General features: G+C 67.8%; 214 protein-coding genes and 3 pseudogenes (2 of these 217 cut by a window edge). 119 read left to right on the plus strand and 98 right to left on the minus strand.

Annotated features, from left to right (window positions below):
* Positions 1 to 229: the 5' portion of a putative quinol monooxygenase gene (locus tag ACQY8B_RS24685; protein ID WP_422084337.1), read on the minus strand. The gene continues 80 nt to the left of window position 1, outside the view; the window shows 229 of its 309 coding nt (coding positions 1-229); it begins with the start codon at positions 227 to 229; its stop codon lies off the left edge, out of view.
* A 131-nt stretch (positions 230 to 360) separates the two neighbouring features.
* On the opposite strand from ACQY8B_RS24685, the gene ACQY8B_RS24690 reads away from it, so the two are divergent.
* The 3 genes and pseudogenes from ACQY8B_RS24690 to ACQY8B_RS24700 all read left to right on the plus strand — a co-directional run bounded on the left by ACQY8B_RS24690 (position 361) and on the right by ACQY8B_RS24700 (position 2,179).
* Positions 361 to 1,686 (plus strand): Nramp family divalent metal transporter, encoded by a 1,326-nt coding sequence (locus tag ACQY8B_RS24690; protein WP_422084338.1) that lies wholly within the window; start codon positions 361 to 363, stop codon positions 1,684 to 1,686.
* Positions 1,687 to 1,693: 7 nt separating this feature from the next.
* Positions 1,694 to 1,834, plus strand: a pseudogene (locus tag ACQY8B_RS24695) (tripartite tricarboxylate transporter substrate binding protein); the annotation flags it as partial.
* Between the two features lie 54 nt (positions 1,835 to 1,888).
* Positions 1,889 to 2,179, plus strand: a complete 291-nt coding sequence (locus ACQY8B_RS24700; RefSeq protein ID WP_422084339.1) for a YciI family protein — start codon at positions 1,889 to 1,891, stop codon at positions 2,177 to 2,179.
* Positions 2,180 to 2,187: 8 nt separating this feature from the next.
* Here ACQY8B_RS24700 and ACQY8B_RS24705 read toward each other — a convergent pair whose 3' ends face one another.
* The gene (locus ACQY8B_RS24705) at positions 2,188 to 3,261 is read right to left on the minus strand and encodes a pirin family protein (RefSeq protein WP_422084340.1); all 1,074 of its coding nucleotides are present in this window, start codon (positions 3,259 to 3,261) and stop codon (positions 2,188 to 2,190) included.
* A 142-nt stretch (positions 3,262 to 3,403) separates the two neighbouring features.
* A complete protein-coding gene (locus tag ACQY8B_RS24710; protein WP_422084341.1) occupies positions 3,404 to 3,826 on the minus strand; it encodes a VOC family protein in 423 nt (140 codons plus the stop codon).
* Positions 3,827 to 3,984: 158 nt separating this feature from the next.
* Between ACQY8B_RS24710 and ACQY8B_RS24715 the strand changes: the two genes are divergently transcribed.
* Positions 3,985 to 5,559: a CHAD domain-containing protein gene (locus ACQY8B_RS24715; RefSeq protein WP_422084342.1), complete on the plus strand. Its 1,575-nt coding sequence runs from the start codon at positions 3,985 to 3,987 to the stop codon at positions 5,557 to 5,559.
* A gap of 8 nt (positions 5,560 to 5,567) precedes the next feature.
* Positions 5,568 to 6,257: a hypothetical protein gene (locus tag ACQY8B_RS24720; RefSeq protein ID WP_422084343.1), complete on the plus strand. Its 690-nt coding sequence runs from the start codon at positions 5,568 to 5,570 to the stop codon at positions 6,255 to 6,257.
* Positions 6,258 to 6,267: 10 nt separating this feature from the next.
* Here ACQY8B_RS24720 and ACQY8B_RS24725 read toward each other — a convergent pair whose 3' ends face one another.
* Both ACQY8B_RS24725 and ACQY8B_RS24730 read right to left on the minus strand, forming a co-directional pair.
* The gene (locus tag ACQY8B_RS24725; protein ID WP_422084344.1) at positions 6,268 to 6,744 is read right to left on the minus strand and encodes an FKBP-type peptidyl-prolyl cis-trans isomerase; all 477 of its coding nucleotides are present in this window, start codon (positions 6,742 to 6,744) and stop codon (positions 6,268 to 6,270) included.
* Positions 6,745 to 6,784: 40 nt separating this feature from the next.
* Positions 6,785 to 7,711, minus strand: coding sequence for a LysR family transcriptional regulator (locus ACQY8B_RS24730; RefSeq protein ID WP_422084345.1), 927 nt, complete (start codon positions 7,709 to 7,711; stop codon positions 6,785 to 6,787).
* Between the two features lie 127 nt (positions 7,712 to 7,838).
* Between ACQY8B_RS24730 and ACQY8B_RS24735 the strand changes: the two genes are divergently transcribed.
* The 6 genes from ACQY8B_RS24735 (at position 7,839) to ACQY8B_RS24760 (ending at position 13,465) form a co-directional block, all read left to right on the plus strand.
* Positions 7,839 to 8,426: an NADPH-dependent FMN reductase gene (locus tag ACQY8B_RS24735; protein ID WP_422084346.1), complete on the plus strand. Its 588-nt coding sequence runs from the start codon at positions 7,839 to 7,841 to the stop codon at positions 8,424 to 8,426.
* On the plus strand, positions 8,423 to 9,277 hold the full coding sequence (locus ACQY8B_RS24740) for a pirin family protein (RefSeq protein WP_422084347.1): 855 nt from the start codon (positions 8,423 to 8,425) through the stop codon (positions 9,275 to 9,277). Before ACQY8B_RS24735 ends, ACQY8B_RS24740 begins: the two co-directional genes overlap by 4 nt.
* A gap of 80 nt (positions 9,278 to 9,357) precedes the next feature.
* On the plus strand, positions 9,358 to 10,560 hold the full coding sequence (locus ACQY8B_RS24745) for a M20 aminoacylase family protein (protein ID WP_422084348.1): 1,203 nt from the start codon (positions 9,358 to 9,360) through the stop codon (positions 10,558 to 10,560).
* Positions 10,561 to 10,608: 48 nt separating this feature from the next.
* Positions 10,609 to 11,583: a tripartite tricarboxylate transporter substrate-binding protein gene (locus ACQY8B_RS24750; RefSeq protein ID WP_422084349.1), complete on the plus strand. Its 975-nt coding sequence runs from the start codon at positions 10,609 to 10,611 to the stop codon at positions 11,581 to 11,583.
* A 98-nt stretch (positions 11,584 to 11,681) separates the two neighbouring features.
* Positions 11,682 to 12,140 (plus strand): helix-turn-helix domain-containing protein, encoded by a 459-nt coding sequence (locus tag ACQY8B_RS24755; RefSeq protein WP_422084350.1) that lies wholly within the window; start codon positions 11,682 to 11,684, stop codon positions 12,138 to 12,140.
* Between the two features lie 20 nt (positions 12,141 to 12,160).
* Positions 12,161 to 13,465 (plus strand): HipA domain-containing protein, encoded by a 1,305-nt coding sequence (locus ACQY8B_RS24760; protein ID WP_422089104.1) that lies wholly within the window; start codon positions 12,161 to 12,163, stop codon positions 13,463 to 13,465.
* A gap of 5 nt (positions 13,466 to 13,470) precedes the next feature.
* Here the strand turns inward: ACQY8B_RS24760 and ACQY8B_RS24765 are convergent, their stop codons facing one another.
* Both ACQY8B_RS24765 and ACQY8B_RS24770 read right to left on the minus strand, forming a co-directional pair.
* The gene (locus ACQY8B_RS24765) at positions 13,471 to 14,457 is read right to left on the minus strand and encodes a tripartite tricarboxylate transporter substrate-binding protein (RefSeq protein ID WP_422084351.1); all 987 of its coding nucleotides are present in this window, start codon (positions 14,455 to 14,457) and stop codon (positions 13,471 to 13,473) included.
* 57 nt (positions 14,458 to 14,514) lie between these two features.
* A complete protein-coding gene (locus ACQY8B_RS24770; RefSeq protein WP_422089105.1) occupies positions 14,515 to 16,512 on the minus strand; it encodes an acetoacetate--CoA ligase in 1,998 nt (665 codons plus the stop codon).
* Between the two features lie 114 nt (positions 16,513 to 16,626).
* Between ACQY8B_RS24770 and ACQY8B_RS24775 the strand changes: the two genes are divergently transcribed.
* From ACQY8B_RS24775 to ACQY8B_RS24815, 9 genes are all read left to right on the plus strand, one after another.
* The gene (locus ACQY8B_RS24775; RefSeq protein ID WP_422084352.1) at positions 16,627 to 17,400 is read left to right on the plus strand and encodes a Crp/Fnr family transcriptional regulator; all 774 of its coding nucleotides are present in this window, start codon (positions 16,627 to 16,629) and stop codon (positions 17,398 to 17,400) included.
* A 131-nt stretch (positions 17,401 to 17,531) separates the two neighbouring features.
* Entirely contained in the window at positions 17,532 to 18,263 is a 732-nt protein-coding gene (locus ACQY8B_RS24780; protein ID WP_422084353.1) for a glycine zipper 2TM domain-containing protein, read from the plus strand.
* Positions 18,264 to 18,407: 144 nt separating this feature from the next.
* Positions 18,408 to 19,322: a dihydrodipicolinate synthase family protein gene (locus tag ACQY8B_RS24785; protein ID WP_422084354.1), complete on the plus strand. Its 915-nt coding sequence runs from the start codon at positions 18,408 to 18,410 to the stop codon at positions 19,320 to 19,322.
* A 51-nt stretch (positions 19,323 to 19,373) separates the two neighbouring features.
* The gene (locus ACQY8B_RS24790) at positions 19,374 to 20,516 is read left to right on the plus strand and encodes a branched-chain amino acid ABC transporter substrate-binding protein (RefSeq protein WP_422084355.1); all 1,143 of its coding nucleotides are present in this window, start codon (positions 19,374 to 19,376) and stop codon (positions 20,514 to 20,516) included.
* A 21-nt stretch (positions 20,517 to 20,537) separates the two neighbouring features.
* Positions 20,538 to 21,473: a 4-hydroxyproline epimerase gene (locus ACQY8B_RS24795; protein ID WP_422084356.1), complete on the plus strand. Its 936-nt coding sequence runs from the start codon at positions 20,538 to 20,540 to the stop codon at positions 21,471 to 21,473.
* A gap of 11 nt (positions 21,474 to 21,484) precedes the next feature.
* Positions 21,485 to 22,588 carry an NAD(P)/FAD-dependent oxidoreductase gene (locus tag ACQY8B_RS24800; protein WP_422084357.1) on the plus strand — a complete coding sequence of 368 codons (1,104 nt, stop codon included), beginning with the start codon at positions 21,485 to 21,487 and terminating at the stop codon, positions 22,586 to 22,588.
* The gene (locus ACQY8B_RS24805) at positions 22,585 to 22,839 is read left to right on the plus strand and encodes a (2Fe-2S)-binding protein (protein WP_422084358.1); all 255 of its coding nucleotides are present in this window, start codon (positions 22,585 to 22,587) and stop codon (positions 22,837 to 22,839) included. The genes ACQY8B_RS24800 and ACQY8B_RS24805 overlap by 4 nt, the downstream gene beginning before the upstream one ends.
* Positions 22,836 to 24,134, plus strand: coding sequence for an FAD-dependent oxidoreductase (locus ACQY8B_RS24810; protein WP_422084359.1), 1,299 nt, complete (start codon positions 22,836 to 22,838; stop codon positions 24,132 to 24,134). Before ACQY8B_RS24805 ends, ACQY8B_RS24810 begins: the two co-directional genes overlap by 4 nt.
* Positions 24,131 to 24,829, plus strand: coding sequence for a GntR family transcriptional regulator (locus ACQY8B_RS24815; protein ID WP_422084360.1), 699 nt, complete (start codon positions 24,131 to 24,133; stop codon positions 24,827 to 24,829). The genes ACQY8B_RS24810 and ACQY8B_RS24815 overlap by 4 nt, the downstream gene beginning before the upstream one ends.
* A 10-nt stretch (positions 24,830 to 24,839) precedes the next feature.
* On the opposite strand, the gene ACQY8B_RS24820 is transcribed toward ACQY8B_RS24815, so the two are convergent.
* Together ACQY8B_RS24820 and ACQY8B_RS24825 are read right to left on the minus strand one after the other, a co-directional pair.
* Complete coding sequence (locus ACQY8B_RS24820; protein WP_422084361.1) at positions 24,840 to 25,046, minus strand: tautomerase family protein; 207 nt, start codon at positions 25,044 to 25,046, stop codon at positions 24,840 to 24,842.
* Positions 24,992 to 25,903, minus strand: coding sequence for a DMT family transporter (locus ACQY8B_RS24825; RefSeq protein WP_422084362.1), 912 nt, complete (start codon positions 25,901 to 25,903; stop codon positions 24,992 to 24,994). The genes ACQY8B_RS24820 and ACQY8B_RS24825 overlap by 55 nt, the downstream gene beginning before the upstream one ends.
* Positions 25,904 to 25,995: 92 nt before the next feature.
* Here ACQY8B_RS24825 and ACQY8B_RS24830 point away from each other — a divergent pair, with 92 nt between their 5' ends.
* A complete protein-coding gene (locus ACQY8B_RS24830; RefSeq protein WP_422084363.1) occupies positions 25,996 to 26,883 on the plus strand; it encodes a LysR family transcriptional regulator in 888 nt (295 codons plus the stop codon).
* On the opposite strand, the gene ACQY8B_RS24835 is transcribed toward ACQY8B_RS24830, so the two are convergent.
* From ACQY8B_RS24835 to ACQY8B_RS24850, 4 genes are all read right to left on the minus strand, one after another.
* Entirely contained in the window at positions 26,820 to 28,043 is a 1,224-nt protein-coding gene (locus ACQY8B_RS24835; protein WP_422084364.1) for an acyltransferase family protein, read from the minus strand. The two genes, ACQY8B_RS24830 and ACQY8B_RS24835, sit on opposite strands and share 64 nt — an antisense overlap.
* Positions 28,044 to 28,076: 33 nt before the next feature.
* Positions 28,077 to 29,087 (minus strand): MerR family transcriptional regulator, encoded by a 1,011-nt coding sequence (locus tag ACQY8B_RS24840; RefSeq protein ID WP_422084365.1) that lies wholly within the window; start codon positions 29,085 to 29,087, stop codon positions 28,077 to 28,079.
* 21 nt (positions 29,088 to 29,108) lie between these two features.
* Positions 29,109 to 29,429 carry a hypothetical protein gene (locus ACQY8B_RS24845; protein WP_422084366.1) on the minus strand — a complete coding sequence of 107 codons (321 nt, stop codon included), beginning with the start codon at positions 29,427 to 29,429 and terminating at the stop codon, positions 29,109 to 29,111.
* 93 nt (positions 29,430 to 29,522) lie between these two features.
* The gene (locus ACQY8B_RS24850; protein WP_164546861.1) at positions 29,523 to 29,693 is read right to left on the minus strand and encodes a hypothetical protein; all 171 of its coding nucleotides are present in this window, start codon (positions 29,691 to 29,693) and stop codon (positions 29,523 to 29,525) included.
* 59 nt (positions 29,694 to 29,752) lie between these two features.
* On the opposite strand from ACQY8B_RS24850, the gene ACQY8B_RS24855 reads away from it, so the two are divergent.
* Positions 29,753 to 31,207, plus strand: coding sequence for an MATE family efflux transporter (locus ACQY8B_RS24855; protein ID WP_422084367.1), 1,455 nt, complete (start codon positions 29,753 to 29,755; stop codon positions 31,205 to 31,207).
* On the opposite strand, the gene dbpA is transcribed toward ACQY8B_RS24855, so the two are convergent.
* From dbpA to ACQY8B_RS24875, 4 genes are all read right to left on the minus strand, one after another.
* Positions 31,182 to 32,612 carry an ATP-dependent RNA helicase DbpA gene (dbpA, locus tag ACQY8B_RS24860; RefSeq protein ID WP_422084368.1) on the minus strand — a complete coding sequence of 477 codons (1,431 nt, stop codon included), beginning with the start codon at positions 32,610 to 32,612 and terminating at the stop codon, positions 31,182 to 31,184. The two genes, ACQY8B_RS24855 and dbpA, sit on opposite strands and share 26 nt — an antisense overlap.
* Before the next feature lie 84 nt (positions 32,613 to 32,696).
* A complete protein-coding gene (gene infA / locus ACQY8B_RS24865; RefSeq protein ID WP_422084369.1) occupies positions 32,697 to 32,969 on the minus strand; it encodes a translation initiation factor IF-1 in 273 nt (90 codons plus the stop codon).
* 58 nt (positions 32,970 to 33,027) lie between these two features.
* Entirely contained in the window at positions 33,028 to 33,276 is a 249-nt protein-coding gene (locus ACQY8B_RS24870; RefSeq protein ID WP_422089106.1) for a hypothetical protein, read from the minus strand.
* 363 nt (positions 33,277 to 33,639) lie between these two features.
* The gene (locus tag ACQY8B_RS24875; protein WP_422084370.1) at positions 33,640 to 34,875 is read right to left on the minus strand and encodes an MFS transporter; all 1,236 of its coding nucleotides are present in this window, start codon (positions 34,873 to 34,875) and stop codon (positions 33,640 to 33,642) included.
* 84 nt (positions 34,876 to 34,959) lie between these two features.
* Between ACQY8B_RS24875 and ACQY8B_RS24880 the strand changes: the two genes are divergently transcribed.
* Positions 34,960 to 36,435 (plus strand): PLP-dependent aminotransferase family protein, encoded by a 1,476-nt coding sequence (locus ACQY8B_RS24880; protein ID WP_422084371.1) that lies wholly within the window; start codon positions 34,960 to 34,962, stop codon positions 36,433 to 36,435.
* A gap of 83 nt (positions 36,436 to 36,518) precedes the next feature.
* Positions 36,519 to 37,607 carry a catalase family protein gene (locus ACQY8B_RS24885; protein ID WP_422084372.1) on the plus strand — a complete coding sequence of 363 codons (1,089 nt, stop codon included), beginning with the start codon at positions 36,519 to 36,521 and terminating at the stop codon, positions 37,605 to 37,607.
* Positions 37,608 to 37,612: 5 nt separating this feature from the next.
* On the opposite strand, the gene ACQY8B_RS24890 is transcribed toward ACQY8B_RS24885, so the two are convergent.
* Positions 37,613 to 38,668, minus strand: coding sequence for a sugar phosphate isomerase/epimerase family protein (locus ACQY8B_RS24890; protein WP_422084373.1), 1,056 nt, complete (start codon positions 38,666 to 38,668; stop codon positions 37,613 to 37,615).
* A 140-nt stretch (positions 38,669 to 38,808) separates the two neighbouring features.
* Here ACQY8B_RS24890 and ACQY8B_RS24895 point away from each other — a divergent pair, with 140 nt between their 5' ends.
* Positions 38,809 to 39,699 carry a gamma-glutamyl-gamma-aminobutyrate hydrolase family protein gene (locus ACQY8B_RS24895; RefSeq protein ID WP_081268691.1) on the plus strand — a complete coding sequence of 297 codons (891 nt, stop codon included), beginning with the start codon at positions 38,809 to 38,811 and terminating at the stop codon, positions 39,697 to 39,699.
* A 10-nt stretch (positions 39,700 to 39,709) separates the two neighbouring features.
* Here ACQY8B_RS24895 and ACQY8B_RS24900 read toward each other — a convergent pair whose 3' ends face one another.
* A complete protein-coding gene (locus ACQY8B_RS24900; protein ID WP_422084374.1) occupies positions 39,710 to 41,350 on the minus strand; it encodes an acyl-CoA dehydrogenase family protein in 1,641 nt (546 codons plus the stop codon).
* A 32-nt stretch (positions 41,351 to 41,382) separates the two neighbouring features.
* On the minus strand, positions 41,383 to 42,210 hold the full coding sequence (locus ACQY8B_RS24905) for a thioesterase family protein (RefSeq protein WP_422084375.1): 828 nt from the start codon (positions 42,208 to 42,210) through the stop codon (positions 41,383 to 41,385).
* A gap of 71 nt (positions 42,211 to 42,281) precedes the next feature.
* Here ACQY8B_RS24905 and ACQY8B_RS24910 point away from each other — a divergent pair, with 71 nt between their 5' ends.
* Positions 42,282 to 42,917: a TetR/AcrR family transcriptional regulator gene (locus tag ACQY8B_RS24910; protein WP_422084376.1), complete on the plus strand. Its 636-nt coding sequence runs from the start codon at positions 42,282 to 42,284 to the stop codon at positions 42,915 to 42,917.
* 1 nt (position 42,918) lies between these two features.
* Here ACQY8B_RS24910 and ACQY8B_RS24915 read toward each other — a convergent pair whose 3' ends face one another.
* The 3 genes from ACQY8B_RS24915 to ACQY8B_RS24925 form a co-directional block, all read right to left on the minus strand.
* Positions 42,919 to 43,104, minus strand: a complete 186-nt coding sequence (locus ACQY8B_RS24915; RefSeq protein WP_422084377.1) for a hypothetical protein — start codon at positions 43,102 to 43,104, stop codon at positions 42,919 to 42,921.
* Between the two features lie 115 nt (positions 43,105 to 43,219).
* Positions 43,220 to 44,092, minus strand: a complete 873-nt coding sequence (locus tag ACQY8B_RS24920) for an N-formylglutamate amidohydrolase (protein ID WP_422084378.1) — start codon at positions 44,090 to 44,092, stop codon at positions 43,220 to 43,222.
* A gap of 13 nt (positions 44,093 to 44,105) precedes the next feature.
* A complete protein-coding gene (locus tag ACQY8B_RS24925; RefSeq protein WP_422084379.1) occupies positions 44,106 to 45,068 on the minus strand; it encodes a tripartite tricarboxylate transporter substrate binding protein BugE in 963 nt (320 codons plus the stop codon).
* Between the two features lie 112 nt (positions 45,069 to 45,180).
* On the opposite strand from ACQY8B_RS24925, the gene ACQY8B_RS24930 reads away from it, so the two are divergent.
* Positions 45,181 to 46,101 carry a LysR substrate-binding domain-containing protein gene (locus ACQY8B_RS24930; RefSeq protein WP_081268695.1) on the plus strand — a complete coding sequence of 307 codons (921 nt, stop codon included), beginning with the start codon at positions 45,181 to 45,183 and terminating at the stop codon, positions 46,099 to 46,101.
* Between the two features lie 20 nt (positions 46,102 to 46,121).
* Here the strand turns inward: ACQY8B_RS24930 and ACQY8B_RS24935 are convergent.
* Both ACQY8B_RS24935 and ACQY8B_RS24940 read right to left on the minus strand, forming a co-directional pair.
* Positions 46,122 to 46,378, minus strand: a pseudogene (locus ACQY8B_RS24935) (tripartite tricarboxylate transporter substrate-binding protein); the annotation flags it as partial.
* Between the two features lie 30 nt (positions 46,379 to 46,408).
* Positions 46,409 to 49,369, minus strand: a complete 2,961-nt coding sequence (locus ACQY8B_RS24940) for a DNA topoisomerase III (protein WP_422084380.1) — start codon at positions 49,367 to 49,369, stop codon at positions 46,409 to 46,411.
* Between the two features lie 180 nt (positions 49,370 to 49,549).
* On the opposite strand from ACQY8B_RS24940, the gene ACQY8B_RS24945 reads away from it, so the two are divergent.
* From ACQY8B_RS24945 to ACQY8B_RS24955, 3 genes are read left to right on the plus strand one after another with little or no spacing between them, the layout of a single operon-like run.
* The gene (locus ACQY8B_RS24945; protein WP_422084381.1) at positions 49,550 to 50,206 is read left to right on the plus strand and encodes an SET domain-containing protein; all 657 of its coding nucleotides are present in this window, start codon (positions 49,550 to 49,552) and stop codon (positions 50,204 to 50,206) included.
* 2 nt (positions 50,207 to 50,208) lie between these two features.
* The gene (locus ACQY8B_RS24950) at positions 50,209 to 51,021 is read left to right on the plus strand and encodes a biotin--[acetyl-CoA-carboxylase] ligase (protein WP_422084382.1); all 813 of its coding nucleotides are present in this window, start codon (positions 50,209 to 50,211) and stop codon (positions 51,019 to 51,021) included.
* Between the two features lie 13 nt (positions 51,022 to 51,034).
* The gene (locus ACQY8B_RS24955) at positions 51,035 to 51,271 is read left to right on the plus strand and encodes a sporulation protein (protein ID WP_422084383.1); all 237 of its coding nucleotides are present in this window, start codon (positions 51,035 to 51,037) and stop codon (positions 51,269 to 51,271) included.
* Between the two features lie 6 nt (positions 51,272 to 51,277).
* Here ACQY8B_RS24955 and ACQY8B_RS24960 read toward each other — a convergent pair whose 3' ends face one another.
* Positions 51,278 to 52,720 (minus strand): sensor histidine kinase N-terminal domain-containing protein, encoded by a 1,443-nt coding sequence (locus ACQY8B_RS24960; RefSeq protein WP_422084384.1) that lies wholly within the window; start codon positions 52,718 to 52,720, stop codon positions 51,278 to 51,280.
* Positions 52,721 to 53,106: 386 nt separating this feature from the next.
* On the opposite strand from ACQY8B_RS24960, the gene ACQY8B_RS24965 reads away from it, so the two are divergent.
* On the plus strand, positions 53,107 to 53,829 hold the full coding sequence (locus tag ACQY8B_RS24965) for a hypothetical protein (protein WP_422084385.1): 723 nt from the start codon (positions 53,107 to 53,109) through the stop codon (positions 53,827 to 53,829).
* A 28-nt stretch (positions 53,830 to 53,857) separates the two neighbouring features.
* Here the strand turns inward: ACQY8B_RS24965 and ACQY8B_RS24970 are convergent, their stop codons facing one another.
* Both ACQY8B_RS24970 and ACQY8B_RS24975 read right to left on the minus strand, forming a co-directional pair.
* A complete protein-coding gene (locus ACQY8B_RS24970; protein WP_422084386.1) occupies positions 53,858 to 54,532 on the minus strand; it encodes a response regulator in 675 nt (224 codons plus the stop codon).
* A gap of 74 nt (positions 54,533 to 54,606) precedes the next feature.
* On the minus strand, positions 54,607 to 55,092 hold the full coding sequence (locus ACQY8B_RS24975) for a MarR family winged helix-turn-helix transcriptional regulator (RefSeq protein ID WP_422084387.1): 486 nt from the start codon (positions 55,090 to 55,092) through the stop codon (positions 54,607 to 54,609).
* Between the two features lie 144 nt (positions 55,093 to 55,236).
* Between ACQY8B_RS24975 and recA the strand changes: the two genes are divergently transcribed.
* Genes recA through ACQY8B_RS24990 form a run of 3 tightly spaced genes read left to right on the plus strand, consistent with a single transcriptional unit; the run spans position 55,237 to position 57,266 of the window.
* A complete protein-coding gene (gene recA / locus ACQY8B_RS24980; protein WP_081268704.1) occupies positions 55,237 to 56,343 on the plus strand; it encodes a recombinase RecA in 1,107 nt (368 codons plus the stop codon).
* Positions 56,344 to 56,389: 46 nt separating this feature from the next.
* Positions 56,390 to 56,851 (plus strand): recombination regulator RecX, encoded by a 462-nt coding sequence (recX, locus tag ACQY8B_RS24985; protein ID WP_422084388.1) that lies wholly within the window; start codon positions 56,390 to 56,392, stop codon positions 56,849 to 56,851.
* Positions 56,832 to 57,266, plus strand: a complete 435-nt coding sequence (locus ACQY8B_RS24990; protein WP_422084389.1) for an SRPBCC family protein — start codon at positions 56,832 to 56,834, stop codon at positions 57,264 to 57,266. Before recX ends, ACQY8B_RS24990 begins: the two co-directional genes overlap by 20 nt.
* Positions 57,267 to 57,275: 9 nt before the next feature.
* Here ACQY8B_RS24990 and ACQY8B_RS24995 read toward each other — a convergent pair whose 3' ends face one another.
* The 8 genes from ACQY8B_RS24995 to ACQY8B_RS25030 are packed head-to-tail and all read right to left on the minus strand — an operon-like array spanning position 57,276 to position 63,629.
* Positions 57,276 to 58,385 (minus strand): mandelate racemase/muconate lactonizing enzyme family protein, encoded by a 1,110-nt coding sequence (locus ACQY8B_RS24995; RefSeq protein WP_422084390.1) that lies wholly within the window; start codon positions 58,383 to 58,385, stop codon positions 57,276 to 57,278.
* Positions 58,386 to 58,390: 5 nt separating this feature from the next.
* Entirely contained in the window at positions 58,391 to 59,209 is an 819-nt protein-coding gene (locus ACQY8B_RS25000; RefSeq protein ID WP_422084391.1) for a transporter substrate-binding domain-containing protein, read from the minus strand.
* A gap of 50 nt (positions 59,210 to 59,259) precedes the next feature.
* On the minus strand, positions 59,260 to 59,988 hold the full coding sequence (locus ACQY8B_RS25005; protein WP_422084392.1) for an amino acid ABC transporter ATP-binding protein: 729 nt from the start codon (positions 59,986 to 59,988) through the stop codon (positions 59,260 to 59,262).
* A complete protein-coding gene (locus ACQY8B_RS25010) occupies positions 59,972 to 60,619 on the minus strand; it encodes an amino acid ABC transporter permease (RefSeq protein ID WP_422089107.1) in 648 nt (215 codons plus the stop codon). The genes ACQY8B_RS25005 and ACQY8B_RS25010 overlap by 17 nt, the downstream gene beginning before the upstream one ends.
* Positions 60,620 to 60,644: 25 nt before the next feature.
* Complete coding sequence (locus tag ACQY8B_RS25015) at positions 60,645 to 61,328, minus strand: amino acid ABC transporter permease (RefSeq protein WP_422084393.1); 684 nt, start codon at positions 61,326 to 61,328, stop codon at positions 60,645 to 60,647.
* A 48-nt stretch (positions 61,329 to 61,376) separates the two neighbouring features.
* A complete protein-coding gene (locus tag ACQY8B_RS25020; RefSeq protein ID WP_422084394.1) occupies positions 61,377 to 62,609 on the minus strand; it encodes a UxaA family hydrolase in 1,233 nt (410 codons plus the stop codon).
* Positions 62,610 to 62,623: 14 nt separating this feature from the next.
* Entirely contained in the window at positions 62,624 to 62,950 is a 327-nt protein-coding gene (locus ACQY8B_RS25025; RefSeq protein WP_422084395.1) for a UxaA family hydrolase, read from the minus strand.
* 7 nt (positions 62,951 to 62,957) lie between these two features.
* The gene (locus ACQY8B_RS25030; RefSeq protein WP_422084396.1) at positions 62,958 to 63,629 is read right to left on the minus strand and encodes an RraA family protein; all 672 of its coding nucleotides are present in this window, start codon (positions 63,627 to 63,629) and stop codon (positions 62,958 to 62,960) included.
* Positions 63,630 to 63,858: 229 nt separating this feature from the next.
* Here ACQY8B_RS25030 and ACQY8B_RS25035 point away from each other — a divergent pair, with 229 nt between their 5' ends.
* The 3 genes from ACQY8B_RS25035 to ACQY8B_RS25045 all read left to right on the plus strand — a co-directional run bounded on the left by ACQY8B_RS25035 (position 63,859) and on the right by ACQY8B_RS25045 (position 66,277).
* Complete coding sequence (locus tag ACQY8B_RS25035; protein WP_081268714.1) at positions 63,859 to 64,629, plus strand: SDR family oxidoreductase; 771 nt, start codon at positions 63,859 to 63,861, stop codon at positions 64,627 to 64,629.
* A 10-nt stretch (positions 64,630 to 64,639) separates the two neighbouring features.
* Positions 64,640 to 65,494: an IclR family transcriptional regulator gene (locus ACQY8B_RS25040; protein WP_422084397.1), complete on the plus strand. Its 855-nt coding sequence runs from the start codon at positions 64,640 to 64,642 to the stop codon at positions 65,492 to 65,494.
* A gap of 66 nt (positions 65,495 to 65,560) precedes the next feature.
* On the plus strand, positions 65,561 to 66,277 hold the full coding sequence (locus ACQY8B_RS25045; RefSeq protein WP_422084398.1) for a hypothetical protein: 717 nt from the start codon (positions 65,561 to 65,563) through the stop codon (positions 66,275 to 66,277).
* A 15-nt stretch (positions 66,278 to 66,292) separates the two neighbouring features.
* On the opposite strand, the gene argC is transcribed toward ACQY8B_RS25045, so the two are convergent.
* The gene (gene argC, locus ACQY8B_RS25050; protein WP_422084399.1) at positions 66,293 to 67,216 is read right to left on the minus strand and encodes an N-acetyl-gamma-glutamyl-phosphate reductase; all 924 of its coding nucleotides are present in this window, start codon (positions 67,214 to 67,216) and stop codon (positions 66,293 to 66,295) included.
* A gap of 205 nt (positions 67,217 to 67,421) precedes the next feature.
* Between argC and sucC the strand changes: the two genes are divergently transcribed.
* The 9 genes from sucC (at position 67,422) to ACQY8B_RS25095 (ending at position 77,769) form a co-directional block, all read left to right on the plus strand.
* Positions 67,422 to 68,588: an ADP-forming succinate--CoA ligase subunit beta gene (sucC, locus tag ACQY8B_RS25055; RefSeq protein ID WP_116910423.1), complete on the plus strand. Its 1,167-nt coding sequence runs from the start codon at positions 67,422 to 67,424 to the stop codon at positions 68,586 to 68,588.
* A gap of 10 nt (positions 68,589 to 68,598) precedes the next feature.
* Positions 68,599 to 69,492 carry a succinate--CoA ligase subunit alpha gene (gene sucD, locus ACQY8B_RS25060; RefSeq protein WP_422084400.1) on the plus strand — a complete coding sequence of 298 codons (894 nt, stop codon included), beginning with the start codon at positions 68,599 to 68,601 and terminating at the stop codon, positions 69,490 to 69,492.
* A gap of 119 nt (positions 69,493 to 69,611) precedes the next feature.
* Positions 69,612 to 70,295 (plus strand): TerC family protein, encoded by a 684-nt coding sequence (locus ACQY8B_RS25065; protein WP_422084401.1) that lies wholly within the window; start codon positions 69,612 to 69,614, stop codon positions 70,293 to 70,295.
* 25 nt (positions 70,296 to 70,320) lie between these two features.
* Positions 70,321 to 71,130: a Stp1/IreP family PP2C-type Ser/Thr phosphatase gene (locus ACQY8B_RS25070; protein ID WP_422084402.1), complete on the plus strand. Its 810-nt coding sequence runs from the start codon at positions 70,321 to 70,323 to the stop codon at positions 71,128 to 71,130.
* Positions 71,131 to 71,196: 66 nt separating this feature from the next.
* On the plus strand, positions 71,197 to 71,847 hold the full coding sequence (locus ACQY8B_RS25075; protein ID WP_422084403.1) for an FHA domain-containing protein: 651 nt from the start codon (positions 71,197 to 71,199) through the stop codon (positions 71,845 to 71,847).
* A gap of 51 nt (positions 71,848 to 71,898) precedes the next feature.
* Positions 71,899 to 74,151: a CHASE2 domain-containing protein gene (locus ACQY8B_RS25080; protein ID WP_422084404.1), complete on the plus strand. Its 2,253-nt coding sequence runs from the start codon at positions 71,899 to 71,901 to the stop codon at positions 74,149 to 74,151.
* Between the two features lie 29 nt (positions 74,152 to 74,180).
* On the plus strand, positions 74,181 to 74,984 hold the full coding sequence (locus tag ACQY8B_RS25085) for a 3',5'-cyclic-nucleotide phosphodiesterase (protein WP_422089108.1): 804 nt from the start codon (positions 74,181 to 74,183) through the stop codon (positions 74,982 to 74,984).
* A gap of 209 nt (positions 74,985 to 75,193) precedes the next feature.
* Positions 75,194 to 75,691, plus strand: a complete 498-nt coding sequence (locus ACQY8B_RS25090) for a pilin (RefSeq protein ID WP_422084405.1) — start codon at positions 75,194 to 75,196, stop codon at positions 75,689 to 75,691.
* 62 nt (positions 75,692 to 75,753) lie between these two features.
* Positions 75,754 to 77,769 (plus strand): hypothetical protein, encoded by a 2,016-nt coding sequence (locus tag ACQY8B_RS25095; protein ID WP_422084406.1) that lies wholly within the window; start codon positions 75,754 to 75,756, stop codon positions 77,767 to 77,769.
* A 129-nt stretch (positions 77,770 to 77,898) separates the two neighbouring features.
* On the opposite strand, the gene ACQY8B_RS25100 is transcribed toward ACQY8B_RS25095, so the two are convergent.
* Genes ACQY8B_RS25100 through pilV (ACQY8B_RS25125) form a run of 6 tightly spaced genes read right to left on the minus strand, consistent with a single transcriptional unit; the run spans position 77,899 to position 85,579 of the window.
* The gene (locus ACQY8B_RS25100; protein ID WP_422084407.1) at positions 77,899 to 78,477 is read right to left on the minus strand and encodes a GspH/FimT family pseudopilin; all 579 of its coding nucleotides are present in this window, start codon (positions 78,475 to 78,477) and stop codon (positions 77,899 to 77,901) included.
* On the minus strand, positions 78,474 to 78,965 hold the full coding sequence (locus ACQY8B_RS25105; protein WP_428745033.1) for a type IV pilin protein: 492 nt from the start codon (positions 78,963 to 78,965) through the stop codon (positions 78,474 to 78,476). Before ACQY8B_RS25105 ends, ACQY8B_RS25100 begins: the two co-directional genes overlap by 4 nt.
* Positions 78,966 to 78,967: 2 nt before the next feature.
* Positions 78,968 to 83,356, minus strand: coding sequence for a pilus assembly protein (locus ACQY8B_RS25110; RefSeq protein ID WP_422084409.1), 4,389 nt, complete (start codon positions 83,354 to 83,356; stop codon positions 78,968 to 78,970).
* Positions 83,357 to 83,371: 15 nt separating this feature from the next.
* Positions 83,372 to 83,971 carry a pilus assembly PilX family protein gene (locus ACQY8B_RS25115; protein ID WP_081268728.1) on the minus strand — a complete coding sequence of 200 codons (600 nt, stop codon included), beginning with the start codon at positions 83,969 to 83,971 and terminating at the stop codon, positions 83,372 to 83,374.
* Position 83,972: 1 nt separating this feature from the next.
* Positions 83,973 to 84,950 carry a PilW family protein gene (locus ACQY8B_RS25120; RefSeq protein WP_422084410.1) on the minus strand — a complete coding sequence of 326 codons (978 nt, stop codon included), beginning with the start codon at positions 84,948 to 84,950 and terminating at the stop codon, positions 83,973 to 83,975.
* 35 nt (positions 84,951 to 84,985) lie between these two features.
* Positions 84,986 to 85,579 (minus strand): type IV pilus modification protein PilV, encoded by a 594-nt coding sequence (gene pilV / locus ACQY8B_RS25125; RefSeq protein WP_422084411.1) that lies wholly within the window; start codon positions 85,577 to 85,579, stop codon positions 84,986 to 84,988.
* 267 nt (positions 85,580 to 85,846) lie between these two features.
* Here pilV (ACQY8B_RS25125) and ACQY8B_RS25130 point away from each other — a divergent pair, with 267 nt between their 5' ends.
* The 6 genes from ACQY8B_RS25130 to ACQY8B_RS25155 are packed head-to-tail and all read left to right on the plus strand — an operon-like array spanning position 85,847 to position 93,758.
* On the plus strand, positions 85,847 to 86,401 hold the full coding sequence (locus tag ACQY8B_RS25130; protein ID WP_422084412.1) for a GspH/FimT family pseudopilin: 555 nt from the start codon (positions 85,847 to 85,849) through the stop codon (positions 86,399 to 86,401).
* A gap of 12 nt (positions 86,402 to 86,413) precedes the next feature.
* A complete protein-coding gene (gene pilV, locus ACQY8B_RS25135; protein WP_422084413.1) occupies positions 86,414 to 87,031 on the plus strand; it encodes a type IV pilus modification protein PilV in 618 nt (205 codons plus the stop codon).
* Positions 87,028 to 88,032 (plus strand): PulJ/GspJ family protein, encoded by a 1,005-nt coding sequence (locus ACQY8B_RS25140; protein ID WP_422084414.1) that lies wholly within the window; start codon positions 87,028 to 87,030, stop codon positions 88,030 to 88,032. The genes pilV (ACQY8B_RS25135) and ACQY8B_RS25140 overlap by 4 nt, the downstream gene beginning before the upstream one ends.
* A complete protein-coding gene (locus ACQY8B_RS25145) occupies positions 88,029 to 88,661 on the plus strand; it encodes a pilus assembly PilX family protein (RefSeq protein ID WP_422084415.1) in 633 nt (210 codons plus the stop codon). The genes ACQY8B_RS25140 and ACQY8B_RS25145 overlap by 4 nt, the downstream gene beginning before the upstream one ends.
* 1 nt (position 88,662) lies before the next feature.
* Positions 88,663 to 93,282, plus strand: coding sequence for a pilus assembly protein (locus tag ACQY8B_RS25150; RefSeq protein WP_422084416.1), 4,620 nt, complete (start codon positions 88,663 to 88,665; stop codon positions 93,280 to 93,282).
* The gene (locus ACQY8B_RS25155; protein ID WP_422084417.1) at positions 93,279 to 93,758 is read left to right on the plus strand and encodes a type IV pilin protein; all 480 of its coding nucleotides are present in this window, start codon (positions 93,279 to 93,281) and stop codon (positions 93,756 to 93,758) included. Before ACQY8B_RS25150 ends, ACQY8B_RS25155 begins: the two co-directional genes overlap by 4 nt.
* Positions 93,759 to 93,782: 24 nt before the next feature.
* Here ACQY8B_RS25155 and moaC read toward each other — a convergent pair whose 3' ends face one another.
* Positions 93,783 to 94,265, minus strand: coding sequence for a cyclic pyranopterin monophosphate synthase MoaC (gene moaC, locus ACQY8B_RS25160; protein WP_422084418.1), 483 nt, complete (start codon positions 94,263 to 94,265; stop codon positions 93,783 to 93,785).
* Positions 94,266 to 94,318: 53 nt separating this feature from the next.
* Here moaC and ACQY8B_RS25165 point away from each other — a divergent pair, with 53 nt between their 5' ends.
* Positions 94,319 to 95,884: a M48 family metalloprotease gene (locus tag ACQY8B_RS25165; protein WP_422084419.1), complete on the plus strand. Its 1,566-nt coding sequence runs from the start codon at positions 94,319 to 94,321 to the stop codon at positions 95,882 to 95,884.
* Between the two features lie 30 nt (positions 95,885 to 95,914).
* On the opposite strand, the gene ACQY8B_RS25170 is transcribed toward ACQY8B_RS25165, so the two are convergent.
* The 3 genes from ACQY8B_RS25170 to ACQY8B_RS25180 form a co-directional block, all read right to left on the minus strand.
* Positions 95,915 to 96,268, minus strand: coding sequence for a phage holin family protein (locus ACQY8B_RS25170; protein WP_422084420.1), 354 nt, complete (start codon positions 96,266 to 96,268; stop codon positions 95,915 to 95,917).
* A gap of 88 nt (positions 96,269 to 96,356) precedes the next feature.
* Entirely contained in the window at positions 96,357 to 96,821 is a 465-nt protein-coding gene (locus ACQY8B_RS25175; protein WP_422084421.1) for a hypothetical protein, read from the minus strand.
* Between the two features lie 85 nt (positions 96,822 to 96,906).
* Entirely contained in the window at positions 96,907 to 97,653 is a 747-nt protein-coding gene (locus ACQY8B_RS25180) for a TerC family protein (protein ID WP_422084422.1), read from the minus strand.
* A 494-nt stretch (positions 97,654 to 98,147) separates the two neighbouring features.
* Between ACQY8B_RS25180 and ACQY8B_RS25185 the strand changes: the two genes are divergently transcribed.
* Together ACQY8B_RS25185 and ACQY8B_RS25190 are read left to right on the plus strand one after the other, a co-directional pair.
* Positions 98,148 to 98,618 carry a DUF3717 domain-containing protein gene (locus tag ACQY8B_RS25185; RefSeq protein WP_422084423.1) on the plus strand — a complete coding sequence of 157 codons (471 nt, stop codon included), beginning with the start codon at positions 98,148 to 98,150 and terminating at the stop codon, positions 98,616 to 98,618.
* 2 nt (positions 98,619 to 98,620) lie between these two features.
* Positions 98,621 to 98,926 carry a putative signal transducing protein gene (locus tag ACQY8B_RS25190; RefSeq protein ID WP_422084424.1) on the plus strand — a complete coding sequence of 102 codons (306 nt, stop codon included), beginning with the start codon at positions 98,621 to 98,623 and terminating at the stop codon, positions 98,924 to 98,926.
* 12 nt (positions 98,927 to 98,938) lie between these two features.
* On the opposite strand, the gene ACQY8B_RS25195 is transcribed toward ACQY8B_RS25190, so the two are convergent.
* Both ACQY8B_RS25195 and purB read right to left on the minus strand, forming a co-directional pair.
* On the minus strand, positions 98,939 to 99,499 hold the full coding sequence (locus ACQY8B_RS25195) for a YaeQ family protein (protein WP_422084425.1): 561 nt from the start codon (positions 99,497 to 99,499) through the stop codon (positions 98,939 to 98,941).
* Positions 99,499 to 100,878, minus strand: a complete 1,380-nt coding sequence (purB, locus tag ACQY8B_RS25200) for an adenylosuccinate lyase (RefSeq protein ID WP_422084426.1) — start codon at positions 100,876 to 100,878, stop codon at positions 99,499 to 99,501. Before purB ends, ACQY8B_RS25195 begins: the two co-directional genes overlap by 1 nt.
* 131 nt (positions 100,879 to 101,009) lie before the next feature.
* Between purB and ACQY8B_RS25205 the strand changes: the two genes are divergently transcribed.
* Positions 101,010 to 101,621 (plus strand): glutathione S-transferase N-terminal domain-containing protein, encoded by a 612-nt coding sequence (locus ACQY8B_RS25205; RefSeq protein WP_422084427.1) that lies wholly within the window; start codon positions 101,010 to 101,012, stop codon positions 101,619 to 101,621.
* A gap of 7 nt (positions 101,622 to 101,628) precedes the next feature.
* Here ACQY8B_RS25205 and ACQY8B_RS25210 read toward each other — a convergent pair whose 3' ends face one another.
* The 6 genes from ACQY8B_RS25210 to ACQY8B_RS25235 form a co-directional block, all read right to left on the minus strand.
* Complete coding sequence (locus ACQY8B_RS25210) at positions 101,629 to 102,423, minus strand: SDR family NAD(P)-dependent oxidoreductase (RefSeq protein WP_422084428.1); 795 nt, start codon at positions 102,421 to 102,423, stop codon at positions 101,629 to 101,631.
* Positions 102,420 to 103,718: an MFS transporter gene (locus tag ACQY8B_RS25215; protein WP_422084429.1), complete on the minus strand. Its 1,299-nt coding sequence runs from the start codon at positions 103,716 to 103,718 to the stop codon at positions 102,420 to 102,422. Before ACQY8B_RS25215 ends, ACQY8B_RS25210 begins: the two co-directional genes overlap by 4 nt.
* A gap of 15 nt (positions 103,719 to 103,733) precedes the next feature.
* Complete coding sequence (locus ACQY8B_RS25220; RefSeq protein ID WP_422084431.1) at positions 103,734 to 104,951, minus strand: class I SAM-dependent methyltransferase; 1,218 nt, start codon at positions 104,949 to 104,951, stop codon at positions 103,734 to 103,736.
* A gap of 61 nt (positions 104,952 to 105,012) precedes the next feature.
* Positions 105,013 to 105,810 (minus strand): DUF1365 domain-containing protein, encoded by a 798-nt coding sequence (locus ACQY8B_RS25225; RefSeq protein WP_422084432.1) that lies wholly within the window; start codon positions 105,808 to 105,810, stop codon positions 105,013 to 105,015.
* Positions 105,807 to 107,150 carry an NAD(P)/FAD-dependent oxidoreductase gene (locus tag ACQY8B_RS25230; RefSeq protein WP_422084433.1) on the minus strand — a complete coding sequence of 448 codons (1,344 nt, stop codon included), beginning with the start codon at positions 107,148 to 107,150 and terminating at the stop codon, positions 105,807 to 105,809. The genes ACQY8B_RS25225 and ACQY8B_RS25230 overlap by 4 nt, the downstream gene beginning before the upstream one ends.
* Before the next feature lie 293 nt (positions 107,151 to 107,443).
* Positions 107,444 to 108,058: a glutathione peroxidase gene (locus ACQY8B_RS25235; RefSeq protein WP_422084435.1), complete on the minus strand. Its 615-nt coding sequence runs from the start codon at positions 108,056 to 108,058 to the stop codon at positions 107,444 to 107,446.
* 129 nt (positions 108,059 to 108,187) lie between these two features.
* Between ACQY8B_RS25235 and ACQY8B_RS25240 the strand changes: the two genes are divergently transcribed.
* The 3 genes from ACQY8B_RS25240 to ACQY8B_RS25250 all read left to right on the plus strand — a co-directional run bounded on the left by ACQY8B_RS25240 (position 108,188) and on the right by ACQY8B_RS25250 (position 110,565).
* The gene (locus ACQY8B_RS25240; RefSeq protein WP_237678033.1) at positions 108,188 to 109,045 is read left to right on the plus strand and encodes a ferritin-like domain-containing protein; all 858 of its coding nucleotides are present in this window, start codon (positions 108,188 to 108,190) and stop codon (positions 109,043 to 109,045) included.
* 80 nt (positions 109,046 to 109,125) lie between these two features.
* Positions 109,126 to 110,016, plus strand: a complete 891-nt coding sequence (locus ACQY8B_RS25245) for an RNA polymerase sigma-70 factor (protein WP_422084436.1) — start codon at positions 109,126 to 109,128, stop codon at positions 110,014 to 110,016.
* 87 nt (positions 110,017 to 110,103) lie between these two features.
* Positions 110,104 to 110,565, plus strand: a complete 462-nt coding sequence (locus tag ACQY8B_RS25250; RefSeq protein WP_422084437.1) for a carboxymuconolactone decarboxylase family protein — start codon at positions 110,104 to 110,106, stop codon at positions 110,563 to 110,565.
* 4 nt (positions 110,566 to 110,569) lie between these two features.
* On the opposite strand, the gene ACQY8B_RS25255 is transcribed toward ACQY8B_RS25250, so the two are convergent.
* Both ACQY8B_RS25255 and glnE read right to left on the minus strand, forming a co-directional pair.
* Entirely contained in the window at positions 110,570 to 111,781 is a 1,212-nt protein-coding gene (locus tag ACQY8B_RS25255) for a septal ring lytic transglycosylase RlpA family protein (RefSeq protein ID WP_422084438.1), read from the minus strand.
* Positions 111,774 to 114,569, minus strand: a complete 2,796-nt coding sequence (gene glnE, locus ACQY8B_RS25260) for a bifunctional [glutamate--ammonia ligase]-adenylyl-L-tyrosine phosphorylase/[glutamate--ammonia-ligase] adenylyltransferase (protein WP_422084439.1) — start codon at positions 114,567 to 114,569, stop codon at positions 111,774 to 111,776. Before glnE ends, ACQY8B_RS25255 begins: the two co-directional genes overlap by 8 nt.
* Positions 114,570 to 114,594: 25 nt before the next feature.
* Here glnE and ACQY8B_RS25265 point away from each other — a divergent pair, with 25 nt between their 5' ends.
* The 4 genes from ACQY8B_RS25265 to ACQY8B_RS25280 are packed head-to-tail and all read left to right on the plus strand — an operon-like array spanning position 114,595 to position 122,383.
* Positions 114,595 to 118,839, plus strand: coding sequence for a YhdP family protein (locus ACQY8B_RS25265; protein WP_422084440.1), 4,245 nt, complete (start codon positions 114,595 to 114,597; stop codon positions 118,837 to 118,839).
* Positions 118,836 to 119,651: a carbon-nitrogen hydrolase family protein gene (locus ACQY8B_RS25270; protein ID WP_422084441.1), complete on the plus strand. Its 816-nt coding sequence runs from the start codon at positions 118,836 to 118,838 to the stop codon at positions 119,649 to 119,651. The genes ACQY8B_RS25265 and ACQY8B_RS25270 overlap by 4 nt, the downstream gene beginning before the upstream one ends.
* Before the next feature lie 2 nt (positions 119,652 to 119,653).
* The gene (locus ACQY8B_RS25275; RefSeq protein ID WP_422084442.1) at positions 119,654 to 121,708 is read left to right on the plus strand and encodes a two-component system sensor histidine kinase NtrB; all 2,055 of its coding nucleotides are present in this window, start codon (positions 119,654 to 119,656) and stop codon (positions 121,706 to 121,708) included.
* A 48-nt stretch (positions 121,709 to 121,756) separates the two neighbouring features.
* Positions 121,757 to 122,383, plus strand: coding sequence for a response regulator transcription factor (locus ACQY8B_RS25280; RefSeq protein WP_422084444.1), 627 nt, complete (start codon positions 121,757 to 121,759; stop codon positions 122,381 to 122,383).
* 7 nt (positions 122,384 to 122,390) lie between these two features.
* On the opposite strand, the gene ACQY8B_RS25285 is transcribed toward ACQY8B_RS25280, so the two are convergent.
* The 3 genes from ACQY8B_RS25285 to ACQY8B_RS25295 form a co-directional block, all read right to left on the minus strand.
* The gene (locus ACQY8B_RS25285) at positions 122,391 to 122,957 is read right to left on the minus strand and encodes an OmpA family protein (protein WP_422084446.1); all 567 of its coding nucleotides are present in this window, start codon (positions 122,955 to 122,957) and stop codon (positions 122,391 to 122,393) included.
* Positions 122,958 to 123,077: 120 nt separating this feature from the next.
* The gene (locus tag ACQY8B_RS25290) at positions 123,078 to 123,737 is read right to left on the minus strand and encodes an OmpA family protein (RefSeq protein WP_081268757.1); all 660 of its coding nucleotides are present in this window, start codon (positions 123,735 to 123,737) and stop codon (positions 123,078 to 123,080) included.
* Between the two features lie 196 nt (positions 123,738 to 123,933).
* Complete coding sequence (locus ACQY8B_RS25295) at positions 123,934 to 124,074, minus strand: hypothetical protein (protein ID WP_172839868.1); 141 nt, start codon at positions 124,072 to 124,074, stop codon at positions 123,934 to 123,936.
* Between ACQY8B_RS25295 and ACQY8B_RS25300 the strand changes: the two genes are divergently transcribed.
* Together ACQY8B_RS25300 and ACQY8B_RS25305 are read left to right on the plus strand one after the other, a co-directional pair.
* Entirely contained in the window at positions 124,073 to 125,224 is a 1,152-nt protein-coding gene (locus ACQY8B_RS25300; protein ID WP_422084447.1) for a murein transglycosylase A, read from the plus strand. The two genes, ACQY8B_RS25295 and ACQY8B_RS25300, sit on opposite strands and share 2 nt — an antisense overlap.
* Before the next feature lie 137 nt (positions 125,225 to 125,361).
* Positions 125,362 to 127,596 (plus strand): PhoX family protein, encoded by a 2,235-nt coding sequence (locus tag ACQY8B_RS25305; protein WP_422084448.1) that lies wholly within the window; start codon positions 125,362 to 125,364, stop codon positions 127,594 to 127,596.
* A gap of 117 nt (positions 127,597 to 127,713) precedes the next feature.
* On the opposite strand, the gene ACQY8B_RS25310 is transcribed toward ACQY8B_RS25305, so the two are convergent.
* Positions 127,714 to 128,181, minus strand: coding sequence for an Lrp/AsnC family transcriptional regulator (locus tag ACQY8B_RS25310; protein ID WP_422084449.1), 468 nt, complete (start codon positions 128,179 to 128,181; stop codon positions 127,714 to 127,716).
* A gap of 105 nt (positions 128,182 to 128,286) precedes the next feature.
* Between ACQY8B_RS25310 and mdeB the strand changes: the two genes are divergently transcribed.
* The 9 genes from mdeB (at position 128,287) to ACQY8B_RS25355 (ending at position 138,622) form a co-directional block, all read left to right on the plus strand.
* Positions 128,287 to 130,953, plus strand: a complete 2,667-nt coding sequence (gene mdeB, locus ACQY8B_RS25315) for an alpha-ketoglutarate dehydrogenase (protein WP_422084450.1) — start codon at positions 128,287 to 128,289, stop codon at positions 130,951 to 130,953.
* Positions 130,954 to 131,025: 72 nt separating this feature from the next.
* Positions 131,026 to 131,802, plus strand: coding sequence for a FadR/GntR family transcriptional regulator (locus ACQY8B_RS25320; protein WP_422084451.1), 777 nt, complete (start codon positions 131,026 to 131,028; stop codon positions 131,800 to 131,802).
* A gap of 131 nt (positions 131,803 to 131,933) precedes the next feature.
* A complete protein-coding gene (gene ltnD, locus ACQY8B_RS25325; protein ID WP_422084452.1) occupies positions 131,934 to 132,854 on the plus strand; it encodes an L-threonate dehydrogenase in 921 nt (306 codons plus the stop codon).
* A gap of 25 nt (positions 132,855 to 132,879) precedes the next feature.
* A complete protein-coding gene (gene denD / locus ACQY8B_RS25330; protein ID WP_422084454.1) occupies positions 132,880 to 133,893 on the plus strand; it encodes a D-erythronate dehydrogenase in 1,014 nt (337 codons plus the stop codon).
* A 3-nt stretch (positions 133,894 to 133,896) separates the two neighbouring features.
* Positions 133,897 to 135,231 (plus strand): 3-oxo-tetronate kinase, encoded by a 1,335-nt coding sequence (otnK, locus tag ACQY8B_RS25335; RefSeq protein ID WP_422084455.1) that lies wholly within the window; start codon positions 133,897 to 133,899, stop codon positions 135,229 to 135,231.
* 225 nt (positions 135,232 to 135,456) lie between these two features.
* On the plus strand, positions 135,457 to 136,122 hold the full coding sequence (locus ACQY8B_RS25340) for an aldolase (RefSeq protein WP_422084456.1): 666 nt from the start codon (positions 135,457 to 135,459) through the stop codon (positions 136,120 to 136,122).
* A 12-nt stretch (positions 136,123 to 136,134) separates the two neighbouring features.
* Entirely contained in the window at positions 136,135 to 136,953 is an 819-nt protein-coding gene (gene otnI, locus ACQY8B_RS25345) for a 2-oxo-tetronate isomerase (protein ID WP_422084457.1), read from the plus strand.
* Positions 136,950 to 138,158, plus strand: coding sequence for an amidohydrolase family protein (locus tag ACQY8B_RS25350; protein ID WP_422084458.1), 1,209 nt, complete (start codon positions 136,950 to 136,952; stop codon positions 138,156 to 138,158). Before otnI ends, ACQY8B_RS25350 begins: the two co-directional genes overlap by 4 nt.
* Positions 138,155 to 138,622 carry a RidA family protein gene (locus ACQY8B_RS25355; protein ID WP_369630641.1) on the plus strand — a complete coding sequence of 156 codons (468 nt, stop codon included), beginning with the start codon at positions 138,155 to 138,157 and terminating at the stop codon, positions 138,620 to 138,622. The genes ACQY8B_RS25350 and ACQY8B_RS25355 overlap by 4 nt, the downstream gene beginning before the upstream one ends.
* Here the strand turns inward: ACQY8B_RS25355 and ACQY8B_RS25360 are convergent.
* From ACQY8B_RS25360 to ACQY8B_RS25420, 13 genes are all read right to left on the minus strand, one after another.
* Positions 138,615 to 139,301, minus strand: a complete 687-nt coding sequence (locus ACQY8B_RS25360) for a TetR family transcriptional regulator C-terminal domain-containing protein (RefSeq protein WP_422084459.1) — start codon at positions 139,299 to 139,301, stop codon at positions 138,615 to 138,617. The genes ACQY8B_RS25355 and ACQY8B_RS25360 overlap by 8 nt on opposite strands.
* Positions 139,298 to 140,260, minus strand: coding sequence for a PDR/VanB family oxidoreductase (locus ACQY8B_RS25365; RefSeq protein ID WP_422084461.1), 963 nt, complete (start codon positions 140,258 to 140,260; stop codon positions 139,298 to 139,300). The genes ACQY8B_RS25360 and ACQY8B_RS25365 overlap by 4 nt, the downstream gene beginning before the upstream one ends.
* Positions 140,261 to 140,295: 35 nt before the next feature.
* Positions 140,296 to 140,886 carry an NAD(P)H-dependent oxidoreductase gene (locus ACQY8B_RS25370; RefSeq protein ID WP_422084462.1) on the minus strand — a complete coding sequence of 197 codons (591 nt, stop codon included), beginning with the start codon at positions 140,884 to 140,886 and terminating at the stop codon, positions 140,296 to 140,298.
* A 140-nt stretch (positions 140,887 to 141,026) separates the two neighbouring features.
* Entirely contained in the window at positions 141,027 to 142,055 is a 1,029-nt protein-coding gene (locus tag ACQY8B_RS25375; RefSeq protein WP_422084463.1) for an ABC transporter substrate-binding protein, read from the minus strand.
* A gap of 240 nt (positions 142,056 to 142,295) precedes the next feature.
* Positions 142,296 to 143,693 (minus strand): FAD-binding oxidoreductase, encoded by a 1,398-nt coding sequence (locus ACQY8B_RS25380; protein WP_422084464.1) that lies wholly within the window; start codon positions 143,691 to 143,693, stop codon positions 142,296 to 142,298.
* Positions 143,665 to 144,549: an ABC transporter permease gene (locus ACQY8B_RS25385; RefSeq protein ID WP_422084465.1), complete on the minus strand. Its 885-nt coding sequence runs from the start codon at positions 144,547 to 144,549 to the stop codon at positions 143,665 to 143,667. The genes ACQY8B_RS25380 and ACQY8B_RS25385 overlap by 29 nt, the downstream gene beginning before the upstream one ends.
* Positions 144,527 to 145,321, minus strand: coding sequence for an ABC transporter ATP-binding protein (locus ACQY8B_RS25390; RefSeq protein ID WP_422084466.1), 795 nt, complete (start codon positions 145,319 to 145,321; stop codon positions 144,527 to 144,529). Before ACQY8B_RS25390 ends, ACQY8B_RS25385 begins: the two co-directional genes overlap by 23 nt.
* Before the next feature lie 11 nt (positions 145,322 to 145,332).
* The gene (locus ACQY8B_RS25395) at positions 145,333 to 146,154 is read right to left on the minus strand and encodes a creatininase family protein (protein WP_422084467.1); all 822 of its coding nucleotides are present in this window, start codon (positions 146,152 to 146,154) and stop codon (positions 145,333 to 145,335) included.
* Positions 146,155 to 146,316: 162 nt separating this feature from the next.
* Positions 146,317 to 147,942, minus strand: a complete 1,626-nt coding sequence (locus tag ACQY8B_RS25400; RefSeq protein ID WP_422084468.1) for an MFS transporter — start codon at positions 147,940 to 147,942, stop codon at positions 146,317 to 146,319.
* A gap of 149 nt (positions 147,943 to 148,091) precedes the next feature.
* A complete protein-coding gene (locus tag ACQY8B_RS25405; protein ID WP_422084469.1) occupies positions 148,092 to 148,862 on the minus strand; it encodes an amino acid ABC transporter permease in 771 nt (256 codons plus the stop codon).
* Between the two features lie 81 nt (positions 148,863 to 148,943).
* Positions 148,944 to 149,702, minus strand: a complete 759-nt coding sequence (locus ACQY8B_RS25410) for a basic amino acid ABC transporter substrate-binding protein (protein ID WP_422084470.1) — start codon at positions 149,700 to 149,702, stop codon at positions 148,944 to 148,946.
* Between the two features lie 79 nt (positions 149,703 to 149,781).
* Positions 149,782 to 150,555 (minus strand): hypothetical protein, encoded by a 774-nt coding sequence (locus ACQY8B_RS25415; RefSeq protein ID WP_422084471.1) that lies wholly within the window; start codon positions 150,553 to 150,555, stop codon positions 149,782 to 149,784.
* Positions 150,556 to 150,610: 55 nt separating this feature from the next.
* Positions 150,611 to 151,096 (minus strand): Lrp/AsnC family transcriptional regulator, encoded by a 486-nt coding sequence (locus ACQY8B_RS25420; protein WP_081268781.1) that lies wholly within the window; start codon positions 151,094 to 151,096, stop codon positions 150,611 to 150,613.
* A gap of 178 nt (positions 151,097 to 151,274) precedes the next feature.
* Between ACQY8B_RS25420 and ACQY8B_RS25425 the strand changes: the two genes are divergently transcribed.
* The 5 genes from ACQY8B_RS25425 (at position 151,275) to ACQY8B_RS25445 (ending at position 161,022) form a co-directional block, all read left to right on the plus strand.
* Complete coding sequence (locus ACQY8B_RS25425; RefSeq protein WP_422084472.1) at positions 151,275 to 154,886, plus strand: indolepyruvate ferredoxin oxidoreductase family protein; 3,612 nt, start codon at positions 151,275 to 151,277, stop codon at positions 154,884 to 154,886.
* Between the two features lie 286 nt (positions 154,887 to 155,172).
* Positions 155,173 to 155,505 carry a preprotein translocase subunit YajC gene (gene yajC, locus ACQY8B_RS25430; RefSeq protein ID WP_422084473.1) on the plus strand — a complete coding sequence of 111 codons (333 nt, stop codon included), beginning with the start codon at positions 155,173 to 155,175 and terminating at the stop codon, positions 155,503 to 155,505.
* 89 nt (positions 155,506 to 155,594) lie between these two features.
* Positions 155,595 to 157,475 carry a protein translocase subunit SecD gene (secD, locus tag ACQY8B_RS25435; protein ID WP_422084474.1) on the plus strand — a complete coding sequence of 627 codons (1,881 nt, stop codon included), beginning with the start codon at positions 155,595 to 155,597 and terminating at the stop codon, positions 157,473 to 157,475.
* A gap of 18 nt (positions 157,476 to 157,493) precedes the next feature.
* Positions 157,494 to 158,453, plus strand: a complete 960-nt coding sequence (gene secF / locus ACQY8B_RS25440; protein ID WP_422084475.1) for a protein translocase subunit SecF — start codon at positions 157,494 to 157,496, stop codon at positions 158,451 to 158,453.
* A gap of 151 nt (positions 158,454 to 158,604) precedes the next feature.
* Complete coding sequence (locus ACQY8B_RS25445; protein WP_422084476.1) at positions 158,605 to 161,022, plus strand: DUF1631 family protein; 2,418 nt, start codon at positions 158,605 to 158,607, stop codon at positions 161,020 to 161,022.
* A gap of 141 nt (positions 161,023 to 161,163) precedes the next feature.
* Here the strand turns inward: ACQY8B_RS25445 and ACQY8B_RS25450 are convergent, their stop codons facing one another.
* From ACQY8B_RS25450 to ACQY8B_RS25460, 3 genes are all read right to left on the minus strand, one after another.
* Positions 161,164 to 161,682, minus strand: a complete 519-nt coding sequence (locus ACQY8B_RS25450; RefSeq protein ID WP_422084477.1) for a DUF494 family protein — start codon at positions 161,680 to 161,682, stop codon at positions 161,164 to 161,166.
* Between the two features lie 101 nt (positions 161,683 to 161,783).
* Positions 161,784 to 162,950 carry a DNA-processing protein DprA gene (dprA, locus tag ACQY8B_RS25455; RefSeq protein ID WP_422084478.1) on the minus strand — a complete coding sequence of 389 codons (1,167 nt, stop codon included), beginning with the start codon at positions 162,948 to 162,950 and terminating at the stop codon, positions 161,784 to 161,786.
* Between the two features lie 30 nt (positions 162,951 to 162,980).
* On the minus strand, positions 162,981 to 164,201 hold the full coding sequence (locus ACQY8B_RS25460; protein WP_422084479.1) for a LysM peptidoglycan-binding domain-containing protein: 1,221 nt from the start codon (positions 164,199 to 164,201) through the stop codon (positions 162,981 to 162,983).
* A 159-nt stretch (positions 164,202 to 164,360) separates the two neighbouring features.
* Between ACQY8B_RS25460 and def the strand changes: the two genes are divergently transcribed.
* The 5 genes from def to ACQY8B_RS25485 are packed head-to-tail and all read left to right on the plus strand — an operon-like array spanning position 164,361 to position 167,422.
* A complete protein-coding gene (gene def, locus ACQY8B_RS25465; protein WP_106936436.1) occupies positions 164,361 to 164,879 on the plus strand; it encodes a peptide deformylase in 519 nt (172 codons plus the stop codon).
* A gap of 2 nt (positions 164,880 to 164,881) precedes the next feature.
* The gene (locus tag ACQY8B_RS25470; RefSeq protein ID WP_422084480.1) at positions 164,882 to 165,394 is read left to right on the plus strand and encodes a hypothetical protein; all 513 of its coding nucleotides are present in this window, start codon (positions 164,882 to 164,884) and stop codon (positions 165,392 to 165,394) included.
* Entirely contained in the window at positions 165,391 to 166,347 is a 957-nt protein-coding gene (gene fmt / locus ACQY8B_RS25475) for a methionyl-tRNA formyltransferase (protein WP_422084481.1), read from the plus strand. The genes ACQY8B_RS25470 and fmt overlap by 4 nt, the downstream gene beginning before the upstream one ends.
* Positions 166,347 to 167,087 (plus strand): AzlC family ABC transporter permease, encoded by a 741-nt coding sequence (locus tag ACQY8B_RS25480; RefSeq protein WP_106936439.1) that lies wholly within the window; start codon positions 166,347 to 166,349, stop codon positions 167,085 to 167,087. Before fmt ends, ACQY8B_RS25480 begins: the two co-directional genes overlap by 1 nt.
* Before the next feature lie 23 nt (positions 167,088 to 167,110).
* Positions 167,111 to 167,422 (plus strand): AzlD domain-containing protein, encoded by a 312-nt coding sequence (locus ACQY8B_RS25485; RefSeq protein WP_269758753.1) that lies wholly within the window; start codon positions 167,111 to 167,113, stop codon positions 167,420 to 167,422.
* 9 nt (positions 167,423 to 167,431) lie between these two features.
* Here ACQY8B_RS25485 and ACQY8B_RS25490 read toward each other — a convergent pair whose 3' ends face one another.
* Genes ACQY8B_RS25490 through ACQY8B_RS25515 form a run of 6 tightly spaced genes read right to left on the minus strand, consistent with a single transcriptional unit; the run spans position 167,432 to position 172,937 of the window.
* Positions 167,432 to 168,403 (minus strand): Bug family tripartite tricarboxylate transporter substrate binding protein, encoded by a 972-nt coding sequence (locus tag ACQY8B_RS25490; protein WP_422089109.1) that lies wholly within the window; start codon positions 168,401 to 168,403, stop codon positions 167,432 to 167,434.
* 43 nt (positions 168,404 to 168,446) lie between these two features.
* Complete coding sequence (locus ACQY8B_RS25495) at positions 168,447 to 169,424, minus strand: MBL fold metallo-hydrolase (protein ID WP_422084482.1); 978 nt, start codon at positions 169,422 to 169,424, stop codon at positions 168,447 to 168,449.
* The gene (locus tag ACQY8B_RS25500; protein ID WP_422084483.1) at positions 169,421 to 169,627 is read right to left on the minus strand and encodes a DUF2783 domain-containing protein; all 207 of its coding nucleotides are present in this window, start codon (positions 169,625 to 169,627) and stop codon (positions 169,421 to 169,423) included. The genes ACQY8B_RS25495 and ACQY8B_RS25500 overlap by 4 nt, the downstream gene beginning before the upstream one ends.
* On the minus strand, positions 169,624 to 171,276 hold the full coding sequence (locus ACQY8B_RS25505) for an FAD-dependent monooxygenase (RefSeq protein WP_422084484.1): 1,653 nt from the start codon (positions 171,274 to 171,276) through the stop codon (positions 169,624 to 169,626). Before ACQY8B_RS25505 ends, ACQY8B_RS25500 begins: the two co-directional genes overlap by 4 nt.
* A 7-nt stretch (positions 171,277 to 171,283) precedes the next feature.
* Positions 171,284 to 172,405 carry an alpha/beta hydrolase family protein gene (locus ACQY8B_RS25510; RefSeq protein ID WP_422084485.1) on the minus strand — a complete coding sequence of 374 codons (1,122 nt, stop codon included), beginning with the start codon at positions 172,403 to 172,405 and terminating at the stop codon, positions 171,284 to 171,286.
* Positions 172,398 to 172,937 carry a VOC family protein gene (locus ACQY8B_RS25515; protein WP_422084486.1) on the minus strand — a complete coding sequence of 180 codons (540 nt, stop codon included), beginning with the start codon at positions 172,935 to 172,937 and terminating at the stop codon, positions 172,398 to 172,400. The genes ACQY8B_RS25510 and ACQY8B_RS25515 overlap by 8 nt, the downstream gene beginning before the upstream one ends.
* 93 nt (positions 172,938 to 173,030) lie before the next feature.
* Here ACQY8B_RS25515 and ACQY8B_RS25520 point away from each other — a divergent pair, with 93 nt between their 5' ends.
* From ACQY8B_RS25520 to pyk, 3 genes are all read left to right on the plus strand, one after another.
* Positions 173,031 to 173,936 (plus strand): LysR family transcriptional regulator, encoded by a 906-nt coding sequence (locus tag ACQY8B_RS25520; RefSeq protein WP_422084487.1) that lies wholly within the window; start codon positions 173,031 to 173,033, stop codon positions 173,934 to 173,936.
* A gap of 90 nt (positions 173,937 to 174,026) precedes the next feature.
* Positions 174,027 to 175,232 (plus strand): phosphoglycerate kinase, encoded by a 1,206-nt coding sequence (locus ACQY8B_RS25525; RefSeq protein WP_422084488.1) that lies wholly within the window; start codon positions 174,027 to 174,029, stop codon positions 175,230 to 175,232.
* An 86-nt stretch (positions 175,233 to 175,318) separates the two neighbouring features.
* Positions 175,319 to 176,767, plus strand: coding sequence for a pyruvate kinase (gene pyk, locus ACQY8B_RS25530; protein WP_422084489.1), 1,449 nt, complete (start codon positions 175,319 to 175,321; stop codon positions 176,765 to 176,767).
* A gap of 13 nt (positions 176,768 to 176,780) precedes the next feature.
* Here the strand turns inward: pyk and ACQY8B_RS25535 are convergent, their stop codons facing one another.
* Entirely contained in the window at positions 176,781 to 177,797 is a 1,017-nt protein-coding gene (locus tag ACQY8B_RS25535) for a 1-aminocyclopropane-1-carboxylate deaminase (RefSeq protein ID WP_422084490.1), read from the minus strand.
* A gap of 136 nt (positions 177,798 to 177,933) precedes the next feature.
* Between ACQY8B_RS25535 and ACQY8B_RS25540 the strand changes: the two genes are divergently transcribed.
* From ACQY8B_RS25540 to ACQY8B_RS25555, 4 genes are all read left to right on the plus strand, one after another.
* On the plus strand, positions 177,934 to 178,419 hold the full coding sequence (locus tag ACQY8B_RS25540; protein ID WP_422084491.1) for an Lrp/AsnC family transcriptional regulator: 486 nt from the start codon (positions 177,934 to 177,936) through the stop codon (positions 178,417 to 178,419).
* 35 nt (positions 178,420 to 178,454) lie between these two features.
* On the plus strand, positions 178,455 to 179,393 hold the full coding sequence (locus ACQY8B_RS25545; protein ID WP_422084492.1) for an alpha/beta hydrolase: 939 nt from the start codon (positions 178,455 to 178,457) through the stop codon (positions 179,391 to 179,393).
* Between the two features lie 65 nt (positions 179,394 to 179,458).
* On the plus strand, positions 179,459 to 180,523 hold the full coding sequence (fba, locus tag ACQY8B_RS25550) for a class II fructose-bisphosphate aldolase (protein WP_081268804.1): 1,065 nt from the start codon (positions 179,459 to 179,461) through the stop codon (positions 180,521 to 180,523).
* A gap of 107 nt (positions 180,524 to 180,630) precedes the next feature.
* Complete coding sequence (locus ACQY8B_RS25555; RefSeq protein WP_422084493.1) at positions 180,631 to 181,536, plus strand: phosphoribosylaminoimidazolesuccinocarboxamide synthase; 906 nt, start codon at positions 180,631 to 180,633, stop codon at positions 181,534 to 181,536.
* Positions 181,537 to 181,547: 11 nt separating this feature from the next.
* Here ACQY8B_RS25555 and ACQY8B_RS25560 read toward each other — a convergent pair whose 3' ends face one another.
* Both ACQY8B_RS25560 and ACQY8B_RS25565 read right to left on the minus strand, forming a co-directional pair.
* On the minus strand, positions 181,548 to 182,003 hold the full coding sequence (locus ACQY8B_RS25560) for an META domain-containing protein (protein WP_422084494.1): 456 nt from the start codon (positions 182,001 to 182,003) through the stop codon (positions 181,548 to 181,550).
* Positions 182,004 to 182,136: 133 nt separating this feature from the next.
* A complete protein-coding gene (locus ACQY8B_RS25565) occupies positions 182,137 to 183,057 on the minus strand; it encodes a tetratricopeptide repeat protein (protein WP_422084495.1) in 921 nt (306 codons plus the stop codon).
* Positions 183,058 to 183,093: 36 nt separating this feature from the next.
* On the opposite strand from ACQY8B_RS25565, the gene purE reads away from it, so the two are divergent.
* From purE to ACQY8B_RS25580, 3 genes are read left to right on the plus strand one after another with little or no spacing between them, the layout of a single operon-like run.
* Positions 183,094 to 183,645: a 5-(carboxyamino)imidazole ribonucleotide mutase gene (gene purE / locus ACQY8B_RS25570; RefSeq protein WP_422084496.1), complete on the plus strand. Its 552-nt coding sequence runs from the start codon at positions 183,094 to 183,096 to the stop codon at positions 183,643 to 183,645.
* The gene (locus ACQY8B_RS25575; RefSeq protein WP_422084497.1) at positions 183,642 to 184,832 is read left to right on the plus strand and encodes a 5-(carboxyamino)imidazole ribonucleotide synthase; all 1,191 of its coding nucleotides are present in this window, start codon (positions 183,642 to 183,644) and stop codon (positions 184,830 to 184,832) included. The genes purE and ACQY8B_RS25575 overlap by 4 nt, the downstream gene beginning before the upstream one ends.
* Entirely contained in the window at positions 184,829 to 185,830 is a 1,002-nt protein-coding gene (locus tag ACQY8B_RS25580; RefSeq protein ID WP_422084498.1) for an L-threonylcarbamoyladenylate synthase, read from the plus strand. Before ACQY8B_RS25575 ends, ACQY8B_RS25580 begins: the two co-directional genes overlap by 4 nt.
* A gap of 12 nt (positions 185,831 to 185,842) precedes the next feature.
* Here ACQY8B_RS25580 and ACQY8B_RS25585 read toward each other — a convergent pair whose 3' ends face one another.
* The 3 genes from ACQY8B_RS25585 to ACQY8B_RS25595 form a co-directional block, all read right to left on the minus strand.
* Positions 185,843 to 187,423 (minus strand): alpha/beta hydrolase family protein, encoded by a 1,581-nt coding sequence (locus tag ACQY8B_RS25585; RefSeq protein ID WP_422084499.1) that lies wholly within the window; start codon positions 187,421 to 187,423, stop codon positions 185,843 to 185,845.
* Between the two features lie 170 nt (positions 187,424 to 187,593).
* Positions 187,594 to 189,018, minus strand: a complete 1,425-nt coding sequence (dacB, locus tag ACQY8B_RS25590) for a D-alanyl-D-alanine carboxypeptidase/D-alanyl-D-alanine endopeptidase (RefSeq protein WP_422084500.1) — start codon at positions 189,016 to 189,018, stop codon at positions 187,594 to 187,596.
* A gap of 7 nt (positions 189,019 to 189,025) precedes the next feature.
* Entirely contained in the window at positions 189,026 to 189,613 is a 588-nt protein-coding gene (locus ACQY8B_RS25595) for an NUDIX domain-containing protein (protein WP_422084501.1), read from the minus strand.
* 80 nt (positions 189,614 to 189,693) lie between these two features.
* Here ACQY8B_RS25595 and ACQY8B_RS25600 point away from each other — a divergent pair, with 80 nt between their 5' ends.
* From ACQY8B_RS25600 to pyrF, 5 genes are all read left to right on the plus strand, one after another.
* On the plus strand, positions 189,694 to 190,458 hold the full coding sequence (locus ACQY8B_RS25600) for a DeoR/GlpR family DNA-binding transcription regulator (protein ID WP_422084502.1): 765 nt from the start codon (positions 189,694 to 189,696) through the stop codon (positions 190,456 to 190,458).
* 114 nt (positions 190,459 to 190,572) lie between these two features.
* Positions 190,573 to 191,313 carry a tRNA (adenosine(37)-N6)-threonylcarbamoyltransferase complex dimerization subunit type 1 TsaB gene (tsaB, locus tag ACQY8B_RS25605; RefSeq protein WP_422084503.1) on the plus strand — a complete coding sequence of 247 codons (741 nt, stop codon included), beginning with the start codon at positions 190,573 to 190,575 and terminating at the stop codon, positions 191,311 to 191,313.
* Positions 191,310 to 191,852 (plus strand): ribosomal protein S18-alanine N-acetyltransferase, encoded by a 543-nt coding sequence (rimI, locus tag ACQY8B_RS25610; protein ID WP_422084504.1) that lies wholly within the window; start codon positions 191,310 to 191,312, stop codon positions 191,850 to 191,852. Before tsaB ends, rimI begins: the two co-directional genes overlap by 4 nt.
* Positions 191,849 to 192,679, plus strand: coding sequence for a uracil-DNA glycosylase family protein (locus ACQY8B_RS25615; protein ID WP_422084505.1), 831 nt, complete (start codon positions 191,849 to 191,851; stop codon positions 192,677 to 192,679). Before rimI ends, ACQY8B_RS25615 begins: the two co-directional genes overlap by 4 nt.
* A gap of 11 nt (positions 192,680 to 192,690) precedes the next feature.
* Positions 192,691 to 193,515 (plus strand): orotidine-5'-phosphate decarboxylase, encoded by an 825-nt coding sequence (gene pyrF / locus ACQY8B_RS25620; protein ID WP_422084506.1) that lies wholly within the window; start codon positions 192,691 to 192,693, stop codon positions 193,513 to 193,515.
* A gap of 6 nt (positions 193,516 to 193,521) precedes the next feature.
* Here pyrF and ACQY8B_RS25625 read toward each other — a convergent pair whose 3' ends face one another.
* On the minus strand, positions 193,522 to 194,256 hold the full coding sequence (locus ACQY8B_RS25625) for a helix-turn-helix domain-containing protein (protein ID WP_081267402.1): 735 nt from the start codon (positions 194,254 to 194,256) through the stop codon (positions 193,522 to 193,524).
* Between the two features lie 144 nt (positions 194,257 to 194,400).
* Here ACQY8B_RS25625 and ACQY8B_RS25630 point away from each other — a divergent pair, with 144 nt between their 5' ends.
* From ACQY8B_RS25630 to ACQY8B_RS25660, 7 genes are all read left to right on the plus strand, one after another.
* Entirely contained in the window at positions 194,401 to 195,255 is an 855-nt protein-coding gene (locus ACQY8B_RS25630; RefSeq protein ID WP_422084507.1) for a hypothetical protein, read from the plus strand.
* A 13-nt stretch (positions 195,256 to 195,268) separates the two neighbouring features.
* On the plus strand, positions 195,269 to 197,230 hold the full coding sequence (locus tag ACQY8B_RS25635; protein ID WP_422084508.1) for an MFS transporter: 1,962 nt from the start codon (positions 195,269 to 195,271) through the stop codon (positions 197,228 to 197,230).
* Positions 197,231 to 197,346: 116 nt separating this feature from the next.
* Entirely contained in the window at positions 197,347 to 197,856 is a 510-nt protein-coding gene (locus ACQY8B_RS25640) for a YiaA/YiaB family inner membrane protein (RefSeq protein WP_422084509.1), read from the plus strand.
* A 27-nt stretch (positions 197,857 to 197,883) separates the two neighbouring features.
* Positions 197,884 to 198,363 carry a hypothetical protein gene (locus ACQY8B_RS25645; RefSeq protein ID WP_422084510.1) on the plus strand — a complete coding sequence of 160 codons (480 nt, stop codon included), beginning with the start codon at positions 197,884 to 197,886 and terminating at the stop codon, positions 198,361 to 198,363.
* A gap of 11 nt (positions 198,364 to 198,374) precedes the next feature.
* On the plus strand, positions 198,375 to 199,163 hold the full coding sequence (locus tag ACQY8B_RS25650) for a DUF2145 domain-containing protein (RefSeq protein ID WP_422089110.1): 789 nt from the start codon (positions 198,375 to 198,377) through the stop codon (positions 199,161 to 199,163).
* 19 nt (positions 199,164 to 199,182) lie between these two features.
* A complete protein-coding gene (locus tag ACQY8B_RS25655; RefSeq protein WP_422084511.1) occupies positions 199,183 to 200,220 on the plus strand; it encodes a serine endopeptidase in 1,038 nt (345 codons plus the stop codon).
* A 108-nt stretch (positions 200,221 to 200,328) separates the two neighbouring features.
* The gene (locus tag ACQY8B_RS25660) at positions 200,329 to 200,724 is read left to right on the plus strand and encodes a DUF3597 domain-containing protein (RefSeq protein ID WP_422084512.1); all 396 of its coding nucleotides are present in this window, start codon (positions 200,329 to 200,331) and stop codon (positions 200,722 to 200,724) included.
* Between the two features lie 127 nt (positions 200,725 to 200,851).
* On the opposite strand, the pseudogene ACQY8B_RS25665 reads toward ACQY8B_RS25660, so the two are convergent.
* The 3 genes and pseudogenes from ACQY8B_RS25665 to queA all read right to left on the minus strand — a co-directional run bounded on the left by ACQY8B_RS25665 (position 200,852) and on the right by queA (position 203,937).
* Positions 200,852 to 201,633: pseudogene (locus ACQY8B_RS25665) on the minus strand (SDR family NAD(P)-dependent oxidoreductase).
* A gap of 77 nt (positions 201,634 to 201,710) precedes the next feature.
* Positions 201,711 to 202,883 carry a tRNA guanosine(34) transglycosylase Tgt gene (gene tgt / locus ACQY8B_RS25670; RefSeq protein ID WP_422084514.1) on the minus strand — a complete coding sequence of 391 codons (1,173 nt, stop codon included), beginning with the start codon at positions 202,881 to 202,883 and terminating at the stop codon, positions 201,711 to 201,713.
* Between the two features lie 10 nt (positions 202,884 to 202,893).
* Positions 202,894 to 203,937 (minus strand): tRNA preQ1(34) S-adenosylmethionine ribosyltransferase-isomerase QueA, encoded by a 1,044-nt coding sequence (gene queA / locus ACQY8B_RS25675; RefSeq protein ID WP_422084515.1) that lies wholly within the window; start codon positions 203,935 to 203,937, stop codon positions 202,894 to 202,896.
* A 147-nt stretch (positions 203,938 to 204,084) separates the two neighbouring features.
* Between queA and ACQY8B_RS25680 the strand changes: the two genes are divergently transcribed.
* The 3 genes from ACQY8B_RS25680 to recG are packed head-to-tail and all read left to right on the plus strand — an operon-like array spanning position 204,085 to position 208,393.
* Positions 204,085 to 204,759 (plus strand): DUF4166 domain-containing protein, encoded by a 675-nt coding sequence (locus tag ACQY8B_RS25680; protein WP_422084516.1) that lies wholly within the window; start codon positions 204,085 to 204,087, stop codon positions 204,757 to 204,759.
* The gene (locus ACQY8B_RS25685) at positions 204,756 to 206,252 is read left to right on the plus strand and encodes a TIGR01777 family oxidoreductase (protein WP_422084517.1); all 1,497 of its coding nucleotides are present in this window, start codon (positions 204,756 to 204,758) and stop codon (positions 206,250 to 206,252) included. Before ACQY8B_RS25680 ends, ACQY8B_RS25685 begins: the two co-directional genes overlap by 4 nt.
* 11 nt (positions 206,253 to 206,263) lie before the next feature.
* Positions 206,264 to 208,393, plus strand: coding sequence for an ATP-dependent DNA helicase RecG (recG, locus tag ACQY8B_RS25690; RefSeq protein WP_422084518.1), 2,130 nt, complete (start codon positions 206,264 to 206,266; stop codon positions 208,391 to 208,393).
* A gap of 6 nt (positions 208,394 to 208,399) precedes the next feature.
* Here recG and ACQY8B_RS25695 read toward each other — a convergent pair whose 3' ends face one another.
* The 3 genes from ACQY8B_RS25695 to ACQY8B_RS25705 form a co-directional block, all read right to left on the minus strand.
* Positions 208,400 to 209,032, minus strand: coding sequence for a LysE family translocator (locus ACQY8B_RS25695; RefSeq protein ID WP_422084519.1), 633 nt, complete (start codon positions 209,030 to 209,032; stop codon positions 208,400 to 208,402).
* An 85-nt stretch (positions 209,033 to 209,117) separates the two neighbouring features.
* Positions 209,118 to 209,822, minus strand: a complete 705-nt coding sequence (locus tag ACQY8B_RS25700) for a GntR family transcriptional regulator (RefSeq protein ID WP_422084520.1) — start codon at positions 209,820 to 209,822, stop codon at positions 209,118 to 209,120.
* Positions 209,819 to 210,016, minus strand: a complete 198-nt coding sequence (locus tag ACQY8B_RS25705) for a hypothetical protein (protein WP_422084521.1) — start codon at positions 210,014 to 210,016, stop codon at positions 209,819 to 209,821. Before ACQY8B_RS25705 ends, ACQY8B_RS25700 begins: the two co-directional genes overlap by 4 nt.
* A gap of 78 nt (positions 210,017 to 210,094) precedes the next feature.
* On the opposite strand from ACQY8B_RS25705, the gene ACQY8B_RS25710 reads away from it, so the two are divergent.
* The 10 genes from ACQY8B_RS25710 to ACQY8B_RS25755 all read left to right on the plus strand — a co-directional run bounded on the left by ACQY8B_RS25710 (position 210,095) and on the right by ACQY8B_RS25755 (position 220,059).
* A complete protein-coding gene (locus ACQY8B_RS25710; protein ID WP_422084522.1) occupies positions 210,095 to 210,832 on the plus strand; it encodes a DUF969 domain-containing protein in 738 nt (245 codons plus the stop codon).
* 2 nt (positions 210,833 to 210,834) lie between these two features.
* Positions 210,835 to 211,791 (plus strand): DUF979 domain-containing protein, encoded by a 957-nt coding sequence (locus ACQY8B_RS25715; protein ID WP_422084523.1) that lies wholly within the window; start codon positions 210,835 to 210,837, stop codon positions 211,789 to 211,791.
* Between the two features lie 9 nt (positions 211,792 to 211,800).
* Positions 211,801 to 212,481 (plus strand): pyroglutamyl-peptidase I, encoded by a 681-nt coding sequence (pcp, locus tag ACQY8B_RS25720; protein WP_422084524.1) that lies wholly within the window; start codon positions 211,801 to 211,803, stop codon positions 212,479 to 212,481.
* A gap of 50 nt (positions 212,482 to 212,531) precedes the next feature.
* Positions 212,532 to 213,305 carry a LamB/YcsF family protein gene (locus ACQY8B_RS25725; RefSeq protein ID WP_422084525.1) on the plus strand — a complete coding sequence of 258 codons (774 nt, stop codon included), beginning with the start codon at positions 212,532 to 212,534 and terminating at the stop codon, positions 213,303 to 213,305.
* 2 nt (positions 213,306 to 213,307) lie between these two features.
* Positions 213,308 to 214,894 carry a 5-oxoprolinase/urea amidolyase family protein gene (locus tag ACQY8B_RS25730; RefSeq protein WP_422089111.1) on the plus strand — a complete coding sequence of 529 codons (1,587 nt, stop codon included), beginning with the start codon at positions 213,308 to 213,310 and terminating at the stop codon, positions 214,892 to 214,894.
* A gap of 14 nt (positions 214,895 to 214,908) precedes the next feature.
* Positions 214,909 to 216,642, plus strand: a complete 1,734-nt coding sequence (locus tag ACQY8B_RS25735) for an acetyl/propionyl/methylcrotonyl-CoA carboxylase subunit alpha (RefSeq protein ID WP_422084526.1) — start codon at positions 214,909 to 214,911, stop codon at positions 216,640 to 216,642.
* Positions 216,643 to 216,952: 310 nt separating this feature from the next.
* Positions 216,953 to 217,918: a LysR substrate-binding domain-containing protein gene (locus tag ACQY8B_RS25740; protein ID WP_422084527.1), complete on the plus strand. Its 966-nt coding sequence runs from the start codon at positions 216,953 to 216,955 to the stop codon at positions 217,916 to 217,918.
* Positions 217,919 to 218,060: 142 nt separating this feature from the next.
* Positions 218,061 to 218,636 (plus strand): Dps family protein, encoded by a 576-nt coding sequence (locus ACQY8B_RS25745; RefSeq protein ID WP_422084528.1) that lies wholly within the window; start codon positions 218,061 to 218,063, stop codon positions 218,634 to 218,636.
* Between the two features lie 74 nt (positions 218,637 to 218,710).
* The gene (ubiA, locus tag ACQY8B_RS25750) at positions 218,711 to 219,571 is read left to right on the plus strand and encodes a 4-hydroxybenzoate octaprenyltransferase (RefSeq protein ID WP_422084529.1); all 861 of its coding nucleotides are present in this window, start codon (positions 218,711 to 218,713) and stop codon (positions 219,569 to 219,571) included.
* 5 nt (positions 219,572 to 219,576) lie between these two features.
* Positions 219,577 to 220,059, plus strand: a complete 483-nt coding sequence (locus ACQY8B_RS25755) for a MaoC/PaaZ C-terminal domain-containing protein (RefSeq protein WP_422084530.1) — start codon at positions 219,577 to 219,579, stop codon at positions 220,057 to 220,059.
* A 2-nt stretch (positions 220,060 to 220,061) separates the two neighbouring features.
* Here ACQY8B_RS25755 and proC read toward each other — a convergent pair whose 3' ends face one another.
* Together proC and ACQY8B_RS25765 are read right to left on the minus strand one after the other, a co-directional pair.
* On the minus strand, positions 220,062 to 220,919 hold the full coding sequence (proC, locus tag ACQY8B_RS25760) for a pyrroline-5-carboxylate reductase (RefSeq protein WP_422084531.1): 858 nt from the start codon (positions 220,917 to 220,919) through the stop codon (positions 220,062 to 220,064).
* A gap of 11 nt (positions 220,920 to 220,930) precedes the next feature.
* Positions 220,931 to 221,428, minus strand: partial view of an esterase-like activity of phytase family protein gene (locus tag ACQY8B_RS25765; RefSeq protein WP_422084532.1) — the 3' end only. Its footprint extends 651 nt past the window's final position; only the last 498 of its 1,149 coding nucleotides appear in the window; the start codon falls outside the window, past its right edge — the gene reads right to left on this strand; it ends in the stop codon at positions 220,931 to 220,933.

The following is a 221,428-nucleotide window of genomic DNA, read 5'->3' on the forward strand; positions in this document are numbered from 1 at the left end:
CGACCGCGTGGGCCTGCAGGTGGGCCAGCGTTGCCCATTTCTCGATCACGACGAAGGTGTCCTCGCCGAAGCTGGCCTTCGACGTCGGGATGCCTTGCGCATCGACTGTCGCGCCGTATTCGATGCAGCCCTCTTCGGCCAGCACGGCCGCGCGGTTGGCGGCAAAGGCTTCGAGCAGTGCGGTGCGCTGGCCCGGCTTGGCGGTGATGACTGCGACGACGTGGATCATTGAGAAAGTCTCCGAGGGTTGATGTGATGGGGTGACGAATCGGTTTGCGAACGCCGAATCTAAGAGATCCGGCACTGCTGCGCTGGTCCGGTCCGCGACAACGCCGCGGCCTTGTCCCTATCATCGCCGGGATGTTCTTCCCGCTGCCCCGCACGGCCACGGCGCCTTTCTGCCCCTCCGAAGTGAAGGGCAGCGTGGCCGTTCCGCAGGAACTGCCTTTCTTCAGGAAGTTGATGCGCTACGCGGGCCCGGGCCTCCTGGTGTCGGTCGGCTACATGGACCCGGGCAACTGGGCGACCGACATCGAGGCCGGCTCGCGCTTCGGCTACGGCCTGCTGTTCGTGGTGCTGCTGGCGAGCCTCGCGGCAATGCTGCTGCAGACGCTGTGCGTGCGCCTGGGGCTCGTGGCCCAGAAAGACCTGGCGCGCGCCTGCCGGGAGCATTACTCGCCGCGCGTCAACCGCTTGCTGTGGCTGGGCGCCGAGCTGGCCATCGTGGCCTGCGACCTTGCCGAGGTGCTGGGCAGCGCGCTCGCGCTGCACCTGCTGTTCGGCGTGTCGATTCCGGTGGGAATCGCCATCACGGCCTTCGACACGCTGCTGGTGCTGGGCCTGCAGGGCGCGGGCTTTCGCCGCGTGGAGGCCATCGTGCTCGGGCTGGTCGGCACCATCGCGGGCTGCTTCGCGGTCGAACTGATGATGGCGCCGCCCAATTGGTTCGGCGTGGCGATGGGCTTCGCGCCGAGCCTGGAGCGGCTGCACCAGCCGGGCGCGCTGTACCTGGCCATCGGCATCGTCGGCGCCACCGTGATGCCGCACAACCTGTACCTGCATTCGTCCATCGTGCAGACCCGCCTCGTGGCCGATACCGAACCGGCGCGGCGCGAGGCGGTGCGCTTCTGCACGCTCGACGCGGTGGTGTCGCTGTCGCTCGCGCTGCTGGTCAACGCGGCCATCATGGTGCTGGCGGCCAGCGCCTTCCATGCCACCGGCCACCGCGAAGTGGCGGAAATCGACGACGCCTACCGCCTGCTCGAGCCCGTCGTCGGCAGCGCCTTCGCGGCCACGCTGTTCGGCATCGCGCTGCTGGCCTCGGGGCAGAGCTCGACCTTCACCGGCACCATCGCGGGCCAGATCATCATGGAAGGCTTTCTCGACCTGAAGATCCCTTGCTGGCAGCGCCGGCTGATCACGCGCGCGCTCGCGCTCGGCCCGGCCTTCCTCGGCGTCTGGTGGTTCGGCGACGGCGGCGTGGGCAAGATGCTTGTGCTCAGCCAGGTGGTGCTGAGCTTCCAGCTGCCGTTCGCGATGTGGCCATTGATTCGCTTCACCAGCAGCCGCGCCATGATGGGCGGCTTTGCCAACGGGCCGGTGCTCAAGTCGCTGGCGTGGGGCCTGTTCGGCGTGATCAGCGCGGCCAACGTGTGGCTGGTGGCGTCGGTGCTCAGCGGCGGTTGAGCGAAGGCTCGCGCCGGCGGCCACGCCGAAGGAGATCGTCGCGCGCCTGAATGCGGAGATGGTGAAGATCATCCAGTCGCCCGACTTCGCGCAGCGCATGCAGGCCATCCGCGCCGAGCCGCTGGGCGGCACGCAGGAAGAGGCGGCCGAACTACCGAACTTATAGGATGGGGGCTTCCTCGTTCACTCTCTGGCCTCATCCATGTTCATCGTCACCCTTACCTACATCCGCCCGCTCGAAGAGCTCGACGCGCTGATGGATGCGCACGTCGCCTGGCTGAAGAAGCACTACGAAAGCGGCCTGTTCGTGGCCTCGGGCCGGCAGGTGCCGCGCAAGGGCGGCGTGATCCTGGCGCGTTCGGGCGACCGCGCGGCGCTGGAGGCTTTGCTGGCGCGCGATCCGTTCGTGCAGGACGGCGTCGCGCGCACCGACGTGATCGAGTTCGTGCCCAGCATGACCGCGCCGGGCGCTGAAGTCCTGAAGACGCTCTGAGCCGGGGCTCAGGCTTCGGGCAATTCCTCTCGCCCGCCCGGGTGTCTTGCGAAGCGCGCGGCCTCTTGGCCGTGCACCGGTGCCGAGTCGTCCCAGGGCCAGCCGCCGAACTGGGTGCGGCGGTAGTCGGCCATGGTCTGGCTGATCTCGGCCTGCGTGTTCATCACGAAGGGGCCGTACTGCACCACCGGCTCGGCGATCGGGCGGCCCTGCAGCACCAGGAACTCGCTCTCGCTGTCGCCGTTGGCGATCTCCACTGCCGCATCGCCGCGCAGTTCGATGGCCGCCGGGCCTTCCACGCGCCGGCCCGCGACGAAAGCCGCCACGCCCTTGAAGAAGTACAGCATGCGCCGCGTGCCCTCGCCGCTGGCGGCCGGCAGCGTCCATTGCGCGCCGGGCGTCATCTTGAGCGTCCAGATCGCCACGTCGGCATCGGCCTGCGAGGCCCATGAGTCGGGCGGCGGCGCCAGCGGCTGGATCGGGTCCTGCCCGTTGACGGCGTCGCCGAGCCGGCCGGCGATTACGGCGACCTCGGTGCAGCCGCCCTTCGCGTCGTCGGACGAGAAACGCGGAATGGCGTCGGACCAGAACATCGTGAAATGCGGCTCGGCCATCTTGCTGCGCGCCGGCAGGTTCAGCCAGATCTGGAACAGCTCCAGCGGGTTCGGCGCGCCGGCGTCGAGCAGCGGGAACATCTCCGAATGCACGATGCCCTTGCCGGCCGTGAGCCACTGCACGTCGCCGCCGCCGAAGCGCGCGGTGGCGCCCAGCGAGTCGGAGTGATCGACCAGGCCCTTGCGCACGATGGTCACGGTCTCGAAGCCGCGGTGCGGGTGCGAGGGAAAGCCCGGCACCTTGTCGCCGTGGTACATGCTCCAGCCGTCCTTGCGGCTGAAGTCCTGGCCGATGTCGCGCCCGGCCAGCGAGGCGGCCGGGCTCATGCTCCCGTCGCCTTGCGGATAGGCATCGTCGTGGTAGACGCAGAACAGGAACGGGTCGATCGTCTGCCACGGGAAACCGAGGGGCGCGACCCGCACGACGGGGCTGTTGTCTTGTTCGGGCATGGGGCTATTCCTTTTCATGGGGGGCTCGGCCGATGATGCCGCGCCGGTGAAAGGAATATCGGGGCGCCGCCCCCGTCCGGTAGGGGCCTTCCGTGCAACAGTGAAGAGCGCGTATGGAACGATCGGCATCGTTCTGCTTCTTCAACGGTGTGGCGTCACGTCACTGGTTCTGGTGCGTCACGACGGCGTTCGGGTCCATGTACATCAGCTCCCACAGGTGGCCGTCGATGTCCTGGAAGCCGTGGCCGTACATGAAGCCGTAGTCCTTCGGTTCGCCCGGGATGGTGCCGCCCGCGGCCTTGGCCTTGGCCACCAGCTCGTCGACCTCGGCGCGGCTTTCGCACGACAGGCACAGCAGCACTTCGGTGCTCGTGCTGGTGTCGGCGATGCTCTTGCTCGTGAAGGTCTTGAAGAAATCCTCCACCAGCAGCATGGCGTGGATGCTGCCTTCCTGGATGACCATGCATGCGGCATTGGCGTCGGTGAACTGCGCGTTGAAGGTGTAGCCCAGCGCGGCGAAGAACGCCTTGCTCTTCTCGAGGTTCTTGACGGGGAGGTTCACGAAGATCTGCTTGGTGGCCATGGTGTCGTCCTGTATCGGTTGAGGGTGATGTGGATGTTTCGCGGCGTTTTGTGTACGCCGTCCACAAAAGATACCAAAGAAAATGGACGGCGTCCACATGATTTTCCAGGCAGGGGATTTGGCGGCCCTGCGTGGCGGGGCGGGCATCATGGCGCCCTATGGAAATCGAGTTCAAGTTCTGCATTCCCGCCGGCCGCCTGAGGGCCGTCGAAGCCGCCCTGAAACGCGGCACCGTCGTGCGCACCCGCCTGCAGGCCCGCTATTTCGACACAGCCGACCAGCGGCTGGCCGCCGACGGCATGGTGCTGAGGCTGCGCAAGGAGGGCCGGCGCTGGGTGCAGACCGTGAAGGCCACCGGCGACAACGCGCTGCACCGGCTGGAGCACAACGTCGATCTGGGCACGGCCGGTGCCACGCCGGCCATCGACCCGCAGCGCCATCAGGGCACGCCGGTGGGCGACAGGCTCGCGAAGCTGCTGGCGGACGGCGGCGGCGTGCCGCTGGTCGAGCGGCAATCGACCGACATCGTGCGGCTCACGCGCGACGTGCGCGTCACCGGGCCCGGCGGCGCGGTGGTCGAGATGGCGCTCGATGTCGGCAAGGTCGTCGCGCACGCGGGCACGCCCGAGCAACGCGCATCGCCGGTGTGCGAACTGGAGCTGGAGCTCAAGCACGGCGACGTGCAGGGCCTGGTGTCGCTCGCGCGGCGCTGGTCGCAGCAGCACGGGCTGTGGTTCAGCACTGTGTCGAAGGCCGAGCGCGGCGCGCGCCTGCTCGCGGCGCAGCAAACGGTGGAAGCCGTGAAGGCCGAGACCCCGCGCTTCTGCGGCCACCACCCGGACGGCCGCGCCATCCAGCAGGCGGTTGTTGCCTCATGCCTGGCGCAGATGCTGCCGAACGCGAGCGAGATCGCCGCGGGCAGCCAAGACGAGGAGCAAGTGCACCAGTTGCGCATCGGCATGCGGCGGCTGCGCACCGCGCTGCGCGAACTGGCGGGGCTCGACACCGCCTCCGGCCCTTTCGATGCAGACGCATGGGAGCCGCCCCTGGTCGAAGCCTTTCGCGCGCTCGGCGAGTTGCGTGACCGCGAGCAGGTGGTGAAGCTGGCGCAGCCCCGCTTGCGCGAGGCAGGCGCGCCGGAGTTCGACCCGCTGGCCGGCGATGCGGCGGCGAAAGGCGCCCCTTCAGCTGGAGACGCCGTGCGCGCCGCGGCGTTCCAGAACGTGCTGGTGTCGCTGATCGGCTTTACCGCTGCCGGCCCGACGAAGGTTGCGTCGCCAAGCGAAGGCGAAGAGACGCCGCCTGCGGCCCCGGCGCCCCTGGATGCCGACGCCGCCCGGCGCATGCTGCGCAAGCGGCTGCAGCGCCTGCACAAGCAGGTGATGCGCGACGGCGAACGCTTCGAATCGCTGGACACCGAAAGCCAGCACCGCGTGCGCAAGCGGCTCAAGCGCCTGCGCTACCTCGCCGAATTCGTCGCGCCGCTGTTCGATGCGGCAGACAAGGGCGGCGCCGAGCGCTACCTCAAGGCGCTGCGCCCCGCGCAGGACGCGCTGGGCGAGTTCAACGATGAGGCCGTCGCGCTCGCGCTCTACCGTGAAGCGACGGCGCACGATGCGCGCGCGTGGTTCGCCGTGGGCTGGTTCAGCGCGCGCCATGCGGCGGGCGCAAGGGCCTGCGCCAAGGCGCTGGGGAAGATCGACGAGGCCGCCAGGTTCTGGAAGAAGAAATAGGAAACCAGATGGATGAGCTGCTGCAACTGCGATTCAGGCTCGAGCCGGAAGACGCCGAACTGCTTGCCGAAGCGGCCCTGGAACGCCGCCTCGAGGAACACGACCGGCAGTCGGAGCGCCTTCATGCGGCCGTCCAGCGGCTGGTGCCACGCGCACTATCGGTTCTGCTGATGGCCGCGCCCGTGCTCGCCATCGGGCTTCTGTATGCGCTCGAACCCCGACCGGTTCGTCCCGAGTTCTGGATCAGCTCGGCAGTGGCAGTCGTGCTGTCGGGGCTGGTGCTGTGGCTTTTTCGCGCACGTCTGGTCGAGCGCTTAGCCGCCCTGGGCTCGCGCCGCAGTGCGAGGATCCAGCCGGCCATGCGGGACCGCGTGGCCCGCGCACTGCATCGAGCGGTCACGCGCTCAGCGACCAGGGCCGTCGGCATCCACGAGGTGACGATCAGCGCGCAGGGGCTGAGCCTCATGGCGCCCCAAAGCAGCAAGGCCGCTGTCGTACCGTGGCAGAAGCTGACGCGCATCGAAGAAGGCGAGCGCTTCTACCGGCTCTACACCCAGGCCACCGAGCGCTTCGGACTCAGCTATCTGGTGGCAAGGCACAGCACCGAAATGGACGCCGCCGCCTACGAGGCCGGCCTGCAGCGCCTGCTGGCGCGAAGCCCCGTGAAGCCGGTGCCGCGCAGCAGCAGCAGCCGCTAGAAGAAACAGATCAGTGATGGTGCCCGTGGGCGCCATGCACATGCCGGTGCTCGATTTCCACCGGCAGCGCCGCACGCACGTCCGTCACCTGCAGGCTGAACTTCAGCGCCTTGCCCGCCCACGGATGATTGCCATCGAGCAGCACGACCGGGCCCTTGATCTTCGTCACGGTGAACACATGCTCGGTGCCATCGTCGAGCCGGCCCTGCAACTGGCCGCCCACCTTCACGCCCGGTGGAAAGTCGGTCTTGGGGATGCTGCGCACCAGCGTTTCGTCGCGCTGGCCGAAGGCGTCTTCGGGCGAGAGGTTCAGCACGGTCTGGTAGCCCTTCTCCTTGCCGTCGAGCGCTTCCTCGATCTTGGGCAGCGTGTTCTCGTAGCCCCCATGCAGGTAGGCCATCGGCTCGGGGCTCGCCTCGATGAGCTTGCCCTGGGCGTCGGAGACCTTGTATTTGATGGTGACGACGGTGTCTTTTTCGATTTTCATGGGGAGGCATTTTCAGTGGAAAACGAAAAGAACCCGCTGCCTAGGCTTTCCCCTGCGATGCCGGCTCGCGCAGTGCGTCCATCTGATCCAGCTTGCCCGTTACCAGTTCGATGAATGCCGACACTGCCAGCGGCAGATGCCGGCGGCTCGGATACACCACGTTGAGCCCGCGGCCGGTGTACTCGTACTGCGGCAGCACCCGCACCAGTCGTCCTTCCTGCTCGTCGCGCGTCGCCATCGCCGGCGGCAGCTGAGTGATGCCCAGCCCGGCCAGCGCCGCCCTGCGCAGCGCCTGCGCGGTGTTGCCTGTGAATCGGCCTGTCACCTGCACTTCTTCTTCCTCCCCCCCGGGGCCCGCCAGGCGCCAGATCGTGTGGCCGCTGGGGTGCGGCGGCGTCACGCAGTCGTGGTCCGCCAACTCCTGCAACGTCGCGGGCACCCCTCGGCGCGCGATGTAGGCGGGGCTCGCCAGCAGTCCGCCGCTTCGCGTCATCAGCCTGCGCCCGATGTAGCCCGAATCGCGCAGCACGCCGCCACGAAAGGCCACGTCGATCCGTTCCGCGATGAGATCGGCTGGCGCGTCGCTCAGCACGAAGTCGAGCCGCACCAGCTGATGCGCGGCCAGGAAGTCGGCCACCCATTCCATCGGGAAGAAATCGAAGAAATCCGCCGGCGCTGCCACGCGCACGAGGCCGCTGGGCTCCTGGCCGCCGGCCGCCAGCGCCTGGCCGGCGGCGGCCAGTCCGTCGACCAGCCCCGCGCATTGGTCGTGAAAAGCCTGCCCGGCGTTCGTCAGCGTCAGCTTGCGCGTCGAGCGCTGCATCAGCCGGGTGCCCAGTTGCGATTCGAGCTGCTGGATGCGCCGGCTCACGGTGTTGGGCGGCAGGCCCAGCCTGCGGGCCGCCTCGGCAAAGCTGCCGTGGCGCACCACCTGCACAAACATGGCAACGTCGTTGAGGTCGAGCATGGCGGGTTGATTCCTTCGTTTGATGGACGAGTGCAATCCGACTCTACCGCCTATTCGATCAATGGGTGCGTGCCTAAGCTTCTGTCCATGGCCTCGCGGCCTTCATTCACCCGCCCAGGAGCACCCCATGACCTCACAACCGCAACCCCGTATCGGCATCGTCATCGCCTCGACCCGCGAAGGCCGCTTCGGCGAAAAGCCCGCGCAATGGATCCACGAGATCGCGCAGCAGCGCACCGACCTCGCCTTCGAGCTGGTCGACCTGCGCGACCATCCGCTGCCCTTCTTCAACGAGGCGTCGGCGCCCGCCTGGGGGCCGGTGAAGAACGAGGCCGCGCAGCGCTGGCAAGCCAGGCTGGCCACCTTCGACGGCCTGATCGTGGTCACGCCCGAATACAACCACGGCCCCAGCGCGGTGCTGAAGAACGCGATCGACTGGGCCTACAAGGAATTCATCCGCAAGCCGATCGGCTTCGTGGGCTACGGCGGCGTGGGCGCGGCGCGCGCGGTCGAGCAACTGCGGCTGGTGGCGGTCGAGATGCAGATGGCGCCGGTGCGCCATGCGGTGCACATCGGCATGGTCGAGTTCATGGGCATCTGGCAGCAGGGCAAGAGCTTCGGCGACTTCCCGCATCTCGCGCAGGCCGCCACCGGCATGCTCGACGACATCGCGTGGTGGGCCAAGGCGCTGAAGACCGCGAGGGAGGCAGCATGACCACCGCCGTCGATACACAGGCCCGCGCGGTGGTCTACCGCACGCGCGGCAGTTCGCACGGCTCGATCACCCGGCTCGTGAGCCCCGGCGACCTGGGCGAATTCCTGAAGCCCTTCGTGTTCCTCGACCTCTTCGGCTTCAACACCGAAGGCGGCCACAAGGGCTTCGGCCTGCATCCGCACTCGGGCATCGCCACGCTGACCTACCTGATCGAAGGGGACACGCTGTACGAAGACACGACCGGCGAGCAGGGCACGCTGCGCGGCGGCGGTGTGGAGTGGATGCGCGCCGGCAACGGCGTTTGGCACACCGGCGCGCCCGCGCCGGGCGTGAAGCGAGTGCGCGGCTTCCAGCTGTGGGTGGCCCTGCCGCCTTCGGAAGAAAACGCGCCTGCGCAAAGCATGTACCTCGCACCCGCGCAGGTGCCGCGCGAAGGCCCGACGCGCGTGCTGCTCGGGCGCCACGGCGCGGCGCAGAGCGCCATTGCCGCGCCCGCGTCGATGAACTACCTGGCCGTCGAACTGAAAGACGGCGAGCGCTGGCGCTACACGCCGCCTGCCGGCCACACGGTGGGCTGGGTCGCGGTCGACGAGGGTGGCCTCGGCACGGGCGACGCGCGGGGCGGGCCGATCGGCGCCGGCGAACTCGCGGTGTTCGAGGAGTCGAACGACGCCGTCGATTTCGTCGCGCATGGCGACACGGCCTTCGTGCTGGGCTCGGCGGTGAAGCATCCGCATGAGCTGGTGATGGGCCACTACTCGGTGCACACCAGCCGGGCGGCGCTCGACCAGGGCGAGGCCGAGATCCGCCGCATCGGCGCAGCGCTGAGGCAGCAAGGCCGACTCTCGTAAGCCTGCATGCGCGTGGCGCGCGGCTGCGCCAGAATCGTTCGCTTCCGGTCGAACGACTGACTCGCAGCCCACGCCCCGCCATGAACATTGCCGATTCCTTTGCCGACATCTCGCGCTTCGTCGAGATCCGGCGCGACATCCACGCCCACCCCGAACTCGGTTTCGAGGAACACCGCACCTCCGAGAAGGTCGCGAAGCTGCTCGCCGAATGGGGCATCGAGGTGCACCGCGGCATTGCCGGCACCGGCCTCGTCGGCGTGCTGCGCAAGGGCAACGGCAGCCGCACCATCGGCCTGCGCGCCGACATGGACGCGCTGCCGCTGCACGAGGCCAACGAGTTCGCCCACAAGTCGACCAACCCCGGCCGCATGCACGCCTGCGGCCACGACGGCCACACCACCATGCTGCTGGCCGCCGCGTGGCACCTGTCGCAGCAGGGGCCGGACGACTTCGACGGCACGGTGCATTTCATCTTCCAGCCGGCCGAGGAGATGGGCAAGGCCGGCGCCAAGAAGATGATCGACGAAGGCCTGTTCGAGCGCTTTCCTTGTGACGCGGTCTTCGGGCTGCACAACTTTCCGGTGGGCGACGTCGGCCGCTTCGCGCTCAATGAAGGCGCGCTCATGGCCTCGAGCAACACCTACAAGATCACCGTGCGCGGACGCGGCACGCACGCCTCGATGCCGCACACGGGCATCGACCCGGTGGCGGCGGTGGTCAACCTTGCGCAGCAGCTGCAGACCATCGTGGCACGCACCATTCCCAGCACCGAGCGCGCGCTGCTCGCGGTCACGCAACTGCAGGGCTCCGACGCGCCCAACGTGATTCCCGACGTGGCCACGGTCGGCGGCACCATCCGCACTTTCTCCATCGAGGCCATCGACAAGATCGAGGCGCGCCTGCGCGAAGTGGCCGCGGGCGTGGCGGCGGCGCACGGCTGCACGGCCGAGGTGTATTTCAACCGCTCGTCGCCGCCGACGGTGAACCACGCGGCAGAGGCGCGCTTTGCCGCCGGCGTGATGCGCGAGGTGGTGGGGGACGACATGGTCACCGACAACTTCCCCGCCGTGATGGGCGCCGAAGACTTCGCGCACATGCTGCTCGCGCGGCCCGGCTGCTACGCCTTTTTGGGCAACGGCGACGGCAACCACCGGCTCGACGGCCACGGGCCCGGCCCTTGCATCATCCACAACACCTCGTTCGACTTCAACGACGAGATCATCCCGATCGGTGCCAGCTACTTTGTGAAGCTGGTGCAGCGCTGGCTGCCGTCGGGCGCCTGAAATTCCTCCCCTGTGTTGATGACGATGAAAAAGAAAGCGGCCCCCACGATGCCTTCGACCCTGTTCTCCCGGCGTTCCCTCGGCACGCTTGCAACGGCTGCCGCGCTCTGTGCCTTCGCACCGGCCCATGCGCAGCAGCGCGTGATCCACATCGTCGTGCCCTTCGGCACCGGTGCGGTGCAGGACACGGTGGCGCGCGCCTTCAACAACGAGCTGGGCGCGGCGCTCGGCGCCAGCGCCATCGTCGAGAACCGCGCGGGCGCGGGCGGCACCGTGGGCGCGGCGCTGGTGGCACGCGCGCCGGCCGACGGCAACACGCTGCTCCTGGCGGCCGCGAGCCACAACATCGCGGGCTTCCTCTACAACAAGCTGAGCTACGACCCGCTGAAGGACTTCGTCGGCGTGGCCAACGTCGGCAATGCGGGCTACGTGCTGGCGGTGGCGGGCGGCATGGGCGTGTCGAACACGGCCGACTTCATCAAGGAGGTCAAGGCGCATCCGGGCAAGTACAACTACGCCTCGGCCGGCAACGGCAGCGCCACGCACCTCGCGATGGCGTCGTTCCTGGCGAAGGCGGGGCTGCAGATGACGCACATCCCGACCAAGTCGACCGGCGAGGCCGTCAACGAAGTGCTCGCGGGCCGCGTGCAGGCGGTGATCTCGTCGAGCATCGGCGTGATCGGCTTCCAGGACGACGCACGCATCAAGCTGCTGGCCTCCACCGGCCAGTCGCGCAGCCCCTTCCTGCCCAGGCTGCCGACCGTGGCCGAAAGCGGCCTGCCCGGCTATGCCTTCGACTCGTGGATCGGCCTGCTTGCACCGGCTGCCACGCCCAAGGCGGAGGTCGAGCGCATCAACGCCGCGGCCAACAAGGTGCTGGCCGACCCGGCGATCCAGGAGCGCTTCAAGCGCCTGGGCGTGGAGCCGCGCAGCCAGAGCGCGGAAGAATTCCAGAAGCTGCTGCGCTCGGACTGGGATGCGATGGGCGTGGTGGTGAAGGCGTCGGGCGCGAAGATCGACTGAGTGGCCGAAGAAATAAAGGCTAAGGCCGATAGCCCGTAAAAATAAGGCAAAGCCGATATTTTGACAAAACAAGGCAAGGCCGATATTCTGAGTCCACGATGGACTATCCCCTGCGCTTTGTCGACCAGCTGCGGACGCACCTCAAGGCCTTGCGGAAGCAGCGCGGCCTGACGCAAGCGCAGGCCGGCGCCCTCATCGGCGTCAGCCAGGCCCGCGTCGCGGAAATCGAGGCGAACCCCGGCGCGGTCAGCTTCGAGCAACTGATGAAACTGCTGTCGGCGCTGGGAGCGTCCTTTTGCCTGCGCGACGAGGCTGCGCAAAGCCGCGTGCTCGTGGCCGCTGAAGAGCCCGCGCAGTACGACGCAGTGAAGCTCCCGCCCGGCCCATGGACCGCCACGCAGATGAGCGACCAGTCGGTGCTGGTGCGCCTGGAGTCCGAATCGCCGGGCGCACCGGGCGAATCGCTTCGGGCGCTCCAGGCGCTGAATCCCGGCAAGGACATCAAACCCACGTCGCGCCGGAGCTTCGTCGTGCGGCCGAAGAGGGAGTCCTGGTGACGCAGGCCCTGGACGCCTGGATGAACGGAGCGCGCGTAGGCACCTGGCTCGTCGACCGTGGCGCCCATTCCTTCCGCTACGACCCGGCCTGGCTGGAATCGCCCCGGCGGCGTTCGCTGTCGCTGTCGATCCCGCTCAACAGCACGCTCGAGGTCCGCGGCGAGGTGGTCCGCAACTACTTCGACAACCTGCTGCCCGACAACGACCGGATTCGCGCGCGGCTGCGCAACCGCTTCCGGCTCAAGGACGCCACGACCTTCGGCCTGCTCGAAGCCATCGGCCGCGACTGCGTCGGTGCCGTGCAACTGCTGCCCGAAGGGGCCGTGCCGGAAGGCTGGAACGCCATCAACTGCGAGCCGCTGGACGAGGCACAGATCGCCGAGCTGCTGCAGGCCGTTCCGTCCGAAGACGCCCCGCAAGGCATGCGCGACGAAGACCTGTTTCGCATCTCGCTGGCCGGCGCGCAGGAAAAGACGGCGCTGACCCGCTGGAACGACGCATGGTGCCGGCCGCACGGCGCCACGCCCACCACGCACATCGTGAAGCTGCCGCTGGGGCTTATCGGCGGCTCCAGGCGCGTGGACGCCTCCGACTCGGTGCAGAACGAATGGCTGTGCGCGCAGATCGTCGAGGCCCTCGGCCTGCCGGTGGCGCCGACTTCCATGGCCACCTTCGGCGGGCAGACGGTGCTCATCGTGGAGCGCTTCGACCGCGAATGGATGGACGGCGGCACCTGGATCGCGCGCCTGCCGCAGGAAGACTTCTGCCAGGCCCTGGGCCTGCCGTCCGACAAGAAGTACGAGCAGCACGGCGGCCCCGGCATGCCGAAGTGCCTGCAGCTTCTGCAAGGCAGCCGGAGCGCGAACGACGGCGCGCGCTTCCTGCTAGCGCAGCTGGCCTTCTTTCTGCTCGCGGCCACGGACGGGCACGCCAAGAACTTCTCGATCCATCTCCAGCGGGGCGACGCCTACGAGATGACGCCGCTGTACGACGTCATCTCGATGTGGCCGTATTTCGGCGATGGCGCCAATCAGTTCCAGCCGCGCAAGGCGGGCCTGGCAATGGCCATCCGCTCAAGGAACACGCACTACGTGTTCCAGGCCATCCAGGCCCGCCACTGGCATGGCCTGGCCATGAAGAACGGCGGCATCGACGTCTGGAACGCCATGCTCGGCCTGGTGGCCTCGGTGGACGCCGCGCTGGAAGAGGTCGAGGCGCTGCTGCCACCTGACTTTCCCGCGCGGACCTGGGAGACCATTTCGCAGGGCATGCGAGGCGAGGTGAAGCGCTTCCTCGCGGGGGCCGACGCCATCGCTGCCCAGTAAGCCGCTCAGGACTCCGAGGTAAAGCCGATCTGCCGGACCAGCGGCCCCCAGCGCTCGTACTCGGCCTTCTGGTCGGCCGCCATGTCCTGCGGCGAGCTGGCGTTTGCGACCAGGCCGACCAGGGCCAGCGCGTCCACGACGGCCTTGTCTTTCAGCGCCTGGGTGATGGCGGCGTTGGCGGCGGCGATGGTGGCGGCGGGCGTCCTGGCGGGCGCGTAGAAACCGAACCACTCCTCGGAGGTCACGTCGGGGTAGCCCAGCTCCGTGAATGTCGGCACGTCGGGCAGGAAGGGCGAGCGCTTCTTGCCGGATGTCGCCAGCACGCGGATGCGGCCGGTCTTCATGTACTGCAGATAGTCGCCGCTGGGGTTCATGGCGGCGGCGATCTGCCCGCCCACGAGGTCGGTGATGCTGGGCACGGTGCCGCGGTAGGGAACGTGCTTGATCTCCACGCCCGCGCGCATGCCCAGCAGCGCGCCCAGCAGGTGCGGCATGGAGCCGGCGCCGGGCGAGCCGTAGCTGGCCTTCTCGGGATGGGCCTTGGCCCAGGCCAGGAAGTCCTTGAGCGTCTTGACCTCGGCGGGCACGGCGGGCCCCACCGCCAGGCCATGGAACATGATCGCGCCGATGGACACCGCCGTCACGTCTTCCGGCTTGTACGTGAGCTTCGGGTAGATGTACGGGTAGACCGACAACGCCGACACGGGGGCCAGTGCCAGCACCGAGCCATCGGCCGGCGCGGCCTTGAGTGTTTCCAGCGCAATGCGGCCACCCGCGCCGGGCTTGTTCTCCACATAGCCCGGGTTCTTGCTGTAGGCCGTGCCGCCGAGCTTTTCGGCCACGCGGCGCGCCACGCTGTCTCCGGCGCTGCCGGCGGGGAAGCCGTAGATGACCTTCACCTGGTCCAGTGCCTGCGCAATGGCCGGGAAGGGCATCAGCGCCCCCGCGGTGGCGGCGCCGGCCATGGTGTTCAGAAAGTGACGTCGTTGCATGGTTTTGTCTCCTTGAGTGTGTATGCGTATGGAAAAAACTGAGGGGGAGCGCCGGCTTCAGGCGGCCGTGCGCTCGCGGGCGTAGTCGATGAAGAAGGCGAGGCTTCGAGGGTTCTGCATGCTGTCGGGGCTGGCCACCTTGTCGGCCGGGGCGCCCAGCAACAGCCTGCGCACCGGCACTTCCATCTTCTTGCCGCTGAGCGTTCGCGGAATCTCGGCCACCTGGATGACGTCGTCCGGCACATGGCGCGCCGAGGCCTTGGTGCGGATGTCGGCGCAGATGCGCTCCTTGAGTGATGCATCGAGCGTCGCGCCCGGCTGCAGGACGACGAACAAGGGCATGAACGACGGCCGGCCCAGGTACTCCAGATCGACCACCAGGCTGTCGCGCACCTCGGGCAATTGCTCCACCACCCGGTAGATCTCCGCCGTGCCCATGCGGATGCCGAACCGGTTGATGGTGCTGTCCGAGCGGCCATAAATCACCGCGCTGCGCCGCGGCGTGAAGCGAATCCAGTCGCCGTGCCGCCAGACATGGGGGAAAGTCGTGAAGTAGCTTTCGCGGTAGCGCTGGTGCTCGGGATCGTTCCAGAAGTACAGCGGCATCGAGGGCATCGGCCTGGTGATGACCAGTTCGCCCACTTCATCGACCACCGGCCGGCCGGCGTCGTCGAAGGCGTAGGCCGCCACGCCCAGCTCGGGGCACTGGATCTCGCCGGCATGCACCGGCAGGCTGGGAGCGCAAGCCACGAACCCCGAGGCGATGTCGGTGCCGCCGCTGATGGAGGCCAGCCAGAGGTCCGGCTTGACGGCCTCGTAGACCCAAAGGTAGGCGTCCACCGGCAGCGGCGAGCCGGTCGCGTTGATGGCGCGCAGCCGGTCCAGCTTCGCGATGTCGCGCGGGCGCAAGCCTTCCTTCATGCAGTTGACCAGGTAGGCCGCACCGCAGCCGAACAGCGTGACGCCCTGCTCGTCGATGAAGCGCCACAACGCCTCGGCATCCGGCCAGTTGGGGTTGCCGTCGAACATCACGATGCTCGCGCCGGTCAACAGCGCGCCCACCTGCAGGTTCCACACGATCCATCCGGTGCTGCCCAGGAACAGCAGCCGGTCCCCCGCGCGGAGGTCGTGCTGCAGCGCCATGGTCTTCAGGTGCGTGAGCACGATGCCGCCGTGGCCGTGCACCATCGCCTTGGGCAGGCCGGTGGTGCCGGAGGAATAGACGATCCATAGCGGGTGGTCGAAAGGCAGGCGCTCGTAGTGCGGCGGCGCGCTGTTGCGCAGTGCCTCGGCCCAGTCGACGCGGTCGCGCCATTCGGGGGCAGGCGCTTCGTCCGCGGCGCCCGGCACGTGGACCACACGCTTCACGCTGGGCAGCTCGGCCAGCAACTCCTTGACCTGGGCGATGCGATCGTGGCGCTTGCCGTTGTAGCGGTAGCTGTCGGCCGCCAGCAGCAGGCAGGGCTCGATTTGCCGCAACCGGTCCAGGACCACGCCCGGGCCCATGTCCGGCGCGCAGCTGGACCAGATGGCGCCGATGCTGGCGCAAGCCAGGAAAGCGACGACGGTCTCCGGCCAGTTGGGCAGATAGCCGGCCACCCGGTCGCCCGGGCCGATGCCCCAGGCGCGCATCTGCCCGGCCAGCGCGGCGACGTCGCGTTCCAGTTCGGCCCACGACACGGTGCGCAACGGCGCGCCTTCCCTGCGCGCGACGATCGCCGGACTTGCCGGGTCCATGGGCGCCCGGCGAAACAGGTTCTCGGCGTAGTTCAGCTGCATGCCCGGGAACCACTGAGCACCGGGCATCTCGCGGCGGCCCAGTACCGGTTGCGGATCTCCATGGCCGACAACGCCGAAGTACTCCCACACCGATTGCCAGAAAGCATCCAGCGCTTCCACCGACCACTGCCAAAGCGCCTCGTAGCCACCGGCCGGCACGCCGTGGCGGTCTGCCAGCCACTGCTGGTAGTCGTGCAGGCGGCTGGCGCGGATCTGTTCGGCCGAAGGTGACCACAGCAGTTGGGCGCGGGCTTCGGAGGTGGTCGAGGTGTGCATGTAGTGGCCGGGTGAATCCAAGGTGCCGCCGCTTGGGCGGGTTGGGCCGGATTGTTCGGGCTAGGTTGAAGCGTTACTGTTGAAACAGGGACATTTGGAGGAAGGGTTTACCCGTTGAAAACGAAGCTGGACGATCTGCCGATTGCGCCTGATGACGGCACATCGCATGGCATGCCGCCCCGGCGCCTGAGCGTGGGCGAACCTGCGGGTTTCGGGCTGGACGAGCTGTTGCGCCTCTCGCCCTGGTACGCAATGCTCCCGGCCCCGGCACAGGGCTGGATCCGGGAGCGTGCCCGCGAACACCGGGTGGCGCAGGGCCAGCTGCTGGCCCGGCGGGGTGAGATACCGACGGCCTGGTTCGGGCTCGCGCAGGGGCTGCTCAAGAGTTCGGTGCTCGCGGCCGACGGACGCAGTTCCACGCTCGGCGGCATCCTGCCGGGCTGCTGGTTCGGCGAAGGCGCACTGCTGCGCGGCATGCCGCGCCATGCCGACTACGTGGCGCTGCGCGACAGCCGTGTCGTGCTGCTGCCGCTGGACGATTTCGCCCGTCTGCTGCAGGAGCAGCCGGTGTTCAAGGACTTCGTGTATTCGCAGATCAACGAGCGCCTGCATTACTTCATGGACCATGTGGGCGATGTGCGGCTGATGCGCGGCCCCGCGCGAGTGGCAAATGCGCTGTGCGGGCTGGCGCATGTGCTGAACAACCCGCTCGGCCTGGTCCACCTGCCCATCGCGCAGGACGAACTGGCCGCCATTGCCGCCGTTTCGCGTCAGCGCTGCAACCGTGCACTGCAGCACATGCAGGCACAAGGCTGGCTGCAGGTCGGCTATGGACACCTGACCCTGCTGGCGCTCGCCCCCATCGCCGACATGGCGCGCGCCGGCTGACGCATTCTTCGGCAGCGGCCGGGGGCGCGAACGCGGCTTGTAGGACGCCGCTGGATCGACAACGCGCCGTCGGCGCTCATGCCCTGCGACGGATTTCCGTGCATCCTGCGAGGGATATAAAAGGATTCCTCATGGACTCGACATCGCCCTTCAATCAACCTCCGGGCACGCCCGGCGCCACCAGGTCGCCGAAGGCGCTGTGGGCCGTGATCGGCGCGCTGGCGGTGGCCGTGGTGGCACTGGGCGGCGTGCTTTTGCACAAGTCGCAGGACACGGCAACGGGTGCCGCGGCATCGCCGCCGGTCGCCGCCGCAATGTCGCCCAAGGCGCCCGACGACTTCAAGCCTGAGCTCATGCCGCCTGCCCCGGCCGTGCCGCCCACCGGCGCCGGCCCGGCCCCGCAGGCGATGGCCGCTGCGCCCATGCCTGCCCCTGCCCCGCTGCCGGCGCAAGCGGTCCAGCCCGCACCCGCCCCCGGCTCGAATGCCCCGGTGGTGGCTGCCGCCCAGCCCGCACCGGCGCCCTGCGCGGTCTGCGGACGCGTCGAATCGGTCCGCCCGGTTCAGCGGGCCCAGCGCACGACCGGCGTCGGCGCGGTCGCGGGCGGCGTGGTGGGTGGGCTCGTCGGCAACCAGTTCGGCCACGGCAACGGCCGCGCCGCGACCACGGTGCTAGGGGCGGTGGGCGGCGGCTTCGCCGGCAACGCCATCGAGAAGCACGTGCGCACCGTCACCGTCTACGAGGTCGGCGTGCGCATGGACAACGGCTCGCTGCGCACGGTGGAGACCAAGAGCGCGCCTCCCATCGGCAAGCCGGTCACGCTCAGGCGCGGCTTGCTGCGCCCGGCGGACGGCCGCAAGTAGCGCACGGCGGCCCGCGCCCGGGCCGAGATATCACACAAGCTCCGGGACCGGAAGAGCGCTTGCCCGACGAATATCTTGACGGTATATCGTTAATATATTTAAAGTGCGACGCTTCCACACCGCACATCCACAAGGAGCGACCAAGTGAGCAATCCCCGCTGGCAAGGCATCTTCCCCGCCGTCACCACCAAGTTCCACGCCGACGAGAGCATCGACGCCGAAGGCACTGCACGGCACATCGACTTCCAGATCCGCAACGGCATCCACGGCCTCGTCACCTGCGGCTCGCTGGGCGAAGCCAGCACGCTCACGCTGGAAGAAAAGCTGCAGGTCGCGAAGATCGCGCTGGAGGCCGCCGACGGCCGCATCCCGGTGCTGGCCAACGTGTCGGAAACCAGCACGCGCGAGGCGCTGCGCTACGTTGACGGCGCTAACAAGCTCGGCGTGGCCGGCTTCATGGTGATGCCCTCGGTGATCTACGTGGCCGACGCGCGCGAGGCCATGCTCAACGTGCGCACCATCGCCAGCGCGGCGCAGAAACCCATCATGGTCTACAACAACCCGGTGGCCTACCGCGTCGACCTGAAGCCGCAGCACATGGTCGAGCTGGCCGACTGCGAATGGATCGCGGCCATCAAGGAAAGCACCGACGACATCCGCCGCATCACCGACCTGCGCAATACCGTGGGCGACCGCTACCAGCTGTTCCTGGGCGTGGACGACCTCGCCTACGAAGGCCTGGCGCTCGGCTGCGACGGCCTGCTGGCCGGCGTGGGCTGCGCCTTCCCGCGCGAGACCGTGGCGCTCTACGACCTCATGAAGGCCGGCAAGTTTGCCGAAGCGCTGAAGCTCTACCAGTGGATGACGCCGATGCTGCACCTGGACGTGTCGACCAAGCTGGTGCAGAACCTCAAGCTCATCGACGTGCTGGTGGGCGTGGGCACCGAGCACATGCGCCGTCCGCGCCTGCCGCTGATCGGCGCGGAGCGCGAGTTCATCGAAGGCATCGTGAAGAAGGCGCTCGCGACACGGCCTGTTCAATACCAGTCGGTCATGTAATAACCGCACGGCCTCGCGTTTTTCATCGTCCCCAACCCAGTAGGAAGAAGCATGAAGACAAAAGCAAGCATGGTTTCGTTTCTCGGACTCGCGGCCTTCGCCGCGCTCACCGTTTCCGGCCAGGTGCAGGCACAGGAGCAGGTGGTCAAGATCGGCCACAGCGGCCCGCTTTCTGGCCCCAATGCCTTCGCGGGCAAGGACAATGAAAACGGCGTGCGCCTGGCCGTCGAGGAGCTCAACGCGAAGAAGCTCGTGGTCGGCGGCAAGACGCTCAAGTTCGAGCTGGTCTCCGAAGACGACCAGTGCGACGCCAAGACCGGCGTGAGCGTGGCGCAGAAGTTCGTGGACGACGGCGTGAAGTTCGTCATGGGCCCGTACTGCTCCGGCGTGGCCATTCCGGCCTCGCGCATCTACAGCGACGGCGGCGTGCTGCTCTCCACCGTGGGCACCAACCCCAAGGTCACGCAGGGCGGCTACAAGAACCTCTACCGCATCATCGCCAGCGACAACCAGATCGGCGGCGCAATGGCGGTCTATGCGGCCAAGGTGCTCAAGGTCAAGAAGGTCGGCGTGATCGACGACCGCACCGCCTTCGGCCAGGGCCTGGCGGAAGAGTTCACCAAGGAAGCCAAGGCGCAGGGCCTGACCGTGGTCGGCCAGGAGTTCACCACCGACAAGGCCGTCGACTTCACCGCCATCCTCACCAACATGAAGGCCAAGGCGCCCGAGGCCATCTTCTTCGGCGGCTATGCGCCCCAGGCCGCGCCCATGGCCCGCCAGATGAAGCAGCTGGCCGTGGCCGGCAAGCTGCTGGGCGGCGACACCGTCTGCAGCCCCGCCACCGGCAAGCTCGGCGGCGACGCGGTCAACGACGTGGTGTTCTGCGCGCAGGGCGGCTCCATCCTCGAGAAGGCACAGAGCGGCCCGGCGTTCAAGGAGAAGTTCAAGAAGCGCTTCAACATCGACGCCGACGCCTACGCCGCCTCGTACTACGACCAGGTGATGTTCATCGGCGAGTCGATGAAGAAGGCCAACTCCATCGACCCCGACAAGGTCGGCGCCGAGCTCTACAAGACCACCTACAAGGGCGTGGCCGCAACCTACGCGTATGACGACAAGGGCAACATGAAGCAGGCGCCGATCACGGTGTTCACCTTCAAGAACGCGGCACCCGTGCCGCTGGCCAGCTACTGATCGACCGGACGGCGCCACGACATGCAACGCATCCAGGTCATCGACTCGCACACGGGCGGCGAGCCCACGCGCCTTGTGATCGGCGGGTTCCCCGATCTGGGCGGCGGCAGCATGGCCGAGCGCCGCGCGCTGTTGGCCGACCGGCACGACAAATGGCGCGCCGCCGCCGTGCTGGAGCCGCGCGGCAGCGACGTGGTGGTGGGCGCGCTGCTGTGCGCGCCCGTGTCGCCCGACGCCGCCGCGGGTGTGATCTTCTTCAACAACGCCGGCTACCTCGGCATGTGCGGCCACGGCACCATCGGGCTGGTCGCGAGCCTTGCGCACATGGGGCGCATCGGCGTGGGCGAGCACCGCATCGAGACGCCGGTGGGCACCGTCACGACCACGCTGCATCAAGACGGTTCGGTGAGCGTGCGCAACGTGCCGGCGTACCGACACCTGCGGCAGGCGGCGGTCGAGCTGCCGGGCCACGGCACCGTTCACGGCGACGTGGCCTGGGGCGGCAACTGGTTCTTCCTGGTGAGCGAACACGGCCAGCGCGTGGCCAGCGACAACCTCGCGGCGCTGACCGACTACACCGCCGCATTGCGCCGTGCACTGGCGGCGCAGGGCATCACCGGCGCGGACGGCGCGGAGATCGACCACATCGAACTCTTCGCCGACGACAGCGACGGTGCCGACAGCCGCAACTTCGTGCTGTGCCCCGGCAACGCCTACGACCGCTCGCCCTGCGGCACCGGCACCAGCGCCAAGATCGCCTGCCTCGCGGCCGACGGCAAGCTCGCGCCGGGCGCGGTGTGGACACAGGCCAGCGTGATCGGCAGCCGCTTCGAGGCCAGCTACGCGATGGACGGCGACAAGGTCATTCCCACGCTGCGTGGCCGCGCGCACATCAGCGCGGAGGCCACGCTGCTGATCGACGACGACGATCCATTCGGCTGGGGCATCCGGCTCTGACGCCGGGCGGCATGGACGCGGACGTCATCGTCATCGGCGCCGGCATCGTCGGCGCGGCGTGCGCGCATGCGCTCGCGCAGGCGGGGCTGAAAGTGCTGGTGCTCGATGCGCGCATCGGCGGCGCCACCGGCGCGGGCATGGGCCACCTCGTGGTGATGGACGACAACGCGGCCGAGCTGGAACTGAGCCGCCGTTCGGTCGCGCAATGGCGCGCGCTGGCGCCGCGCATGAGCGAAGACTGCGCGTACAGCCCCTGCGGCACGCTATGGATCGCGGCCAACGACGAAGAGATGGCGGAGGCCGAACGCAAGCGGCAGCGTCTGCATGCACACGGCATCGACAGCCGCCTGCTGACGGCGAGCGAACTGGCGAGCGCGGAGCCCGCCTTGCGCAAGGGCCTGGCCGGCGCGCTCGAAGTGCCGGGCGACGGCATCCTCTATGCGCCCAACGCGGCGCGCTGGCTGCTCGCGCAAGCCGCGGATTCTGTGCGTGTAGAGCATGCAAAGGTCGCCGCCATCCAGGACGACGGCACCCTGCGGCTGGCCGATGGCAGCAGTCGCCGCGCGCCGCAGATCGTGCTCGCCAACGGCATCCAGGCCACGACGCTGTGCCCCGAACTTCCGATCCGCCCGAAGAAGGGCCACCTGCTGATCACCGACCGCTACCCGGGCACCGTGCATCACCAGCTCGTTGAACTCGGCTACGTGACCAGCGCCCACCACAGCGACGGCGAGTCGGTCGCTTTCAACGTGCAGCCGCGCCCCACCGGGCAGCTGCTGGTCGGCTCGTCGCGCCAGTTCGACACCACCGACCCGGCGGTCGAGGCGCCGATGCTGGCGCGCATGCTCCAGCGCACGCTCGACTACCTGCCGGGGCTCGCGAACCTCAACGCCGTGCGTTCATGGACCGGCATGCGCGCAGCGTCGCCCGACGGCCTGCCGCTGCTGGGCAGGCATCCGTGGCGCGAAAAGCTCTGGCTCGCGGTCGGCCATGAAGGCCTCGGCGTGACGACCGCGCCGGGCAGTGCGCACCTGCTCGCCGCGCTGATGACCGGCGCCACGCCCGATTTCGATCCAGCGCCCTACACGCCGCGCGGCCTGCGGGGCATGGCATGAGCGCCCACACCCTGCTGCACATCGACGGGCACCTGGTGCGCGTGAAAGCGGGCAGCTCGGTGGCCGCCGCATTGCGCGTGGCAGATGGCGGCGGCATGGGCGCCGCGCGCACATCGGTCACGGGGCAGCCGCGCGCGCCGTTCTGCGGCATGGGCGTGTGCCAGGAATGCCGCGTGCTGGTCGACGGCCGCCGCAGGCTTGCCTGCCAGACGGTGTGCGCCGAGGGCATGCGCGTGGAGACGACGGAATGACCGGCATCGCAATGGACAGCTGCGACGTGCTGGTCGTCGGCGCCGGACCGGCCGGCATGGCGGCGGCCGTGGCAGCCGCGCCAAGCGGCGCATCCATCGTCGTGATCGACGACAACCCCGCGCCCGGCGGACAGATCTGGCGCGACGGCCCCGGCGCCGCCCTGCCACCGGCGGCGCGCAAATGGCGCGACGCGCTCGCCGCGCACGCGAACATCCGCGTGCGCAGCGGTACGCGCATCGTCGCCATTGCCGCGCCCGACGAACTGCTGCTCGAAGACGCCGGCGGCGCGACGCGCATGGCGTGGCGCAAGCTCATCCTCTGCACCGGCGCCCGCGAACTGCTGCTGCCCTTCCCCGGCTGGACGCTGCCCGGCGTGACGGGCGCGGGCGGCCTGCAGGCGCTCGTCAAGGCGGGCATGCCGGTCGAGGGCGAGCGCATCGTCGTCGCCGGCAGCGGGCCGCTGCTGCTCGCTGCCGCCGCGACGGCGCGCGCGGCAGGCGCGAAGGTGCTGCGCATCGCCGAGCAGGCGTCGTTCGCATCGGTCGCGCGCTTCGGTGCCAGCCTGGCGCGCTGGCCGGGCAAGGCCGCGCAGGCCGTGACGCTGGCCGATGCCGCCTACCGCACCTCGTCGCGCATCGTCTCCGTGCACGGCGTGGCGCAGGTCGAGTCGGTGCGGCTGCTGCAAGGCGGCAAGGAGGTCGACATCGCCTGCGACCGCGTGGCCTGCGGCTTCGGCCTCACGCCCAACACGCAGCTTGGGCAGCTGCTCGGCTGCGCGCTCAGGCCCGCCGGCGGCGGCGCGCAGGCCCTGTCGGTCAATGCAAGGCAGGCCACCAGCGTCCCCTGGATCTACGCTGCCGGTGAATGCACCGGCTTCGGTGGCAGCGAGCGCGCGCTGGTGCAAGGCGCCATTGCCGGCCATGCCGCCGTGGGCAACGAGCGCGCGGCGAAAGCGCTCGAAGGCGAGCGCGCCCGCTGGAACGCCTTCGCGGCGCAACTGCACCGGACTTTCGCGCTGGCCGACGACATCAGGCGCATGCCGCAGGCCGACACCCTCGTCTGCCGCTGCGAAGACGTTCCGTTCTCCGCACTGGACGGCTGCAGCGGCTGGACCGACGCCAAGCTGCACCGCCGCTGCGGCATGGGCGCCTGCCAGGGGCGAGTCTGCGGCGATGCGGCGCAGTTCCTCTTCGGCTGGACGCCGCCCGCGCCCCGGCCGCCGCTGTCGCCGGTCCGCATCGCGACGCTGGCCGGCCTGCTGGACACGGCAGACCCCGTGGACGCCCGACAATGACGCCGCAGCATCCGCAGAAGAACACCATGGCCGTCCCGAAGACCGATCCCCGTCCCCCGCCCAAGCGCCGCGCCGCCGACCTCGCCTACGACGCCATCGAAACGCTGCTGTCCACCGTGCAGCTCGAACCGGGCAGCCAGATCGCCGAGGCCGACCTGGCTGAACGCACGGGGCTCGGCCGCACGCCGGTGCGCGAGGCGCTGATGCGCATGGTGTCGATCGGCCTCATCGTGCAGCAGCCGCGCCGCGGCCTGCTGGTGTCGACCATCGACCTGGCCGACCACCTCGACGTGATCCTCACGCGGCGCGTGCTCGAACGGCTGATTGCCGCGTGCTCCGCGCGGCGCGCTACCGCGCAACAGCGCACGGCCATCGTGCATTGCGCCGAGATGATGGTCGAGGCCGCGGACCGCGGCGACCTCAACGACTACATGAAGGCCGACCGTGCGCTCGACCTCGTCAACCATCAGGCGAGCCACAACGATTCGGCGGTGAAGGCCGTGGTGCCGCTGATCGTGCAGTGCCGGCGCTTCTGGTACGCCTACCAGCACGAGGGCGAGATCGTCGAGGGCGCCAACGCGCACCTCGAACTGGCGCAGGGCATCGCCACCGGCGACGAGGCCGCCGCCATTGCCGGCGCAGACCGGCTGATGGACTACCTCGAAGTCTTCGCGCGCAAGATCATCGACAAGTAGCGCTGGCCGGTCAGCCGCCCGCGGCGCGCCGCCGCTGCCGCAGCTCCGTCGCGCTCTCGCCGCCCTGGCCCCAGTTGTCGGGGTCGATCTCGTCGATCAGCACCGTCACGTCTTCGGGCCGCTTGCCCAGCACTTCCTGCAGCAGCCTGGTGGCGCCGGCGATCAGCGCGGCCTTCTTCGGATTCCTGCAGGTGGCGTGGCTGCGCGATTCTGCCAAGGCTGCCCGCCGCGCTGCGCACGCTGGCTGAGCCAGATGCTCGCGATCACGATGCCGATGCCCAGCACCTGCCATGCAGAGAGGCTCTGCCCCAGCAGCGCCCAGCCCAGGAACACGGCCGTCACCGGGCTCAGGAAGGCCAGCGGCGCGATCGCCGAGGGCTCCAGCCGGGCCACGCCACGGAACCACACGATGTAGGTCAGCGCGGCGCCCACCAGGCCGAGCCAGCCGAAGCCGATCCAGTTGTGCAGCGTGAGCGCTGGCAGCGGCGGCTCCAGCAGCAGCGCCACCGGCAACAGCAGCAGGCCGCCCGCCGTGAGCTGCCATGCCGTGAAGGTCAGGGCCGAGACGGGCGGCTGCCAGCGCCGGCTCAGCACCGTGCCGAAGGCCATCGACACCGCGGCGGCAACGGCCGCGGCAATGCCGACGGCGTCGAGCGCCGCGCTCGGCGTGAGCACCAGCAGCGCGACCCCGCCGATGCCCACCACGGCCGCCGCCACCGACAGCGCGCGCACCGGCGATCCCAGGAACACGCTGGCCAGGAACACCACGAGCAGCGGCTGCACCGAAGTGATGGTGGCCGCCACGCCGCCCGGCAGCCGGTAAGCCGCCAGGAACAGCATCGCCCACAGCATCGAGAAATTCAGCGCGCCGAGCACGAAGATGCGGCCCCACCATGCGCGCTCGGGCAGCTTGCGCACGATCAGCAGCAACAGCAGGCCGGCCGGCAGCGCGCGCAGCAGCGCCACCGTCAGCGGGTAGCCGGGCGGCAGCAGCTCCGTCGTGACGATGTAGGTGCTGCCCCAGATCGCGGGCGCTGACGCGGTGAGGAGGACGTCGGTGGTGCGGCTTGTCATGGGTCGAATCTATGGAATTGACCACCGGTTGTGAATGCCCGAATAATGAATTGATTCTTTACCGCCAGTCGTCAATTCGCATCGATTCCAGCATGGACCATCTCACGGCCCTCAAGGTCTTCCGCACCACAGCCGCCACGGGCAGCTTTGCCGGTGCCGCGCGGCAACTGGGGCTGTCGGCGGCGGCCGTCAGCAAGAACATCGCGCAGCTGGAGGCGCACCTGAAGGTGCGGCTCATCAACCGCACCACCCGGCAGATGAGCCTGACGGAAGCCGGCGCCGCGTACCACGAGCGCCTGTCGCGCATCCTCGACGAGCTTTCGGAGGCCGACGCCGCCCTCGCGCCCATGGGCAGCAGCCCCGGCGGCGTGCTGCGCGTGAACGCGCCGCTGACCTTCGCGCTCACCTCGCTGTCGCCCGCCATTCCCGAGTTCATGGCCCGCTACCCCAACCTGCGGCTCGAGCTGAACCTGCAGGACAGCCGTTCGGACATCATCGGCGAGGGCTACGACCTGGCCATCCGCGGCAGCGACCGGCTCGAGGACTCCAGCCTCGTCGCGCGCCGCCTCATGACCATGGACCACGTGCTGTGCGGCGCCCCCGGCTACTTCGCCGCGTTCGGCCGCCCCGCGCAGCCCGAAGACCTGAAGGCCCACGAGTGCGTGCAGTTCACGCTCTCCGGCCATGCGAACAAATGGACCTTCAACCGCGCCGGCCGCAGCGTGGCGGTGCCCGTCGACGGGCGCTACAAGGTCGGCTCCAGCATCGCCGTGCGCGACGCGCTGCTCGCGGGCTTCGGCCTGAGCCTGATCCCGCGCATCTACGTCGAGCACGAGCTGGCCTCGGGCCGCCTGCAGGCGGTGCTCGAAGACTGGGAGGCCGACAAGACGCCGGTGTACGCCGTCTATCCCTCCCGTCACCTGGCGGCGAAGACGCGCGCCTTCGTCGACTTCCTGGCCGAGCGGTTTTCAGGCCGCTGACCGTTCAGCAGCCTGCCGATGGGCGTGCGGCGCACCAGCAGCTGGTAGCTCGCGAGCGCGACCAGCGAAGTGGCCGCGATGTTCAGCCCCATCTTCGCGACCGCGCCCAGCGGTGCGTCGAACAGCAGGATGCCGAAGCCCACGGTGCCCAGCATGTGCACCAGGTACACCCAGTAAGAGCTCTGCGACAGATAGGCCAGCACCGCGTTCTGGCGCGGCAGGTAGCGCACGAAGCCGCCGATCAGCGCCAGGCTCCAGAGCCAGGCGGTCGCGTTGTAGGCAAAGGCGATCCAGAACTCCGGATGCGGCAGGCGGTGCCCGCCGCCCGCGCGCGAGGCGCCCAGCAACACCACCGTGGCCACAAAGAAGACGAGCCCGGCCGCCGCATGGCCCTTGCAGCGCGCCGCGAAGAGCGCGAGCAACCGTTCCTGCCGGCCATATATGTACGAGCCGACCACGAAGAACAGGCCGCTCTGCGCCCATTCGGCCGGCGGCGGCAGGAACGAGCCGCTTTCCGTGACCATGCCCGACGGATAGAACATGCCGACGAACGCCAGCGGCAGCGCCAGCACCGCGAAGCCCCAGCGCCGCGCCACCAGTTCCGTGAAGCCGCGGGCCAGCGCCTCGCGCAGCCGCGCCGGCAAGAAGCGCCGCAGCCGCACACCGGCCCAGGCCAGCGCGCTGAGCCAGAACAGCTGGTACAGGAACCACAGGTGCATGGTGTTGAAGGGCGAGCCGCCGGCTTGCCGCGCTGGAGCGAGCGCAACGTCGATGCCCGGCACGCCGCGCACCGTCAGGTGGATGTAGACCATCGCCAGCACCGTGGTCGCCGCGAACAGCGGCGGCCAGAAGATCGCGAAGGGCAGCGCGAGCCGCAGGCCGCGGTTCTTCAGCATGCCGTCGGCCCCGCGCCGCTCGACCAGCAGCGCCACGAAGAAGCCGGCCAGCACGAAGAACACCGGCATGCGAAAGCTGTGGATGAAGAGCAGCAGCAGGTCGGCCACCGGCGATGTCTTCGGGTCGCGCCACGGCAGCGGCGAGTCGACGGTGAGATGGTTGATCGCCACGTGCAGCACGATGCCGAGCCACATCATGAGGGCGCGGAGGTTGTCGAGCGCGTGGAGCCGCTGGGGCGATGGTGGTGTGTGTGCGTTGTTCATGAGGCCACTCTCGGGCCTCACGCAACGTCAGGGTCAAGGGGCGGGAGTGCGAACGGCGACGGCGCGCAACAGGTAGTCGCGCACCGCGGGCGTGGCGACCGCGGCGGCCTGCAGCACCGGCTCCGCGGCCATCGCCTGCCTCAGCCGGGCGGCGATGCCGGGGTCGTGGTCGGTGAAGGCGTCGAAGAGGCGCGCCCACTCGCGTGCGATGGCTTGCACGGCCGCGTCCTCGGGCGGAACGCCGCGGGCCTGCAGCGCGGCCAGCCCGGCCGCCAGTCGCCGCCATTCGTCTTCGGGCGGCGGGCCCAGCCGCGCGAGGTCGTCGGTGCTCAGGTGGCGCAGCAGCGCGGCCATGCGAACGCCGATGGCCGCACCGATGTATTCGATCAACTCGAGGGGTGGCCCGTCGTCGCGGCGCGCCACGGGCTCGCGGCGGTACATCTCGCCCCAGCGCGTGACGAGGTCGTAGTTGCCGTCCATCCATTGGCCCAGCAGCGTCATCCAGCGTGCGGCCAGCGGCTGCACCTCGGGGGCGTCGGCCGGCACGCCGCGCGCCATCAGCGCCGCCACCTCGGCCACCAGCGGCGGCCACTGGTCGGCCACGGTCTTCCAGTTGTCCATGAGCGACCTGATTTCGGCGGGGCTGAAGTAGCGGCCGTAGGTGGTCATCTGCTCCAGCGTGGCGAGCCAGTCCTTCATGTCGGGCTGGGTGCCCTCGGCCAGGCGCTGTTCGAGCAGGCCGAGGCGTTCCCGCAGGGAGGTGGCTTGGGCGATCTGCTGGTCGAGCGACGCCATCTGGCGCCGGAGGATGTCGGGCAGCGCATCGTTTTCCGCGCCGAGCACCGCACCGATCTCGGCCAGCGGCAGGCCCAGCAGCCGCAACGCCTGAATGGCGTGCAGGCGGGCGATGTCGGCCGCGTTGTAGAGCCGGTAGCCGGCTTCGGAGCGCGCCGAGGGCGCCAGCAGGCCGATGGCGTCGTAGTGGTGCAGCGTGCGCACCGTGAGGCCGGTGTGCCTGGCGAGTTCTCCGACCTTGAGCAGCACGGGAGTCGCTCCTGCGGGGGCTCAGTCGGCGTCGGGCGCCGGCTCCGGGCCTTGCCAGCCCAGCAGTTCGGCCAGCCGCTGGACGATCCAGGTGGCCTCCGCTGCCGACACGCCCGCCTCGGGCGTCGCCAGCCCTGCGTGGATGCGCCGCAGGATCTCGCTCTCGACCGGTACTTCGGTGTGGTGCTGGATCTGCGCGTGGCCCACGAGATGGTTCGCCAGGTCTTCGCAGATCTCGTAGCGCGCGCGCACCACGCCGATCGGCTCGCTCAGGCGCTGGCGCGCGTCGCTGTAGACCGCGAAGAACGAGGGCGGGATGTAGATCTGGTTGTCGTCGGACATCGCGAGTTGCTCAGGAAGGCCGTCGTCCCAACGACAAAACGCGCCCGGGGGCGCGTTCGTCGTCGTGGCTCCGTGGAGCCGGCGAAGGCTGGATCAGCCGCCCTTCTTGGCGCGCTTGCCAGGGTTCTTCTTGCTGCGCGTTGCGGTGCCGCGCTCGAGGCTGACCTTCTGGCCGCCACCGGAGCGAGGCACGGTGTAGCCGGGCAGCGGCGTCGGCTTCGGGGTGGCAACGCGTTCGGCTTCGGTACGGAATGTCTTGGGCATGAAAAGCTCGGGTAAAAGTAATGTTCGAACCCGCAATTAGGCCACATCGAGGATTTCATATGCCAATAACCGAAACAGCCGCCGGCGCCGGGCGTCCGCGCTTCGTTTCGGGCTCGCTGATGCGCCATGTCTGCGTCATGGCGGGCACGGGGGCCATCGGCCTGATCGCGGTGTTCGCGGTCGACCTGATCAACCTGTTCTACATCTCGCTGCTCGGCGAAAAAGAGACTGCGGCGGCGGTCGGTTTCGCGGGCGTGGTGGGGTTCTTCCATGCGTCGCTTTGCATCGGCCTGACCATCGGCATCGCGGCGGTGGTGTCGCGCACGGTGGGCGCGGGGCGCATGGAAGACGCGCGCCGCATCGGCACCTCGAGCCTCGTGCTGATGGTGGCGCTGTCGGTGCTGGCGGGCTCGGGCACCGCCTTCGTCCTGCACCCGGCGCTGCAGGCACTGGGAGCGCAGGGCGAGACGGCGCGGCTCGCGCATCGCTACCTCTCGGTGACGGTGCACACGCTGCCGCTGCTGGGCATCGGCATGGCGACGTCCGCGCTGCTGCGCTCGGTGGGCGATGCGCGCCGCTCGATGACGGTGACGCTGGCGGGCGCCTTCGTGACGGCGGTGCTCGACCCGATATTGATCTTCGGCTTCGGCCTGGGGCTCGACGGCGCGGCGATCAGCGCAGTGGTCTCGCGCACGGTGCTGGCGGCCATCGGGCTGCACGGCGTGGTGGTGAAGCACCGCATGCTCGGTCCGTTCCAGGCTTCGCGGCTCGGCGCCGATGCGCGCGCGCTGGGCTCGGTGGCCGGGCCGGCGGTGCTGACGAACCTGGCCACGCCCGTGGGCGCGGCCTTCGTCACGCATGCGGTGGCGCAGTTCGGACCCTCGGCGGTGGCGGGCGCGGCCACCATCGACCGGCTGACGCCGGTGGCCTTCGGGCTGGTCTATGCGCTCAGCGGCGCGGTCGGGCCGATCCTGGCGCAGAACCTCGGTGCGGGGCAGTACCGACGGGTGCAGGAAGGGCTGCGCGACAGCCTGCTGTTCATGGTGGCGTCGGTGGCCGTGGCGTGGCTGCTGCTGGCGCTGGGGCAAGGCGTGCTCATTCGCGCGTTCTCGGCCGAAGGGCAGGCGGCGGAGTTGATCTCGCTGTTCTGCAGCTGGCTGGCCGCGAGCTTCTTTTTCGCGGGCGGGCTGTTCGTGGCGAACGCGTCGTTCAACAACCTCGGGCATCCGCTGCTGTCGACCGCGTTCAACTGGGGGCGCGCCACGCTGGGCACGATTCCGTTCGCCTGGTGGGGCTCGCACCACGGCGCGGCCGGCGTGCTGATCGGGCAGGCCGTGGGCTCGTCGATCTTCGGACTGCTCGCGGTGGTGGTGGCGTTCAGGCTGGCCGCGAAGCTGGCGCAGCAGGAGGCGCCCGATGCGGCGCCGGCACCGGTGCTCGACGCGCCGGTAGCGCCTACATCGGCGCTGGCCACGCCGCAGGCGGGCGTTACTGCTCCAGCAGCCGCACCTTGACCGACTTGCCCTTGACGCGGCCGGCGGACAGCTTGCGCGCCGCCTCGGCCGCGATGGCGCGGTCCACCGCCACGTAGGTCGAGAACTCGTTGACGTTGATCTTGCCGACCTGCTCCTTCGTGTAGCCGCAGTCGCCGGTGAGCGCGCCCAGCACGTCGCCGGCGCGGATCTTTTCCTTGCGCCCGCCCACGATCTGCAGCGTGGCCATTGGCGGCTGCAGCGGCGTGCCCTTGGCCGGCGTGAGCTCGGACAGCTCGTGCCATTCCGATTCGCGGCCCTGCAGCAGCTCGATTTTTCCGACGCTGCCCATCTCGTTCATGCTGGCCAGGTTCAGCGCCAGGCCTTCCGAGCCGCCCTGCTGGCCCACGCGGCCGGTGCGGCCGACGCGGTGGATGTGGATTTCGGAATCGGGCGTCACGTCGACGTTGATCACCGCCTCGAGGTGCGAAATGTCGAGCCCGCGCGCCGCCACGTCGGTGGCCACCAGCACCGAGCAGCTGCGGTTGGCGAACTGCACCAGCACCTGGTCGCGCTCGCGCTGCTCCAGCTCGCCGAACAGCGCCAGCGCGCTGAAGCCCTGGGCCTGCAGCACGTCGACGAGGTCGCGGCACTGCTGCTTGGTGTTGCAGAAGGCCAGCGTGCTGACGGGGCGGAAATGGTCGAGCAGCAGGCTCACGGCGTGCAGCCGCTCGCTGTCCTTGACCTGATACCAGCGCTGGCGGATCTTGCTGCCTTCGTGCTGCGCCTGCACCGTGATCTGCTCGGGGTTCTTCATGAACTGCTGGGCGAGCTTGGCGATGCCTTCGGGGTACGTGGCCGAGAACAGCAGCGTCTGGCGCTCCTTCGGGCACTGCCGCGCCACCGTCACGATGTCGTCGAAGAAGCCCATGTCCAGCATGCGGTCGGCTTCGTCGAGCACCAGCGTGTTGAGCGCCGACAGGTCGAGGTTCCCGCGTTCCAGGTGGTCCATGATGCGCCCCGGCGTGCCCACCACGATGTGGGCGCCGTGCTCCAGGCTGGCAATCTGCCCGCGCAGCGCGACACCGCCGCAGAGCGTGACGACCTTGATGTTTTCCTCGGCGCGCGCCAGGCGGCGGATTTCGGTCGTGACCTGGTCGGCCAGTTCGCGCGTCGGGCACAGCACCATCGCCTGGATGGCGAAGCGCCGTGCGTTGAGGTTGGCGAGCAGCGCCAGCGCGAAGGCGGCGGTCTTGCCGCTGCCGGTCTTGGCTTGCGCGATCAGGTCCTTGCCGAGCAGCGCCGGCGGCAGCGCTGCCGCCTGGATCGGCGTCATCTGCGTGTAGCCGAGCTGGGTGAGGTTGGCCAGCGTCTGGGGCGTGAGCGCCAGCGTGGCAAAGCCGTTGTCGGCTGGGGTGCCGCCGGCTGTGGGATTGGGTGTGGTCATCGTTCAGCAGCCGTGGAGCGCAAAAAACAAAAGCCTTGCCGGCACCCTTCGCGGGGCGCCGCAAGGCTTTTCGTCAGTCGCGGATCAGCGGCGGGGTGAGTTGTTGCCGCCGGAGTTGGTCGGCGGCGGGCCGCGACGTTCCAGGTGACGGAAGGTGATACGGCCCTTGGTCAGGTCGTAGGGCGAGAGTTCGAGCGACACCTTGTCACCCGCCAGGATGCGGATGTGGTGCTTGCGCATCTTGCCGCCGCTGTAGGCGATCAGCTGATGGCCGTTGTCGAGCGTGACGCGGTAGCGCGAGTCGGGCAGGACTTCGGTCACCGCGCCGTTCATTTCGATCAGTTCTTCCTTGGGCATGTGTGATTACCTCTGAATCGTTCGATGTGTGTTGGAGATGGAATCGGGCGTAATTGTTTCAGGCCGCGCACGGGAGTGCGAGGGGGGCGCGTTCGCGCACCCAGCCAAGGCCCTCGTCGACGGCATAGCGGAGCGCCGCGGCGTGGCTGGCGAAACGCGGCGTGAAGCGCATCACGCGGTCGTGCATGCCGCTGCCGCTGCCGGAGCGGATCGAGACGGAAGCGGCGAAATTGCCGTCGTCCTGGTGTCGGATGAGCGGAGAAACAAGGTACTTGCCCACCGCGATACTGTGTTGAATGATGTCCATGAAGCCTTGGCTCGGCGCGCGGATACGAAGCGCGAAGAGCCTGAAAAATAATTGAAAACGGGCGTGGGCCGGCCGGAATGGCGCGGCGGACGCGCTATTCGCTTCAACAGGAACGAAGGCAGTGGTGGCAATCATGGGCGCCCGGTCTGGCGCTCCAACACACTGTATGAGCCGGCTTGGAAATGAGGGGCCTGAAGAATCCAAGGACAGTGCAGGTCAGCCGGCGGTATTGACGAAATTCTTCGTCGTGGTATCGAAACGAACCCGACATTATAGCCCGCAGGGCATGACGACCGCTTGTCTTAATTACAACGGCTCCATGAAAAAGGCCCCGAGGGGCCGTTGATCAGGCGTTGCGAGCTATTAAAAACATAGCGATGTCCGGGCGGAACAGGCACTCCGTGCCCTGCGAGCCGCCAGAAGCAGCAGCGCCAGCCCCACGAGCTGCATCGCCGCGCCCGCCCATCCCACCGCACTTACGCCGAACAGCTCGATGGCCGCGCCGCCCAGCGCCGAGCCTGCCGCGATGCCGAGGTACGTCGCCGATGCATTGAGCGACAGCGTCATCGGCGCGCGCTCCGGCGCCAGCCTGATCAGCCGCACCGCCTGCGCCGGCCCGAAGCCCCAGCCGGCAAAGCCCCACAGCGCCGACAGCCCCACGATCAGCGGCAGTGCCAGCCCGCGCGGCAGCATCTGCGCTGCGAACGACAGCCCGCCCAGAATCAGCACCAGCATCAGCGCAAAACCCTGCGCCACGCGGTCGGCGCCGAAGCGGTCGGTGGCCCAGCCGCCGGCCGCGGTGCCAAGGGCCGCCGCCACGCCGATGGCGCCGAACACCGCGCTTGCGCCGTCGGCCCCGAAGCCCAGCGTGCCCGACAGGAACAGCGCGATGTAGGTGTAGAAGCTGAAGCCGCCGGTGGCCCACAGCAGGGTGACGAGCAGCGCCGGCAGCACGCCGGGTTCGCGCGCCGCCTCGAAGGCCGGTGCCTGCTTCGCGGCGGCGGGGGCTTGCGCCAGGGCGCGCGGCAATCCCAGGGCCAGGCCCCAGGTGGCCAGCGCCGCCACCGCCGCGATCAACAGGTAGGCCGTGCGCCAGCCACCCCAGCTCGCGATCCATGCGCCCAGCGGCACGCCGAGCGCCACCGCCACGGTGCCGCCGCCGCTCACGATGGCCAGCGCCCGGCCGCGCAGCGCGGGCGACACCATCGCCGCCGCCACGGCGCTCGCGGTCGGCAGGAACATACCGGCCGCCAGCCCCAGCGCGATGCGTGCCAGCGCCAGTTGCGCGAAGCCGTGCGCCATCGCCGCCGCCAGCGCGAGGCCCGAGAACGCCGCGAGGCTTGCAATCAGCAGCGGCCGCCGCCCGAAGCGCGCGAACAGCGCCGCCATCAGCGGAGATCCGACGGCATAGCTCAGCGCGAACAGCAGCACCAGCTGCCCGGCCCGCGCGGCGCTGACCTGCAGATCGGCCGCCAGCACCGGCAGCAGCCCGGCGACCATGAAGCTTTCGGTGCCGATGGCGAAGGCGCCCAGCGCGAGCCAGCCGAGGCTCATGGGCAACCGCTCTGGCAAGGGCGCGGCAGTGGGGTTGGTGTGCATGGAAGGCTCCGTTCAAAGGTGTTCCGAGGCCTTCAGAATAGGTTTGCGATTGGCTCCTTGAAAGAACCACAATCGGCGAAGTTCATGGAACCACTTTTCGAACTCGCCATCCGTCTGCCGGGCGCCGGCTCTCGCGAACTGCTGCGCGAAGTGCATCGGCAGTTGCGTGGCGCCATCCTCGACGGCCGGCTGCAGCCCGGCGCGCGCCTGCCCGCCACGCGCGCGCTGGCGCAGCGGCTCGGCGTGTCGCGCAACACCGTGCTCGCGGCCTACGACCTGCTGCTGAGCGAGGGCTACCTGCTGGCGCGTCCCGGCGCGGGTACCTACGTGGCCGACACCCTGCCGGCCTCGCGGCGCGGCCGGCCCGCCCGGCCCGCCCGGGCCGCCCAGGGGATCGCGGCCGGGCGCGACCCCCGGCTGGTGCCGCTGCACGTGCCCGGCGCCGATCTCGCGCCGACGCTCCAGCCGCAGGCCGCGCGCGACGACTTCCGAGTCGGCCTGCCCGACGTGAGCCCCTTCCCCTTCGACATCTGGCGCCGCCTGTCCGACCGAGCGCTGCGCCGCGTCGCGCGGCAGACCGCCGACTACGCCGACCCGCAGGGCCAGGAGGCGCTGCGCGAGGCGATCGCGCGGCATGTGTCGTTCACGCGCGCGGTGGGCTGCACCGCCGGCGACATCGTGGTGACGGCCGGCGCGCAGCAGGCCTTCGGGCTGCTCGCGCGCATCCTGGTCGTGCCGGGACGCACCGTGGTCGCGGTCGAGCAGCTGTTCTATCCCTCGCTGCGCGAAGCGATGCTGGCCGCAGGCGCGAAAGTGGTCACCGTGCCGACCGACACCGAGGGCCTGTGCGTCGAGCGCATTCCGCCAGAAGCGCGCGTGGTCTGCGTGACGCCGTCGCACCAGTTCCCAACCGGCGTCGCGATGTCGCCGCAGCGGCGCACTGCCCTGCTGGCCTTTGCGCGGGCACGCAATGCGGTCATCGTCGAGGACGACTACGACAGCGAATTCCGCTTCGCCGGCCGGCCGCTCGATGCATTGCAGACGCTGGACCGCGCCGAGTCGGTGTTCTACGTCGGCACCTTTTCCAAGAGCCTGTTTCCCGCGCTGCGCCTGGGTTTCGTGGTCGCGCCGCCGTGGGCCCGCGCGGCGCTGGTGCGGGCGCGCGAACTGGCCGACTGGCACGGCCCGGTGCTCGGGCAGGAAGCGCTCGCGGCTTTCATTGCCGAGGGGCACCTGGCGCGGCACATCCGCAAGATGCGCAAGCTGTATGGCGCGCGGCGTACCGCCCTGCTCGATGCGCTGGCGAGGCATGGCGCGGGACGGCTCGAGGCAATTCCTTCCAACGCCGGGCTGCACCTGTCGGCCTGGCTGCGCAGCCCGACGCGGGCCGACGTGGTTGTGGAGCGCGCCGCGGCAGCCGGCATCGTGCTGCCGCCGCTCTCGCGCTTCGCGCTCGACCCGCACGCGCCCGACGTGCCCAACGGGCTGTCGTTCGGCTACGGGCTGATCGGCGAAGCGCAGATCGACGGCGCCATCCAGCGGCTCGTGCAACTGCTCTGAGCCCGCCCGCGCAGGCATTCGAGCGCACGCAATGGCGTTGCGCTCCTACAGCCGTTGCGCATGCCGCTGCGCTCAATCGCGGCATGAACACGACGACGGCACTCTCCTCCTCAACGCCCGTGCGCTACGACCCCGCCGTGGAAACCTTCCGCGACGACGAGGCGCAGACGCAGACCGACCTGGTGGCCACCCTCGTCGACATGGAGAAAACCATGGCCGACCACACCGGCCATGCCATGCGCGCGGTGCACGCCAAGAGCCACGGCCTGTTGCGCGGCGAACTGAGCGTGCTCGACGGCCTGCCCGAAACACTGGCACAGGGCCTCTTCGCGTCGGCGCGCCGCTACCCGGTCGTCATGCGGCTGTCGACGCCGCCCGCCGAGATGCTCGACGACCGCGTCTCGCTGCCGCGCGGAATGGCCCTGAAGGTGCTGGACGTGGAAGGCCCGCGCGTCGAAGGCTCCGAGGGCGACTCCACGCAGGACTTCCTGTTCGTCGACGGCCCGGTGTTCTCCGCGCCCGACGCCAAGGGTTTCCTGCGCAGCCTGAAGCTGCTCGCCGGCACCACCGACAAGGCACCGAACGCCAAGCGCGTGCTGTCAGGCGTGCTGCAGGGCGTGGAGAAAGCGGTCGAGACTTTCGGCGGCCAGAGCGGCACGCTGATCGCGCTGGGCGGCCATGCGGAGACGCACCCGCTCGGCGCGACCTTCTTCACGCAGGTGCCGATCCGCTATGGCGCCTACATCGCCAAGCTGCAGCTGGCCCCTGTTTCCCCCGCGCTGCTGGCGCTGGAGAACGCGCCGCTCGACCTTGCCGGCAAGCCCGACGGTACGCGCGAGGCCGTGGCCGATTTCATCCGTGCGAACCCCGCCGTGTGGGAACTGCGCGTGCAGCTTTGCGTGGACCTGGAGCGCATGCCGGTCGAAGACGCCTCGGTCGAGTGGCCGCAGGCGCTGAGCCCGTTCGTCGCGGTGGCGCGCATCACCGCCGATCCGCAGGAAGGCTGGAGCGAGGCGCTGGCGCGCGAGATCGACGACGGCATGGCCTTCAACCCCTGGCATTCACTGGCCGCGCACCGGCCGCTGGGCAATGTGATGCGCGCTCGCAAGGCGGCGTATGCGGCCTCGTCGGACTACCGCAGCGAGCGCAACGGCTGCCCGCTGCACCGCTGAAGATTTCAGCCCAGCCCGAGCATCCGCCGGTTTGCCGCCACGTCCACGCCGCCCGCGGCGAAGTCGTCGAAGGCCCGGTCGGCCACGCGGATGATGTGGTCGGCAATGAACTTCGCGCCTTCGCGCGCGCCGTCTTCCGGGTGCTTGATGCAGCACTCCCATTCGAGCACCGCCCACCCCGGGAAGTCGTACTGCGCCATCTTCGAGAAGATGGCCTTGAAGTTCACCTGCCCGTCGCCCAGCGAGCGGAAGCGCCCGGCGCGGTTGATCCAGCTCTGGAAGCCGCCGTACACGCCCTGCTTGCCGGTCGGGTTGAACTCGGCGTCCTTCACGTGAAAGATCTTGATGCGCTCGTGGTAGTGGTCGATGTAGGCCAGGTAGTCGAGCTGCTGCAGCATGAAGTGGCTCGGGTCGTACAGCAGGCAGGCGCGCGGATGGTTGTTCACGCGCTCCAGGAACATCTCGTAGCTCACGCCGTCGTGCAGGTCTTCGCCGGGGTGGATTTCGTAGCCCACGTCCACGCCCACCGCGTCGAAGGCATCGAGGATCGGACGCCAGCGCCGCGCCAGTTCGTCGAAGGCCTCCTCGATGAGTCCCGGCGGGCGCGGCGGCCACGAATAGAGATACGGCCAGGCCAGCGCGCCCGAGAAGGTCGCGTGCGCCGTGAGGCCCAGGTTGGCCGATGCCTTGGCCGCGAAGTGCAGCTGCTGCACCGCCCATTGCTGGCGCTTGACCGGATCGCCGCGCACTTCGGGCGCAGCGAAACCGTCGAAGCCCGCGTCGTAGGCCGGGTGCACCGCCACCAACTGGCCCTGCAGGTGGGTCGAGAGCTCGGTGATCTCCAGGCCGTGCTTCGCCAGCGTGCCCTTCACCTCGTCGCAATAGGTCTTGCTTTCGGCAGCCTTCTTCAGGTCGAACAGGCGAGCGTCCCAGCTGGGTATCTGCACGCCCTTGTAGCCGAGCCCGGCGGCCCAGCCTGCAATGCCGTCGAGCGTGTTGAACGGTGCCGCGTCTCCCGCAAACTGGGCGAGAAAAATGGCCGGACCCTTGATTGTCTTCATTGGCTTGTCTTCCTTATTCGTCGGGGTAGCGTTGAAAGCATACTTGGCGTGTCGTCCGACCCCGTGCGAGAGGCCAACGAGCCACAATGGATTTTCCTTTTCGCATCACCCGTCCGGTTCGCTCCGTCGACAGTCCCGCGATGACACAACCTGTTTCCGCCCGGCTCAAGATCGGCCTGTCCGCCTGCTTCTCGCATGCCGACCCCGCCCGATCGCTCTTCACCAACAAGACGCTGCAGTACGTCGAGCAATCGATCGCGCACTGGCTCATGTCCGCCGGCGCCATGGTGGTGATGGTGCCCTGCCCCACCGGCGAGACCGCGCGCGGCGACACCAAGCTGTCGCACTACGCCGAATGGCTCGACGGCGTGGTGATGCACGGCGGCGCCGACGTCTGGCCCGGCAGCTACGGCGAGGTGCCGCTGAAGGACGCATGGATCGGCGACCGCATCCGCGACCTCTACGACTTGGCGCTGGTCGAAGCCTTCGAGCAGGCCGGCAAGCCCATCTTCGGCGTGTGCCGCGGGCTGCAGCTCATCAACGTGGCCTTCGGCGGCACGCTCTACCAGGACATCGAGGCGCAGCACGGGCACCCCGAGACACTCAAGCACCGCGACCCCGTCACCTACGACCAGAACTTCCACCAGATCGAGTTGGTGCAGGGCACCCGCCTGTCGAAGCTCTACCCCGACCTGAAGACCGCGCGCGTGAACAGCATCCACCACCAGGGCGTGAAGGACATCGCGCCCGGCTTCGACATCGAGGCCTGGAGCCTGCCCGACCGCGTGCCCGAGGCCATCCGCCGCCGGGCCGACCGCGGCCGCAGCTACATCGCCGCGACCCAGTGGCATCCCGAGTTCCACAAGTACGGCAGCACCGAGACGGTCGACGACACGCCCATCCTGCACGACTTTCTCTGGGCCTGCGCCACCGCCCGCGTGGCGCCGCGCACGAGCAGCATGCGCGGCATGCCGGGGCGCATCCGAAACCGCGCCGCGCGCCTGCTGAAGCAGGCACTGCTGCGGCGCTGAGGCCGCGCTCTCAGCGCCAAGCCGCGCGCACCAGCGCGCCGGGATCGCTGGTGCCGGCGCTGATGCCGGTGACCGGGCCCCAGTCGGGGTCGAAGCGGCTGCTCACGAAGGCGGCCGAGGACTCCACGCTCGCATGCGCCAGCATCAGGCAGGCCTGCGCCGCGCGCACCAGCCGCTGCGTGAAGCGGCGCGCCTGGCGCTCCAGTTCCTGCGGCGGCAGCTGCACCATGCGGCGCAGCACGTCGATCTCGGCCTGCAGGCGCGGCTCGCCGGTGGCGATGTCCTGCAGCTGGTCGAGCACCAGCTGCACGTCGTCCGGGTTGCGCGACACGGCACGCAGCACGTCCAGGCACATCACGTTGCCCGAGCCTTCCCAGATCGAGTTGACAGGCGCCTCGCGGAACAGCCGGCCCATCGGTCCGTCTTCCACATAGCCGTTGCCGCCGAAGACTTCCATCGCCTCGCCGGTCAGGGCCACCGCACGCTTGCAGTTCCAGAACTTGGCGGCCGGCGTCAGCAGCCGGCGCCAGGCCGTGTCCAGCGGCGCGGCGGAGCCGAAGCGCGAGGCCAGCTCCATCGCCAGCAGCGTGGCGCTTTCGGATTCGAGCGCCATGTCGGCCAGCAGCTCGGTCATCACCGGCTGGTCGACCAGCGCCTTGCCGAAGGCGAAGCGGTTGCGCGCATAGTGCGCGGCCTGCGCGAAGGCCTGCCGCATGAAGCCCGCGCTGGCGAGTGCGCAGTCGAGCCGGGTCACGGTCGCCATCTCGATGATGGTCGGGATGCCACGGCCCTCGTCGCCCACCAGCACGCCCCACGCCTCCTTGAACTCGACTTCGCTGCTGGAGTTGGAGCGGTTGCCGACCTTGTCCTTCAGCCGCTGGATGTGAATCGGGTTCTTGCTGCCGTCGGGCCGCCAGCGCGGCACGAAGAAGCACGATGAGCCGTGCTCGTCGGTCTTGGCCAGCACCAGGTGGCCGTCGCACATCGGCGCCGAGAAGAACCACTTGTGGCCGGTGATCAAGAACTCGTCGCCCCAGGGGCCGCTGCCTGCGGGCACGGCGCGCGTGGTGTTGGTGCGCACGTCGCTGCCGCCCTGCTTCTCGGTCATGCCCATGCCGACGGTCATCGAGGTCTTGCGGTCCAGCGGGATGTCGCGCGCATCGTGTTCGTTCGACGCGAGCTTGGCGCCCAGGTCGGCGTACAGCGCGGCGTTGCGGCGCATCACCGGGATGCAGGCCTTGGTCATGGTGGTCGGGCAGGTCGAGCCCGACTCGATCTGGCTGTGCATGTGCAGCGAGGCGCCGTAGCCGACCCAGGCCGAGGGCCGCTCGTCGAAGAACGGCAGGTTGGCGATGCCGTTGCGCCGGGCGATCGACATCATCGTGTGCCATGCCGGGTGGAACCGCACCTGGTCGATGCGCTCGCCGATGCGCGAATGCGTGTGCAGCTCGGGCTCGTGGCGGTTGGCGTCTTCTGCGGCGCGCAGCGTGGCTTCGGCGCCGTACTCGGCACCCTGGCGCACCAGTTCGTCGTCGCGCCAGGCGGCACCACCGCGCGCGACCGCGCGGCGCAGCACGGGGTCGCTGGTGTAGACGTTGTAGTCCTTGAGTTCGGGGACCTGGTTGTCGGGGTGGATGCCGGTGGTGGTCATGGCTGTTGTCTCTCTCGGTTGTCGTTGAAGGCTCAGGCGCGTTCGCGCAGCACCAGCGTCTGGGTGGCAAGGCCGATCGGGCCGCGTTCGTCGTACAGGTGGGACACGGCAAGGCCGGCACCGTCGCCGTGCACCTCGGTGGCCGAGCGCAGGCCGATCCATTCGCCTTCGGGCGCGCGGAACAGGTTCAGGCTCATGTCGGCGTTGGCGAAAAGAAAGCGCTCGGCCGGCAGCACCCAGCTCAGGCCGTTGCCGAAGTCGGCCGCCGCCGCGGCGCGCATGGCGGGCGAGTTGGCGATGCCGTCCACCAGCGGCACCGCGAGCCGGAACCACGCGCCGCAGGGGCCGGGCTGGCTCGAGTCGCCTTCGGCCACGCGCGATTCCACGGCGCTGCCGTAGAACGACACGCCGTCGGGCAGGCCCGGAATGCGCACGCGCTCGCTGCAGTCGCCCGGCAGCGGCCGCAGTTGCGACTGCGGCCAGCCCGGCAGGTCCGCCGGCAGCGCCAGCGAGCCTTTGGCCAGCAGCAGCGCATGCGCCCGCGCCACCACCACGTCGCCCGCCAGCAGGTCGATGCCCACGCGCACCGTGGCGCGCGAAGACTGCACCTGCGTGCGGGTGAGTAGCAGCACCAGCGGCACCGGCTTCACGAGCTCGACCGTGAGCCGCGCCAGTTGCCATCCCGGGCCGGGCGCGGCCCGCTCTGCCACATGCGCCAGCAGGGCGCAGGGTGCGCCGCCGTGCTGCGCGCGCGGGTCCCAGGGGCCGCGCGAGAGCACGCTGGGCTGCCAGGCGTCGGCGCCCTGGCTGGCGTAGACGGCGGGGTGGGATGAGTCCGGAGTCGGTTCGTCGATGGCCATTGCAGAATCGGTTCGATGGGTCCAAAAATTCTAGGAACAAGCCGGGCGCAAGGTGTTCGGGTTCGGCGGCGATGAGCAGCGGCACCCGCGCGCCGGCCGCCGCACCGAGGAGAAAGCCGCGCCAGTCCCGCGCGCGCCACACCTCGCAGGCGCTGCAGGAAGCCTTTGTTCGGCTTTTGGTCGAGCGCGGCTATGCCGCCATCACCATCCGCGAGATCGTGTCCGTCGCGGGTACGGGGCTTGGCAGCTTCTACGAATACTTCGAGAACAAGGACGACCTGGCGCGCGTGTGCCTGCACCTGCGCTCCAAGGCGCTGCTGCTGGGCATCCGCGAGACCGTGGCCGCGCATGCGGGGCGGCCGCTGCGGGAGATCGTCGATGCGGTGATCGATGCGCAGGTCGAGGCGCACCGCGATCAGCCGCTGGCCTGGGGCGCGCACTACCTGCTGGAGCGGCACCTCTCCAGCGCCGAGGCCTATCGCAAGATGTACGACCGTTTCGTGGCCGAGTGGGTGGGTGTGCTCGAAGCCGCCTGCGACATGGCGGCCGATGGCCCGAAGAAGGAGATTGCGCGCGTCTGCCAGACCATCCTCTACGGCCTGGTGGCGCACACGCACATCGGCACCGGCGGACGGCCCGACCTGCAGGCGCTGTCACGCCAGCTGCGCGGCGCGCTGCACGGCTACCTGGCCGGCGTGGTCCGCTGAATCAGCGCGAGCTGTTCCTGGTGCCGGTGACGCTGGCGTCGATGGTGCCGAACACGGTGACGCCGCTGCCGCCCGTGGGCGTTGCGGCGCTCGATGCATTGGCGCTGCCGGCCGAACCGGTGCCCGCGCAACCCGCGACGAGCGCGCCCATCGCGACGGCAAGAACAGCTGCAATGAATGGCTTCACTGGAAACTCCAAGAGATTTGGTGGGTCATGACCGTTTCCACTATAGGCCGCCGGCCCGGCCCCTCGTGTAACAACACACCGGGGCCGGCAGGGTTGTTGCCCCGCGGCAGGCCGCTCAGCGCGGGTCCGTCGCCAGCAGCATCCCAACCAGCGAGCGCAGGTGCCCCTGCAGCCGCTCGGCGCCGGCTTCGTCCAGCGCCAGCGTGGTCTCGTCCATGTAGAGCTTGCGGTTGATCTCCACCTGGATGCTGTGCCGGTTGCCGGCCGGGTCGCCGTTGCGGCGCACCAGCTCCACGCCCTTGTAGGGGTGGTTGTAGTCCACGCTGTAGCCGAAGCCGCGCAGGTGCTCGCAGATCTTGCGCGACAGCGCCGGGTCGGCGGTGCTGCCGTCGCGGTCGCCGATCACGAAGTCGGCATGCGCCAGGCCCGGGAAGTCGGTGGCATGGCTGGCCGCGATGGCCGGCATCGAGTGGCAGTTGATGTGGATGCTGTAGCCGTGGCGCGCATGCGCCTCGTCGATGGCCTGCGCCACCGCCGCGTGATACGGGCGCCAGCAGGTGTCGATGCGCTGGCGCACTTCTTCCACCGGCAATTGCCGGTCGTAGATAGGCAGGCCCTCGTCGGTGAGCTTCCAGATCAGCCCCTTGCCCAGGCGCACCTTCGACAGCACGCGCGGGTCGGTGGAAACCGGGTCGGTCCACTCGCCTTGCAGCATCGTGGTGTCGATCTCGGTCGTGTCGCGGTTGGCGTCCAGGTAGCTGCGCGGAAAGTGCGCCTCCACCCAGGCCACGCCCATCGCCGGCGCGAAGGCGTAGAGCTTTTCCACGTGCGTGTCCTCGGCGCGGCGCAGTGTCGCGAGGTCGCGCACCGTGCCGAAGTCCTCGGGGTAGACGGTGCCGCTGTGCGGGGAGTCCAGCACCAGCGGCGTGTGCCCGGCAACGCTCGTCACCTCGGCGCGGGTTTGAATCAGTTTCAGGACTGGATGCATAGGCAGGCCGGGCTCAGTCCAATCGCACGCGTGCGAATTCGGCCACCTTCTTCATCTTGTCGATCTCGCTGGCGATCTGCTTGGTGAACTGCGTCGGCGTGGTGCCCGAGGCGTACAGGCCCTGCAGCGCCAGGCGCTCGCGCACCGAGGGGTCCTTCAGCGCGGTGGCCACGGCCTGCTGCATGCGCAGCACCAGTTCGGCCGGCGTGCCGGCGGGCGCGATCATGCCGAACCACGACGGATCGTTGTTGGCCGGATAGCCCAGCTCGCCGTAGGTGGGCACGTCGGGCAGCACGTCGAGGCGGCCGTTCCACGACACGGCCAGCGCCTTCAGCTTGCCCGCCTTCACGTGCGGCAGCGAGGAGGCCACCTGGTCGAAGTACACCGGCACTTCGCCCGCGAGCACGTCGTTGACGGCCGGGCCCGCACCGCGGTAGGGGATGTGCACCATCGAGGTTCCGGTGCTGCTCTTGAACAGCTCGCCCCACATGTGGCCTATGGTGCCGTTGCCCGGCGAGGCGTACGACACCTTGCCCGGATTGGCCTTGAGGTACTTCACCAGTTCGGCGAAGTTGGCCACCGGCAGCTTCGCCGGGTTGATGACGATCACGCCCGGCGCCTTGACGATCTCGGTCACGGCGGCAAAGCCCTTGATCGGGTCGTACGGCAGCTTCTGGTAGACGGCCGGGTTCACGCCGTGCGTGGACAGGGTGGCGATGCCGAAGGTCAGGCCGTCCGGCGTGGCGCGGGCCAGCTCGGCCATGCCGATGGAGCCGCCGGCACCGGCGCGGTTGTCGATGACCACCGGCTGCTGCAGGATCTTGGCCACGGGCTCGCCGAGCACGCGCGCCGTGATGTCGGTGGCGCCGCCGGGCGGGAAGGGAACGACCAGGCGAATGGGCTTGCCCTGGGCAAAGGATATTCCTGGGAGGACGGAAGCAGCGGCCAGCGTGGAGATGAAATGACGACGTTGCATGGGGTGGATTCCAATGTGCATTGAGTGAGAAGGAGCGATTTCGCCTCACTTCAGAAGCAAAGGATAGACCAGCTAACATTCTGATCTGGAATGTTTTAATGGGCATCCTGCCATGTCGTTGCGCCGTCTCAATCCTCCGCTGAACCTGCTGCGGGCCTTTTCAACCGTGGTGCGCTTCGGCGGCGTCTCGCGCGCGGCCGAGGCGCTGCACCTCACGCAGGGCGCGGTCAGCAAGCAGGTGCAGGAGCTCGAGCGCTGGATCGGCGCGCCGCTGTTCGAGCGCAACCGAAAGCGCCTGGCGCTCACGCCGGCCGGCGAGCGCTACGAGAAGACGGTTCGCTCGCTGCTCGCGCAGCTGGAGGCGGCCACGCTGGAGCTCATCACCAGCGGCGACGGCGGCGGCGCGCTGCACCTGTCCACCCTGCCCACCTTCGGCGCCAAATGGCTGATTCCGCGGCTGCCCGATTTCCAGCGCGCGCATCCGCAGATCACGCTGCATTTCGTGCCCTTCGTGCACGGCTACGACTTCGAGCGGCCCGAGCTCGACTGCGCCATTCTCTTCGGCGACGGCCACTGGCCCGGCGCGCAATCGCACTACCTCGCGGGCCGTGACGTGGCGCTGATCGCACCGCGCGCCGCGCAGGCCGAGGTCGCCATCCGTACGCCGCAGGACGTGGCGCGCTGCACGCTTCTGCGCCATGTCACGGTGCCGCAGTCGTGGCTGCACTGGAGCGAGACGCATGGCGTGCGCGGGCTGGACCCGCTGGCCGGCCCGCAGTTCGACCAGTTCCAGACCATGATCCGCGCGGTGATGGTCGGCATGGGCGTGGCGCTGGTGCCGCGCTGCCTGGTGCAGGACGAAATCTCTTCGGGTCTGGTGGACGAGCCGCTGCCCGGCGGCGGCTACCGCGGCAACGAGGGCTACTGGTTCTGCTACCCCGAGGGACGCGGCCAGCTGGCCACGCTCGATCATTTCCGCAGCTGGCTGCTGGCGGAGGTCGACCGCGCGAAAGAGGCGCAGGCGCCTGCCTGACGCCTGCTAGATCGAACGGCTCATTCGGGCTTTGCGCCCGAAGCCTTCACCGCAGCGCCCCAAAGGCGGGTCTCGCTCGCCACGAAGCGGTCGAACTCCGCCGGCGTGGTGGGCGCCGGCTCGGCGCCATCAGCCCGAGCCAGCCCACGGCCTCGAAGTTCTTCGTGCCGGCCACGCCGCTTTCGGCCACCGTGGGCACGTCGGGCAACTGCGACGAGCGCGTGGCCGACGTGACCGCCAGCGCCACCGCCTTGCCCGACTTGATGTGCGGCAGCGCGATCGCGGCGAAGTGTCTGCGCTGCATGGCTCAGGTCGCCGAGAGGTGCTTGCCCACGATGCCCGCGAGTTCGAACATCGTCACCTGGTCCTTGCCGAACACCGGCTTGAGCTTGGCGTCGGCATTGATCGCGCGCTTGTTGGTCGCGTCCTGCAGGCCGTTGGCCTTGATGTAGTCCCACAGCTTCTTGATGACCTCGGTGCGCGCCACCGGCTCGGCGCCGATCACCGCGGCCAGCGAGTCGCTGGGCTTCAGGCCCGCGCCGGGCTTGCGCGGCGCGGCAGCCTTCTTCGCGGCCGGTGCCTTCTTGGCCGCGGGCGTCTTCTTCGCCGCCACCTTCTTGGCTGCCGCCGTCTTGCCCGCGGGCGCGGCCTTGCCGAAGGTCTTGCGCGGCGGGAACTTGGCTGCACCTTCGCGTGGTGCGAACTCGAAGGTCACCTTGCCCTCTTCGGCGTTCCAGGTCAGGAAGGCCTTGAAGGCGCGGCGCGTGCGCATGCTCACGAACTTGTCGAGCAGGTCGGTCTTGCCGGTGGCCAGCAGCTTTTCCATCTGCGCGCGCTCCACCGGCTGCTGCAGGATGATCTTGCCGGTCTTGAAGGTGCACGTTGGCGTGGGCTGCGCATTGGTCGGCACCGACTTCTCGCAGACGTAGTTGCTGCCGTGCTCGAACACCGGCGCGCCGCACACCGGGCACGGGCCCACGGTGTCCTGCTCGCTGAAGTCGACGATCTCGCCGGTGTCGGCGTTCTTGTCGTCGCCGAAGTCGAACTCCAGCTTCCAGTTCTTGGCCTCGTCGTCGAACTTGATGACGATCTCGGAGGTGAAGGGCCAGCCGGCCTTGGAGCGGAAGCCCTCCAGCGGGCCGATGTGCTTGTCGCGCAGCAGCGCCTCGGCCTCGGCCACCTCGAAGGTACGCCCGGCCGGCGACTTGCCGAACGAAAAGCCGCAGGCGTCCTCGCCGGTGCCGCTCTTGCCGGTGCAGGCGTAGCGGCGGTAGTTCTCGCGCACGATGCCGCCGCAGTTGGGGCACGGCGTCTGCAGGGTGGCGTAGTCGCCCGGCACGGTGTCGCGGTCGTATTCCTTCGCCTTCTTGACGATGTGCTCCGTCATCTCGGCGATCTCGCGCATGAAGGCGTCGCGGCTGAGCGAGCCCTTCTCCATCTGCGCGAGCTTGTATTCCCACTCGCCGGTGAGTTCGGCCTTGGAGAGTTCTTCCACGCCCAGGCCGCGCAGCAGCGTCATGAGCTGGAAGGCCTTGGCCGTGGGAATCAGCTCGCGCCCTTCGCGCAGCATGTATTTCTCGGTGATCAGGCCTTCGATGGTGGCCGCGCGCGTGGCTGGCGTGCCCAGGCCCTTCTCCTGCATGGCTTCGCGCAGCTCGTCGTCGTCGATGGTCTTGCCCGCGCCTTCCATCGCGCCGAGCAGCGTGGCTTCGGAGTAGCGCGCCGGCGGGCGCGTCTTCAGGCCCTTGGTGTCGACCGACTCGGCCTTCACGATCTCGCCCGGCTTCACCGGCACGAGGCGCTTGCCGTCCTTGTCGTCTTCCTTCTCGTCGTCCTGGGCTTCCTTGCCGTAGATGGCGAGCCAGCCCGGCTTCACCAGCACCTTGCCATCGGTGCGGAAGGGGTACTTCCTGCCGCCCTGCTCCACCGTGCTGATGCGCGTGGTGACCTGGTATTCGGCGCTCGGGAAGAACACCGACAGGAAGCGGCGCACCACGAAGTCGTACAGCTTCTGCTCTGCCTCGCTCAGGCCGCTGGGGGCCTGCAGCGTCGGGATGATGGCGAAGTGATCCGACACCTTGGCGTTGTCGAAGATGCGCTTGTTGGGCTTCACGTAGTTGCCGTCGACCGCCTGCTTGGCGAACGGCGCCAGGTGCTTCATGCCGCTGTTGGCGAGCATGCCCATGGTCTGCTTGACGACGGGAAGATAGTCTTCCGGCAGCGCGCGCGAATCGGTACGCGGGTAGGTCAGTGCCTTGTGGCGCTCATACAGGCTTTGCGCCAGCGCGAGCGTTGTCTTGGCGCTGAAGCCGAAGCGGCCGTTGGCCTCGCGCTGCAGCGAGGTCAGGTCGAACAGCATCGGCGAAGCCTGCGTGGTGGGCTTGCTTTCTTCCGTGACGGTGGCGGGCTTGCCGCGCGAGGCGTCGGCGATGGCGCGGGCTTCCTGCTCGTTCCACACGCGGTCGGCGCGCTGCTCGGGGTCGGGTTCGCCGTTGGCCAGCAGCGGCGCGTTGGCTTTTTTCCAGTCGGGGTTGAACCACTTGCCGGGGTACTCGCCGGCCTCGGCCGCGAAGCTGCCGTGCACTTCCCAGTAGTCGCGCGAGACGAACTTGCGGATCTGCTCCTCGCGCTCCACCACCACGGACAGGGTCGGCGTCTGCACGCGGCCAACGGTCGTAAGGAAGAAGCCGCCGTCGCGCGAATTGAATGCGGTCATGGCGCGCGTGCCGTTGATGCCCACCAGCCAGTCGGCCTCCGAGCGCGAGCGCGCGGCGTCGGCCAGGCCCTGCATCTGCTTTTCGGTGCGCAGCGCGTCGAAGCCGTCGCGGATGGCCTGCGGCGTCATCGACTGCAGCCACAGCCGCTTGACCGGCTTGTTCAGCCCCGACTTGCCGCCGGCGTACTGCTCGATCAGGCGGAAGATCAGCTCGCCCTCGCGGCCCGCGTCGCAGGCGTTGATGAGCTGCGTCACGTCCTTGCGCTTGGCCTGCTTGACCACGGCGTTCAGGCGCGTCTTGGTCTTGTCGACCGGCTTCAGGTCGAAGTGCGGCGGAATCACGGGCAGGTTGGCAAAACTCCACTTGCCCCGCTTGACGTCGAATTCCTCGGGCGCCTGGATTTCGACCAGGTGACCGACAGCGCTGGTCACGACATAGCTGTCGTTCTCGAAATGCTCGTCATGTTTGTCGAATTTGCCGGCCACCGGCGTGAGGGCGCGGACGATGTCCTGCGCCACCGACGGCTTTTCTGCGATTACCAAGGTCTTCATCAACAATTCCTAAAAAGTTCTCAGGTCGCCGCCGAGCCGCCTCAAGGCGGCCTGCGGTCCCCTCGGGGGGCAGCGACGACACGCAGTGCGGGAGCGTGGGGGCCACATACAATCTGCGGCTTCCCGCGTGCGCACGCGCACACGCGCATGTGTGCATATTCAAACTAACAGACTTCGGCGATGCCTTCCAAAACCCCACTTTCCGCCGGTCGCCGAATCCAGATGCGGCGCTCCGATGTCCATGGCAACGGCGTGTTCGCCGTGCAGGACCTGGCCGAAGGCGAAACGCTGATCGAATACAAGGGCGAGATCATCAGCTGGAAGGAAGCGCTGCGCCGCCATCCGCACGACCCGGCCCAGCCCAACCACACCTTCTACTTCCACATCGACGACGGGCGTGTGATCGACGGCAACGTCAAGGGCAACGACGCGCGCTGGATCAACCACTCGTGCGAGCCGAACTGCGAGGCGGACGAGGTCGATGGGCGCGTTTATATCAAGGCGCTGCGCAACATCGCTGCAGGCGAAGAGCTCAATTACGACTACGGCCTGATCATCGACGAGCCGTACACGCCGAAGCTCCTGTCCGAATTTCCTTGCTGGTGCGGCTCCGAGCAGTGCCGCGGCACGCTGCTGACGCCCAAGGATGAGGACGAAGAAAAGAAAAAGAAGAAGAAAGACAAAAAGAAGGCTGAAAAGAAGAAGGCCGAGAAAAAAGAGGCCGAGAAGAAAGAAGCCGAAAAGAAAGCCGGCAAGAAGGCCGAAAAGAAGTCGGAAGCCAAGTCTGGCAAGGCGGAGAAAAAATCCGTCAAGAAAGACAAGTCCGAGAAAGACTGAACATGAGCAGCACCACCGCCGACTGGTTCGAAGACCGGATCGCCGCGGCGGTCGCCCCGCTGCTGCCCGGCTTCACCGTCGAGGCCGTGGCCGAGATCGATTCCACCAACACCGAGCTCATGCGCCGCGCGCGCGCCGGCCGTGTCGAGCCCGTGCTGCTCGTGGCCGAGCACCAGACCGCCGGGCGCGGCCGGCTGGGCCGGCCCTGGCAGAGCGCGCCGAGGCAGGAAGCATCGGCCTCCCTGCTGTTCTCGCTGGGCCTGCCGCTGGCGCCCGCCGACTGGTCGGGCCTGTCGCTGGCAGTGGGTGTCAGCGTGGCCGAGAGCCTCGACCCCTCGGGCGCGCACAAGGTCGGCCTCAAGTGGCCCAACGACGTGTGGGTCAACGACAGCAAGCTGGCCGGCATCCTGATCGAGACCGCGCTGCCGTCCAGCGGCCGGCCCGATGCGTCGCGCTACCTCGTGATCGGCATCGGCCTGAACATCGGCGCGCGCGATGCCGACGGCATGCGCACGCCGCCGGCCTGGCTGCGCCAGTGGCGCCCCGATGCCGGTGCACCCGAAGTGCTGGGCGAGCTGGCCCCACCGCTCGTGCAGGCCGTGCTGGATTTCGAGGCGCGCGGCTTCGCGCCCTTCGCCGAACGCTTCGCCGCGCGCGACGTGCTGCGCGGCCGTGAAGTGGCGCTCAGCGACGGCACCGCCGGCCTGTGCGAAGGCGTGGCCTGGGGCGGCGAGCTGCAGGTGCGCACCGACGCCGGGCTGCAGCTGATCTCGAGCGACGAAGTGAGCGTGCGCCCTCGCGGCATGGCGTTCTGACCGGCCGATCCGCATGAAGCTGCGTCTTCTGTTCGTCGTCCTGTTGCTGGCCAACGCCGGCTACTTCCTCTGGGCGCGCGGCGATCTCGCCGGCTTCGGCCTGGCGCCGGCGGGGCTCAACGAGCGCGAGCCGCAGCGTCTCGCGCGGCAGATCCGGCCCGAGTGGCTGCAGATCCGCAACGACGCCAAGCCTGCTGCGCCGGCTCCGACCCCGGCACCCGCAGCTGCCGCGCCCACGCCCTCCCCCTGACCAGGCTCAGACAGGCGCCTCGGCCTCGAAGCGCACCGTGAAGAGCGCCCCCGGCGGATGCTTGCCGGGATGCGCGTCCTCCAGCTTCACCTGCGCGCGGTGCTGGTTCGCGATCTCGCGCACGATCGGCAGCCCCAGCCCGGAGCCATCGGCCTCGTTGCCGAGCACCCGGTAGAAAGGCTCGAACACCAGCTCGCGGTCGGCCTCGGCGATGCCGGGGCCGTTGTCCTCCACCTGCAGCAGCAGCACATGGCCGAAGGGGTCCGCCAGCACGCGCACGGTGATCAGGCCCGGGCGCTCCGGCGTCGAGGGCGTGTAGTTCAGCGCGTTGTCGACGAGGTTGCGCACCAGCTCCTTCAGCAGCGTCTGGTTGCCGTCGAACATCACGCCGGGCGCACCCGCCTCGGCGCCGTCGTAGCCCAGGTCGATGCGCTTCTCGATGGCGCGCGGCACCGCCTCGCGCACCACCTCGATGGTGAGCCGCGCCAGGTCGCAGGGCTGGTGATGAACGTTGGCGCTGTTGCCTTCGGCGCGCGCCAGCGACAACAGCTGGTTCACTGTGTGCGTGGCGCGTTTGCTGGCGCGGCCGATCTGCTTGAGCGACTGCTTCAGCTCGTCGGCGTTGGCGCCTTCGCGCTGCGCCAGGTCTGCCTGCATGCGCAGGCCCGCCAGCGGTGTTTTCAGCTGGTGCGCCGCGTCGGCCAGGAAGCGCTTCTGCGTGCCGATCGAGTCGTTGAGCTTGTCCAGCAGCTCGTTCACCGAAGACACCAGCGGCACCACCTCGAGCGGCACCGACGATTCGTCCAGCGGGCTCAGGTCACCGGGGCGCCGTTCGCGGATGCGCGCCTCCACCACCGACAGCGGCTTGATGCCGCGCACCAGCGCCAGCCAGATCAGCAGCACCGCCAGCGGCAGGATCGCGAACTGCGGCAGCAGCACGCCCTTGATGATCTCGGCCGCCAGCACCGACTGCTTCTCGCGCGTCTCGGCCAGCTGCAGCAGCGAGGACGGCACGTCGTCGCTGCCGCTGGCCAGCCACATCGAGGCCACGCGAACCGGCTGGCCGTGCACGTCGCTGTTGTGCAGGAACACCTGGTTGGGCGGCAGCGGCTCGTCGAGGCCGGGCTGGGGAATGTCGCGCTCGCCGCTCAGCAGCGTGCCGTGGCCGTCGAGCAACTGGTAGTAGACGTGGCCGGCGTCGTCGGCCCGCAGGATCTCGCGCGCCGACTGCGAGAGCACGAACTGCGTGTGCCCTTCCTTCACCGTCACCAGCTCGGCCAGCGCCTTCACGTTGTGCTCGAGCGCGCGATCGAAGGGCGCGTTGGCAATGCCCTGCGCCACCAGCCAGGTGACGCCGATGCTCACCGGCACCAGCAGCAGCAGCGGCGTGAGCATCCAGTCGAGGATCTCGCCGAACAGGGAGCGCTGCGCGCGCTGGAACAATTTCAAGAGTGAAGTTCCTGATGAGGCCCGAGAAATTCCAGGAAAAGGTGATTTAGTGCCATTGCAGCAAGGCGTGTCGCGGAAATTTGCGCGGTTCACGGTTGTAGTCTCTGCACGCAGTTTCTGCAATTCGAAAAATCTCAGGGAGAGTCATGGAAAACAAGTCATTGGGCGGCTGCCCTCAGCCGCTCTGGATCGTCGCGACCGTGTTGGCCGCGGGGGTGGGAGTTACTGCGTGCGGTGGTGGGAGTAGTGGGGGCGGTGGCGGGATGCCGTTGTTGCCGGTGCTGCCGTCTTCCTCGCCGCCCCCCGCGCCATCACCGGCCCCGGCGCCCGCGCCTGCCCCCGGGCCGAATCGCGATCCAGTTCCGGGCAGCGAGCCGCTGCCATCGTTGAGCGCACCCCAGGCCGGGTCGATCGCCGCAGTGGGCAACGGCAGCGAAGGCCTCTATGAAGCGATGTTTGGCTACACCTACGTCGGCGCCGACGGCAAAATCGCCAGCAAGTTTGTGGTCGGCACACTCGACGGATCGATTCTGGTCACGGGCATCAATTGGGTCTTCGGTGCGGATACCAATTACTACTTCACTGACCGGTCCCCGGTGACGGGGTCGGGCACCTTCTCGCAAAAGGTGTCCATGGACGGTACCTATGCCTATGGCGGGCGCTCGCCTTCGGCGTTCGGCCCGTTCACCTACAACGTGGCCAATGCGCTCGCGGTCGGCCAGGACAGTGTGATTGGCAAGTGGGCCAACACCGACACCAGCTTCGGCATTGCCATTGCCATCGAGGTTGATGCGACGGGGGCCTACACAGGCACGATGAGCGGTGCACAGGTCGGTGTGTGCAAGATCTCGGGCACGCTGACGCTGGCGCAGCCCGCCACGGCCAAGAACGCCTACGGCTTTCGGGTGACAGCAGTCAATGCCGCAACCACGGCGCGCGACGCCTGCAAGTTCGACAGTGCCCTGGGCTTTCAAGGCCCGGCGGCCATCACCTTTGTGCCGGCCGGCAACTTCGCGAGCAACGGCTATTTCCGCAGCATCGCATTCCTCGTGCATTCCAGGGCAGGGGACGGTTCGTCGATCGCCGCCAGCCTGCGCAAGCAGCCGTAGGCCCGCTGCACGAGTGACGGGCCGGGGCTCAGTTCGGGATCTTCTCGAGGCAGTAACCCAGCCCGCGCACCGTGGCAATGCGCACCGGCCCCTTCTCGATCTTCTTGCGCAGCCGGTGGATGTACACCTCGATCGCGTTCAGGCTCACCTCCTCGCCCCATTCGCAGAGGCGGTCGACCAGCTGGTCCTTGCTCACCAGCCGGCCGGCGCGCTGCAGCAGCACTTCGAGCAGGCCGAGTTCGCGCGCCGACAGCTCGATCATCTTGCCGTCGATGGTCGCCACGCGGCCGGCCTGGTCGTACACCAGCGGGCCGTGGCGGATCGCGTTGCTGGTGGTGCCCATGCCGCGCCGCGTGAGGGCGCGCACGCGCGCCTCGAGTTCCTGCAGGCTAAAGGGCTTGGCCATGTAGTCGTCGGCGCCGTTGTCCAGGCCCTTGACGCGCTCTTCCACGCTGTCGGCGGCCGTGAGCACCAGCACCGGCAGTTGCGATCCGCGCGCGCGCAGGCGCTTGAGGATCTCGATGCCGTGCAGGCTGGGCAGCCCGAGGTCGAGGATCAGCAGGTCGAATTCGTCATGGGTCATGAGCGCGGTGTCGGCCTGCGAGCCGTTGGCCACGTGGTCGACCGCCGCGCCCGAGGTGCGCAGGCTGCGCAACAGGGCATCTGCCAGCACCTGGTCGTCTTCGGCAATCAGAATCCGCATATGCGCCACCTCCGGCCTGTTTGGGGTGTCGGGCGCCCCGCCGGCGCCGTTCACATTTGTCTCTGCCTCGAAGTCTAGCCCGCTGTATAGGCTTCCAGTCCGATGGTTACCACGGTGGCGATGTCATTGCCCACGCTGCTGCGGAACTCGCGTTCGGCCTGCGTCACCGCGCCGTGGAAGGCGTCGAGCCAGGCCAGCCCGTCGGCCGTGAACAGCACGCGCCGGGCCCGCGCGTCGAGCGGATCAGGGCCGCGCGTGACCAGGCCCCAGGCCTCGCACTGGTCGACCAGCGCGCCCATCGCCTGCTTGGTCATGCCGGCGCGCCCGGCCAGCTCGGTGAGGCGCGAGCCCTCGCGCGCCAGGTGCCGGGTGATGTGGATGTGCGCCGCGCTCACCTGCGCGCGCGCCGCGAGGTTCGACAACGCCAGCGGCACGTCGACGTCGTGCGCCATCAGTTCCAGCACGCGCTCGTCGAAGCGGCGCATGGCATGGCCCAGCAGGCGGCCCAGGTGGGTCTGCCGCCAGGCGTCGGGATCGGTCGGAAAAGCGGCTTCGGTCATGCGCCAAATGGTAAAGCAAACTGACCAAAAAACAGGTTTACGCAGCGGCATCAGCCCCTACACTACTGTTCAAGCATCCAGCCTGTGGTTAAAAGCAGATGGGTGAAACCAGACACAAACCGTTGATTTTCAAGGAGTTTCCACATGGACGCAGTCGTCAAGGGCGCAAGCATCTCGGTCGCCAACAGTGAAAAGGCCAAGGCCCTGCAAGCCGCGCTGGCCCAGATCGAAAAGCAGTTCGGCAAGGGCACGATCATGCGGCTCGGCGAAGGCGAGGCACTGGAAGACATCCAGGTGGTCTCCACCGGCTCGCTGGGCCTGGACATCGCGCTGGGCGTCGGCGGCCTGCCGCGCGGCCGCGTCATCGAAATCTACGGCCCTGAATCCTCGGGCAAGACCACGCTCACGCTGCAGGTCATCGCCGCCATGCAGAAGCAGGCCGGCACCTGCGCCTTCGTCGACGCCGAACACGCCCTCGACGTGCAATACGCCCAGAAGCTCGGCGTGAACCTGTCCGACCTGCTGATCAGCCAGCCCGACACCGGCGAGCAGGCCCTCGAAATCGTCGATTCGCTGGTGCGCTCGGGCGCCGTCGACCTGATCGTGGTCGACTCGGTCGCCGCGCTCACGCCCAAGGCCGAAATCGAAGGCGAAATGGGCGACTCGCTGCCCGGCCTGCAGGCCCGCCTGATGAGCCAGGCGCTGCGCAAGCTCACCGCCACCATCAAGAAGACCAACTGCATGGTCATCTTCATCAACCAGATCCGCATGAAGATCGGCGTGATGTTCGGTTCGCCCGAAACCACCACCGGCGGCAACGCGCTGAAGTTCTACGCCTCGGTGCGCCTGGACATCCGCCGCATCGGCACCATCAAGAAGGGCGACGAGGCCATCGGCAACGAAACCAAGGTGAAGGTGGTGAAGAACAAGGTCTCGCCCCCGTTCAAGACGGCGGAGTTCGACATCCTGTTCGGCGAAGGCATCAGCCGCGAGGGCGAGATCATCGACATGGGCGTGACCGCCAAGATCGTCGACAAGTCGGGTGCCTGGTACGCCTACAACGGCGAGAAGATCGGCCAGGGCCGCGACAACGCCCGCGAATTCCTGCGCGAGAACCCCGAGCTGTCGCGCGAGATCGAGAACAAGGTGCGCGAGTCGCTGGGCATTCCGCTGCTGGCAGCCGACGCCGGCTCCACGCCCGAGAAGCCGCAGAAGGCCGCCAAGGCCGAAAAGGCGGACAAGGGCGAGTAAGCCCCGGAACGCGGCCCCCCTGCCGGGGCCGCGCGAGCGATCCCGCATGGCATTCGACGCCCCGTCCCTCAAAGGCCGCGCACTGCGCCTGCTGAGCCAGCGCGAGCATTCGCGCTTGGAGCTGGAGCGCAAGCTGGCAAAGCATGAAGAAGAGCCCGGCACGCTGGCCAAGGCGCTCGACGAGCTGGCCGCCAAGGACTTCATCAGCGAGCCGCGCGTGGTGGCCTCGGTGCTCAACCAGCGCGCGGCCCGCTCGGGCGCGCTGCGGGTGAAGCAGGAACTGCAGGCCAAGGGCATCGCGCCCGAAGCCATCGCCGAAGCGGTGGCCAGCCTGCAGGAAACCGAAGTGGAGCGCGCCACCGCCCTCTGGCGCCGCCGCTTCGACGCCCCGCCCGCCGACGCGAAGGAACGGGCGAAGCAGATGCGATTCCTGATGGCGCGCGGTTTTTCGGGCGCCGTCGTGTCCAAGGTACTCAGGAGCGACTTCGATGAAATCGACGACGAATGAAGGCAGTGCTGCCGTCCAGTCCCGCGTCATCACGCAGCGCGTGGCCTGCGAATGGCGCCGCGCCTACGTGCTGGCGGCCGACCCTAAGCGCCTGCCCGACTGGGCCAGCGGCCTGGCCAGGAGCGCGCTGGTGCCGCACGGCGACCACTGGATCGTGCGCACGCCCGAGAGCGGCGACGCCCGCATGCGCTTCGCGCCGCGCAACGACTTCGGCGTGCTCGACCACTGGGTCGCGCCCGAAGGCGTGCCCGAGGTCTACCTGCCCTTTCGCGTCATCGGCGTCGGGCCCGACGCCTGCGAGCTGCAGTTCACGCTGCTGCGCCAGCCGCACATGGACGATGCGGCCTTCGAGCGCGATGCGCAGTGGATCGCGCGCGACCTGCAGTCGCTGCGCAGCCTGATCGAAGCCGACTGACCGGCCGGCTCAGCCGCGCAGCACCAGCGGCGTGAACTTGCGCCGCGCCTTCAGCTGGTCGGCGTCCCACTCGATGCCCAGCCCGGGCGTTTCCGGCGCCACCGCATGCCCGCCCTCGATGCGCAGGCGGCTTGTCGTCAGGTCGTCGAGCTGCGGGATGTATTCCACCCAGCGTGCATTCGGTACGGCGGCGCACAGGCTCACGTGCAGCTCCATCAGGAAGTGCGGGCACATCGCGATGTTGTGCGCCTCCGCGAGGTGCGCGATCTTCAGCCAGGGCGTGATGCCGCCCACCCGCGCCACGTCGGCCTGCACGATCGAGCAGGCGCCCTGCTGGATGTATTCGGCGAACTGCGAAGGGTGGTACATCGACTCGCCCACCGCGATCGGCACCGAGGTGCTGGCCAGCAGCTGCGCATGCGCGCGCACATGCTCGGCCGGCATCGGCTCCTCGAACCACGCAAGGTCGAGCGGCGCATATTGGCGTGCACGGCGGATGGCCTCGGCCACGGTGAAGCTCTGGTTGGCGTCCACCATCAGCTCGAAGTCCGCGCCGACCGCTTCGCGCACGGCCGACAGGCGCGCGATGTCCTGCGCCACATGCGGCTTGCCGACCTTGATCTTCGCGCCCAGAAAGCCATCGGCCTTGGCCGCGAGCGTCTGCTCCACCAGCCGCGCGGGTTCGATGTGCAGCCAGCCGCCCTCGGTGGTGTAGACCGGCACGCGCTGCTGCGCCCCGCCCGCCAGTCGCCAAAGAGGCAGGCCCGCCGCACGCGCGTTGCGGTCCCACAGCGCGGTGTCGATGGCCGCCAGCGAAAGGCTGGTGATCGCGCCCACGGCGGTCGCGTGCGTGTGGAAGAACAGGTCGCGCCAGATGGCCTCGTACTGCTGCGGGTCGCGCCCGATCAGGCGCGGCGCGAGGTGGTCGTTCAGCAGCGCCACGATGGACGAGCCGCCCGTGCCGATGGTGTACGTGTAGCCGGTGCCCGACGAGCCGTCGTCGCAGCGCACCGTGACCATCACGGTTTCCTGCGTCACGAAGGACTGGATGGCGTCGGTGCGCTTGACCTTGGGCGCGATGTCGATCTGCGCGATCTCGACCTGGTCGATCTTCGCCATCGCGATCAGCCTGCGTTGCGCGTCACGTCGGCCGGCAGGTCGGCGCCGTGGAACTTCTTGTAGATGGTGTTGAGCTCGCCGCTCTTGAGCTGCGCCTTCACGAACTCGTCGAGCCTGGCCTTCAGGCGCGGTTCGTTCTTGCGCATGCCGATGGCCATCATGTTGACCTTCATGGTGAACTTCGGCTCCATCTGCTTGGCCGGGTTCTTCTCGTTGATGGTCTTCAGCAGCGGCGGCGCGGTCGCGAAGATGTCGGCCTGCCCGCTCACCACGGCGGTGATGGAGGTGGCGTCGTCGTCGAAGCGAACGATCTGCGCGCCGGCCGGCAGGATCTTCGTCACTTCCTGGTCGTTGGTGGTGCCGCGCGTGGCAATCACTTTCTTGCCCGCGAGGTCGGCCGGGCCTGTGATGCTCATGCTCTTGGGCGCCCCCACGACGACCAGGATGGCGGCGTAGGGCACCGAGAAGTCGACCACCTTCTCGCGCTCGGGCGTGACCGACATGCTGGAGATCACGATGTCCGCCTTGTCGGTCTGCAGGAACGGAATGCGGTTGGCGCCGGTGGTCGGCACGATCTCGAGTTCGAGGCCCAGGCTCTTGGCCAGCAGGCGCGCGGTTTCCACATCGGAGCCGGTGGCGTTGAGCTTCTCGTCCTTCATGCCGTAGGGCGGCACGGCCAGGTCGATGGCCACGCGGATCTTCTTGGCGGCCGTGATGGTGTCGAGCTGGTCGGCATGCGCCGCGCCCGCGAAGGCGAGCGGCAGGGCCAGGGCGAGCGCGGAAAGCAGTGCGCCGCGGCGCCGGGCGAAGAAAGAGCGGGTCATCGATGGTCTCCTGGAGTTGTGAACGAAAGCGGGTGCCGGTGGCGCGCGGCTCAGAGGCCGGTGCCGATGAACTGGCGCAGTTCGGGCGTCTGCGGATTGCCGAGGATGCTGGCGTCGCCCTCTTCCCACACCAGCCCCTGGTGCATGTAGATGACCTTGTCGGCCACGCCGCGCGCAAAGGCCATCTCGTGCGTGACGAGGATCATGGTCATGCCTTCGGAGGCGAGCTTCTCCATCACCTTGAGCACTTCGCCGGTGAGCTGCGGGTCGAGCGCGGAAGTGACTTCGTCGAAAAGCATGAGCTGCGGCTTCATCGCGAGCGAGCGCGCGATGGCCACGCGCTGCTGCTGGCCGCCGGAGAGCTGCTCGGGGTAGGCGTCGGCCTTCTCGGCCAGGCCCACGCGCTCGAGCACTTCCATCGCGATGGCGCCGGCTTCCGAGGCGCTCATCTTCTTCACCGACTGCGGCGCGAGCGTGATGTTCTGCTTGACCGTGAGATGCGGGAACAGGTTGTAGCTCTGGAACACGATGCCCACGTCCTTGCGCAGCGCGCGCAGGTTCAGGGCCGGGTCGTGCACCGCGTGGCCGCAGCACTGGATGGTGCCGCTGCCGATGGTCTCCAGCCGGTCGATGCAGCGCAGCGCCGTGCTCTTGCCCGAGCCGCTCTGGCCGATGATCGCCACCACCTGCCCGCGCTGGACCGAGAACGACACGCCCTTGAGCACGTGCAGCTTGCCGAAGTGCTTGTGGACGTCGTTGAGTTCAACCACGGGCTGCATTGAGCTTCCTTTCAAGGGCGCGACTCCATCGCGAGAGCGGGTAGCAAAGAATGAAATACAGAACCACCGCGCACCCGAAATACAGGAAGGGCTGGAAGGTCGAGTTGTTCAGCACTTTGGCGTTGTAGGAAAGCTCGGCATAGCCGACCACCAGCGACGCGATCGACGTGTTCTTGATGATCTGCACCAGGAAGCCCACCGTGGGCGGCGTCGCGATGCGCAGCGCCTGCGGCAGGATCACGCGGCGCATGCGCTCGATCCGCGTGAGCGCCAGGCATTCGGCAGCTTCCCACTGGCTGCGCGGTACGGCCTGGATGCAGCCGCGCCAGATTTCGCCAAGGAAGGCGCTGGCGTAGACGGTGATGGCCAGCGCCGCCGCCGCCAGCGCGGGTACCGAGCCGATGCCCGCGATGTTGGGCCCGAAGAAGCACACGCCCATCAGCACCAGCAGCGGCGTGCCCTGGATCACCTGGATGTAGCCCGCGGCCGCCACGCGCACCGCCTTCACCGGCGACACGCGCGCCAGCGCCACCGCGAGCCCGATCAGCCCGCCGCCGACGAAGGCCAGCGCCGAGAGCTGCAGCGTGCCCCACGCACCCATCAGGAGAAAGCCGAAGTGCTCGGCCGGCATGAAAGTCATGGCGCGGGCCTCTTCTTCACAGCGGCGTGCCGAGCTTGCGCCGGCGCGGGAACACGATCATGCCGAGCAGCCAGAAGCCCAGGCGCATGGCGTAGGACAGCGCCAGGTACACCACCCACAGCACGATGAAGATCTCGAAGTTGCGGAAGGTGTCCGACTGGATGCGATTGGCCACGCCGAAGAGCTCTTCCGCGCCGATCGACGACATGATGCTGGAGGCCAGCATCAGCAGCACGAACTGGCTGGCGAGCGCCGGGTACACGCGCTCCACCGCCGGGCGCAGGATCACGTGCCAGAACACCTGCAGCTTCGAAAGCCCCAGGCACTCGGCCGCCTCGAGCTGGCCCTTGTGGATCGACTCGATGCCAGCGCGGATGATCTCGCAGCTGTACGCGCCGATGTTCACCACCAGCGCGAGCACCGCGCCCACCATGATCGGCATCGTCACGCCCGCGCTCGACAGGCCGAAGATCAGGAAGTAGCTCTGGATCAGCAGCGGCGTGTTGCGGATCGCCTCCACGTAGCCGCCCGCCAGGCCACGCAGCCAGCCATGCCGGCTGTTGCGGCCCAGCGCGCAGACGGTGCCCAGCGCGAAGCCCAGCACAGTGGCCAGGAAGGACAGCTGCACGGTCGTCCACGCGCCTTCGAGCAGCAGCGGCCACTGCTCGAGCACGGGCATGAAGTCGAACTGGTAGCTCAATGCGTCGGGCTCCGGAAGTCCAATGAAGACAGGAAGGAAAAGGTGCGGCTACGCGGCGCGCGCGAGCGGCAGGCACGAAGGCCCGAGCGGCTCGAAGGCCTTGTAGGTCAGGATGAATTCGCGGTGCCCCAGCGCTTCGGACTTGGTGGCGGTGCCATCGGCCACGCGGCGCACCGCGTCGAAGATCTCCTCGCCCACTTCCTGCAGCGTGCCGCGTCCTTCGAGGATGCGGCCGGCGTCGACGTCCATGTCTTCGTGCAGCCGGCGGTAGGTGTCGGGATTCGCGCAGACCTTGATGACCGGCGACACCGCCGAGCCCACCACCGAGCCGCGCCCCGTGGTGAACAGGATCACGTGCGCGCCGCAGGCGATGAGCTCGACGATCTCCGCGTTGTCGCTGATGTTCGGAAAGCCGAAGCGCGGCTCGCCGTCAGGCACCACGTCCAGCAGGTAGAGACCACCCTGCGGCGGCACGTCGCCGGGCTTGACGATGCCGTTGATCGGCGAGGCGCCGCTCTTGGCATACGCGCCCAGCGACTTCTCCTCGATGGTCGAGAGCCCGCCGTCGGCGTTGCCCGGGGCGAAGCTGCCGTGGCCCATGGTGCTGTAGTAGCGCGCGGCCTTGTTCACGCATTCGACGATGGCCTGGCCGAGTTCCGGCGTGGCGGCGCGCCGCTGCATGTGGAACTCGCAGCCGATCAGCTCGCCGGTTTCCTCGAAGATGCAGCGCGCGTCCTGCGCGATCAGCAGGTCGAAGGCGCGGCCCACGGCCGGGTTGGCGGTAATGCCGCTGGTGCCGTCGGAGCCGCCGCAGATGGTGCCCACCACGAGCTCGCTCGGGTCCATCGGCACGCGCTGCTGCTGCGCGAGTTCGGCCAATGCCCACTGCACCCACTGCGTGCCTTCGCGGGTGGTGCTGCGGGTGCCGCCCTCCTGCTGGATCGTGAGCGTGTGCACCGGCCGGCCCGAGGCGGCGACCGCTTCTTCCAGCTTGCGCTTGTTCATGCTCTCGCAGCCCAGCGAGATCAGCAGCGCCGCGCCCACGTTGGGGTGCGTGGCAATCGCTTCCATCATGCGTTCGGCGTACTCGTTCGGATAGCAGCCGGGGAAGCCGACGAGATGCACTTCCGATTCGCCGTCCTGCTGGCGGAAGTTGAGCGTGATCTCGCGCGCCACGTGATGCGCGCACTCGACCAGGTAGGCCACGACCACGACGTTGCGGATGCCCTTGCGGCCGTCGGCGCGCGGGAAGCCGCGGATCTGGAGATTGGGAGCGTTCATGCGGGGAGGGCGCCTCAGGCGTGGCCGACGAAGGTCTTGCCCTCGTCCAGCGTGTAGGTCGGCGTGTAGTCGCTGTCGAGGTTGTGCGTGTGGATGTGCTCGCCGGCCGCCACCGGCGCGTGCAGGCTGCCGATGACGGCGCCGTACTTCAGCACTTTCTCGCCGGCGGCAATGGCATGGCGCGCGAGCTTGTGGCCCAGGCCGATGTCCCTGGCCAGCACGACGGCGCCGCCCTCGAGTTGCACGGCGGTGCCGGCGGCGAGGTGGGTGCAGGCGATCACGCAGTTGTCGCCGGGCGAGAGCAGCACCAGCCGGGCCTCGATGGATGGCGGGTTCGGCATCCGTCGCTCAGAACTTGCGGTACTTCAGGTAGGCCTCTTGCGGGTCGGTGCCCGCGAGGATGGCGGTGCGCACGAGGTTCTCGCGGCCCATCATGTGCTCGGCCTCGGTGATGATGGCCTCGGCCTGCGCAAGCGGCAGGCAGATCACGCCGTCGGTGTCGGCCAGCAGCAGGTCGCCGGGGTTCACCGTGACATCGCCGATGCGCACCGGCACGTCCATCGCGTCGGGCAGCCAGTAGCCGACGATGTCGCGGGGCGTGAAGTAGCGGTGCCACACCTGGAAGCCCTGTTGCAGGATGAATTCGGCGTCGCGCACGCCGCCGTCGGCAATCACGCCCAGCACGCCCTTGCGGCCCAGCGTCTCGGCCGAGAGCTCGCCCATGTGCGAGACGGTCGAGTCGTTCGGCTGGATCACGGCGACGTGGCCCGGCTTGGCGCGCGAGAGAAACCCGGTCCACGCCATCAGCGTCTCGTGCGGATCGGCCGTGGGGTCGACGCGGCCATTCACCGTGAAGGCCGGCCCGCACATCTTCTGGCCGGCGATCAGCGGGCGCAGCGTGGGCGGCAGCGTGAAGTCGCGCAGGCCCGCGGCGCGCATCACGTCGTGGAGGATGCCCGTGTAGCAGGCTTGCAGGCGGGGGAGCAGCGAAGTAGCCGGGGCGTCGGAGGCGTGGGCCATGGGTATGTCTCGTTTTCTTAGATAAAACTACTTTTCATGAATGAGGTTAGCAGCAGGGGTTTGCCAGGATGCTGGGGTTTGCGCCTATTCGAGGGTATCTACCGATGATTGGGCGGTCCGGCACGGGTTTTTGAGGGGGCGCGGGGGCTTGCCAGTCGCGTATATTTGATTTCATCAGTGAAATTTGTATTTCACATGTGTGGCAACCATCACTCAAGGACATCGCCAAATGACTTCTCGCGTTCAAGGAAAGAACATCCTCGTCACCGCCGCCGGCAAGGGCATCGGCCGGGCCAGTGCGCTGGCGCTGGCGCGCGAAGGCGGCACCGTGTGGGCCACCGACGTGGACGAAGCCGCGCTGGCCGAACTCGCCGCGCTGGCCCGCGAAGAAGGCCTGGCGGGCCTGAAGACCGCCACGCTCAACGTGCGCGACAACGCCGCGGTGCAAGCCTTCGCGCAGACAACGGGGCGGCTGGACGTGCTCTTCAACTGCGCCGGCTTCGTGCACAGCGGCAACATCCTGGCCTGCGAAGAGGCCGACTGGGACTTCAGCATGGACCTCAACGCGAAGTCCATGTACCGCACCATCCGCGCCTTCCTGCCGGCAATGCTGGAGCGCGGCGGCTCGATCATCAACATGGCCTCGGCCGCGTCGAGCGTGAAGGGCGTGCCCAACCGGTTCGTGTACGGCGCCTCGAAGGCCGCCGTCATCGGGCTGACCAAGGCGGTGGCGGCCGACTTCATCCAGCAGGGCGTGCGCTGCAACGCGATCTGCCCGGGCACGGTGGAGTCGCCCTCGCTGCGCGACCGCATCTCGGCACAGGCCCAGCAGGCCGGCACCGACGAGGCCGCGGTGCGCGCCGCCTTCGTGGCGCGCCAGCCGCTGGGGCGCGTCGGCAAGCCCGAGGAAATCGCCGCACTGGTGGTGTACCTGGCTTCCGACGAGTCGGGCTTCACGACCGGCGCCATCCATATGATCGACGGTGGATGGTCGAACTGAACGGGGAACGATGAAGCAAGCAGCACCAGCGCCGGAAGAACAACAGGGCCAGGAAGGCCACGAAGAGGCCGCGCCGGAAGGCGAGGGCGCGCTGCGCTACGCCGCGCCGGCCCTGGAGAAGGGGCTGGACATCCTGGAGGCGCTGGCCGACAGCGTCTCCGGCTACACGCTCAACGAACTGGCGCAGAAGGTCGGGCGCAAGGTCAGCGAGATCTTCCGCATGGCGGTGACCCTGCAGCGGCGCGGCTTCGTGCAGGTCGACGAGAACGACCGCTACACGCTCACGCTGCGCATGTTCGAGCTGGCGCACCGCCAGCAGCCGCTCAAGAGCCTGGTCAGCGTGGCGCTGCCGCTGCTGCGCGAGCTGGCCAACCGGGCGCGCCAGTCGTGCCACCTGGCCATGTACCAGGGCGGGCGCGTGGTGGTCATCGCGCAGGTCGAAAGCCCCGAGCGCTGGTCCTTCGGGCTCAAGGTGGGCGTGGTGATGGGGCTGACGGACACCTCCTCGGGCCACGTGCTGCTGGCGTTTCGCGACGAGATCGACCGCGCCCGCATGCTGCGCGCCCACATCGGCGTGGAAGGCGAGCTGGAGATGGACCCGGGCGAGCTCTTCGCCATCCTGCAGGACGTGCGCGAGCGCGGCTACTCGGCCATGCCGAGCAAGCAGACGCGCGGCATCACCAACATCGCATTCCCGGTGATGGGTGCGGCCGACCATGTCATCGCGTCCATCAACGTGCCGTACATCGAGCGCATCGACCAGAAATCGGCGCCGGACGCGGTGCAGGTGCGCGGCATCGTGGGCAACATCGCCGGGCGCCTGTCGGCGCTGATGGGGGCCAGCGGGTACAACGACAACGAGTAGCGCGAGGGCGGGGGGCGGGGCGGGGGCAATGGCATCATCCGCGGCAAAACTACGGAGGAGCCTTTCATGTCATCTGATCCCGTCGGCCAGCAGTCTCTCGTGCGCACCGGTGCCAAGGCCGGCCTGTCCTTTGCCGGCTCCGTCATCAAGGGCGGCCTGCTTGGCGTCGTGCTGGGCGGCGGCGTTTTCTTCTTCTATCTGAGCCAGCTGCAAGGGCCGGGCAACGTGGCCGCGCGTGCCGGCGGCGTCGGCGCGCTGGTGGCGCTCATCACCTCGCCGCCGCTGCTGGTGGCGCTGTTGCTGCTGCTGTTCGTGGTCGTCTACGTGATGCTGGGCGTGCACCAGGGGCGCGCGCGTGCGATGCAGCATCTGGTTGCGGCGCGCGGGGAGGCCGTGTCGCAGCGGCTGGCCGGTGCCATTGCCGGCCGCATCGAGGCGATGCCGCGCACGCAGGGGGCCTTGCATCGCGCGGCCGACTGGCTGTCGGTCGACGCCTTGAGCAAGCAGCTCGCGCCGGTGCTGGGCGAGGGCAGGGCGGTGCGCTCCGTGGTGTCCTTCGTGCTGAACCGACTGCCGATGAGCGAGATGCTGGCCGAATGGCAGCAGAGCCGCGCCGAGCATGGCGCGCCTGCCGCGGGTGAAGACCCCGCGCTGCGCGCACTGCTCACGCGCCGCATCAACGAGACGCTGCAGGATATGGCGACGCCCTCTCGCAGGCCGCTGTACATCGCGCTGGGCGCGCACGCGGCCCTGCTGGGCGTGGGGCTCTGGCTGGTGAACTGAGCGCGCGGCTGGCGCTCAGAGCGCCAGCATCAGCTTCAGGTTCTGCACCGCGGCGCCGCTGGCGCCCTTGCCGAGGTTGTCCAGGCGCGCGATCACCACGGCGTGCCGGTGATCTTCATTCGGGAACACGCGGATCTCGAGGTTGTTGGTGTCATTGAGCGCCAGCGCTTCGAGCTTGCCGTCTTCCGTGGGCGGCAGCACCTTCACGAACTGCTCGGGCGTGTTGCTCCGGGCGTAGTGCGCGGCCAGGGCGTCCTGCAGGTCGCCGGCCTTCGGCTTGCCGGGCAGCAGGTCGAGGTGCAGCGGCAGCTGCACCAGCATGCCCTGCTTGAAATTGCCCACCGACGGGATGAACACCGGCCGGCGGGTGAGGCCCGTGTAGGCCATGATTTCGGGGATGTGCTTGTGCTTCAGGCCCAGCGCGTAGATCTCGAACAGCGGCGCCTTGCCGCTCTCGTAGTCCTCGATCATGGCCCGGCCGCCGCCCGAGTAGCCGCTCACGGAGGGCAGCGAGATCGGGAAATCGGCGGGCAGCAGGCCCGCATCGACCAGCGGGCGCACCATGGCGATGGCACCGGTGGCGTAGCAGCCGGGGTTGCCCACGCGATCGGCCTTGGCCACGGCCTGCCAGTGGCCTTCGGTGAGTTCGGGAAAGCCGAATACCCAGCCGGGAGCGATGCGGTGTGCCGTGGAGGCGTCGATGACCTTGGGCTTCTTGCCCGGGAGCTGGTCGATCAGCGCGACCGATTCGCGCGCCGCGTCGTCGTGCAGGCACAGCACCACCAGGTCGACGCCTGCCATCAGGTCGCGCTTGGCATTGGCGTCTTTTCGCAGTTCGGGAGCGATGCTCACGAGTTCGACCTGCGGCATCGTCTGGAGCCGTTCGCGGATTTGCAGGCCGGTGGTGCCGGCTTCGCCGTCGATGAAAACCTTGGCCATGGTGGTGTATGCCCCGGGGTAGCTAGAAGAAAGTACGTATTGACCGCAACCCCACGTACAGTATTGGTGCGGCGCACCATGATACAGTCCGCGGTTGTTCGCCGCCCCCAGCCGTCAGGCTGCCGTCGCCCGCGAGCAACAGAGCAGAAACACTCTCACCCCAGATCTCCCGTTCTCAACCTCCTCCTTCCGAGAGACATCCCTCATGAAGATTCACGAGTACCAAGGCAAGGAAATCCTTGCCAAGTTCGGCGTGCCGGTGCCGCGCGGCATCCCGGCCTATACGGTCCAGGAGGCGGTGGAAGCCGCCCAGAAACTTGGAGGCCCGGTGTGGGTCGTCAAGGCCCAGATTCACGCGGGTGGCCGCGGCAAGGGCGGTGGCGTCAAGGTCGCCAAGACCATCGAAGACGTCAAGAAGCTCGCCGGCGAGATCCTCGGCATGCAGCTCAAGACGCACCAGACCGGCCCCGAAGGCCAGAAGGTCCGCCGCCTCTACATCGAAGACGGCGCCGACATCAACAAGGAATACTACGTTTCCGCCGTGACCGACCGCGCCACCCAGAAGGTGGCCTTCATCGCTTCGAGCGAAGGCGGCATGGACATCGAGGAAGTGGCCCACTCCTCGCCGGAAAAGATCATCACCGTGTTCGCAGACCCCGAAAAGGGCCTGACCGACGAACAGGCCAAGCAGATCGCCGACGGCATCGGCATGCCGGCCGACTCGACCGCGCAAACGGTCGACATCCTGAAGAAGCTCTACACCTGCTACATGGAGACGGACGCCTCGCTGGTCGAGATCAACCCGCTCAACCGTGACAGCAAGGGCAACGTCATGGCGCTGGACGCCAAGTTCAACTTCGACAGCAACGCGCTGTTCCGCCACCCCGAAATCGTGGCCCTGCGCGACCTCGACGAAGAAGACGCGGCCGAAGTCGAAGCCTCGAAGTTCGACCTCGCCTACATCTCGCTGGACGGCAACATCGGCTGCCTGGTGAACGGTGCCGGCCTGGCCATGGCCACCATGGACACCATCAAGCTGTTCGGCGGCGAGCCGGCCAACTTCCTGGACGTGGGCGGCGGTGCCACCCCCGAGAAGGTCACCGAAGCCTTCAAGATCATGCTGAAGAACAAGAACGTGGAAGCCATCCTCGTGAACATCTTCGGCGGCATCATGAAGTGCGACACCATCGCCACCGGCGTGATCGCAGCCTGCAAGGCCGTGAATCTGCAAGTGCCGCTGGTCGTTCGCATGAAGGGCACCAACGAAGTCGAAGGCAAGAAGCTGCTGGCCGATTCGGGCCTGCCGATCATCAGCGCCGACACCATGGCGGACGCGGCCCAGAAGGTCGTGGCAGCAGTCAAGAAGGCCTAAGGAACAAGTCATGTCGATCTACATCAACAAAGACACCAAAGTCATCACGCAAGGCATCACCGGCAAGACCGGTCAGTTCCACACTGAAAAGTGCCAGGAATACGCGAACGGCAAGAACGCCTTCGTGGCTGGCGTGAACCCGAAGAAGGCCGGCGAGTCGATCTTCAACATCCCGATCTTCGGCTCGGTCAAGGAAGCCGCCACGCAGACCGGCGCCACCGTGTCGGTGATCTACGTGCCGCCGGCAGGCGCCGCGGCCGCCATCTGGGAAGCCGTCGAAGCCGACCTGGACCTGGCGATCTGCATCACCGAAGGCATTCCGGTGCGCGACATGCTCGAAGTGCGCAACAAGATGAAGGCCAAGGAAGCGGCCGGCGGCAAGAAGACCTTGCTGCTGGGCCCGAACTGCCCCGGCCTGATCACGCCCGACGAAATCAAGATCGGCATCATGCCCGGCCACATCCACCGCAAGGGCCGCATCGGCGTGGTCTCGCGCTCGGGCACGCTGACGTACGAAGCCGTGGCTCAACTGACGGAAATCGGCCTGGGCCAGTCGTCGGCAGTCGGCATCGGCGGCGACCCGATCAACGGCCTGAAGCACATCGACGTGATGAAGGCCTTCAACGACGATCCGGACACCGACGCGGTCATCATGATCGGCGAAATCGGCGGCCCGGACGAGGCTGACGCAGCCCGCTGGTGCAAGGAACACATGAAGAAGCCGGTCGTCGGCTTCATCGCCGGTGTCACCGCCCCTCCCGGCAAGCGCATGGGCCACGCCGGCGCGCTGATCTCCGGCGGCGCCGACACGGCCGATGCCAAGCTGTCCATCATGGAAGAATGCGGCTTCACCGTGACGCGCAACTTCTCGGAGCTGGCCAAGCTGCTCAAGGCCAAGCTGTAAGAAACGGCCCCTGGACACCGGCCGCAGAGCCGGGTCATGCGAGGACCACGCAGAAATAAAAAAGCGCCCGCACTGGATTGCGGGCGCTTTTTTCAATAAAACACAGTGGGATCAGAGACATGGAAATTCTTCAAAGCACAGACTTCTGGTTAGGTCTGCTCAAGATCGTCTGGATCAACATCATCTTGTCGGGGGACAACGCGGTGGTGATTGCGATGGCGGCGCGCTCGTTGCCGCCTGCACAGCAGAAAAAGGCCGTACTGTTCGGTTCGGGAGCGGCCGTGGTGCTGCGCATCGTGCTGACGGTGGTGGCGGCCAAGCTGCTGGCGCTGCCTTACCTGCAGATCATCGGCGGCATGCTGCTGCTGTGGATCGGCATGCAGCTGCTCAGCGAGGACGACGAGGACGACGGCGAGTCCAAGGAATACGGCAGCATGACGGCGGCCGTGCGCACCATCCTCCTGGCCGACCTGGTGATGAGCCTGGACAACGTGATTGCCGTCGCGGCCGCCGCGCAGGGCAGCATGGTCCTGCTGATCCTGGGCCTGGCAATCAGCATTCCGTTGGTGATTTTCGGCAGTACCCTCATGATCAAGCTCATGGAACGCTTCCCCATCATCGTCATGCTGGGCGCCGCGCTGATCGGCTGGGTCGGTGGCGAAACCATCGTGAGCGACGTCGCACTGCGCGATGTGCTGGCCGCCAATCCCTGGTTGCACTATGCAGCGGCTGCGGCCGGTGCGGTGTTTGTCGTGGCCGCGGGCCGCTTGATGCAACGGCGTGCGCACGCCGCTGCTCACTGATTTGCGAAGTCTGCGCTGACAAACCATGGCGAGTGTCGGCGTCTCCCTGTTCTCCACCCGTCCACCGCTGACCTGGGAGTTCGCCGCCCTGACCGATGTCGGCAGGCTGCGTGCTCACAACGAAGACGCCGTACACGTGGATTCCGCGCTGGGGCTCGCCTTGCTGGCCGACGGCATGGGCGGCTACAAGGGCGGTGAGGTGGCGAGCGCCATGGCTGTCTCGCTGCTGCACGCCAGCTTCGGCCGCTGGTTCGCGCAGGCCGGCATGCAGGCACCAGCCCGCGTGGTGCGGCGTGCGCTGCAGGCTGCCACCGACGAGGCCAACGGCTCCATACTGCACGCCGGCACCACCAACCCCGAGCTGCAGGGCATGGGAACGACGCTGGTGCTGGCAGCCTTTCGGCCGCAGCGCGTGGTGGTCGGGCACATCGGCGACTCGCGTTGCTACCGGGTGCGCAACAACAAGCTCGAACTGCTCACGCGCGACCATTCGCTGCGCCAGCAGCAGCTCGACGCGGGCGCCATCACCCCCGAGGAAGCGCTCAACTCGCCAACCCGCAACCTCGTGACTCGGGCAGTCGGCGTGGAGGCCCAAGTCTTGCTGGAAATGCATGAGCACAGCGCAAGGCCCGGCGATCTCTATATGCTTTGCTCCGACGGGCTGAGCGAGATGGTTTCGGATGCGCAGCTTTTCACGCTTCTAGGACACGATGTCGGGCTCCAGAAAAAAGCTTCACTTTTGGTTGCAATTGCCAACGAGAATGGTGGCAGGGACAATATTTCGGTTGTTCTGGCAAGGGCAGGCGTTGCGGAAACGCCTCGCGCAGCCAAGTAGCAGGCCTGAGCGGTACCCCACCGCTGCGCTTGCAATCATTCAAGCTTTGCAATCGGGGAGTCGGCAATGCCGAAGATGATCATTTCGGTCGATGGCGTTGTCATCGGGCAAGTGGCGCTCGCCAAGGAACGCACGACGCTGGGACGTCGCGCCTACAACGACATCGTGATCGACAATCTGGCAGTCAGCGGCGAGCACGCCGTGCTGCACATGAGCGATGGCGACGTCGAAATTGAAGATCTCAACAGCACCAACGGCACCTACGTCAATGCGCTCGCCATCCAGAAGCAGGCGCTCAAGGACAACGACGTCATCGAGGTCGGAGGTTGCCGGATTCATTTCCGTGCCCGCAGCAACCTGGCCGTCGGCCCAGGTTCCGTGCGCAATCCCGTGGGCGAATATTCGCCCTCCACGCCGCTGTCTTCGGCCCCCACGGAATCGGGCGCGCTCGTCGAGCTCGGCATTCCCGTGCTGCGGGTGCTGGCCGGCCCCAACGAAGGCCAGGACGTCGCACTGCAAAAGGTCGTCACCACCATCGGCAAGCCCGGTGTTGCAGTGGCCGTCGTCACGCGCCGGCGACAAGGCTACGTGGCAGCGGGCGTCGAAGGCAATGTCACGCTCAACGGCCTGCAACTGGGCACCGAGGCAGTCGCCCTGCAGGAGCGCGACGTGCTCGAGCTCGGCGGCACCGCGCGCATGCAATTCGTGCGGGTCTGATTCTTTTCTCCCCGGGTTTCGTGGCGGCGTGAACCGCACGGACGGCGCGCCGTGAGCGTGTTCCGGCGGCATTGGCCGCGCATCGTCATCAGCCTGCTGCCGGTGCTGCTGGCGCTGGCGCACGCCACCGGCGCCTGGCCGCTGAGCGCGCTCGAGCGCCTCGACCGCCTGATCTACGACATCCGCCTGCGTGCGACCATGCCGCGAACGCTCGATCCGCGCGTGGTGATCGTCGATGTCGACGACGCCAGCCTCGCGCGCCAGGGGCAGTGGCCCTGGGCGCGCGACAAGATCGCCGGCCTCGCCACTGAACTTCTGGGCCGCCAGCAGGCGGCTGTGCTGGGCTTCGACGTCATGTTCCTCGAGCCCGACCGGAGTTCCGGCCTCGAGAGGCTGCGGGCAATTGCGGCCGGCCCGCTTCGTGGCATGCAGGGGCTCGCCACCGAGATCGAGCGGCTCGCCCCCGCGCTGGACCACGACGCCACTCTTGCGAGGTCGCTGGAGGGTCGGCCGGTGGCGCTCGGCTACTACTTCACACGAACCGCCACGCCCAGTGCCAAGGGGCAATTGCCCGACGCGCCACTGCTGCCGGTCGACGCGTTTCCCGCCAGCGGCATCTACGCTTCCAGCTGGAACGGCTTCGGCGCCAGCCTGCCGGCGCTCGCCAAGGCCGCACCCACCGCGGGCTTCCTGAACACGCTGGTCGGCGCACAAGGCGACGGCGTGATCCGCAGCGTGCCCCTCATCGCCCGCTATCAAGGCGACCAGGCCCAGCCCGGCTACTACGAGTCGCTCGCGCTCGCGGTCTACCGGCTGGCGAACGGCTTGCCGCCCGTGCGCCCGGCCTTCGCCCCTGGCGGCGCCGTGCCGCGGCTCGAATCCCTGCGGATCGGCCAACTGCGCGTGCCGGTCGACCAGACCGCCAGCATGCAAGTGCCGTTTCGCGGCCCGGGCGGCGCGAGCGGCGGATCGTTCCGCTACATCCCGGCCGCCGACGTGCTCGAAGGCCGCCTCGGCCCCGGCGAGCTGAAAGGAAATATCGTGCTCGTCGGCGCCACCGCGCCAGGCCTGCAGGACCTGCGCGCCACGCCCGTCGAGGCCGCCTTCCCGGGCGTGGAAGTACACGCCAACGTCGTCTCCGGCCTGCTCGACCAGCGGCTGTTCAGCGTGCCGGACTATGCGCCGGGCTACGAAGTGCTGAGCGTGCTGGTGACGGGGCTGCTGCTGGCCTTCGGCCTGTCTCTGCTGTCGGCGCCGCGCGCGGTGCTGCTGGTCGCGGCAACCATCGCCGCGCTGGCCGGGCTCAACACCTGGCTCTTCGTCGGCCACGGCCTCGTGCTGCCGCTTGCGTCAGCCCTTGCCATGACGATGCTGGCGTTCGTGCTCAACATGAGCTGGGGCTACTTCGTCGAATCGCGCGCGCGGCGCGGGCTGGTGCGGCTCTTCGGCACCTATGTTCCGCCCCAGCTGGTCGACGAAATGCTGGTCCAGCCTGACCGCTACAGCATGCGCGCCGAAAGCAAGCAGATGACCGTGATGTTCTGCGACATGCGCGGCTTCACCCGCCTGTCGGAGCAGATGACGCCGGCACAGCTCCAGGCCTTCCTCAACACCGTGTTCAGCCGGCTCACCGACGTGATCAGCGCGCACCGTGGCACCGTCGACAAATACATGGGCGACTGCGTCATGGCCTTCTGGGGCGCGCCCATCGATGCGCCCGACCACGCCGCATTGGCCGTGCGCGCCGCGCTCGACATGGCCGATGCCGTGCGCGACATCAACAACGCCAACCGCGCCGGCGGCCGCCCGGAGATCAGCGTGGGCATAGGCATCAACAGCGGCGTCATGAGCGTGGGCGACATGGGCTCGGCCGCGCGGCGCAGCTACACCGTCGTCGGCGACGCGGTCAATCTGGCGTCGCGCCTCGAGGGCCTGAGCGGCCACTACGGCGTGGAGATCGTCGCCAGCGGCACCACCTGCGAACTGGCGCCCGGCTACGTCTGGCAGGAACTCGACAGCGTGCGCGTCAAGGGCAAGGCGCAGGCCGTGGCCGTGTTCACGCCCCTGGCCGAGCGCACGCCCGAAGCCGAAAAACAGGCCCAGCCGATGCTCGAGCGCTGGGGCGACGTGCTTGCCGCCTACCGCCGCCAGGACTGGGCCGTGGGCCGGAACTTGCTGGCCCCCCTGCTCGCCGCGGATGCCAAAAAAGTCCTTTACCAGCTCTACGCCCAGCGTTTAGCCTCCATGGCGTTGCGGCCCCAGGATCCGAACTGGGACGGCGCAACCCGGTTCGAAACCAAATGACGACGGACACACACAAGGGGTCTTTCACAATGCAGGTTCGTGTGCTGGGTTGCTCAGGCGCCATTGCCAAAGACTGCCGCACCACCTCGTTCCTGGTCGACACCGACCTGCTCGTCGATGCGGGAACCGGCGTCGGCGACCTCACGCTCGACGAAATGGCCGCCATCGACGACGTGGTGCTGACGCACTGCCACCTCGACCACATCGCCGCCTTGCCCCTGATGCTCGACGCCGTCGGCAGCCGCCGCTCCAGACCGCTGCGCGTGCATGCGCTGCGCGCCACCATCGAAGCGCTGCGGGCGCACGTGTTCAACAACGTCATCTGGCCCGATTTCGAGAGCATTCCCAGCCTGGAAGCGCCGTTCGTGAGCTTTCACGACATCGAGGTGGGGCAGATGCTGCAGCTGGGCAGCTGTGCGCCCAAGTCGATCGAAGTGCTGCCGGCTGTGCATACGGTGCCGGCCTGCGGCTTTGCCGTGCGGCGGGCTTCCGGCGGGGCGAACTGGGTTTTCAGCGGCGACACCGAGCGCAACGCGCCGTTTTGGGACCGGGTGAATGCGCTGGATGTGGCGATGCTGGTGATAGAGACAGCCTTCAGCAACCGTGAACAAGCGCTGGCCGAGCGCAGCCTGCATTTGTCACCGGTGATGCTGGCGGATGAACTGGCGCGGATCGCGCCGGGGAAGCAGTTTCCGATCTACATCACGCATACCAAGCCGGCGGAGACCGACGAGATCATGAGCCAGATCGAGGCGCTGGCGGAGCATCAGGTGGCGGGGGTGGCGCTGCGGGATATCAGGTGGTTGAAGGCGGATGGGGTGTTGACCTTTTGATGCATCGGCGGCGCGTGCCGGGATGACATATTTGTCATGTCAGATGCATCTGGACACAAAATGTGTCGCACCGTGTTACACGTTGGTAAACAAAGGTGACGCGTTCGGTCGGCAGGAGGCTGGTTCGGTGGGTGGCACAGATGCTGCGGAAGTTCTCCCGCTCCGGGCAGGTTCCCGGGCGTAACAACCAACCAACCTGGAGTTAGTGAATGAACCGTCGTTCCATCGCACGCAACGTGCAAAAGGGTTTCACCCTTATTGAATTGATGATCGTTGTAGCGATTATCGGTATCTTGGCTGCTGTGGCGCTGCCGGCTTATCAGGACTACACGGTGCGTGCGAAAGTGTCCGAAGCCATTTTGGCCGGTTCTTCCTGCCGTACCAGCATCACTGAGACGGTGCAAAGCGCGGTGGGCTCGACTCTCCCGGCTGCTAATGCATGGGGATGCGAGTCGAGTGGCTCGACCAAGTACGTAGCTTCCGTTGTGACCACGGACACAGGCGTGGTCACGATCACAACGTCCGCTGCGACTGATTTGAGGGATGCTGCAAGCAAGACAATTTCGATGACCCCGTACGCAGATCCTTCCAATACTCTTGCTAATACCGACACTGGTAAGACCATTTTCAAATGGGTCTGCGGCCCAGGTGTAAGTGGTACCGCGATCAGCGCAAAATATCTTCCAGGTTCTTGCCGCGGGCAGTAATTGCAACGCGCAAAATAAAAGGCCCCTTCTGGGGCCTTTTTGTTTTTTAACAGCAGCAATATATGCGCAATAGACTTTCGCTCTGGCACTGGACTTCGTTATTCTTGTTGAACTTGGCCTTCTGTTTTCTCGCGGGAAAAGATTACAACTGGGATTTACTTAATTACCATTTTTATGGGCCATCCCTGCTGCTTGACAATCGTTGGAGTCAAGATTATTTCGCAGGCAGCATCCAATCGTATTTGAACCCGATCGCATATGTGCCATTTTATCTAATGGTTAAATGGGGATGGTCGGCGCTGATCATCGGCCTAATATTGTCGACGATAAACTTTCTGAACATCATTGTTGTCGGAAGTATCGCCAAAAAATTGTTTTCGGAGCGCGTCGATGATAGCCGGGTGCTCATCTACATGACATGCCTTTTGGCTATGGCAGCACCGGCATATTTGCAGGCCAATGGCTCATCGTTCAACGATCCATATGGTTCAGTTTTTATTCTTATAGCAGTTCGCGTACTGTTGTCCAGCAAATTTTCCAGCTGGCAACAAGCCGCTTGGGTAGGGTTCTTTACAGGTGCGGCAACCGGAATTAAGCTGACTAGCGCAACTTTTGCAGTTGCGTTTATGGCTTGTTTCATCGCCAGAGCTTTATTCGATCGTCGCGCATCTTGGCGGGAGTTACCAGCGCAGGTAGCGCTTTTTGTTGCTGGTGCTACAACGGCTTTCGTCATCTTGCATGGATTTTGGTCCTTTAAATTGTTGCAAGAATTTGGTAGCCCCGTATTCCCATTTTTCAATGCGGTATTTAAAGCGCCAGAGTTCCAGTTCGTCAACAACCGTGATTTTAGATTTCTTGGGAGTGGATTGTCAGGGCTTCTATTTTTGCCTTTCGACATGCTTCGCACACAAAGCTGGATATATAGCGAAGCGGTATCACCCGATCTCCGGCCCTCAATTTTGATGATGCTTGCTGCAGCTGCCGCATCGCTTAGCCTGTGGCGCGCGTACAGATCAATCGGAATCAGATCAAAGAATTCTGTCAACGGCGCATCGATGGAATTTTCGTCGCAGCACGTTTGGACGCCTGCGACAACTTTAGTATTTTTCGCGATCGTCGCATTTCTTATTTGGGGTGTTACCTCCCGAATCGGCCGATACGCATTTTCGCTCTGGCTCTTAGTTGGCCCACTGCTCGGGCTGGCTGCATTAAAGGTAGGAGGTCTTAAATTCGCCCGTATTACACTAGGTGTAGTATTGGCACTCCAAACCTACATTCAATTTTTCCACGGTTCTTATCGTTGGTCCCCCGTAGCCTGGGAAGAGTCGTGGCTTGATTTCAAACTCCCCTCTGCAATCACGCAACAACCCGCCGGAATAATTTCGACCGACACTCTATCATTTTCTGCAATCGTGCCTTCGCTACACCCCGACTCGGGCATGGCGACAATCAGCGGAATGCACACGATGGAAAACGGTTCGGAAATGCCAAGTAGGTTGACCTCGCTAGTGCAAAAATATAATAGTAATCTGTATGTTCTCTACGCTATTGGTCAGTTTGGTGTCGAGAAAAAAATAGAAATTTCGAGGGCAAGACTAAGAATTTTAGATGAAAAGCTCGCTCCATACGGGCTAGAACTTAAATCCAAATCGCCAGAATCAGCGTGTGAATACGGACGCTTACCGTTCAATAGAAAAGTGCACTCCTGGTCACCGGAGCCAGATATTGAAGAGGGATTCGCATTTGCATTTTGTAAAATTGAGAAAACCTCGGAGGCTAGAAGGCTCGATGCTGCAGAAAAAAGTCGACTACACGATCGGCTTTTTGAGGTGCTCGAAGATGCGTGTCCTGAAGTTTTTGCGCCTAAGCGGGTTGTCACCATTCATCACAACGACGAATACATTCGGTCTTATTTCAATACAGCGTCCGGACTCTACACTGACCACGGGAGCATGTATTTGACAGGCTACAGAGTGCTTTTTCCGACATACATAGGACGTCTTGAGGAAATATTGCAACTTGTCAAAAAAGATGATTTTAAATGCCCGTCCCTACCCGCCCATCGATACTTGGATTGAAAAAGAATTTGCGCATGCTTGAGTAAGTAAATGAAAAGCGCCCAATTCTAAGAATAAGGCGCTTTTCCCTTCGTTAGTTGTGGGCGAGATAAACTAAAACCAAGAAGCATTTGGCTAAAAGGCAGGCGATTATTCAACGGCAGACGTCGTGCACGTTGTATCAGTAGCAGGTTGACAAGCTCTGACCCTTCCAGTCTTCGCGACTATCACAATTCGAGTCTGTTGCGTCTTCGCGGTGCCCGATATGTCGTTGCGCTCAATCTTTAAGGTGGCAGCCTGAAACGTTGAATCGCTTGCCTGCGTGTAGCCAGAGGGGTTAAACATTACGTATGCTGGGCTACTTTGCGCTGTACCCTGCCCTGTCGTTGAGAAGTAGCTTGGTAGAGCGCCCTGTTGCACGATGAGAATGTCTGAGCCACCGAATTGCTGGTTGTTGTCGGTATCGACAAAAACCGTCCAGCCGGTTGCCCAGTTGTTGTCTTCACGTGGCACGACGACCGCTTGCCGGCCACGCTTCATAGCTTCACCCCTTGCAGCACTAAGTGCTGCTACGAAAGAATTGGCCGCAGACGAAAGCTCTGAACTTCGTTGAAAGGCCACGAAGCTTGGCACGCCGACCACCAGCAACACTGCCGCAACAGCAATGGTGACCATCAACTCGATGAGAGTGAAGCCTTTCATTCCTGTGCGATTACGACGGGTATTCATGGCCAGCAAAGCCGGAAGTTTGAACTGGAAGCTGTTCCAGAGCAGGTCTTCACGCCCGTACTCGTCAAGCTTAGATCGTCCACAGCGGGGTCAGCTTTTGTAGGCTTTGCCGTGAGCATGATGCATTCCTTGATGCTCGAAGTCGACGAGCACGCCGCGGCTGAAATCCAATAGGCTGGTGCTGTCGAGCTATCACCCGAGTAATTCTTGAAAGGAAGCGGCGTCGGCAAGGTTGTCGTTGCCTGGCTGATTACGCCGGTATTACTGGTCGTGAAATCAAGGTAAGTGTTGCGCTGCGTCATGTACCGCTCCTGCTGCTGCATGAGTTCGAGCAATGCAGTACGCGCTTGCGCGCGCCGGCCTTTAAGTACCGAATCGGTATAAGCCGGATACGCAATAGCCGCCAAGATCCCAATCACAGCCACGACGATCATCAACTCGATCAGCGTGAAGCCACGCATATCGGCACGTTTCTTTATGTGGTTCATGTTCACGATCCGCGCTTCAGGTCCAGGTAGTTATTGATCTGCCGCCAGCTCAACCGGCCCGCGGTAATGACGACGCTGTTCTGTCCGGTGTTACCCGTGCCGCCAGCGGCATTGCCGACACCGCCGGAACCTTGCGCAATCACTTGGCTGGTGACCCTCCTCGTGCGCCGACCAGTGCTGTTGCTGTTGGTCAAGACAGTGGAGGCGACCTCGATCACCAGCGGCTGCCCCATGATGCCGACGGTCGATACTCGTCGTGTCCCCATGCCGGTGTCCACGTCGACGATGTACGAATTGCCGCCGCCCCCGCTCACGCCGCAGTTGGTCGAGTTGCCTGCCGTGCCCGGGATCAGGCTGCCGAATATCAGCGTGCTGCCGTTCAGCAATGCGCCACTCACTTGGCGTTCGGTGCTGGCGTAGTCCATGTACCAGCCCGAGCTCACGGTCGATGTGTCCGTGAGGTCGCTCGTGGCGCGGCCCCAGGTGAAGCTGGGCACGGTAATCGCACCGGCGGAGTCAATCGAGGCGGCTCTCAACCTTGCACGCCCGCTGATGGCCCCGGATCCGTTCGGTGTAGCGTCGGCAACGCTCGTACCGTCGTCGTACACCACATAGAACGAGTTCTGTGCCGTCGACGAGCGGTCATCCACTTCCAGGTATTTGCCGGTGCCGAAGGCCACCTGGATCGCGTTGATGTTGTTCGTCGCGGCCACCAGCGTGGGGGCCATGCTGATGGGCTGCACGTTGCCCGCGCCGTCCTTGGCAACGTAGAGCGGGTAGGGGGCGTTGCTGCTGGCGTTCTTGAAGGCCGACAGGTTCGCCATGTTCCACTCCGAGGTGCCGTGGTTACGGAAGTCGAGCTTCCACATGTTGCCGTGCAGGTCACCCGCAAAGATCTGGGCCACTTCGCGGTTGCCGCCGGTGGCAATGGCCGCCTTGAAATTGAGCATGCCGGTGGCCTTGGTCACCGCCAGCGTCGCGTCGAACGGAAATTCCACCTTGTAGTAGTTGGTGCCGAGGGTCCAGGCTGTCTCGGGCGCCTTCGAAAGATCGAGCAGGAACAGAGCGGGGTTGCCGGTGCTGTAGTTGTTAGCCGCGTTGACCTTGGTGTAGTTGTTGACGCCGCTGGCCACCACCGCAAACCACTTGTAGGTGGGGGTCGTGGCTGTCGGCGCGCTGGTGCGCATCTTCAGGATCTGCGGCTGGCCGACAACGAAGCCCATGTCGACGTCGTCGTCCTGCGTGAACTCCCACATCACGTTCGACGCGGAGAACGACGTGGGGTCGGTCACATCGAGCGCGAACACGCCGCGCCCGCCTGCACCTGTGCCCGACACGAGCACTGTCTTCCAGTCGGCCGCTGTACCGGCGGAGCCCACCTGCGCTTCCGCTACCACGGGCGGACCGTCGACATAACTCTGGTGGTTGGACACATAGCTCGTATCGGTCAACGCGGCAAGCTTGGGTGTCATCCAGCTGGGGATGTAGCCGAACAGCTCGTCGCCGGTGCCGGCGTTGAAGGCATGCAGCATGCCGTCGTTGGCGCCCACAAACACGGCGGGCGTACGGTTGCTGTTGGCCGTCACGAAAGCGGCATAGCTGCTGGAGTTGATGTTGCTGGCTGGCGCACCGGAATACACCACGCCCGAATTGATGATGTCCCCCAGCAGCTTGTTGTTGCGGCGGCGGAAAGGCGAGCCCTCGCGGGCATTGCTGCCACGCAGGTAGCTCACGCGATCGGAGCCCAGCGAATCGGCGGTGGAAGCGGGGGTGATCTTGTTCAGGTCAGCTTGCTGCGTGGTGGTCAGGGAATCCCACAGGAATGCGCTGGCCTTGGGTACGGCATTGCCCGGGCGTCCGACGACGATGTTGCGCGAGGTTGCGGGCGCGGAGAGCAACGACAGCCGGTTGGTGGCCGACCAGGTGGGCGTGGGCGTGATGCTGGCGGTACCGTTGCTGACGCTGATCGACTGCGCGAGCAAGTCGCCGCTCCAGTCGCTGGTGTCGAAGGCGCCCTGGTACACCGAGTTGCTCGTTTGCAGCGACTTCGACTGCACCGCACTGCCGGCAATGCTGCGCGCGGAGGTCGAAGCCCGGCTGAAGATGCTGTCGAACGCGCTCAGCACGCTGCGCGCGCTGCTCTGCAGGTAGTAGGTGCTGGCCTCGCCGGGGCGCGCGCTGTCCTGCCAGACGTTGTCGTCGACCGTGCCGTCCTGGCGCTTGAAGGGGTTGCCGAAGGTGTTGTAGGGCTTGCTGCCGGTGTTGGACGGGTCCGACTCGAACCCGCCGTACTTTGCCGAGGTGAAGAACTGGTTTCTGGTGCGGCGGGTGGTTGCGTTGTTCTGGTCGCCGTATTCGTTCACGTCGAAGAAGAAGCTCTTCACGCGCAGGCCGGGGCGCTGCATGGCCGGTTGGTCTGTCCAACCGGTGCCCCGGATGTCGTGCGTATGAGCCCAGTATGAGTAGCCGATGATCGCCTCGCCGCGCGGGTTGCCGTTGGCGTTGGCATTTCCGGTCGTGTGTTGCTGCACGCCCTGTCCGTCGAGGTAGGTGGTGTCTCTGGCCTTTTCGAAGTTCTGGGCCACGGTCGTCCAGGCCGTGAGGTCCGGAATGTTCCCTGCAACGTTGGTGCTGGGGTAGCGGTTGCCGTCGTGGGTGTTGATGTCGCCGATCACGACGATGTTGCTCTTCAGGCACGAATAGTTGCTCGAACTGGACCGGCTGTCTCCGTAGGGGTCGTTCCAATTGGTGAACACCGGATAGCCGTCGTACATGCTCGTCGTCATGTTGCTGATCGCGATGTCGCTGGGCTGCAAGCCTTGCAGATAGCGCAGGGATTCGTAGTAAAGCTCGCTGACGGGGTCGAACTGCTTGTAGCGGCCCGCCACTGGACCCGTGCGGCCGAACTTGTTGAGGTAGTTGATGACCCCGCTCACGCCGAAGGAGGCGTTGGTGCCCGAGAGCGAACTGCTGTCCGGATTGGTCGCGAACACGCCCGTGGTGGCATTCCATTCGGCCGCCGCATTGCCGCCGGTCGGTGTGTTCTCTATGCCGTTGATGTCGAAAGTCTTGGCGCCGACGTACTTCATGGGCGCGCGCAGCACGCCGCCGTAGCGGCCTGGCGGGCTGGCTCCGCTGTTCGTCTGGTCCATCAGGTAGCCGAAGGCGGACAGGCGCAGTTGGTCGCTGTACTTCTGCACGGTGCCCGTCGGCTTGTAGTTGCCGCTCGGGTATTTGGTGCAGAAGGTGTAGTCCCGTGCGTCGGCCAGGTTGCCGGAGGAATCCTTGTCGCAGACCTTGACGCGGGAATAGAAGAAGCCGTCGCTGTTGATGCCGTTTGCGGAGTTGGGCGGCGTCCAGGTTCCGTTGTAGGTGCGCAGATAGCACGCCTTCACGGTGCCGCTGATCGGGTCGCCGAACACGCCGTTGGAGCATGTCACGCCGTTGGACGCAGGTGCCACGGCCCACTTGGTGCCGGCGCCGTACCAGACCTCTCGCGTCCCGGTGAAGGCGCAGTTGTTGTTCTCGGTCGCGCAACTGCTGCTCGCCACGTCGGAGGGCTTCGCGCCCGAGAAATTCGTCACCGGACCCACCGCGGACGTGGATGGCTTCACGCTGAGGCTGTAACTGCCGGGAGAACCGCAACTGCCACCCTTGGCCGTGCCGAAGTAGATTTTGTTCAGCGTGTTCGCCACCCAGATGTCGCTGGTGCCGGCCGCGTTGATCATCTTCCTGGGCACCGCGCCCCAATATGCGCCGGTGCCGCCGCCGTTGCGCTGCAGTTGCTTGGCCGGAAAGTTGGTCGAGTTCCACATGCAGATCGGGTCGCCGTTCGGGATCACGGCGCGCTGCAGGATGGTCAGGTCGGTCGTATCGATGTAGCGGTCGCCGCCCGACAGCGCAAGCCGCAGCATGTCGATGGCCGAGCTGCTGGCCCAGTTCAGGAAGTTGCCGCTGAAGCCGTCATCGCACATGCGGTCCGTTCGCGTGCTGGACAGGATGCGGTCGAAGCGCTTGTAGTCGGAAGCCGTGAGACCCGAGGCAGGCGATTCGGTCGGCGTGTCGTTGTACGAATAGCAGGCATTGGCGTCGTAGTAGCCGATGTACTCGTTGAGATTGCTGTAGGTGCTGTCCGTGTCGCCGCTGGGTGTGTACTGGGCGCCGACCGTCGGGTATTCCACCGACAGCGCCAGTGCCAGAGTCGGCTTGTCGCCCGACGTGGTGGCATAGAGCGGGTCGCTGGCCAGCGCAACGGGCTTGATGTTGGGGGCTGTGCTGGAGATGGCTGCGAAAGACAGCGCAATCGTTGCGGCCACCAGCGGGAACGCAAGCCACGCGAGCGTGCGCGGCTGCGCGAACCATGGACGGGCTTTGGTGTTGGACGTTTTCATGGAAGGCGGTTCGCGTCAGTCGCGATAGATGATCTGGACGACGCCCTGGATGTCGTCCCGAGGGCCGAAGCCCATGGCTGTCACGCGGTAGATGTAGCTGGTCGTCGAGCCCGAGATATCGCGGTTGGCGGGATCCTCGATCGGCTCGATCACGTAGCGCGGCGGCTTAGAGGGCTGGATGCCGGTCGAGCCTGACGGGAAGCTTCGACCCGTGAAGTCGCCATAGGCGGCCGTCTTGGCCCCGGTCGTCGCTGTGAAGTCGACGGTCAGCCATGCGGGCTTGGCCGTCGTTTCAAGTGCGCACAGGCCCTTGCTGTTGCCGGAGCTGCCGCACCCGCTGACGAAGGCATTGGTGTTGGCCATGCGGGTGAACACCGTCCGCCGGCTGGAGTCCACAGGGCCGTGGATGTCGAACTCGGCATCCATCAGCGCAGCTTCGGCCGACTGCCAGGCCACCTGCATGTCCCTGTCATTCCGTGAACTACGTTCACCCATGGTCGCGATCTGCGCTGCACCCACGCCGAGTATGGAGACGATCACCAGCAGCAGCAGCACGATGATCAAGGACACGCCGCGCTGGCCTGCGGAACGGTAAGAAGAGCGTGTGTTTTTCATGTCAGAGCCCCTGGTCGTTGCGCAGGTGGATCGTGAAGGTCAGCGTCTGGCGAAGTCGACCGTCCGGCGTGGGCTGGAAGACCGTGTTGACGTCGTCATTGGAGGCGAAGGCGCTTCCGAGCGCGCCGTTCGCGCTGCTCTTGGTCGGGCCGAACGGGTAGAAGGTTTGCGATTGCGAATCCTGGGCGGCGCCCTTGGCGCTGCGCAGCACCATGCCGACGCGCACGCTGCGCACCCTGCGCCAGTTGGCGTTGGTGGCGGCGCTGTTGCCGGTCACCGTGATCTGGTCCGCGCGCAGATAGGCGTTCGGAACGTTGGGCGCGAGGAGGCCCGCCGCCGGCGCCGCTCCGGCCGTGACGCCATCGACGCCATACAGCACCTGGAAATTCTCGACACCTTGCACGATGGGGCTGGACAGCCATGAGCTGGTCGCAGTGTCGTAGTAGGTGCACAGGAGCGACGGTTCGCCCTGGCTCAGGCCCACGGAGAAGATGCTTGCCAGAAGCGTGTCTCGCGCAGCGGCGGTGTTGATGTCCGCGACGGTGGCCTGCGCGTTGCCGGCGCAGTCGATCATGGTCTTGTCCGCGTCCGTGGAGCCGGCGACCATGGTGTGGGCCTGCGCGGATTGGTAGCGCAGTATCAGCACATCGCTGCCGGTGCCCGCTTCGGTGCCGGGCCGTGTGGTGGACGTCGTCAGCGGGTTGGTCAGGTTCACCTTGGCGTTGTCGAACCCCATGATGCTCGGCGCCGGATCTGTCGCTGTCGCCTGGCGGGGTGTGGCCGCGAAGAACACGTCCCGGTAGCCGGTCTGCACTCCGATGCGCTGGATCATGTCTGCGGCAAACCGGCCGTTGTCGCGCAGTTGCGAGGCTGCGTCGACCGTGGTGAAGCCGCGGCGCGCGACCGTCAGGGCCGACACCGCGGCGGCCACCACGATCAGGCCGACGGCCATGGCAACGAGCAGTTCGATCAGGGTCAAGCCGCGAACACTGTCGCGGCTGCGTGAACGGACGATCACAGAGTGCTCCCGGGCGTGACCGGCAGGACGATGGACGGCTGCGCCGCCTGGTCGACCGTTGTGCCGGTCTTCGTGGAGGGGCGGCTCCAGCCGATCTTGACGAGGATCGGGTCGCTGGTATCGGTCGAGGTGCACGCCCACACGGCCCTGCCGTCCGACCCGTAGGGCGTGCTGTCGCGGCAGATGCGCACGTGTGCACCCGGCAGCGCGTCATCCAGCCGTGCCAGCCAATCGGTGAGTTCGGCTTGCGCGACGGCGGTCGTGCTGGCGCAATTCTGGCCGACGGACAGGCAGTAGGACGCGGTCGGGGCCGCCAGGGGGCTGGTCAGCTCAGCCGTCAGGTACGGATTGTTCGTAGCAAGCAGCGCCTGATCCTTGTTGCCCCGCATCATCTCCGCCAGCTCGCGAGCCAGCACCACGGCTGTCGACTGAAGCCGCGCATCGCGGTTGGCCTGCAGCGATGCCGCCTGCAGGCCGACCATGCCGAGCAGCCCGAACGACAGCACGACGATGGACACCAATACTTCGAGTAGCGTGAAGCCGGTGGCTCTTCGGGCTCGCCGGATATGGCAATTTGTGGAGTTCTTCATTCCAATGCGCGGGCGGAAATTTGTAAACAAGATTTCTCAAATGTGAACGGAGATCATGCCGGCGGTTCTTTCATAAGCGCGCGCCGCCTGTCGGGCTGGAGCAACCACTTGGAACATTTGTTACTCAATCGTTAGCAGGCATCGAACGGTCACCAGCAGGCGACAAGCGGCAATTGAGTACTTTCAAACTCACCTAGCATCCAAGACACATATAGAAACAGTGTTGCGAGGGGAAGGGTTTCAAACATGTCTTGGAGGCATAAACCGTTGCGTAGCTGCGGCTTCACGCTCGTCGAGTTGGTGGTCGTCATCGCGATGCTCGGAACACTGCTCGCGCTGGCCGCGCCGAGCTTCGTGGTGATGCAACGGAACTCCGCCGCTGCAACGCTCGGCAATGAATTCGTCATGGCGGTCGGCTTCGCGCGGTCGGAAGCCATCGCGACGAACAAATGCGTCACCGTCTGCGTGCCCCGAGACATCACCGTTGCCGACCCGGCCTGCGCCGGCAGAGGCACCGAATGGAGCAGCGGTTGGATCGTGTTCTCCAATCCCAAGTGCGACAGCGTCGCCACTGACGACACGGCGCAGTTGCTGAAGTTCTATCTCGGCAAGACGGACGGCCCCACGCTGACCGCGCCCACCGGCAAGGTCGCGACGCTGCGGTTCGACGCGCGCGGCCGCTCGAGTCTGCCCGGGCAGCAAGCGCTGGGGCTCGCACCCGCTGGCGGTTCCGCCACCAAGGTCGTGTGCCTGGACATGATGGGGCGTGCCCGGATCGGCAATGTCGGCGGCATCAGCTGCAACGACAGCAATCAAAACTAGGCGGGAGGGCGAATGATGAATCGCGCTCGGCAATCGGGTGTGGCGCTGATCGAGGCGCTGGTCGCTCTCCTGATCTTCTCGCTCGGACTGGTTGCCATCGCAGGCCTGATGGCCGCTGCAGTCAAGTACCAGACCGGCAATGAAGCCCGGCTGAATGTCTCGGCCGCGATCAATGACCTGTCGGAGCGGATCCGCATCAACGCACCTGGGGCAAATGGATATTCGGGTGTCGTCGGGGGTGTCGTGGTGGAAGGGACGGGCTATCAGCTGACCGAGGCCTATTCGGAGCAGGTCGCTGAGGCTGTCGCGGAATCGCCAAAGAACTGCGGACAGGTCGCTTGCACGCCGGCCGAGTTGGCTGTCTTCGATCTTGCAAGCTGGAAGAACATCCTGCGCGCCGCCTTTCCGGGAGGGGCGGGTTACATCACCGGCAACGTCAAGTCGGGATTCGACGTCAGCGTCATGTGGTTCGACAAGAACGCGCTGGACGAAAAGGGCGACGCCATGAAGCAGGCCAGTTGCACCAACAAGGCCGAGGATCGGCAAGAAGCGTCCGCACGTTTCTGCTGCCCCGAGGAAGCATCCGCGCCGGCGGGGGTGCGTTGCTATACCGCGAGAGTTCTTCCATGAAGACGCGTGCTTGCAGGTCGCGAGGTCTCACATTGATCGAGTTGCTGGTCTCGATCGTGCTCGGGCTGCTTCTCGCTGCCGCGGCCGGGTACATGCTCATCTCGACGACGAGAGTTTCAAGGGCCGTCGATGCCAATGCCCAGCAGCACGAAGCCACCAGTGTTGTTCTGGACATCATCGGCCGCGATCTGAAGAACGCGGGCTTCTACCCCGCCAACTTCCCTGTTTCGATCGAATCTTCCAGGTTCCAGGGGACTTATTCGAACATCGTATCGACCTCGGCCAAGGCGTTCGACCAAGGAATCTTTGGATGCAGCGAAGGGTTGTTCGACGTGACGGATGGCACATGTCCTGCGTCCAAGACTGGGGAGCCCGATTCGCTCGTCGTCAATTACTTCTCTGCCGACAACTTCGAGGTCGAAGGCGTTGGCACAAGAAAAGACTGCCTGCGTCAGGACGTCGAACTCGCCGAGTTCGGCGGAACAAAGTACAACGAAGATCGCGCCGGCGCGGGGGCCAAGGGGACCGGAACCGTCGTGTTGCCGCTCTTCATCAGCAACGTCTACGGCCTGGGGGCGAGCTACACATACACGCAGGATGGCCGGTCCATTACGACGCGCAGCTTTCGCTGCGCCGGCAACGGACCCAACACCAAGCCTTACCACCCCATCGTCTCCGGCGTTACCCAGCTCAGGTTTCGCTACGGGGTCGCGGAGGCCCATACGCTCGAAGCGCCCGCACGCTTCTTCACGGCTGCGGAAGTCAACGGTCTTCCGGCCGCCACCGTCAACGGCGAGAGCAAGACCGCCTGGCAGCGCGTCGTCGCCGTACAGGTGTGCGTCGTGACCAAGACGCTCGATGCTTCCGTGAGGCAGACGTCGAGCGGCAACTACGTGGACTGCGATGGCGCTTCCGTCGCGTTCGCCAGTTCCGACCGCGCGGTCTACAAGCAGCAAACCCGCATCTTCGGCGTTCGCAACAACCTCACGAGGACATTTTGAAGACCTCGCGCCACTTTGCTGCCGAGCGCGGACTTGCCATGGTCATCGTGCTGGTCTTCGTCGTGATCCTGTCCGGCGTTGCAGCCTTTGCCGTGCGGCGCGTGATGTTCGGCGAGCACGTTGCACGCAATGTGCTGGACATGGAAGTTGCCAGACAGGCTGCCGAGGCTGCCTTGCGCGATGCGGAGCGAGACGTTTCCCTGGCCGCCGATGTTGTGGGGGCGGCCTGCGCGCGTGGCGACGACCGTCCAATCAAGTCGGCTTACAGCGAACCGCACTTCGGCACGGACTGCCCCCGTGGCCAGTGCCGTTTCGGCGAGCAAAGCCCCGCGAGCTACTACGCAGCGAGCAACTCCAAGTCCAAGACCAACCCCGAACCTTGGTGGCCGGCAGACATGGGCGGCGTTGGCTGGAAGGCGTCTGCGCCATCCGGTTGCTCGTTTACCGGAGCGGTGCCGCTTGGCACCTTCACCGGTACGCCGGGCGTCCAGGGCGTGTCGCGCCAACCCGAATACCTGATCGAGTACATGCAGCGCGGCGACGACATTTATTTCAGGAATACCGCGCGTGGCTGGGGCCTCGACCCGAATACTGAAGTCGTGCTGCAAAGCTATTTCAAGCGAAGCTGAAATGAAATTATTTATCTTGAAGTTTGCAGTCATGGCGAGCCTGATCTGGAGTGGCGTTTGCAATGCCCAGATTCAGGCAATTCCGCCCAACGTCAGCCCGGACCCGAATATGCCCATGGTCATGCTGAACGTATCCAAGGACTACAGCATGTTCAGCCGTGCTTATACAGACTATGAAGATCTGAACTTCGACGGCACCATAGATTATTATTTTTTGCCCTACTTCAAGTATTACGGCTATTTCGACCCCACGAAATGCTATAGCTACAGCACGCAAAATGGCAATTTCGTGCCGGACTCCTTTGCCAGGAAAGAATCGGCTGCCGGCGATCCGGCGGGTTCGCAAAGATATTATTGTGCCGCCGCATCCGCGAGCACTTCAAATCTTTGGAGCGGTAATTTTCTGAACTGGGCCACCATGTCCCGGATGGATGTCTTGCGCAAGATTCTTTACGGCGGCTTGCGCTCCACGGACGAGGCTGGCACACCGAGCAATCCCGGAAAAACCGTGCTCGAAATGGCATTCGTCCCCAGAAATAGCCAGGCGTATGCGAAATACTATAACGGCAGCGACTTGATTCGCCTCACGCCATTCTCATACGCCAGAGGGCTTACGCTTTGCCGGCGCCATGAAAATCCAGGAAGCGGCGACACGCAGGAGTCACAGGTATCCCAACTGCGCCCGGTAATTCGCGCGGCTGAAGGCAATTACATCCTCTGGAACATGACGGAGGTCCTGAGCTGCAACTGGGCGGTGGAAAACGGTTATACATGGCAGTCATCCACCGTCAGCTTCATGACCGACAACTACCAGGGAGCCGGTGGCGCATCGACTCACAGCAACAGTATTCCTTCCAAGGCGGAAGAATACCTGGCTCGCGTCGAGGCTTGCAAAAACAACCTCATCGGAGAAGAGCGCTGCAAGCAGTATCCCAATAAGAACCTGAAACCGATCGGATTGCTGAATGAATTCGGCGAAAGCGAAAACTACGGGCAGCGCGCTTCCAGGGCTGAATTTGCGATGCTTCTTGGTTCTTTCGACACCAACCTCGATGGCGGCGTGCTTCGCAAGAATATGGCCGAAATCAACGATGAAATCGATGCGCAGACCGGGGTTTTCAAAACCGCATCCAATGCCAATGATCGGGGCATCATCTATTCGTTGAATCAGTTGAGGCCGTTTGGGTATAACCCGGCAACCGGAAAATTCTCGACGTCCTGTACTTCGGACAGTATCAAGAATGGCGATTGCCCGTCATGGGGGAATCCCATCGGCGAAATTCTTCTGGAGGGGCTTCGCTACTATGCGGGGAAAGCGGCCCTCTACACGGGCGGGAAAAACGACGCGCAGCTTGGCCTTCCATCCCCCACCTGGATTGATCCGCTGAAAGCCAATCCGACCTATGCGGATTCGAAAAAAACGCGGGAAGCGCTGTACGGAAAGAATATCTGCCGCCCACTCAACATGGTCACCATCTCCAGCGGCGTGGGTACGTTCGATGGGAACAAGATGAATGCCCTCAACGACAGCTCGTCGGGTATAGGTGCGCCGCAGGGTGCCGCCTATTACACGAATCTGATCGGTAGTGCCGCGCAGGAAGGCATTTCGAACACAACCCGGCTGGCCGGCTCCAATGGCACGGCGGGCGACGGCATCTGCACCGGCAAGCTCATCGGGGACCTGAGCCTCGTGGCGGGCCTTTGCCCCGAGGCGCCGAACATGCGGGGCACCTACCTCGGCGCCGGTGCCGCCTATTACGCGCACGTGAACCGTATCCGCTCGGACCTGACCGTTCCTGCGGACGCCAACTTCAATGTGCTGAAAGTCCGGCAGTACGCGGTGACGATGTCGGGTGGTTCCGCGTCCATTCGCGTTCCGGTTCCAGGGTCGAATCCACAGACCTACGTCTTCATCACCCCTGCCAGCGTCGATTGGAACGGTGCGACCCCTCTTCCGGGCAACATGGTGGACTTCAAGGTCTTGAGGCGCGGCGCGAACGGCGAATCCGGAACCTTTCTCGTGCTCTGGCAGCACCAGATGCTGGGTGAAGACCAGGACCAGGACATGCTGGGATCCATCCGGTACGAGACCGATTCGAGCACTTCGCCGCCGACACTGCGCGTTTTTACGCAAACTCTGGAGTCGAACACCGGGAACTCCAGGCCGTTCGCTTTCGGCTACACGGTTGTGGGTAGCGACAAGGATGGAAGCCACTTTCATAGCGGCATCAACAACTATGTCTCCAGCGAGTCGGCCGCGACCTATGCCGCGTCGAGCGTCCAGGGCGAGCCCAGAAATACGGAAAACAAGTGCTATCTGAACGATGACGGCACCAGGCCAAGCGGATGGAACTACACCAAGGCCCCGCGCCTGTGCGTGAAGATCGGCAACGCCTTCGTGAAGGGCGAGACCCGACTCGACTACAAGATGCTCGGCTCGAGCAATGTGGCGATCAACGACCCGCTCTGGTACGTTGCCAAGTACGGCGGCTTCAAGGACAACGAGAAAGATCCGACCAAATTCCCGGATGCCGTATCCAAATGGGATGCAAAGCGTGCGGACGGCGCCGCCTGCGGGGCCACCGGTCAACCCGGTTGCAGCGATGGCATTCCAGACAACTATTTCCTGGCGCGGCGCCCGGACCTGCTTGAAGAATCGTTGCGGCAAGTCTTTGCGGACATCACCGGAAATTCGAACTCCGCCCCTGCCGTATCGCGATCCGACTTGCGTGCGGGCGACTACAAGTACGTTGCGAATTTCTCGGCGTCCGATCTGCACGGCGAGTTGCTGGCGTATCGATTGGACGCGTCAGGCAACTTCGGCGGCACGCCTGCCGCGAGGGGGCACGTCAACCTGACAAACGCGGGGACTCGAACGATCATCACGAACCTCGGAACCACCGGGGTGCCCTTCACTTATGCAGGCTTGCACGTATCTGTGGGCGCAGCGTATCTGGCCGCGCTCGATGCCTCCTCGACAGTGCAACAAGACATCATCGACTACCTGCGCGGCACTCGCACCAAGGAGAGAACGTCCGGAGGCACTTTCCGTGACCGGAATTCCGATTCGATCATGGGCGGCGTGGTGAACTCCAATCCCTGGCTGCAGGACTTGCCCGTGGCCAACTTCTTCGGTTCCGCCTTCTCCGACTACAGCAGATTCAAGGCCGCCCAGAAGTCGCGCGCCAAGCTGGTCTGGGTAGGGACGGGGGACGCCATGTTCCACGCTTTCACCGCCGATACCCTGATGCCGGTGATGTCCTATGTGCCGCAGGCACTCTCCTCGCGCCTCAAGGAGATTCCCGCCGCAACGGTCACCGACGTGCGCGCCTATGCGGACGGATCTCCGTTTACTGCGGACGTGCAGACCTCCGCCTTGACGGATCGGTGGAAAACCTACTTGTTCTCCAGCCTCGGGCGCGGCGCGAAGGCGATCTTTGCGCTCGACGTGACATCGCCGGCACGTCTTACCGAGGCAAATGCCGCCGACATCTACAAGTGGCAGTTCACTGCCGCGGACGATGCCGATCTTGGCTACGTGATCTCCGAGGGCGGCGTGCACCCGGCAAGCAATCAGGCTGCGCAGGTGGCCAAGATGGCGAATGGCAAGTTCGCCGTGCTCTTTGGCAACGGCGTGTCGAGCACTTCGGGCAAGACCGTGCTCTACATTCTTTTCGTGGACGGGCCGGGCACCGCCGGCACGTGGGTCAACAACACCCACTACAAGCGCATAGAAGTCGGCACGGCGGGCGGCGGCGGATTGATGCAGCCGACCTGGCTCGATACGAACGACGACGGTATCGCTGACGTGATCTATGCCGGCGACCTCAAGGGAAACATGTGGAAGTTCGATGTTTCCGATGCGGACGTAACACGCTGGACAGCGGCCTACGGCAAGCCGCTGTACGCAGCCCAGGACGCTTCGAACAAAGCGCTGCCGATCACGACCGCGCCGGCACTGCGCTTTCACCCCAACGGCGGGCAGATCGTGGTCTTCGGCACGGGGCGGTCGATAGTCTCCGGCGATTTTCCCGACACGGGACTGCCGCACCGCATCTTCGGAATCTGGGACAAACCGAGCTATGCCGCCGACCCCGGCGCCATTCCCTCGGGGGTGACCGATCTTCAGCAGCGCACATGGGACCTCGACTCGAGGAAGACCGAGGCGATCGTCCAAAGCGCCACCAGCGCCATCAACTGGGGCACCAAGAAGGGCTGGTATGTGAACATTCCAATGTCTTCGGGGATGGTGCTGAGCAACCCCAAGGCCATCGGCAAGGACGTCAACATTCCCATCGTCTACAAGAAGCCGGCGGAGGGTGTCGTGTGCGCCGACAGTGCCGCGGGAGCGGACGTGCAGGTGAACGGGGTCACGGGGGTTGCCACGACACCGAATCTCTTCGGCATTGCCGGCGCCGTCGGCGAGGTGATCGGCATAGTGGGCCTCGACCAGCGCTTCACCATTCCCGAGGACTCGACCGCCCGCTGCACGGCGGGGCTCTCCTGCGCCCGGATCGTGGGGCCGAACACAGACATCACGATGAAGAAGAACACTACCCAATCGCGAATTTTCTGGCGCGAGATCCCCGGGCTGAAGACGACCGTGGAGACGCACCGATGAGTGCCAAGCAGAGCCGGGGGGAAGGCTTCACGCTGATCGAGATGATGATCACGGTGGCCGTCATCGCGATCCTCAGCGCCATCGCTTACCCGAACTACAAAGAGCATGTAGCCAAAGGCAAGCGCGCCCAGGCGAAGGCTTCGCTCTCACAGGCTCAACAATGGCTGGAGAGGCACTACAGCGAAAACTACAGCTACAAGAAGTCGGCAGATGGAACAGACGTCAACCAAGCGGGCGGAGCGTTCAAGAGCCAGTTCAGCACCTCTCCCTTGCCGGGCGAAGGCGCCGCGAACTACAACATCACGTTGACGCCCAACGACAAGGGCACAGGCTACACCCTGAAGGCAGTGCGCACGGGCTCGATGAGCGGCGACCGCTGCGGCGACTATGTCGTCACGCACACTGGCCGGAAATCGGTCGAGAACTACACGGGCTTCAGCGCGGCACTCGCGGCTGCGAGCGCGTGCTGGAACTGAGCCGCGTTTCTTGCGAGAGGCGGGCTACCCCGCCACCCAACTCCCCGACTTCCCCCCATGCTTCTCCAACACATGCACATCCGTGATCCGCATGCCCCGGTCCACCGCCTTGCACATGTCGTAGATCGTCAATAGCGCCACCTGCACCGCAGTCAGCGCCTCCATCTCCACCCCCGTGGGCCCCACGGTCTCGACAGTCGCCGTGCAAGCCACCTGCGGCGCGCTTCCCTGGTCGGCAAGGGCGAATGCCACCGCCACCCGCGTCAGTGCCAGCGGATGGCACAGCGGGATCAGGTCGCTCGTCTTCTTCGCCGCCTGGATGCCCGCGATGCGGGCGATGCCCAGCACGTCGCCCTTCTTCGCCGTTCCCGATTCGATCAGCGCCAGCGTTGCCGCCTGCATCTCGATGCGGCCCGTGGCCACGGCCACGCGGTGGGTGGAGGCCTTGCCGGCCACGTCGACCATGTGGGCCTGGCCCTGGGCGTCAAAATGGGTAAGAGTGCTCATGGTGAACGATCGTTTTGAAGATGCATCATACGAGCCCGAGCCACAGACGAGGAATGCCGCGCTTGACTCCCACTCCCTTCAGAAGACGCCGCCTGACACCCGCCCTGCGGACGTTCTGCGCTACTTTCTTGATAGCGTCCCAGGTGCTGCTGCCCGCCCCCGCGCTGGCGCAGATGCAGGTTCTGCCCGGCCTGGGCGACGGCGGCGAGATGACCGCCAGCGCCGAGCGCCATCTTGGCGACCAGATTGCCCGCGAGCTCTATCGCGATACCGACTACATCGACGACCCCGTGGTCGCGGCCTATGTGCAGGACATCTGGCAACGCCTGCTGGCGGCCGCGCGCGCGCGCGGCGAACTCACGCCCGAGCTCGACGAGCGCTTTGCCTGGACGATCCTGCTGGGCCGCGACCGCAACATCAACGCCTTCGCGCTGCCCGGCGGCTATCTGGGGCTGAACCTGGGCCTCGTCGCCGCGGTCGGCAGCCGCGACGAGCTGGCGACGGTGCTGGGGCACGAGCTCTCGCACGTCACCCAGCGCCACATCTCGCGCATCATGAGCAAGCAAGGCAAGCAGATGCCGCTGATGATCGCGGGCCTGATCCTCGGGATGATCGCGGCCGGCAAGAGCCGCAGCGGCGACGCCGGCCAGGCAGTGATCATGGGCAGCCAGGCGCTCTTTGCGCAGAACCAGCTGAACTTCTCGCGCGACATGGAGCGCGAGGCCGACCGCGTCGGCTTCGGCGTGATGACGCAGGCGGGCTTCGCGCCGCAGGGCGCGGCCGCGATGTTCGAGAAGCTGCAGTACGCCTCGCGCCTGAACGACAACGGCTCGTACCCCTATCTGCGCAGCCATCCGCTGACCACGGAGCGCATCTCCGACATGCAGGGCCGCTTCCAGTTCCGCATGGACGCCACGCCGCCGCTGCCGCTCGTCATGGACCACGCGATGATCGCTTCGCGCGCCCGCGTGCTGACGCGGCCGGGTGTCGACGTGCTGCGGCTGTGGGTCGATTCCGCGTCTTCCGGCGAGTTCGCGAAAAGCTCGCCGGCCCAGCAGGCCGGCACGCTCTACGCGGCGGCGCTGTCGGCCAAGGAACTGCGCGACTACAAGGCGGCGCGCACGTTGGCCGAGCGGTTGGTGGCTCGCACGGCCGATGACCCCGCTGCAGCCAAGCAGGCGCGCTGGCTCAGCGCCGAGGTCGAACTCGCAGCGGGCGCCCCGGCCAAGGCCGGCGCGCTGCTCGACGCCAAGTCGAAGGAGCGGCCAGAGATGATGCTCGCCGCCGAAGCCGCGACCGCCCTGCGCCAGCCCGCACCGATGATTCCCGTGCTGCGCGATTGGGTCGCCGCGAACCCGCGCGATGCAACGGCATGGCACACGCTGGCCAACCTCTACGGCGCGGAGAACGACACGCTGCGCGCGGTGCGCGCCGATGCCGAGGCCAACGTCGCGATCCTCGACTATCCGGCCGCGCGAGACCGATTCAAGGCGGCGCAGGAGCTGATTCGCCAGTCCGGCAAGCCGGTCGATCACTACGAGGCGTCGATCATCGACACCCGTGCGCGGGCGGTGGATGTGCTGGTGAAAGAGCAGGCCGCCGAGCCGCCGCTGAAGTAGCTGCGCGGGACGGCCGGCGCGGGCGCTTCTTCAGCGCCTGGACAGCAGCCCGCCCAGCGCGGACTCGATCAGCAGGCCCAGCAGCGAATACAGCAGCGAGCCGATCAGCGCGGCCAGGAAGCCGTTGACGTGGAAGCCGGCGAGCAGCCCCGAGGCAGCCCAGAACAGCAGCGCGTTGATCACGAACAGGAACAGCCCGAGCGTGACGATGGTGACAGGCAGCGTCAGCACCACCAGCACCGGCCGAACGATCATGTTGAGCAGGCCGATGACGGCCGCGGCAATCAGCGCGGAGCCGAAGCTGCTGACCTGGACGCCGCTGTAGAGATAAGCCACCGCCAGCAGCGCGACGGCGCTGAGCAGCCATTTGATGATGATGCGCATGCGGCGCAGGATACCCCAGGGTGCCAAAAACAACGAGCCCCGGTGCGTTGCCGCACAGGGGCTCGTCGAAGAAGAGAACGCGAGGCGCTTACTCGGCCAGCTCGTTCGCCAGCACCAGCAGTGCGCCCATGCCCATCACCGCGCCTGGAAAAGCCCAGCCCGACTGGTGCGCCGGCTTCTGGTCCGGCGTCACCGGCTCCAGGTCGACACCGATCTTCGGACGGCGCGCATCGACCACGTGCACGGCACCGTGCTCGCGCTTCAGCTGCGCGGTCAGCTCGGCCAGCGGACCCTTGGCCAGCACCGGCGTCACCTGCCCGCCGTTGCGCTCCAGCAGGGGCAGCATCTGTGCCTGCACCTTGCTGAACCACTTGGCGCGCCAGTTCTCGCGCGCGGAGTGGCTCACCCACTTGCTGATGCGATGCGTCATGCGCGGCGCGCAGGCCACGAGCACCCAATGGCGCGCCACGACGTTGTTCGCGTCGGGCGTGAGTTCGGCGAACTGTTCACAGGCGTAGGTGACGTCGTCGATATAAAGAATGATCTTTTCCATGGCGTGCTCCTTCAGATAGTTAGAGTGACAGAGGCTGGCTGGTGACAGAAGTTCGGTCTTGATGTCCGGTGGCGGCGAGCGGCGCTCAGCCGGTGGTCACCGGGGTCTCTGGCTTGCTGCGGGCCTGGCGGGCGGCAACCCACTTGCCGACTGCCAGCACCAGCAGCGCGCCTGCAACGCCGGCCGCGTACTTGATCGTGTCGGTCTGCGGCACCTTCGGCACCCAGGTCCAGGCCGCGGCGTTCGCGAGCGCGGGGTCGGACACGGCCATCGTGCCGGCGATCCAGCCGAGCAGCATGCCGCCGGCGGTGATGATCATCGGGAACTTGTCCATCAGCTTGATGACCAGCTGGCTGCCCCAGACGATGATCGGGATGCTCACGAGCAGGCCGAAGATCACGAGCGGCATCTGGTGGCCTTCGCCTGCGCCTTGCGCGGCGCCGGCAATGGCGATCACGTTGTCCACGCTCATCACGAGGTCGGCAATGATCACGGTCTTGACCGCGCCCCACAGCTTGTCGCTGCCGGTGATGTTGCCGTGAGCGTCGTCATGCTCGGGTGCCAGCAGCTTCACGCCGATCCACACCAGCAGGATGGCGCCGACCAGCTTCAGGAACGGGATGGCCAGCAGCGTGAGCGCGAAGAAGATCAGGATGACGCGCAGGATGATGGCGCCGGCGGTGCCCCACAGGATGCCCTTGGTGCGTTGGTGCGGCGGCAGCTTGCGGCAGGCCAGTGCGATCACGACGGCGTTGTCGCCGCCGAGCAGGATGTCGATCATGATGATCTGACCGACAGCGACCCAGAATTCCGGGGCCATGAACAGTTCCATAGGTTCCTCTTTGTTGTCGCGCCCCTGTCTCTCCCTTCAAGAGGGCGACGACGAAGGCGCATGGCGATGCGTTTCGATTCATCCTGAGAGGATGGTCGAAAGCGAGGAATGAAGACCGGGTGACACCGGGGACTCGCGAACGCTTCGACCAAACCTGCACAGGTTCAAATCGAAGGTCTTGCTCGACGGCGTGCACGCAAAAAACAATGCGCGTACGCTGCCCGACAGGCCGGAAGTGTTTTGCTTCGTATTGACGACCTGACGATTCGCGCCGTCGTGGACGGCGGTCGGGAGCTACTCCCCTTCGTGGGCGGGATTAGAGCATCGAAGACCTTGGCGGCGCAACCGAAAGTTTTCAGGGGCTTAAAAGGAATGTCCTGGAAACACGCATGAACAGGAGCTCTGACGCTCCTTGTTTTGTAGCAATCATGGCCCTTCATGGCCTCGGGGCATTGCCGGTCTATGATCCCCGCTCGCTGAATTTTTCACTCTTCATGGCCGCCATACACATCACCGACATCGAGGCCGCCATCAATCACTGGCGCGAGAAATCACCCTCGCCCGACGGGGTCACGCTGGGCCCCGAACTGCGCGCGCTGGCCGAGGTCTACGCGCTCATGGTCTTTCATCACGAGGAGGAGGTCGACGAGGTCGGCTTTCCGCCCAAGGCCTGGGCCGCATGGATGGCCTGGTACGAAAGCACGCCCGACACGCCCTGCATCGCGATCTGCTCCACCAGCCAGGGCGACGACGAATGCAAGGGCTGCGGCCGCAGCTTCGACGAAGTGCAGCTCTGGCCTGCCATGACGCCGGTGGAGAAGCGCGCCACCTGGCGCCGCATCACCATGGAAGATTCGGCCTGGCGCTTCAACCGCTATGCGGAACGGGCGCGCGAGGCAGAACCGCCGCCGTCCGCCGCCGATCCCGAGTTCGACCCCGACGACGGGCAGAGCTGGACACCCTGACAATGCGCCGCCTCGCGCAAGCCCCCAACCTCGCCATCGCGACCGTGTGGGCGCATGCATTGCGCGAGGAAGGCGTGGCCGCCACCGTGCAGCGCGAGTTCCTCGGCGCGGTCATGGGCCAGCTGCCGCCCGACCAGTGCCTGCCCGAGATCTGGATCGACGACGAAACCCAGTTCGACCTCGCCAGGCGCCTGCTGCACGCCTTGCAGCACCGCCCGCAACGCAGCTGGCAGTGCGTGTGCGGCGAACACGTCGAAGGCGGCTTCGAGCAGTGCTGGCAGTGCGGCGAGATGATGCCGGTCGCCTGACCGGCGCGAGCCCTATTTCCAGCGGAGCAGCTCGACGTCGATGCTGTTCGTGCCGTCGCCCAGCGTCAGCGTGTTTTCCTGGATCGTCGCCTGCAGCTGCATGCTGCGCTGCGCGAGCGCGGCCAGCGCCTGCGAAGCATCGGTCGGCACGCGGTAGACCTTCAGGTTCTGCGGCCGCGTCAGCTTGTTCTCGATGCCGCGCCACCAGATCTCGGCCGCGTGGTTGAAGCAATAGACGATCACCTCGTCCGCCTTGCCGCAGGCCTTGATGATGGGCTTGTCTTCCGGCTGGCCGACTTCGATCCAGATCTTCACCTCGCCGGTGAAGTCGCGCAGCCACACGTCGGGCTCGTCGACGTTCGACAGGCCGGCGCCGAAGGCCAGCGTGCCGTCGCCGTTGCAGATGTCCTGCAGCTGGTGCGCGTTGAGCGCGAGCGCTACGAGGCGGATCATCATCCGCTCGTCGGTCTCGCTCGGGTGGCGCGCCAGCGTCAGCGCATGGTCGGCGTAGTAGCCGTGGTCGATGTCGGCCACCGCGAGAGTGGCCTTGAAGATGGTGGACTTGAGGGCCATCAGATGCGCTTGGCCAGCTCGGCAGCCTTGCCGACGTAGCTGGCCGGCGTCATCGCCAGCAGGCGGGCCTTTTCCTCTTCCGGAATTTCCAGCGAGCGGATCAGCCCGTGCAGCGCCTCGGCCGTCACGGTCTTGCCGCGCGTCACTTCCTTGAGCTGCTCGTAGGCGCCCTGCACGCCAAAGCGGCGCATCACGGTCTGGATCGGCTCGGCCAGCACTTCCCACGAGGCGTCGAGGTCTTCGGCCAGCGCTTCTTCGTTGAGTTCGAGCTTGCCCAGGCCGGTGGCCAGGCTGGCGTAGGCCAGCGTGGCATAGCCGAAGGCCACGCCGATGTTGCGCAACACCGTGCTGTCGGTCAGGTCGCGCTGCCAGCGGCTGATGGGCAGCTTCTCGCTCAGGTGGCGCAGCACCGCGTTGGCCAGGCCCAGGTTGCCTTCGGCGTTCTCGAAGTCGATCGGGTTGACCTTGTGCGGCATGGTCGACGAGCCGATCTCGCCTTTCTTCAGGCGCTGCTTGAAGTAGCCCAGGCTCACGTAGCCCCAGACGTCGCGCGAGAAGTCGATCAGGATCGTGTTGGCGCGGGCCACTGCGTCGAACAGCTCTGCCATGTAGTCATGCGGCTCGATCTGGATGCTGTAGGGCTGGAAGCTCAGGCCCAGGCCCAGTGGCGCGGGCGTCTCGATGACCTTGCGGCTGAAGGCTTCCCAGTCGAACTCCGGCCAGGCGGCCAGGTGGGCGTTGTAGTTGCCGACCGCGCCGTTCATTTTGCCCAGCAGCTGCACCGAGGCAATCTGCGCGCGCGCCTTCGAAAGGCGCACCGCCACGTTGGCGATTTCCTTGCCCACGGTGGTCGGGCTGGCGGTCTGGCCGTGCGTGCGCGAGAGCATCGACACATCGGCGAACTGGTGCGCCATTTCGCGCAGCTTGGCGATCAGGCCGTCGATGGCCGGCAGCATGACCTTGTCGCGCGCGGCCTGGATCTGCAGGGCGTGGCTGGTGTTGTTGATGTCTTCGCTGGTGCAGGCGAAGTGCACGAACTCGGCGGCCGCGAGCAGCTCGGGCCGGGCCTCGAACTTGGACTTGATCCAGTATTCGACGGCCTTCACGTCGTGGTTGGTGGTTTTCTCGATTTCCTTGATGGCCAGTGCGTCGGCCTCGGAAAAGTGGGATACCAGGCCCAGCAGGTACTTGCGGGCGCCGCCCGTCAGGGGCTTGAATTCGGCGAAGCCGCAGTCGGACAGCGCAATGAACCACGCCACCTCGACTTGCACGCGCCGGTGCATATAGCCCTGTTCGCTCATCAGCGGACGCAACGCCGCGAGTTTGGCCGCGTAACGGCCATCAAGGGGGGAAAGGGCGGAAACGGTGGAAAAGCTCATGCCTCAATTTTAGGCGGCCGGCGGTCCGTGGGGCCGGCCCGACACATCGGGGTCGATTCGGGCCTCCGGTTTTCCCGTTCACCTAAAATGACTATTAACTAATGTTGTCATAGTTTAGGGAGAGAGCCTTCATGAAACTGATCGGATCGGCCGCCAGCCCGTATGTGCGCAAGGTGCGCGTGGTGCTGGCCGAAAAACGGCTCGATTACCAGTTCCTGATCGAAGACGTCTGGGCTGCCGACACCACCATCGCCAGCTCCAATCCCCTGGGGAAGGTGCCCTGCCTGATCATGGAAGGCGGCGAGGCGATGTTCGACTCGCGCGTGATCGTCGAATACCTCGACACCCTGTCGCCCGTCGGCAAGCTGATTCCCCAGCAAGGCCGCGAGCGCGCCGAGGTCAAGACCTGGGAAGCGCTGGCCGACGGCGTCATGGACGCCGGCGTGCTCTGGCGCCTGGAAGCCACCTGGTCCGGCCGCAACGACGGCGAGCGCAGTGCGGCATGGATCGAGCGCCAGCGCACCAAGGTGCTGGACGGCGTCGCGGCCATGGCCAAGGGGCTGGGCGACAAGCCCTTTTGCAGCGGCATCCACCTGAGCCTGTCGGACATCGCGGTCGGCTGCACGCTCGGCTGGCTGAACCTGCGCTTTCCCGAGATCGACTGGCGCGCCGACCACGCCAACCTCGCCAAGCTGTACGACAAGCTGATGCTGCGGCCCAGCTTCATCGACACAAAGCCTTGACCCGGCTTCACAGGCCGGTGAACCGCGCCACCGCCGGAAAGTACAGCCGGTAGGGCAGCAGGCGCATGAGCTTCATCCAGAAGGTGAAGCGGCGCGGAAAGTGGATCTCGAAATCGCCCCGGCGCCAGCCGTCGAGCATGGCTTCGGCGGCCTGGGCGGGCGTGATCAGCGCCGGCATCCTGAAATCGTTTTTCGCCGTGAGCGGGGTGTCGACGAAGCCCGGCTGCACCACGCTCACGCCAATGCCGCGCGCATGCAGGTCGACGTACAGCACCTCGGCCAGATTGGTGAGCGCGGCCTTGGTCGGACCATAGGCCAGGCTCTTTGGCAGCCCGCGAAAGCCGGCAACGCTGCCGGTGATCGACACATGCCCCGCACCGCCCGCCACGAAGCCGGGCAACACCGCCGCCAGCACATGCAGCGCGCCGACATAGTTGACCTGCTGGTGCGCCAGCATCTGCTCGAGCGAGAACGCATCGGCGCGCAGCGCGCCGTAGGTGGCGGCGTTGAAGAGCACGAAATCGATTCCGCCCGTAGCCGCCAGCAGCTGTGCATGCGCTGCGGCCACGGCGGCGCTGTCGCGCACGTCGAGCGGCAGCACGATCACGCGCGGCGGCTGGCCTGCATGGTTGTGCAGCGCCGCCAGTTCTTCGAGCGCATCGCCGTTTCGCGCCGACACCCCGACCCGCGCGCCGCGTTCGAGCAGCGCCAGCACCGTCGCCCGGCCGATGCCCGTGGACGCGCCGACGATCCACGCCGTCTTGCCCTGCCAGTCGGCGAGCGGCGGATTCAGCGGCTTCAAGGCGCGGCCTTCGGAACCGGCATGGGCTGCGAAGCCGCGGCTGCCGGGCGAATCACCAGCGCCCACAGCCAGGCGCCCGCCATCACCTTGAGCACGCAGGGCAGCAGGCAATAGGCCAGCGACAGCGCCTGCAGCGCCCCAGCTTCGCGCGCGCCGGGCACGTAGCCGGCCAGCCCGAGCAGCGGCAGCGCCAGTCCCGCCGCCAGCGCGAGGTTGAGCTTGGTCGCGAAATTCCACCAGCCGAAGTAGGCGCCGGCATGCGACTGGTCGCCGGCCTCGGCAATGATCCCGGCCAGCAGGGCGCCCGGCAGCACGAGGTCGGAACCGATCGCGAAGCCCGAAAGCGCGCAAACCACCAGGAACGGCACCGCGTCGCCCGCGCCCATCGCGCCGGCCCAGGCGAACACGACCACCGACATGCACATGCCTCCGAGCCAGGAGCGCGCCAGCCCGAAGCGTTTCACGATGCGCAGCCATGCCGGAATCGACGCCGCCGCCATCACGAAGTACAGGCCCAGGAAGGCCGGCTCCAGCGAGGCCGGCGCGCGCAGCCTGTCCTGCACGAAGAACAGCACCAGCGTGGCCGGCACCGCGCTCGCGATGCCATTGAGCACGAATACCGCCAGCAGCCGGCGGAATGCCGGGCGGCGCAGCGGCAGCCGCAGCTCGACAGCCTCGTGCGGTGCGTTGCCACGCACGGGCCGCGGCGCCTGTGTCCAGAACACCCAGCCAATCACCAGCAGCACGCCGAACAGCGCCACCATCGCGGGCAGCCCCGCCAGCGTCGGTATCACCGATGCGAGCACCACGCCGACCAGCCCCAGGCCTTCGCGCCAGCCGACGATGCGCCCGCGCTGCAAGGCGTCGCCGCCCAGCATCGCGCCCCACGACTGGTGCGCGATGCTCAGCATGCTGTAGCCCGCGTAGGTCAGGGCCAGCAGCACGGCCGCCGCCACCAGCAGCGCCCCATGGTTCGACGGGTCGACCAGCACCTGCGGAAAGAACAGCAGCCCGAAGCCCAGCAGCAGCACGCCGGCCGCGACGGCGCCGCCACCCAGCACCGCGTGCGCCGAACGCGAATGCAGCCGGTCGCTGAGCCGCCCGAGCAGCGGGTCGATCAGCGCGTCGAGCAGCCGCGCGCCCAGCAGCACGGCGCCCAGCGTGGCCAGCGGCACGCCGAAGGCGCGCGCGTAGTGGTTGGGCAGCAGCACGTAGAGCGGCAGCGCGACAAAGGCGAGCGGCAGCCCGAGGAGGCCGTAGCGCAAGCCGGCCAGGGGTCCGAAGGAGGACGACACGAAGGCCCGCGCGATCTAGCGCTTGCGCAGCGTGTACTGCACCACGTCGATGTTGGCCTGCGAGAACGCGGCCTCGCAGTAGGCCAGGTAGAACTCCCAGATGCGCATGAAGCGCTCGTCGAAGCCCAGCTGCAGGATCTGCGCGCGCTGCCCCAGGAAGCTCTCGCGCCAGCGGCGCAGCGTCTCGGCGTAGTCGGCGCCGAAGGCGAACTCGTCCACCACCTCCAGCCCCGCGGCCTCGGCCTCGCGGCGGAACTCGCGCGGGCACGGCAGGCAGCCGCCCGGGAAGATGTACTGCTGGATGAAGTCGGTCGAGTCGATGTAGCGGTCGAACAGCTGGTCGTCGATCACGATGCTCTGCACGCAGGCGCGGCCGCCCGGCTTGAGCAGCCGGCTCACGCTGCGGAAGTAGGTCGGCCAGTATTCGCGGCCCACGGCCTCCACCATCTCGATGGAGCAGACGGCGTCGAAGGGGCCGTCCGAGATGTCGCGGTAGTCCTGCAGGCGCAGGTCCGCGCGCAGACCGGCGGTGCGCTGCTGCGCGAAGGCCAGTTGCTCGGTCGAGAGCGTCACGCCCGTCACCGAGGCGCCGAAGTCGACGGCGGCCATCTCGGCCAGCGCGCCCCAGCCGCAGCCGATTTCGAGCACGCGGTCACCGGGCTTCACGGCCGCGAGTTCGAGCGCGCGGCGCACCTTGGCGCGCTGCGCCCCGGGCATCGGCCTGGAGAGGTCGCCTTCGAACCAGGCCGACGAGTAGTTCATCGTCTCGTCGAGCCAGAGCTTGTAGAACGCGTTGCCCAGGTCGTAGTGCGCATGGATGTTGCGCGAGCTGCCGGCCTTGCTGTTGCGGTTCATGAGATGCCGCACCCGGTACACCAGGCGGCCGAACCAGTTGCCGTACACCACGTCTTCTATTGCGCGGCGGTTGGCGATGAACACCTTGATCAGCTCGGTCAGGTTGGGCGTGGTCCAGTCGCCAGCGATGTAGCTCTCGGCAAAGCCGATGTCGCCCGACTTGAGCGCGGCCTTGCACACGTTCCAGTTGCGCAGCGTGAGCGAGGCGGTGGGGCCGCTGCCCGGCGTGGCGCCGAAGTGCCGCACGGAGTCGTCCGGCAGGCGCACGGTGAGCGAGCCGTAGGCCAGCCGCTGCAGCAGGCCGAGCACGGTGCGCGCGGCGCCGGGCGCATCCTGGGGCAGCGAGAAGCGGGAGGCAGTGGTAATGGAGGAAGTCATTGAAGTACCTTCGTGCTGCGCACTGCGGTGCGAGCTTGCTTGGGGCGGCCCGGCGCGGCGCTCATGGATTCGCCTGCTGCTGGTTGTCGCGTGAAACGAAATGGGTGGGCGGCGCCGGCTTGGCGACGAAAGGCACGCGCTTGAGCCAGAGCTTCGCTGCCTGCCAGTGGATGCGGGCGATCAGCCCGAAGGTCATCGCCGGGTAGCGCCACAGCGCGCGCCGCACGCTGGCCGCGTCCATGGGGGCGAGCTGGCCGCTCACGCTGGTCTGCAGCAGCGGGCCTTCGGCGTCGTCGTGGTCGATGCGCACCACGGTGCGCGTCAGCTCGGCATCGACGAAGAAGCGGAATCGGTAGCCGCCGCTGACCTGGCAGAACGGCGAGACGTGGAAGGCCTTCGCGGCCTTGAGCTCGGCGCCGTACACCGGGCGGTCGAGCAGGTAGCAGTGGCGCTCGCCGAAGGTGTTGTTGACCTCGACCACGATCGCCCGCAGCACGCCTTCGGGTGTGTGGCAATACCAGAAGCTCACCGGCTTGAAGGTGTAGCCGAACACGCGCGGATAGCAGTGCAGCCAGGCTTCGCCGGTGGCGTCGTGGATGCGGTGGGCGGCCAGCAGTTCGTCGAGCCAGGCCAGCGCGCCGCCTTGCTGGGGCGCTCGGCCGTCGCCGTGGTCGACGTCGTGGAAGGAAATCGCGGCCCGGCGATTGAGCGCCACGGCCTCGCTGCCATGCGCGCGCAGGGTGCGCATCGGCAGCATCAGGAAATAGGTCGGATAGGCGAAGGCGTTGCGCGCCGGGCGCAGGCGTGCATGGCGGACTTCCCCGAAGCCCATCAGCGGCACGGCCTGCGTCGGTGTCATGCCGCGCGCCTCGCGGTCGCGTCGCCGCCGGGGGACAGCCGGGCGCGCAGGCCTGCGGCGGCAGCCAGGCCGGCCTTCAGGCCGTCCTCGTGGAAGCCGTAGCCCATCCAGGCGCCCGCGAACCAGGTGTTGCGCTGGCCTTGCAGGGCTGGCACCTCGGCCTGCGCGCGGATCGCGGCAAGGTCGAGCACCGGGTGGTCGTAGTCGTATTCCGCCATGACCTGACTACGCTGGATCTCGCGGACCGGATTCAACGAAACGACGACCGGCTGCTGCCAGGGCAGCGGCTGCAGCTTGTTCAGCAGGTAGTGCAGGCAGACCCGGCCCGATTCGCGCTCGCCGGCTCGCTCACCGGTGGCCCGCTCGTAGTTCCAGGCGGCCCAGGCCGAGCGGTGCCGCGGCAGCACGGCGGCGTCGGTGTGGAGCACGGCGTGGTTCGGCTGGTAGCGGATCGCGCCCAGCACGGCGGCTTCGGCCGGGCTGGCGTCGCCCAGCATCGCCAGCGACTGGTCGGAGTGGGTGGCCAGCACGACGTGGTCGAAGCGCTCGGTGCCGGCGTCGGTCGCCAGCAGCACGCCGTTCTCGGTGCGGGTGATGCGCCGCACGGGAGTGTTCAGGCGCTTGTCGGGCAGGCCGGCGACGATTTTCTCGACGTAGTTGCGCGAGCCGCCGCGCACGGTGCGCCACTGCGGCCGGTTGGCGATCTGGATCAGGCCGTGGTTGTGGCAGAACCGGATCATGGTGGCCACCGGGAACGCCAGCATCTGCGTGGTCGAGCAGCTCCAGATGCAGCCCATCATCGGCAGGAAATACCAGTCGCGGAACGCCGCGCCGAAACGGTTGGCGTCGAGGAATTCGCCGAGCGGCTGGGCCAGTTCGCCCTCGGTTCCGGCTTCGGCGATGCGGGTGGTCAGGCGGTTGAAGCGCAGCAGGTCGCGCAGCATGCCCAGGAATCGGGCGTCGAACAGGTTGCGGCGCTGTGCGAACACGGTGTCGAGGTTGTTGCCGCTCCACTCGAGCGGGCGGCCGTCGTCGCGCGTGGCCTGGACCGAGAACGACATGTCCGACGCGGCGGTCTCTACGCCGAGGTCGGAGAAGAGCCGGATCAGATGGGGGTAGGTGCGGTCGTTGTAGACCAGGAAGCCGGTGTCCACGCCGTGCGCGACGCGCGTGGCATCGGCGGGCGAGCGCGAAAGCTCGATCGTTGCCGTATGAGCGTGGCCACCGAAGTAGTCACTGGCTTCGAAGAGGGTGACGGTGGCCGCGTCGCGCAGCGCGTGTGCCGCGGCCAAGCCCGAGATGCCGGCGCCGATGACGGCGATGCGGGGCGGCTGCGTCATATCGCGAGCCCCGTCCGGCGGGAAGACAAAAATGCTGCGAGGCGCCCCGACGCGAAGGAGGGAGGGAGGGAGGAGGAGAAGAATCGCCTCGGGATTTCGACCGGGCGGCAGGCGTCCGGAAGACCTCGCAACATGAAAACTGGTGGGCAATCACTGCCCACGCAAGTTAGGAGCGCAGCGCCTGCGGCACGGTTCCCGCCGCAGTGGTAAACGTTTGTTTCGCTGAGTTCACGGAGATTTGGACGCATCGGTAAATAATATTACCGATCCGTCTTTCTGTGAACTGCTCAGTCTCAATTTGGTCCGAGTTGCTTCTCGATGACGCTCACAAAGCCGTTTTCGTCGGGTGCGGTCATGCTCGACCACGCCTGCACGACCTTGCCGTCGCGCCCGATCAGGTACTTGTAGAAGTTCCACTTGGGCGTGGTACCCGAGGCCTGCGCAAGCTGCTTGAACAGCGGATTGGCCTCGGTGCCGCGCACCGACGACTTGGCGAACATCGGGAATTTCACCCCGAAGGTGCTTTCGCAGAAGTCCGCGATTTCCTTGTTCGAGCCCGACTCCTGGGCGAAGTCGTTCGAGGGGAAGCCCAGCACCACGAGGCCGCGCGAGCGGTACTTCAGGTCCAGCGCTTCCAGGCCCTTGTACTGCGGCGTGAAGCCGCAGAAGCTGGCCGTGTTGACCACAAGGACAACCTTGCCGGAGTACTGGCACAGTGTCTGGGGTTTTTCATCCTGCAGCCGCGGGAAGGTGTGCTGGAGGATGGCCGGGCATCCTGAGGCCTCCACCGGGGCGATGGCCGCCGGCGGTGTCTGCGCGCTGGCCGGGAGGGCTGTAAACAGGCTAGCCAGCAGGGAGATAGCCGGTGCGAGGCCGACTAGAGCCGACAATGAGGAATGGGTTCGCATGGCGGACTCCTGATCAAAAAGGGGGAATGCGCATCCGTGCCGCGAGGGCGCGCGTATACGCATCATCGCGCGTCTGTCATGGTCGCGCCAAACGAGCCGACTAAAATCGACGGCCATAGAAAGACATTGATGCTCTATCCGGAACTTTTCAGACAACTTGAATCCGTCCGCTGGGACATGGACAAGGACATTCCCTGGCAGTCGTTCGACGCTTCTTTGCTGACGGAAGAGCAGGCGCAGACCATCAAGATGAATGCCATCACCGAGTGGGCGGCGTTGCCGGCCACCGAGATGTTCCTGCGCGACAACCGCCACGATAGCGATTTTTCGGCTTTCATGTCGATCTGGTTCTTCGAGGAGCAGAAGCACTCGCTGGTGCTCATGGAGTACCTGAAGCGCTTCAGCCCCAAGCACGCTCCCACAGAGGCCGAACTGCACGAGGTGCGCTTCGACTTCGACCCGGCGCCCCCGCTTGAAACCCTCATGCTGCACTTCTGCGGCGAAATCCGCCTCAACCACTGGTACCGCCGTGCCGCCCAGTGGCACACCGAGCCGGTCATCAAGCACATCTACACGACGCTGAGCCAGGACGAAGCCCGCCACGGCGGCGCCTACCTGCGCTACATGAAGCGCGCAATGGAAAAGTTCGGCGACGAGGCCCGTTCCGCCTTCACCAAGGTCGGCGTCCTCATGGCCAGCGCCCGCCGCACGGCACAGGCCCTGCATCCGACGAACCTGCACGTCAACAAGGCGCTGTTCCCCAACGACACCATCCAGAGCCGCATGCCCGACCCTGACTGGCTCGAGCACTGGCTCGACAAGCAGATCAAGTTCGACGCCGTCTGGGAAACCAAGGTCGGCGAGCGCATCCTGCACAACCTTAGCCTGCTCATGAACCGCAGCTTCAAGACGGTCCAGGAACTCAACCGCTACCGCAAGGAACTGGCCGCTTCCCTCGGCCCCAAGCCCGAATACCAGGGCGCATAAGAAAAGAACTCGCCCCGCACCCCGGGGCGTTTTTTTTGGGGCGCGTGTCACAAAGCGCGTGCGCCAGCCGTCTAGCAGCCATGGACGACGCCACCCTCACTTTCAACCGCCACCGCCCTCGCCTGCAGGGCATCGCCTACCGCATGCTCGGTTCCGTCGCCGAGGCGGAAGAGGTCGTGCAAGACGCCTGGCTGCGCTGGCATGAAGCCGCCAAGGACACCTTCGACAGCGCCGAGGCCTGGCTCGTGACCGTCGTCACCCGCCTGTCGATCGACCGGCTGCGCGCCGCCAAGGTCCAGCGCGAGCACTACATCGGCGCCTGGATGCCGGAGCCCACGCTCACCGATGCGCCCGATTCCCCCGCAACGCCCGAGCAACTGCTCGAGCGTGCCGACAACATCTCCGTCGCCTTCCTGGCCGTGCTCGAGCGCCTTGCCCCGGAGGCCCGCGCCGCCTTCCTGCTGCGCGAGGTGTTCGATGCCGACTACGACGAGGTCGCCCGCACCCTCGGCAAGAGCGAGGCCGCCTGCCGGCAGCTGGTGCACCGCGCCAAGGCCCAGGTGCAGGAAGGGCGCCCTCGCTTCAGCGTGCCGCGCGAAACTCATGAACGCCTGCTGCGCGCCTTTGCCGATGCCGCCGCACGCGGCAGCCTGCAAGACCTGAAGGCGCTGATGGCCGAGGACGCAGAACTCATCGGCGACGGCGGCGGCAAGGTGCAGACCTTCAGCAAGAGCCTGCATGGCAGCCAGCGCGTGGCGCAGCTTTACTTTGCGCTCTGGCGCCGCATGGGGCCGGCGGTGCGCATGGAAATCGTCGACATCAACGGCGAGCCGGGCATGCTGCGCTTTCTCGACGGGGAACTCGAATCGGCCCAGACCTTCGAGATCGAAGACGGCCGCATCGTGCGCATCCGCGCGCAGCGCAACCCCGACAAGCTGGCGCGCATCGCACAGCTTTTTTCTTCGAGATAGTTCGCGCGGCGTGTCACAGGGCGCGGGGCCCGCCCGTCTTCAGTGGGTAAGCAGGCAGATTTCATTGCAACCCAACTGGAGAAACCCATGAACCCCACTTTGCGCCTCAACTGGTCCAAGCTCGCCCCGAAGTCCTTCGAGGCCTTCCTCTCGGTCAACGCCACGCTCGAGTCGAGCACGCTCGGCCACGTGTTGATCGATCTCGTCTTCGCACGTGTCTCGCAGATCAACGGCTGCGCCTACTGCCTCGACATGCATGTGCGCGACCTGCGCAAGCAGGGCGAGGAATGGCAGCGCATCAACAGCCTGCCGGCCTGGCGCGAGGTGAGCTTCTACAGCGCACGTGAACGTGCCGCGCTGGCATGGGCCGAATCGCTCACGCGGCTGGCCGACCGCCACGACGAACGAGACGTAGAGTTCGCCGCGCTGAAGGCCAACTTCAACGACCAGGAAATCGCCGAACTCTCGGTGGCGATTGCGCAGATCAACAGCTGGAACCGCCTGGGTGTCGGCATGCGCCTGCCCGTCGCGGCCAAGGCGATCGCCTGAAGGCTCAGCGCCGCTCCACCACCATCGGCGCAATGCGCAGGCTGTCGCGCAACTGCGTGACCACCTCGCCGGCCGCGCTGCGCGACGGGAACGGCCCGGCCTGCAGCCGGTGCGTGCCCGCCTCGCTGAACACGCGCAGCTGCGGCGCGAGCGAAGGCAGGCCGTGCGCGGCCTGGTTCAGCATGCTCTCGGCGCCATCCCGCTCGCGGAACGCGCCCAGCTGCACCCAGAACCCTTGCAGCGCGGTGGAGGGCGCCGGTGCGCCCGCAGGCAACGGCGGCGGTGACGAAGGCGCGGCCTGCAGCGGCGCCAGGTCGGTCACCACGATGGCGGGGCGCGACGGCGGAATGGATGGCGGAGACTGCGCCGATTCCGGCTCGGCCCCCACCGGCGGCATGGTGGCGATCGGCGTCTGCGGCGCGACCGGCATCGCGGAGGCAGGCGGTGGCAGGTCGTTGTAGCCGCTACTGCTCGCGGCGATGGGCGTCGCCCACTGGGCGGGCACGGCCACAGGCTGCTGCGCGTTCGACGGACGCGACAAGGACGAGGATGACGCCACCCGCACCGGAACGAACTGCGCAGCGGGAGCGGCCGCGGGCGCTGCCGCCGCATACGCCGTTCCCGAGTCCCGCCGCCAGGCGCCGGTGCGAATGTCCTCGTTCGTGATCCGTTCGATCTCCACCGGCGCCACGCCGCGCAGCAGGTCGAGCTTCAGCGCGGCGGTGTAGCTCAGGTCGATGACACGGCCGTCGACGAAGGGGCCACGGTCGTTCACCCGCACGATCACCTCGCGTCCGTTGGCCGGGTTGCGCACGCGCACATAGCTCGGCAGCGGCAGCGTCTTGTGCGCGGCCGTCATGGCGTACATGTCGTAGGGCTCGCCGCTCGACGTGGACTGGGCGTGGAACTTGGTCCCGTACCAGGAGGCCAGCCCCGATTCGCGGAACGGCTGGTCGTCGGTGATCGGCGCATAGCCGCGGCCCAGCACCGTGTAGGGCCTGGCGGTGCCGCCGTTGGTGCGGATGGGTTCGATGCGGGGCTCGGCGTCGGGCACGCGCGCCAGGTCGGGAGGAATGTTGGTGCCCGGGCCGTCGCGGCCGCTGGAACCACCGCCGGCGGAGCGCGGGCCGCTCGCGCAACCCGCGAGGAAGACGGCGACGGCCACCGCGCAGGCGGCCAGCGCGGTGGTCATGGGGGTGCGGGCGCCGTCAGCCAAATACCGCCTTCCAGAGCGCCAGCATGGCGTCGCGCTCGGCGGCCAGTGCGGGCGGGGTGACTTGCGTCGGTTCTTCGTTCAGGCGCGCGCGATGCTGCACGCGGCGCAGCTCGCGGTAAGCCCGCGCCGCGCTGCGGCCCACGCCTTCGGGCAGCAGCCCGGCCAGTTCGGCGCGCAGCAGCAGCGCGATGTTGCCCACGTTGGGGATCAGCTCGGGGTGCTCGCCAGAGGACGACAGCACCAGGAACTGCACCGCGAACTCGGCATCGACCATGCCGCCGGGGCTGTGCTTCACGTCGAAGCGGTCGGCCTTCACCGGCCGCGCGCCGCGCAGCTTTTCGCGCATGGCGATGATCTCTGCCTTCAGCGCCTCGCGGTTGCGCGGCGACACCAGCACGGCCTCGCGCACCTGGTCGAAGCGCGCGCCCAGTTCGGCGCCGTGGTCGCTGCTGCCCAGCACGAAGCGGGCACGGGTCATGGCCTGGTGTTCCCAGGTCCAGGCCGTGTTGCTGCCGCGGCCGAGCTGGTACTTTTCGTAGGCCTCGAAGCTGGTGGTCAGCAGGCCGGAGTTGCCGTTGGGCCGCAGCGCGGTGTCGATCTCGAACAGGTCGCCCTCGCGCGTCTTCACCGTGAGCCAGTTGATGAGCTTGCGCACATAGGCCGCGTACACCTCGCCTGCGCGCTCGTCGTCATCGTCGTAGACGAACACGATGTCGAGGTCGCTGCCGTAGCCCAGCTCTTTTCCGCCCAGCTTGCCGTAGCCGATGATCGCGAACTGCGGCTCCTCGCGGTGGCGGTTGCGCACGTGCGGCCAGCACCAGCGGGCGGTCACGCGCAGCGTGGTGTCGGCCAGGGCGCTCAGGTCGTCGGCCACCTGCTCGACGGTGATGCGGCCGTCCACGTCGCGTGCCAGCGTGCGGAACACCTCGGCATGGTGGGCGTGGCGCAGCAGGTTCAGCAGGCGTTCCTCGTCGGCTTCGCCGGTGCGGGTGAGCGAGGCGTGGCGCGCCTCGAGTTCGCGCTCGAACTCTGCGGCCACGAAGCGCCCGGAGAGCATCTCGTCGCTCGCCAGTTCGTCGATCACGCCCGGGTGCTGCATCAGGTAGCGCGCGGGCCACCTGGCCGCGCCCAGCAGGCGCAGCAGGCGTTCCTGTACGGCCGGCCGCTCGACCAGCAATGCCAGATAGCTCTCGCGGCGCATCAGCGGCTCGATCCAGTCGGCCCAGCGCATGGCGGCATCGACGTGGCGCGGCGTCTGCCCCGGCCCGTCGCCGTCGGCCTCCTTGAGCCACATGCCGGTGCGCTGCACCAACTGGCGCAGCCGCACACGGGTTTCCTCGCGCAGGGCCAGCACCCGGGGCTGCTCGCACCAGTCGCGGATGCGTTCGGCAAAGACCTGCGGCAGGTCGTCGAGCAGGTCGGCCAGTTCGGCGGGGGCGGCGGCTTTCTTGCCGCTGCATTTGCCATTGCAGGGCTTCTCGCCGCCGAGCAGCTTGTCGAACTCCTGCGCGACGAACTCGCGGTGCGTGTCGAGCTGCGCCAGGAAGGGACAGCCATTGGCATAGCCCATGGTCTGGGCGATCCAGCGCAGGTCGTCGTCGGCCACCGGCAGCACATGGGTCTGCTGGTCGTCGAGGTACTGGATGCGGTGCTCCACGCGGCGCAGGAACTCGTAGGCCGCGGCCAGCGTGTCGGCGGTTTCCTGCGGCATCAGGTTGGCGCGCGCCAGGCGCTGCAGCGCATCGAGCGTGGGCCGCGTGCGCAGCTCGGGGAACTGGCCGCCGCGCACCACCTGCAGCAGCTGCACGGTGAACTCGATCTCGCGGATGCCGCCACGCGACAGCTTCACGTCGTTGGCGCGCTCGGGGCGGCCGGCGCTGCGGCGGGCCGACTGTTCGCGGATCTGCCGGTGCAGCACGCGCAGCGAATCGAACACGCTGTAGTCGAGGTAGCGGCGGAACACGAAGGGCAGCACCGCGCCGCGCAGCGACTGGGCCTGGCCTGCCTGCACAACGTCGCGCGGGGCCACCACGCGGCTCTTCATCCAGGCGAAGCGCTCCCACTCGCGGCCCTGCACCTGGAAATATTCTTCCAGCGCGTCCAGCGAGACCACGCTCGGGCCCGAGTTGCCGTTGGGCCGCAGCGCCAGGTCGACGCGGAACACGAAGCCGTGCTCGGTGGTGTCGCCCACCAGCGCGTAGATGCGCTTGACGGCACGCGCGAAGTACTCCTGGTTGGACAGCCGGCCGCGCCCGTCGGCGTCGCCCCGGGTGTCGCCGTCAAGGTCGTAGAGGTAGATCAGGTCGATGTCGCTCGACACGTTGAGCTCGCGCGCGCCGAGCTTGCCCATGCCGACGATCCACAGCTGCGCGCGCTGGCCGTCGGGGCCTAGCGGCGCGCCGTGCAAGGCGTCGAGTTCGTGGCAGGCGTCCTTGCAGGCGATGTCTAGTGCCAGTTCGGCCAGTTCGGTGACCGCGGTGGTCACCACGGCCAGCGGCGCCTGCGCGTCGCAATCAAGAGTTACAAGCCGCTCCATCACGAGCTGCCGCACAATCCTCAGGGCATCGCCGACGCTGTCCCCACGCAGGCGCAATGCCTCGTAAGCCACCGTCATCGACTCGCGCCGCGGCGCGCCAGGGGGAAGCAATGAAAGCTCGGCCGCATACCTGCGACGCAGGCGCTGCACGAAGCGCGAGTAGGAGGAGAACGCTGTTTGCGTCGAAGTGGCTGGCAACTGGTTCACACTGATGCTGGTTTCCGTGGAACCCCTCTGAATGCTGGCGGTCATAATTCCCGACACAGCGCGATCCTCAATGAACGACACGGCGTCTACCCCTTCACGTCTGCTCAAAATAACCGCTGTGACGGCGCGCTGGCTGCTGGGTCTGTTGATCGCTGCATGGCTTCTGCTGGCGCTGTCAGTCGTTGTCCTACACGCGTGGATTGTGCCGCGAATCGGCGATTTTCGCGGCGCTCTGGAGACACAGGCTAGCAAGGCCATCGGCGTGCCGGTCCGCATCGGGTCGATCACCGCCCGCTCCGAAGGGCTTTTCCCGGCCTTCGAGCTGCGCGACGTGGTGCTGCAGGATGCCGACAAGCGCGAAGCCCTGCGCCTCGTGCGCGTGGTGGCCAGCGTGTCGCCGCGCTCGCTCTGGCGCCTCAATTTCGAGCAGCTTTACATCGAGGGTCCGCAGCTCGACGTGCGCCGCGACACTCAGGGAAAACTCCATGTGGCAGGTTTGCACATGGCGACCGACACGACCGGAGAGACCCGCGGCGCCGATTGGTTTTTCGCGCAGCGCGAGCTGGTCATCGAAGGCGGCACGGTGCGCTGGACCGACGAGCAGCGCAAGGCCGAACCCCTCCTGCTGACCGATGTGCGCTTCGTCGCGCGCAACACCGGCCTGCGCCACGGCGTGCGGCTCGACGCCACGCCGCCGGCCGGCTGGGGCGAGCGCTTCACGCTGCGCGGCCAGTTCCGCCAGCCGCTGCTGTCCATGCGCAGCGGCCACTGGCAGACCTGGGACGGCCAGCTCTATGCCGACCTGCCCTACATCGACGTGACCCGGCTCGGGCAGTACGTGTCGCTCGACGCCCGCATCCGCGAAGGCAACGGCGCGCTGCGCGTGTGGGCCGACGTGGACGACGGCCAGATCGTCGGCGGCGCAGCCGACCTGGGGCTCGACAAGGTCGACGTCTCGCTCGACAAGGGGCTGCAGCCGCTGGTGCTTCGCGGCGTCACCGGCCGGCTGTCCGGCCGGCTCACCGCGGACACGCTCGAGTTCTCGACCACCGCGCTGCAGTTCGACACCAGCGACGGCCTGCGCTGGCCGGGCGGCAACCTGTGGCTGCAGCACACGCCCGCCAGGGGCCGCACGCCCGAGCACGGCGCGCTGCGCGCCGACCGGCTCGACCTCGCGGCACTGGCGCTCATCGCCGACCGGCTGCCGCTGGGCGAGGCCTCGCACCGCCTGCTCGAGGCCTATGCGCCGCGCGGGCTGGTCGAACACATCGACTTCAACTGGCAGGGCACCCTGGGCGCGCCCGACCGCTACCAGGCCAAGGGCCGCGTGAGCGGCTTGCGCGTGGCTTCGCAACCCGGTACGCCGCAGCCGGCAGCCGCCACACCGCCGGCTCCGGCCACCACCGCCACCCCCGCTACCACCGCCACCACGACATCGGCCAGTGCCGCGGCCGCTGCGCCGAAGGTCCATGCCGGCACCCCCGGCCTGAGCGGCGCCACCGTCGACTTCGACGCCACCCACGCCGGCGGCACCGCCACGCTGGCCATCGCGCAGGGCACGCTCGAATTCCCCGGCGTGTTCGAGGAGCCCGTCATTCCGATCGACCGGCTCTCGACCCAGTTGCAGTGGAAGCTCGACAACGGCAATGCGCAGCTGCAGGTCTCCAAGCTGCGCTTCGCCAACGTCGACGCGGAAGGCGATGCCGAGGCCAGCTGGCGCACCAGCGATCCCGCCACCTCCAGCAGCAAGGGCCGCTACCCCGGCGTGCTCGACCTGCAGGGCAAGCTGACCCGTGCCGACGGCACGCGCGTGTTCCGCTACCTGCCGCTCGACATTCCCCAGCACACGCGCGACTACGTGCGCGAGGCCGTCACCAAGGGCACGGCCAGCAGCGTCGATTTCCGCGTGCGCGGCGACCTGCACGACATGCCCTTCCTGGACCCGAAGCTGGGCGATTTCCGCATCGTGGCCAAGGTGGCGGACGTCGACTACGCCTATTCGCCGCCCCACGTGCCGGCCACCCCGTCGCGCAACGGCAAGCCGCCGGCCGTGTGGCCGCCGCTCACCGCGCTGTCGGGCGAACTGGTGTTCGAGCGCGACAGCATGTTGGTGCGCAACGCGCGCGGCCGCCTGGCCGGCACCGCCGGTGTCGAGGTGACCAAGGCCGAGGCGCAGATCCCCGAGCTGTCGCACCACGCGCCGCAACTGCGCGTCGATGCCCAGGCCAAGGGACCGCTGGCCGAGGTGCTGCGCGTGGGCGCGCCGCTGGCCGGCACCGAGACGGGGGGCGTCGGCGAGGTCATGCAGCGCGCGCGCGCCACCGGTTCGGCCGACTACAAGCTGCATCTCGAACTGCCGCTCGCGGCCATGGACAACGCCAAGGTACAGGCCAGCGTGACGCTGGCCGACAACGAGCTGCAGATCGTGCCCGAGGCCCCGTCGTTCTCGCAGACCAAGGGCACGCTCAACTTCACCGAAACCGGCTTCACGCTGGCCGGCGTGCAGGCCAGGCTGCTGGGCGGCGACATCCGCATCGAAGGCCGCGGGCGCTTCTCCGGCCCCAACCGGGAGGTCGCGCTGAAGGCACAGGGCACCGCCACGGCCGACGGCCTGCGCGGCGCGCGCGAGGTCGACTGGCTCGCCCGCCTCGCGAAGAACGCGACCGGCAGCACGCCCTTCGCCGCCACCTTCTCGATGCGCGACGGCACACCCGAGTTCTCGCTCACCAGCAGCCTGCAGGGCCTGGCGCTGCAACTGCCGCCGCCGCTCATGAAGACCGCCGAAGAGCAGATGCCGCTGCGCGTCGAGAAGAAAGTGCTGGCGCGCGACACCCGCCAAGGCGCCGCCGGCGTGGGCTCGGCCACGCAAGACCAGCTCTCGTTCGAACTCGGCCGGGTCGGCTCGGTGCAGTACGTGCGCGACCTGGTGGGCGGCGAGGCGCGCGTAGCGCGCGGCAGCATCGGCGTGGGCCTTGCGCCCGGCGAAACCGCCAGCCTGCCCGAGAAAGGCGTGTTCGCGAACATCAACGTCGCCAAGCTCGACATGGGCGCGTGGCAGTCGCTGGCCGGCGATGCCTCCTCGGCCGTGACAGGCGCGGGCACTGCCGCGGAAGCCGCCGAGCGGCCCGACGACACCTCGCTGCTGGCCTACCTGCCCACGCGCATCGCAGTGCGCGCGCAGCAGCTGGGCGTTGCCGGGCGCACGCTGCACAACGTGGTGCTCGGCGGCACGCGCGACGGCACCCTCTGGCGCGCCAACATCGACGCCACCGAACTCAGCGGCTACGCCGAGTACAGCCACACGCAGGCCGGCCGCCTCTATGCACGGCTCGCGCGCCTGAAGATCGCGCCGTCCGAGGCCACGCAGGTCGAGACCCTGCTCGACGAACAGCCCGGCACCCTGCCCGCCCTGGACATCGTGGTGGACGACTTCGAGCTGCTCGGCAAGCGCCTGGGCCGCGCCGAGATCGATGCCGTCAACCGCGGCGGCGCGGGCCGCGAATGGGCGCTCAACAAGCTGGCCTTCAGCACGCCCGACGCCAACTTCTCGGCCAAGGGCAGCTGGGCCGCCATTCCCGGCGCCGCGGCCGGCCAGCGCCGCACCGCAATGACCTTCAAGCTCGAGATCGTCGACGCGGGCGACCTGCTCACCCGCTTCGGCATGCCGGGCGTGCTGCGGCGCGGGCGCGGCCGGCTCGAAGGCGATGTCAACTGGCGCGGCTCGCCGTTCTCGCTCGATTACCCGAGCCTGGGCGGGCAGCTGCAGGTCGACGTCGAGCAGGGCCAGTTCCTCAAGGCCGACCCTGGCCTGGCCAAGCTGCTCGGCGTGCTGAGCCTGCAGGCCCTGCCGAGGCGGCTCACGCTCGATTTCCGCGACGTGTTCAGCCAGGGCTTCGCCTTCGACTTCATCCGCGGCGACGCGAAGATCAACAAGGGCATCGCCAGCACCAACAACCTGCAGATGAAGGGCGTGAACGCCGCCGTGCTGATGGACGGCTCGGCCGACATCGTGCGCGAGACGCAGAACCTGAGCGTGGTGGTGGTGCCCGAGATCAACGCCGGCACCGCCGCGCTGGTGGCCACCGCCATCAATCCGGCCGTCGGGCTCGGCACCTTCCTGGCCCAGTGGGTGCTGAGCAAGCCGCTGTCGGCCGCGGCCACGCAGGAGTTCCATATCGAAGGCACCTGGGCCGACCCCAAAATAGCGAAGGTGCCGCGCTCGCTGCAACTGCTGCCCCAGGGCATTCCCAACATGCCGGGGCTGCCCAGCACGCCGACCGCGGACGAAGGCAAGAAAACGGAGACCACGCAATGAAAGTCGCAGCCATCCAGATGGTGTCGGCCATCGCCCGCGAGGCCAATCTCGCGCGCGCCCACGACCTGCTCGCCCAGGCCGCCGAAGCCGGCGCCGAGCTCGCGGTGCTGCCCGAGTATTTCTGCATGATGGGCGCGCGCGACACCGACAAGCTCGGCCTGCGCGAGACCGCCGGCGCGGGCACGGTGCAGGGCTTCCTGGCCGACGCGGCGCGCGAGTTCGGCCTGTGGATCGTCGGCGGCACGCTGCCCATCGAGAGCACCGACGCCGAGCACGTGTTCAACAGCTCGCTCGCCTTCTCGCCCGAAGGCCGCTGCGTGGCGCGCTACGACAAGATCCATCTCTTCTTCTTCGACAACGGCACCGAGCGCTACGACGAGCGCCGCGTCATCGCGCCCGGCGCAGAGCCCGTGGTGTTCGATCTGCCCTCGCGCGACGGCCACAGCTGGCGCGTGGGCATGAGCGTCTGCTACGACCTGCGCTTTCCCGAGCTGTACCGCGCGCTGGCAAGACAGGGCGCCGACCTGCTGCTGGTGCCCAGCGCCTTCACCCGCACCACCGGCGCGGCGCACTGGGAGGTGCTGCTGCGCGCCCGCGCCATCGAGAACCTCGCCTGGGTGGTCGCGCCCGCGCAGGGCGGCACGCATGAGAACGGCCGCCAGACCTGGGGCCAGTCGCTGGTCGTCGACCCCTGGGGCACGGTAGTGGCACAACAGGCCACCGAAGAAGGCGTGGTGCTGTTCGACATCGACGCCGCCCAGGTCGCGCGCACGCGCACGCAGCTGCCCGTGCTTTCGCACAGCGTTCTGTAGCAATGCCCGATGCGCTGCTGACCGTCCCACCGAGGCGATGGGCGCTCATCGCGTTCGCGCGCCTGCGCTCGCTGTGGCAGCGCTGGTTCCTGTGGCTGCTGCTGGCGGTGCTGGTGTCGGCGCTGCTGGTCACGGTGGTGTGGCTCGCGGGGCGGCACGAGGTCGAACAGGTGCAGGCCTCGCTCGACCGCGACACCGCCGATGCCGTCTCCGACCTGCGCAGCGGCTTCCAGCGCAACGCACAGAGCCTGCGCGCCACGCAGGCCCCGGGCGCCAACCTGGGGCAGTGGAGCGACATCGCCGCCTCGCTGCTGCGCGAGCACCGCGAGTGGCTGCGGCTCGAATGGCGCGACGCCGCGCTGCGCCCGCTGCAGGCCGTCAACACGCCCTACCGCATGCGCATCCTCGACGAGGCCAGCCGCGGCCCCGACCAGTCCGACGTCACGCTGGCCTGCGCGGCGGCGCGCAAGCTGGGCGCGCCGGCCTATTCGCCGAGCCACTACGTGCCGGTGGCGGGCGGCGGCGGCGTCGAGGTGATGGAGCTTTGCGTGCCGATCGACGCGGGCGGCTACCTCGTGGCCAGCTACTCGCTGCGCGACGCGCTGATCGAGCTGGTCGGCCCCACGCTCACGCGCGGGCAGGAGGTGGCCTTCACCGAGGCCGACGGCACGCGGCTGGTGGCGCTGGGCACCTCGCGGCGCACCGGCACGCGCGTGTTCACCTCGCAGCAGCTCATCGACCTGCCGGGCACCGCGCTGATGCTGCGCGTGGACGGCTGGCGCGCCGCGCCCGACCTGTTCCCGAACATGCTCACCGCGCTGGTCACGGCCATCTCGATCGCGCTGGTGTCGGTGCTGGTGCTGCTGGCGCGCGACACCCGCCGCCGCCTGCGCGCCGAACGCGACCTGGCCGACGCGCTGGCCTTTCGCAAGGCGATGGAAGACTCGGTCATTACCGGCCTGCGCGCGCGCGACCTGCAGGGCCGCATCACCTACGTGAACCCGGCCTTCTGCGAGATGGTCGGCTTCACGCCCGAAGAACTCATGGCCGGCAACGCAGAGGCGCCCGACGCGCCCTACTGGCCCACCGAACTGGCGCACGAATACCAGCAGCGCCAGGCGCGGCGGCTGGCCGGCGGCATGCCGCCGCGCGAGGGCTTCGAGTCGGTCTTCATGCGCAAGGACGGCACGCGCTTTCCGGTGCTGATCTTCGAAGCGCCGCTGATCAACGCCCACAAGGTGCAGACCGGCTGGATGAGCGCATTCATCGACGTGAGCGAGCAGCGCCGCATCGAGGAACTGTCGCGCGCCAGCCAGGAGCGCCTGCAGGCCAGCGCGCGCCTGGCCACGGTGGGCGAGATGGCGTCGCTGCTGAGCCACGAACTCACGCAGCCGCTGGCCGCCATTGCCAGCTATGCCAGCGGCTCGCTCAACCTGCTCGGCCCGCATGCGCGCGGCGACCAGGGCGAAGTGGCGATGGCGGTGCGGCGCATCGCCGAGCAGGCCGACCGCGCCGGCCAGGTGATTCGCAGCGTGCACGACTTCGTGCGCCGGCGCGACCGCACGCGCGAACCGGTCGCGCCGCAGGCGCTGATCGACGCGGTGCTGCCGCTGGTGCGGCTGCAGGCGCGCAAGCTCGGCGTGATCATCGAGGTGGTGTTCGAAGACCGCCTGCCCGCGGCCATGTGCGACCGCACGCTGGTCGAGCAGGTGCTGCTGAACCTCGCGCGCAACGCGATGCAGGCCATGGACAGCCCCGACAACGTCGGCAGCCGCGTGCTTCGACTGCGCGTGGCGCGCGCGGCGGCGGTGGGCGGCACGGTGCAGGAAGACGGCCGGCGCTGGCTCGAGTTCTCGGTGGCCGACCTGGGCTGCGGCATCAGCGACGAAGTGGCCGAGCGGCTCTTCACGCCCTTCTTCACCACCCGCGCCGACGGCATGGGGCTCGGCCTGAGCCTGTGCCGCACGGTGGTGGAGCAGCACGGCGGCGCGCTGGTGTTCGAGCCGAACAAGCCGCGCGGCACCGTCTTCAGGTTTACGCTACCGGCCGCGGTTTGACGGCGCCTTTTTCCCTCACACAAACAATCTTCTGCTGGACCTCATGGCATGCAACCGCTGATCGATGGATTGATCTTTATCGTGGACGACGACGCCAGCGTGCGTGAAGCGCTCGCCTGGCTGCTGCGCTCGCGCCGTCTGGCCAGCGAGCACTTCGGCAGCGCGGAGGCCTTCGAGCAGTTCCTCGACCAGGGGCCGCTGCCCGAGCAGCCGCTGTGCCTGCTGCTGGACGTGCGCATGCCGGGCACGAGCGGGCTGGTGCTGTTCGACCGGCTCGTGGAGCGCGGCCTGCTGCCCGCCATGCCGGTGATCTTCCTGACCGGGCATGCCGACGTGCCGACCGCCGTCGACGCCGTGAAGCGCGGGGCGTTCGACTTCTGCGAGAAACCGTTCTCGGACAACGCGCTGGTCGACCGCATCGAGCATGCGCTGAATGCGTCGCTGCAGGCGCTCAAGCTGCAGCGCCAGCGCCGCGGCCTGTCGGAGCGCATTGCCGAGCTGACTGATCGCGAGCGCGACGTGATGCGGCTCGTGATCGAGGGCCTGCCCAACAAGCTCATTGCCGACCAGCTCGCGATCAGCGTGCGCACGGTGGAAGTCCACCGCGCGCGCGTGTTCGACAAGATGGAAGTGAAGTCGGCCGTGGAACTGGCCAACCGCCTGCGGGACCTCTAGAGGCCCGTCAGGCTTTCTCTGCGACGAAGATTTCGACGCGGCGGTTCTGCGCGCGGCCGGCGGCCGTGCCGTTGTCGGCCAGCGGTTCGCGCGAGCCGCGGCCGTCGGTCGTGATGGCGGTGGTCGACACGCCGCGCGCCACCAAGTGGTTGCGCACGCTGTCGGCACGGCTCACCGACAGGCGCTCGTTGCCGTCTTCGCTGCCGGTGTTGTCGGTGTGGCCGACCACGCGCACGCTGGCGGCGGTGGCGCTCTTCAGGCCTGCCGCGACCTTGTCGAGCACCTGCGCGAGGTTGCGCTTGACGTTGGCACGGCCGGTGTCGAACGACAGCTCGTTCGGGATCAGCACGTGCAGCTGGTTGTCGGCAGTCTGCTCGATCACCACCCCGGTGCCCTTGGTCGAAGTTTCGAGGTCGGCCTTCAGCGTGGCCAGGCGCGCGGTCCAGCTGTTCGCCGGTGCGGGTGCCGGCGCCTCGGCGGCCGGTGGCGCAGGTGGCGGCGTCGACTGCGAAGCGCAGCCCGCGATGAACAGCAACGCGGCCGCGGCCGCACTCGAAACGACAAACTTCCTCATGAGATTCCCTCTTCTCTATGGACCAATGGACAAATGGCGGGTACCGGCTTCTTGGAGGCGGCCGGTTACCCGGTGGAGTGGCGTGGCTGGCGCGCCGATGCGCGCCGGCACCCTGCTGGATCAGCCTTGCGGAGCGCGCTCGCCCACGAAGATTTCGACCCGGCGGTTCTGCGCGCGGCCCGCGTCGCTGTTGTTGTCGGCGATCGGCTCGCGCGAGCCGCGGCCTTCGATGCGGAAGGCCCCCGGGTTCACGCCGCGCGCCACCAGATAGTCGCGCGTGCTGGCTGCGCGCTCGACCGACAGCGGGTTGTTGATGGCGTCGGAGCCGGTGCTGTCGGTGTGGCCGATGATGCGCACCTCGGCGTTCGGGTTGTTGCGCAGGCCGTTCGCGAACTGGTCCAGCACCGGCGCGAAGTTCGACTTGATGTTGGCGCGGCCCACGTCGAAGGACACGTCGCTCGGGATCTGCAGCTTCAGCTCGTTGTTGGGCGTCTGGGTCACGGCGATGCCGGTGCCCTGCGTGGCGGCTTCCATCTGGCGCTTCTGGTTTTCCATGCGCTGCGACCACAGGTAGCCGCCGAGCGCGCCGGCCGCGGCACCGACCACCGCGCCCGTGCCGATGGCACCGCGGTTGCCGCCGGTTGCGGAGCCGATGGCCGCGCCGCCCAGTGCACCGATGCCGGCGCCGATGCCGGTGTTGCGCTGCGTGTCTGTCATGCCTCCGGCGCAGCCGGAGAGGACGAGGGCGGTGGCGGCGGTTGCGAGTACGAACTTTTTCATGGCGATACCTTTCAGGGTTGAGTCAAGCGGGCCACAGCTTAGCTCCCGGGTGCCACGGATGGTACGGCCTCAAAGCCCCACGGAAAATAAGAAAAGTTTCGCCATTGCCCATGAATGCTGCGATGATTGCTACGAAAGTAATAGCAATGGGGTACTTCTCCGACAAGTTGCGGCGGTAACGGACTGCACAAGCAATTCACGCTTCTGGCGGCGGCTTCCGGTCGGTGTCGTCCTCGTCGTGCAATTCACCCTTCTTGCGGCCGGAAAACATGGTCCACCAGATGATCAAGATGAACACAAGTCCCGCGGCGAGGGCTTCAAGCAGAATCAAACCCATGAGAAATGGACTCCAGTGGCTGGTCGGGCTCTTGATCGTAGCAACGCTCGCGGCCTGTTCCACCGGCCCGCGCGCACCCGACCTGCCGACGCGCCCCCCCGTCATCAGCCCGCCGCGCGACCTCGGACCGCTCACCGGCTCGCTCGCGCATCCCAAGAGCCGCTGGGTGCCAGTCGGCTGGGCGGAGCTGCCGGGCTTCAGCGAAGACCCGCTGCACGAGGCCTGGATCGCGCTGCTGGCCAACTGCTCGCGCCCCAATGCCGCCTTCGCGCCGCTGTGCCGCGACGTGCGCCAGCTGAGCATCGCCACCCCCGAAGAACAGCGCCAGTGGATGACCGACCGGCTGCAGCCCTACCGCATCGAGGCGCTGAACGGCCAGAGCGAAGGCAAGCTCACCAGCTACTACGAGCCTGTGTACGAGGCCTCGCGCGTGCCCACCGCCACCTTCAACGTGCCGATCTACCAGGCGCCCGACGGCCTGGCCCCGCGCCGCCCCTGGTACACGCGCCAGGAAATCGAGACCCTGCCCGAAGCCCAGGCCGCCCTGCGCGGCCGCGAGATCGCCTGGATGGCGGACCCCATCGACGCGCTGATGCTGCACATCCAGGGCTCCGGCCGGCTGCGCATCACCGAGGCCAACGGCTACCAGCACACCGTGCGCATGGCCTTCTCCGCCACCAACGAGCAGCCCTACCGCAGCGTGCAGCAATGGCTCATGAGCCAGGGCGTGACCAAGGTCGGCAAGTGGCCCGACGACACCAAGGCCTGGGCCGCTCAGAACCCCCAGCGCGTGACGCAACTGCTTTGGAGCAATCCGCGCTACGTGTTCTTCCGCGAAGAAACCATGAGCGAGGTCGATGCCGCCTTCGGTCCGCGCGGCGCGCAGGGCGTGCCGCTGACCGCGGGGCGTTCCATCGCGGTCGACCGCGAGAGCATCCCCTACGGCACACCGGTGTGGCTGGCATCCAACGGACCGGCTGCGCAATTGCAGAAGCTGGTGGTGGCGCAGGACACCGGCAGCGCGATCCTGGGAGCCGTGCGGGCCGACTACTTTGCCGGCACCGGCGCCGACGCCGGGCGGCTTGCGGCGAGCATGAACCAGCCGCTGCGGCTGTGGGCTCTCTGGCCGAGGCAGTTGCCGGCGCCCTGATTTTTGCGTGTATGGCGTGCCGTCAGGTAGATCGATTCAACCTGACGGGAAGCTGAGCAATTCATAGAAGCGTCATACGAAGTGCCTAACTTCGCGGGCTGGTTTCCTCTCCACCCCCACGAAGAAAGACATTGCGCATGACCGCAAACACCCGCACCGACGATCCCTCGGTCGATCTCGACGACATCGGCACCAACCCCACGTCGAACCCCTCGTTCACCGACCTGATCGCCGCGCGCCTGAGCCGCCGGCGCCTTTTCGGCCTCGGCGCCGGCACCGCCGGCACGGCCCTGCTGCAGGCCTGCGGCGGCGGTGGCGGCGCAGGTGCCGCACCCTTTCCGATCCTGCCGCCGGCACCCGCACCTGCCCCCGCGCCGGCACCGGCCCCCGCTGGCCCGATGAAGCTCGGCTTCAATGCCGTCGCCAAGAGCCTCGCCGACGTGGTCTCGGTGCCCGCCGGCTACACCGCCAGCGTGCTGTACCGCCTTGGCGATCCGACCGCTGCCGGTGTCGCCGCCTACAAGAACGACGGTACCGACGACGCAACCACCTACGACCGCCGCGCCGGCGACCACCACGACGGCATGACGTTCTTCGGCATGAACGCGTCGAACAAGTGGGACGCCGCCAGCGCCACGCGCGGCCTGCTCGTGATGAACCACGAAGCCATCACGCCCGTGTTCCTGCACCCCACGGGCCAGACCGCTGTCGGCGGCGTGCGTACCGTTGCCGATGAAGTTCTGCGCGAGTTCTACCTGCACGGCGTGAGCGTGATCGAGGTCAACAAGAGCGGCAGCACCTGGAGCTACAAGCAGGACTCGAGCTTCAACCGCCGCGTCCACACGCTGACCGAAATGACCTTGTCCGGCCCGGCCGCCAAGACCGACTACCTGAAGACCAAGTACTCGACCGACGGCAGCAAGACCCGCGGCACGGTCAACAACTGCGCCAACGGCACCACGCCGTGGGGCACGTACCTGACCTGCGAAGAGAACTGGGCCGGCTACTTCCGCCGCACCACTGCCGTCGGTAGTACGCCGAAGGAGCAGGCCTCCTTCGGCCGCTACGGCGTCGCTGGCACCAGCAGCGCCATCGGCAACGGCCGCGAGCTCTGGGCCACTGTCACACCCGATACGGCTGACAATCTTTACGGCCGCTGGAACTGCGAAGTCATCGGCGCCGCTGCCACCGACGACTATCGCAACGGCCCGAACACCTACGGCTGGGTGGTCGAGATCGACCCCTTCAACCCCACCAGCACCCCGAAGAAGCGCACTGCGCTCGGCCGCTTCGGCCACGAAGGCGCCTGCCTGGGCCCGGTCGTGGTCGGCAAGCCGCTCGTCTGGTACATGGGTGACGACTCGCAGAACGAGTACCTCTACAAATTCGTGTCCACCAAGAACTGGGATGCAGCCGACATCGGCGGCGGCATTGCGGCCGGCGACAAGTACATGGACGACGGCAAGCTCTACGTCGCCAAGTTCAAGGCCGACGGCTCTGGCGACTGGCTCGAGCTCAAGCTCGGCGTCAACAACATCACCGCGAGCTACGCCAACTACGCGTTTGCCGACGCGGCCGATGTCGTGATCAACGCGCGCCATGCAGCCGACGCAGCCGGTGCGACGCGGATGGACCGCCCCGAATGGACGGCCGTGAACCCGAAGAACGGCGAGGTGTACCTCACCCTGACCAACAACGCGGCTCGCACGATCAGCACCACCGATGCCGCCAACCCACGTTTCTACAACGACCCCAAGGGCACGAGCGCGCAGCGTGGCAATCCGAACGGCCATATCGTCCGCTTCGCTGACACCGGCGGCGACCCGGCGGCCGTCAGCTTCAAGTGGGACGTGTACCTGTTCGGCGCGCGCTCGACCGCATCGGCCGACGTGAACGTGTCCGCCCTCGGCGCCGACAACGACTTCTCCAGCCCCGACGGCATGTGGTTCAGCCAGGCTGCGCCCGGCCTGCTGTGGATCGAGACCGACGACGGCAAGTACACCGACGTGACCAACTGCATGCTGCTCGGGGCACTGCCTGGCAAGGTCGGCGACGGTGCGGCGAGGACCATCACCAACTTCGACGGCGCCACCACCGTGCAGCAAGCGACTTTCGTCGGCAAGGCACCGGGCACCGACGGCCTGCGCCGCTTCCTTGTCGGGCCGAAGGAGTGCGAGATCACCGGCATCGCCGAATCGGGCGACGGCCGCGCGCTGTTCGTGAACATCCAGCACCCGGGCGAAGACACCAAGGTGGCCGACATCACGACCCCGGCCAAGTTCTCCAGCCACTGGCCTGAAGGCGGCAACGCACGCCCGCGCTCGGCAACCATCGTCATCACGAAGAACGACGGCGGCCTGATCGGCCTCTGAACGAGGACCGCCCCCTTTCCGGGAACACCGTGGAACCGGCTTCGCCGGGCCACCGGTGTTGCCCCCGGTGAGGGGGTAGGCGTAGCGACACGAAGTGCGCGAAGCCTGGGGGAGTGCTTATTCCCTCGGCAACGGCAGCGCCGTCTTGTATCTCACCTGCTTGAGCGCGAAGCTCGAGCGGATCTTCTCGATCCCTGGAATCGGCGTGAGCTGTTCCATGATGAATTTCTCCAGCGCCGCCATGTCGGCCACGGCGATGCGGATCAGGTAGTCGCTGTCGCCTGTCATCAGGTAGCACTCCATCACCTCGTCGTGCTCGGCAATGCGCTGTTCCAGGTCGGCGAGCGACTGCCGGTTCTGTGCCGCGAGGCTGATCGAGATGAACACGTTGAGCCCGAGGCCCAGCGCCTTGGGGTTTGCGAGCGCCACGTAGCGGTCGATCACGCCGTGGGTCTCGAGCGCCTTCACGCGGGCCAGGCAGGGCGAGGGCGACAGGTGCACGCGGCGTGCGAGTTCCACGTTCGACAGCGCGCCGTCGCGTTGCAGTTCGTCAAGTATGCGCAGGTCGATGGTGTCCAGTTGCATGAAATGCCGTGTCTCCTTTGTTTTGCGGAATTTTATGCCGCGAGGTGCGCATGGACTTGCATGCGCCGGTAGCTAATTCTTCGCATGCCGGCCTAAAGTGCCGTCATGAACGCCCCGATTTCCGCCGACCAGATGCGCGTGCTGCTGCTTGATACGCCGCTGTCGCACGACCCCGATCCCGCCGAGACCGCCGAATGGCGCGACGCCTTCGTGGCGCTGGCGCAGACCCAGGGGCCGCAGCGCGCCAAGCAGATGCTGACCGAGCTGGCACGGCTGGCACGCCAGCAGCGCATCGGCTGGCAGCCGGAACTGGCCACGCCATACGTCAACACCATCGCGGCACAAGACCAGCCGCCGTTCCCGGGCGACCTGGCCATCGAGGAAAAGCTCGCCTCGCTCATGCGCTGGAACGCGCTCGCGATGGTGGCCAAGGCCAACCAGGCGTACGGCGAACTCGGTGGCCACATCGCCAGCTATGCCAGCGCGGCCGATCTTTTCGAAACCGGGTTCAACCATTTCTTCCATGCGCGCAGCGACGCCCATCGCGGCGACCTGGTGTTCTTCCAGCCGCACAGCGCGCCGGGCGTCTATGCCCGCGCCTACCTCGAAGGCCGCCTGAGTGAAGAAGACCTGAAGCACTACCGCCAGGAACTCACCGCGCCTGCCTTCACAGACGGCAGCGGCGCGCGCGGCCTGTGCAGCTATCCGCACCCGTACCTGATGCCGGACTTCTGGCAGTTCCCCACCGGCTCGATGGGCATCGGCCCGATCAGCTCGATCTACCACGCGCGCTTCATGCGCTACCTCACGCACCGCAACCTGCTGAACTGCGAAGGCCGAAAAGTGTGGGGCGTGTTCGGCGACGGCGAGATGGACGAGCCCGAATCGATGAGCGCATTGACGCTCGCCGCGCGCGAGAAGCTCGACAACCTCGTGTGGGTGGTCAACTGCAACCTGCAGCGGCTCGACGGCCCGGTGCGCGGCAACGGCCGCATCATCGACGAGCTCGAAAAGCTCTTTGCCGGCGCGGGCTGGAACGTCATCAAGCTGGTGTGGGGCAGCGACTGGGACGGCCTCTTCGCGCAGGACGTGAGCGGCGCCCTGGCCCGCGTGTTCGCCAACACCGTCGACGGCCAGATGCAGACCTTCGCGGCCAAGGACGGCCGCTTCAACCGCGACAACTTCTTCGGCCAGAACCCCGAACTCGCGCGCCTGGCCGAAGGCATGACCGACGAGCAGATCGACCGCCTCAAGCGCGGAGGCCACGACCTGGTGAAGATCCATGCGGCCTACGCGGCGGCGGCAAGGCACAAGGGACAGCCCACCGTGATCCTTGCCCACACCAAGAAGGGCTACGGCATGGGCAGCGCCGCGCAGGGCAAGATGACCACGCACTCGCACAAGAAGATGGGCGACGTGGACCTGATTGAATTCCGCGACCGCTTCAACCTGCCGCTGACCGACGCGCAGGCCACGGCGATGGACTTCTACCGCCCGCCGGAAGACAGCGCCGAGATGCGCTACCTGCGCCAGCACCGCGAGGCTCTCGGCGGCGCCATGCCCCGGCGCGAGACCGCCTGCGAGGTGGTGCCCAAGCCCGACATCGCAAGCTACGCGCAGTTCGCGACCGCGGCCGCAGGCAAGGAAATGAGCACCACCATGGCCTTCGTGCGCATGCTGGGCAACCTGCTGAAAGACCCGGCCCTGGGCCCGCGCATCGTGCCCATCGTGGCCGACGAGGCGCGCACCTTCGGCATGGCCAACCTGTTCAAGCAGGTCGGCATCTACTCGAGCGTGGGCCAGCGCTATGCGCCGGAAGACATCGGCTCGGTGCTGAGCTACCGCGAAGCCACCGACGGGCAGATCCTCGAAGAAGGCATCAGCGAGGCCGGCGCCATCGCGAGCTGGACGGCGGCGGCCACCAGCTACAGCGTGCACGGCCTGGCGATGCTGCCGTTCTACATCTACTACTCGATGTTCGGCTTCCAGCGCGTGGGCGACGCCATCTGGGCCGCGGCCGACCAGCGTGCGCGCGGCTTCCTGCTTGGCGCCACGTCGGGGCGCACCACGCTCGGCGGCGAAGGCCTGCAGCACCAGGACGGCAGCAGCCACCTGGTGGCCGCGACCATTCCCAACTGCAAGGCCTACGACCCGGCGTATGCGGGCGAGATGGCGGTGATCGTCGACGCGGGCATCCGCGAGATGATGGTCGAGCAGCAGGACGTGTTCTATTACGTCACGCTCATGAACGAGAACTACGCGCAGCCTGATGTGCCCGAGGGCGCACAAGGCGACATCCTGCGCGGGTGCTATCGCTTCGGCACTTACGCGCCTGCATCGGGCAAGGCGAACAAAGCGCAAGGGAAGGTCACGCTGATGGGCTCGGGCGCGATCCTCACCGAGGTCGTCAAGGCCGCGCAGCTGCTGGCCGACGAAGGCATCGAGGCAGAGGTGTTCAGCGTCACGAGCTGGAGCGAACTTGCACGCGACGGGCTGGCCTGCGAGCAGCGCGCGCTGGCTGGCGAGAAAGAAGCCGGCACCGCGTTCGTTGCGCGGCAAATCGGCAAGAGCAGCAAGGCTCCGATCATTGCCGCCACCGACTATGTGCGTGCCGTGCCAGAGAGCGTGCGCGCCTTCCTCCCCGAAGGCCGCCGCTACATCACGCTGGGCACCGACGGCTTCGGCCGCAGCGACACGCGCGCGGCGCTGCGCGGCTTCTTCGGTGTCGACGCGGCCAGCATTGCGAACGCCGCGCGCCACGCGCTGGCTTGAGCGGGCCGGCAAGGGCGGAAATTGGCCGCGCGGGGCTGCGTTAGAGTCGCAGCCCATCGCCGCATCACGCCCATGACCGCCCGCTTCCAGTCCGTCGCCCCCACCGTCCGCCTGGCCGACCAGGTGGCCGACGCGCTGGTCGCCGAGGTGCGCAGCGGCCGCCTGTCCGAAGGCGACCGGCTGCCCACCGAGACCGCATTGGCCGCGCAGTTCGGCGTGAGCCGCACCGTGGTGCGCGAAGCGGTGTCGCGGCTCAAGTCGCTGGGCCTGGTCGATTCGCGCCAGGGTAGCGGCGTGTACGTGCGCGCCGCCGGCATCGAGCCGCTGCGCTTCGAGATGCCGCATGTCGCCTCGCGCGAGGCGGTGATCCAGATGGTCGAGCTGCGCCGCGCCCTCGAAGCCGAGGTGGCCGCGCTGGCCGCCGAGCGGCGCACCAAGGCCGACCTGCGCAGCATCCGCGAAGCCATCAAGGCGCTCAAGGCGGCGGTGTCGGATGGCGGCAACGGCGCAGACGAAGACGTGCGCTTCCACACCGCAATCGCAGAGGCCGCGCGCAACCCCTTTCTTCTTGGCACGCTGCAGTACCTGCGGCAGTTCCTGCATGGCGCCACCCGCGTCACGCGCGCCAACGAGGCGCGCCGCGCCGATTTCGCCGCCCAGGTGGCACGGGAGCATGCGCTGATCGTCGATGCCATCGATGCGGGCGACCCGGTGCGCGCGCGCGAGGCGGCCAAGTCGCACATGGACAACGCAATCCGCCGCATCGAGCAGGCCGACCCGGCGTTCTGGCAGCAGGAGGGCGCGCAGCTCGCGCGGCCATTGGTCGAAGGCTGGCCCGCGCGCAACTGAGCCCACGCATGGCCCCGGGGTGCGGGTTAGATCGGATCGGCCCCAATGACGAGAATTTGTATGATGACCTTACAAATTGAGCCGCAGGCCATCGAGGCCTACGCTGTACATCGTTCAAGGGAAGCCCCTCCATGACCTCTTCATCCATCCCCGTCGTCGGCCTCGTCGGCCTTGGTGCCATGGGCGCCGGCATGGCGCAGTCGCTGCGCCGCGCCGGCCATGCGCCGCATGTGTTCGACGTGCGCCGCGAAGCCGCCGAGGCCTTCGCCCGCGACGGCGGCACGGCCTGCGCCACGCTCGAAGCGCTGGGCGCGCAGTGCGACATCGTGGTGTCCGTCGTCGTCAACGCCGCGCAGACCGAGTCGGTGCTGTTCGGCGACGGCACCACGCCCGGCTGCGCCGCGTCGATGAAGCCCGGCAGCCTGTTCGTGATGTGCTCCACCGTCGATCCCAACTGGTCTGTCGCGCTCGAGGCGCGCCTTGGGAAGCTGGGCATCCTGTACCTCGACGCGCCCATTTCCGGCGGCGCCGCCAAGGCCGCGAGCGGCCAGATGACGATGATGACCGCCGGCACGCCCGCCGCCTACGAAAAGGCCGGCGCTGTGCTCGACGCGATGGCCGCCAAGGTCTACCGCCTCGGCGATCGCGCGGGCGCGGGCAGCAAGGTGAAGGTCATCAACCAGCTGCTGGCCGGTGTGCACATCGCCGCCGCGGCCGAGGCAATGGCGCTGGGCCTGCGCGAAGGCGTGGACCCGGCCGCGCTGTACGAAGTCATCACGCACAGCGCTGGCAACAGCTGGATGTTCGAGAACCGCATGGCCCATGTGCTGGCAGGCGACTACACGCCGCTGTCGGCCGTCGACATCTTCGTGAAAGACCTGGGGCTGGTGCTCGACGTGGCGCGGGCCAGCAAGTTTCCGCTGCCGCTGTCGTCCACCGCGCACCAGATGTTCATGCAGGCCTCGACCGCGGGCTATGCGCGCGAGGACGACAGCGCGGTCATCAAGATCTTCCCCGGCATCGAAGTGCCGGCCCCGAAAAAAGAAGCCTGAAGAGAAAGCAGAGAGAGACACACACATGAACATCCTCATCACCGGCGGCTGCGGCTTTCTCGGCGCCCGCCTCGCCCGAACGCTGCTTGCCGGAGGCCCTCTCGCGCTGGCCGGCGGCGCCGCGCAGCCCGTGTCGCGCATCACCCTGGCCGACCGCGTGCCGCCGCCCGCCGACCTTGCCGGCGATGCGCGCGTGCAGTTCGTGCAGGGCGACCTGCTCGAACAGCTGGCGAGCGGCGCGCTGCCCATCGCCGACACGCAGCTCGTGTTTCACCTCGCTGCCGCCGTCAGCGGCGAATGCGAGGCCGACTTCGACCTCGGCATGCGCAGCAACCTTGACGCCACGCGCGGCCTGCTCGAAGCCGCGCGCCGCGCCGGCCATGCACCGGTGTTCGTGTTCTCCAGCTCGGTCGCGGTGTTCGGCGATTCGCCCGAGCAGCGCCTGCCGGCGGTGATCGAAGACACGACGCTGCCGACGCCGCAGAACAGCTACGGCATCCAGAAGTTCATCGGCGAGCAGCTGGTGGCCGACTTCACTCGCAAGGGCTTCGTGCAGGGCCGCAACGTGCGGCTCATGACGGTGTCGGTGCGCCCGGGCAAGCCCAACGGCGCGGCCTCCAGCTTCCTCAGCGGCATGCTGCGAGAGCCGCTGGCCGGCGAGCGCGCGCGCTGCCCCGTGCCGCCCGACACGCCTGTCGCGCTGGCCTCGCCCGGCAACACCGTCGCGGGCATCATCCGCGCGGCCACGGCCAGCGCCGCAGAGTGGGGCGCGCGCACGGCCGTCAACCTGCCCGCGCTCACCACCACCGTGCGCGACATGGCGCAGGCGCTCGAACGCATCGCGGGCAAGGAAGCCACCGGCCTGATCGACTGGGAGCCCGACGCCGCGGTCGCGAAGATCGTCACCAGCTGGCCCAGCCGCATCCACGCAGCGCGCGCCGAGGCGCTGGGCCTGAAGGCCGACGCCAGCTTCGACGCCATCCTGCGCGACTACGTGCGCGAGAACGCGCAGGCCGTGAAGCTGCCGCTGAAGGGCTGAGCCATGGCCAAGCTCGTGCTCGGCTGTATCGCCGACGATTTCACCGGCGCCACCGACCTCGCCAACAACCTCGTGCGCGCCGGCATGCGCGTGGTGCAGGCCATCGGCGTGCCCCAAGCAAGCGCGCGTCCCCTTGGGGGGCAGCGAGGACACGAAGTGCCGAGCGTGGGGGCCGAACTACCGCCGCTCGATGCGGATGTCGATGCCGTGGTCGTCGCGCTCAAGTCGCGCACCATCGCGCCGGCCGAAGCCGTCGCGCAATCGCTGGCCGCGCTGCGCTGGTTGCAGGCGCAGGGTGCGCAGCAGATCTACTTCAAGTACTGCTCCACCTTCGACAGCACGCCGCAGGGCAACATCGGCCCCGTCACCGAGGCGCTGATGGACGCGCTGAACTGCGACTTCACCATCGCCACCCCCGCCTTCCCCGACAACAAACGCACCGTGTTCAAGGGCTACCTGTTCGCGGGCGACGTGCTGCTCAACGAAAGCGGCATGCAGAACCACCCGCTCACGCCGATGACCGACCCGAACCTGGTGCGCGTGCTGCAGGCGCAGTGCACGCGCAAGGTGGGGCTGATCGACTACGCCGTGGTGGCGCGCGGTGCGGCGGCCATCGACGAACGCATCGCGCAGCTCAAGGCAGAGGGCGTTGCCATCGCCATCGTCGATGCCGTCTCCAACTACGACCTGCTGAGCATGGGCCCCGCGCTCGCGAAGATGCCCCTCGTCACCGCGGGCTCGGGCGTTGCCATCGGCCTGCCGGCCAACTTCGGGCTGGCACCTTCGTCGCAGGCCAGCGCATTGCCGAAGGCCGGCGGCAGGACGGCGGTGGTGTCGGGCAGCTGCTCCCTCGCCACCAACAGGCAGGTGCAAGACTTCATCCAGCGCGGCGGCGCGGCCATGGCCATCGACCCGTTGCGCATAGCGCAGGGAGTGGACGTCGCAACAGAAGTGCTGGCGTGGGCCGCGCCGTTGATCGACAAGGGCCCCGTGCTTGTCTACTCCACAGCCGATGCCGGAGCCGTGAAGTCGGTGCAAGGAAAACTCGGCGTGGAGGAGGCTGGCGCATTGGTCGAGCGCACCATCGCTGCCATCGCGCGTGGCCTGGTCGAGCGCGGCGTGCGCCAACTTGTGGTGGCCGGTGGCGAAACCTCCGGCGCATGCGTGCAGGCGCTGGGCATCGCCCAGATGCAGATCGGGCCGCAGATCGACCCCGGCGTGCCGTGGTGTCATGCGCGCTCCGACGCTGCGCCGGAGACCGGCTTGCACATTGCGTTGAAGTCGGGCAACTTCGGCAGCGATGACTTTTTTACCAAGGCGTTTGCGGTGCTTGGATGACGTCCTTTCGGGCTCCTCCTTTATTTCGCTGCACAAGGCACCCCATCGTCGTGAGCGTTGGACAGAGCGCCGGTCGATCGGCCGAGCACCAGCAGCGTGCCCACTGCACAGGGCGCCGGGTGCTCCCCGCAGCGAAATAAAGGAGGAGCCCGAAGGGCGGGGGACATTCGCGGAGGGGAGTACCCGGTGGCCTGTGCAGCTCCCCGAACAACAGCAGCAAAAGAAATGACCGAAACCCAAGCAAGAGAAGAAATCTGCCGCACAGGCCGCAGCCTGTTCGACAGAGGCTACGTGCATGCCACGGCAGGCAACATCAGCGTGCGGCTGGACGACGGCTTCCTCATCACGCCGACCGATGCCTGCCTCGGCTTTCTCGACCCCGCACGCCTTGCAAGGCTCGACGCGCAAGGCCGCCAGACAAGCGGCGACCGCGCCAGCAAGACCATCGCACTGCATACGCGCATCTACGCCGCCGCGCGCAAGTTCGACGCACGCACCGCCTGCGTCATCCACACGCACAGCACCCACTGCGTCGCGCTCACATTGAACCCAACGGGCGACGAACTGCTGCCCGCGCTCACACCCTACTTCGTGATGAAAGTCGGCCATGTGCCGGTCATTCCCTACCACCGTCCCGGCGCACCCGAGGCGGCCGAACAAGTCGCGCAGGCCATCGAACGCATGGGCGCGGCCGGCACGCCGATCCGCGCCGTGATGCTCACCCGCCTGGGCCCCAACGTCTGGCACGACACCCCCGCCGCCGCCATGTCCGTGCTCGAGGAACTCGAGGAAACCGCCCGGCTCCAGATGCTCACGCAGGCTGCAAGGCCAGAGCCGCTGGACGCCGCACAGATCGATGAACTGCGCCGCACCTTCGGCGCGCGCTGGTAGTAAAAACACCCCATGCCCCAATTCGCCGCCAACCTCTCGATGCTCTACCCGGAGCTCGACTTCCTCGAACGCTTCGACGCCGCCGCGAAAGACGGCTTCCAGGGCGTCGAATACCTCTTCCCCTATGCGTTCCCGCAGAAGGAAATCGTTGCCCGCCTGCAGGCCAACGGCCTCAAGCAGGTGCTCTTCAACGGCCCGCCCGGCGACTGGGACGGCGGCGACCGCGGCCTCGCCTGCCTGCCGGGGCGCGACGCCGAATTCCGCGAAGGCATCGCCCGGGCCATCGGCTACGCCGTGGCGCTCGACTGCCCGCGCATCCACGTCATGGCCGGCCTCGTGCCCGAAGGCCTGGAGCGCGAGGCGGTGCAGGCCGTGTACCTCGACAACCTGCGCTGGGCCGCCACCGAAGCCGCCAAGGCCGGCCGCGACGTGCTGATCGAACCCATCAACACACGCGACATTCCGCGCTTCTTCCTCAACCGGCAAGACCATGCGCACGAGATCGTCGAGGCTGTCGGCGCGCCCAACCTCAAGGTCCAGATGGACCTCTACCACTGCCAGATCGTCGAAGGCGACGTGGCGATGAAGATCCGCAAGTACCTGCCCACCGGCCGCGTCGGCCACCTGCAGATCGCCGGCGTGCCCGAGCGCCACGAGCCCGACATCGGCGAGCAGAACTACCCCTATCTGTTCGACGTGATCGACGAGGTGTCGGCTCAGTGCGGCTGGCAGGGCTGGGTCGGCTGCGAGTACCGGCCCGCACGCGGCGCCGAGCCCGGCGGTACGTCGGCCGGCCTGGGCTGGCTGCGCGCCTGGCGGCAGCGCGCATGAAGCTCGAAGCGTTGCGCATTCCGGCGCCGCTGCGAGGCTTCGGCGCCGGCGACGCGCAGCTGTTCGACATCGTGCTGGCCGCCGGCAAGGTCGAATCGATCACGCCGAGCGCCGAGCAAAAGCACGCGCGCGGCACGCTGCTGAGCGCGCTGGTCGAGGCCCATGCCCACATCGACAAGAACTACACCGTGCAGGACGTGGGCGCCGCGCAGGGCAACCTGTTCGCGGCCATCGACCGCATGAACCGGCACCGCGACAGCTGGACCGGCGAGTCGCTGCGCCTGCGCATGGAGCGCGCGCTGCACGACGCATGGCAGTGCGGCACCCGCGCGCTGCGCACGCACCTCGACTGGGTGCAGGCCGAGCCGCCTGCAGCGCTGCCCGTGTTCGAAGCCCTGCGCGAGGAATGGCGCGGCCGTGTCGAGCTGCAGTTCGTTTCGCTCACGCCGCTCGATCTGTTCGCCGACCTCGCGGCCGGCGAGCGCATCGCGCGCGAGGTGAAGCGCGCGGGCGGCGTGCTGGGTGCGTTCGTCTACCGCAACGATGGCATCGTGCACAAGCTGGGGCGCGTGTTCGACCTGGCGCAGCAGCACGGGCTGGCACTCGACTTCCACGTGGACGAAGGGCTCGACGCCGAGGCCGGCGGCCTGCGCAGCATCGCGCAGCTGGTGCGCGCGCGTGACTTCAAGGGCAGCGTGGCCTGCGGCCATGCCTGCTCGCTGTCGGTGCAGGACGATGCGGTCGCCGGCGAAACCCTTGCGCTGTGCGCGGGCGCCGGGCTGCATCTCATCGCGCTGCCCACCACCAACCTCTACCTGCAGGGCGCATGGGACCGCACGCCGGTGCAGCGCGGCATCACGCGCATCCGCGAGGCGGCGGCACGGGGCTTGCGTGCGAGCCTGGCGACCGACAACGTGCAGGACGCCTTCTATCCCTACGGCAGCTACGACCTTCTGGAGACCTTCGGCCTCGGCGTGCAGGTGGCGCACCTGGCGCCCGCGGCCGACTGGCTCGACACCGTCACCGTGAACCCGGCGAAGGCGCTGGGGCTCGCGTGGGACGGGCGCATCGCACCGGGCTGCCCGGCGGACCTGCTGGTGCTGTCGGCCACCGACGAACACGAACTCATCGGCCCGCGCGGACGGCAACGCACCGTCATCCGCGCCGGCCGGATCATCGAGAAAAATCTGGAGAAAACCCAATGAGCATGGGCAAGCCAATGGCCAACTACGCCGCCGCCAAGCGCGTCGGCGATTTCGTCTTCATGAGCGGCGTGGTCGCGGTCGACCCGGCCACGCGCCGCGCCGTCGCCGGCTACGACGCCATTCCCGAAGAAGCGCGCACCGCGCTGCAGGGCGTGGGCTACGCCACCGGCCAGATGTCGGTCGACGTGTTCGAAGCACCCATCGTGGCGCAGAGCTGGTTCGTGCTGGAGCGCATCCGCCAGATCGCCGCCGAGCACGGCGGCACCATGGAAGACGTGGTGAAGCTGGTGCAGTACTTCCGCCACCTGCCGCACTACGCCTTCTACAACCGCGTGCGCGGCCTGTTCTATCCGGGCGAGCCGCCGGTGAGCACGGTGGTCGAGGTGTCGCGCTTCCTGCCGGGGGACGAGGTGCTGGTGGAAGTCGAAGCGACGATGTACCTGCCGCAGCGCGCGGCTACTTGACCCCCGCGCCCTTGAGCAGGAACTCGGTCACCTGCTCGATCAGGTAGCGCCGGTCTTTCTCGTCGCCCTGCTGCGCCACGTCGCGGTAGTAGGCGGCCTGCGTGGCGTGGTCGGCGTAGAACTGCGTCACGGCCCAGATGTGGAACAGCACCAGCATCGGGTCGGCCTTGTCCATCAGGCCCTGGTTCATCCAGTTCTGGATCACGGCGGCGGCCTGGTCGGTGCGGGCCTTGCTCGTGGTCATCATGTCGTTGATGACCGGCGCGCCGCGCATCATCTCGGCCGTGAAGATGCGCGAGCGCAGCGGATGGTCGAACGAGAACACCATCTTGCGGCGGATCAGGTCGCCCAGCACCTTGCGCGGGCCGAAGGCCTCGTCGCTGAAGCCGAACACCACGATCCAGTCGGTCAGGATGTCCTGCAGCACCTGCCGGTACAGCGCTTCCTTGCTCTCGATGTAGTAGTGCAGTTGCGCCTTCGACAGCCCCGCCTTGTCGGCGATGGCCTGGGTCGATGCGCCGGCGAGTCCTTCACTGGCGAAGACCTCGATGGCGGCCTGGTTGATGAGGCCGAGCACCTGCGTGTACTTGCGCGAGCGGCCGCGCGTGGCGGGAGCTTCGCTGTCGCCCTCGTCGGCAACGACGGGGGACGTGGTGGTGGTGGAAGCGCGCGCGTTCACAGCTGAAGCACCAGCTCCGTGCCCTTGGCGCGGGAGCAGCACAGCGCCACCTTGTGGCGGCGCTCGCTGCCGGTCAGGCAGAAGTCGCGGTGCTCGGCGCCTTCGCCGTCGCCCTCGACCACGCAGGTGCCGCACAAGCCCTGCTGGCACGACACCGGAATGTCGATGCCGACCTCGTGCAGCGCATCGACGGCGGTCTGGTCGGCCGCCACCGGCACGCTGATGCCGCGCCGCGCCAGCTTGAGCGTGAAGGGCAGGCCGGTGGTGGTGTTGGCGTCGGTGGGTGCGGCGAAGTATTCGGCGTGCAGCGCGTCTTCCGGCCAATGCGCGGCCGCGTCGCGCACTGCCTGCATGAAGCCGCCCGGTCCGCAGACGTAGAGATGCGTGCCCGGGGCGCGCTCGGCCAGCAGCGCGCGCAGGTCGATGCGCTGCGAAGCGTCTCCCTGGTCGAGGTGCAGCCGCAGATGCGGCGCCAGCGCGGGTGCGTGCAGCGCATCGGCGAACGCCAGGTGCTCCTCGCTGCGCGCGAACACGCACAGCGTGAAGCCGGCGCCGCGCGCCGCGAGCGCCTGCGCCATCGCCAGCAGCGGCGTCATGCCGATGCCGCCGGCCAGCAGCAGATGGTGCTTGGCTTCCTCGCGCAGCGGGAAGGTGTTGCGCGGGGCGCTGATCGGCAGCAGGTCGCCTTCGCGCACGCGCTCGTGCATCGAGGCCGAGCCGCCGCGGCTGCCGAGTTCGCGCTTCACGCCGATCACGTACGACGCCGCGTTGCCCGAAGGCGCCCGCGCCAGCGAGTACTGGCGCGAGAAGCCGCCCGGCATGTGCACGTCGATGTGCGCGCCGGCCTCGTAGGACGGCAGCGGCCGGCCCCACGGGTGGGCCAGCTCGAAGGCCAGGATTTCCGGCGTCTGCCGCGAGATGCGTTCGACGCGGACGGTGAGCGTGCGTTCGAGGCTCATGGTGCGGGCTCCCTATTCTTTCTGTTTGAAATGGCTCAGATGCTCTGCAGCTTGCGCGACACGCGTGCAATGAAATGGGTGCGGTCGTTCGCGGTCACTGCGTTCATGTCGTGCAGCTGCAGCCAGGTCACCTTGCAGCGCCATGCGAACAGCGCCCGCAGCGCACGCGTGAAGAGCCGCCGGCCCGGGTCGCCGATGAGCATCACGAACCAGCGCGGCGAGCCGCCGGTGGTCACCACCGTCAGCCGCCGGATGTGCCGCATGCCTGACTTCGCGAGCTGCCCCTTGCGCTCGGCCGGCAGGAAGGCCACGCCCGGCAGCCACACCCGCTCCAGCCAGCCCTTGAGCATGGACGGCGGCCCGTGGAACCAGGTGGGGTAGACGAACACCAGGTGCTCGGCCCACAGCAGCGCTTCGACGTGGGGTTTCACGCGTTCGCGGATCAGTTCGGGGTTGTCGAGATAGGCGATGCGCTCTTCGCGTGTCAGCGTCGGGTCGAAGCCCTCGGCGTACAGGTCGATGGCCTTGACGGGGTGCCGGGGTTCGAGCGCCTCGAGGGCGGTGCGGTAGAGCGCGTGGTTGAAGCTGTCAGGGTTCGGATGGCAATGGACGACCAGGGTTTTCATGGGAGGGCCGGTTCGCCTGTCGGCGAGACGGGGTCAGAGCCCAAGGAACAAAAGGCCGCGCAGTGCCTTATGGCAACCCAGGCGCCGGCATCTGACCCCGGCGCAAGCCCCGCGCGACCCACGGGAAAAAATCGGTGTGCTTACTTGCCGGTGAGCTTCTTGCGGACGTCGACACCGACGCCCTTGTTCACGAACTGCGTGGTCACGACCTTCGACAGGTCGACCTCGCCGGGCTTGTACAGGCCGGCCTTGACCATCTTGTCGTAGAAGTCCTTCACGCGGGCTTCGTCCATGGCGCCGATGCCCTTGGTGAGCGACTCGCCGCTGTCGACGATGCCCATCTTCTTCATCAGCTCGATGGAGCCCTGCAGCGAGGCGACGGGCGAGTCGGGGTTGGTCTTGGCGATGAGCTCGTTGGCGGCCTTGTTGTCGCCGTAGAGGTAGTTGTTCCAGCCGATGATCGAGGCCTCGACGAACTTGCGCACCGTCTCGGGCTTGTTCTTGACCATGTCGGCGCGTGTCTCGATGGTGGTCGAGTAGGTCGAGAAGCCGTTGTCGGCCAGCAGCTGCACCACGGGGTCGAAGCCGGCCTGGGCCTTGATCGACAGGGGCTCGGAGATCGCGTAGCCCTGCTGAATGGACTTCTTGTCGGCCAGGAACGGGCCGACGTTGAAGGTGTAGGGCTTGAGCTGCGAGTCCTTGAAGCCGTGCTCGGACTTCATCCATTGCCAGAAGCTGAACTGGCCGTCCTTGCCGATGAAGGCCACGGGTGCCTTGGCCATGTCCTTGAAGGTGTCGAAGCCCTGGCCCGGGTGGGCGAACATGGCCTGCGGGTCTTTCTGGAAGAAGGCCGCGACCACCACGGTGGGGACGCCGTTCTTCACGTTGTCGAAGGACTGCAGCAGGTTGCCGGTCATGAGGAAGTCGACCTTGCCGGCCGGCAGCATCGGCCGGTTGTTGACCATCGGGCCGCCCTGCATGATTTCGACGTCGAGGCCGTACTTCTTGTAGGTGCCGTCCACCAGCGCCTGGTAGAAGCCGCCGTGGCCGGCCTGCGCTTTCCAGTTGGTGGCGAACACCACTTTTTCCTGCGCCTGCACGGCGAAGGCGGCGGCCGCGAGGGCGATGCCGAGGGCAAGCGGACGGATTGTCAGAGCGGTAACGCGCATGGCAGTGGACTCCTGGGTTGAATGCGAGATGGGATTTTCGTGTCGGTCGAGTTTTTTCGGGGCGCGTGCGCAGGTCGTCGGGTACTCCCCTCCGCGAATGTCCCCCGGCCTGCGGCCTCCTCCTTTATTTCGCTGCGGGGAGCACCCGACGCCCTGTGCACAGGGCACGCTGCCGGTGCGCGGCCGATCAACGACTGCTCTGTCCAACGATCACGGCGAACAGGAAGAGAAGGTTTCATTTCAGCGCTCGACAGCCATGCCGGCAGTCCAGCCGCGCGTCTTGCCAGGGTTCATCAACCCCATCGGATCGCTGCGCTTCTTGAACTCGATCTGCTGCGTGTCGATGGTCTTCATGCCGCCGTCCTCGATGGTCACGACGTGCGGGTTGAAGATCTTGCAGCCGCCCTGCGACTCGATCTCGCGGATCAGCTCGTACTGATGGGCCTCGCCCTTCCAGCGCACCAGCAGGATGCCGAAGGTGCCGCATTCGCCGTTGGCGCGTGCGAAGTCCTGGTGCTGCAACACGTCGTCGCCGAAGATTTGCAGATGGCGCTCGACCACCGACGGGTCGAAAGGCTGGGCGTAAGCCACCTGCAGGTAAGTCCAGCCGCGGTCGGCCTTCAGCGCTTGCAGCGTCGTGTGGTTGAACGCGCATTCGTAGGCGGGCGGCAGGCCGTCGGCCAGCAGCTCGGCCTCGGTGCCGGCCACGGAAATCGTGCCGCCGTGCGCTTCGGCGAGCGCGCGGAAGTCCGCCATCGAATCGGGCGAGACCATGGTGAACACCGCATGCCGGTCCGGCGGAAAACGGTCGCGCATGGCCGTGTAGTAAGGCGAGAAGCGCGCCTCCACCGTGGACAGCAGGAAGATGTCGAGCGAGGGCGCCTGCGCCGCGATGCCGAAGTCGAGCGCGCCGCGATAGCTGTCGAACAGCACCGTGCAGTGCACCCATTCGACGGCCGGGCTCAGCGCCACTTCGACGTCCAGGATCACGCCGTTGGTGCCGTAGGCATGGTGCACCTGCTGGATCTCGTCGTCGTGCAGCTCGATGACGCGCGGCTCGCGCTCCACAGTCATCACCCGTGCGCGCAGCAGGTTGCCGGGGTCGCGCAGGATGCCGTGGCGGAACGAGCCGATGCCGCCGAAGCCGCCCGCGATGAAGCCGCCGATGGAAGCCACATGCCAGGTCGACGGCCACATGCGCAGCGCCTGGCCAGTCTCGCGCGCGGCGAGGTCGATGTCGTGCATGCGCGCACCGGCTTCCACGCGCATGCGGCCTTCACCGATGTCGAGCACGCGGCACATCTGGGTCACGTCGAGCACGATGCCGCCCTCGAGCGGCACGCACTGGCCGTAGTTGCCGGTGCCGCCGGCGCGCACGGTCAGCGGCAGTTTCCACTTCGCGGCTACGGCCGCGGCCTGGCGCACGTCGTCTTCCGTGCTGACCTTGACCACGAGGTCGGCCACGCAGCCCGCGAGTTGCTCGGTGAGGATGGGGCTGTACCAGTAGAAGTCTTTCGACAGCTGCTTGCGCTGGGCCGGCGCGGTGATCACGTTGAGGCCGCGCAGGTCGGCGCGCACCGCGTCCCAGTCGACGGCGGGCACCGGCGTCCTACCTTTCACGGCGCATCTCGCTTTCATGCCAATGGCCCAGCACCAGGCGCGACAGGGCTGCAAACACGATGAAGATCACGATGCCGAGCAACGACACCAGCAGCAGCGCCGCGAACATCATCGGGATCTCGGTGCGGAAGCTCGATTCGAGGATGCGCGAGGCCAGGCCCGTTTCCTTGCCGGCCGTGCCGGCTGTGAACTCGGCCACCACCGCGCCGATCAGGCTCAGGCCGCCCGCGATCTTCAGGCCCGCCATGAAGTACGGCAGCGCGCTGGGCGCGAGCAGGTAGCGGAAGGTCTGCCACGGCGAGGCCTTGTAGAGCTGGAACAGGTCGCGCAGGTTGCTGTCGGCGCTCTTCAGGCCGATGACGGTGTTCGACAGGATCGGGAAGAAGGCCACGATCCAGGCGCACAGCAAGAGCGCCGCCGTGGTGCTCGACACATAGATGAGGATCAGCGGCGCGATCGCGATGATCGGCGTCACCTGCAGGATCACCGCGATCGGGAACAGCCCGATCTCCACCCACTTGAACAGCGCGAACGCAATCGCCAGCAGCACGCCGCCGACGATGGCCGCCGTGAGCGCGAGCAGCGTGAGCTTGACCGTGAACCACAGCGCGCTGGAGAGCGATTCCCAGTTGTCGAACAGCGTGCGCAGGATGAGCGAGGGCGCGGGCAGGATGTAGTGCGGGATGTTGTTGGCGCGCACCGTCCATTCCCAGATCAGCAGCAGCGCCAGGACGATGCCGGCGGGCACGACGATGCGCAGCAGCGACTCGCGGCGGCGCAGCTTGTCTTCATGTGCGCGCAGCATGTCGGCGGACGGGGTGGCTTCGGTCGTGTCCATGGGCATCACGGGTTCAATGGTCGATGTCGAGGCCATGGAGCGCTCCGTGCAGGGATTGGGATACGGCCGTGCAATGCGCGTTGTAGCGGCTCGAGGTGCGGAACTCCTCGCCGCGCGGGTACGGCTCGTCGATGCGGATCTCGTCGATCACCCGGCCCGGGCGCGCCGCCATCACCACGATGCGGTTCGACAGGTACACCGACTCGTACACGCTGTGCGTGACGAACACGATCGAGAAGCGGTGCTCGCGCCAGATGGCCAGCAGGTCGTTGTTGAGCTTGATGCGCGTCATCTCGTCGAGCGCGGCAAAGGGCTCGTCCATGAGCAGCAGGCGCGGGTGCGTGACGAGTGCGCGCGCGATCGACACGCGCATCTTCATGCCGCCCGACAGCTCGCGCGGGTACACGTCGGCAAAGCGCGAGAGGCCCACCAGCTCCAGCACCTGCTGCACCACCGGCGCGGCGGCGTCGCGGCTGGTGCCGGCGAGCTTGAGCGGCAGCCAGACGTTGTCGAACACCTTGGCCCAGGGCATGAGCGTGGGTTCCTGGAACACGAAGCCCAGGTCGCGGTCGCTCTGTGTCTTGCCGGTGTTGGCGCCCGACCAGGTCATTTCGCCCGAGCTCAGGCGAGTGAGCCCGGCGACCAGCCGCAGCGCGGTGCTCTTGCCGCACCCCGAGGGGCCTAGGAAGCTGATGAAGTCGTGCTCGCCGATGTCGAGCGACATGCCCTGCAATGCGAGCGTGCCGTTGGCAAAACGCTTGCCCACATTGCGCAGGCTGACCAGGGGTGGGGTCCGGGTGCTGTCCATGGCGTGCGAGCCTAGCGCCAGGCCGGCACGTTGGCCAGGCGGGAAAGCGGGAAGCGGTCGACCTCGTGCAGCAGCTCGACGAAGCGGCGGCCCACGTGGTCGAGCACCGCCGCGCCCTTCTCGGCCGTGGCAAGCGTGGCGTCGCCGGCGGCGCCCGCGGGGTTGATGTCGTGCATCTGCCAGCCGAGCTTGCCGCTGGGGGTGATCGAGAGGAACTTGTTCTCGGCGGCCAGCTGCTCGGTCATGGAGCCGAAGTTCTGGAACTGGTCGCGGCGCACGTAGTCCGGCGTCAGGTGCAGCATGACCGAGCTTTCGAGGTCGCCGGCATGGATGCCGTGCTTGCCCTCGTGCGCGGTGAACAGGCCCTCGGGCAGGCCCAGCATGTACCAGTTGGCGGCCACGACCATCATGTCGTGCTCCTCGCGCAGGTCGCGCGCCACGATGTCCATGACGCTCATCTGCCCGCCGTGGCTGTTGTAGAGCACCAGCTTGCGCACCCCGGCCTTGGCGACGCAGGCGCCGATGTCTTTCCACAGCGAGATCAGCGTGTTGGCCGACACGGTGAGCGTGCCGGGGTAGCGCGAATGCTCGTTGCTCTTGCCATAGGGCACGGTGGGCAAGAAGAGCACCGGCAGGTCGTCGGGCAGGTGGGGCAGCGTGGCGCGCACCATGCCGTCGATGGTGGCCGTGTCGGTCGACATCGGCAGGTGAGGGCCGTGCTGTTCGGTGGCGCCGACCGGCAGCACGGCGATGAGCCGTTCACGGTCGAGGCGGGAGAACTCTTCGCTGGTCAGGTCGGACCAGAAACGGCTGCGCAGTGGAGGCGGATTCATCGGGGGTGTACCTCGTGACGCCGGAGTTGGCGTTGGCTTAAATTATCCATACGGTCAAAAAAGACTGGCTATCCGTGGATACCCGGCGATTTTTTCACATGCAAGCCGCATGCCATCAAATTCACCCGTATGGTCAAAATTTGATCCGCCGGGCGTCCGGCCTCAGCGCCGCACGATGTAGCGCGTGATGACCGGCCCCGCCTCGCCGATGTGGAACGCCAGCCGGCGTTCGCGCAGCGCCATGTCCGAGGCGGTGGCGCGATTGAAGCGGCGCAGGTGGTCGGTCCACGAGTCGTCGACGATCTGCTCCACATAGCGCTCCGGCTGCGCGATGTCATGCAGAAGTTCCCATCCGATGGCGCCCTGGCTCAGGCGCGCGCGGCGCGTCTGCTGCATCACGAGGTGGAAGGCGGCGGCGCGGGCGGGTTCGATGATGTATTCGACCGTGATCACCACCCGGCCTTCTTCCTGCGGCGCCTCGGCCGGCGGGCCGGCGGCCCAGCCGGCTTCGGCGGGGCTGGTGTCGTCCTCGCCGCTCACGTCGGTCACCCAGCGCAGGGCCAGAAGCATCATCAGCGTGCCGCTGATGGCGCCGATGACCAGGCTCAGCTGCAGCGTCGTGACCGTGGCTACCTGCCCCCAGATGGCCGCGCCGATCGCGCTCGCCCCCATGATCGCCATCTGGTACATCGACATGCCGCGCGCGCGCACCCAGTCGGGCAGCGCGAGCTGGGCCGACACCGAGAGCGAATTGGCCACCGTGATCCAGGCCATGCCGCCGAAGAACATCGCCGGCACCGCCACCCAGGCGTTGGGCGCGAAGGCCATCACCGCCGTGGCGCCCGACTGCAGCAGCGTGCCGCGCAGCACCAGCTGGTCGCGCCCCAGCGCCTGCCGCAGCCGCGGCAGGAACAGCACCGCGATGATCGCGCCCGACCCCATGGCCGCCAGCAGCAGCGTGAAGGTGCCGGCGCCGCCGCCCTGCAGGTTGCGCGCCAGCAGCGGCAGCAGGGCCAGCAGCGCGGTGGAGTGGAAGAAGAAGATCGACACGCGCACCAGCACCGCCCGCATGCGCTGCGACTGCCGCACGAACTGCACGCCCACGCGCATCGCGCCGATGAGCTTTTCGCGGCCCAGCGGATTGGGTGTGTGCGCACGCCGCCAGCGCAGCACCACGAAGCCCGATGCCACCGACAGCACCGCATTGAGCGCGAACACCCACACGGTGCCGGCGCTGGCGATCAGCACGCCGGCGGTGAGCGGGCCGACGATGCGCGATGCGTTCATGGCGATGCCGTTGAGCCCCAGCGCGGCCGGCAGCTGCGGCCGGGGTACCAGCTCGGGCACGATGGCCGCGAACACCGGCCAGCGCAGGGCCAGCCCGATGCCGTTGGCGAAGGTGAGCGCCAGCAGCAGCGGCGCGGTCATCAGGTCGAGCGCCAGTGCAGCGCACAGCACGATGGCCGTGCCGGCCAGCCAGAACTGCGTGGCCACCAGCCAGCGCCTGCGGTCGAGGATGTCGGCGAGCGCGCCGCTGGGCAGGCCCAGCAGGAACACCGGCAGCGTGGAGGCCGACTGCACCAGCGCCACCCAGATCGGCGAGGAGGTGAGCGACGTCATCATCCACGCCGCGGCCACATCGTTCATCCACATGCAGATGTTGGCGATGAGCCAGGTGCTCCACAGCATGCGGAACACGGGGAGCTTCAGGGGCTCGAGGGCGGCGAGCTTCGAGGGCTGCGGCCGCTTGGGCGGGATCGGTGTCTCTTCGGGGGATATGGGTGGCATGTGGCCCTATTTTGGCCCCGGCCGCAACGGCGTGAGATATCTCGTCATACCGGGAACACCGAGGAACCGGCTTTGCCGGGTCTCAGGTGTTGCCCCCTGCAAGGGGGGTTGGCGCAGCGACACGAAGTGCGCGAAGCCTGGGGGTGTGCCTATGCCCTGTCGCTGCGAGCCAGGCGGATTTCCAGGCGGCGCAGCATCGTCGTGAGCACCAGCGTCATCACCCAGTAGATGACCGAGATCGCAAGGTACGGCTCCCAGTAGCGCGCATAGGCGCCAGCCACGGTGCGGGCGGCGTAGGCCAGCTCGGCCAGGCCGATGGCGGACACCAGCGAGGTGTCTTTCAGCAGCGCGATCGCGTTGTTGCCCAGCGGCGGCAGCATGCGGCGGAAGGCCTGCGGCAGCACCACGTAGCGCATCACCTGCGCGGGCGAGAAGCCGAGCGAGCGGCCGGCGTCGAACTGCCCGCGCGAGATCGACTGGATGCCGGCGCGGAATACCTCGGAGATGTAGGCCGCCGAGTTGAGCGTGAGCGCCACGACGCCGGAGATGAGCGCGCCGTGCTCCTGCTTGAGCGTGCGTGCGAGTTCGCCGTCGATCAGGATGCCCGAGGTCGGGTGGATGAACACCGGCATCACCGCGAAGTGGATCAGCAGGATCTGCACGAACAGCGGCGTGCCGCGAAAGAAGCTCACGTACACCGTGGCGGGCCAGCGCAGGAAGAAGCGCGCGACCCAGGTCCAGGGCGCGTGGCGCGGCTGCGCCAGGCGCGCGAGCGCCAGGCACAGGCCCCAGCTGGAGCCCAGCAGCACGCAGACCACGGTCATGCGCAGCGTCATCCAGGCGCCTTGCCAGAACAGGTCTTTGTATTCGACCAGGATGTCCCAGCGGAACCATCCAAAAAGCAGCACTGGTTGTTCCATCCCTAGCTCCTCAAACTCTCAATCAACGAAAAACGAAACGGCCGCTGGAAGGCGGCCGTATTCAATGAAATGCCGTGCGGCTCAGCGCACGTTCGGGTCCTTGTTGAACCACTTCTTGTAGATGGTCACGTAGCTGCCGTCGGCGCGAATCGCGGCCAGGCCGGCGGTGAGCTTGTCGAGCAGCGGCTTGTCGCCCTTCTTCACGACGATGCCGAAGCCTTCTTCGGGGAAGGACTTGTCGTCGATGGTCTTCAGCTCGGGGTTCTGCGCCACGCGGTAGGCGATGACGCCGTTGTCGCCCATGGCCGCATCGACGCCGCCGCCGGCCAGCTCCGAAATGATGAGCGGCGTGCTCTCGAAGCGGCGGATGTCGGGGCTGGTCTTGCCGAACTCGCGCGAGGCGATGTCGTCGGCGGTGGAGGCGCTCACCACGGCGATCTTCTTGCCGGCAAGGTCCTTCAACGAGGCGACCTTGCTGTTCTTCGGCAGCGCGATCAGCTGGCGGGCCGCGAAGTAGGGCGGCGTGAAGTCGTAGCTCTGCTTGCGCTTCTCGTTGATGGTCACGCCCGAGATCACGAGGTCGACGTCGCCGTTGTTCAGCGCGCCGAAGATGCCGGTGAAAGGCGTGTTGACGACCTTGATCTTCAGGCCCTGCTGCTTGGCGATGGCATTGATGATGTCGATGTCGAAGCCGACGATCTGCTTGTCCTTGTTCTCGAAGGCGAACGGCGCGTAGGTGGCGCTGGAGGCCACCGTGAGTTCGCGGTTCTGCGCCTGGGCGCCGAAGGCGAGCGTGGCGGCGGCAAGGCCGAGGGCCAGGGCGCGGCGGATGGGGTTCATTGAGGGTCCTCGTTTCCGCGGTTGGCGGGGTATGGTGGGCGACGATTTTAGGCGGCCGCCAGGCCGCGCCACGGCGCGATCAGCGCCCGAACAGGACGTACAGCACCACCAGGGCCGCCACGACGGCGCCGATCATCTTCCAGCGGGCGGGAACGAGGCCGGGCGAGGTGTTGACGGAAATCGTGGTCTTGGAGAAATACGCCGAGGTGGAAGAGGTCGAGGAAGACGCTGAGCTCGAAGTCGACGTGGCGAACGACGTCGCCGTGCGCGAAGGCTTTCTGGCCTGTGCGACGCGGGCCGCCGCGTCGGCGACGATGTCGGCGTGTCCTGCGCGCCCGGCCAGCGCCGCCAGGTCGTCGTCGCTCAGGGCGCCCGATCCGAGCACTGTCCAGGCGAGCGTCGCGGGCAGCGAATCGGGCGCGGCCCAGGCTGCCTGGTGCGTGGGCAGCATCGCGAGGCTGTGCGCATGCTGCACCGCGTCGACGAGCCCGAGGGCGAGCAACCGGTCGAGCGCGTCGGCGCTCACGCCGTCCTGCAAGCGGCGCTCCCGCAGGCGCAGCTGGAACTGCGCCCACGGCGGCAGCGGCAGCTCGCTGCTCACCAGGCCGGTCGCTTCCGACACGATCGCCTGCGCTTCGTTTGCGCGGCCGGCGGCCGCGCGGGCGGGCAGGTCGGCCAGCTGCGCGGTCGAGACGATCTCGCGCGCCACCACCCAGGCCAGGGCTTCGGCGGGCGTGCGCAGCGTGACCACGCCGAGCTCGGGGTCGCTGGCGGCGGCCGTGTGTTCGGCGTCGGTCAGCAAGCGCATTTCATGCAGCCAGGACAGTGCCCGGTGGCCGGTGTCGGAATTCATGGAGCAGCCCTTCCTCTTCGTTGTGATCGGCGCATGCTCGCACACCGCCGCGCGGCTACTTGCCCCGGGCGGCCAGGTGCCCCAGCGGCAGCGCGCTGCTGGCCTTCACCTCGCCCAGCGAGAAGCTGGTGTGCAGGTCTTTCACGTTCGGCAGGTTCATCAGGTGCTGGCGCGCGAAGGCCGAGAAGCTGTCCAGGTCCTGCGCCACCACCTGCAGCTCGAAGGTGCCGGTGCCGCTGATGTAGTGGCAGGCCACCACGTCGGGCAGCTTGCGGATGGCGTCTTCCAGCTTGCGGGTGGCCTCGTGGGTCACGCGCTCGGTGTCCACGCGCACGAAAGCGAGCACGCCCAGCCCTATCTTGTGGCGGTCGATCTCGGCGTGGTAGCCCTTGATGAAGCCGGCTTCCTCGAGCGCCCGCACCCGGCGCCAGCAGGGCGCGGCCGAGAGACCCACGCGCTGCGCAAGCTCGGCGTTCGTGAGGCGTCCGTCGGCCTGCAGTTCTTGCAGGATTGCAAGGTCGAACTTGTCAATGCTTTCCATGGAGTCGAATCTTAAGCAAGATTCTTTCTGGAACAGGGTTTTTCAGGGCAAAGAACGCAAACACCTGTCGCGGACCCCGGCATACACTTTGCATGATCATGGGCTCGTGCCCTACCCGGGCGAAGACCCACAGCAATCAGCCAGGCCCACAAGGCCCTGCCATACGGAGACAGACAACATGAATGCACCGCTGCCCGCGCACATTCGCAAGGCCCTGGAAACGGTCACGCTCGACGACAAATACTCGCTCGACTACGGCCGGGCCTTCATGAGCGGCGTCCAGGCCCTCGTCAAGCTGCCCATGCTGCAGCGCCTGCGCGACCAGCAGGCCGGCAAGAACACCGCCGGCTTCATCAGCGGCTACCGCGGCTCCCCGCTCGGCGGCTACGACCAGGCCCTGTGGAAGGCCAGCAAGTTCCTGAAGGAACAGAACATCGTCTTCCAGCCCGGCGTGAACGAAGAACTGGCCGCCACCGCGCTATGGGGCACGCAGCAACTGGGCTTCTCCCCGCAGGGCACCAACAAGTTCGACGGCGTCTTCGGCATCTGGTACGGCAAGGGCCCGGGCGTGGACCGCTGCTCAGACGTCTTCAAGCACGCCAACATGGCCGGCACCACCGAGTTCGGCGGCGTCATCGCGGTGGCGGGCGACGACCACATCTCCAAGAGCAGCACGGCCGCGCACCAGAGCGACCACATCTTCAAGGCCTGCGGCACGCCGGTGTTCTTTCCGGCGAACGTGCAGGAAATCCTCGACCTGGGCATCCACGCCTTCGCGCTGAGCCGTTTCTCGGGCGTGTGGTCGGGCATGAAGACGATCCAGGAGATCGTCGAGTCGAGCGCCACGGCCATGATCGACCCCGAGCGCGTCGAGATCGTCATTCCCACCGACTTCGAGATGCCGCCCGGCGGCCTGCACATCCGCTGGCCCGACCATGCGCTGGAGCAGGAAGCCCGGCTCATGCACTACAAGTGGTACGCCGCGCTGGCCTACATCCGCGCCAACCGGCTGAACCACAACGTCATTCAAGGTCCGAACGACCGCTTCGGCATCATGGCCAGCGGCAAGGCCTTCAACGACACGCGCCAGGCGCTGATCGACCTGGGCCTGGACGACGCGGCCTGCCGCCAGCTGGGCATCCGGCTGCACAAGGTGGGCGTGGTGTGGCCGCTGGAAGCGCAGCTCACGCGCGAGTTCGCCACCGGCCTGCAGGAGATCCTGGTGGTCGAGGAAAAGCGCCAGGTCATCGAGTACCAGCTCAAGGAAGAGCTCTACAACTGGCGCCCCGACGTGCGGCCCAACGTGGTCGGCAAGTTCGACGAGGGCGAAGTGCATGCGGCCGAGGGCTACTCCGGCGGCGAATGGTCGATGCCCAACCCGACCGCGCACACCCTGCTGCGCGCCAACGCCGACCTGAACCCCGCCATGATCGCCAAGGCCATCGCCGGGCGGCTGCGCAAGACCGGCCTGCTGGCCGCCGCCGGCGCCGACATGGCCGCACGCATCGACGCCCAGCTCGCCATCCTCGAGGCCAAGGAGCGCTCGATGGTGGTGCAGCAGGCCTCCACCAGCGTGGTCGACGCTACCCGCCAGCCCTGGTTCTGCTCTGGCTGCCCGCACAACACCAGCACCGTGGTGCCCGAAGGCTCGCGCGCGATGGGCGGCATCGGCTGCCACTTCATGGCGACCTGGATGGACCGCTCCACCATCGGCTTCACGCAGATGGGCGGCGAGGGCGTGCCGTGGGTGGGCCAGCAGCCCTTCACCACCGACCAGCACATCTTCGCGAACCTGGGTGACGGCACGTACTTCCACAGCGGCCTGCTCGCCATCCGCCAGAGCATCGCGGCCGGCGTGAACATCACCTACAAAATCCTCTACAACGACGCGGTCGCCATGACCGGCGGCCAGCAGGTCGGCGAGCGGCCCGAAGGCCACTCGGTGCTGCAGATCGCCGAGAGCCTGCATGCCGAGGGCGCGGTGAAGGTCGTGATCGTGACCGACGAGCCCGAGAAGTACGAGGGCGTGAACATCCCCGGCGACCATGTGCAGGTCAAGCACCGCGACCTGCTGGACGACATCCAGCGCGAGTTCCGCAAGATCCCCGGCACCACGGCCATCATCTACGACCAGACCTGCGCCACCGAGAAGCGCCGCCGCCGCAAGCGGGGTACCGCCGTCGATCCGGCCAAGCGCGTGGTCATCAACGAGCTGGTGTGCGAGGGCTGCGGCGACTGCAGCGTGCAGAGCAACTGCCTGAGCGTGGAGCCGCTGGAAACCGAATTCGGCCGCAAGCGCACCATCAACCAGAGCAGCTGCAACAAGGACATGAGCTGCCTGAAGGGCTTCTGCCCCAGCTTCGTGACGGTCGAAGGCGGCCAGCTCAAGAAGAAGGGCAAGAACAAGGCGGCCACGCCGGCCGAGTTCGGCCTGCTGCCCGAGCCCGCGATTCCGTCGCTGGCGGGCGGCAAGGTCTGGGGCGTGGTGGTGGCGGGCGTCGGCGGCACCGGCGTGATCACCATCGGCCAGCTGCTGGGCATGGCCGCGCACATCGAGGCCAAGGGCATCGTCACGCAGGACGCGGCCGGTCTCGCGCAAAAGGGCGGCGCCACCTGGAGCCACGTGCTCATCGGCGACACGCAGGACGACATCCGCACCACGCGCGTCGGCACCGCGGCGGCCGACCTGATCCTGGCCTGCGACCCGCTGGTCACGGTCAACGGCGAAACCATGGCGCGCATGCGCGAAGGGCGCACGCACGTGGCGCTCAACAGCCACAGCTCGCCCACCGCCGCCTTCGTGCGCAACGCCAACTGGCAGAACCCCGAAGACGCCTGCGCCGCCGAGATCGCGCGCGCCGTGGGCATCGACGCCATGGGCACCTTCGACGCCGATGCCGCCGCCACCACGCTGATGGGCGACAGCATCTACGTCAACCCGATGATCCTGGGCTACGCCTGGCAGAAGGGCTGGATCCCGCTGGAGCACGAGTCGCTCATGCGCGCCATCGAGCTGAACGCCGTGGCCGTCGAGAACAACAAGACGGCCTTCGAGTGGGGCCGCCAGGCGGCCGTGCGGCCCGAGGAGCTGCAAAAGCGCGTGCGCCCCGGCCAGATCATCGAATTCAAGAAGCGCGAATCGGTCGAGAGCCTGGTGGCGCGCCGCGTGGAATTCCTGACCGGCTACCAGAACGCCGCCTACGCCGACGAATACAAGCAGTTCGTGGGCAAGGTGCAGCGGGCCGAGGCGGCCGTCGGCAAGAGCTCGGCGCTGGCCGAGGCGGTCGCGCGCTACCTGTTCAAGCTGATGGCGTACAAGGACGAATACGAAGTCGCCCGCCTGCACACCGACCGTGCGTTCCTCGACCGCGTCGAAGGCATGTTCGAGGGCGACTTCAAGCTCAACTACCACCTGGCGCCGCCGCTCATCGCCAAAAAGAACAGCAAGGGCCAGCTGCAGAAGCAGAAGTTCGGCCCCTGGATGCTGACCGGCTTCAAGCTGCTCGCGAAGCTCAAGGGCGTGCGCGGCACGGCGCTCGACATCTTCGGGCGCACCGAAGAGCGCAAGACCGAGCGCGCGCTGATCGGCGAGTACCGCGCCAGCATCGAGGAAGTGATCGGCGCGCTGCGGGCCGACAACCACGCGCTGGCGCTCGAAATTGCCGGCCTGCCGGAGCAGATCCGCGGCTACGGCCACGTCAAGGAGCGCAACCTCGCGGCCGCCCGCACCCGCTGGAACGAGCTGATGGCCAAGTGGCGCAATCCGCAGGCGCAGCGCGCGGCGGCCTGATTTTTCGAAGCGATCTCCCCGCAAAGAGCGCCCGATGGGCGCTCTTTGCTATTTAAAAGATAGCGCCCGGCAGGCGGGCCGGATGGCCGGAAAGCCCTCCCCGCCGCGCCGGATAAGCCCGTGGAACGGCCATCCGCGCCGAATACAATGCCCGGTGCTGTGCGCGGCCAAGCCCCGCCGAGCTTTGACTTGCGGCCCCAACTCCGTTCGTGGCCGCGAAGCCATGAGAAGAGTCGGGACCGGCCCGCCTTCCTCTCGTTTTCTCTTCCCTCTGCTGGAGACTCTCTTGTTCATTTCCTCTGCTTTCGCCCAGACCGCGCCCGCTGCAGCCGGCGGCGGTGACATGTTGTCCTCGCTCGGCAGCATGCTGCCCCTGGTGCTGATGTTCGTGGTGCTGTATTTCGTCATGATCCGCCCGCAAATGAAGCGCCAGAAAGAAGCGCGCGCCATGATCGAGGCGCTGGCCAAGGGCGACGAAGTCGCCACCGCCGGCGGCGTGCTCGGCAAGATCACCTCGCTGAACGACCAGTACCTGGGCCTCGAGATCGCCAACGGCATCGAGATCAAGATCCAGCGCAGCGCCGTGGTGCAGGTTCTGCCCAAGGGCGCCGTCAAATAAAAGCGTGAGCTGAACCTTGCGCTTCGCGGCGCAGGGCCCCAAGTCACGCGGTGTTCCATCTCTGAAAAGCTTGCGAAAAGCGCCCGCTCATGAACCGCTACCCGGTCTGGAAGTACACGATCATCGTGATCGTGCTGCTCGTGGGGCTCATCTACGCCCTGCCCAATTTCTTCGGTGAGGCGCCTGCGGTGCAGGTGTCGGCGGCCAAGACGGTCGTCAAGGTCGACGCCTCCACCCAGACCCGGGTCGAGGAGGCGCTCAAGGCCGCAGGCCTGACGCCCGACCTGATCACCCTGGACGGCACCTCGCTGCGTGCCCGCTTCGCTACCCCCGACGACCAGCTCAAGGCGCGCGACGTGTTGCAGCGCGCGCTGGTGCCCGACGCGAACGATCCGCCCTACACGGTGGCGCTCAACCTGGTGTCGCGCTCGCCCAAGTGGCTGACCGCGCTGCATGCCTTCCCCATGTACCTGGGCCTCGACCTGCGCGGCGGCGTCGACTTCCTGCTGCAGGTGGACATGAAGGGCGCGATCGACAAGAAGGCCGAGTCCTTCGCCAGCGACCTGCGCACCACCTTCCGCGACAAGAGCATCCGCGGCACCGCGGTCAGCCGCAACGGCCAGACCGTCGAGGTGACCTTCCGCGACGCGGCCTCGCTCGACGCGGCCAAGCGCATCATCCAGGACCAGTTCCAGGACCTCTCCACCACCGACAGCCAGGACGGCAGCAACTGGCGCCTCGTGGCCACCATCAAGCCCGAAGCCGCGCGCCGCATGCAGGACGCCGCGCTCAAGCAGAACATCACCACGCTGCACAACCGGATCAACGAACTCGGCGTGGCCGAGCCCGTGATCCAGCAGCAGGGCCTGGACCGCATCGTCGTGCAGCTGCCCGGCGTGCAGGACACCGCCAAGGCCAAGGAAATCCTGGGCCGCACCGCCACGCTCGAAATGCGCATGGTGGACGAAAGCGCCGAGGGCCGCGCCGCCGAGCTGAGCGGCGGCCCCGTGCCCTTCGGCTCCGAGAAATTCCTCGACCGCCAGGGCCGGCCCGTGATCGTGAAGAAGCAGGTGCTCGTCACCGGCGAGAACCTCACCGACGCCCAACCCGGCTTCGACCAGCAGAGCAACCAGCCCAAGGTCGACCTGACCATGGACGCCAAGGGCGGGCGCATCATGCGCGACGTCAGCCGCGAGAACTACAAGAAGCGCATGGCCATGCTGATCTTCGAGAAGGGCAAGGGCGAAGTGCTCACCGCCCCGTCGATCAACGGCGAACTCGGCAACCGCTTCCAGGTCTCGGGCTCCATGACCGTGGTCGAGGCCAACGACCTCGCGCTGCTGCTGCGCGCCGGCTCGCTGGCCGCGCCCATGGAAATCATCCAGGAACGCACCATCGGCCCGAGCCTGGGCGCCGACAACATCGAGAAGGGCTTCAAGAGCGTGATGTACGGCTTCCTGGCGATCATGGTCTTCATGTGCCTGTACTACGCACTGTTCGGCCTGTTCTCCTCGATCGCGCTGGCCGTCAACCTGATGCTGCTGGTGGCCATCCTCTCGATGCTGCAGGCCACGCTCACGCTGCCCGGCATCGCGGCCATGGCCCTGGCCATCGGCGTGGCCATCGACTCCAACGTGCTGATCAACGAACGCGTGCGCGAAGAGCTGCGCAACGGGGCTTCGCCGCAGGCGGCCATCCATGCCGGCTACGAACGCGCCTGGGGCACCATCCTGGACTCCAACGTGACCACGCTGATCGCGGGTATCGCGCTGCTGGCCTTCGGCTCCGGGCCGGTGCGCGGCTTCGCGGTGGTGCACTGCATCGGCATCGTCACCTCGATGTTCTCCGCCGTGTTCTTCTCGCGCGGCCTCGTGAACTTCTGGTACGGCCAGAAGAAGAAGCTCAAGACGGTGTCCATCGGCACGGTCTGGCGCCCCGCAACCGACGGCTCGGCCGTGGCAACCAAGTAAAGGGCGAGGACAAGCGTCATGGAATTCTTCCGCATCCACAGGACCATTCCGTTCATGCGCCACGCGGTGGTGCTGAACATCGTCTCCGTCGTCACCTTCGCGCTGGCGGTGTTCTTCCTGTTCCACCGCGGGCTGCACCTGTCGGTGGAGTTCACGGGCGGCACGGTGATGGAGGTCGCGTACAAGCAGTCGGCCGACATCGGCAAGGTGCGCGACGCCATCGGCAAGCTCGGCTACCCGGATGTCCAGGTGCAGAGCTACGGCTCCTCCGAAAACATCCAGATCCGCCTGCCGGCCCAGAAGGGCATGAGCTCCGACCAGCAGAGCGCACAGGTCATGCAGGCGCTGAAGTCGGTCGACGAGTCGGCCACGCAGCGCGGCATCGAGGTCGTCGGACCGCAGGTCGGCGAAGAGCTGACCACCAACGGCCTCAAGGCCCTGGGCATGGTGGTCGTGGGCATCATGATCTACCTGGCGTTCCGCTTCGAATGGAAGTTCGCGCTGGCTACCGTGCTGGCCAACCTGCACGACGTGGTGATCATCCTGGGCTTCTTCGCCTTCTTCCAGTGGGAGTTCTCGCTGGCGGTGCTGGCGGCGGTGCTGGCGGTGCTGGGCTACTCGGTGAACGAATCGGTCGTTATCTTCGACCGGATCCGCGAGAACTTCCGCCGCTACCGCAAGATGTCGACCACCGAGATCATCGACAACGCGATCACCTCGACCATCAGCCGCACCATCATCACCCACGGCTCCACCCAGCTGGTGGTGCTGTCGATGTTCTTCTTCGGCGGCCCGACCCTGCATTACTTCGCCCTGGCGCTGACCATCGGCATCTGCTTCGGCATCTACTCGTCGGCCTTCGTGGCGGCGGCAATCGCCATGTGGCTCGGCGTGAAGCGCGAAGACCTGATCAAGGGCGGCCCGACCAAGCGCGACGGGGAGTCCGGGGACGACCCGAACGCCGGAGCCGTCGTCTGACCGATACTTAGGGTTTGCATCACGCGGCCGGAGAGGCGCCGCGGTACGCATGCAACGCCGCGCGCTCTCCACACTTGTGCGGTTGAGCATCCCGATGCAAGCTCGCGGTTGTCGCCGATAAACCGAACACCCTGGCCTTTCCGACTTTTCAATGAGCATTGCGCGGTCCGCTTCTTCCCTGCAGCTCGCTCGCGAGACGCGTGAGCGTTTCGTGGCGGCCACGGAAGGCGCGATCGTGCCGCTGGCCCGTGCCATCCGGGACCGGCTGACCTCGCTGGCCTCGGAAGCCGGCAACGCCCGCGCCATGCAGGAGCACCGCGACGATTTCGTGGCGTTCCAGGGGCAGGGCACCCGCTGGGTCTCGCTCGCGCAGACCGGCTGGCGCAAGGCGCTGGCGGGCTCGGGCGGCGGCGTGGCCGCCGCGTCTTCGGGCTTGCGCCTCGAGCTCATCGGTGACGAGGAGGTCGAGAGCAACATCCTCTCGTCGCGCCTGGCGCAGGTGATCCACGACAAGGCCAGCTTCGAGCTGAGCGACCTGCGCCTGCGCATCCAGCACCTCGAAGGCACCACCGAACTCGACGCCCGCGACGTGCTCAAGCCCGAGACGCTGGCCAAGCTGCTGGTCGAGCAATGGCTCGGCGCGGGCCTCAGCCGCGGCATGTGGACCCGGGTGCAGGACACCGTGCAGCAGGCGCTGGTCGACGTGGTCGTCAAGGCCTACAAGGACGCCAACCTGTTCCTGGTCGCCAACGGGGTGATGCAGGAGATCGATCTCAAGAGCTTCGTGCGGCGCACGGGCGGCAGCGGCGCGCCGGGCGGAAGCGGCGGCTCCGGCGGCCCGACCACGTCGAGCGCCTCGATGGCCCGCGACAGCGGCATGTCAGGCGGTCCCCACAGCGCCCAGCGGCCCGGCTTCGGGTTCGCCGGCTCGCAGCAGGGCTCGGTGCCCTCGGCCGTGGCGCCGCCGGCAACCACCGGCGGTTCGCCGCTGATGATCGCCCGGCAACGCGCGCAGACTGCCCTGTTGAGCCTCAAGCGTTTCGTGACCGCGCGCATAGGCGGAGACACCGGCGGCGGCGCGGGGCAATACCAGGCCGCGAATCCCGAAGGGCGCACCACCGATGTCGGCGGTGGTGGCGGCGCGGGCGGCGGCCCCGTGGCTCCGCGCGTGTTCTCGCGCACCTTCGCCGGCGCCATCGCCGATGCCGAAGTCGCCTATCGCATGGCGGCCACTCAATTCATGGACGGCCCGGGCGAGCAGGCCACGCTGATGCAGCAGACCGCCGTCGACTTGCGCAAGCGCAGCGCCGAACTCAAGAAGCGCGCACCGACCACCGCCGACAAGGCCACGGTCGAGATCGTGGCGCTGATGTTCCAGGCCATCCTGGCCGAGGAGCGCATTCCCTTTTCGGCGCGCGTGTGGTTCGCTCGCCTGCAGATGCCGGTGCTGCGCGTGGCCATTGCCGAGCCCGAGTTCTTCGGCACCCTGCAGCACCCCGCGCGCATGCTGATCGACCGCATGGGCTCGTGCGTGATGGGCTTCGATGCAGCGGCCATCACCGGCAGCGCGCTCGAAGGCGAAATCCGCCGCGTGGTGCAGGTCATCGAGCAATATCCCGAAACCGGCCAGCGCGTGTTCAAGCTGGTGTTCGACGAATTCGTCGCCTTCCTCAACCGCTACCTGACCCAGAGCGACACCACGCAGCGCGTGATGAGCGTGGCCCAGCAGGTCGAGCAGAAGGAAACGATGGCGATCCAGTACACCATCGAGTTGCGCAAGATGTTGAACGACATGCCGGTGCGCGACGAGATCCGGGAGTTCCTCTTCAAGATCTGGGCCGAGGTGCTGGCCATTGCCGCGCTGCGCTACGGCGCGCAGGGCGAGCAGACGGTCATGCTCAAGCGCGTGGCCTCCGAGCTGGTGTGGGCCGCGAGCGCCAAGCCCAACCGCACCGACCGCGCCCGCGTCATACAAGACCTGCCGCAGCTGCTGCAGCGCCTGCGCCAGGGCATGGCGCTGCTGGGCATCGTCGACGAGCCGCAGGAAGCCCACATCAAGATCATCGGTGCCACGCTGTCCGACGCCTTCATGTCGAAGACCGAGGCGATTCCGCAGGCGAAGATCGAAGCCATGGCCGAGCGGCTGACGCACCTGGAAGACTTCGTGACCGACGTCGGCGGCGCCTCCGACCTGCCGCTCGACGCCCACAGCATCGAGCTGCTGCTCGGCGTGGACGCCGCATCGATCGAAGTCGTTCCCGATGCCGCCGGCGCCAAGGTGGCCGAGGACATGCTCGCCTGGGCGCATGAGCTGCAGGTGGGAAACTGGTTCATGCTCGACCACAACGACCGGGTGAGCCAAGTGCAGTTCGTGTGGCGCAGCGACCGCAAGCAGCTGCACCTGTTCGCCTCCGCGGACGGCCGCAGCTTCCTGATCCAGGCCGGGCGGCTGGCCATGTACCTGCAGGCCGGCCTGCTGGTGCCCGCCGAGGAAGAAACGCTCACCGTGCGCGCCACGCGCGAAGCCCTGGCCAAGCTCGACGCCAACCCCGAGCGCCTGCTGAATTAGCTACCGCTGGCCATCGCCGCACCCTTGTCCCCGCCTTCTCGTGGAACACCACGGAACCGGCTCCGCCGGGCCGTAGGTGTTGCCCCCGGAAGGGGGTTGGCGCAGCGACACGAAGTGCGCGAAGCCTGGGGGAGAGCCCAGCTAATGCGCCGTGCGGCCTTCGCGGCTTTCGCAGAGCTCGTCGAGCACCAGGGCATCTGGCTCGATGCCGGTGCTCCAGTGGACCATCAGCACGATGATCTTCAGCTCGTCGATTGCGACCGGATCGCCCGGCGCCGCCATCGCGCGCTCGATCACGATCTCGCGCAGCCCGCAGGGCAGCACGTCCGACGATTCGAGGAAGCGGATGAAGCCCAGGCACTCGGCACCGAGGTGCTCTTGCTCCGCCTGGGAATAGACGCGCATGGCATCGGGGGATTGGGGCAGGGCCGCTTCGGGTGCGCCGCGCAATGTGACGGTGGCCGAGGCCGCGTCGTCGGCGTGGTGCTCGATCTGCATGCCTTGCGTTGCAAGGCTCAGGCCGTCGAGCCAGTGAAGGGCTTCGCGGATTTCTTCTGCCTCGAAGCCGTGTGCGCTGAGCTTGCGGCCCAGTTGTTCGGGTTCGGGGCATGCATCGCCGCGCCAGTAGTTCTCGTAGACAAAAACAAGTACTTCGAACATGCGCACCAATATAGCCCAGGAAGTGGCTGATCGCCCCCGGGCTTTGCGCACTTCACATCACTTTTCCTTCCTGCACACGCAGGCGGTCGCGCAGACCTGGATCAGCTGCTGGCCGATCGCTGGAAGAGCCCGCCGGGCAGGCGCGATACATGGCCGTCCAGTTCGAGCGAGAGCAGCTTCGCCTGCAGCGCGGCGGCGCTCCAGCCGGTGCGTGCGCTCAGTGCGTCGAGGCTGACCGGGTCGAAGCCCAGGGCCTCCAGCAGCGGGGCCTCGGCCGACGACGGCGCCTGCTGCGCTTCGGTGGCGCTGCTGCTGCCGTTGCCGTTCTTGTGCGGCGATGCCGAGGGTGTGTGCTGCAGCGGCGGCAGTTCTTCGAGGATGTCGTTGACCGATTCCACGAGCTTGGCGCCCTGGCGGATCAGCGCATGGCAGCCGCGCGATTGGGGTGAGTGGATCGAACCCGGTATCGCGAACACTTCCTTGCCTTGCTCCGAAGTGAGCCGCGCGGTGATCAGCGAGCCCGACTGCAGCGCCGCCTCGACCACCAGCGTGCCGCGTGCCAGCCCGGCGATCAGCCGGTTGCGCTTCGGAAAGTTCTGCGTGAGCGGCGGCGTGCCCAGCGGCAACTCGCTCACGATCAGGCCTTGTTGGGTGATGCGATGCGCCAGGTCGCGATGCCGAGCCGGGTAGACGCGGTCGAGCCCGGTGCCGACCACGGCTACCGTCGCCAGGCAGGGCGTCTCGCCGGCGGCGTCCAGCGCCCCCTGGTGCGCGGCGCCGTCCACGCCCAGCGCCAGCCCCGACACCACCGGCAGGCCGGCTTCGCCCAGCGCGCGTGCAAAGCTGCGCGCGTTGGTGGCGCCCTGCGGCGTCGGGTTGCGGCTGCCCACGACTGCGATGCTGTGGCCGAGCTGCGTCAGGTCGTAGTCGGCGGCGCCGAGCACATAGAGCATGGGCGGCGGGTCGGCCATTTCGAGCAGCGAGGCCGGGTAGCCGGCATCGCCGAGCGTGACGAGCCGGCGCGAACTGCCGTTGTCGGTGTTGTGCAGCCATTGCCAGGTCTGGTCGACCTGCGCCTGGAGATTGGCGGGCGGCTGCCGCAGTGCCTCGGCCTGCGCGAGCGACACCACTTCGCGCAGAGCTTCTTCCGGCTGCGCGAAGACGCGCTCGGGCAAGCCGAACGCCGCGAGGAGCCGGCGCACGGTGCCGTCACCGATGCCGGGGGTCAGTGAAAGTCGCAGCCAACCTGCGAGTTCTGCGCGTTCCAAACGAATGTGCGAAAGAGCCGGAGCCGTGGGTCAGGGATTGACGAGGAAGTCGCCAGCGCGCGGAGTGTCGTTGATTTCCAGCACCAGCGCGTAGGACACCTTCTCGAAAGTGCGAAACACCATCAGCAGGCCGATGCGTTCGTTGGGCAGCTTGATGGTTTCCTTGCGGGCGCCGGTGCGGTCGACGATGGTCTCGCCGTTCTTCAGGATGGCCAGCACGTGGCCGCTGTCGATGCCGTCGCGCGTGCCCTTGTTGATGGCCACCACCTGGTTCTGCGCGGCGAACTGCACCGCGTTGCCGTAGACCGAGATGATGCGGCCGTCGACCTGCGTCGAGGGCGCGCGCGGCACGTAGCTCAGCAGCTGGCGCGGCGGCTCGGGCAGCAGGCGGTCGCCGGCGCGGATTTCCTCGCGCGACGCGATGATGTCGACGGTCGCGGGCACCACCGTGATGACGTCCTTGTCCTCTACCGTCTCGACGGTGGTCGACTCGCCGCGCTGCAGCTGGGCCTTGCCCAGGTACTGCGCCTCGTAGCCGAGGATTTCGCCCGTGCCCGGGTCTTTCAGCGGGGTGGCGTTGCGGAACACGCGGAAGTGCTGCACCGGGCCCGCAGCCTCGACCAGCGGCGAATTGGCGTTGCCACGTGCATAGGCGCGGTCGCCGCGCGACAGCAGAACACGGTTGTCGTTGCCCGCCACGATGCGCGGCGCGGTCTCCAGCGTGTCGGCATCGACCACGATGGGCTCGCTCAGGAAAGGCTCAATGATGCTCGGGTTGAGCGTGGGCAGTGCCATGCCGGCCAGCGAATCGAAGCGGGTGCGCGGCGACAGCTTGATGGTGCCGCCGTCGCCGCTGAAGCCGCCGCGGCGGGTGGTCGTGAGGCGGGCACGGCCGCCGGTCTTGTCCAGGTAGAGCACCTGGCCGGGGTAGATGCGGTGCGGGTTCGCGATCTCGTTGATGTTCATGCCCCACAGCTCCGGCCAGCGCCAGGGGCGCAGCAGGTACAGGCGGGAGATGGCCCAGAGCGTGTCGCCGGGCTTGACGGTGTATTCGTCGGGCGCGTTGGGGGCGAGTTCGCTCAGCGGCACGCCGGTCTGCGCGGTCTGCTGGGCTGTGGCGCGCTGCTGCGGCGTGACGGGGTAGTTCTGGGCCCAGGCCGTCGTGGCGCCGCAACTGCCGAGCACCGCCAGGGCGGTCAGCGTGGCAAGAAAGGAGGGGCGCTGGCGTTCAGCTGATCTGAGCTTTTTCATGTCTGGATGGGTGAGCGCGCGACGTATCGCTGCACATACGAATCTCACAATTTGCTACGAATTCTGCGCTGAAGCCCTTGGCAGGGCAACGTTTTCGGGCTCGCGGAACCCGCCGCGTCGCGGAATTGGCGAAAATAGCCACAACTTTCCCCCGATTTCATGGCCAAACGAATCATTCTGAGTTACCCGGACAAGCGCCTCCACACGGTGGCCAAGCCGGTGCAGGGCGTCGACGCGCGCATCAAGGCGCTGGTGGCCGACATGCTGGAAACAATGTACGACGCCAACGGCATCGGCCTGGCAGCCACCCAGGTCGATGTGCACGAGCGGCTTGTCGTCATCGACGTGTCCGAAGAGCGCAACGAGCCCATCGTTCTCATCAACCCCGAGATCACCTGGGCCAGCGACGAGAAGGTGCTGAACGAGGAAGGCTGCCTCTCGGTGCCCGGCATCTACGACGGCGTGATGCGCTCGACCTCGGTCAAGGTGCAGGCGCTCGACGAGAACGGCGAAAGCCGCACCATCGAGGCCGACGGCCTGCTGGCCGTGTGCATCCAGCACGAACTCGACCACCTGCTGGGCAAGGTGTTCGTCGAATACCTCTCCCCCCTGAAGCGCAACCGCATCAAGAGCAAGCTGCTCAAGCAGCAACGCGAAGAATTGCGGGAACGGGCCTGAACATGACGACGCAGCGCGGCTTTCGCACCTTCGCGACCCTGGCGGTCTTCGTGGCCGCCGGCCTGGGGCTGGCTGGCTGCGTGAGCGAGCCCGCGCGCATCCGGCCCGGCACCTCCGCCGCCGAAACACTGCAGCTGCTGGGCACGCCCACGGGCCGCTATCCGCTGAACGGCGGCGGCGAGCGGCTGCAGTATTCGCGCATGCCCGCCGGCTTCGAGGTGACGGACATCGACGTCGACGCGTCCGGCAAGGTCGTCTCGGTGACCCAGGTGCTCAGCGAAGCGCGCTTCGGCCAGGACATCAAGGTCAACCAGTGGCGCCAGGACGACGTCATGGCCTTCTACGGCCGCCCCTATGAAATTTCCCGCGTCAGTTCCTTCGACGGTGCCGTCTGGACCTGGCGCTACAAGGCCGTGAACGAGCGCCGCATGCTGTACATCTACATCGATCCGACCGGCGTGGTCCGGCGCTATCACACGGGGGACGATCTCGAGCTCGATCGGATCCGCGATTGAGCCGCCTGCGCGTCGTTTTTGCGGGCACGCCCGAGTTCGCTCGCGTCGCCCTGGAGGCCATCGCCGCCGCCGGCCATGACATCGTGCTGGTGCTGAGCCAGCCCGACCGCCCCGCCGGCCGCGGCATGAAGCTGCAGGCTTCGCCCGTCAAGCAGTGCGCCGTCGCCAACGCTTGGCCCGTGTCCCAGCCGCGCAGCCTGCGCCTGGACGGCAAGTACCCCGACGAGGCCTCGGCCGCGCGCGACACCCTGCTGGCCGCCAGGCCCGACGTGATGGTGGTCGCCGCCTACGGCCTGATCCTGCCGCAGTGGGTGCTCGACCTGCCGGCGCACGGCTGCCTCAACATCCACGCGAGCCTGCTGCCGCGCTGGCGCGGCGCCGCGCCGATCCACCGCGCCATCGAGGCCGGCGACGCGCAGACCGGCATCACCATCATGCAGATGGACGCGGGCCTGGACACCGGCGACATGCTGCTGCGCGAGTCGGTCGACATCGGCGACGACAACACCGCGCGCCTGCACGACCGGCTGGCCGGGCTGGGCGGCCGCATGATCGTCGAGGCGCTGGCGAACATCGGCAGCCTCACCCGCACGCCCCAGCCCGCCGAAGGCATCACCTATGCCCACAAGGTCGAGAAGCACGAAGCGCTGATCGACTGGGCCCAGCCCGCCGACGCCATCGTGCGGCGCATCCGCGCCTTCGACCCGTTCCCCGGCGCCAACAGTCCGCTCGACGGCGAGGCCATCAAGCTGTGGGCCGCCCACGCGACTGCGGCCACCGATGCCTCGGCCGCGCCGGGCACGATCCTGGCCGTTACCGACGCCGGTGTCGCCGTGGCGGCTTCCGGCTCGACCGTCACCATCACCGAACTCCAGCGTGCGGGCGGCAAGCGCCTGCCCGTGGCCGATTTCCTGCGCGGCTTCGACCTGAAGCCCGGGCAGGTGTTCGGCTGATGTTCCTGTCGACCGCCATCCGCTCGCGGCCCGAATTCCGGACGGGAGTGCGCGACATGTCTTCCGTGGCGCTGGGCATCGGCGCCTGGGGCCTCATGACCGGCGTGGCCATGGTCAAGTCGGACATGAGCGTGATCGAGGCCATTGCGATGACCCTGCTGGTCTACGCCGGCAGCTCGCAGCTCGCGGCCATTCCGTTGCTGGCCGCGGGCGCGCCGGCCTGGGTGATCCTGGCCACGGGCTTCTGCGTGAACCTGCGCTTCGTCGTGTTCAGCCTGCACCTGCGCCCCTACCTCATGCACATGCCGCGCTGGCGCCGCATGCTGCACGGCTACCTCACGGCCGACATGAGCTATGCGCTCTTCACCAGGAAGTACCCCAAGCCGCCGCTCACCATTGCCGAGGAGCAGTCGCAGGAGGCCTACCTCACCGGCAACTACTTCGTGACCTGGTGCGCCTGGATGGGCATGAGCATGCTGGGCGTGGCGCTCGCCAACTTCATTCCCCAGAACTGGGGCCTGGGCTTCGCGGGCGTGCTGAGCCTGGTGGCGATCGTCTGCTCGATGGCGACGACGCGGCTGCGCGTGCTGGCCGCGCTGATTGCCGGCGTCACCGCGGTGGCCGCCTACGCGCTGCCGCTGAAGCTCAACATCGTGGTCGCCATCGGCGTCGCGGTGCTGCTGTGCTTCTGGCTCGAAAAGCAGTTCGGGCTCGACCCGGCGGCGGAGGACGACAAGTGAGCGGCGGTACCGACCTGTGGACCATGGGCGTGATCGTCGGGCTGGCACTCGTCACCGTGCTCACGCGCTGCTTCTTCTTCATCCTGGACCGCCCCTGGGGCCTGCCGGAGTGGGCGCACCGCGCGCTGCACTACGCGCCGGCCGCCGCGCTCGCGGGCGTGATCGCGCCCGAGATCGTCATGACGCAGGGCCATCTGATCACCACGCTGCACGACGCCCGCCTCTATGCGGCGGTCGTCGGCGCGGCTTACTACTACTGGCGGCGCGGCGTGCTCGGCACCATGCTCGCGGGCATGGCGGTGTACCTGCCGCTGCACCTGGGCCTCGGCTGGTAGTTTGCGTCTTCAGTCGAGCTTTACGCCGGCTGTTCTGATGATGTTGCCCCAGCGCTCGCTCTCGGCGCGCGAGAGCTTGTAGAAGTCCTGCGGCGAACCCGGCAGCGCCTCGAAGCCGAAGTCCGCGAACAGCTTCACCACCTTCGGCGCCTTCATGGCCTTGTGCAGTTCGGCATTGAGCCGCGCCACCGCTTCCGGCGGCATGCCGGCCGGGCCGATCAGGCCATGGAAGGCGTAGGCGTTGACATCGGGAAAGCCGGCCTCGACGAAGGTCGGCACCTCGGGCAGCGCATTGGCGCGCTGCGGCAGCGCAATGGCCAGCACCCGTACCTTGCCCGACTTGATGATCGACAGGCCCGAGGCCAGGTCGAGCATCATCACCGGCACCTGGCCGCCCATCACGTCGGACATGGCGGGCGCGGCGCCCTTGTACGGCACGTGCACGATGCTCAGGCCGGCCTTCTGCTTGAACAGCTCCATCGCCATGTGATGCGGCGAGCCGTTGCCCGGCGAGGCATAGCTCACTTTCTCGGGGTTGGCTTTCACGTAGCGCACGAACTCCGCCACGTTCTTTGCGGGAAAGTCGGGGTGCACCACCAGCGCCACCGGGAAGCGGCCGATGGTGCCGATGTAGGTGAAGTCGCTCGCCGGCTTGTAGGGCAGCCTGGTGAACATGTGCTCGTTGAAGAGCAGCGCCGCGTTCTCGGCCTGCATGATCGTGTAGCCGTCGGGCTTGGCCTGCATCATCACGGACACGCCGATGTTGGTCGACGCGCCGGGCCGGTTGTCGATGATCAGCGGTTGCCCCAGCGAAGGCTGCATGGCCTCGGCCAGCGAGCGCGCGAGGTTGTCGGTGCCGCCGCCTGCCGAGTACGGCACGATCCACTTGACCTGCTGGTTCGGGTAGGCGGCCGGCTGCGCCGACGCGAAGGAAGCAGCCAGCGCGAGGGTCGCGGCCAGCAGGGGAAGGAAGCGTTTCATCATCGTCTTTTGTCTCCGTTGCCTGTCTTGAAATCGGTTCGGTTCAGTCGCCGCGCAGCACCTGCCAGAGCTCGCGGTCGCGCTCGGCGGTCCACACCACGGGGTGTTCGATGCCGCGCAGCTCGTCATAGGCGCGCGACACGTCGAAGGGCAGCACGTGCTGGAACACGGGCCACTTGCCGAAGCGCGGTGTCATGGCCGCCTCGGCGCGCGCGAAGCAGCCCTTGAGCGTGTCGCCCGCCGCGATGCCGGCCTTCACGCTGTCCAGCAGCGTCGACAGGAATGCCTTGGTCAGGCCGATCGCCTCGGCGCATGCCGCTTCGTCCTGCAGCACCGCGCCGCGGCCCGGCACCAGCACGCGCGGGTTCAGCCCGTGCACCGCGTCGAGCGTGCGGGCCCAGTCGCCGATGTAGGCGTCGCCTGCGTACACGCCGCAGTGGTTCTCGACCACGTCGCCCGAGAACAGCACGCCGCAGTCGGGCAGCCAGGCGACGGTGTCGCCGCTCGAATGGCCGCGCCCCAGCGCCATCAGCCGCAACTCGCGGCCGGTGCCCGGGCGGGGGCCGAGCCACAGGCTCATCTCGCCCTGGAAGCTCATCGTCGGAAAGGTCAGGCCCGGAATCTCTTCCACGCCCGCGAACAGGCGCGGGAAGCGGCCCACCTCCGAATCGAAGTCGGCCTGGCCTCGGGTGCGGATCCAGTCGAGCGTGCCGTTGCTCGCAATGATCTGCTCCACCTCGTCGAAGGCGCTCGCGCCCATCACGCGCACCGCGTGGTAGTGGGTGAGCACGATGGTCCTGATCGGCTTGTCGGTCACCGTGCGGATGGCCGCGAGGAAGTCGCGCGCCATGCGCGGCGTGGGACGCGTGTCGATCAGCACCACCTGCTCGTCGCCGACGACGAAGCCGCAGTTGGGATCGAAGTCGCTGATGTAGCCGTAGGCACCGGGCGCGAGCTCGCGCAGTTGTGGCTTCTGCTCGCGGGTGTCCGAGGCAGAAGCGAAAGAGACGTTGGCGGTCATGGGGTTGGCGTGGTCGTGGGGTTGTCTTCGGCGGCTGCATCGATGCAGGCCAGCAGCACGGCCTGGTCGGCGCACTGGTTGGCCAGCAGCAGCACGAGGCGGGCGTTGAGGTCGGCGCTCTGCGCCTCGCTCAGGCCTTCGTGCGCGGCAAGCAGGGCTGCGTAGAAGCCGTCGGGGTCGGGGATGCGGGGCGCTGTGTTCATGAGGCGGTGTCGTGATGGGCGAGCGCGGTGCGCGCGGCGGAGGCGATGGCTTGCGGCGTGGCGTTCGCGAGCAGGGCGGCGCGGTAGGCATCGGGGCGCACCAGCGCGAAGCCGCCCGCGCCATCGATGCCGATGTGGCTCGCCAGACTGTCGTCGGGCTGCAGCGTGGGCAGGCCGCTGTCGCCGCCCACGGCCAGCAGGCGCAGCGGCAATGCAGTGGTGGCGTCGAGCGCGGCCCGTGCCTGCTCGCGCGTCGGCGCGAACCAAAGGCCGATGCACTGCGTGCCCTCGGCCAGCAGCTGCATCAGCGCCGTCTCGCGGCCGTCGGCCCAGCGCAGCGGCAGGTTCTGCACCGTGCGGCCGCCTTCTGGCAGCGCGGGCGCGGGCGGGTAGTCGTTGGCGACCGACATGCGCCCGGTGTTCACCAGCACCCGTGCGAAAGGATGGCGCGCTGCCAAGGCCACGACGGCGCGGCGCAGCGTGTGCTCCGTCGGCGAGCGCGGCGCGAGGAAGCGCGCCGAGCGGCTGGTCACCTGCAGGTTCTGCGCGGCGGCGGGCTGGCGTTCGGCGTCGTAGCTGTCGAGCAGCGCATCGCGGGCCTTGCCTTGCGCGACCAGCGCGAGCTTCCAGCCGAGGTTGGCCGCGTCCTGGATGCCGCTGTTGCCGCCGCGTGCGCCGAACGGGCTCACCACGTGCGCCGCGTCGCCGATGAAGAACACGCGCCCGTGGCGGAAGCTGTCGAGCAGATGGTCGCGGTAGCCGTACGGCCCGATCCACACGAACTCGAACTCCACGTCCGGCCCCAGCTGCTCGCGCAGCCGTGCACCGGCTACTTCAGGCTTGCTGATGTGGGCCGTGTCGCAGTCTTCGGGCATCTGGTAGTCGATGCGCCACACGCCGTCGGCCATCAGGTGCTGCCACACGCCGCGGCCTTCGTTGAAGGGCGCGTCGACCCAGGTCCAGCGCTCGGTGGGCAGCGGCTTCCTGAAGCGCACGTCGCTGATGCACCAGCGGTCGGTGCTGCGCGAGGCGTGCGCCTCGATGTCGAGCTGCGTGCGGATCGGGCTGTTGGCGCCGGTCGCGTCGATCAGCCGGTCGGCCTCGATGGTGTAGCTGCCGGCGGGCGTCTCGATGTCCAGGCGCACGCCGTCGGCCAGTTGCTCGACGCGCGTCACGCGGCTCTTCCAGCGCACGTCGGTGCGGCCGAGTTCGAGGATGCGCTCGACCAGGAACCACTCGACGTAGAACTGCTGCAGGTTGATGAAAGGCGGCTGCCTGGAGACGCTGTTCGCCTGCAGGTTGAAGTTGTAGACCTCCTGCTCGCCCGAGAAGGTGCGCCCGAACGACCAGGTGATTCCCTTGGCCGCGATGCGCTCGTAGATGCCCAGGCGCTCGAAGATCTCCAGGCTCTTCTGCGCATAGCAGATGCCGCGCGACGATGCGCCGCGCACGCCGACGGTGTCGTCCTCGTCGAGCAGCACCGCATGCACGCCGCGCTGCGCGAGGTCGCAGGCCAGCGTGAGGCCCGAGGGGCCGGCGCCGACGATCACGATGGGGTGGCGCACGACCTTCGCGTTGTGCAGCTCGGGCGGAGGCGTGAAGGGCCAGACCGGCAGCTCGTAGGCCGGTGCGAATGCAAAGTTTTCCATGTCTCTTCTACAGCGCGTGGGCGAACTCCGCGATGGCGTCTGCCGCCTGCGGAATCAGGTGCGGCTGGCCCGCCAGGTAGTGGTTGCCGCCCACGATGTCGACGTTGCGGATGCGCGATCCGCCTGCCGCCATCCATGCGTCGCGCGTGCTCGGGAAGGTCGACTGGTCGCCGGTGTAGGTCAGCAGCAGCTTCGGCACCGTGGTGCGCGCGAGGTTGGTGGGCCCATCGGCCTGCGAGCGCGACGACCACTGCGACAGGAAGGCCGTCAGCGAGGTGGTACGGCCCATCGCGTTGGTCGAGTAGTTCACCTGCCGCGCGTCGCCCCACACGCTGCCGGGCAGGCGGTCGTTGGGGTCGAGCGACAGGTCGACGCAGCGCGGATCGGCGTGCGTGCGGTAGACGATGAAGGTCTGGTCGCGCGGCGCGCCGGGCGTGTTGCGCAGCAGCGCGAGGCGGTCGATGCACCACTGCTCGATGCGGTCCAGCCGCGCCTTCTGCGCCGCGCTGAAGCGGGCGAGAAATTCGCCGTCGTAGGGCACGCGGTGGCGCGGGTCGTACATGTCGAGTTCGGGGTCCACCGACAGCGGGTCGTGCTCGTCGGTGACCGAGGGGTCGATCCAGTCGCGCATCAGCCGCGTGCGGCCCAGGTGCGCGGCGCACAGCGCGATGCCGTCCACCGGGGGCAGGTCGCCCGGGTGCAGGTGCGTGGGGTCGCCGTCGGGCAGGTGCGTGGCCGTGAACTTCTCGGCCTGCGCCTGGTAGAAGGCCGACAGCGCGGCGCCGCCGGAGTTGCCGACGAGGAACACCTTCTCGTAGCCCGCGGCGCGCAGGTACTGCACGCCGGCGCCCAGGTCTTGAATGGCACGCTCCATCAGCAGCACCGTGTCGTTGCCCACGAAGCGTGAGTTGAGCCCCATGCAGCAGATGCCGCGCTCGGCCAGCGGGCCGATCAGGTAGTGGCCCATGAAATTGCTGGTCGGGTGCATCACGATGGCCGCGACCTTCTTCGGCCCTTGCGGTGCCTGGTAGGCGCCGTAGATGCGCGGGCGCAGCAGCTGCAGGCCAGACTGGCTCTCCATCGAGGCGCCGGGCTTCACGTCGATGACGGCGAGTTGCAGCTCAGGCATTCGACGCACTCCTTGCCGCGCGCAGCTCGGCCTTGCGCGCGGTCCAGGCGTCGAGGTCGGCCCGGGCGCGCAGCGCATGCGCGTCCATCTCGGACTGCGGCACGGTCGGCGTGGTCAGCTCCACGCGGATGCCGTTGGGGTCGAAGAAGTAGATCGACTCGATGATGTGGTGGTCGGTCACGCCCAGCACCTCGACGCCCGCGCCTTCGAGCCGCGCCTTGGCGGCCAGCAGGTCGTCCACCGAATCGACGCGCAGCGCGATGTGGTTCACCCACGAGGGCGTGTTGGGCGAAGGCAGCGCGGCAATGTCGTCGCCCAGGTCGAAGAAGGCGATGTACGAGCCGTCGCGCATCTGGAAAAAGATGTGCACGTAGGGGCAGTACTCGCCCGTGCTCGGCACGTGGTCGCTCTTGATGACGTGGGCCAGCGGCAGGCCCAGCAGGTCTTCGTAGAAGCGGCGGGTTTCCTCGCTGTCGCGGCAGCGCCAGGCGAAGTGGTGCAGCCCGCGCACGGGCGGTGGTGGGGTTGGCATGGCTCTCGTGTCTCCGGTGAGCCGGTATTGGGCGATGCCGGGTCTTATGATGCAATCGAAATTAATTCATCGATTGATGAAATAACCATATATATGAACCTCACCCTGCGCCAGTTGCGCGCCTTTGCCGCCGTGGCCGAAAGCGGCAGCTTCACCGCCGCGGCGCAGCAGCTGCACCTCACGCAGTCGGCGCTCAGCGTGCTGGTGCGCGAGCTCGAACGCGAAATGGGCGTGCAGCTGCTCGACCGCAACACCCGCAGCGTGCAGCTGTCGGAGGCGGGGCGCGAGTTCTTGCCGTCGGTACACCGTCTGCTCGGCGACCTTGCGGGCGCGGTGGCCGGCGTTACCGATCTGCGTGACAAGAAGAAAGGCTTGTTGCTGCTTGCAGCACCGCAGCTCATGGCCTGCACGCTGATGCCGCGCGTGATCGCGGTCTATCGCGAGGCCTATCCCGACGTGGACGTGCGGCTGGCCGACACCCTGCCGGAGCACCTGCTGGCGGGCGTGACGGCCGGCGACGTGGAACTGGCCGTGGGCCAGGACGTGGCGGTCGACGGCGCCATCGAGCGCCGCACGCTGTTCCGCGACCGGCACTGGCTGATCTGCCCGCCGGAACACGCCTTCGCCAACCGCCGCAAGGTGCGCTGGCACGAGCTGGGCCCCTATACCTTCATCGCGCCCACGCGCGACTTCCGCCAGCGCGTGCTGCCCGAGCTGGCCCCGGCCGAGCGCGACTACATGCTGCGCCCTGGCACCCAGGAGGTGTCGTACATGACCACCGCGCTCGGCATGGTGGCCTCGGGGCTGGGGCTCACGGTGTGCCCGACCTACTCCGCGCCGCTGGTGCGCGCCCACGGGCTGCGCATGGTGCGGCTCGAATCGCCCGACTTCCACCGCGAGGTGTGCGTCTACAGCGCGGCCCGGCGCAGCCTTTCGCCGGCAGCCGCGGGCTTCGTCGAGATCCTGGAGCAGTTCGCCAGGGCGCAGCAAAAGGCCTGAAAGCATCGGACCGCGGCAACAGGCGCTCAGGGCGGGCAAAGTGCAAAACCTACAATGCAGGCCGACCCGTCTTCCACCTCTTCCAGACCCATGAACGTCATTCGATTCACCGACCTCTGCGCACAGGGCAAAGCCGCCGGCCAGCGCGTCTTCATCCGTGCCGACCTCAACGTGCCGCAGGACGACGCCGGCAACATCACCGAAGACACGCGCGTGCGCGCCTCGGTGCCCTGCATCCAGCTGGCGCTCGACGCCGGCGCGGCCGTGATGGTCACCTCGCACCTGGGCCGCCCGACCGAAGGCGAGTTCAAGCCCGAAGACTCGCTGGCCCCCGTCGCCAAGCGCCTGGGCGAGTTGCTCGGCCACCCGTACGAAAATGGGGTTCCGCTGGTTTCCAACTGGGTCGACGGCGTCGACGTCAAGCCCGGCCAGGTCGTGCTGCTCGAGAACTGCCGCGTCAACAAGGGCGAGAAGAAGAACGACGAGGCGCTGGCCCGCAAGCTGGCCGCGCTCACCGACATCTACGTGAACGACGCCTTCGGCACCGCCCACCGCGCCGAGGCCACCACCTACGGCATCGCGCAGTTCGCGAAGATCGCCGCGGCCGGCCCGCTGCTGGCGGCCGAGATCGACGCCATCACCAAGGCGCTGGCACAGCCCAAGCGGCCGCTGGTGGCCATCGTGGCGGGCTCGAAGGTCAGCACCAAGCTCACCATCCTCAAGAGCCTGTCGGCCAATGTCGACCAACTGATCGTGGGCGGCGGCATCGCCAACACCTTCATGCTGGCCGCCGGCCTGAAGATCGGCAAGTCGCTGGCCGAGCCCGACCTGGTCGACCAGGCCAAGGCGGTGATCGAAGCCATGCGCGCGCGCGGCGCCGACGTGCCGATTCCGGTGGACGTGGTCACGGCCAAGACCTTCGCGGCCGATGCGGCCGCCACCGTCAAGGACGCGAGCGACGTGGCCGACGACGACCTGATCCTGGACATCGGCCCCAAGACCGCCGCGATCCTGGCCGCGCAGCTGCGCGAAGCCGGCACCATCGTCTGGAACGGCCCGGTGGGCGTGTTCGAGTTCGACGCCTTCGCGGGCGGCACCAAGGCCATCGCGCAGGCGATTGCAGAGAGCAGCGCGTTCTCGATCGCCGGCGGCGGCGACACGCTGGCGGCCATCGCCAAGTACGGCATCGAGAAGCAGGTCGGCTACATCTCGACCGGCGGCGGCGCCTTCCTGGAAGTGCTGGAAGGCAAGACGCTGCCGGCCTTCGAGATCCTGTCCAAACGCGCGGCCGGCTGATGCCGGCGGCGGGAAAGCCCGTGGGGTGACTTCCGTCAGACACACAAAGTGTATACAGTAGCGAATACAAAACGGAGACTACCCTCATGAGCACGGACCGCATCCCCCGCCACGCCACCAAGATCGTTGCCACGCTCGGTCCGGCGTCCAACACGCCGGAACTGCTGGAAAAGATGATCCTGGCCAAGGTCAGCGTGGTGCGGCTGAACTTCAGCCACGGCACGGCGCAGGACCACATCGACCGCGCGGCCATGGTGCGCGAGGCCGCCCGCAAGACGGGCCGCGAAGTGGCCATCATGGCCGACCTGCAGGGCCCCAAGATCCGCGTGGGCAAGTTCGCGCAGGGCAAGGTCTGGCTGGAGCCGGGCGCCAAGTTCGTGCTCGACGCCTCGCGCACCGAGCCCGGCGACGTCGATGCCGTGGGCCTCGACTACAAAGACCTGCCGCGCGACGTGAAGCCCGGCGACAAGCTGCTGCTGAACGACGGCCTCATCGTGCTCACGGTCGACGCCGTCAAGGGCGAGGCGGTGCACACCACCGTCAAGCTCGGCGGCGAGCTGTCGAACAACAAGGGCATCAACAAGCAGGGCGGCGGCCTCACGGCGCCCGCGCTCACTGCCAAGGACATGGAAGACATCAAGACCGCGATGAGCTTCCAGGCCGACTACGTGGCCGTGAGCTTCCCCAAGAACGCCACCGACATGGAAATGGCGCGCCAGCTGTGCAACGTGGCGGCTGCGGAGTTCGGCCACAAGCCCGGCATGATCGCCAAGATCGAGCGCGCCGAAGCCATTCCCAAGCTGGAAGAAATCCTGCGCGCCAGCGACGGCATCATGGTCGCGCGCGGCGACCTCGCGGTCGAGGTGGGCAACGCGGCAGTGCCCGCGCTCCAGAAGAAGATGATCCGCATGGCGCGCGACATGGACAAGGTGGTCATCACCGCGACCCAGATGATGGAGTCGATGATCACCAACCCCGTGCCCACGCGCGCCGAGGTGAGCGACGTGGCCAACGCCGTGCTCGACGGCACTGACGCCGTAATGCTCTCCGCCGAGACCGCCTCGGGCCGCTATCCGCTCGAAACCGTGCAGGAGATGAGCCGCATCTGCGAAGCCGCCGAAGCGGCCGAAGACAAGACGCTCGACGCCGACTTCAGCGGCAAGGCCTACAGCCGCATCGACCAGTCGATCGCCATGGGCGCGCTGTTCACGGCGCACCACCTGGGCGCCAAGGCCATCGTGGCGCTGACCGAGTCGGGCGCCACCATGCTGTGGATGAGCCGCCACCGCGCGCACATCCCCATGTACGCGCTGACCTCGCGGCTGGCCACGCAGCGCAAGCTGGCGCTGTACCGCAACGTGCGCCCGCTGCTGATGGACTCGGAAAGCGACCGCGACACCGCGCTGCTGCAGGCAGAGAACCACCTGAAGAAGCGCGGCATCGTGCAGACCGGCGATGTCTACGCCATCACCTGCGGCGAGCCGATGGGTGCCCCTGGCGGCACCAACATGCTCAAGATCTGTCGCGCTAGCTGAGCCCGAGAGCGGCTCAACCGTTGCGGAACAGGAAGCTGTAGGCGTTCAGGGCGGGCACCCCGCCCAGGTGCGCATACAGCACCTTCGAGCCGGCCGGGAATTCCCCGAGCCGCACCTTCTCGATCATCCCGTGCATCGACTTGCCCTCGTACACGGGGTCGGTCAGCATGCCCTCGAAGCGCGCGCTCAGGCGAATGGCCTCCAGCGTGCCGTCGTTCGGCAGGCCGTATTCGGGGCCGCCGAAGCGGCGGTCCAGAACCACGTCTTTCTCGGTGATGTCGCGGCCCAGTTCGACCAGTTCGGCCGTGTTCTTCGCGATGCGCAGGATCTGGTCGAAGGTCTGCTGCGGCTTGGCCGAGGCGTCGATGCCGATCACGCGGTCGGCCCGGCCGTCGGCCGCAAAGCCCACCACCATGCCGGCCTGCGTGCTGCCGGTGACCGCGCAGACCACGATGTAGTCGAACTTGAAGCCCAGCTCGGCCTCCTGCTGGCGCACTTCCTCGGCAAAGCCCACGAAGCCGAGCCCGCCGCGCGGATGCTCCGAGCAGCCCGCCGGAATCGGAAACGGCTTGCCGCCGGCCTTGCGCACGCTCTCCATCGCATCTTCCCAGCTCTTGCGGATGCCGATGTCGAAACCCGCTGCGTCCAGCCGCACGTCGGCGCCCATGATGCGCGACATCTCGATGTTGCCCACGCGGTCGTACACCGCGTCGGAGTAGTTGACCCAGTTCTCCTGCACCAGCACGCACTTCAGCCCGAGGTGCGCGGCCACCGCGGCCACCTGCCGCGTCTGGTTCGACTGGATGCCGCCGATGGACACCAGCGTGTCGTAGCCGCCTTCCAGCGCCTCGGGAATGAGGTATTCGAGCTTGCGCGTCTTGTTGCCGCCGAAGGCCAGGCCGCTGTTGCAGTCCTCGCGCTTGGCATAGAGATCGACCTTGCCGCCCAGGTGCGCGCTCAGCCGCTTCAGCGGGTGGATCGGCGTCGGGCCGAAGGTCAGGGCGTGGCGGGGAAACTTCTTCAGGTTCATGAGGGTGGCTCCGGTGCGTTGAAGCCACTGATCGTAGGAAGAAGGGTTCGCAACGTGCTTGCGAAGTTCAATGGCTTTCCGTAAGAAAAAAAGGCAGGATTGCCATCTTCGGAACTTTCAATCGGTGAAGTTGCCAATGAGCACAACAACGTTGCGTACCCCGCCGGAGCTGGACCGCATCGACCGCGCCATCCTGCGCGCCCTGCAGCGCGACGCCTCGCTGTCGAACGTCGCGCTCGCGGCCAAGGTCAACCTCAGCGCCGCCGCCTGCCTGCGCCGGGTCGAGCGGCTCAAGGCGGCGGGGCTCATCAAGGGCGTGGTGGCGCTGCTCGATGCCGACGCGCTCGACCTCGGCATGCTGGTGATGATCGGCGTGGTGCTCGACCGCTCCACGCCCGACTCCTTCGCCGACTTCGAGAAGGCCGCGCAGAAGGTCCTGGGCTGCCTCGAGTGCCACGTGGTCACCGGCGAGTTCGACTACTTCATGCTCGTGCGCACCCGCGACAACGACAGCTTCAACCGCCTGCACGCCGAACAGCTGCTCTACCTGCCCGGGGTGCGCCAGATCCGCACCTTCGTCGTTCTCAAGCAGGTGCTGTCAACCACGCAGCTTCCGATCTGACGAAACCGCTGCCCGCCTTCGTGCGTACTGGTGCGATGAGCTTTCCCCCCTTCGCCACCTTCGAGTCCCTCCGCCGGCGCCGCAGCGCTTTCTTCACCGCCTTCACAGTCACCGCCGCCGCCGTGCTCTCGGCCTGCTCGCCGGTCAAGGTGCTCAACGGCCTGGTGCCCGGCGACACCTACCAGTTTCAGGGCGGCATCGCCTACGGCCGGGCGCCGCGCCAGATGCTCGACGTTTACCAGCCGCTGCCGTCCACGCAACCGGCCCGGGGCTCCCGCCCGCTGGTGGTGTTCTTCTTCGGCGGCACCTGGACCAACGGCGACCGCGCCAGCTACAAGTTCGTCGGCGAGGCGCTGGCCGCGCGCGGCGCGGTGGTGGTGATTCCCGACTACGGTCTGTCGCCCACCTTCACCTATCCGGTCTTCGTGCGCGACAGCGCGCTGGCCGTGAAATGGGCGCTCGACAACGCCGCGCAACTGGGCGCGGACCCGAAGCAGGTCTACGTGATGGGTCACAGCTCGGGCGGCTACAACGCCGCTATGGTGGCGCTCGACGAGCGCTGGCTGGCCGAAGTGGGCGCCAGCCCGAGGCAGCTCGCGGGCTGGATCGGCCTGGCCGGCCCCTACGACTTCCTGCCCATCGGCGACCCGCAGGCGCAGGCCGCCTTCAACTGGCCGAACACCCCGCCCGACTCGCAGCCGCTGGCGCACGTCACCCCGGCGGCGCCCCGCGCGCTGCTCCTGGCGGCCTCCAAGGACAACCTGGTCTACCCCGACCGCAACACCGGCCGGATGGCCCAGGCGCTGCGCGCGGCGGGTGTGCCGGTGCAGGTCAGGCTGTACGACAACCTGAGCCACGTGACGCTGATCGGTGCTTTTGCCAAGCCGATCCAGTGGCTGGGCGGGCCGGTGCTGCCGCCGGTCATGGAGTTCCTCGGGTTGGCGTCAGTGCCGTCCGACAAGGTCGCTCGGTAGAATTGGGGTAGTTTTTCTCGTCTTCCAGCCTTCTCTTTTTCCAATTTCCCGCGAGGTATTTCCCCATGGCACTCGTCTCGATGCGCGAACTGCTCGACCATGCCGCAGCCAATGGCTACGGCATTCCGGCCTTCAACGTCAACAACCTCGAACAGGTCCAGGCCGTGATGGAGGCCGCCAAGGAAACCGGCGCCCCCGTCATCCTGCAAGCCAGCGCAGGCGCGCGCAAATACGCCGGCGAAGCCTTCATCAAGCACCTGATCCAGGCCGCCATCGAGCAGTACCCGAACATCCCGCTGGTCATGCACCAGGACCACGGCCAGAACCCCGACGTCTGCAAGGGCGCCATCGACCTGGGCTTCAGCTCGGTCATGATGGACGGCTCGCTCGAGGCCGACGGCAAGACCATCGCCAGCTACGACTACAACGTCGACGTCACCAAGAAGGTGTCCGACATGGCCCACCGCCTGGGCGTGACGGTCGAAGGCGAGCTGGGCTGCCTCGGCTCGCTCGAGACCATGAAGGGCGACAAGGAAGACGGCCACGGCACCGACGACACCATGACGCGCGAGCAGCTGCTCACCGACCCCGAGCAGGCCGCCGACTTCGTCAAGCGCACCCAGATCGACGCGCTGGCCATCGCCATCGGCACCAGCCACGGCGCCTACAAGTTCACGCGCGAGCCCACCGGCGACATCCTGGCGATCGACCGCATCAAGGAAATCCACCGCCGCATTCCCAACACCCACCTGGTGATGCACGGCTCGTCGAGCGTGCCGCAGGAGCTGCTGGCCATCATTCGCCAGTACGGCGGCAACATGAAGGAAACCTACGGCGTGCCCGTGAAGGAAATCCAGGAAGCCATCAAGCACGGCGTGCGCAAGATCAACATCGACACCGACATCCGCCTGGCCATGACCGGCGCGGTGCGCAAGTTCCTGTTCGAGAACCCCGAGAAGTTCGACGCCCGTGAATGGCTCAAGCCCGCGCGCGAAGCCGCCAAGCTGATCTGCAAGCAGCGCTACATCGAGTTCGGCTGCGAAGGCCAGGGCGCCAAGATCAAGGGCGACACGCTGCAAGTGGTCGCCGCCAAATACGCCAAGGGCGAGCTGGCTCAGGAAGTCGTTTAAAACCTCCCCCGCGATTCGAAGGCCACCGTTCGCGGTGGCTTTTTTCTGCGCGCACAATCCGCTTTCACCGTCTTTCAGTTTCCGTCGTTTCCCCACCGCAATTGCCCATGACCACCGTCCACACCTCCTCCATCCAGAGCCTGCCCCTGCTTGCGCGCGGCAAGGTGCGCGACAACTACGCCGTCGGTGAAGACCGCATCCTCATGGTCGCGAGCGACCGGCTGAGCGCGTTCGACGTGATCATGGGCGAGCCCATTCCGGGCAAGGGCGTGATCCTCACGCAGATGGCGCTGTGGTGGTTCGAGCGGCTCGGCCAGATCTGCCCCAACCACCTGACCGGCGACGCGCCCGAGAGCGTGGTCACCGAGGCCGAGGTGCCGCAGGTCACCGGCCGCTCGATGCTGGTCAAGCGCCTGAAGCCGATCCCGGTCGAGGCCGTGGTGCGCGGCTACCTGGCCGGCAGCGGCTGGAAGGAATACCAGGAATCGCGCTCGGTCTGCGGCGTGCCGCTGCCCGAGGGCCTGACCAACGCCAGCAAGCTGCCGCGCCCCATCTTCACGCCCGCCGCCAAGGCGGCGGCCGGCGAGCACGACGAGAACATCAGCTACGAGCGCGTGGTCGAGATCGTCGGCCCCAAGCTGGCCCAGCAGATCCGCGAGACCAGCATTGCCATCTACGAAACCGCGGCGCAGATCGCCCTGGCCAAGGGAATGATCATTGCCGACACCAAGTTCGAGTTCGGCCTCGACGAGGCCGGCACGCTGGTGCTGATGGACGAGGTGCTCACGCCCGACAGCTCGCGCTACTGGCCGGTGGAGGGCTACCAGGCCGCGCTGGCCGCCGGCGCCAACCCGCCGAGCTACGACAAGCAGTTCGTGCGCGACTGGCTCGAAGGCACCAAGATCAACGGCAAGCCCTGGGACAAGACGCCGCCGGCGCCGCGCCTGCCGGCCGAGGTCATCGAGAAGACCGCCGCCAAGTATCGCGAGGCGCTCGAGCGCCTCACCGGCTGATCACGGGTTGATCAGCGCGCTCCGGCCGAGCTGAACGTCGCCACGGTCCGGCCGCCTGCGTCCAGCAGCGCCAGGCGCCCCGGCCCCGCGAGGCTGTAGCTCGCCGTGTTCTGCAGCGCCGAAATGAACTGCGCCTCGTTGGCCCCGCGCGTCGGGTCGAGGCAGGCCATGCGGGTCGAGGCCAGCTGGCCGATCTTCAGGGAGATGCCCGCGCGCGTGTACGAACCCGAAAGGCGGTTGCAGCCGCCCGATCCGCTGACCCGTCCGCTGCTGCGGTCGAATTGAACCTGTGCGCCGCTGTTGGGCGCGATGGGCTCGTCGCCCAGTTGCACCAGGCGCCAGGTCGGCCCCTCGATCGGTTCGTCCAGGCTGATGCCGCTCCCGCATCCGGCCAGGGTGGTCGACAGCGCCGCCGCCGCGAGGACGGGCAGCGCAATGCGGCGGGTAAGGCGGGCGAATGAGCGCATGGCCGGTCTTTCCTTTTCAAATCTGCAACAAGTTGAATCGGGCGTGATCGTATGCGACAGCGCCGGCCGCGCCAATGCCGTCCCGCTCGCGGTCGGGCCATGAAAAAAGCGACCCGGAGGTCGCTTTGTGGAATCAGCTCAGCACCACGCTGCTCAGGCGGCGCCGGTAGGTGGCCACCACCGGATCGTCCGGCGGGATCTGGCCATCGGCCACCTTGACCTTCGGCGGCTCGATCAGGTCGAGGATCGCGATGTAGGTCTTGCGCGCGAGGTCTTCGCTCCAGGTCTTGTCGCGCATCAGGATGTCGAGCAGCTCGTCCATCGCGTCGGTCCAGCGCTGGGCGGCCATCAGCAGGCGGGCGCGGCCGAAGCGGGCGTCGAAGTCGCGCTTGTTGGCTGCGATCTTCGCGTCGAAATCGGCGATGGCCGGCGCGGCACCGGTGGGCGGTGCTGCGAAATCGATAGCATCCATCCAGCGCTGCAGCGCGTCGAAGCGGCGCACCAGCGTGGTCTTGGCGATCACCGGGGCGAACGCGACCTTGGCGTCGTCGTGGCGGCCTTCCTGCAGCAGCAGCTTGATGTAGTCGAAGCGGGCGTCGTCGTTGGCGGGGTCGGTGGCCACGGCATGCTGCAGCTTCTCAAGCGCGCCCTGGGTGTCGCCGCCGGCCAGCGCTTCCTGCGCGGCGGCTTCTTCCGAGGCGGCCTCGGCTTCGTCGGCGCCGGGCACGTGCTTGTCGAGGAATTCGCGGATCTTCTCGGCCGGAATGGCGCCGACGAAGCCGTCGACCGGCTGGCCGTCCTTGAACATCACGCAGAACGGGATGCTGCGCACGCCGAACATCTCGGACAGCTGGGAGGAGATCTGCGGCACCTTGTCGGCGTCGAGCTTGGCCAGCGTGAAGCGTCCGCCGTACTCGACTTCGAGCTTTTCGAGCACCGGGCCGAGCTGTTTGCAGGGGCCGCACCATTCGGCCCAGATGTCCAGCAGCACCGGCGTGGCGACCGAGCCTTCGATCAGTTCGGCCTGGAAATTTTCGAGAGTGATGTCGATCATCGGAACCAACTGAGGGTGAAACGTAAAATTGAAACCATGAACGAAACCATTCAGGTCGGTGTAGTGATGGGCTCGAGCTCCGATTGGGAGACGATGCGCAACGCGGTCGAGATTCTCCAGCAATTCGGAATCAGCCACGAGGCAAAGGTGGTCTCGGCCCACCGCATGCCCGATGCGCTCTTCGCGTATGCCGAAAGCGCCGCCGGGCGCGGGCTCGCCGCGATCATCGCCGGCGCGGGCGGGGCGGCCCACCTGCCGGGCATGCTGGCGTCCAAGACCACGGTGCCGGTGCTCGGCGTGCCGGTGGCCAGCCGCCACCTGCAGGGCGTCGACTCGCTCTACAGCATCGTGCAGATGCCCAAGGGCGTGCCCGTGGCCACTTTTGCCATCGGCAACGCAGGCGCAGCCAACGCGGCGCTGTTTGCGGTGTCGATGCTGGCGGTGAACAACCCGGCGCTGCGCGCGAAGCTCGACGCCTTTCGCACGGCCCAGACCGCCGCCGCCGAAGCCATGACGCTGCCGCCGGCCCCCGCTGGCGAAGCCCCCCCCGTGTCCCCTTTCTCGCCCCAGGGCGGAGGTGCCCTGTGAGCGACGCCGACCTGCCCATTCTTCCGGGCGCCACGCTCGGCGTGCTCGGCGGCGGACAGCTGGGGCGCATGTTCGTCCACGCTGCCCAGCGCATGGGCTACTTCACGGCGGTGCTCGACCCCGACACCGACAGCCCCGCCGGCCGCGTGAGCCACCACCACATCCACACCGACTACGGCGACGTCGACGGGCTCGCCCGCCTGGCCGGGCTGGCCGACGCGGTGACGACCGAGTTCGAGAACGTGCCCGCGCCGTCGCTGGAGCACCTGGCCGTCGCGCGGCCGGTGTCGCCCGGCGCCCCGGCCATCGCCATCGCGCAGGACCGCATCGCCGAGAAGGCCCACTTCACCCGCTGCGGCGTGCCCTGCGCGCCCTACGCGGCCATCGAAACGGCGGCCCAGCTGGCCGCGGTGGACGACAGCCTGCTGCCCGGCATCCTGAAGACCGCGCGCCTGGGCTACGACGGCAAGGGCCAGCAGCGCGTGAAGACGCGCGCCGAGCTGGTCGACGCCTGGCAGGCCACGGGCTGCGTGCCCTGCGTGCTCGAGAAGATGCTGCCGCTCGAGTTCGAGTGCTCGGTGATCCTCGCGCGCGGCCGCGACGGCCAGGTCGTGCACTTCCCGCCGCAGCGCAACCTGCACCGCGACGGCATCCTGGCCGTCACTGAAGTGCATCCGCAGAACATGCCCAAGACGGTGGCGCAGGGCGCGGTCAATTCGGCAAAGAGCATCGCCAACGGCCTGGGCTATGTGGGTGTGCTGTGCGTCGAGTTCTTCGCGCTGGCCGACGGCTCGCTGGTGGTGAACGAAATGGCGCCGCGCCCGCACAACAGCGGCCACTACACGATGGAAGCCTGCGACGTGTCGCAGTTCGAGCTGCAGGTGCGCACGCTCGCCGGCCTGCCGCTTGCCGCGCCGCGCCAGCACAGCCCGGCCATCATGCTCAACCTGCTGGGCGACCTGTGGTTCCCGGCCGGGGGCGACAAGCCGGTCTCCCCGCGCTGGGGCGAAGTGCTGGCGCTGCCGGGCGTGCACCTGCACCTCTACGGAAAGATGGAGCCGCGACGCGGCCGCAAGATGGGCCACCTGACCCTTACCGGCGCCACCCTCGAAGCGGTGCGCGCCACGGCCTCGCAGGCGGCGCTGCTGCTGGGCCTGCCGGCGGTGACCACCACCGACCTCGCATGATCCTCGACGGCCGCTCCCCGGACGCCATTGCCGAAGCCGTGCGCGTGCTGCGCGCGGGCGGGCTGGTCGCCTTCCCGACCGAAACCGTCTACGGCCTGGGCGCCGATGCGAGCAGCGACACCGCCGTGGCCGGCATCTTCAAGGCCAAGGGACGGCCATCCGACCATCCGCTGATCGTCCACGTGGCGGCCGGCGTCAAGGGCACCGAATCGCTGTCGCGCTTCGCCCAGCCGCTGCCGGCTTTCGCGCAGAAGCTGGTGCAGGCCTTCTGGCCCGGCCCGCTCACGCTGATCGTCACGCGCCAGCCCGGCGTGGGCGCTGCAGCGGCCGGCGGGCAGGACACCATCGGCCTGCGCTGCCCCTCGCATCCGGTGGCGCAGGCGCTGCTGCAGGCCTGCGCCGAGCAGGGCGTGCCGGGGCTCGCGGGCCCCAGCGCCAACCGCTTCGGCCGCGTCAGCCCGACCACGGCGCAGCATGTGTACTACGAATTCGGCGACGCGCTGCCGGTGGTAGACGGCGGGGCCTGCGAGGTCGGCATCGAGTCGACCATCGTCGACTGCAGCCGCGGCGCGCCAGTGCTGCTGCGCCCGGGCCTCATCACCCGCGCACAGATCGAGGCGGCCTGCGGCGAGAAACTGGCTGACCGCGAAGTGCTCGAGACGCCCGACCCGCGCGCCTCGGGCACGCTGGAGGCGCACTACGCCCCCGACGCCAAGGTGCGCCTGATGGACGCCAAGGCCATCCAGACCGGGCTCGACGTGCTGGGCGCCAACGCCGCGCACATCGCCGTGTGGTCGCGCGCCGTGGTGCGCACCCGTTCGCAGCGCGTGCTGCTGCGGCGCATGCCCGACGACGCCGCGGCCAGCGCGCAGCAGCTGTTTGCCGTGCTGCGCGCGTTCGACACCGAAGGCGTCAAGCTGATCTGGGTCGAGACCCCGCCCGACACCCCCGAGTGGGAGGGTGTCAAAGACCGCCTGCAGCGCGCAGCGGCCGCCTGAACCCCCGTCCGGTCAGCTTCCGGCGGCGAGCACGCCCTGGAAGAAGCCGCGAGCCGAAGCCAGGCAGAACGGCGGCGCCAGCGTGCCGTGGTAGGCCTGTGTGACGGCCGTGGCCTTGTCGGTCGCGCTGCCCGACGTGTTCTGCGCCAGCAGGCTCTTGGCCTGCGCGAAGCCGGCGCGGGCGGCTGAGTAAGCGTCGTTCGCGCCCGAATCCTCCAGGTCGACCACCGTCAGCGCGGCAGCGGGCATGCCTTTGGCGCGGAAGTAGCCGGCGGTGGCGCGGGTGCTGGCGAAGTTCACCGTCGGGTCGTTGGCGCCGCCGCACATCAACACCGGCTTGGCCGGTACCCAGTTGCGCAGGTCGTTCGCCACCGCCGCCCTGCGAAAGCCCGTGGTCGGCTTGCAGTCCAGCGGCGTGGCCGTGCCCACCGAGGCCGCCGTGGTCGGCAGCGCGTTGCCGGCGCAGGGATTCGACTGGATGTCGCTCGCCGCCTGCGTCAGGTAGCTCTGGCGGATCAGGTTGTTGGCGCCGTAGAAGATCGACAGCTGCGGATTCAGCGGACCCGGCACCGCGTCGGCCGGGAACAGCGCCAGCTGCGGCAGCTTGCCGTTCTGGAACAGCGTGGCGATGGGGGTGTTGCTCGGCAGCAGGGTGTCGATGCCGCTGGCGTACTGGTTCTCGTAGACGTCGGTGGTGGCGTTGTAGACATTGCCGAACTGCTGCTGCCAGCTGGTCGTCAGCAGCGGCACGAAGAGGGTGGCGCCCAGCGCCGGCCAGCCTTCGAAGGTGTAGTCGGTCAGCAGGCTGATGGCCGAGGGCGCCGACAGGGGCGCCGCCGCCGTCACCGTCTTGCCGGTGGCCTGCATCTCGCGGTGCGCCGCCATCGCGACGTAGCCGCCCTGCGAATAGCCGGTGATGAACAGCGACCCCGCATCCGTGGCGCCGATGTCGCCGAAGGTCTTGCGCGCCGCGGTGAGCGCATCGACCATGTCCTTGCCCTGCTGGTCGCCGTTCAGATACGGGTGGTAGGGCAGCGTCGACTTGTCGTAGCCCGCGTAGTTGGGCGCCACCACGATGTAGCCCTGCGCCGCGAACATGGCCGCGACCAGCAGGCCCTCGCCGGCGGCCGGCTGGGTGGTGTCGGTCCATTTCGCCAGGTTGTAGTTGCGTGCCGGCGTGGTGCCGTGCGCATAGAGCACCACCGGCCGCGCGCCGCTGCAGGCCACGTCGCTGCCCGTGGGCACCATGATCGCGGCGGTGGCGTTGGTGGCTTCGTTCTTGCCGCCGATGGTGCGGTATTCGAGGTAGCGCAGGTCGATGCCGCACTTGGGCGCGCCGGCCACCTGCAGCAGCGCCTTGCCCTGGTCGCTGGCCTGCAGGCTGGTATTGAACTGGGCAGCGGTCAGGTTGGCAGTCTGCGCGGGCGGCCCGGAGACGACCGAGCCGCGCCCGGTGTCGCTGCCGCCGCCACCGGGCAGCAGCCCGCCGAAACCGATTCCCCCGCCGTCCCCACCACCGCCGCAGGCGGTCAAAAGCAGGGCGACGCCCGCGAGCGCGAGCGCCGGTGCGGGAATGTGCAGCGGTCTTTTCATTGGGAATGTCTCCTGCGTGGATGTTTGTTGTCGTGCCGGAGGGCCGAAACGAACGGTCGTTCGCATGACCCGACGCGATTTTGCGCAGGGGCGGGGCCTGCGCGCAAGCGGCGCACCCCGGTAGATTTTTTCAGTACACCGCTGTAGTGGTCCGGCGGCACGGACGCAGGTCAGTCCTGCGAGGCCCAGTCGACCAGCGCGTCGAACGCGGCGCGCGCGGCCACCGCGTTCTCGGCATTGGCGATGGCCACCAGCACGTAGCGCCGGCCGCTCGCGCCGTCCACGAAGCCGGCCACGCCAGAGGCGTCGCGCAGGGTGCCGGTCTTCAGGTGGGCCGAGCCGCCCGAGCGCAGCGTGCGCTTCTTCAGCGTGCCGTCCACGCCCATGGCCGGCAGCGAGGAGACCAGCTCCGGCATCACCGGCGAGCGCCATGCCACCTGCAGCATCTTGCCGAGCGCGGCCGCGCTGATGCGCTCGTCGCGCGACAGGCCCGAGCCGTTCTCGAACACCGGCTGCGCCTCGCCCGTGCCGATGCGGTCGCGCCACCACTGGCCCAGCGCGGTGCGCGAGGCCTCGAAGGTGCCGCGGTTCTTCTGCGTGAGCCCGATCGTGAGGAACAACTGCTGCGCCATCACGTTGTTGCTGTACTTGTTGATGTCGCGCACCACCTCGGCCAGCGGCGGCGACTCGAACTCGAAGGCCGGCTTCAGCCCCGCCGGCACGCGCCCTTCGCGCATCTGCCCGCCGACGCGACCGCCCATCTCGGCCCACATGCCGCCGATGGCGCGCAGGCTGTAGGTGCGCGGGTCGGCATACGCCACGGCCCAGCTCTTCTCGCCGCAGCCGGCGGGGAAGCCGCCGTTGAAGCGGATGCGGTTCACGTCGGTGAAGTCGGCGCGCAGCGTGGTGCGCCAGTCGCCGCATTCGCCGGGCACCAGCGGCACCGTGGCCGGCATTGCCACGCTGGCCAGCGGGGGCTCGTAGTTCACGCGGGCGAACTGCCCCGCGCGGTCGGGCGCGAAGCTCATGTTGACCGACTTGAAGTTGACCAGCAGCGCGTCGGGCGAGGCGTTGTACGGGCGCAGCGGCTCGCCGTCGAAGGCGGCCGGGTCGCCCTCGACCGTGTTCTCGAAGGCGCTGCGGTCGATGACGATGTCGCCGCTCACCGTGGTGATGCCCAGCCCCTGCACGTGGCGCAGCAGCAGCCACATGCGTTCGAGCACCAGCTTCGGGTCGCCCTGGCCCTTGATGTAGAGGTTGCCGTTGAGCACGCCGTTGCTCACCGTGCCGTCGGTGTAGACCGGAGTGGTCCAGTTGTAGGCCGGCCCGAGCAGGTCGAGCGCGGCGTAGGTCGTCACCAGCTTCATGATCGACGCCGGGTTCACCGGCACCTGCGTGCGCCAGGCCAGGCGCGGCGGGCGGCTGCCGTCGGCATCGGCCACCAGCATCGTCACCGCCTCGCGCGGCACCTTGGCGCGGGCGAGGGCGGCGTCGACCTGGGTCGGCAAGGCTTGCTGGGCGAGGGCGGCGCCGGCCGGGGCCAGCATCGCGACGAGGGTCAGTGCGCGAGCGGCGCGGCGGGAGGCGAGAGGCATGCGCCCATTATCCCGGCGCGAAAAGATGCAGCTTCGCGTGGTACAGCAGCATCACCGTCTTGGCGTCGGCGATGCGGCCGTCGGCCACCATGGCCAGCGCCTCGTCGATGTCCAGCTCCAGCACCTCGATGTCCTCGCCTTCCTCGGCCAGCCCGCCGCCCGCGCCGACGCGCATCGAGGACTCGTAGGGCGCGACGAAGAAGTGCAGCTTCTCGGTCACCGAGCCGGGGCTCATGAAGCTCTCGAAGATCTTGCGCACCTCGCCCAGCCGATAGCCGAGTTCTTCCTCGACCTCGGCGCGAATGCGCTCTTCAGGCGCCGCGTCGTCGAGCAGGCCGGCCGCCGCCTCGATCAGCAGGTCGTCATGGCCGTTGACGAAGGCCGGGTAGCGGAACTGGCGCACCAGCAGCACCGTGCGCCGCGCGAGGTTGTACGGCAGCAGCGTGGCACCGTTGCCGCGGTCGTAGGTCTCGCGGTGCATGCGCTGCCACTGGCCGTCGTTGCGCCGCCAGTCGAAGGCGGTGGTGCGCAGCGTGTACCAGTTGTCGGAAAGCAGGGTGACTTCGTGCACCCGGACGCGGTCTTGGAGTGTCATGGGCGGCGAGCATATGTGCATGTTCGTGCAATAACAAGAAAATTCGTGCAGAAAGCGTGCAGGCCCGATACCATCGGCCGATGCTCACCAGCCAGCGCAAGCAACACATCCTTTCGGTCCTGCGGCGCGACGGCAACGTCGTCGCCAAGGCGCTCAGCGAAGAACTCGGCCTGTCGGAAGACACGCTGCGCCGCGACCTGCGCGAAATGGCCGCCGAAGGCCTGCTGCAGCGCGTGCACGGAGGTGCCTTGCCGCTGGCGCCGGCCGAAGCCGATTTCGCGGGTCGCCAGCAGCTGGCCTCCGGCGAGAAGGTCGCCATCGGCCGCGCCGCCGCGCGTCTGGTGAAGCCGGGCCAGGTGGTGTTCATCGACGGCGGCACCACCGCCGTGCAGCTCGCGCGCCACCTGCCGCTCACCTTGCAGGCCACGGTGGTCACGCACAGTCCGTCGGTGGCGGTCGAGCTGGTGTCGCATGCCGGCATCGAGGTGGTGCTGATCGGCGGGCGCCTCTTCAAGCACTCGGTGGTGGCCGTGGGTTCGGCGGCGATGGCGGCCATTTCGCGCATTCACGCCGACATGTATTTCATGGGCGTCACCGGCGTGCACGCCGAGGCCGGCCTGACCACCGGCGACCTCGAGGAAGCCGAGATCAAGCGCGCCCTGATGGCCGCGTCGGCCGAGACGGTGGTGCTGGCCTCGTCCGAGAAGCTGGGCGCGGCCTCGGCCTGGGTGGTCAACCCGGTCACCTCGGCCACCACGCTGCTGGTATCGCCGGATGCGCCCGCCAGGGCGCTGGCGCCGCTGCGCAAGGCCGGGCTGGCCGTGCTGCTGAGCGAAAAGGCCTGATATCGCAGGGTGGCGACCGGGATTGACCGCCCCTCGATAATCGGGGCATGCCTCTTTCGCCCCGCTTCTTTCTCCGCCCGCCCGCCGCGGGCGCGGCCCCGGGGTGTCCCGCCAATGTCTAGATTGCTGGCCTTCGACACGAGCACAGAGCACCTGTCGGTCGCGGTGCTGCACGGCGAGCGGCTGCTGGCCCACAACGGCGTGGGCGGCGCGCAGGCCTCGACCACGCTGCTGCCGCTGATCCAGCAACTGCTGGGCGAAGCCGGGCTGGTGCTGGCCGAGCTGGACGCGATCGTCTTCGGCCGCGGCCCCGGCTCGTTCACCGGCCTGCGCACCGCCTGCTCGGTGGCCCAGGGGCTGGCCTTCGGCGCCGGCGTGCCGCTGCTGCCGGTCGACACCCTGCTGGCCGTGGCCGAGGAAGCGCGCCATGCCTTCGGCGCGCAGCAGGTGGTGGCGGTGCTCGACGCCCGCATGGACCAGCTCTACGCCGCGCGCTACGACTTCTCTGCCGCCGGCCCTCTGGGCGGTCTGGGCGGTCTGGGTGGTGACGACGAGCCCCTGCTGCTGTCGCCCGACGCCCTCGAAGTGCCCGCCGGCTACGCGCTGGCCGGCAACGCCTTCGCCGCCTACGGCCCGCGCCTGGCGCCGGCCGCCGCCCGCCACGAGGCCCTGCCGACCGCCACCGCCATGCTGCGGCTCGCGCCCGCGCTGCTCGCGGCCGGCCGCACCGTGCCCGCGGCACAGGCCTGGCCGCTCTATGTTCGCGATAAAGTGGCACAGACCACCGAAGAGCGCGCCGCCATCAAGGCGGCCGCGGCATCGGCGGCAGCAGCAGCCCCTTCCAGCCACGCATGAGCGCCGTCCTCCAGCCCGTCGAAGCCCGCCTCGAACCGCTCACCATCGAGCGGATCGACGCTGTCTGCGCGGTGGAGCAGACGGCCTACAGCCACCCCTGGACGCGCGCCAACTTCACCGACTCCATGGCCGTGGGCTACCACTGCCAGTGCCTGCTGGCGCCCGGCGTGGCGCAGGGCGTCACGTCGCCCGTCACCAGCCTGGGCGAAACGCTCATCGGCTACTTCGTGGCCATGAAGGGCGTCGACGAGGTGCATCTGCTGAACATCACCGTGGCCCCGGCCTTCCAGCGCCAGGGCTGGGCGCCGCTCATGCTGGAGGCGCTGGGCGGCTGGTCGCGCGGCGAGGGCGCGCAGTGGCTGTGGCTCGAAGTGCGCCAGAGCAACCAGCGCGCGCTCGACATCTACGTGCGGCAGGGTTTCCGCAGCGTGGGCGTGCGCAAGGGCTACTACCCGGCCCATGACGGCAAGCGCGAGGACGCGGTCGTCATGAGCCTGCGATTGAACGAAACAGGCACCGCCTGGGGAGCCTTGCGATGAGCGCGGTGCAGACATTGAAGCTCGACGCGCGCCAGCGCGCGATGCTCGACGAAATGGGCGTGAAGGTCTGGTGGCCCGTGCCCCAGGTGGTGGAAGCCGAGCCCGAACCCGTGCCGGTGCAGGCCGCGCCCGAAGCCGGGCCGCCCGACGACGAGGAATACATCCCGAGCGCCGAGGAGCGCATGGAGGCGGAAATGCCCGTCTCCGCGCCACGCCCGCCGCGCGCGCCGGTCGCCCGGCCCGTGGCGGCACCCGCGCCGGCTGCGCGCCCCGCACCCGCCGCCCCGGCGTCGATGGGCGCCGCCGTGCTGCTCGAGGCGCCCTGCCGCCTCTATGCCGATGCTGGAGATGTGGCCGAGACGCAAGGCGGCTGGCTGGTCGTCGCCGACATGCCGCCCGAGGCCGACGGCCGCCACGGCGAGCCCTTCGCGGGCGACGCCGGCCGCCTGCTCGACAACATGCTGCGCGCCCTGAAGCTGCACGACGGCAAGACGCCCGTGCACCTCATGCGCACCCACCGCGGCGTGGCCGCCGGCCAGCCCGGCAGCCCGCGCCCCATGGCCGAGGCCTTCGGCGAGCACGCCGCGGCGCTCGCGCCCCGCGTCGTGCTGGCGATGGGCCCGCTGGCTGCGCAGAGCCTGATGCAAAGCGGCGATCCGCTGGGCAAGCTGCGCGGCCGCGCGGTGCCGCTGGCTATGACCGGTGAGCCCGGCGCGGCGGTGGTCGTGGCGACCTATCACCCGGCCTACCTGCTGCGCAACCCGGCCGACAAGGCCCGCGCCTGGGCCGACCTCTGCCTGGCGGCCGAGCAGCACACGCCCGCCTAAAATCACGGCCCATGACTTTCCTCGACAAGCTGGCCGCCGCACAGCAAAAAAACGGTTCGTTGCTCTGCGTGGGGCTCGATCCCGAGCCGGCCAAATTCCCGGGGCAATTCAAGGGCGACGCCAGCCGCATCTTCGATTTCTGCGCGCGCATCGTCGACGCGACGGCCGACCTGGTCATCGCATTCAAGCCCCAGATCGCCTATTTCGCGGCCCACCGCGCCGAAGCCCAGCTCGAGCAGCTCATGGAGCACATGCGCCGCAACGCGCCTGACGTGCCCGTGATCCTCGACGCCAAGCGCGGCGACATCGGCTCCACCGCCGAGCAGTACGCGCTGGAAGCCTTCGAGCGCTACGGCGCCGACGCGGTCACGCTGTCGCCCTTCATGGGCTTCGATTCGGTGGCGCCCTACCTCAAGCACGAGGGCAAGGGCGCTTTCCTGCTGTGCCGCACCAGCAACCCTGGCGGCTCCGACTTGCAGGGCCAGCGCCTGGCGGACGTCGAGGGCCAGCCTTTCCTGTACGAGCACGTGGCCAGGCTGGCGCAGGGCCCGTGGAACCTCAATGGCCAGCTCGGGCTGGTGGTGGGCGCGACCTACCCGGCGGAAATCGAGCGCGTGCGCGAACTCGCGCCGACCGTGCCGCTGCTGATTCCCGGCGTCGGTGCCCAGGGCGGCGACGCCGTCGCCACGGTGCGCGCCGGCTGGCGTGCCGATGCGCCGATCATCGTGAACTCGTCGCGGGCCATCATCTACGCGTCGTCGGGCGACGACTTCGCGGAAGCGGCCAAGAACGCCGCGCGCACCACGCGCGACGCGCTGGAAGCCGCCAAGCCCTGAGCCCCGTCAGTTCCGGCGCAGGCGGGTGAAAAGCTCGAATTCCCAGTTGCGCATGCCCAGCAGCAGGGTGTAGCCCTCGCGGTCCTTGGCCGACAGCTTCTGGTCGGTCTGGTGCTGCTGCGCGAAGTCTTGCGCTACGCGCTGCAGGCGCTCCAGGAAGGCCGGTGCCAGCGAGCGGCTGATCGAGCCGTGCACCAGCAGCAGCCCTTCGGCGGGGCCGTCGAAGCCGCCCCGGTAGTAGTCGAGCACCACGTTCTCGCGGAAGAATTCCATCACCGGGCCGTGCGGGCGCCAGCGGAAAGTCTTGGCCAGCTTCAGGCGATACCGGTTCAGCGGCCGCAGCTCGATGATGCCGATGCGGTCCAGCTGCGCCAGGCAGCCGATGCACTCGGCCTCGCTGATGCGGTAGGCCGCCACGATCTGCTCCAGCGTCCACTGGCTCAGCACGCTGATGGCCACCAGCAGCAGTTTCTTGTCCTTGACCACGGCCTTTTCCTGCTCGTGCGTCAGCTCCTTCAGCAGCGGCTGGGCGTCGGCCACGCGGCGGGCGAGTTCTGCGAAATCGATCTTCAGTGCGCGGCAGATGGCGTCTACGCGCGACAGCGGCATGTCGCTCTTGGCCAGCATCCGCTTGACGCTGGATTCGGCCATGTCGAGCGACCGCGCCAGGTCGGCGTAGGTCATGCGCGCACTTTTGAGTTCGTTCTTGAGGGCTTGGACGAGGTCGACGGTGGTGCTCATCGTTCGAGCGTACACGGGCACAGGGAAGTATCAGTTGGAGATACCACCGGGTGTGAATTAGTACCTCGTATCGATTCTCGATGCCTGTGGAGGGGGCTGGACCCTAAATTCCGCGCCACGTACCGACCACCACCGAGAAACGCCATGCCTCTGCCCTCTCTCAGCCGCCGCGAACGCGGGTTGCTTTTCACCCTGGCCCTGCTCACGGCGATCGCCGTCTTCGGCCCGGCGCTGCCGGCGGCCGACGTCGCCATCGCTACCGTTTTCGCCGACGACCGCGCCTGGCACGGCCTGCCGAACGCGATGGACGTGCTCAGCAACATTCCGTTCGTCGTGGTCGGTATCTGGGGCCTGTACCGGTTGAACCGCATCGACCGCTCGCACCAGCAGGCGCTGTCGGCCTTTCCGCTGGCGCCGCCGGCCAGCGACCCGCCCGACAACACGCTGGACTGCGCCTGGCTGTTCTTCGCCGGCCTGATCGCCACCGCCGCCGGCTCGGCCTTCTATCACCTGCTGCCCGACGGCCCCCGGCTCGCGGCCGACCGCGCCGGCATGGCGGTGGCCTTCGCGGGCCTGATCGGCGTGGCGGTCTGCGAGCGGGTGAGCCAGCGCGCCGGCTGGCCGGCCGCCTGGTTCGTGCTCACGGCCGGCCTGCTCTCGGCGGAGGTGTTCCAGGAAACCGGCAACGTCATGCCCTGGGCGCTGGTGCAGTTCGGCGGCATGGCGCTGGTGCTGACGCTGGCGCTGGCCACGCCGATGCGCAATTCGGTCGGTCTCAAGCTGGGCTGGGTGATCTTCTTCTACGCGGTGGCCAAGGCCTTCGAGATGGCCGACCAATCGATCTACGAGTTCTCGCAGCACACGGTTTCCGGCCACACGCTCAAGCACCTGACGGCGTCGCTCGCGGGACTGCCGCTGTTGCTGGCGCTGCGCAAACTCGAGATGCGCTGGCAAGCCGCGCTGCGGCACAATCCGGGCGCAGCCGCCGTAGCGGCCTGAGGAAATCCTTCGCATGACAACCCCCGCCGCTGCTGCAGCCCCCGCGACATCCGCCCCCCAAGAGGCCAACGCGCACGCCAACCAGTTCGCCCTCCTCAAGCAGCGGCGCTTCGCGCCTTTCTTCTGGACCCAGTTCGCTGGCGCCGCGAACGACAACCTCTTCAAGTTCGCCTTCACCGTCATGGTGACCTACCAGCTCCAGCTGAGCTGGATGCCGCCGGCCATGGCGGGCCTGGTGATCGGCGCGCTCTTCATCCTGCCGTTCCTGCTGTTCTCGGCCACCTCGGGCCAGCTGACCGACAAGTTCGACAAGACGAAGATGATCCGCTTCGTCAAGAACCTCGAGATCGCGATCATGCTGATCGCCGCCTGGGGCTTCGTCACGGCCAATGCGGTGGTGCTGCTGGGCTGCGTGTTCCTCATGGGCCTGCACTCCACGCTGTTCGGGCCGGTCAAGTTCGCCTACCTGCCGCAGGTGCTCGATCCGCGCGAGCTCACGGGCGGCAACGGCATGGTCGAGATGGGCACCTTCGTCGCCATCCTGCTGGGGCAGGTGGCGGGCGGGCTGCTGGTGGCGGTGCCGCAAATCGGCCATCTCACGGTGGCCGTGGCCTGCGTGCTGCTCGCGCTGGTGGGGCGCGGCGTGGCGCAGGCCATTCCGCGCGCGCCGGCCACCGACCCCGGGCTGGTGATCAACTGGAACCCGGTCAGCGAGACCTGGCGCAACCTGAAGCTCGCACGCGGGAACATCGTGGTGTTCCGCTCGCTGCTGGGCATTTCGTGGATGTGGTTCTTCGGCGCGGTGTTCCTGAGCCAGTTCCCCAGCTTCGCCAAGGAAGTGCTGCACGGCGACGAGCAGGTGGCGTCGCTGCTGCTGGTGGTGTTCTCGGTGGGCATCGGCGTCGGTTCGCTGCTGTGCGAGACGCTGAGCCGCCGGCAGGTGGAAATCGGCCTGGTGCCTCTGGGCGCCATCGGCATGAGCGTGTTCGCGATCGACTTGTACTTTGCCTCGCGCGGGCTGCCCAAGGTGCCCGAGATGGGCATCGGCAGCTTCGTGCACCAGGGTGCCCACTGGCGCGTGATGGCCGACCTGGCGCTGCTGTCGCTGCTCGCGGGCCTGTACAGCGTGCCGATGTACGCGCTGATCCAGCTGCGCAGCCAGCCCACGCACCGCGCGCGCATCATCGCGGCCAACAACATCCTCAATGCGCTGTTCATGATCGGCAGCTCGGTCATCGCCGGCGCGCTGCTGGGCGCGGGCTTCACCATTCCGCAGATCTTCCTGTTCACCGGCATCGCCAACGCGGTGGTGGCGTTCTACATCTTCATGCTGGTGCCCGAGTACATGCTGCGCTTCGTGGCCTGGGTGCTGTCGCGCTTCGTCTACCGCTTCGACATCAAGGGCGACGAGCACATTCCCACCGAGGGCGCGGCCGTGCTGGTGTGCAACCACGTGAGCTTCATCGACGCGGTGCTGCTGATGGCGGCGAGCCCGCGACCCATCCGCTTCATCATGGACCACCGCATCTTCAAGGTGCCGGTGCTGGGGTGGCTCTTCAGGCTGGCCAAGGCGATTCCCATCGCCCCGCAGAAGGAAGACCCGGCGGCCTATGAAGCCGCCTTTGCCAAGGCGCTGGGCGTGCTGCGCGAGGGCGACCTGCTCGCCATCTTCCCCGAGGGCGCGATCACGCGCGACGGCACGCTGCAGCCTTTCAAGGGCGGCGTGATGAAGATCGTCGACAGCGCGCGCGCCGAAGGCATCGAGCCGCCGGTGATCCCGATGGCGCTGACCAACCTCTGGGGCTCGTACTTCAGCCGCATCGAGCTGCGCGGCGGCGAGCGCGTGGCCATGGCCAAGCCATTCCGCCGCGGTTTCTTCAGCCGCGTCGGCCTGAACGTGGGCGCGGCCGTGCCGTCGTCCGAGGTTCAGCCCGAGTCGCTGCGCCAGCGCGTGAGCGGCCTGCTCGGCGCGTAAAAGTACCGCTCTGAGATACCGGCGGCGCTGCAAACCGCCACCGGTGCAAGCATTCAAGCCCCGCGGTGCGGGAGCGAACCATCATTCGCTCACCTTCACTACGCCGCGAGGCACACATGCAACCCCTTTCATCCTCGACCGTTTCCATCCAGCGCGACACGCGGGCCTGGCAGTTCCTGACCTGGGCCTCGTTCGCGATCGCCGTCTTCCTGTGCGCCACCGGCTTGAGCTGGCTGCCGGGGCAGGCGCTGGACCGGGCGTTCATGGTGATGGGCTACGTGTTCTGCCTGAGCACCGCCTTCATGCTGGCCAAGTTCATCCGCGACGGCGAGCAGGCCGCCGCCGGCCTCTCGGCGGGCCGCGACGTGCCCATGTGGCGCCTGGTCGTCTGGGGCAGCTTCTTCACCGCGATGGCCCTGACCGGCTGGGGCCTCGTGCGCATGGAGATCAACGACGCCTACAAGGCCTTCCTGGGCGTGAGCTGGCTGTTCCTCATCAGCTCGGCCTTCACGCTGGCCAAGACCCTGCGTGACCGCCACGAAGCCGACATGGCCGAAGCCCGCCTGCAAGGCCGCCGGCTGGCCCGCGCCGAAGCCGCCGCTTCTGGTTCCTCCGCCGCCGACTAACCCGTGCCAGGCCAACGAAAGATCATCATGAAGAAGTCCATTGCCGCTGTCCTCGTCGCCGCATGCACCGCCTTCGCCGGCGTCTCGGCCCCCTTGCAGGCACAGGCCCAGAGCGACGCCTCCACGGCCATCTCGCTGATGCCGGTGGCCTCCGTCCTCGTCACGGCCTCGGCCGTGGGTGCTTCGGCGGACTCTGTCGGCGGGGTGGCCAAGGCCTCGGCGGCGCTGCCCGCCGCGCTGTCGGTGGCCGGCTCCGTGCTCACCGTGGTCGCGGTCGAAGCCTCGGCCGACGGCACGGTCTACGTGCTGGAGCGTGCTTCGGACGGCGCGCGCGCCAGCATCAGGGTGGCGGGGCGCGCCGCCAACGGCGTGTCGGCTGCCGTGGGCACCGGCGTCACCGTCAGCGTGATCGGCTCGGGCGTCGTGCTCTCGGCCGCCGGCGAAGTGCTGGCCTTCGTGCCCAACGCCATCGGCCGTGCGCTGCTCTACAACGAGAGGCTCTCGTGAAGCGCGCGCTGATGGCCCAGGCCGCGCTCGGGCTTGCCCTTGTGATGGCGCTTCCGGTGCAGGCCTGGGCCGGCCGCTCCTGCGAGCAGGTCAAGCCGACGCCCGCGGTGATCGTCAAGGGCATGGAGCTGGCCGAGCGCACCTCTCGGGCGCTCGACGCCAGCGGTGCGCGCGTGGTGATCCTGGCGCGCGCCGGGCAAGACCTGGGCAAGTACGGCCTGCGCTACTCGCACCTGGGCATCGCCTACAAGACCGACGCCGGCCCGTGGCGCGTGGTGCACAAGCTCAACCAGTGCGGCACCGCGGTGGCGTCCGTGTACCGCCAGGGGCTCGGCGAGTTCTTCCTCGACGACTTGTGGCGCTACGAGGCGGCCTGGGTCGTGCCCACGCCGGCCGTGCAGGCGCAGCTGATGGCCGCGCTGGAAGAGCCGCCCGCGCGCATCGTGCGGATGAACGTGGCGCCCTACAGCATCGTGAGCTACGCCTGGGGCCGGAAGTACCAGCAGTCGAACCAGTGGGCCGTCGAGACGCTGGCCGCCGCGATGGAGCCCTCCACCATCGGCAATCGTGCGCAGGCGCAGGCGTGGATGCAGTTCAAGGGCTACGAGCCCACCACGCTGAAGCTCGGGCCGCTCACGCGGCTGGGCGGGCGCGTGACCTCGGCCAACGTGGCCTTCGACGACCACCCGAACGACAAGCGCTTCAGCGACCGCATCGAGACGGTGACGGTCGACTCCGTGTTCGCCTGGCTGCCGCGTGCCGGCCTGGGCGCCGCGCCGGTGACGCTGAAGCTTCAATGAACAGGAACGGGACAACGACATGAGCAAATCCCTGCGCCTTTCCGAAAAATGGTTCCGCCGCGGCCTCTGGCTGGTGGCCTTCGTGTTCGCCAGCTTCCTCATCGGGCTGGGCAGCACCATCGTGGGCGACCTGCCGCAGGTCGAGCGCGTGCGCGGCATCGACGACTTCATCGACCTGCGCGCCGCGCAGCCGCTTCGCGCGACCATCGCGGCCTCGGAAGCCACCGAGCTGAAGGCCGCGCGCGACCTCGACCAGATACGCCTGCAGCTGCAGGCTGCGCAACAGGCCAATGCCAATGCGCGCGAGACCTTCGGCAACTGGCTCGCCACGCGCCGTGCCACCGCGCAGCCCGACCAGGACACCGAGCTCATCGCGCGCACCAAGGCGCTCGACGCCTTCAAGCAGAAGGAAGAGCAGGTGCAGCGCCAGGTCAACGCGCAGCAGCAGATCACGCTCGACGCACGCCAGGCCGAGCAGCGCGCACGCACCGCGCTCGCCGACCTGGAGCGCGACGCGCAGGTGAAGCTGGAGGCCGAATACCGCCGCGTCGAGCTGCGCGTGTTTCTCTACCGGCTGGCCCTCACGCTGCCTTTGCTGGTGGTGGCCGGCTGGCTGTTCGCGAAGAAGCGCAAGAGCACCTACTGGCCCTTCGTGTGGGGCTTCATCTTCTTCGCGCTGTTCGCCTTCTTCGTCGAGCTGGTGCCCTACCTGCCGAGCTACGGCGGCTATGTGCGCTATCTGGTGGGCATCGTGCTCACGGTGCTGGTGGGGCGCTATGCCATCGTCGCGCTCAACCGCTACCTGGCGCGCCAGAAACTCGCCGAGCAGCAGCCCGACCAGGTGCGGCGCGAAGAGCTCAGCTACGACACCGCGCTGGCCCGCCTGGGCAAGAGCGTGTGCCCAGGCTGCGAGCGGCCGGTGGACCTGAAGAACGACGCGATCGACTTCTGCCCGCATTGCGGCATCGGCCTGTTCGACCACTGCGGCGTGTGCGAGACGCGCAAGAGCGCGTTCTCCAAGTTCTGCCACGCCTGCGGCACCCCGGCCGCGGCGTAGTCTGCGGATTCGGTCACGCCCCCGCGCGCCGATCGACACACCATGTAGCCGGCGCGCCGCAAGGCCGTGCTACAACGATGGATTCCCAACCCCAGACGGAGCTAAAGCATGAGCATTTTCGGCAGCATCCTTTCCAAGATCTTCCCGGGCGCCAAGGCAGCCGAGGCCCCAGCCCCTGCACCAGCCCCCACCGCCGCGGCACCGGCCGACGCACCCGCACCCGCCGTGGCCGCGCCCCCGCCCGCCATTCCGCTGGGCGACGTGGCCGCCGTGCTCGACGGCATGCCGGGCGCGAAGAACCTCAACTGGCGCACCTCCATCGTCGACCTCATGAAGCTGCTGGGCCTGGACAGCAGCCTCGAGGCACGCAAGCAGCTGGCCGCTGAACTGAGCTACGGCGAAGACACCAGCGACAGCGCCAAGATGAACATCTGGCTGCATCGCCAGGTCATGACCAAGCTGGCCGCCAACGGCGGCACGGTTCCGGCAGAGTTGCGGGACTGAGCTGGATAGTCGCTCGGAAGTTTTTCGAGAACACCGAGGAACCGGCTCTGCCGGGCCTCAGGTGTTGCCCCCGGTAGGGGGTTGGCGAAGCGACACGAAGTGCGCGTAGCCTGGGGGCGAGACCATTTCAGGTCCAGCCGGCGTCGACGACGTAGTCTTGAGCGGTGCACATGCGCGAATCGTCGGCCGCCAGGAACAGCGCCATCGCCGCGATGTCTTCCGCCATCACGCGGCCCGGCAGGCACTGCGCCGCATCGATCTCCGCACCCGATTCGGGCTTGACCCACAGCTTGATCTGCCGCTCGGTCATCACCCAGCCCGGCACGATCGAATTCACGCGGATGTTCTGCTTGCCCAGGTCGCGCGCCAGCGAACGCGTGAGGCCGCGCGCCGCCGCCTTGCAGGCCTGGTACACCGGATAGCCCTTGCCCTTGATCATCCAGCTGATCGAGCCGAAGTTGATGATCGAGCCGCCGCCCAGCGCGCGCATGTCGTCGGCCACCGCCTGCGCGGCGAAGAACTGGTGCTTGAAGTTGACGGCCACGAGGCGGTCGAAGTCGTCGCTGGTCACGTCCGCCATCTCGTGGCGGCGGTCGTTGGCGGCGTTGTTGAGTAGTACGGAGACCGGGCCGAAGCGCTGGCGCACCGCGTCGATGGCGGCGGCGAGCGCGGCCGTGTCTGTCACGTCGCAGGCACGAACAGCGCCGGGTTTTCGCCCTGCAACTGCGCCGCGAGCGCGCTGCCGGCAGCGGTGTCGAGGTCGCAGAAGCCGACCTTCGCGCGCTGCGCATGAAAGGCCCGCACCAGCGCTTCGCCGATACCGCTGGCCCCGCCGGAGATGAACACGGTGCGCCCGCTCAGCGAGGGATAGCGGGCGGTGTAGGCGGATGCGTGGGAAGCAGTGGTCATGGGAATGAACTGGCGCCGTGCGGGGAGGAAAAGCAAGCGTACCCCATCGATGCGCCGGCCGCCACGCCGGCCGGGAGCTACACGCCGCGTGCGCGCTCGGCCTTGAACCGCGCGCGGAATTCCGTGAACCTGCCCGCGTCCAGCGACTCGCGGATCTCGCTCATCAGGTTCAGGTAGTAGTGCAGGTTGTGGATGGTCGTGAGCATCGGCCCGAGCATTTCGCCGCAGCGGTCGAGGTGATGCAGGTAGGCGCGGCTGAAGCCCTCGCGCCCGCCGTCGTTCCAGCCCACGCCCGAAGTGCCCGCGCAGGCATGGCAGGTGCAGCTGGGGTCGATGGGCTGCGGGTCGCTCTTGTGGCGCGCGTTGCGCATCTTCAGGTCGCCGAAGCGTGTGAAGAGCGTGCCGTTGCGCGCATTGCGCGTGGGCATCACGCAGTCGAACATGTCGACGCCGTCGGCCACGCCCTGCACCAGGTCTTCCGGCGTGCCCACGCCCATCAGGTAGCGCGGCTTGTTCGCGGGCAGCCGGTGCGGCGTGTGGCCCATGATGTGCAGCATTTCTTCCTTGGGCTCGCCCACGCTCACGCCGCCGATGGCGTAGCCGGGGAAGTCCATGTCCACCAGCGCGGCGAGCGACTCTTCGCGCAGGTTCTCGAACATGCCGCCCTGCACGATGCCGAAGAGCGCGTTCGGGTTCTCCAGCCGGCTGAACTCGGCCTGGCAGCGCCTGGCCCAGCGCAGGCTCAGTTCCATCGAGATGCGCGCCTCGGCCTCGGTCGTGATGTGGCCCTTGGTGTCGTAGGGCGTGCACTCGTCGAACTGCATCACGATGTCGCTGTTGAGGATGGTCTGGATCTGCATCGAGACCTCGGGCGTGAGGAACAGCTTGTCGCCGTTGACGGGCGACGCGAACTTCACGCCTTCCTCGCTGATCTTGCGCATCGCGCCCAGCGACCACACCTGGAAGCCGCCCGAGTCGGTGAGGATGGGCTTGTTCCACTTCTCGAAGCCGTGCAGCCCGCCGAAGCTGGCCATCACGTCGAGGCCGGGGCGCATCCACAGGTGGAAGGTGTTGCCCAGGATGATCTGCGCGCCCATTTCTTCCAGGCTGCGCGGCATCACGCCCTTGACCGTGCCGTAGGTGCCCACCGGCATGAAGATCGGCGTCTGCACCTTGCCGTGGTTGAGCGTGAGCGTGGCGCGGCGCGCGTGGCTGTCGGGGTCGGTCTTGAGGAGTTCGAAGTTCAGCATGGTGGTCGTCTCAATCTTGTTGTCGTGCCAGCAGCATGGCGTCGCCATAACTGAAGAAGCGGTAGCGCTCGGCAATGGCGTGGGCATAAAGCCCCATCACCCGCTCATAGCCCGCGAATGCCGAGACCAGCATCATCAGCGTGCTCTTGGGCAGATGGAAGTTGGTCACCAGCAGGTCGACGTGCTCGAAGGCGAAGCCCGGGGTGATGAAGATGCGCGTGTCGCCCGATGCCTCGCCGCTCTTGGCCCAGGATTCGAGCGTGCGCACGGTGGTCGTGCCCACGGCGACGATGCGGCCGCCGCGCGCCTTGCATTCGGCAATGGCACGCTGGGTGGCCTCGGGCACCTCGTAGCGCTCGGCGTGCATGGTGTGCTCGGCGATGTTCTCGGTCTTCACCGGCTGGAAGGTGCCGGCGCCCACATGCAGCGTGACGTTGGCGCGCTGCACGCCGCGCGCTTCGAGTTCGGCCAGCAGGCCTTCGTCGAAATGCAGCGCGGCCGTGGGTGCCGCCACGGCGCCGGGCACGCGCGCGAACACGGTCTGGTAGCGGCTCTCGTCGTCGGCCGAATCGGTGTGGGTGATGTAGGGCGGCAGCGGCACGTGGCCGCAGCGCTGCATCAATGCATACGGGTCTTCGCCCGCGTCGCTCTCGAAGCCGAAGCGGAAAAGCGCCCCCTGCTCGTCGGGCCAGCGGCCCAGCAGGGTGGCGCGGAAGCCGCCGACCATGTCGAGCGTGGTGCCCACCGGCGGCTTCTTGCTGACCTTCATGTGCGCGACCACCTCGTGGCCCTGCAGCACGCGCTCGACCAGCAGTTCGAGCTTGCCGCCGGTCGGCTTCTCGCCGAACAGGCGCGCCTTGACGACGCGCGTGTCGTTGAAGACCAGCAGGTCGCCCGCGCGCAGCAGCGAGGGCAGGTTCTTGAAGATGCGGTCGACCGGAGCAGGCCCCGTGCCGTCGAGCAGGCGGGAGGAGGTGCGTTCGGTGGCCGGGTGTTGCGCCACCAGCTCGGGTGGCAGGGCGAAATCGAAATCGGAAAGCGTGAAGGCGCGCATGTTGCTTGAGGGCCGGACGGGCCCGTGCCAAGGAGGCATGGGAAAAGAAAAGAGAAAGCCGGGAGGCTGGCGGAATTGTCCCATGCCCGGAAAACGGGGCGTCGAGTCAGGGCTATCGGGGCCGTGTTGCCAAGGCAGAATCGGCGGATGCCTGATTCACATGCCGCGCGCATCGCACCCCAGCCCGGCCCTTCCGAAGGCGAGCTCTTCAAGAAGATCCTGGGGAGCAGGTGGCAGGGCCTGCACCCCGACATCCGCCGGCGCTTCGACAAGAACCCGTTGCCGGGCAAGGCGCTGCATTACCTCGGCGCGCTCAGCGAGCTGCGCTGCTCGCGCTTCGGCAAGCTGCTGGGGCACCTGACGCAGCCGATGATCCAGGGCGCGCTCATTCCCTACAGCGACGCCAATTTTCCGGTGGAGATACAGGTCTATGCCAAGCCCGAAGACCCGGCCATCTACAAGCAGCGCATCTACCGCCTGCATGGCCGCAAGCCGATCCAGTTCACCAGCTTCATGCGCGAGAGCGAGCGCGGCGAGGTGCTGGAGTACGTGGGCATGGGCCTGGGCATGAAGCTGGTGCTGAGCGTGGAAGAAAACGGCAGCCTGCATTTCCAGAGCGACGGCTACTTCTGGGACGTGCTGGGCTGGCGCATTCCGCTGCCCGGCGTGTTCACGCCCGGCAAGACCTTCCTGTGGCACCACAACGAAACGCCGGAGCGCTTCAACATCCGCATCGAGATCCGCCACTGGCTGATGGGCACCACCTTCACCCAGGTCGGCGTATTCGAGGAAGTGACTGACCCCAGGGCGGTGGCCGCATGACGATCGACACCCACCTGCTGGCGCTGCAGCTCATGGCCGCACAGGGGCTGATGGGCGCGTTCGACACGCTCTATCACCACGAAGGCACCGAGGCGCTGGCGCAGCGCAACACCGCGCGGCGCGAGCTGTCCATCCACGCGGTGCGCTCGTCGATCTACTGCGCCATGTTCATCGGGCTGTCGTCGTGGGCCTGGCACGGCGTCTGGGCCTGGGTGCTGCTCGCGGTGTTCGGCGTCGAGATCGTGCTCACGCTGTGGGACTTCGTGGTGGAAGACAGCAGCCGCCTGCTGCCGCCCACCGAGCGCGTCACGCACACGGTGCTGGCCATCAATGCCGGCGCGTTCATAGCGTTGCTTGCCATGAATGCGGTCGACTGGGCGGCGCAGCCCACTGCGCTGGTGTGGCAGCCGCAAGGTTGGCTCGGCGCCTTCCTCGCGCTGTGCGGTGTGGGCGTGGGCATTTCGGGTCTGCGCGACGGGCTGGCGGCGCGTGCGCTGTTTCGCCGCACCGCGCAGGAAGAACAGCGCACGGTCGATGCGCCGGTGCATTTCGGCAGCAAGCCGCAGCGCGTGCTGGTGACCGGCGGCACCGGCTTCATCGGCCAGCTCCTGGTGCGCCACCTGCTGGCCGACGGCCATGCGGTGACGGTGTGGACGCGCGATGCGCGCTCGGCCGCCTGGGGCTTCGGTGGCGCGGTGCGCTGCGTGCAGGCTCTCGAGCAGATCCCGGCGACGGACGATGTCGACGTGGTCATCAACCTGGCCGGCGCGCGCATCCTCGGCCAGCGCTGGAGCGAGCGGCGCCAGCGCCAGCTGATGCAAAGCCGCGCGGGCCTGACGAACACGCTGGTCGCGTGGATCGCCACGCGTGCGCGCAAGCCCTGGCTGCTGCTGTCGGGCTCGGCCATCGGCTACTACGGCGTGCAGCCGCAGGGCGACACCGCCGAGCTGGCCGAAGACGCACCGCCGCAGGGCATCTTCATGTCGAACCTGTGCCAGGCCTGGGAGCAGGCCGCGCGGGGCGCCGTTGCGCACGGCGTGCATGTGGCCTGCATGCGCTTCGGCTTCGTGCTGGGCCACCAGGGCTCGCTGCCGCAACTGCTGCTGCCCGTGGCGCTCGGCATGGGCGGTCGCCTGGGCAGCGGGCGGCAGTGGCTGTCGTGGGTGCATGTGCATGACGTGATCCGCGCGATGGCCCATGTGTGGGGCCTGGCCGAACAGGCTGGTGGCGATGCGGCGGCGGCGCAGGCTTTCAACTTCACCGCGCCCGGTGCGCTCTCGCAGGAAGAATTCACCCGCGTGGCCGCCAGCGTGATGCACCGCCCCTGCTGGATGCCGACACCCGCCGCGCCGGTCAGGCTGCTGCTGGGCGAGCAGGCCGACCTGCTGCTCGAGGGGCAGCGCGTGGCGCCCGCGCGCCTGCTGCAGACCGGGTTCCGCTTCGCGTTCCCCGATGCGCGCAGCGCCTTGACGGACCTTTGCCGCCCGCGCTAGAAGCTTCGCCCGTGCCGCCCAGGAAACAAGCTCCCCCGCCCACGGCCGACGCAGCCACCGCCGCTGCGCCGCCGCAGCCGCCCGGCGCCGGCCTGAGCCAGGTGCAGCGCGCGCTGCGCAAGCTCGGCCTGGTGCGCGACATCGACTTCGCGCTCTACCTGCCGATGCGCTACGAGGACGAGACCCGCATCGTGCGCCTGGGCGACACGCGCGACGGCGACATGGCGCAGGTCGAGGGCGTGGTCACGGAATGCGAGGTGGTGTACCGCCCGCGCCGGCAGCTCATCGCCACCATCGACGACGGCAGCGACACCTGCCAGCTGCGCTTCTTCAATTTCTATCCGTCGCAGCAGAAGCAGCTCGCGGTCGGCGCGCGGGTGCGCGTGCGCGGCGAGATGCGCGGCGGCTTCGTGGGGCGGCAGATCATGCATCCCACGGTGAAGGCGGCCGGCACCGCATTGCCCAACGCGCTCACGCCCATCTACTCGACCGTGGCGGGGCTGCCGCAGCCGGTGCTGCGGCGCGAGGTGCGCTCGGGCCTGGCGCGAGCGGTGCTCGACGAAACCATTCCGGTGCAGATCGGCTTTCGCGGCGCCTGGGACCTGCGCGCCTCGCTGAGCTTCCTGCACTACCCGACGCCCGACGTGGCAATGGCCACGCTCGAAGACCACAGCCACCCGGCATGGCAGCGCATCAAGGCCGAGGAACTGCTGGCGCAGCAGCTGTCGCAATTGCAGGCACGGCTGGAACGCGCGGCGCAGCGCGCGCCGGTGCTGCCCGCGCCGGCCGAGCCTGCGCCTGCCTCGCTGCATGCGCAGTTGCTCGCGGTGCTGCCCTTCGGCCTGACCGGCGCGCAGCAGCGGGTGGGCGAAGAGATCACTCGTGACCTGGGCCGCGAGATCCCGATGCACCGCTTGCTGCAGGGCGACGTGGGCTCGGGCAAGACGGTGGTGGCCGCGCTGGCGGCGGCGCGCGCCATCGATGCGGGCTTCCAGTGCGCGCTGATGGCGCCTACCGAAATCCTTGCGGCGCAGCATTTCGGCAAGCTGGTCGGCTGGCTCGATCCCTTGCTGGCCGAACGCGGCCTGCGCGTGGCGTGGCTCACGGGCAGCCAGAAGAAGAAAGAGCGCGATGCGATGTCGGCGGCGGTGGAGAGCGGCGAAGCCGCGCTGGTCATCGGCACGCATGCCGTCATCTCCGAGAAGGTGCGCTTCAAGAACCTCGCGCTGGCCATCATCGACGAGCAGCATCGCTTCGGCGTGGCGCAGCGGCTCGCTCTACGCGGCAAGGCCGTCGGCGAGCAGGAACCGCACCTGCTGATGATGAGCGCCACGCCCATCCCGCGCACGCTGGCGATGAGCTATTACGCCGACCTGGACGTGTCCACGCTCGACGAGCTGCCTCCGGGCCGCACACCCATCGTCACCAAGCTGGTGGCCGACCACCGGCGCGACGAGGTCATCGACCGCATCCATGCGCAGATCGCGCAGGGGCGGCAGGTGTACTGGGTGTGTCCGCTGATCGAGGAGAGCGAGGCGGTCGACCTGCGCAACGCCACCGAAACCCGCGACGAGCTGGCCGGCACGCTGGGCGAGCCGATCCAGGTCGGCCTGCTGCATTCGCGCATGCCCACGGCCGAGAAGCAGGCGGTGATGGCCGCGTTCACCGCCAACGAGATCCAGGTGCTGGTGAGCACCACTGTCATCGAGGTGGGCGTGGACGTGCCCAATGCCTCGCTGATGGTGATCGAGCATGCCGAGCGCTTCGGCCTCTCGCAGCTGCACCAGTTGCGCGGCCGGGTAGGGCGCGGCGCGGCGGCCTCGGCCTGCGTGCTGCTCTATGCGCCCGGCGACAGCGGCCGCGTGGGCGAGGCCGCGCGCGCCCGGCTCAAGGCCATGGCCGAGACCGGCGACGGCTTCGAGATCGCGCGGCGTGACCTGGAGATTCGCGGGCCCGGCGAGTTCCTGGGCGCGCGGCAGTCGGGCGCGCCGCTGCTGCGCTTTGCCGACCTGACGACAGACACGCTGCTGCTCGAGTGGGCGCGCGAGCTGGCGCCCGTCATGCTCCAGAAGCACCCTGACCTTGCGCAGCGCCACATCGACCGCTGGCTCGGCACCAAAGCCGAGTACCTCAAAGCCTGAGAGAACTCAGGTCGTCGGCCGCCGCGTGAAGGCGAGGATCAGGCCGAAGCCGACCATCATGCTGCCGCTGATGCGGTTGAACCAGCGCATCGCGCGGCTGCCGTTGGCCATGCGGCGCATGCGCGCGCCGAGCAGCGCGTAGAGGGCGATCGCGACCACCTCGAACACCAGGAAGGTCGCGCCCAGCAGCAGGTAGCTGCTGGCATAGGCGCCTGGCGCCACGAACTGCGGAAAGAAGGCGGTGAACACCAGGATGGCCTTCGGGTTGCCGGCCGCCACGGTGAATTCCTGCCGTGCCAGCGCGCGCATGGACGGCGGCGCGGATGCGTCGCGCGAACCCACGTCGGCCGTTGGCGCCGGGGCGCGCAGCAGCCGGATGCCGATCCACACGAGGTACGCCGCGCCGATGTACTTGATGACGTGGAAGGCCAGCTCCGACGCCACCAGCACCGCGCCCATGCCCAGGCCCGCGATGGCGATCATGATCGCGAAGGCCACGAGCCGCCCGCTGGCCGCGATCACCGCCGGCGACACGCCGTGCTTCGCGCCGTTGGTCACGGACAGCAGGTTGTTGGGCCCGAACGCCATGTTGATGGCGAAGCAGGCGGGCAGGAACAGCAGGTAGGCAGACAGTGTCATGGCGCGTATCCGTCGGCGTTGCGTGGCGGGGCTGCCATTATTTCAGCTCATCGAGGACGCCGGTACCGCTCTTCTCAGGCCCTGCCTAGCTGTCGATGCCGCCCTCGGGCATCTGCCGCGCATAGACCGCGAGCACGATGCGCTCGGAGTGGATCAGGTAGTCGTTCAGCGCCGCCGAGCCCTCGGCGAACTTGCCGGCCTCGATGAGTTCGAGCAGCTTGGTGTTCATGTCCACGTAGGGCGCGTGCAGGAACTCCGGGTCCTTGAGCAGGCCGAAGGCCAGCCGCAGCTCGACCAGGATGTGCGCGAACAGCACGTTCAGCCGTTCGCTGTCGGCCAGCTCCACGATGCCCTTGTGGAACTCCATGTTGGCCGTGCCCACGCCCAGCCAGTCGCCGGCCTCGCGGCACTTCAGCGCCAGTTCGACCGCCTCGCGCATGTGCTTCTTGGCGGGGTGGCGCGGGTAGGCCTGCGCCAGCGCCTGGCACTCGATGAGGCGGCGCACGCGGTAGATGTCGATGATCGACGCGATGCTCGGCACCGCCACGAACACGCCGCGGTTGGGCGCATGCTTGAGCAGGCCCTCCTTGGTCAGCGTGCGGAACACCTCGCGCAGGGTGTTGCGCGAAATCTCGAAGCTGTCGGCCAGCGTGGCCTCCGACAGCCGCTGGCCGGGCGAGAACTCGCCCTTCACGATCTTCTGGCGGATGAGCTCCGCCACCCGGTCGTTGAGCGTCTGCGTGCCCGCGGCCGGCGAGGCGGGCGTTGTGGTGGAAACCTGTCGATTCATGCCGGGAGGTAGGTGGAGGGGGCGTCGGTGCCGCGCGTTTGTAGCAGATTTCCGCCGGCCGCCAGCGCACCAGATCGCAACGCGATCAGGGTTTCCATGGGGTCATCCAGGCACCTTTGTTGGGCACACTCGAATTGATTGTTCAACAATCCAAAGAAAATGAGTGATTCAGGTGGCTTGAATTGCTCATTCATTGGCATGGCACTTGCATAGATCGACGTGCCGGCGGCACATGCGCCAGGCGGCTGTGAACTCCAACACGAAAGACCAACATGACTCCTGACATCCCTCTCTGGCCGCTGATTGGCGTGGCCGTCATCATTGCGGGGTTCATCCTGCGCTTCAATCCGATGCTGGTGGTGATCGTCACGGCCATCGTCACGGCCGCCGCCGCGGGCTTCGGCCCCATGGCCATCCTCACGGCCATCGGCACCGGCTTCATCAAGACCCGCAACCTGCCGCTGATCATTCTTCTGCCGCTGGCGGTGATCGGGCTGCTGGAGCGCCACGGCCTGCGCCAGCATGCGCAGAACTGGATCGGGCGCATCAAGTCGGCCACCGCCGGGCGCCTGCTGATCGTCTACCTCGCCGCGCGCGAACTCACGGCCGCCATCGGGCTGACCAGCCTGGGCGGCCATCCGCAGATGGTTCGCCCGCTGCTCGCGCCCATGGCCGAAGGCGCTACCGAAACCCGCTACGGCAAGCTGCCCGAGCGCCTGCGCCACAAGCTGCGCGCCTATGCCGCGGCCACCGACAACGTGGGCCTGTTCTTCGGCGAAGACATCTTCGTGGCCTTCGGCGCCATCGTGCTGATGACCACCTTCCTGCATGAAGCGGGCATCGACGTCGAGCCGCTGCATGTGGCGATGTGGGGCATTCCCACCGCGATCGCCGCGTTCGTCATCCATTCGTGGCGCCTGCGCCGCCTCGACCAGGCCATCGCCCGCGAGATGGAAGGCACCCCGAGCCCTGACGCCCCGGCCGTTCCCGCCACGCAAGAGGTCCGCTGATCATGATTCTCTCGATCCAGCACCTCTACATCCTGGTCGGCCTGATCCTCGCGATCACCGCCATCATGACGCTGACCGACCGCCAGCACCCCAAGCGCTACACCAGCGGCCTGTTCTGGGCGCTCTATTCGCTGGTGTTCCTGGTCGGCGACAAGCTGCCGCCCGCATGGGTGGGCGTGGGCGCCATCGCGATGGCCGTCATTGCCGGCATGCGCGGCGTCGGCGCGGGCAAGCACCGCGAGCCCTCGCCCGAGCAGTACCAGGCCAGCGCCATGCGCCTGGGCAACAAGCTCTTCATGCCGGCGCTGGCGATTCCGCTGGTCACCGTGATCGGCACCGTGCTGATGAGCAAGGTCAAGATCGGCGACGCCTTCCTGCTCGACCCCAAGAACACCACGCTGGTGAGCCTGGGCGTGGGCTGCGTGGTGGCGCTGGCGCTGGCCTGCTGGCTGACGCGCGAGACGCCGGTGCAGGGCATGCGCGAGTCGCGCCGCCTGACCGACGCGCTGGGCTGGGCCGTGGTGCTGCCGCAGATGCTGGGCATGCTGGGCCTGGTGTTCTCCGACGCCGGCGTGGGCAAGGCCGTGGCGTACATCACCACCAGCTACATCAACATGGACATCCGCTTCGTCGCTGTGGTGGTGTACGTGCTGGGCATGGCGCTGTTCACCATCATCATGGGCAACGGCTTCGCGGCCTTCCCGGTGATGACCGGCGGCGTCGGCGTGCCGGTGCTGGTGGGCGTGTACCACGGCGACCCGGCGGTGATGGCGGCCATCGGCATGTTCTCGGGCTACTGCGGGACACTGATGACGCCGATGGCGGCCAACTTCAACATCGTGCCGGCAGCGCTGCTGGAACTGCCGGACAAGAACGCGGTCATCAAGGTGCAGGTGCCCACTGCCGCCGCGCTGCTGGTGGTCAACATCTTCCTGCTGTACTTCCTGATGTTCCGCTGAGGCTCTGCAATGAAGAAGACGACCGGTACCGCCGCGCCCCGCGTGCTGCTCGCGGGCTTCGAGCCCTTCGAGAACGACCCCGTCAACCCCGCGTGGGAAATCGCGCGGTCCCTCGACGGCTGGACCTGCGAAGGCGCCGCGGTGCAGGCGGTGCAACTGCCCTGCGTGTTCGGCCGTGCCATCGACCGGCTCGACGAGGCGCTGGCGGCCGGCGCGCCACCCGTGCTGGTGCTGTGCATCGGCGCGGCGGGCGGGCGCACCGAGATCTCCCTGGAGCGCGCCGCGCTGAACGTCGACGACGCGCGCATCCCCGACAACGCCGGCTACCAGCCCATCGACATCCCGGTGGTCGAGGGCGGCCCGGCGGCCTACTTCAGCACGTTGCCGATCAAGGCCATGGTGCGCGACATGCGCGCGGCCGGCCTGCCGGCGGCCGTGTCCAACAGCGCGGGCACCTTTGTCTGCAACCACATCTTCTATGCGCTGATGCACCGCATCGCGACGCAGCCCGTGCTCGCGCACACGCGCGGCGGCTTCGTCCACGTGCCTTACCTGCCCGAGCAGGCGGCTTCCAAACCCGGCTTCGCCAGCTTGGCACTCGCGACGCAGGTCGAGGCTTTCCGCGTGGCGATCCGCACCGCGCTGACCGTGCGCGACGACGTGCGCGAGACCGGCGGCCGCCTGCACTGACCCGATGACCCCTGTGGCGCGTGCCTGCCGCGCGCCGGAAAAGACGAACGATGAACATCGACTTGAACAGTGACCTCGGCGAGAGCCTGGGCGTCTGGCGCATGGGCGACGACGCCGCCATGCTGGATATCGTGAGCAGCGCCAACGTGGCCTGCGGCTTTCACGCAGGCGACCCCGCCGGCATCCTGCGCACGCTGCGCCAGGCCGCGCAGCGCGGCGTCGTGGTCGGCGCCCATGTGGCCTACCGCGACCTGGTGGGGTTCGGGCGCCGCAACATGGACGTGGAAAGCGCCGACCTGCACGCCGACGTGATCTACCAGGTCGGCGCCCTCAAGGGCCTGGCCGCCGCCGCCGGCACCACCGTGCGCTACGTGAAGCCGCATGGCGCGCTCTACAACACCATCGCCCACGACGAGCGCCAGGCGCGCGACGTGATCGCCGCCATCCGCGAGATCGACCCCGGCCTGTGCCTGGTGGCGCTGGCCGGCTCGCCGCTTTTGGGCTGGGCCGAGGCCCAGGGCCTGCGCGCCGTGGCCGAGGCCTTTGCCGACCGCGCCTACACGCCGCAGGGCACGCTGGTGTCGCGCCGCGAACCCGGTGCCGTGCTGCACGACGCGCAGGACGTGGCCGAGCGCATGCTGCGGCTCGCCGAGGAGGGCGTGGTGATGGCCATCGACGGCAGCACCGTGCGCATCCGTGCCGAATCGGTCTGCGTGCATGGCGACAGCCCTGGCGCGGTCGGCATGGCGCGGCAGGTGCGCGAGCGGCTGGCGCAGGCCGGCGTGACCATCGCTTCGTTCGTGGGCACGGGCACCGGCGCATGACCATGCGCTGCCTGTCGGTCAACCTGAATGCCGTGCTGGTCGAGCTCGACGACCTGCCGCAGACGCTCGCGCTGCTGGCCTCGCTGCGCGCCGAGCCCATCGACGGCATCGAGGAACTGGTGCCCGCCGCGCGCACGCTGCTGATCACCTTCCGGCCCGCCGCGCTGACGGCAACCGGGCTTGCGCGCCAGCTGCGGCTGCGCAACCTCGACGCCCGCGAGACGCGCGCGGAAAAGCGCATCGAGATTCCCGTGCGCTACGACGGCGAGGACCTGGCCGAAGTGGCCGGCCTGCTCGGCGTTTCGCCCGAAGAGGTGGTGCGCCGCCACACCGGCAGCGACTACACCGTGGCCTTCACCGGCTTCGCGCCGGGCTTCGCCTATCTGTCGGGCGGCCATCCGAGCCTGGACGTGCCGCGCCGCAAGGTGCCGCGCACCCGCATCCCGGCCGGTGCAGTGGGCCTTGCCGGCAGTTTCAGCGGCGTGTACCCGCAGGCCAGCCCCGGTGGCTGGCAGATCATCGGCGTGACCGGCACGCCGATGTGGGACCTGTCGCGCGCAACGCCGGCGCTGCTGCAACCCGGCGACACCGTGCGCTTCGTGGACGTCACCGCCTCGCCGGCGACCTTGCCCGTGCCACCGAGCGAAGCGCCTTCCGCATTCGCGGCGGCCGCGCCCGGCGACTGCGCGCTCGAGATCCGCGCCGCCGGCGTTCAGGCGCTGCTGCAGGACAGGGGCCGCCCCGGGCAGGCGCGCCAGGGCGTGTCGGTCTCCGGCGCGATGGACCAGCGCGCGCTGCAGGCGGCCAACCGGCTCGTCGGCAATGCCTCCGACACCGCCTGCATCGAAGTCGCCTACGGCGGCTTCCAGCTCGTCTGCCGCGGCGAGGCGGCGGTGGCCGTCACCGGTGCCGATGGCCCCCTCACGCTGACCCGTGCCGACGGCGCCAAATGGCCGCTGCCGCGCTACCAGCCCTTCGCGCTGGCCGACGGCGACACGCTCTCGCTGGGCGAGCCCGTCGCCGGCATCCGCAGTTATGTGGCGGTGCGCGGCGGCTTCGCGGTCGCGCCGGTGCTGGGCAGTTGCTCGAGCGACACGCTGGCCCGCATCGGCCCGCCCGCGCTGGCTGCCGGTGACGTGCTGCCGGTGCATTCCGTGCGCATCGGCGCCGTCGTCGGCGCGCCCGAGACGCCGCCTGCGGACCTGCCCACCATGCAGGAAGAAGTCGTGCTGGACATCGTGCCCGGCCCGCGCGCCGACTGGTTCACGCCCGAGGCCATCGCGCAGCTGTGCGGCCAGCCGTGGCAGGTCACGCCGCAGTCCAACCGCGTCGGGTTGCGCCTGGCCGGCGAGCAGCCGCTGGTACGCGCCAACCTGTCCGAGCTGCCCAGCGAGGGCACCGCGCGCGGCTCCATCCAGGTGCCGCCCAGCGGCCAGCCGGTGCTGTTCCTGGCCGACCATCCGCTGACCGGCGGCTATCCCGTGATTGCCTCGGTCGCCACCCATCACCTGGACCGCGCGGGGCAGATTCCCGTGAACGCCCGCGTCCGTTTCCAACCCGTGGCCGGACTCGGCCCGGTCGAACACTGATCGAGAGTCTTCCGATGAAAAAAGTCCTGATCGCCAACCGAGGCGAAATCGCCGTGCGCATCGCGCGCGCCTGCGCCGACTACGGCGTGCAATCGGTGGCCGTGTACGCCGATGCCGACATCGACGCGCTGCATGTGCGCATGGCCGACGAGGCCTACGGCCTGGAGGGCGACCGCCCCGCCGATACCTACCTGCACATCGCCAAGCTGCTGGCCGTGGCGGCACGCAGCGGCGCCGACGCGGTGCATCCCGGCTACGGCTTCCTGTCAGAGAGTGCCGCGTTTGCGCAGGCCGTCATCGACGCGGGGCTGACCTGGATCGGCCCGTCGCCCGCCGCCATCGCGCGCTTGGGCGACAAGGTGCAGGCGCGCAAGCTCGCCATGAAGGTCGGCGCGCCGCTGGTCGCGGGCACCGCCGACCCGGTACAGAGCGCAGCCGAGGTGCTGGCCTTTGCCGAGAAGCACGGCCTGCCGGTGGCCATCAAGGCCGCGTTCGGCGGTGGCGGGCGCGGCATCAAGGTCGCGTGGCGCATGGACGAGGTCGAGGGCCTGTACGAATCGGCCGTGCGCGAGGCCGTCACCGCCTTCGGCCGCGGCGAGTGCTATGTCGAGCAGTTCCTCGACCGCCCGCGCCACGTCGAGGCGCAGGTGCTGGGCGACACGCACGGCAACGTCGTGGTGCTGGGCACGCGCGACTGCTCGCTGCAGCGGCGCAACCAGAAGCTGGTGGAAGAAGCGCCCGCGCCCTTCCTGAGCGACGCGCAGCGCGAGCGCATCCACCAGTCGGCGCGCGACATCTGCGCCGAGGCCGGCTATACCGGCGCCGGCACGGTCGAGTTCATGCTCAGCGCGAGCGGCGCGATCTCGTTCCTGGAAGTCAACACGCGGCTGCAGGTCGAGCATCCGGTGACGGAAGAAACCGCCGGCATCGACCTCGTGGTCGAGCAGTTGCGCATTGCCGACGGCCTGCCGCTGTCGGTCACCGAAACGCCGGCGCCGCGCGGCCATGCCTTCGAGTTCCGCATCAACGCTGAAGACGTCGGCCGCGGCTTCCTGCCGACGCCTGGCCCGGTGAAGGTGTTCGACGTGCCCTCGGGCCCGGGCGTGCGCATCGACACCGGCGTAGTGGCCGGCTCGAGCGTGCCGGGCACCTTCGACTCGCTGATGGCCAAGCTGATCGTCACCGGCGCCACGCGCGAGCAGGCCGTCGCGCGGGCGCGCCGCGCGCTTGCCGAATTCCGCATCGAAGGCGTGGCCTCGGTGTTGCCGTTCCATCGTGCCGCGATGGCGCATCCGGACTTCGTGTCCGGCGATGCCTTCAAGGTCCACACGCGCTGGATCGAGACCGACTTCGCCAACGGCGAGACCGCCGCCGCGCGGCCCGAGCCGAGGCCCGACACCGTGCTGGTGCGCACCGCGATCGAGGTCGACGGCCGGCGCCTGTCCCTGGGCCTGCCGCCCGAGCTGCTGCGGGGGCTGTCGTCCGCCAATGCGGGGGGCGCCACAGCCGCACCGGCCGAGGCCGTGGCGGTGCAGGACCCGGCGGCCGTGGCGGCGCCGGTGTCGGGCACCCTGCAGGGCTGGAAGGTCGCCGACGGGGACGAGGTTGCGCAGGGCGCCGTGATCGCCGTCATGGAGGCGATGAAGATGGAAATGCAGGTGCTCGCGCACCGCGCGGGGCGCATCGCATTCGGCGTGGCTGCGGGCGGCTACGTGGCGGTGGGATCGGCGATCGCGACCATCGGCTGATGGGCCCGTGATGCCCATGACAGGCTGCCGCTTCTCTCTTATTTATTCTTCTTATTTAAGTTAGTAGTAGTAGATAAGGGTAAACCCCATCTGTGGACAGCAGGTGTTTTCTATTGGCTGACAACGACTTGCCGCACCCGCGTCACTGTGTACACCTCTGTTTCGGGCGCGCCGTGGAAAAAGAACAACTCGAGGGCGGGCGATGCCGCTGTGGACAAGTGGGGCCTTGTGCTGAAACTGTCCCCAGAGTTGTCCGCCAAGGCCCCAGGCCCGCCGGGTCACGGGCGCTTGCGCATAATTGACGCAAGCTATGACTCTCACCGAACTCAAATACATCGTCGCAGTAGCCCGCGAACGGCACTTCGGCAAGGCGGCCGAGGCCTGCTACGTCTCCCAGCCGACCCTCTCGGTCGCCATCAAGAAACTGGAGGACGAACTCGAGGTCAAGCTCTTCGAGCGCAGCGCCGGCGAGGTGACCGTCACCCCGCTCGGCGAGCAGATCGTGCAGCAGGCGCAAAGCGTGCTCGACCAGGCCGCCAGCATCAAGGAAATCGCCAAGCGCGGCAAAGACCCGCTGGCCGGCCCGCTGAACCTGGGCGTGATCTACACCATCGGGCCGTACCTGCTGCCCGACCTGGTCCGCCAGGTGATCCAGCGCACGCCGCAGATGCCGCTGGTGCTGCAGGAGAACTTCACCGTCAAGCTGCTCGAGATGCTGCGCGCAGGCGAGATCGACTGCGCCATCATGGCCGAGCCTTTTCCCGATACCGGCCTGGCGATGGCGCCGCTGTACGACGAGCCTTTCATGGCGGCCCTGCCCGCGAAGCACAAGTTTGCCGACCGCGAGTCGATCACCTCCGAGGAACTGCAGAGCGAGACCATGCTGCTGCTGGGCACCGGCCACTGCTTTCGCGACCACGTGCTCGAGGTCTGCCCCGAGTTCGCGCGCTTCTCCAGCAATGCCGAAGGCATCCGAAAGAGCTTCGAGGGCTCGTCGCTGGAAACCATCAAGCACATGGTGGCTTCCGGCATGGGCGTGACGCTGGTGCCGCGGCTGTCGGTGCCGGCCGATGCGCTCAAGCCGAGGGTCAAGGGCCGCAAGGAAGCCGAGCAGATGGTGCGCTACCTGCCGGTTCGCGACGCGCACGACCGCGACCCGCCCACCCGCCGCGTGGTGCTCGCATGGCGGCGCACCTTCACGCGCTACGAGGCCATCGCGGCGCTGCGCAACGCGATCTATGCGTGCGAACTGCCAGGCGTCAAGCGGCTGTCCTGAAGGCGGCCAATTCGGGGAATCGGCCTACGCGAGGGCCGTTTTGAATCGTTGATCGCTGAGATAGAGTGACGCTGTTGCGAAGCCGCACGCCGGCTTCCAGAATCGAAGCGTTCCACCCAAACCTGAAGAAAGAGTTCTCGCCATGGCCAAAGCCCCGAAGAAATCGTCGCCTGCTTCCTCCGCCGGCAAGGTGCCCAAGAAGGGCGGCACGGTGGTCGCGCAGGAGTCGGGCAGCCGCAATGCGCCGATCATCAACATCGGCATCGAGCGCCAGGACCGCGCAGCCATCGCCGAAGGCCTGAGCCGCGTGCTGGCCGACACCTACACGCTGTACCTCACCACGCACAACTTCCACTGGAACGTGACCGGCCCGCACTTCAACTCGCTGCATGCGATGTTCATGGGCCAGTACACCGAGCTGTGGGGCGCCACCGACGTGCTGGCCGAGCGCATTCGCGCGCTGGGCCACTACGCACCGGGCTCCTACGCCGAGTTCAGCAAGATCGCCACCGTGCCCGACGTGCCCCAGACCCCGCCCAAGGCGATGGAGATGGTGCGCATCCTGGTGAAGGGCCACGAGACCGTCTCGCGCATCGCGCGCGAATTCATCCCCGTGGCAGAGGAAGCCGGCGACGACCCGACGGCCGACATGCTGACCGCGCGCTGCACGGTGCACGACCAGACCGCCTGGATGCTGCGTTCGCTGCTCGAAGACTGAGCGCGCGCTTTCCTCGCACCCACACAAGAGCGGCACAATGGCCGCTCTTTTTTTGCCCGCCTTCTTTCCTTCGCATGCTCGCCCGTCGTTTCGCGCTGTACCTCGACCTGATCCGCTGGAACCGCCCCGCAGGCTGGCTGCTGCTGCTGTGGCCCACGCTGGGCGCGCTCTGGTTCGCGGCCGACGGCTGGCCGGGCTGGCACCTGGTCGTGGTGTTCACGCTCGGCACCTTCCTCATGCGCAGCGCGGGCTGCTGCGTCAACGACGTGGCCGACCGCGACTTCGACCGCCACGTCAAGCGCACGGCGCAGCGGCCCGTGACCAGCGGCGCGATGTCGGTCAAGGAGGCGCTGGGGCTCGGCGCGGTGCTGGCGCTGATGTCATTCGCTCTTGTGCTCACCACCAACCGCACGACGGTGCTGTGGTCGTTCGCGGCGCTGGCCATCACGCTGATCTACCCCTTCGCCAAGCGCTTCGTGTCGATCCCGCAGGCAGTGCTGGGCATTGCCTTCAGCTTCGGCATTCCGATGGCCTTTGCGGCGGTGCAGTCGCACGTGCCCGTGTTCGCCGCCTGGCTGCTGGCGGGCAACCTGTTCTGGGTGCTTGCCTACGACACCGAATACGCCATGGTCGACCGCGACGACGACCTCAAGATCGGCATGAAGACCTCTGCCATCACCTTCGGCCGCTTCGACGTGGCGGCGGTGATGGCGAGCTACGCGATCTTTCTCGCGGTGTGGATCTGGGCCGGCGCGAGCCGGTCGCTGGGCGTGCTGTTCTACTGCGGCATCGCCGTGGCCGCGGCGCAGGCGCTGTGGCACTGGCGGCTCATTCATGACCGCACGCGCGACGGCTGCTTCAAGGCCTTCCGGCTGAACCACTGGCTGGGCTTCACGGTGTTCGCCGGCATCGTGGCCGGCTACGCGCTGCGCTGAACACGATGTCCGACGCAATGCTGGAGCAGCTGAAACAGAAGATCGGCCAGGAGGGCTTCTCCGAATGGCACTGCATCACGCAGGAGATGGTCGACCGCTACTCGGAACTGTCGGGCGACGGCGAGGGTGAGTGGATCCACCTCGACCCCGAGCGCGCGGCGCGCGAGGCGGACTACGGCGGCACCATCGTGCAGGGCTTCTTCCAGGTGTCGCACCTGATCCGCCTGACCGGCGAGGCCATGCGCACGCTGCTGCCCTTCGACTCGAATCACGCGCTCAACTACGGCTTCGACCGCCTGCGCTTCGTGCGGCCGATGCCGGTGGGCGCGCGCTTCCGGGCGCGGGTGCGCATCGCGGAAGCGACGCCCAGGCCCGGCGACAGTTTCTTGCTGAAGGAGGAAGTCCGGCTCGAACTGGAAGACGGCACCGTCACGCTGGCGGCCGAGTGGCTCTTCCTGCTCGGGCCGCGTGCGTTGCCCGCGGCCTGAGATCAGTCCCGGCCGAATTCCTCGCCTAGTTCCGCGGCGCGCTTCTGTGCCGCGCGGATCGCGGTCTTGAACTGCGTCTTCACGTCGGCAGCCTGCAGCGAGGTGATGGCCGCGTAGGTCGTGCCGCCCTTGGAAGTCACGCGCTCGCGCAGCACCGACGGCGGCTCGGTCGCGCTGTGCGCCAGCGCCGACGCGCCGGTGAAGGTGCCGATGGCCAGGCGCTGGGCCTGGTCGGGCGTCAGGCCCATCTCGACGCCGGCCTCGGTCATGGCCTCGATGAAATAGAACACATAGGCCGGGCCCGAGCCCGACATGGCGGTCACGGCGTCGAGCGCGGGTTCGGCCTCGACCCAGATCAGCTCGCCGGTGGGCGCCAGCAGCTGGCCGACCAGCGAGCGGTCGGCGCCGGTGACGCCGGCGCGCGCGAACAGGCCGGTCATGCCCTTGCCGACCAGCGCGGGCGTGTTGGGCATGGCGCGCACCACGCGCTCGGTGCCCAGCCAGCGGGCGATGCTGTCCGACGGAATGCCCGCGGCAACGCTGAGCTGCAGCGCGCCGCTGGCGAATTCACGCACCGGGCGGGCGGCTTCGGCAAATGTCTGGGGCTTGACCGCCCACACCACCACCTCGCAGCGCGACAGCCCTTCCCCGGCCTCGGCTTTCGCGACGATGCCGTAAGACTGGGCCAGCTTCGCGCGGGCCTCCTCGAAGGGCTCGACCACCTCGAACGAATCGGCCGCGGAGCCTTGCTGGATCAAGCCGCCGATGATGGCGCTCGCCATGTTGCCGCCGCCGATGAAGGCGACGGGCGGCAGCGGCGCGGGGGCGGTGCGGGGCAGGAAAGTGACGGCGATGGTCATGGTCGGTCGGGTTATTCGAAGGCGAAGGCAGCGAACTGGGTGATCTGCAGCGGATTGAAATTGTCGTCGCTCACGACCACCAGCATGCGCTTGCCGTCGGGCAGCGGCGGCCCCCAGCACATGCCTTCGGTGTTGTCGAGCCGCGACAGGCCCAAGGCGGCGAAGTCCGCCACCAGGGTCTTGGAGGCCGGGCGGTGGTTCCCCGGCGCCAGCGTGTCGATGGAGAGCACCTCGCCGGCGGTGCGGGTGTCGATCTCGTAGAGGCGAAGCGAGTTGCCCGCGCCGGTGGCATAGGCGCGCTCCAGCACCAGCATGCGGTGGGCGTCGATCATCAGGATCTCGCTGACGCCGTTGTCGGCATAGGTGCCGGGCACCAGCGGGCGCAGCGGAATGGCGTCGGGCACGTAGGCGATCTGGCGCACGGCGCGGCCGCTCTCCAGGTCGACCTGGGTGAAGCGGCAGGGGCCGCCGGGCGCGCCGGTGGTGGGCTCGGGGCCGTCCTGGATCAG

It is taken from the genome of Variovorax sp., assembly GCF_965279555.1.
Lineage (GTDB): Bacteria > Pseudomonadota > Gammaproteobacteria > Burkholderiales > Burkholderiaceae_C > Variovorax.

Coding starts and splice junctions, on each gene's coding strand:
- ACQY8B_RS25715 (WP_422084523.1), top strand. CDS start 210,835: ATGATTCTCTCGATCCAGCACCTCTACATCCTGGTCGGCCTGATCCTC.
- ACQY8B_RS24720 (WP_422084343.1), top strand. CDS start 5,568: ATGGATGAGCTGCTGCAACTGCGATTCAGGCTCGAGCCGGAAGACGCC.
- moaC (WP_422084418.1), bottom strand. CDS start 94,265: ATGAGCACTCTTACCCATTTTGACGCCCAGGGCCAGGCCCACATGGTC.
- ACQY8B_RS25545 (WP_422084492.1), top strand. CDS start 178,455: ATGAGCTTTCCCCCCTTCGCCACCTTCGAGTCCCTCCGCCGGCGCCGC.
- argC (WP_422084399.1), bottom strand. CDS start 67,216: ATGGCCAAGGTTTTCATCGACGGCGAAGCCGGCACCACCGGCCTGCAA.
- glnE (WP_422084439.1), bottom strand. CDS start 114,569: ATGACCGCCAGCATTCAGAGGGGTTCCACGGAAACCAGCATCAGTGTG.
- ACQY8B_RS25150 (WP_422084416.1), top strand. CDS start 88,663: ATGAAATTATTTATCTTGAAGTTTGCAGTCATGGCGAGCCTGATCTGG.
- ACQY8B_RS25420 (WP_081268781.1), bottom strand. CDS start 151,096: ATGGAAAGCATTGACAAGTTCGACCTTGCAATCCTGCAAGAACTGCAG.
- pyk (WP_422084489.1), top strand. CDS start 175,319: ATGAGCACGGACCGCATCCCCCGCCACGCCACCAAGATCGTTGCCACG.
- ACQY8B_RS24875 (WP_422084370.1), bottom strand. CDS start 34,875: ATGCACACCAACCCCACTGCCGCGCCCTTGCCAGAGCGGTTGCCCATG.
- ACQY8B_RS24780 (WP_422084353.1), top strand. CDS start 17,532: ATGGACTCGACATCGCCCTTCAATCAACCTCCGGGCACGCCCGGCGCC.
- ltnD (WP_422084452.1), top strand. CDS start 131,934: ATGACCTCTTCATCCATCCCCGTCGTCGGCCTCGTCGGCCTTGGTGCC.
- ACQY8B_RS25445 (WP_422084476.1), top strand. CDS start 158,605: ATGAGCATTGCGCGGTCCGCTTCTTCCCTGCAGCTCGCTCGCGAGACG.
- ACQY8B_RS24715 (WP_422084342.1), top strand. CDS start 3,985: ATGGAAATCGAGTTCAAGTTCTGCATTCCCGCCGGCCGCCTGAGGGCC.
- ACQY8B_RS25520 (WP_422084487.1), top strand. CDS start 173,031: ATGAACCTCACCCTGCGCCAGTTGCGCGCCTTTGCCGCCGTGGCCGAA.
- ACQY8B_RS25020 (WP_422084394.1), bottom strand. CDS start 62,609: ATGAACGCTCCCAATCTCCAGATCCGCGGCTTCCCGCGCGCCGACGGC.
- ACQY8B_RS25385 (WP_422084465.1), bottom strand. CDS start 144,549: ATGGCCTCGACATCGACCATTGAACCCGTGATGCCCATGGACACGACC.
- ACQY8B_RS25560 (WP_422084494.1), bottom strand. CDS start 182,003: ATGCGCTCATTCGCCCGCCTTACCCGCCGCATTGCGCTGCCCGTCCTC.
- ACQY8B_RS25460 (WP_422084479.1), bottom strand. CDS start 164,201: ATGAAAAAGCTCAGATCAGCTGAACGCCAGCGCCCCTCCTTTCTTGCC.
- proC (WP_422084531.1), bottom strand. CDS start 220,919: ATGACCATCGCCGTCACTTTCCTGCCCCGCACCGCCCCCGCGCCGCTG.
- ACQY8B_RS25205 (WP_422084427.1), top strand. CDS start 101,010: ATGAAACTGATCGGATCGGCCGCCAGCCCGTATGTGCGCAAGGTGCGC.
- ACQY8B_RS25270 (WP_422084441.1), top strand. CDS start 118,836: ATGAAAGTCGCAGCCATCCAGATGGTGTCGGCCATCGCCCGCGAGGCC.
- ACQY8B_RS24905 (WP_422084375.1), bottom strand. CDS start 42,210: ATGGCCATCGACGAACCGACTCCGGACTCATCCCACCCCGCCGTCTAC.
- ACQY8B_RS25555 (WP_422084493.1), top strand. CDS start 180,631: ATGACCACCGTCCACACCTCCTCCATCCAGAGCCTGCCCCTGCTTGCG.
- ACQY8B_RS25730 (WP_422089111.1), top strand. CDS start 213,308: ATGCGCTGCCTGTCGGTCAACCTGAATGCCGTGCTGGTCGAGCTCGAC.
- ACQY8B_RS25585 (WP_422084499.1), bottom strand. CDS start 187,423: ATGAAAAGACCGCTGCACATTCCCGCACCGGCGCTCGCGCTCGCGGGC.
- ACQY8B_RS25695 (WP_422084519.1), bottom strand. CDS start 209,032: ATGACACTGTCTGCCTACCTGCTGTTCCTGCCCGCCTGCTTCGCCATC.
- ACQY8B_RS25410 (WP_422084470.1), bottom strand. CDS start 149,702: ATGAACCCCATCCGCCGCGCCCTGGCCCTCGGCCTTGCCGCCGCCACG.
- ACQY8B_RS25735 (WP_422084526.1), top strand. CDS start 214,909: ATGAAAAAAGTCCTGATCGCCAACCGAGGCGAAATCGCCGTGCGCATC.
- ACQY8B_RS25065 (WP_422084401.1), top strand. CDS start 69,612: ATGGAAATTCTTCAAAGCACAGACTTCTGGTTAGGTCTGCTCAAGATC.
- fba (WP_081268804.1), top strand. CDS start 179,459: ATGGCACTCGTCTCGATGCGCGAACTGCTCGACCATGCCGCAGCCAAT.
- ACQY8B_RS25310 (WP_422084449.1), bottom strand. CDS start 128,181: ATGCAACTGGACACCATCGACCTGCGCATACTTGACGAACTGCAACGC.
- ACQY8B_RS25535 (WP_422084490.1), bottom strand. CDS start 177,797: ATGAACCTGAAGAAGTTTCCCCGCCACGCCCTGACCTTCGGCCCGACG.
- ACQY8B_RS25175 (WP_422084421.1), bottom strand. CDS start 96,821: ATGGAAAAGATCATTCTTTATATCGACGACGTCACCTACGCCTGTGAA.
- ACQY8B_RS24970 (WP_422084386.1), bottom strand. CDS start 54,532: ATGCGGATTCTGATTGCCGAAGACGACCAGGTGCTGGCAGATGCCCTG.
- ACQY8B_RS25630 (WP_422084507.1), top strand. CDS start 194,401: ATGCCTCTGCCCTCTCTCAGCCGCCGCGAACGCGGGTTGCTTTTCACC.
- ACQY8B_RS25380 (WP_422084464.1), bottom strand. CDS start 143,693: ATGAAAGCGAGATGCGCCGTGAAAGGTAGGACGCCGGTGCCCGCCGTC.
- ACQY8B_RS24945 (WP_422084381.1), top strand. CDS start 49,550: ATGCCTTCCAAAACCCCACTTTCCGCCGGTCGCCGAATCCAGATGCGG.
- ACQY8B_RS25740 (WP_422084527.1), top strand. CDS start 216,953: ATGACTCTCACCGAACTCAAATACATCGTCGCAGTAGCCCGCGAACGG.
- ACQY8B_RS24975 (WP_422084387.1), bottom strand. CDS start 55,092: ATGACCGAAGCCGCTTTTCCGACCGATCCCGACGCCTGGCGGCAGACC.
- ACQY8B_RS25090 (WP_422084405.1), top strand. CDS start 75,194: ATGAACCGTCGTTCCATCGCACGCAACGTGCAAAAGGGTTTCACCCTT.
- ACQY8B_RS25265 (WP_422084440.1), top strand. CDS start 114,595: ATGAACGACACGGCGTCTACCCCTTCACGTCTGCTCAAAATAACCGCT.
- ACQY8B_RS25595 (WP_422084501.1), bottom strand. CDS start 189,613: ATGACACTCCAAGACCGCGTCCGGGTGCACGAAGTCACCCTGCTTTCC.
- ACQY8B_RS25755 (WP_422084530.1), top strand. CDS start 219,577: ATGTCCGACGCAATGCTGGAGCAGCTGAAACAGAAGATCGGCCAGGAG.
- ACQY8B_RS25245 (WP_422084436.1), top strand. CDS start 109,126: ATGGACGACGCCACCCTCACTTTCAACCGCCACCGCCCTCGCCTGCAG.
- infA (WP_422084369.1), bottom strand. CDS start 32,969: ATGCCCAAGGAAGAACTGATCGAAATGAACGGCGCGGTGACCGAAGTC.
- ACQY8B_RS24995 (WP_422084390.1), bottom strand. CDS start 58,385: ATGGCGAAGATCGACCAGGTCGAGATCGCGCAGATCGACATCGCGCCC.
- ACQY8B_RS25650 (WP_422089110.1), top strand. CDS start 198,375: ATGGCCCAGGCCGCGCTCGGGCTTGCCCTTGTGATGGCGCTTCCGGTG.
- ACQY8B_RS25085 (WP_422089108.1), top strand. CDS start 74,181: ATGCAGGTTCGTGTGCTGGGTTGCTCAGGCGCCATTGCCAAAGACTGC.
- ACQY8B_RS25505 (WP_422084484.1), bottom strand. CDS start 171,276: ATGGAAAACTTTGCATTCGCACCGGCCTACGAGCTGCCGGTCTGGCCC.
- ACQY8B_RS25400 (WP_422084468.1), bottom strand. CDS start 147,942: ATGCCACCCATATCCCCCGAAGAGACACCGATCCCGCCCAAGCGGCCG.
- ACQY8B_RS25320 (WP_422084451.1), top strand. CDS start 131,026: ATGACCGCCCGCTTCCAGTCCGTCGCCCCCACCGTCCGCCTGGCCGAC.
- ACQY8B_RS25645 (WP_422084510.1), top strand. CDS start 197,884: ATGAAGAAGTCCATTGCCGCTGTCCTCGTCGCCGCATGCACCGCCTTC.
- ACQY8B_RS25155 (WP_422084417.1), top strand. CDS start 93,279: ATGAGTGCCAAGCAGAGCCGGGGGGAAGGCTTCACGCTGATCGAGATG.
- ACQY8B_RS25170 (WP_422084420.1), bottom strand. CDS start 96,268: ATGCGCATCATCATCAAATGGCTGCTCAGCGCCGTCGCGCTGCTGGCG.
- ACQY8B_RS24770 (WP_422089105.1), bottom strand. CDS start 16,512: ATGCACACCTCGACCACCTCCGAAGCCCGCGCCCAACTGCTGTGGTCA.
- ACQY8B_RS25190 (WP_422084424.1), top strand. CDS start 98,621: ATGCGCCGCCTCGCGCAAGCCCCCAACCTCGCCATCGCGACCGTGTGG.
- ACQY8B_RS25105 (WP_428745033.1), bottom strand. CDS start 78,965: ATGAACCACATAAAGAAACGTGCCGATATGCGTGGCTTCACGCTGATC.
- ACQY8B_RS25725 (WP_422084525.1), top strand. CDS start 212,532: ATGAACATCGACTTGAACAGTGACCTCGGCGAGAGCCTGGGCGTCTGG.
- ACQY8B_RS25340 (WP_422084456.1), top strand. CDS start 135,457: ATGACCGAAACCCAAGCAAGAGAAGAAATCTGCCGCACAGGCCGCAGC.
- denD (WP_422084454.1), top strand. CDS start 132,880: ATGAACATCCTCATCACCGGCGGCTGCGGCTTTCTCGGCGCCCGCCTC.
- ACQY8B_RS25000 (WP_422084391.1), bottom strand. CDS start 59,209: ATGACCCGCTCTTTCTTCGCCCGGCGCCGCGGCGCACTGCTTTCCGCG.
- ACQY8B_RS24990 (WP_422084389.1), top strand. CDS start 56,832: ATGAAATCGACGACGAATGAAGGCAGTGCTGCCGTCCAGTCCCGCGTC.
- ACQY8B_RS25425 (WP_422084472.1), top strand. CDS start 151,275: ATGAATGCACCGCTGCCCGCGCACATTCGCAAGGCCCTGGAAACGGTC.
- secD (WP_422084474.1), top strand. CDS start 155,595: ATGAACCGCTACCCGGTCTGGAAGTACACGATCATCGTGATCGTGCTG.
- ACQY8B_RS25195 (WP_422084425.1), bottom strand. CDS start 99,499: ATGGCCCTCAAGTCCACCATCTTCAAGGCCACTCTCGCGGTGGCCGAC.
- ACQY8B_RS25295 (WP_172839868.1), bottom strand. CDS start 124,074: ATGGGTTTGATTCTGCTTGAAGCCCTCGCCGCGGGACTTGTGTTCATC.
- ACQY8B_RS24710 (WP_422084341.1), bottom strand. CDS start 3,826: ATGGCCACCAAGCAGATCTTCGTGAACCTCCCCGTCAAGAACCTCGAG.
- ACQY8B_RS24800 (WP_422084357.1), top strand. CDS start 21,485: ATGGACGCGGACGTCATCGTCATCGGCGCCGGCATCGTCGGCGCGGCG.
- ACQY8B_RS24760 (WP_422089104.1), top strand. CDS start 12,161: ATGAACGGAGCGCGCGTAGGCACCTGGCTCGTCGACCGTGGCGCCCAT.
- pcp (WP_422084524.1), top strand. CDS start 211,801: ATGAAGAAGACGACCGGTACCGCCGCGCCCCGCGTGCTGCTCGCGGGC.
- recA (WP_081268704.1), top strand. CDS start 55,237: ATGGACGCAGTCGTCAAGGGCGCAAGCATCTCGGTCGCCAACAGTGAA.
- ACQY8B_RS25005 (WP_422084392.1), bottom strand. CDS start 59,988: ATGCAGCCCGTGGTTGAACTCAACGACGTCCACAAGCACTTCGGCAAG.
- ACQY8B_RS25510 (WP_422084485.1), bottom strand. CDS start 172,405: ATGCCTGAGCTGCAACTCGCCGTCATCGACGTGAAGCCCGGCGCCTCG.
- ACQY8B_RS25185 (WP_422084423.1), top strand. CDS start 98,148: ATGGCCGCCATACACATCACCGACATCGAGGCCGCCATCAATCACTGG.
- ACQY8B_RS25480 (WP_106936439.1), top strand. CDS start 166,347: ATGTTCCTGTCGACCGCCATCCGCTCGCGGCCCGAATTCCGGACGGGA.
- ACQY8B_RS25705 (WP_422084521.1), bottom strand. CDS start 210,016: ATGAATGAGCAATTCAAGCCACCTGAATCACTCATTTTCTTTGGATTG.
- otnK (WP_422084455.1), top strand. CDS start 133,897: ATGGCCAAGCTCGTGCTCGGCTGTATCGCCGACGATTTCACCGGCGCC.
- ACQY8B_RS24930 (WP_081268695.1), top strand. CDS start 45,181: ATGTCGTTGCGCCGTCTCAATCCTCCGCTGAACCTGCTGCGGGCCTTT.
- ACQY8B_RS24835 (WP_422084364.1), bottom strand. CDS start 28,043: ATGAACAACGCACACACACCACCATCGCCCCAGCGGCTCCACGCGCTC.
- ACQY8B_RS24870 (WP_422089106.1), bottom strand. CDS start 33,276: ATGGACATCATTCAACACAGTATCGCGGTGGGCAAGTACCTTGTTTCT.
- rimI (WP_422084504.1), top strand. CDS start 191,310: ATGAGCGCCGTCCTCCAGCCCGTCGAAGCCCGCCTCGAACCGCTCACC.
- ACQY8B_RS25450 (WP_422084477.1), bottom strand. CDS start 161,682: ATGTTCGAAGTACTTGTTTTTGTCTACGAGAACTACTGGCGCGGCGAT.
- ACQY8B_RS24950 (WP_422084382.1), top strand. CDS start 50,209: ATGAGCAGCACCACCGCCGACTGGTTCGAAGACCGGATCGCCGCGGCG.
- ACQY8B_RS25305 (WP_422084448.1), top strand. CDS start 125,362: ATGACCGCAAACACCCGCACCGACGATCCCTCGGTCGATCTCGACGAC.
- tsaB (WP_422084503.1), top strand. CDS start 190,573: ATGTCTAGATTGCTGGCCTTCGACACGAGCACAGAGCACCTGTCGGTC.
- ACQY8B_RS25625 (WP_081267402.1), bottom strand. CDS start 194,256: ATGAGCACCACCGTCGACCTCGTCCAAGCCCTCAAGAACGAACTCAAA.
- mdeB (WP_422084450.1), top strand. CDS start 128,287: ATGAACGCCCCGATTTCCGCCGACCAGATGCGCGTGCTGCTGCTTGAT.
- ACQY8B_RS24825 (WP_422084362.1), bottom strand. CDS start 25,903: ATGACAAGCCGCACCACCGACGTCCTCCTCACCGCGTCAGCGCCCGCG.
- ACQY8B_RS25025 (WP_422084395.1), bottom strand. CDS start 62,950: ATGCCGAACCCGCCATCCATCGAGGCCCGGCTGGTGCTGCTCTCGCCC.
- ACQY8B_RS25390 (WP_422084466.1), bottom strand. CDS start 145,321: ATGGACAGCACCCGGACCCCACCCCTGGTCAGCCTGCGCAATGTGGGC.
- sucD (WP_422084400.1), top strand. CDS start 68,599: ATGTCGATCTACATCAACAAAGACACCAAAGTCATCACGCAAGGCATC.
- purE (WP_422084496.1), top strand. CDS start 183,094: ATGAACGAAACCATTCAGGTCGGTGTAGTGATGGGCTCGAGCTCCGAT.
- ACQY8B_RS24880 (WP_422084371.1), top strand. CDS start 34,960: ATGGAACCACTTTTCGAACTCGCCATCCGTCTGCCGGGCGCCGGCTCT.
- ACQY8B_RS24810 (WP_422084359.1), top strand. CDS start 22,836: ATGACCGGCATCGCAATGGACAGCTGCGACGTGCTGGTCGTCGGCGCC.
- ACQY8B_RS25140 (WP_422084414.1), top strand. CDS start 87,028: ATGAAGACGCGTGCTTGCAGGTCGCGAGGTCTCACATTGATCGAGTTG.
- ACQY8B_RS25095 (WP_422084406.1), top strand. CDS start 75,754: ATGCGCAATAGACTTTCGCTCTGGCACTGGACTTCGTTATTCTTGTTG.
- ACQY8B_RS24700 (WP_422084339.1), top strand. CDS start 1,889: ATGTTCATCGTCACCCTTACCTACATCCGCCCGCTCGAAGAGCTCGAC.
- ACQY8B_RS25240 (WP_237678033.1), top strand. CDS start 108,188: ATGCTCTATCCGGAACTTTTCAGACAACTTGAATCCGTCCGCTGGGAC.
- ACQY8B_RS25485 (WP_269758753.1), top strand. CDS start 167,111: ATGGGCGTGATCGTCGGGCTGGCACTCGTCACCGTGCTCACGCGCTGC.
- ACQY8B_RS24940 (WP_422084380.1), bottom strand. CDS start 49,369: ATGAAGACCTTGGTAATCGCAGAAAAGCCGTCGGTGGCGCAGGACATC.
- ACQY8B_RS24900 (WP_422084374.1), bottom strand. CDS start 41,350: ATGACCACCACCGGCATCCACCCCGACAACCAGGTCCCCGAACTCAAG.
- ACQY8B_RS25350 (WP_422084458.1), top strand. CDS start 136,950: ATGAAGCTCGAAGCGTTGCGCATTCCGGCGCCGCTGCGAGGCTTCGGC.
- ACQY8B_RS25250 (WP_422084437.1), top strand. CDS start 110,104: ATGAACCCCACTTTGCGCCTCAACTGGTCCAAGCTCGCCCCGAAGTCC.
- ACQY8B_RS25405 (WP_422084469.1), bottom strand. CDS start 148,862: ATGGAACAACCAGTGCTGCTTTTTGGATGGTTCCGCTGGGACATCCTG.
- secF (WP_422084475.1), top strand. CDS start 157,494: ATGGAATTCTTCCGCATCCACAGGACCATTCCGTTCATGCGCCACGCG.
- ACQY8B_RS25600 (WP_422084502.1), top strand. CDS start 189,694: ATGCTCACCAGCCAGCGCAAGCAACACATCCTTTCGGTCCTGCGGCGC.
- ACQY8B_RS24850 (WP_164546861.1), bottom strand. CDS start 29,693: ATGCCCAAGACATTCCGTACCGAAGCCGAACGCGTTGCCACCCCGAAG.
- ACQY8B_RS25655 (WP_422084511.1), top strand. CDS start 199,183: ATGAGCAAATCCCTGCGCCTTTCCGAAAAATGGTTCCGCCGCGGCCTC.
- ACQY8B_RS25180 (WP_422084422.1), bottom strand. CDS start 97,653: ATGGAACTGTTCATGGCCCCGGAATTCTGGGTCGCTGTCGGTCAGATC.
- ACQY8B_RS25580 (WP_422084498.1), top strand. CDS start 184,829: ATGATCCTCGACGGCCGCTCCCCGGACGCCATTGCCGAAGCCGTGCGC.
- pilV (WP_422084413.1), top strand. CDS start 86,414: ATGATGAATCGCGCTCGGCAATCGGGTGTGGCGCTGATCGAGGCGCTG.
- ACQY8B_RS24705 (WP_422084340.1), bottom strand. CDS start 3,261: ATGAAAAGGAATAGCCCCATGCCCGAACAAGACAACAGCCCCGTCGTG.
- ACQY8B_RS24830 (WP_422084363.1), top strand. CDS start 25,996: ATGGACCATCTCACGGCCCTCAAGGTCTTCCGCACCACAGCCGCCACG.
- ACQY8B_RS24805 (WP_422084358.1), top strand. CDS start 22,585: ATGAGCGCCCACACCCTGCTGCACATCGACGGGCACCTGGTGCGCGTG.
- ACQY8B_RS25415 (WP_422084471.1), bottom strand. CDS start 150,555: ATGAATTCCGACACCGGCCACCGGGCACTGTCCTGGCTGCATGAAATG.
- ACQY8B_RS25500 (WP_422084483.1), bottom strand. CDS start 169,627: ATGAACACAGCGCCCCGCATCCCCGACCCCGACGGCTTCTACGCAGCC.
- ACQY8B_RS25100 (WP_422084407.1), bottom strand. CDS start 78,477: ATGAATACCCGTCGTAATCGCACAGGAATGAAAGGCTTCACTCTCATC.
- ACQY8B_RS25165 (WP_422084419.1), top strand. CDS start 94,319: ATGCCGCGCTTGACTCCCACTCCCTTCAGAAGACGCCGCCTGACACCC.
- ACQY8B_RS25280 (WP_422084444.1), top strand. CDS start 121,757: ATGCAACCGCTGATCGATGGATTGATCTTTATCGTGGACGACGACGCC.
- ACQY8B_RS24955 (WP_422084383.1), top strand. CDS start 51,035: ATGAAGCTGCGTCTTCTGTTCGTCGTCCTGTTGCTGGCCAACGCCGGC.
- ACQY8B_RS25395 (WP_422084467.1), bottom strand. CDS start 146,154: ATGAATCCGCCTCCACTGCGCAGCCGTTTCTGGTCCGACCTGACCAGC.
- ACQY8B_RS25230 (WP_422084433.1), bottom strand. CDS start 107,150: ATGACGCAGCCGCCCCGCATCGCCGTCATCGGCGCCGGCATCTCGGGC.
- dacB (WP_422084500.1), bottom strand. CDS start 189,018: ATGCCTCTCGCCTCCCGCCGCGCCGCTCGCGCACTGACCCTCGTCGCG.
- ACQY8B_RS25745 (WP_422084528.1), top strand. CDS start 218,061: ATGGCCAAAGCCCCGAAGAAATCGTCGCCTGCTTCCTCCGCCGGCAAG.
- ACQY8B_RS24890 (WP_422084373.1), bottom strand. CDS start 38,668: ATGAAGACAATCAAGGGTCCGGCCATTTTTCTCGCCCAGTTTGCGGGA.
- ACQY8B_RS24920 (WP_422084378.1), bottom strand. CDS start 44,092: ATGCATCCAGTCCTGAAACTGATTCAAACCCGCGCCGAGGTGACGAGC.
- ACQY8B_RS25700 (WP_422084520.1), bottom strand. CDS start 209,822: ATGAATCGACAGGTTTCCACCACAACGCCCGCCTCGCCGGCCGCGGGC.
- ACQY8B_RS25235 (WP_422084435.1), bottom strand. CDS start 108,058: ATGCGAACCCATTCCTCATTGTCGGCTCTAGTCGGCCTCGCACCGGCT.
- ACQY8B_RS25275 (WP_422084442.1), top strand. CDS start 119,654: ATGCCCGATGCGCTGCTGACCGTCCCACCGAGGCGATGGGCGCTCATC.
- ACQY8B_RS24735 (WP_422084346.1), top strand. CDS start 7,839: ATGACCTCACAACCGCAACCCCGTATCGGCATCGTCATCGCCTCGACC.
- ACQY8B_RS25615 (WP_422084505.1), top strand. CDS start 191,849: ATGAGCGCGGTGCAGACATTGAAGCTCGACGCGCGCCAGCGCGCGATG.
- sucC (WP_116910423.1), top strand. CDS start 67,422: ATGAAGATTCACGAGTACCAAGGCAAGGAAATCCTTGCCAAGTTCGGC.
- ACQY8B_RS24765 (WP_422084351.1), bottom strand. CDS start 14,457: ATGCAACGACGTCACTTTCTGAACACCATGGCCGGCGCCGCCACCGCG.
- ACQY8B_RS24755 (WP_422084350.1), top strand. CDS start 11,682: ATGGACTATCCCCTGCGCTTTGTCGACCAGCTGCGGACGCACCTCAAG.
- ACQY8B_RS25660 (WP_422084512.1), top strand. CDS start 200,329: ATGAGCATTTTCGGCAGCATCCTTTCCAAGATCTTCCCGGGCGCCAAG.
- ACQY8B_RS24885 (WP_422084372.1), top strand. CDS start 36,519: ATGAACACGACGACGGCACTCTCCTCCTCAACGCCCGTGCGCTACGAC.
- ACQY8B_RS25285 (WP_422084446.1), bottom strand. CDS start 122,957: ATGAGGAAGTTTGTCGTTTCGAGTGCGGCCGCGGCCGCGTTGCTGTTC.
- ACQY8B_RS24845 (WP_422084366.1), bottom strand. CDS start 29,429: ATGTCCGACGACAACCAGATCTACATCCCGCCCTCGTTCTTCGCGGTC.
- purB (WP_422084426.1), bottom strand. CDS start 100,878: ATGAGCTTTTCCACCGTTTCCGCCCTTTCCCCCCTTGATGGCCGTTAC.
- ACQY8B_RS25680 (WP_422084516.1), top strand. CDS start 204,085: ATGCCTGATTCACATGCCGCGCGCATCGCACCCCAGCCCGGCCCTTCC.
- ACQY8B_RS25045 (WP_422084398.1), top strand. CDS start 65,561: ATGTCATCTGATCCCGTCGGCCAGCAGTCTCTCGTGCGCACCGGTGCC.
- ACQY8B_RS25220 (WP_422084431.1), bottom strand. CDS start 104,951: ATGACTTCCTCCATTACCACTGCCTCCCGCTTCTCGCTGCCCCAGGAT.
- ACQY8B_RS25375 (WP_422084463.1), bottom strand. CDS start 142,055: ATGCGCGTTACCGCTCTGACAATCCGTCCGCTTGCCCTCGGCATCGCC.
- ACQY8B_RS24895 (WP_081268691.1), top strand. CDS start 38,809: ATGACACAACCTGTTTCCGCCCGGCTCAAGATCGGCCTGTCCGCCTGC.
- ACQY8B_RS25470 (WP_422084480.1), top strand. CDS start 164,882: ATGACGACGCAGCGCGGCTTTCGCACCTTCGCGACCCTGGCGGTCTTC.
- ACQY8B_RS25685 (WP_422084517.1), top strand. CDS start 204,756: ATGACGATCGACACCCACCTGCTGGCGCTGCAGCTCATGGCCGCACAG.
- ACQY8B_RS25110 (WP_422084409.1), bottom strand. CDS start 83,356: ATGAAAACGTCCAACACCAAAGCCCGTCCATGGTTCGCGCAGCCGCGC.
- pilV (WP_422084411.1), bottom strand. CDS start 85,579: ATGAAGAACTCCACAAATTGCCATATCCGGCGAGCCCGAAGAGCCACC.
- ACQY8B_RS25490 (WP_422089109.1), bottom strand. CDS start 168,403: ATGAAACGCTTCCTTCCCCTGCTGGCCGCGACCCTCGCGCTGGCTGCT.
- otnI (WP_422084457.1), top strand. CDS start 136,135: ATGCCCCAATTCGCCGCCAACCTCTCGATGCTCTACCCGGAGCTCGAC.
- dbpA (WP_422084368.1), bottom strand. CDS start 32,612: ATGACCACACCCAATCCCACAGCCGGCGGCACCCCAGCCGACAACGGC.
- ACQY8B_RS24910 (WP_422084376.1), top strand. CDS start 42,282: ATGAGCAGCGGCACCCGCGCGCCGGCCGCCGCACCGAGGAGAAAGCCG.
- ubiA (WP_422084529.1), top strand. CDS start 218,711: ATGCTCGCCCGTCGTTTCGCGCTGTACCTCGACCTGATCCGCTGGAAC.
- ACQY8B_RS24690 (WP_422084338.1), top strand. CDS start 361: ATGTTCTTCCCGCTGCCCCGCACGGCCACGGCGCCTTTCTGCCCCTCC.
- ACQY8B_RS25075 (WP_422084403.1), top strand. CDS start 71,197: ATGCCGAAGATGATCATTTCGGTCGATGGCGTTGTCATCGGGCAAGTG.
- ACQY8B_RS25290 (WP_081268757.1), bottom strand. CDS start 123,737: ATGAAAAAGTTCGTACTCGCAACCGCCGCCACCGCCCTCGTCCTCTCC.
- ACQY8B_RS25495 (WP_422084482.1), bottom strand. CDS start 169,424: ATGACCGCCAACGTCTCTTTCGCTTCTGCCTCGGACACCCGCGAGCAG.
- ACQY8B_RS25070 (WP_422084402.1), top strand. CDS start 70,321: ATGGCGAGTGTCGGCGTCTCCCTGTTCTCCACCCGTCCACCGCTGACC.
- ACQY8B_RS24750 (WP_422084349.1), top strand. CDS start 10,609: ATGCCTTCGACCCTGTTCTCCCGGCGTTCCCTCGGCACGCTTGCAACG.
- ACQY8B_RS24730 (WP_422084345.1), bottom strand. CDS start 7,711: ATGCTCGACCTCAACGACGTTGCCATGTTTGTGCAGGTGGTGCGCCAC.
- ACQY8B_RS24795 (WP_422084356.1), top strand. CDS start 20,538: ATGCAACGCATCCAGGTCATCGACTCGCACACGGGCGGCGAGCCCACG.
- ACQY8B_RS25370 (WP_422084462.1), bottom strand. CDS start 140,886: ATGAAAACCCTGGTCGTCCATTGCCATCCGAACCCTGACAGCTTCAAC.
- ACQY8B_RS24925 (WP_422084379.1), bottom strand. CDS start 45,068: ATGCAACGTCGTCATTTCATCTCCACGCTGGCCGCTGCTTCCGTCCTC.
- ACQY8B_RS25640 (WP_422084509.1), top strand. CDS start 197,347: ATGCAACCCCTTTCATCCTCGACCGTTTCCATCCAGCGCGACACGCGG.
- ACQY8B_RS25710 (WP_422084522.1), top strand. CDS start 210,095: ATGACTCCTGACATCCCTCTCTGGCCGCTGATTGGCGTGGCCGTCATC.
- ACQY8B_RS25225 (WP_422084432.1), bottom strand. CDS start 105,810: ATGACACCGACGCAGGCCGTGCCGCTGATGGGCTTCGGGGAAGTCCGC.
- ACQY8B_RS25010 (WP_422089107.1), bottom strand. CDS start 60,619: ATGCCGGCCGAGCACTTCGGCTTTCTCCTGATGGGTGCGTGGGGCACG.
- ACQY8B_RS24725 (WP_422084344.1), bottom strand. CDS start 6,744: ATGAAAATCGAAAAAGACACCGTCGTCACCATCAAATACAAGGTCTCC.
- recX (WP_422084388.1), top strand. CDS start 56,390: ATGGCATTCGACGCCCCGTCCCTCAAAGGCCGCGCACTGCGCCTGCTG.
- ACQY8B_RS25365 (WP_422084461.1), bottom strand. CDS start 140,260: ATGAGCCTCGAACGCACGCTCACCGTCCGCGTCGAACGCATCTCGCGG.
- ACQY8B_RS25525 (WP_422084488.1), top strand. CDS start 174,027: ATGAACGTCATTCGATTCACCGACCTCTGCGCACAGGGCAAAGCCGCC.
- ACQY8B_RS25035 (WP_081268714.1), top strand. CDS start 63,859: ATGACTTCTCGCGTTCAAGGAAAGAACATCCTCGTCACCGCCGCCGGC.
- ACQY8B_RS24745 (WP_422084348.1), top strand. CDS start 9,358: ATGAACATTGCCGATTCCTTTGCCGACATCTCGCGCTTCGTCGAGATC.
- ACQY8B_RS25565 (WP_422084495.1), bottom strand. CDS start 183,057: ATGATCGACATCACTCTCGAAAATTTCCAGGCCGAACTGATCGAAGGC.
- ACQY8B_RS25030 (WP_422084396.1), bottom strand. CDS start 63,629: ATGGCCCACGCCTCCGACGCCCCGGCTACTTCGCTGCTCCCCCGCCTG.
- ACQY8B_RS25540 (WP_422084491.1), top strand. CDS start 177,934: ATGAGCACAACAACGTTGCGTACCCCGCCGGAGCTGGACCGCATCGAC.
- ACQY8B_RS25300 (WP_422084447.1), top strand. CDS start 124,073: ATGAGAAATGGACTCCAGTGGCTGGTCGGGCTCTTGATCGTAGCAACG.
- ACQY8B_RS25115 (WP_081268728.1), bottom strand. CDS start 83,971: ATGAAAAACACACGCTCTTCTTACCGTTCCGCAGGCCAGCGCGGCGTG.
- ACQY8B_RS24740 (WP_422084347.1), top strand. CDS start 8,423: ATGACCACCGCCGTCGATACACAGGCCCGCGCGGTGGTCTACCGCACG.
- pyrF (WP_422084506.1), top strand. CDS start 192,691: ATGACTTTCCTCGACAAGCTGGCCGCCGCACAGCAAAAAAACGGTTCG.
- ACQY8B_RS25635 (WP_422084508.1), top strand. CDS start 195,269: ATGACAACCCCCGCCGCTGCTGCAGCCCCCGCGACATCCGCCCCCCAA.
- ACQY8B_RS25355 (WP_369630641.1), top strand. CDS start 138,155: ATGAGCATGGGCAAGCCAATGGCCAACTACGCCGCCGCCAAGCGCGTC.
- ACQY8B_RS25515 (WP_422084486.1), bottom strand. CDS start 172,937: ATGCCAACCCCACCACCGCCCGTGCGCGGGCTGCACCACTTCGCCTGG.
- ACQY8B_RS24790 (WP_422084355.1), top strand. CDS start 19,374: ATGAAGACAAAAGCAAGCATGGTTTCGTTTCTCGGACTCGCGGCCTTC.
- def (WP_106936436.1), top strand. CDS start 164,361: ATGGCCAAACGAATCATTCTGAGTTACCCGGACAAGCGCCTCCACACG.
- queA (WP_422084515.1), bottom strand. CDS start 203,937: ATGCGCGCCTTCACGCTTTCCGATTTCGATTTCGCCCTGCCACCCGAG.
- tgt (WP_422084514.1), bottom strand. CDS start 202,883: ATGCTGAACTTCGAACTCCTCAAGACCGACCCCGACAGCCACGCGCGC.
- ACQY8B_RS24855 (WP_422084367.1), top strand. CDS start 29,753: ATGCCAATAACCGAAACAGCCGCCGGCGCCGGGCGTCCGCGCTTCGTT.
- ACQY8B_RS24815 (WP_422084360.1), top strand. CDS start 24,131: ATGACGCCGCAGCATCCGCAGAAGAACACCATGGCCGTCCCGAAGACC.
- ACQY8B_RS25040 (WP_422084397.1), top strand. CDS start 64,640: ATGAAGCAAGCAGCACCAGCGCCGGAAGAACAACAGGGCCAGGAAGGC.